Below are 230686 nucleotides of genomic sequence, written 5' to 3'. Positions count from 1 at the left end.
CCAGATCGTAGGAAAGCAGATCGTCCGGCAACGGCTGACTGCCGTATTCGGCCTGGTCCTTCGCGTCGCGAAAACCGAAAGCGACCACATCCTCCTCGCGTACCAGTGGCGCGAGACCTTCGACATTGCTCAGCAAGGCCGGGCCATGCCCCGTCGCGAAGGCCAGATCCATCGATGCGGCTTCGCCATAGGGTTCCGCTTCCGGTTGGTAGAAATCGGCGTGTCCATCGATGAACATCAACCCGTAGCGGCCACGACGCTTCAATGCGAGTGTTGAACCGAGCAGGATCGAACAATCGCCACCGAGCACCACGGGGAAATCATTCTGCTCAAGAACGTCGGCGATCGCGTCGGCCAGCTTCGGCGACCACGCCGCGATCGCCTGCGCGTTCAATGTAAGCGTGTCCGGATCACGCACATCGCTGTACCGGGGCACGTCGAGCCTGGCGGCGTGGCGTGCCCGCAGGCGTTCAGCCAGTCCATAGCGCAACAAGGTCTCGGGCAATAATTCGACGCCAGTGGGCCTGAGCCCAAGGTTGGAAGGCGCTTCGATGATGGCGTAGTTGCGATCGCTCATAAGTACCGATCCTCTGGCGGCATGCGGAATGCCAGCGATACGAGTATCTATGCGCCCTGGTAAATGTCGTGTTATGGCGGCTATTCGCCCGTCTTGTCCACGACTTGCATCAGGGCCTCATTCATCCTCCCGCCATGCACCTCGATTTCTGAGAACGCGGCATCGAAATCAGTAACATCCGCAGGGATCAGATCAACGGAAACTGTCTGGAGGTTTTCTTCCGGTGGTCCAGCCTGCGCGTGCCCCGCCGCAGAGGGATATCAGGCGCATACGTCCGGCGTAGCGGTGGATTCTTCATCACACCGCCATGAATTCAAATACCGATTTGGTGGCCATTTTTCTGGCGCGCGGGAAAAGAACAGACTGCCGCTGCAAAGAATATCGTTGCAGCGGCAGGTGGCTACATCAGAATACTACGCAGTTTGCCGAAACGTCCTTCCAGCCGGCAAAAAAAACCATCGCTTGACTAGCGGCATCGTCTGCATTTACGGCAGAAGGAACAGCCACCGAACCGATTGGAAAGGAATTCCCGAAGAGTGTTGACGACATGGCACAAATATACCGTTCGGTCGGCGTGCCGCCATGCTCAGTAGCCTTGTCGGACGCAAAAACACTGGTTGAAGCAAAAGCCAACAGCATCGTGGACATGCAAACAGCAAGCTTGTTCATATGATGGTCCTGTAGAAGTAAGTAACTTAAATTCACTGGTGCCTTCACTTTTTGCGTGGTGAAAGCGCGCAGAAGGCTAGCAAAACCATATGAACTAGAACGAACGAAAAGTCAGGCGCTGCAGTCAATTCGAGGTATGTCTATTGATTGCATACGACCAGCATGCACGCTTGCTTGAACACGACCAGTAAGCCGGAATTCGCAACTCGTGAAGAGAAGCCGGCGTTATATCAGCATGACGAGTGGGATGTCTGTGGTTGCATTCGAGGATTCGAATCGTTGGTCACGGACGGAACGCATAAGGTCCAAACGTGGCGCCGATGAATCCGCCGGCTACATCGGCACTCAGCAAACTGGCGTCCAGGTCAGTTGCCACCGGTTGCCATTTGTCTGGCACAACCGAATAGAAGACATCCAGGCGTGGGCCGTCGAGTTGGAAGCGCAGCGACACCGGCTGCTTTGCCGAAGGCAGATCGATGCGAGCCAGGCGCTGCCCGGTGATAGGTTGATCCTTGCCGGCGCGGCGATACAACGCCACCGCGGTTCCTTTTTCATCGCCTTCCAGGCCGACCACGTAGTGATAGCGCTCGTTCTGTAGCAACGCCAATCCCACCAACTCACCAGGAGCGGGCTGATACGGTCCGAGCGTTGTCGATATCGTTGCGCGGTGGTGCTGCAAGCGATGCGCGACGTAGGCAGATTGTCTGCCGCTGTCCTGCTCGCCCAGCGGTGCGGGCGAGGGGGTGAGTTTCAGTCCATCGGGGCCGGTGTGGAACCATGCGTGTTTTGGCGGGTGGATCGTCATCCATTGCGATGGCAGTTTGTCGGCGCTGAAGCGCTCGGTCCACTCGATCGGTCCGCTGGTGGGGACTGGTTGCGGGCTCCGAGGGAGTGCTGGCCGTTCCTGCACCATCGACACGCTTTCGCCGCGTGGCAGGATCACTGGCCAGCCATCACGCCAAGTGACCGGCAGCAGGAAGGTTTCGCGGCCCAGGTTGTATTGATTGCCACGGTATGGGCGCGTGGCCAGGAACACCGCCCACCACGAGCCGTCCTTCAGTTCGACAAACTGGGCGTGTCCGGTGGACGTAATAGGATTCGGGCGGGCGGGATCCAGGTCGCGCTGCGTCAACGACGGATTACCGGACCAGGGTTCATAGGGACCGGTGACCTGCTCGCTTCGCCAGATCATCTGCGCGTGCTGCTCGCCGGTGCCGCCCTCGGCAGCGGTCAAGTAGTAGTACCCGTTGTGCTTGAACAAATGAGGGCCTTCGACATGTTCCGGCTTGCTGGCCGGATCGGCGCCGCCGTCGACCAGTACCTTGCGTGGGCCGACCATCTTCTTTGTCGCCACGTCGAACTGCTGTATCCAGATGGCCCGGTGCCCGTCGTAGCGCATCTTGTCCTCGGGGATGCCATTGTTGAGCATCCAGGCGGTACCGTCGTCGTCGAAAAACAGCGAAGGGTCGATGCCTTCGAAACCCAGCCACACCGGATCGGACCACGGGCCGGCCGGATTTTTTGCGGTGACGATGAAGTTGCCGCCATCGCAGTAGAAGCAAGTGTTGGCAATGTAGAACGTGCCGTCGTGATGGCTGATGCTGGCGGCGAACAATCCGCGCGTCAGCTCATCGTTGCCGTAGTCGAGCTGATCGGCGCGGTCGATGGCATTGCCGATCTGGCGCCAGGACACCATGTCGCGGCTATGGAAGACGGGCAGGCCGGGGAAATAACCAAATGTCGAATTGACCAGGTAGAAGTCGTCACCCACTCGTATCGCCGACGGATCCGGATAGAAGCCAGCGATTACCGGATTGCGGTATTGGGTTGGGCCAACGGCTGGACCGCCATCATCACCGGCGTAACGCACGTCGGTGAATACAACATCGCTGGCCATTGCAGGCAATACGGCGAGGCAAGCTGCCAGCGCAAGGATGAATCGGTTCATTCGGTAGCCCATATCGGTGACGTGGAACAACAGTGCAAAAGGAGTGTTGCCCAGTCGATCCGGCACGACCAATGAAGTTTTTGCCGCCGGCGATTCCGTTCGCAAAAAGACGTAGGTTGGGCGGCGTCCCCAACGCATGGGTCAGGCGATGCGCGGGTCGGCTACGTCGGGCTGACCTGCGACTTCAGCTCATCCATCCTGCAGGACCGGACTGAGGTTGCCATCGTCCTTCCGCCGTCGCGGGGACGGGAACATCAGTGCGATCGCGACCGCTCCCAGTCCTACCGCCATCGAGCCGATATACATCCATGTGTAGCTACCGTAGCGGTCGTAGAGCCAACCGCCCGCCAGTGGGCCAAACGCCATGCCCAGGCTGGAGAGCAGGGTGGCCGCGCCCAGTACCGTGCCGAGAATCTGGGGATTGAACGCTTCGCGCGCCAGTGAGGCGTATAGCGGCATGGTGCCGCCGTAGGCCATGCCGAAGATGATGGCCACCGCGTAGAAGCCGTCGAGCTGGTTCACGCGCAGGTAGGCGGCTGCCGCGAACGCCTGTATCAGCAGGCCCGCCACCAATACGCGTTTGGCGCCCACCTTGTCTGCAAGCACCCCGAACAGTAGACGACCACCGAGTCCGGCGGCGCCTTCCATGCTGTAGATGGTGACGGCGGCAGTCACGCTGAGACCGCAGCCGACCGCGTAGCTGACGGTATGAAAGATTGGCCCGGAGTGGGCAGCACAGCAAGCGAAGTAGGTAAGCGCCAATATGATGAAGGGCTTGGATCGCAGCGCTTGCCCGGCGGTCAAGCTCTGGGTCGCGACCTGATTGTCTTTAGTGTTGGTCGCCGTTGCCACGGTCGCGGCGCGCACGAACCATACCGCCGGCAAGGTGAGCGCCCAGGCGAGCAAACCGACAATCAGCAATGTGGTGCGCCAGTCGTAGTGGCTGACCAGCCAGGCGACCAGCGGCGACATGGTCATGGGCGCCACGCCCACGCCGGCCGATACCAGCGATATCGCCAGGTTGCGACGGCGCTCGAAGGATGCCGCCGTAGCCGCTATCACCGGGGCAAAGAAGCTCGCCACCGCGACGCCCATCAATACGCCGTAGGCGAGTTGGAACTGCAGCAGACTGCCGGCGCGGCTCGCCAGTATGCAAGCCAAGCCGAGCAGCAGCGATCCGGCCAGCACGACCACCCGCGGACCATAACGGTCGCTCAGCATGCCCCAGCCGAAACCGGCAAAGCCCAGGCTGAGAAAGGCCAGGGTCATCGCGCTGGAAAGCCCGGCGCGTGACCAACCGGTCGCGGTGCTCATGGGCTGCAGCAGCACCGCCAACGCGAACACCACGCCCGCGCCCACGCAGCCCATCAGGGCGCCGGCGGCAACGAGGGCCCAGTTGCGGTCCATGGGGATGGAAGAAACTGCCGTGGGGCTATTCATAAATGAGGAGTCCTGGGGTTTTCTTTGGTTTGTTTCTATTCGACGAAGTAGGGTGCCGAGAATCGACATGTCAACTGAGGATCTGATTGGCATCAAATCTCAGCTACGTGTCTTTCTCAAGCCGTCATCCCAGCGAAAGCTGGGATCCATGTTGCTTGTAGATCTCTGAGCAGATGGATCCCAGCTTTCGCTGGGATAACGAGTTCCTGAATTTTTCCTAGGGAACCGGAGAAGTGCCGCTTGCACATATCGCCCAAGAAGTGCAGCCGCGATACAGTTGCCACGAATCCCCTTCAGGCGATCCCCCATGATCCGTAACAAAGCATTCGTCCTGCTTGCTGCCCTGGCTCCCGTGATGCTCTTTTCCGCGTGCTCGCAAGAGCAGCCATCCCGGGAAACCGAAGCCGCACCACCGCCCGCTGCGCCGGCCGAGAGCGCCGAGACTTCTCAAAGCCCGGACATTTTCCGCTTCAAGGTCGGCACCCTGGACGCCGTCGCTCTGAAAGACGGCGAGATCAATGCTCCCAATGATGGCAAGACCTTCGGCGTAGGCCGGCCGAGTAGCGAAGTATCCGCGGTGCTCGCCGCTGCCGGTCAACCCACCGATGCGCTTCATCTCAGCATCCAGCCGTTGCTGGTCCAGAGCGGGTCGCAGGTACTGTTGTTCGATACCGGTGCGGCCGATGCATCGTTCGCCAAGGCCGGCCGCTTGCCTGCTTCGCTAGTCGCCGCTGGGGTCGAGCCCTCGCAAGTCACGGACATTTTCATCTCGCATCGCCACCAGGACCACGCAGGCGGCCTGTTATTGGCCGATGGCGCACTTGCGTTCCCCAATGCCGCCATCCACATCTCGGCACCGGAATGGGAGGCTCTCAAGGCCGATAGCGATTCATCCAATCTGGTTTCCGCGATCACACCCAAGGTCGCGACATTCGAGCCCGGCGCCGCCATCCTGCCCGGGCTGGTCACAGCCGTCGCGGTCAACGGCCATACGTCCGGCCACAGTGCATACGAGATCGCGTCGGGCGACCAGCGCCTGCTCTACATTGGCGATTCGGCGCACCACTACGTGATTTCGGTCCAACGCCCCGAGTGGACCATCGCCTATGACGAAAATGCTCCCACCGCCGAGGCAAGCCGGCGTACCTTGTTGCAGCGCGCCGTCGATGAAAATCTGCGCATCTACTCCGTCCACTTTCCCTTCCCTGGCATAGGCCATATCCGCAGCCAGGGCGAAAGCTTTGTCTGGGTGCCGGAGGAATAAAACAGGAAGTTCCTGCGCTCAAGCCGCATCCCCCGCAGATACTCTTGTCCGGCGGGAAAACTGGAAGTTTCCGTGTGAAGCGCCCCCGGATGCGGCCTTTGGCCTTATCCGGGCTACGCCACCTGGCGCGGATCAGACCGAAGCCGCGATGTGCTCGCGCAGCCATCGATGCGCCGGCACGATTCAGCAATCCGTAGCCTGGGTAAGCGCAGCGCACCCAGGGCTCTTCACACGGAAATTCCAGGCTTCCCGAGTGCTCGGTTGTTCGCCATCTTGCCGCACTGCGGCGCGTTCTTCATCCCGAGCGCTGAGCAGTTATCGGGGCGCGATCACACCGAAGTCGCGATGTGATCTCGCAGCCATTGATGCGCCGGATCACGATGCCGGCGCTCATGCCAGAGCATCGCCATTTCATAGCCAGGTACATCGACAGGCGGCTCGATCACCCGAAGCGCACTGGTATTGCGCACCAAGCGCGAAGGCAGCATTGCGACGAGATCGGTGTTGACCAGGACCGATATCAAGAAAAGAAAATGCGGCACGGAAAGCACCACGCGGCGCGCCAACCCGGCTTCTGCGAGTACTTCGTCGGTGATGCCCTGGAACCCCCCGCCGTCCGGCGACACGATCACATGCTCAAGTTCGCAGAACTGCGAAAGCGTGGGCTTTCGTTTCAGGCGTGGATGGCCCGCGCGGCCTGCCAGCACATACCGTTCGCTAAAGAGTGCACGCCGATGCAATCCGGAAGGAGCACCCTCGGTCGTGTGCAGGGCGAGGTCTATTTCGCCTTGTTCGGCTTGCTTGGCGATGCGTGACGGCACCATTTGCATGACTGCCAGCCGCGTGCCGGGCGCTGCAGAACGCAACCCTGCCAACGCCGGCAATAGGACCGTCGATTCGCCGTAATCAGCCGCGGCAACACGCCAGGTATGGCGGGCCTGCGAAGGATCGAATGGACCGGGGGGCGATACCGCTTGTTCGAGAGCTTCAAGCGCCTGCCGCAAAGGTTCGCGCAACTCGTCGGCCTTGGCGGTAGGCCGCATTCCTCGCGGCCCCGGCAGCAACAGCGGATCCCCGAAGATGTCCCTCAGCTTGGCGAGATGAACGCTGACCGAAGGCTGGGAGAAATTCAGACGTTCCGCCGCGCGGGTGACGTTATGTTCCGAAAGCAGAACATCAAGCGTCACCAGCAAGTTGAGATCGAGCCGCCGCAGATTATTCATGGTAATACCTGGAATACTGGAAATTCATTTCCAATATACCTGGCCTGGCCTGATCCTGTTGGCATACAGCAACAGAGGTTTCGCCATGAATGTTCTTATCGTCCATGCCCATCCCGAGCCGCGGTCGCTCAATGGTTCCCTCAAGGATCTGGCTGTCGAGACGCTGATCGGTCTCGGCCATGAGGTGCGGGTGTCGGATTTGTACGCCATGCGCTGGAAGGCGGTTGCCGATGCCGGCGACTTTCTTGATCCAGTCGATGGCAACCGGCTCAAGTACGCGAATGAATCAAAGCACGGTTACGCAACGAAGACGCAAAGTCCGGACGTCGAGGCCGAGCAGGAAAAACTCATCTGGGCGGATGCCATCATCTTCCAGTTTCCAATGTGGTGGTTCTCGGCACCCGCGATCCTGAAAGGCTGGGTCGAGCGTGTGTTCGCCTACGGCTTTGCCTATGGCGTGGGTGTGCACGGCGGCGAGCGTTGGGGCGACCGCTATGGCGAAGGCAATTTGCTGGGCCGGCGAGCACTGCTATCAGTGACGATTGGCGGCCGCGAGCCGCATTATTCTCCGCGCGGCGTTAATGGTCCGCTGGAAGACCTGTTGTGGCCTATCCAGCACGGAACGCTTTATTACCCTGGTATTTCGGTTCTTCCGCCCTTCGTTCTCTATCAGGCCGACAGGCTGACGCCGGAGGACTGGCCTGAGATCTCCGAGAGTTATCGCGCCCGGCTCAACGGTCTTTTCACCGACGACGTGATTCCATACCGGCGCCAGAACGGTGGCCACTACGATGCGCAGCAGGTACTGAAAGGCGGGCTCGGCGCTGGAGAGAGTGGTACGCGTATCCACCTGCTTCAGTCGGGAGAACCGATGCAAGAAGAGCTCACGATGAATGATGTTCGCGAGCTGGAAGAACTCTGAAGCCTGCTTCTACAGGTCATGGTTGTTTCTCTGTTGTAGGAGCGGCGTCCCGCCGCGAGCTCTTCCCACCAGATCGCCATAGAAGCAAAAGAGCTCGCGGCGAGACGGCGCTCCTACCAAAAGCTGTGGTTGTTTCGCCGTTGTAGGAGCGGCGTCCCGCCGCGAGATTTTCCCGTGATCGCAACAGAAGCAAAAAGCAGTCGAAGCTGTCTGGTTCGCCACCTGGGCGCGCTGCGGCGCGTTCTTGATCGTGCACATTGGGAGACCGTCGAGGCGCGGAGCGGCGTCCCGCCGCGAGCTCTTCCCGTGATCGCAACAGAAGCAAAGAGCAGTTGAAGCTGTCTGGTTCGCCACCTAGGCGCGCTGCGGCGCGCTCTTGATCGTGCACATTAGGAGACCGTCGAGGCGCGGAGCGGCGTCCCGCCGCGAGCTCTTCCCGTCAGATCGCCATAGAACCAATCGCCATAGAAGCAAAAAGCTCGCGCCGAGACGGCGCTCCTACAGCGTCATGGTTGTTCCTACGAATAGCAGAGAGCCCCGCATGCGGGGCTCTCTGGTTCGCAAACACCACTTCAGACGAACGCTTATTTCCGGATGAAGTTCAACAGGTCCTGATTGAGCCGATCCTTGTGCGTGTCGGTCAAACCGTGCGGCGCACCTTCATAAACGATCAGCTCAGCACCTTTGATCTGTTTGGCCGATGCCTTGCCCGATGCATCGAGTGGAACGATTTGATCGTCGTCGCCATGGATCACCAGCGTCGGCACATCGAACTTCTTCAGGTCTTCACGGAAGTCGGTGGCCGAGAACGCGGCGATCGAGTCGTAGGTGTTCTTGTGGCCGGCCTGCATGCCTTGCACCCAGAACGACTGGATCAATCCTTGCGAAGGTTTTGCACCAGGACGGTTGAAGCCGAAGAACGGGCCCGACGCGATGTCCAGATAAAGCTGCGAACGGTTGTCCAGTGAAGCCTTGCGCAGCCCGTCGAACACTTCGAGCGGCAGGCCGCCAGGATTGCTGTCCGTCTTGAGCATCAGGGGTGGCACAGCGCTGACCAGCACGGCTTTCTTGACCCGGCTCGTTCCATGACGGCCGATATAGCGCGCCACTTCGCCACCACCCGTCGAGAAACCAACCAGCGTCGCATCTTTCAGGTCGAGGGCTTCGATCACTGCCGCCAGGTCATCGGCATAGTGATCCATGTCGTTGCCGTCCCACGGTTGGCTGGAGCGGCCATGGCCACGGCGATCATGAGCGACCACGCGATAACCTTGCGACGCCAGGAAGATCATCTGCGATTCCCAACTGTCCGAGTTCAGCGGCCAGCCATGGCTGAAGGTGACGACCGGGCCGTTCTTCGGGCCCCAATCCTTGTAATAGAGCTGCACGCCATCCTGCGTGGTGATGTAGCTGCCGGCGGGGACATTGCCTTGCGATTTGGCTGGCTGTGCGGCTTCGGTGGAGGCGGAAACGGCTGTCGCCAGTACGGCGGTAGCCAGGGTGCGGGACAGGAAGTTCATGGTGTGCTCCTTGGGGATGTTGCGGATCGGGGTGGGTGGGAAGTGCCTGTTGGTAGGACGTACTTTGAAGCATCTTCGGTACGAAATGCGGCATATAATCCGGAAAACATGACCAGGAGTATCAAAATGGCCGACCGGCTCGAAGCCTTGTTTGAACGCTTCTCAGTGAAGGCCCAGATGTTCCATGCAGGAATGCTGTGCGGGATCAATGACCTGGCCCCGGAAGGCGATATCGGCCAGCTGCACCTGGTCAAGCGCGGTGCCGTGGTCGTAAGTCACCACGGGGCTGAGGATCTACGCATCACCACGCCCAGCTTGCTGCTTTATCCACGGCCCCTGGCGCATCGCTTCGTAACGGATCCGACAGAAGGCGCCGAATTGACCTGCGCCAATCTGCGATTCGAAGGCGGAAGCACGAATCCGATCGCGGCCACGCTGCCCGCATTCGTGTGCTTGCCGCTGGAGCAGCTCAAGGGATCGGAGGATGTGCTGGCGTTGATATTCGAAGAGGCATTCGAGCAACGGTGCGGACGCAGAGCGCTGCTGGACAGATTGTTCGAAGTGGTGCTGATCCAGATCCTGCGCCATCTGATGAATAGTGGCCAGACGCAGGTCGGAATGCTGGCGGGCCTGGCGCATCCCAAGTTGCGGCTGGCCATGGTCGCCATGCATGAAAAACCCGCCGAAGACTGGAGCCTGGAAGCGCTGGCATCGCGCGCGGGCATGTCGCGGAGCGTTTTCGCGAATGCGTTCCGGGAAGCTGTGGGCTGCACGCCCGGGGTCTATTTGCAGCGGTGGCGGGCTTCGCTCGTGCAGCAGGCACTCAGGCAAGGACGCTCGCTCAAGATCATCGCCAGCGAGGTCGGCTACGGCAGCGAATCGGCGCTGTCCAGATCCTTCAGGACGACCTTCGGAATGTCGCCACGGGAATGGAAACAAACGCTGGAAGCCAGGCATTGATCGCGCAACGCCCGGCAGTCGGTGTGATTGCCTAACCCACGGCCGTTCCCGTAGCATCGTTGACCATGCCGCGTCATGCCGCCCGCACCTTGGCTCTTCTGCTTCGCCAATCCACGATGGCGTTGCTGATGCTGGCTGCGTTGGTGAACCCGATCCTGGTGGCGGTAAGCGATTTGCATGATGTCGGCGCCGGGTCGGGCCATTCGCACAATGCGGACGAACATGGCTCCGATCTCGCCGGTCCTGATTTCGCCGAGCATTTGCGCTCCGAGCATGGCCTGCACGGAGATGAAGGCGATGAGACCGACGATTTCCTGCATGCCTTGATGCACGCCAGCCATTGCTGCGGCCATTTGACCGCGATGTACAACGGCTTCCATGTGCCGGATGTCGTCCCCACGCGTAGCGGCTCGCTGCCGGCACAGGTCGAGCAGCGGCTTCCACAAGCGTATTCCGACCATTTCCGTCCTCCGATAGCCACCTGACGTTCAGAGCCGGCGTCATGCCGGCTGCTCGTCATTGACCGGTTATCTGGAGAATCCCCATGTGGTTGCGTTTGGCGGCGATTGCCGTCTTCGCGGCTGTACCGTGCGTGCAAGCGTCGGCGCAGTCGCCCGAAGTATTGACCCTGGACGACGCGTTCGCGCGGGTCGCCCAATCCCATCCCGATTTGCGTTTGATCGAAAGCCAGCGCGGCTTGCTGGCCGCCGAGTCCGAACGCGCGGCACTACGGCCGCCGCAGTCCGTTGGCCTAGAGGTCGAAAACGCCTTGGGCAGTGGTGAAGCCAGTGGTCTCGATGGCGCCGAAATCAGCCTGACGCTTGCTTCGGTATTGGAGCGAGGTGGCAAGCTGGACGCCCGGCGCACGCTCGTCCAAAGCCGTATCGATGCATTGGCGATGCAGCGGGAAACCAAACGGCTGGATTTGCTGGCGGAAGTGGCACGGCGCTACCTCGCCGTCAGCGCCAGCCAACATCAGCGCCGCATCGCGGAACACGATATCGCTCAGCGCCAGCGCACCGTGGCGGCGGCTCAGCGTCGGTTGGCGGCAGGGGCTTCGCCCGAATCGGTGGTGCTGACAGCGCAGGCCGCATTGGCGCGCGCGGAGTTGGATCGCGAGCGGGCGGGGCAGCGCGCAACGGCAGCGCGTCAGCACTTGGCGGCGCTGTGGGGTGAGCGTGATCCCGGTTTCGAAGTGGTCGCAGGCGATCCGCTGGTCCTGCCCGCCATCGCCGACTTCACCGCTTTGAGTGAAGCACTGGCCGAGACACCGGAGTTGGCGCGCTTCGCCGACGAGCGCCGGATAGGCGAGGCCCGCCTGCAACTGGCACGCAGCCAGGCCGCGCCGGATCTGCAATGGCAGGTAGGCGTGCGACGTCTGCAAGCCAGCAGCGACTTCGGCTTTGTCGGCAGCGTTTCCGTGCCGTTGGGTGGCGCCGCACGCGCGGCACCGGATATCCGCATGGCGGAAGCCGAACTGGCGATCGTCGAAATCGAACGGGAAGCGCAAGGTTTGGCGTTGTATTCCACCCTGGCGGAAGCGCATGGCCAATATCGTGTCGCGCAATCGGAAGCTGGGCGACTGCATTCGGATGTGTTGCCCAAGCTCGCCAAGGCCGAAGCCGCGGCGGAACGCGCCTATCGTGCGGGCGCCATTAGTTATCTGGAATGGGCGCAGTTGCAGAACGAGCGCACCGCTGCGCTCAAGCAACGCCTCGAAGCCGCGCTGGAAGCCCAGCGTGCCCTCATCGAAATCCAGCGGCTCACCGGCCAGGCGTTCGTCGCCGTGCCCGCCGCTTCTGCCCCCCAAGGAGTTTCCCCATGAAGCCACAACGGTTATTGGGTACGTTGACGTTGGTTCTTCTGCTGGCCGCATGCGGCAAATCCAACGACGAGCACGCTCATGAAGAAAACGAGGGCGGCTCGGACGCGCATGGGCATGCCGGCGGTGCCGAGGAAGCGAAGCGGGGCGCGCATGGTGGCCGCTTGCTGGAGCAGGACGGTTACACCGTGGAACTCGCTATCGCCGAAGAGGGCACGCCGCCGAAATACCAGGCGTGGCTGTACCAGCGCGACAAGCCCCTGCCGCCCAACGCGGGCAGCGTCGAGGTACGGCTGACCCGCTTGGGCAATGTGGCGGAGAATCATGTCCTGACCCCAAGCCGCGACGGCAGCCTGATGGCAGCCACCGTCGTGGGCGAACCGCACTCCTTCGACGTCGAAGTACTGGCGAGGATCGGTACGCAATCGCTGCGGTGGCGCTATCCCAGCTACGAAGGCCGTACCCGGATCGATGCGGCCATAGCGCAGGATTCCGGCATTCGTGTCGCGCCCGCGGGTGCGGGCGTAATCGCCGACGAGCATGAAGTGCAGGGATTGCTGACACCCATCGAAGGCCGTGCCGCGCACGTGATGGCGCGCTTTCCCGGTCCCATCCGTAGTTTGCGCGCGAACGTGGGCGATCGGGTGCGCGCCGGGCAGCCGTTGGCCACCATCGAAAGCAATCTCAGCCTGACCACCTACACCGTGACCGCTCCCATATCCGGCGTGGTGCTGGCGCGCAGCGCTTCCGTCGGTGCGGTCGCGGGCGAGGGCATGGCCCTGTTCGAAATCGCCGATCTTTCTTCGCTCTGGGTCGATCTGCACATCTTCGGCGCCGATGCCCAGCACATCGTGCCTGGCGTGCCGGTCGAGGTCACTCGCATGAGCGATGGCGTTACCGCCGAAACGGTGCTGGAGCGCGTGCTGCCCGGCACCGCCACCGCCAGCCAAAGCACGGTGGCGCGCGCCACGCTTGCCAATACCGATGGGCTGTGGCGTCCGGGTTCCGCGGTCAAGGCGCGCATCACAGTCGAGCAACAGCCGGTCGCATTGGCCGTGCCGCTGACGGCATTGCAGACGTTTCGCGACTGGGACGTGGTCTTCATCCGCATCGGCGACACCTATGAAGTGCGCCCGGTGGAGTTGGGCAAGCGCGATGGCGAGCGCGTTGAAATCCTGTCGGGCATCAAACCCGGCGATCAGGTGGTCACTGAGCAGAGTTATCTGGTGAAGGCCGACATTGAAAAATCCGGAGCCTCTCATGACCACTGAGAGAACGTTTCCCGACACTCCGGGCGTGCTGGAACGCATCATCCGGTTCGCCATCGCTCATCGATGGCTGATGATGGCGCTCACCTTGGCGCTGATGTTTCTGGGCGGATGGAGCTTCACCCAGCTGCCCATCGATGCAACGCCTGACATCACCAATGTCCAGGTCCAGATCAACACCGAGACGACAGGCTATTCGCCGCTGGAATCCGAACAGCGCGTCACTTTCCCCATCGAAACCGCCATGTCGGGTCTCCCCGGACTGGACTACAGCCGCTCGATTTCCCGCTACGGGTTATCGCAGGTCACCGTGGCGTTCAATGACGGCACCGACCTCTACTTCGCGCGGCAGCAGGTGGCAGAGCGTTTGCAGCAAGTTAAATCTCAGCTGCCGGCCGGCCTGGAGCCGGAGATGGGGCCTATCGCGACCGGCCTCGGCGAAATCCTGATGTACACCGTCGAGGCAAAGCCCGACGCGCGTAAAAAAGACGGCTCGCCATGGAACGCCACCGACCTGCGCACGCTGCAGGATTGGGTGGTGCGTCCACAGTTGCGCAACACGCCTGGCGTTACCGAAGTCAACACCATTGGCGGCTTCGCGCGGCAGATCCACATCACACCCGAACCGGCCAAGCTGGTGGCATTGGGATTCACGCTGCACGACGTGGTCACGGCGGTGGCGGCCAACAATCAGAATGTCGGTGCCGGCTATATCGAGCGCAACGGGCAGCAGTTTCTGGTTCGAGTGCCGGGACAGGTGGCCGATCTGGATGCGATCAGGGACATCGTGCTGGACCGGCGCGACGGAGTGCCGATCCGCGTGCGCGATGTCGCTGACGTCGCAGAAGGACCGGAGCTGCGTAACGGGGCCGCTACGCAGAACGGTCGCGAAGTCGTACTGGGTACTGTATTCATGCTGGTCGGCGCCAACAGCCGCGAAGTCGCGCAAGCCGCGGCGGCCAAACTGGAGGCGGCCAATGCCAGTTTGCCGGCAGGTGTCAGCGCCAAACCGGTCTATGACCGCACCACGCTCGTCGACCGCACCATCCAGACCGTCTCCAAGAACCTGATCGAAGGCGCGTTGCTGGTGATCGCGGTGTTGTTCCTGCTGTTGGGTAATTTCCGCGCCGCGCTGATCACCGCGGCCGTCATTCCGTTGGCGATGCTGTTCACCGTTTTCGGCATGGTGCGCGGCGGTGTCTCCGGCAATCTGATGAGCCTGGGAGCGCTGGATTTCGGACTGATCGTGGATGGCGCCGTGATCATCATCGAGAACTGCCTGCGCCGCTTCGGTGAAATGCAGCAGCAGTTGGGCAGGCCGATGACCGAGGAAGAGCGCCTGGACACGACCGCCTCGGCCACGGCGGAAGTGATACGGCCCAGCCTGTTCGGCCTGGGCATCATCACCGCGGTCTATCTTCCAATCTTCGCCCTCAGCGGTATCGAAGGAAAAATGTTTCATCCGATGGCGATCACCGTGGTGTTGGCACTGACGGGCGCCATGTTGTTGTCGCTGACTTTCGTGCCAGCAGCTGTCGCTTTGTTCCTCGGTGGCAAGGTCGATGAAAAAGAGAACCGTGCGATGCGCTGGGCCAAGCGTCGCTATGCGCCGTTGCTGATGTGGGCATTGAAGCGGCGGGCATGGGTCATGGGTGGTGCGGCGGCGCTGGTGGTCCTGTGCGGACTGCTTGCGACGCGTTTGGGTACGGAGTTCATACCGACGCTCGACGAAGGCGATATCGCGCTGCACGCGCTGCGTATTCCTGGCACCGGCCTGGACCAAGCGGTGAAGATGCAAGCGACGCTGGAAGCACGGATCAAACGCTTTCCGGAAGTCGACCAAGTGTTCGGCAAGATCGGCACAGCCGAGGTGGCCACCGATCCGATGCCGCCGTCCGTGGCCGACACTTTCCTGATAATGAAACCACGTGCCGAGTGGCCTGACCCTCGCAAGCCGAGAGCGAAGCTGATCGCCGAAATCGAGACCGCGGTGAAGGAGTTGCCGGGAAACAACTATGAGTTCACCCAGCCGATCCAGATGCGGATGAACGAACTGATCTCCGGTGTTCGCGCCGACGTGGCGATCAAGCTCTACGGCGACGATCTGGACACGCTGGTGGAAGTGGGCGAGCGCATCGAAACCGTCGCAAAAACCGTCTCCGGCGCAGCCGACGTAAAGCTCGAGCAGGCGACCGGCTTACCGGTGCTGACCGTCATTCCTGATCGCCAGGCGCTGGTGCGTTACGGATTGAATCCCGGCGCGGTGCAGGAAACCGTGGCTACCGCGGTGGGCGGTGAAGTATCCGGACAACTCTTCGAAGGCGACCGGCGTTTCGACATCATCGTACGTCTGCCCGAACGGCTGCGGCGCGACCCGGCCGCGCTGGCGGATCTGCCGATTCCATTAGGCGTTGGCAACAATATCGACGAATCCAGCCTGGCCGGCAGTGGAGCGGGAAGCCTCCCGCGTACCGTGCCGCTGCGCGAAGTGGCGAAGCTGGAAACGGTGCTGGGACCCAATCAGGTCAATCGTGAAAACGGCAAGCGGCGCGTGGTCGTCACCGCCAATGTGCGGGGAAGAGACCTGGGCGGCTTCGTCGAAGAGCTGCAGCAGAAAATCGCCGCGGAGGTCGAGGTGCCTGCCGGATATTGGGTGGACTACGGAGGCACGTTCGAGCAGTTGATCTCGGCAAGCCAGCGCCTGTCCATCGTGGTGCCGGTGACGCTGGCGATCATCTTCGGCCTGTTGTTTGCCGCGTTCGGCTCGGTCAAGGACGCGGCCATCGTATTCAGCGGCGTGCCGTTGGCGCTGACGGGTGGCGTGGCGGCGCTGGCGCTACGGGGAATTCCGTTGTCGATCTCGGCCGGTGTCGGATTCATCGCGCTGTCCGGCGTGGCCGTATTGAACGGGCTGGTGATGATCGCGTTCATCCGTAAGTTGCAAGGGCAGGGCGCGTCTCTCGAAGACGCCATCACGCAAGGCGCGCTGGGACGACTGCGGCCGGTGTTGACGACCGCGTTGGTAGCGTCGCTGGGTTTCCTGCCGATGGCGTTCAATGTGGGTGCCGGTTCGGAAGTCCAACGGCCGCTGGCGACCGTGGTGATCGGCGGCATCGTGTCGTCGACGTTGCTGACGTTGCTGGTGTTGCCGGCGCTTTATCGGTGGCTGCATCGCGGTTTGGACCAGCCGGTGCCGCAGTAGCGCTTCTCGCCGCCAGGGTGCCTCTCGTAGAGCGGAGCTTGCTCCGCTGCTCTTGCTTTTCGTATCGCCCGAACGCGGAACCAAGGGCAGCCGAGCCAGCTCGGCTCTACTCAAGGGCAACACGGAGCCTGCAGCACGCAGTACCTCGTAGAGCGGAGCTTGCTCCGCTGCTCTTGCTTTTGGTATCGCCCGAACACTGAGCCAAGAGCAGCCGAGCAAGCTCGGCTCTACTCAAGCAGCACGCAGTACCTCGTAGAGCGGAGCTTGCTCCGCTGCTCTTGCTTTTGGTATCGCCCGACGCGGAGCCAAGAGCAGCCGAGCAAGCTCCGCTCTACGAAGGCACGAAAAACTCCTTGTGGGAGCGACGTAAGTCGCGACCGGAACAGCAACGTCGCGACTTACGTCGCTCCCACAAAGTTGCTATCCCGCCATTGCCGCCAATCACGATTGACCGCCGACATAGGTCTTGGCGCTACCCGCCGTGCTTGCCCCACCAAGATACTGCCCCGTTGAGAACGAGTTGCATTAGCGTTGCTGGAAATCGATAATGCCCGTCCAAATGTAAATGGGGTTACATAAAAATGATCGATCGCGCTCCTCGTCGCCGGCTGTTGGCGGTTTCCTTGATGCTGCCGGCCAGCTGGGCGATTCCTGCCGCCTTGGCGCAGGATGCGACGATGCTCGACAAGATAACGGTAGTAGGCGAACGCGCCGTCACCGCAACCAAGACCGATACCGCATTGGTCGAGACCCCGCAGGCGATCAGCGTGGTGTCAGCCGAGCAAATCCGGGAGCGGGGCGCGCTCAACGTGCAGGAAGTCTTCCGCTATACCGCCGGTGTCACGGCCGAATCCTTTGGTTTGGACACACGAGGAGATGTTTCCAGCATCCGCGGTCTGGACCCCGTGCAGTATCTGGACGGGATGCGGACCGTTTTCAACTACAGCCCGATCTCCCGTCCGGAGGTCTACACGCTTGACCGAGTGGAAGTGCTGCGTGGGCCGTCTTCGGTATTGTACGGAGCAGGTGGCAGCGGCGGCATCATCAACGCCGTGAGCAAGCGTCCGCAGTTCAACTCCGCGGGTGAGGTGGCGTTGCAGTACGGCAGCTTCGACCGCAAGCAGGTGCAAGTGGATGTCACCGGCCCACTGAACGACAACGATACGCTGGCAGGCCGCATTGTCGCGGTCGCTCGCGACAGTGGAATGCAGACTGACAAGCTGCCTGACGACCGGCTGGTGTTGTCGCCATCGCTGACCTGGCGTCCCACCGATCACACACAGATCACTTTCATCGGGTTGTTCCAGAAGGACGAAACCGGCTCCAGCCAACAATTCCTGCCGGTTGTTTCAACATTGCAGGCCAGCGGCGCGCGGCGATTGGACGTCTCCACTTTTTTGGGCGACGAGAACTACGACCGCCTGGATGCCCGCCTGAACGCCGGTACGTTGCTGGTCGAGCATCAGTTCAACGACGCCATCACCCTGCGTAGCAGTTCGCGCTACACGGATGCCAACACCACGTTCCAGGAGCTCTTTCCGGACGTTTACAGCAATCCTTCTGATCCGTTTATCGATGATGCCGATCGGGTCGTCAACCGCAATGCCTACGCGATCAAGCCGGATATCCGGGTTTTCACCACCGATAACAGCGCCGAGTACAACTTCGATACCGGTGCTTTCAGCCACCGTTTGTTGACCGGCGTGGATTACAGCGATTTCCGCCAGAGTTCGTATTCCGCCTTCGGCATGGTCACGCCCATCGATATCTATGATCCGGTGTCGACCGGCGTTGTGGCGCCGGAATATTCCCGTGACCCCAATCAACGCAACACGCAGGTTGGATTGTATGTGCAGGACCAGATTCGCTATGCGGATCGCATCTCCATGGTGCTGGGCGTCCGCCGAGATCGAGCGCGTTCCGAGACGGAAGGCTCGGCGGCACAAACCGAAGAAGCCACCACGTTCAAAGTGGGCGTGATTGGTGAAGTCGCCGCGGGTTGGTCACCTTATGTGAGCTATTCGGAATCGTTCCTGCCGGTTCCGGGGCTGGACTTCTACGACAACGCCTTCAAGCCGATTCGCGGAAACCAGTACGAGGCAGGCGTGAAATGGGCGCCGAACCGCGATGCGCTGGTGACTGCCAACGTCTATCGCATCAAAGAGAAGAATCGGCAGATCAATGACCCGGACAACGTTCTCAACACCGTGCAGACCGGCGAAATCCGTTCGCAGGGCTTTGAGTTGGAAGGCGCGTTCGCCTTTGACGGAGAATTTTCCCTCAACGCCAACTACAGCTACAACGACGCCGAGGTGACGCGCAGCAGCTTTGCCGACGAAGTAGGGCAGCGGCTGAGCGATGTGCCGCAGCATCTCGCATCGGTCTGGGCGGCCAAGACGTTTAGGCTGAACGATGACAGCAGCTTGCGCGTTGGCTTGGGTGGACGTTACGTGGGTCCGACGGAATCCACCGGCGTTGCAGGTGTCCTCCGCACGCCCAGCTACACCCTGGCCGACGCATTGGTCTCCTACGACGTCGGTGACTGGTCGCTGTCGATCAACGCCAACAACCTGTTCGACAAGCAGTACTTCGCGCCTTGCCGCGCCTTCGGCGATTGCTTCACCGGCATGGGCCGTACGTTGGTGGGTACGGTCGCGTACCGTTTTTGATAAGCATGATCTGATCGCATGAAACGCAGCACGCTCAAAGCCTGGTTCCTGGTCCATAAGTGGACCAGCCTGGTGTGCACATTGTTTCTGTTGCTGTTGTTCGCGACAGGCCTGCCGCTGATCTTCTGGGAAGAGATCGCTCACGCCACCGGTGCAGATCCGGAGGCCGAACCGGCGCCGGCCGGCATGCCGCGCGCCAACGCGGACCAGCTGATCGAAAAGGCACTCGTACGTTACCCGGGCGAGGTGCCGTTGTTCTTCGGCTGGGATGATCACGGGCCGACGGTCTACGTGACCACCGGTGCGCGGCCGGATACGCCGCCGCCGGAAATGCATTCGGTGATCCTGCATGAATACACTGGCGAGATACTGCCGGCACCCTCGTTCAACGAAGGGGTGATGTATTTCATCTACCGCCTGCATACCGATGTGTTCGCCGGCCTGGCCGGCACGTTGTTCCTGGGCGCGATGACGTTGCTGTTCGTGATCGCCATTGTTTCGGGCGTGGTGTTGTACGCACCCTTCATGCGCAAGCTGTCGTTCGGCACGCTGCGTACGGGCAAAAGCCGGCGCCTGGCCTGGCTGGACCTGCACAATCTGCTGGGTGTCGTCACCGTGGCATGGGCGCTGGTGGTGGGCTTGACCGGCGCGATCAATACGCTGGCCAAGCCGCTGGAACAGTCGTGGCAGGCGCAGCAGTTGGGCGAACTGGGCGATCGCTACCGGAACGCCCCCAAGCCATCGCATTTCTCGTCCGTTGACGCCGCTATCGCCAAGGCGCGTGCTGCCGAACCTGACATGAAACCGGCGTTCGTCAGTTTTCCCGGCACCGGCTACAGCGGCGAGCATCACTACGGCATCTTCATGCACGGCAATACGCCCATTACCGAGCGCATCACCAAGCCGGTGCTGATCGATGTCGAAACCGGTGAACTGACCGCGCAACCCGAGCTACCGCTCTACATGAGCATCCTGTTGCTGTCGCAGCCACTGCATTTCGGCGACTACGGCGGGCTGCCGTTGAAGTTGTTGTGGGCTTTGCTGGACCTGATCACGCTGTTCGTATTGATCAGCGGCCTATACCTGTGGGCCAAGCGGGGCTCTACCGAAACTCGACTGAAAGAACTCGAGAGCGGGCTGGTGTCCGAAGTTCCCGTAGAGGCAGCGCGATGAGTGGTGCGGAACTTCGCCGTACCTTTGGGATTCCAGCGATCATCGCGCTGGCCAGCGTTGTTGGTTTGGTGAGCGCGCTGATCGGTGATGGCGTTTTCGACGCGATTTCCTGGATGGCGTTGGGGGCGGTTATCGGCGTGTTGGTTTTGGCGGTGGTTCAGGCGAAGAGACAGTAGCGATTCTGCTTGCCTGTAGGAGCGACGTAAGCCGCGACCGGAGACATCAACGTCGCGACTTACGTCGCTCCCACAAGGATGCTATGCCGACGCTGCAAGCCTACCCCGTAGAGCGGAGCTCGCTCCGCTGCTGTTGCTGGATCGGCTGCGGACGGGTTCAGCCGAGCAAGCAGTGAACCGACCCTTGTAGGAGCGACGTGAGTCACGACCGGAAAACATCAACCTCGCGACTCACATCGCTTCCACAAGGATGCTGTCCAACGCTGCATGCCCAGCCGTAGAGCGGAGCTTGCTCCGCTGTTGTTGCTGGACCGGCCGCGGATGGGATCAGCCGAGCAAGCTCGGCTCTACACAAGCAGTGAACCGATCCTTGTGGGAGCGACGTGAGTCGCGACCGGAAACATCAACGTCGCGACTTACGTCGCTCCCACACGAACGGTGCTAGTCGCGGCATCGTTTTTGTGACGATCCAGTCAGATACGTCCGCATTGAATCAATGCGAATCGCGCGGCACCTCTGCTCCGCTGCCGCCGACCAGGATGTCCAGGTCGGCCCCCAGATGCGCCTGCTGCACGTGATCGACGTACAGCTTGTACCAGCCGCGGGCAGGGCGGGAAGGTTCCTTCCATTGGGCGCGCCGCGCCGCCATTTCCTCGTCGGTGATTTCCAGGTGCACGCGACGGTTGGGTACGTCGAGCTCGATGATGTCTCCATCGCGCACCAGCGCCAGCGGACCGCCGGCGGCGGCTTCTGGCGAAGTGTGCAGTACCACGGTGCCGTAGGCGGTTCCGCTCATGCGCGCATCGGAAATGCGCACCATGTCGGTGATGCCTTTCTTCAGGACTTTGGTCGGCAGCGGCATGTTGCCGACTTCTGCCATGCCGGGATAACCGCGCGGGCCACAGTTTTGCAGCACCATCACGCAGTGCTCGTCGATATCGAGATTCTCATCGTCGATACGCGCGTTGAAATCCTCAATGCTGTCGAACACCACCGCACGGCCACGGTGCTGCAATAAATGCGGCGAGGCGGCGGATGGCTTGATGACCGCGCCGTCGGGTGCCAAGTTGCCGCGCAGTACCGCGATACCGGCTTCGGGTTTGAACGGCTCGGCCAGCGGCTTGATGACGTCGCGGTTCCAGCAGGGCGCGCTGGCGATGTTCGCGCCGATGGTTTTTCCGTTGACGGTCAACGCATCCAGATCCAGATGCTCGCTGATCTCACGCAACACCGCGGGTAGGCCGCCGGCGTAGTAATAATCTTCCATCAAGTAAGTGCCGGAAGGCTGCAGATTGACCAGGCAGGGAAGCTTGCTGCCCAGTTCGTCCCAGTCGTCCAGCTTCAAATCCACACCCATGCGGCCGGCGATCGCCAGCAGGTGGATCACCGCATTGGTTGAACCACCGATCGCCGCGTTGGTGCGTATCGCATTGGCGAACGCCTTGCGCGTGAGTATTTGCGACATGCGCAAATCTTCGTTGACCATTTCCACGATGCGTCGGCCGGTCAGCTGCGCCAATCGGCTGCGGCGGCTGTCGACGGCCGGGATGGCAGCGTTCTCCGGCAGCGACATGCCCAGTGCTTCGACCATGTTGGCCATGGTGGAAGCGGTGCCCATCGTCATGCAGTGACCCTTGGAGCGGTGCATGTTCGATTCGGCTTCGACGAATTCTTCCGCGCTCATTTCTCCGGCGCGCACCATCTCCGACATTTTCCACACACCGGTGCCCGATCCCAGATCGCCGCCGCGCCATTTGCCACTGAGCATGGGACCACCAGACAACCCGATGGTGGGCAAATTGCAGCTTGCAGCACCCATCAGCAGGGCGGGCGTTGTCTTGTCGCAGCCCATCAACAGCACCACGCCGTCGAGGGGATTGCCGCGAATGGATTCTTCCACTTCCATGCTGGCCAGATTGCGGAACAGCATCGCTGTCGGACGCATCTGGGTTTCGCCAGGCGACATCACCGGGAACTCAAGCGGAAAGCCACCAGCTTCGTAGACGCCGCGCTTGACGAATTCGGCCAGCTCACGGAAATGCCCGTTGCAGGGTGTCAGTTCCGACCATGTGTTGCAGATGCCGATGACCGGCCGGCCGTCGAACATGTCGTGCGGGTAGCCCTGGTTCTTGAGCCAACTGCGATATAGAAAACCGCTCTTGCCCTCATGCCCGAACCAGGCCTGACTGCGCCGAGTCGGTTTCTTTGGAGCGCCCATGCGAACCCCGTTGGTGTGTTGGATTTTCCCCGGCATCCATTCGCGGTGGTGGCCCCGGGTACCGCTTTACGTCAGCCATCCTACCGGGCATATTGATATTGCAAAAATAAATTAATAGAACGCATCGATATTCTTTTGTATATCAATATCACGACTCGACCCCATCAGGATTTCACCGCATGAGCAACGAAGCATCGAAGTCATCGTCTCCCATTGCTGACGCTGTTTACGGCAGCCTGCAAGGCCGTCGGATATTTATCACTGGTGGGGGTTCCGGCATAGGCGCCGCCTTGGTGGAAGCCTTCGCACGGCAGGGCGCTGCGGTCGCCTTTATCGATATTGCCGACGACGACAGCGCGGCGTTGGCAGAACGGCTGGCGATGGAAGGTTTCGCGCGCCCCTGGTGGCGGCGATGCGATGTAACGGACGTCGCTGCGCTGCAACAAGCATTGATCGAAGCTGCTGCAGCACTGGGCGACTTTCATGTGCTGGTCAACAACGTTGGCAGCGACGACCGCCACGCTTTGGCGGCAGTGACACCTGCGTATTGGGAACGCTGCGTGGCTATCAACCAACGCGCCGCCTTCTTTGCCATCCAGGCGGTGGTGCCGGGCATGCGTAACCTGGGCGGAGGATCCATCATCAACCTGGGTTCGACGGGTTGGCAGACCAAGACGGCCGGCTATCCCGTCTACGCGACAGCCAAATCATCGGTGGATGGCCTGACCCGCGGTCTGGCCCGCGAACTGGGCGCTGATCGCATCCGCATCAACATCGTCACGCCGGGTTGGGTGATGACCGAACGCCAGGTCCGCCTGTGGCTGGACGAGGCCGGCGAACGCGAACTGAAGCGCAACCAGTGCCTGCCGGACAAGGTCATGCCTGAAGACATCGCGCGAATGGTGCTGTTCCTGGCCTCCGACGATGCCCGCGCCTGCACCGCCCAGGAATTCGTGGTGGATGCGGGCTGGAGCTGAGGCAGCCTCGAATTTGTTTTTTTGTAGGAACGCGGTCCCGGCGCGAGCTCTTCGCTTTCACCGCGATCTGAGAGGAAGAGCTCGCGCCGGGACGGCGCTCCTACCGATCACACCGGTCTGATTACACCGGCTCTTCCTCCACCGGAAAATGCACGCCATAAACCGGCGCGGCGGCATCTTTCAGTGCTTGGAGCATGATCTGCGCACCCGGCGACAGCAGCCAATCGGTGCGGGTGATGATGCCGAAGGAGTCCATCTTGCAGGACAGTTCCACCGGCAGGATGGCCGCAATGCCATGGTCGGCGTAGTAGCGCGCCACGTCCACCGGCACGACGGCGATGTAATCGCTTTGTTCCAGCATCTTGGTCAGGAACACCAGCGCCGAGGTTTCGATGACGCGCAGCGGTGGTTCAAGCCCCGCATTCTGGAACATCAGTTCGAAACGATGGCGCAGCACGCTACCGGCCGGCGGCACGATCCAGCCTGCCGCCGCCAACTCGTCCAGCGAAGGATTCTTCAGCTGCAGGATCGGGTGACGGGAACGGACGATGGCGCAGACTTGCTCCTCCGCCAATGCTTCGTAGTGCAGGTTGCGTTTGTCGTGCCGCGCGAACAGCCGCGCCACCAGGATGTCCAGTTTGTTCTGCGCCAGGCGTTCGAGCAGCACGTCGCTGCTTTCCACTTGCAGCGATACCCGCAACAGCGGGTATTCCTCGGTAACCCGGGTCATCGCCGCCGGCAGCAGTGTCATCGCCGGGCCGGTGATCGCGCCGACACCCACGCTGCCGATGTAGCCAGCTTTGAGTGCGTCGATCTCGGCCCCGGCTTCGCCCAGGCTGGACAGCGCGATGCGCGCATGGCGGATCATGATCTCGCCGTACCAGGTGGGCTGCATCCCGCGGGGTAGCCGCTCGAACAGCGACACGCCAATCATTTCCTCCAAGTCTTTCAGTAGCTTGGAAGCGGCGGGCTGCGACATGTTGAGTGCGTCGGCAGCCCGGTGAATATTGCCTTCCTCGTCCAAGGCCAGCAGCAGCATCAGCTGCCGGGTCTTGAGGCGGGCGCGGACGTACCAGGGCTTGCCTTGCTGCATGGAACACCTCAACGGATACGGATTTTCATATGGATTGTGCCTAAATTTATATTTGTTGCATATCTGTCTTTGGTCGCAGAATGGAACCCTCGCGATCGGCTGCCATGCTGAGGCGGCTTCACATCACCACGGGCGGAACGCATGCGACTGATCCAGTTCCTAGATGATTTCGGAACCCACGGGGTAGGCGTCGTCGACGAAACCGCCAAGCAAGTGCGGCGGCTGGCGGGGTTCTCCAGCACCTATCAGCTGGCTGGCGCCGCCATTGCGGCCGGTGAATCCCTGGACGTAACGGCCGCCCGGGCGGAAGGCGACCAAACCACCGACTATCGCGCTTTGCTGGCTGAGGGCAGGGTGCTGTCGCCACTGACCCATCCCGAACCAGCACGTTGCCTGGTTACCGGCACCGGCCTGACGCACCTGGGTAGTGCCGCGGCCCGCGATGCCATGCATCAGAACTTCAAGCAGCAGGCCGACAAAGGCGAGCTGACCGACTCGATGAAGATGTTCCAGTGGGGCGTTGAAGGCGGAATTCCCAAGGGTGATGCGCCAGGCGCGCAGCCGGAATGGTTCTACAAAGGCGACGGCAGCATCGTGGTGGCGCCTGGCGCACCCTTGCCCTCGCCAGATTTCGCGCTGGACGGTGGCGAAGAACCCGAGTTGGTCGGCTTGTATCTGATCGGGCCGGATGGCACCCCGCATCGCCTGGGCTTTGCGATAGGGAATGAATTTTCCGATCACGTCACCGAACGCCAGAACTACCTCTACCTGGCACATTCCAAACTGCGCGCATGCGCTATAGGGCCGGAACTGCGCACCGGCGAACTCCCGCGCGATCTGCAAGGAGTCAGCCGGATCCGGCGCGGCGACACCGTGTTATGGGAAAAAACATTCTTGAGCGGCGAGGCCAACATGTGCCACTCGCTACGGAACTTGGAATACCATCATTTCAAGTACGCCGCTCACCGCCGTCCCGGCGATGTGCATCTGCATTTCTTCGGTACCGCCACATTGAGTTTCGCCGACGGAATCCGCGCCGAACCCGGCGACTATTTCGAGATAGATTTGCCAGCACTAGGGGCTCCGCTCATCAATCCGTTGCAACGTGTCGATAGCGCCTTCACGCTGGGCGGCGTGCGTTCGCTATAAGACTCATCAAGAAGGGCAGGGAATCAAACGAATGAATCATCGCTTCCAAAGCTACATCGATGGCCAATGGATCGCCGGCGCGGATATCGCGGCCGACGAAAACCCTTCCGACTTGGGGACACCCGTCGGCGAATATGGCGCGGTCGACGCGGCGCAGGTACGCGGTGCCATTGCCGCCGCGGCCGCGGCGCAATCGGCTTGGGCGTTGACATCGCCGCAGCAGCGCGCCGACGCGCTGGATTTTGTCGGCAGCGAAATACTGGCCCGCAAGGAAGAACTGGGCCGTTTGCTGGCTCTGGAAGAAGGCAAGACCCTGCCGGAAAGCATCGGCGAGGCCGCCCGTGCTGGTCAGATATTCAAGTTCTTCGCCGGCGAAGCGCTACGTATTCCTGGGGAAAAGCTGGCGTCCACCCGCCCTGGCGTGGATGTCGAAATCACCCGCGAGCCGGTCGGCGTGGTCGGCATCATCGCGCCGTGGAATTTTCCTTTGGCGATCCCCGCCTGGAAGATCGCGCCGGCTTTGGCTTACGGCAATACGGTGGTGTTCAAGCCGGCCGAAATCGTACCCGGTTGCGCGTGGGCATTGGCCGAGATTCTCAGCCGTGCCGGGCTGCCGGCGGGCGTGTTCAATCTGGTCATCGGCAGCGGCCGCGTGGTGGGCCAGGCGCTGATAGAGGACCCCGCTTTACAGGCGCTCAGCTTCACCGGCTCGGTGCCCACCGGCAATCGCCTGCTGCGCCAAGCCGCAGAGCGCGGGCTGAAGATTCAACTTGAAATGGGCGGGAAGAATCCGCTGGTGGTACTGGCCGACGCCGACTTGGACAAAGCCGTGGAAATCGCCGTCAATGGCGCCTATTTCTCCACCGGGCAACGTTGCACCGCATCCAGCCGCTTGATCGTGGAAGCGCCGATCTATGAAGAATTCATCGCGCGCACCCGCAAGCGCCTGGCATCGCTGAAAGTGGGCAACGCGCTGACACAAGGGGTGGACATCGGTCCAGTCGCCAGCCGCAGCCAGTTGGAAACCGACCTGTCGTACCTGGAAATTGCACGCAACGAAGGTGCGGAGTTGCTCCATGGCGGAGAACAGCTGGAGCTGGATACGAAAGGCCATTACCTCAGCCCGGCGTTGATCGCCGCGCAACCGCAACACCGTATCGCCCGCGAGGAAGTCTTCGGGCCGGTCGCCGCGGTAATCCGCGCCGATGACTATGAGCATGCGCTGGCGATGGCCAACGATACCGAGTTTGGTCTGTGCGCGGGCATCGCGACCACGTCGCTGAAGTACGCCACCCATTTCAAACGCCATGCGCAAGCCGGTATGGTGATGGTCAATCTGCCGACCGCGGGCGTGGATCCGCACGTGCCGTTTGGCGGCCGCAAAGCATCGAGTTACGGTCCGCGCGAGCAGGGCCGTTACGCAGTGGAGTTCTACACGACGGTCAAGACCGCCTATACGAGCGCATGACCAATTAACTGACCTGCACGCCTGCCTGGGAGGGTGGGCGGCGATCGTCGGCCGTAGCGCCACGAACGCCGCCAGCGTGAAACGTAAGAGGAGGTGGGAACATGAAGCAGTATCTCGCGCTGGCCATGGCGTGTCTGATGGCGACCGTAGCAGCGTGCTCCGGTGGGGATAAAGCCGCGGGCGGCAACAGCGATTCCATCGTGCTTGGTTTCAGCCAGGTGGGTGCGGAAAGCGAATGGCGTACCGCCAATACCGAGTCGATCAAGTCGGCGGTGCAGGGCGCCGGCATCCAACTGCGTTTCTCCGACGCGCAGCAGAAGCAGGAAAACCAGATCAAGGCGCTGCGCTCGTTCATTGCGCAACGTGTGGACGTGATTGCTTTCTCTCCGGTGGTCGAATCCGGTTGGGAGACCGTGCTGCGTGAAGCCAAGGCCGCGAATATTCCCGTGATCCTGACCGATCGCGCGGTCGAGGTAACGGACGATTCGTTGTACGTCACGTTGATCGGGTCGGATTTTGTCGAAGAAGGGCGCAAGGCCGGCCGCTGGCTGCTGGAACAGTCGCCATTGAAGGACGGCACCGAGCCGGTACGCATCGTCGAACTGCAAGGTACGGTGGGATCGGCGCCTGCCATCGACCGCATGGCCGGCTTCAAGGAGATCATCTCCGCCAATCCGCGCTTCCAAGTGGTGCGGTCGCAAAGCGGCGACTTCACCCGTGCGAAGGGCAAGGAGGTCATGGAGGCTTTCCTGAAGTCCGAAGGCAGCAACATCGACGTACTGTTCGCGCATAACGACGACATGGCCATCGGTGCCATCCAGGCCATCGAAGAAGCCGGATTGAAACCCGGCGAAGACATCCTGGTCATTTCCATCGATGCGGTGCGCGGCGCGTTCGAGGCCATGATGGCCGGCAAACTCAACGTTACCGTCGAGTGCAATCCGCTGCTGGGGCCACAACTAGTGGATGCGATCAAGGCCGTGCGCGAGGGCCGTTCGCTACCAAAGCGAATCGTCGTGGAAGAATCCGTATTCACGCGGGAACAGGCCGCGCAGGTCTTCCCGACGCGCCGGTACTGAACATGCGGGTGCAACTGGCGTGAGCACCTTGTCCTCTTTTGGGGATACCTCTCCAGCGGTCTCCTCCCACGTTCTCCAGGCGCGCGGCATCGGCAAGCGTTTTGCCGGCACCAACGCCTTGGAGGACGTGGACCTTTGTTTGCGTGCGGGTGAAGTGCATGCACTGATGGGTCAGAACGGCGCTGGCAAATCCACGCTGATCAAAGTGCTGACGGGCGTGTTGCCGCCCGATGCGGGAAGCATGGAACTGGATGGCCAAGGCATCTCGCCGGCCAGTCCCATTCATGCGCAACACCTGGGCATCAGCACGGTCTACCAGGAAGTGAACCTGTGCCCCAACCTGACCGTGGCGGAAAACATCTTCGCCGGCCGCTATCCACGCAAGCGATGGACGGGACTGATCGACTGGACGCAGGTACAGCGCCAATCGCGCGAGGTGCTGGAAGGCCTCGGCCTGCATATCGATCCGGCGAAGCAGCTGTCCGACTACCCGGTCGCCGTGCAGCAGATGGTCGCCATCGCACGCGCACTGAGCGTCTCGGCGCGGGTGTTGATCCTGGACGAGCCGACCTCCAGCCTGGATGAGGATGAGGTACGGGAACTGTTCGCGGTGATCCGCCGTTTGCGCGAGCGCGGCATGGCGATCTTGTTCGTCACCCATTTCCTGGACCAGGTCTACGCCGTGTCCGACCGTATCACCGTGCTGCGAAATGGCCGTAGTGTCGGAGAATACTTGCCATCGGAACTGCCGCACGCGGCGCTGGTGGCGGCGATGGTCGGGCGCGAAGTGAGCATGGCGCCGTCAGCACGAGAGACATCCGAAGCTGCGCCTGCGCAAGCCGCGGTGCTGGAAGCGCGGGGATTGGGTCGACGCGGACAAGTCGTGCCCATCGACATCGAAGTGCGCAGCGGAGAAGTGTTAGGGCTCGGAGGACTGCTGGGTTCCGGCCGTACCGAAGTGGCGCGGCTGTTGTTCGGTCTGGACCGCGCCGATCAGGGCGAAATGCAGGTCACCGGTGCGCAGGCGAACTGGCGGGGGCCCGCCGATGCGGTGGCCCGCGGGCTGGCGCTGTGCCCGGAAGAACGCAAGAGCGAAGGTCTGGTTGCCGAATTGTCGGTGCGCGAGAACATCGTGCTGGCACTGCAGGCGCGACAAGGTATGCGGCGTTCGCTGTCGCTTGCGAAACAGCAGGAGATCGCCCGCGGTTGGGTGGATCTGTTGGGCATCAAGACCGCCAGCATCGAGACACCCGTCGGGCTGCTATCCGGCGGCAACCAGCAGAAAGTGGTGCTGGCACGCTGGTTGGCGACGCGGCCTCTGTTGCTGATCCTGGACGAACCCACTCGCGGCATCGATATCGCCGCCAAGCAAGAGATCATGAGCGAAATCCTGCGGCTGGCACGCGAAGGCATGGCGGTGTTGTTTATCTCCGCTGAAATGGAGGAACTGGTGCGCGTCTCCGATCGCATCGCGGTAATGCGTGACCGCCGCAAGGTGGGTGAACTGCCCGGTGGCTGCAGTGAGGAAGCGGTGCTCGACATGATCGCGGGGCAATAGACATGTCATCGACCACGCCGCCTGCAACTTCATCCATGAGCTGGCTCCGGCGCACGCTGGCACATCCGTTGTTCTGGCCGTTGGCGACGCTACTGTTGTTGCTGATCGGCAACGGCCTACTCAATCCCGGGTTCCTGTCGTTGCAATGGCGTGACGGGCACCTGTACGGAAACCTGGTCGATATCGCCAATCGTGCGGCACCGCTCATCCTGGTCTCAATGGGCATGACCTTGGTAATCGCCGCACGCGGATTGGATATTTCCGTGGGCGCGGTGCTGGCCATCGCCGCGACGGTGGCAGCATGGATGATCGGGGGTGGATTAGGTGGAGAAGGCGCCGTCAGCCGATTTCCGATGTGGTTGGCGATAGCGACCGCGTTGGGGGTGTCCGCGGCCTGCGGGCTTTGGAACGGGTTGCTGGTGGTGAAGGTCGGCATGCAGCCCATCGTGGCGACACTGATCCTGATGGTCGCTGGCCGTGGCGTCGCGCAGTTGATCAGCGGCGGCCAGGTCCTGACGCTTTACTACCCGCCGTACTTCTATTTCGGCAACGGGTTCCTGTTCGGCATTCCGTTCTCGCTGTTCGTCGTGGCGGGCGTGTTTCTGGCGCTGCATCTGGCATTGAACAAAACCGCATTGGGACTTTTCATCCGCGCCATTGGGGGCAATCCCCTGGCTGCGCACGTGGCCGGTGTGCCTGCGCGGCTGATCACGATAGGCCTCTATGTTTTCTGCAGTGTTAGCGCGGGCATGGCCGCCATTCTGGTTAGCTCCAACGTCAAGAGCGCGGATGCCAACAATGCGGGGCAGTTGCTGGAGCTGGATGCGATTCTGGCGGTAACGCTGGGCGGCACGCTGCTTACTGGTGGTCGCTTCAGCTTGGCCGGCAGCGCAATCGGTGCACTGATCATCCAGACGCTGACCACCACCATCTATTCGCTGGGTGTGCCACCGCAAGTAAACCTGGTGGTCAAGGCAGTGCTGGTGTTCGTCGTGATGCTGCTGCAGTCGGCCGAATTTCGCGCGAGTATGCGCCGCCTGATGTTCAGGCGCCCGGCTGGGGAGGGCAGTGCATGAATGCGCTTCCCGACATTTCCAAGCCTGCGCAGGTCGCCGGAGTAACACGCCCGCAAAAGTGGCGGATAGCACCTCAATATCTGCCGCTGGCGGTGACGGTGGCGCTGTTCCTGTCCATGGCCGGTGCTGGCGGCGTGCTGTATGACGGTTTCCTGTCGCCACAGGTGTTCTTGAATCTGCTGATCGACAATGCCTTCCTGTGCATCGTCGCGGTGGGCATGACATTCGTGATTCTCAGCGGCGGCATCGATTTATCCGTCGGCGCGGTGATCGCCTTCACCACAGTGCTGGTGGCTGCGTTGATCCAACGGCAGGGCTGGCATCCGCTGGCCGCCATTGCGCTGGCGCTGACGCTGGGTGCGATGTTCGGTGCCGGCATGGGTGCCTTGATCCAACGCTTCCGTTTGCAGCCGTTCGTTGTGACCTTGGCGGGGATGTTCCTGGCCAGAGGCGCGAGCTATCTCATCAGTGTGGATTCCATCAGCATCGATCATCCGTTCCACACCGCGGTCGCGTATTTGCGTATTCCGGTTGGCGGCGGCTACTCGCTTTCCGTGGCGGCGGTGATTGCGTTGCTCGTGGTGGCTGCCGGAATCGTGATCGCGCACTACAGCAGATTCGGCCGCGCTGTCTATGCGATCGGCGGCAATGCGCAGTCGGCCATGTTGATGGGTTTGCCGGTGGACTCGACGGTTGTGCGCGTATATGCGCTCAGCGGATTCTTGTCCGCGCTGGCGGGCGTGGTACTGACCTTCTACATGCTGTCCGGCTACAGCCTGCACGCATTGGGGCTGGAACTGGACGCGATCGCGGTGGTGGTGATCGGTGGCACGTTGCTGGCCGGCGGCAGCGGCTACATCGCGGGAACCGTGGTGGGCGTGCTGATACTGGGAATGATCCAGACCTTGATCATCTTCGAAGGTACGTTGAGTTCATGGTGGACGCGTATCGCCATCGGCGTGCTGCTGTTGCTGTTCTGTCTGTTGCAACGTGTATTCGAGAACGTTCGCCGCAAACGTCTGGATGTCGCCCGATGAAAGAAAGCTCCGCTCCGCCGCTTGTTTGTTCGCGACGCGACTTTATTCAACTCAGCGGGGCCGCCGCCGCAGGCCTGGCGCTAAGCGCGTCGGCCAACGCGGCCGACGGCAGCCTTGCGCCGTTGGTGCCGAAAGTGGCTGATCGAGTGCCTTGGACTTCCCGGCCGTTCCCACTGAACCGCGTTCGTTTGCTCGAAGGTCCTTTTCTGCAGGCACGTGATCGCGACCGCCGCTACCTGATCTCACTGCCTAACGATCGTTTGGCGCATTGCTTCCGGCTGACGGCGGGTTTGCCGTCCACGGCGCAGCCGCTGGGCGGGTGGGAATCACCGCGTAGCGAAATACGCGGCCACTTCTCAGGTGGCCATTATTTGTCGGCCTGTGCGCTGATGTACGCGGCCACCGGCGATACCGCCATCCTGGACAAGGCGAATGCGCTGGTCGACGCCTTGGCCCAATGCCAGGCAAAGGATGGCTATCTGGGCGCCTATCCGGCTTCGTTCTACGGCCGGTTGGGGCGCGGCGAGCAGGTGTGGGTACCGTTGTATACCGGGCACAAGATTCTTGCCGGACACCTGGACATGGCGCGCCATTGCGGCAACCGGCAGGCGCTGCAGACCGCGGCACGGATGGCCGACTGGCTGGGCGCTTGGATGGATGGTTTCGACGAAGCCGCTTGGCAGCGAATCCTGAAGGTCGAATACGGCGGTATGCAGGAATCGTTGCTGGAGCTGCATACACTGACTGGCGAGGAAAAGTACCGCCGCTGGGCGTTGCGTTTCGAGGAAGCTTCATTGCTGGACCCGCTGGCTGAGGACCGTGATGCGCTCGCGGGACTTCACGCCAATACCCAGATACCCAAGTTGGTGGCCGCTGCGCGCGCCTATGAAGTTACCGGCGATAAGCGCTACCGCGAGATCGCCGAAAACTTCTGGCGCATCGTCACCGGCCACCACAGTTATTGCACTGGCGGCACCAGCGACTTCGAACTTTTTGGAAAGCCGGACCACTTTGCCGGCCGGTTGAGCGGGCACTCGCACGAATGTTGCTGCAGCTACAACATGCTCAAGCTGACCCGACACCTGCATGGTTGGCAGCCCGACGCCGCGCTGATGGACTACTACGAGCGGGTGCTGTTCAACGCGCGTCTGGGCACACAGGACGAGGCGGGCATGATGATGTACTTCGTGCCCATGGATGCCGGCTACTGGAAGGTCTACAACCGCCCGTTCGATTCGTTCTGGTGTTGCACCGGCACCGGAGTGGAAGAGTTCGCCAAGACCAACGACACCATCTACTTCCAGGACGACGAGGGGATCAGCGTCAATCTCTATATCGCGTCGGAACTGTCATGGCCGGAGCAGGGTTTGCGGCTGGAGCAGCGTACCCGCTTTCCCGAGCAGCAAGGCACGTCGTTGCAGCTTCATTTGCTGAAGCCGAAGCGGTTCAAGCTCAGGCTGCGGATTCCCTATTGGGCCGACGGAGCGAGTGTGCGTATCAATGGCCAGGCGCAATCGGTGCCGACGACCCCCGGCAGCTACCTCACGCTGGATCGGGAATTCGCCGACGGCGACCGGATCGATCTTGCATTGCCGATGCAGCTGCATGCCGCACCGCTACCGGACGAGCCCAGCCTGCAAGCCATGATGTACGGCCCGTTGGTCCTGGCGGTGCGGATGGGGAAGGACGGTATCGATCCGGAAAAGATCAACGTCTCGGACCAGCGGCCATCGTTGAACGGCATCGTGGGTCGCCAGCTTCCATCGGTCTATTTCGAATCGGAACAATCCTGGGTCCATGCCACCGATCAGCCGCTGACGTTCGAGGCGCTGGGTATCGAGGGGCCATTGCAGTTGGTTCCGTTCTACAAGATTCGCAACGAACGCTATGCCGTCTACAGCCGAGTGAGACCGATATGGGAACGCAATCCGCAATTCTAAGATGTTCGTTGGCGATTCTCGTCTCCACCGACGGCTTGTGCCTGAAACGTGTCACGCGTGTCGGCCGCGCGCGCACCGTCATAGGAATGTTGTTGATGTTGGTGGTGCATGTGGTCGCTGCCAAACCTCTGCCAGAGCTGGGCGAGGTAACCAGCCCGGACGGCAAGATTCAGGTGACGGTATCGCTGGACGCGCAGGGAACGCCGCACTACGACGTCGATCTCGAGGGCAGGGAGGTCTTGCGGTCCGCGCCACTAGGACTGGTGTTGAAGGAGGCAGACTTCTCCCGCGGCCTGCGGCTGAGCGAAGCCGGACCGGTGACGGCAATCAAGGATCGTTACGAGCTGCTGACCGGCAAGCGCCGCCATAACGAGTACCTGGGCAATCGCCGCGAGTTCCACTTGATTGACGCGAAAGATCGACGTGTGGACATCATCTTTCAGGTGTCGAACGATGGCGTGGCATTCCGCTACCGCTTTCCCGACGCCGATAAGAACATCCAGCACCTACGCGAAGAAGCCACTGCGTTCCGCTTTCCCAAGGATGCGCGTGCCTGGTTGCAGCCGATGTCCGTCGCCAAGACCGGTTTTGCGCAAACCAATCCATCCTACGAAGAGCATTACCTGCAGGATGTCGCGGTCGGCACACCAACGCCAATGGGCGCCGGCTGGGTATACCCGGCGCTGTTCCGCACCGGTGATACTTGGGTATTGCTGAGCGAAGGGGGCCTTTCGCGTGGTCATGCCGGCAGCCGTTTACTGGATGGCAAGATGGCAGGCGAATACCGGGTCGGCTTTCCCGACCCGCGCGAGAACTTCCAAAACGGTGCGGTCAATCCTGAGTTCCCGCTACCTTGGCAATCGCCTTGGCGCATCGTCGCCATCGGCAGCTTGAAGACGATTGCCGAGTCGACGTTAGGCACGGACCTAGCCGATCCACCCAGCCATCCCCCGGTGGCACCCGTCGTTCCAGGCAAGGCGTCATGGAGTTGGCCGCTAATGGGCGACGACAAGACCGTCTATGACGTGCAGAAGCGCTTCATCGATTACGCCGCGGAGATGGGCTGGCGCTACACCTTGATCGATTCGATGTGGGACAGCCAGATCGGTTACGAACGAGTGGCTGAGCTGATCAAGTATGCGCGCAGCAAGGACGTGTCGATCCTGCTTTGGTACAACTCTGCGGGCAGCTGGAACCAGGCCCCTCAAACCCCGCGCGACCGCATGCTGACCCGCGCCAGTCGTCAGCAGGAGTTCGAACGGCTCAAGGCGATGGGCGTGGCCGGATTGAAGATCGATTTCTTCGGCGGCGACGGGCAATCGTTCATCAACTACTACCTGGACATCATGGAAGACGCAGCGTCATACGGTCTTCTGTTGAACTTCCACGGTGCCACGCTGCCGCGGGGTTGGCAGCGAACCTATCCCAACCTGATGACGATGGAATCGGTGCGCGGATTGGAGTTCATCACTTTCGATCAGTACAACGCCGACCAGGCACCAACGCATGCGGCGATGCTGCCGTTCACGCGCAACGTATTCGACCCGATGGACTTCACGCCGGTGGTGCTGGACAAGGTCAACAAGAAGATCGAACGCCGCACCACGCCAGCGTTTGAGTTGGCGCAATCGGTGCTGTTCGTGTCAGGCATCCAGCATTACGCCGAGATCCCGGAAGGCATGGCGAAGGCGCCAGACTACGTACGCGATTTCCTGCGCGGTGTGCCTTCGATATGGGACGACAGCCGCTACATCGCCGGTTATCCGGGCAAGCAGGCGGTGTTTGCACGGCGCGGGGACGGCCATTGGTATGTCGCCGGCATCAATGCCGAAGCGCAATCGGAGTCGTTTGAGCTCGATCTGAGCGAATTGGGCGCGGTGGGTTCCGCAACATTGATTGCCGATGGCGATGGGCCACTGTCGTTCCGCCGCGAAGAAGTGCGGGCAGGAGAAGACGGAAAGCTGCGGATCGATGTGCCGGCGAGGGGCGGATTTGTCTTGAAGTTCGAGTGAACTGAAAGTCTGACGTGTGGGAGCGACGTGAGTCGCGACGAGGCTTTCATGGGAACACTTCATCGCGACTCACGTCGCTCCCATACGTTGGAGACAACTGGTAGGAGCACCGGGACGGCGCCCCTATAGAGACGAACCGCTACGGAGCGTAGCGAACGTTCTCAAAGATCTTCTGCAGTCCAGCCCTCGCGGCACTTTCATTGGCCGCAATCGTTTGCGCATAAATCAGGCAGATCCAGCCTTCACCGCAAGGCTTGCGGGCATACAGACCGAATTGCTTCGCATACGCGCTGCTGCTGTCGAGGCCTTTATGCGTGTACCGGACCGTCAGCGCTGGGTCTTTACCGAGATTGAACTCCGAGTACTCGGGCGTGCTGTATTTTTCGGGCTCTTCGTCCTGATAAACGTTCACCAGGAACTCGGCGGAATCTTGTAGCGTGGCCGCCGTTTCTTCCGGGTAGACATGCAGATTGGCTTCAAGTGCGTAGGTCTCGAAGTCGACCTTTACCGCCTCGAGACTGACGTTACGCCCGCCACCCTCGATCGCTTCGTTATTGGTGACGATCCAGTTGCCCGGGAGCTTGAAGCTGATGCCTTCCTGCGAATAGGGCTTTGTGTTCTTTACATCCGGGGCGTCGATAGGACGCGCTTTTACGTCCTGGGCCAATGCTCCGAAAGACGAGCAGCCAAGCGTGACGACAACAGCAATAAGTGCGGCAGCCTGCATGAAACCTTCCGATGGTGAATGGGAGGCGAGATGCTCCCACAAGAATTGCTGTTACACAATCTCGCAGGGAAGGGCGTGGCTGGATTCCGCTTTACGAGGAGAATCGGCGCGGCATTGCGCCGCGCCGTGAATACTCGGATTACCGCAACTGCAGCATCACCACGGACTTCGCTGGCAGATCAACCTTCAACTGGCCACCTTCCACACGGGCGCCACGGAACTCGGTGGGCTTCACCGCTTCCGGCTGTTCGAACGTATTGTGCGAAGTAATCTTCGGTGCGGTAAGTATGCGGCCGGTCACCGTCGAAGCATTCTGTCCCTGCAACCGTACAGACACCGTGGTGTTCCGGTTCGCTTCCAGGTTGGTCAGCGCCACATAGGTGTGGCCATCCTTGCCGCGTACCGCCGAACCATGCACGCTGGGTATCGTCGTCTTGCCAAGCTTGTACTCGGGAGCGGCGATATCCAGCGGCAGATAGGTGGCGTCCTTGAATGGCTTGTACATTTCGAAGACGTGATAGGTGGGTGTGAGCAGCATTTTTTCGTCTTTGGTCAGGATCATCGCCTGCAGCACGTTGACCATCTGCGCGATATTGGCCATCTTCACGCGGTCCGCATGGCGGGCGAAGATGTCGATCGTCAGCGAGGCCACCAGCGCGTCGCGCAGCGTGTTCTGCTGATGCAGGAAGCCCGGATTGACGCCCGGCAGGCCGGCGTGCCACGTGCCCCATTCATCGACGTAGAGCGCGACCTTGTTGTCCGGGTCGTACTTGTCCATGATCGCCTTGTGGCGGGTGATCAACTCGTCCATCTTCAGCGCGGCCGAGAGGCCCTCGATCCATTCGTCCTCGTTGAATTCGAACGACGAGCGCTTCGGTGGCCAGCCGCCCGTCACGGCGTAGTAGTGGATCGACATCGCACCCATGTGCTTGCCGGCGTCGCGCATCATCACTTCGGTCCAGTTGTAGTCGTCGGAGTTGGCACCCGCGGCGACCTTGACCGTGTTCTGGCCCGCGGCAGGCTTGACGAAGGTCTGATAGCGGCGATGCAAGTCCGCCGCGTACTCGGCGCGCATATTGCCGCCGCAACCCCACAGCTCGTTGCCGACGCCGAAGTAGGGCAGCTTCCAGGGCTTGTCACGGCCGTTCTTGCGGCGCTCCTGCGCCAGCGTCGATTTCGTATCCGAGGTGATGTACTCGACCCACGAGGCCATCTCTTCCGGCGTGCCGTTGCCGACATTGCCGGAGACGTAGGCGTCGGTGCCGATGAGTTCGGCGAAGTCCATGAATTCGTGTGTGCCGAAGGTGTTGGGCTCCTCGACACCGCCCCAATGGGTATTGACGCGCGTCGGCCGCTGGTCGCGCGGGCCGATGCCTTCACGCCAATGGTATTCATCGGCGAAACAGCCGCCGGGCCAGCGCACCACCGGCACTTCCAGCTGCTGCAGCGCCTTTACCACGTCGTTGCGATAACCGCGGGTGTTGGGAATCTTGGATTTTTCGCCCACCCAGATGCCGCCATAGATGCCGAAGCCCAGGTGCTCGGCGAACTGGCCGAAGATATTGCGGCTGACCACATCGCCGGGTTTGTCGGCATGCAACGTGGCCTGCACCGCCTTGGTGTCGGTTGTCTGCGCAGCGCCGGTGGCCGGCAACAGCATCGCGATGGACAGGGGCAGCACCCGCAATAGCTTCTTCAATCTCATTGGGGAATCTCTGGTAGGAAAGGGGAATATCAACCGCGCTTTGTTCAGGGTAGTCGCAGATTACAGTCGGAATCGTGTGTCGAGCGAAAGTGGTCCACGCGTCAGATGCCGGCAGAGTCGGCCAGGAATATCGAGTTCATCAATCGCCCTGCGTTGCGGTGGCGGATGGATGTACGGCATGGATCGCCGCCCTACGATGTGCGCTTTCGCGGGGCAAGGCGCTTGGCAGCGGATAGCGCCGGGCGCTTCCGTGATGGGTCAGGATCTTCATGCAAATAACCCCTCCCGGTTATCGGCTTGAAGGCCGGAGCTCGCATAGCGGCTAGCTCCCGACTTCCTAGATTGTGATGAGTGGCGGAATGCGGAGAATAGTGCGAAATCGAGGATAGTCGGCTTTGCGATAACCGGCCAATGAATTAAATGGACTTTGTGATATTTGAATTGTTATGCACCCCGCTGCCTTGGTAGAGCGGAGCTGCGCTCCGCGGTAGCGATGCGTCAGTAACAACGATGCCGTCGCAACGGCAGAAGATAGGGAAATGGCTGCTTAAGTAAGTGCTGAGCCCAGGAGGCGTGGCAAGCCCCGCCCCCGATGACAGAAACACCGCCCACCATATCTGAGTTGACATGGCGTCAACGGGGGAAGCGTGGCTATGCTCCCCCGTTCGAACATTGCATGGAGCCCCAGGTGACCGCATCCCAACTCTTCGGCCACATCGGCGAAACGCCAGTCCATTCTTTCCGCCTCGGTCAGCCGGATGGGCTGCAGGCAGAGGTGCTGCAATACGGCGGCATTCTGCGAAGCCTCAGCTTTCCCAGCCGCACAGGGCGCAAGGAGTTGGTGCTGGGTTTGCCCACATTGGAAGACTATCGGCGCGACACCGCCTACCTGGGCGTGATAGCCGGGCGTTTCGCCAATCGTATTGCTGGCGCGCAGTTCGAATTGGACGGCCAACGCTTCCAACTGACTGCCAATGAAGCCCCCAATCACTTGCACGGCGGCGCGGTCGGCTTTGGTCGCCAGGTGTGGCAGGTGTTGGATGCATCGTCCGACAAGCTGTCTCTAGGCTATCGATCCCCGGCGGGGGAGGAGGGTTATCCTGGCACGCTGGACGTCACCGCCACCTTCCGGCTCCAGACCGATGCGATGGAACTCCATCTGGAGGCGCGCACCGATGCCGCCACGCCGGTCAATCTGACCAACCATGCATATTTCAATCTCTCTGGCGATCCGCAGTTGCCGGTTGCCAAACACCGGCTCACTGTTCCCGCCGACCGCTACCTTCCCGTGACCGACGCGGCGATGATTCCCACAGGTGAAATCGCGGCAGTGACGGACACACCCTTCGACTTCCGCACCAGCCGGCCGATCGCCACCACCGAAAAGTATCTGCAACTCGCATTGGCGGGTGGCTACGATCATTGCTTGGTGATGGCCGCAGGGCATCGCTATACCGCCGAGCTGCATTCTCCGGAGAGCGGCATCACCCTGCGCATGATCAGCCCCATGCCGGCAGTCCAGTTCTACGCTGGGCAGAAGCTTCATCTGGGACACCCCAGCCTGGGCCACGGCCTTTGCCTGGAGCCGCAGGGATTTCCCAATGCGCCCAACGAGCCAGGATTCCCCAGCACCATCCTGCGTCCAGGCGAGGTGTATTCCCACCTGATTCGCTACGAACTGCGAAACGACGACTGAGCGAACAAATACGTCGTTCCTTCATAGGTGGGCCTTGGCCCCCTATGCGATTGGTAGAGCCGAGCTTGCTCGGCTGCTCTTCGGTGGGGCAGCGCGAAAAGCAAGAGCAGCGGAGCAAGCTCCGCTCTACGAGGTCAGTCTTCGTAGGGTGGGCCTCGGCCTCCCCTACATGGCCGCCGATATTCTGCGTAACCCGCCCGCGGCCAGCGCCATCAGAAGCGCCGTCAACACCGCCAACGCCAGCAACGGTGACCAAGGAAGCGAGCTTCCAAACGGACGTACTTCATACGCCGGCATGCTGTCGAAATCAGCGCGTGTGAAGCGGCGTTCCTGGAACAGGTAGGGATAGAAATACAGCCGCAGTTGCTTGTGAAAAGCGGAAATCCGGTCCTGATAGGCCAGTTGCGCATGCAAGTCTGTATCGGCCAGTCGGTGCAAGAGGCTTTGTGTGGCAACCCCGGGCAGCAGCCAACCGGCTCGATCAGACCACGCCTGGCGCGCCAACAGACTGTCGCGATATTCGGCAACTTGCCCAGCGACCGCATCGTCACCCGCCTGATGCATGGCGTAGTACCACTTCCAATGGAAGCGGCCCACGACGGGCGGCGTACCACGCCATTCCGGGTGCGTACGGAAGAAACGTTCGAACGTGGCTTCCTTGGGCTGGTCCCAACCCGAATGCACCCACTGGCGCTGCGCCAACATCAAATCCACACCACGGCCAGCGGGTATGGCGCGATTGATGACGGTATTGGCCAGCGTAGGAAGCAACAGGGTGATGGCGATCCAAATACCGATCAGCAGCATCGCGCTGGTGGCCGAACCACGCTGCCGCGCCGCCGCCCATGCCGACACCGCAAACCAAAAGGTAATGTACAGGCCAGCCACGGCCAGGACGGCAAGCACTTGCCAGCTCCATGCTCCCGCGTACGCGGCGCCAGCCAGGAACGGCAGCATCAATGCCGCTAGCACCAACACCCCACGTAGCAGAATCCGGCGGCGCCAGATGCTCCCCGCATGATGGGAAGCGGTCGCCATCAACAATCGCAAACGACCGCTCTCGCGTTCTCCCGTAACCAGGTCGTGCATCAGGGCGATCACTACCAGCGGCATCAGATAGACCAACACGAAGGCGAAGTCGAACGTGCCCGGCAAGACCAGTTCCGCGTTGAAGTTTTCCGATTCGTAAAGCTGCGCCTGTAGTCCCAGCAGCCGAACTCGCAACAGGTAGGGCTGGACATCTCGCTGGCCCAGCGCGGCAAACGCCAGCGGCGCAGGTGGATCCCACGTGGCATGGAAAGTGTAGTAGCCGGTATCACCCGCATCCTTGCCTTCGCCGGCATGCTGGCCGGCTTGGGTTGCCATCTCTTTCGTTTGCGTCTGCATTGCCCGGGCGATAGTCGCCTGTTGCAGGGACACCGCATGCAGTCCGGCCACGACCGCCGCCGTGCAGACGGTGAACAACAGCGCCAGGGCCGCAACGGCAATGCGCGAACGCATGATCAAGGCGAATTCGGTACGCCAGATACTCATCGCGCACTCCTTCCCAGGCGATTGCCACGCCAAGCCAATAGTGCAAGCAGCGCAAGCAGCCAGAGCGCAAGTACCGCCAAGGGCGTTATCAGTTTCGAGGGTTGCGTCATCGGATCGACAGGGTGATAGGAGAAGCGCGGCAGCGTTCCCCATTTTTCGTGCGAGATACGGGTGTCCTTGTCGCCTTCGTACGCGACCTCTTCGGCATGCATGCGGTTGAGTTCTTGAATCAGGCGATATCGATAACCTTCAGCCTGGGCCAGAAAGTTCTGGTGGCTGCTCAAATCGGTGCCGGCCAGATACATCGACAGCTGGCGCACGGCGATCACCGGGCTCAACCAGGCCGCGCCACCAATCCATCGATTCTGTGCCGCTTCGAGCGCGAAAGCGCGCTCGGCATAACGGTCGAACAGGGCGCTGGTCAGCCGCTCACCTTCCATCGTGACCAAGCCGGAGTAGTTGACCGGAAGGTCCTCGATGCGGGAGACGTTGTAGCGTTGCAACACCTGCTGGCGAAACGCATTGAAGTAAGGATCATCAGGATTGTGGCTGTCGCCGATCGCGGCCAAGTCGTGGTGGATGGCGATGTCGGTTTCCAACCGCGTCGGCAACGGATATTGCTGCTGTGCCAAACTCGGCGCCGTGCGTGGAATCAGCATCACGCTGACGATCCAAATGCCGACCAGCAGCAACAACGCATCACGTCCACGCTGAGACCAGGCGGAAATTAGAATGCTGAGCGTCACCCATCCCACCAGGTACAACAGGTAGGTGGCAATGGTCCACACCACTGCCGACAGACTGGATGCTCCGAATATGGCACTAGCCATCAGAGCAAGTGCAGCTGGCAGCATCACCGCCAGCGCAATGCTGGCATGGCCGACCCACTTTCCGAACAATAACTGCGCGCCGCTCACGCCTTGCGACAGCAGCAGGCGAAGATTGCTGCCTTCGCGTTCGCGGGTGACGGAAGCGAACGCGAGAAAGACGATCAACAACGGCACCAGCGTCTGCAGAACGAATGCCGGCGAAAGCTGCCCAAACCGCATCAGCAGAGAAGACTGGCGAACATCGGCGAAGTTGGCGCTGTTCTGTCGGTGCCCCTCCAGGAACAGCGTGTTGCCGGTATAGGCATCCACACCGAAATCGAAGAACGCTAGCGGGCTGAGCGGCCGGAACACGAACTGCCCGTAGTGCACCATGCGATGAGGATGGCGATCCGGCTGCGCCTTGAACTGTTCATCAACCATAGCTTGGTAATGCTCGCGGGCTTGGGTCAATGACCGTCGTTGCTCGTGGCTCACCCATGTGGCGGTCAGTACCAATGCCACCGTCAGCAGACTGGCGGCCAAGGCAACACGGTTACGCAGCAGCAACCGCCATTCTTCCCGCGCAACGCGCAATGCGATCGAAAGCCACTTCATGACGGCAGGTTTTCCAAGGCGTAGCGCTTGTGCAACGCTTGTACGTCGAAACGCTCCTGGCCTTCAGCGGCCAGTTCCGTGTCCAGCCGGCCTTGGTACAGGAAGCCGATACGGTCAGCGACGTCCGCCGCTCCCAGCAGATCGTGCGTCACCATCAGGATGGCGACGCCTTGGGACTTCAGTGTGGCCAGCAGCTGGTTGAACTCGGCGGTCGCGCCAGGATCCAGGCCGGAGGTGGGTTCGTCCAACAACAGCACCGGGGCGCGTCGCGCTAACGCCAATGCGATGGCAACTTTCTGCCGCATGCCTTTGGAGAAGCCGGAAACGCGCCGATCCCAGGCATCCTCCGGCAGCCAGACTGCCTGCAATGCCGGTTCGACAACGGCTTTCTGATCACGTAGCACCTGTGCCAACGCCAGGAAGTAATCGATATTTTCCAGGGCGGTGAGATGGTCGTAAAGCGCAACGCTTTCAGGCACGTAGGCCATCTGGCGCCGGGCTTGCGCTGCATTCGAATAAGGATCGACGCCGCACACCGACACCGTGCCGGACGTAGGCGCAATGAAGCCGAGGAACAGGCTCAAGGCCGTGGATTTTCCGGCGCCGTTGCCGCCTAGCAAGGCGTAGACCTCACCTGCGTGTACGTGGAGATTCAGGCCTTGCAATACCGGTTTGTCGCCGTAGCGGTATTCCAATGCATCGGCTCGCAGCGCTGCTGGCGCCGTATCGGTAGTTACTTCCATTGTGGGTACTCCAAAGATGTCTCGATCAACAGAAATCAGAACTTGGTTTGCACGCCGAGGGTGACCGTGCGACCTGTGCCGGGCGTGACCCAGAGCCGGCTGACGGAACTGCTGTAGTAGGTTTCGTCCAGCAAGTTATCCACGTCCAGCGAGAGGCGCAGACGTGGGCTGATGCGCCAATAAGCGACCAGTTTTCCGGTGGTGTAGGCGGGAAGTTCGAACGCCCGCACACCGGCATCGGCGTCGGCCTGTGTGCGGGTTTCGCCCAGGCGTTCGCCCATGTGGGTGACGCCGGCGCCAATGCCGTAGCGACTGCCGTTGCTCAGTATGTTCTCGTAGACGCCCAGCACGCTGCCATTGATACGTGGCACGTTGATCAGCGAACCATCCACTTCCAGCGTGTTGTCCTTCAGCACATCGACCTGGTCATAGACGAAGCTGCTGTTGATTCGCCAGTGTTCGGATAGCTGGCCGGAAAAATCCAATTCCACACCGCGGCTGCGTACTTCGCCCGAGTTAGCCGAAAATCCCGGGTTTGCAGGATCGGCGGTCACCACGTTGCTCTTGCGGATGTCGAACAGTGCGAGCGTTGCACCCAGCTGGCCGCTGGCGCTTTGCCATTTCGCGCCGGCTTCCACCGCGCGGCCGCTCTCGGGATCGAACGGATTCGCTTGCGCATCAGTGCCGATATTGGGCCGGAACGAACGGCCTGCGTTGACGTAAAGCGTCCATGCTTCGCTGGGGAGATAGCTCAGGCCGATGCGTGGTGAATTCTCATGAGGCTGCTGGCGAACCCGAGCACCGGTGCGGCGGTTATCCAACGTCTGCTCATAGCGATCCATTCGCAGTCCGGCCATCAACCGCCAGCGTTCGCCCAGATGAATCGCATCCTGTACATACAGCGCGACGTTGCGTTGCTCTTCGCGGGTGTCGGTATTCGGCAGTGGATCCGGGCGCGGCTGCCCGTAAACGGGATTAAGTATGTCGATCGCGTAAGGGTTGGCCGCACTCGGATTGATCCGAAGCATGCGTTGATCCAGCGAGAAGTCATAAGCCTCCGTGCCCACCAGCAGCTCATGCTGCAGGCCACCCATCGCGAAGCGGCCCTGAAGTTCGGCCTGCAGTGCCACATCTTCCGATGCGTAGTCGCGGTACCGATGCTGGCGACGTAGCGTCCGGCCGTCGGCCATCAGCGCATGTGCTTCGGTGGAGAATCCGTGCAGCGTTCCTTCGCGATAAGAAAGACCCGCTCGTGATGTCCATCCCTCCGACCACTCGTGTTCCAGTACCAGTTGATGCGTCTGGTTGCGTATCGTGATGTCGCCGTCGCCAGGTTCGCCCAGGAAGGCTTCGCGCGAGACTCGGCCCAGACGCCCATCGACAGAAACCACGCCGCGATCCAACGGTGTTTGATGGCGTATCCATTCGCCGCTGTAGTTCAGCTGCGTCGCGTCACCCAGGCGCCAAGCGAAAGCGGGAGCGACGAACTGTCGCTGCGAGTGGATGTGGTCGCGGAAACTGCCGCGATCTTCCGCGGCCATATTCAATCGATAAGCGAAGTCTTCAGTGAGCGGTCCAGTGCTGTCGAGGGCAGTGCGGTAGCTATCGTGACTGCCGGCATAGGCTTCCAGTGCGTGTCCCCATCGCCATTGCGGCTGCTTGGTGACCAGGTTGACGGTGCCGCCCGGCTCACTGCTGCCGTAAAGCGCGGCCGCCGGACCTTTGAGGAATTCCAGGCGCTCGATGTTGGCCATGTCGCGGGGCGCATTGAAACCGCGATTGCCGGAAAACCCATTGAGCAGCATCGAACTGCCGGTGTTTTCGTTGCCGGGCAACCCGCGAATGGCGATGTTGTCCCATAGCCCGCCGAAGTTGTTCTGCCGCGAAACACCGCCCACGTAATCCAAGGTGTCATCCAGCCGCGTGGCGCCAAGATCATCGATAGCCTGGCGCGACAGGATGCGTACCGATTGAGGCAATTCCCGCAGCGGAAGACGACTCTTCGCACCGCTGGCCTCGTCCGCGTAGTACGCCCCCGCGTCCTGGCGGCCGACTACTTCCAAAGCATCGAGTTCGGTGACGTCGTCTGCAGCATCGGCGACAGGGGAAGGTGCGGACTGCGCCAGCGAAGCCGCCGACCACGGAAGGGAAAGACAGGCAAACAAACACGGCGCTAGGCGGATTCGAACAGTAATGCTCACGGGGTTCTCGGTGGGGAATAGGGCAGGCGGTCGGCCCGTATAGTTATGTTATAACGTATTTTAATGAGTTTGCCAGCTCTGGCTATCGGGCCAGTCAATCACTGCCATCGCAGGGATACCGACAACCGTTCTAGCCGGCTCAGATTCTCGGATGGCTTCCTTGTGGGAGCGACGTAAGTCGCGACCGTAGCCAGCCAGCCGCCCTTGAACCCTGAACTGATCAGGTCCGGCTGTGTGGTTGATCCCTAGCGCTCCGAAATCGTTCAAGGCATCGCTGCCGAGGTGCTCGCCCGACGATGTAGCTGCCGAACACAATGCGTCTACCAGAACAGTTCCGGTGTCGATCAAGCCATCGATTCTTCGTTTTCTCCGCTGATAAATGCGTTTACTTGCATCGTCGCCAACCGTCGTACTATTGACTCAACGACGTGATAGAAATCAGGTCGTAACGTCCGCGCAGTGGAGTAGATCACGCGACGGACGGGGAAAAGGGGTTCTACAGTTGTCGTAAACAATGCAGGACCGCTCCGGTAGCTGATTCAGCCAGGGAGCGTTAGGAAAACGCGCACAGGATTGGGGAATCCAGATGGCACAAGGAAGGACCACGCTCGCCGTTGTTGGCGAGCGGGACGAGCAGACGACGGCTGAGCCGCTGGAGGACCTGGCGCTTGCAGGCCTGGTCTTGCTTGCGCAGTTCCATGGCATCCCGGCTGATGCCAATCAGCTGGCGCACCAATACGGGCGCAGCGATGAGTTGTTCGATGAAACCATGTTGCTGCTGGCCGCCAAACAGCTAGGCCTAAAGGCCAAGTTATCGACAGTTCCGACTGGCCGGCTCGATAAGATTTCGCTGCCCGCGATGGCCTACCAGCCCGACGGCGGGCATTTCATTGTTGCCAGGATCAACGACCAGCAGGTGCTGATACAGGACCTGCAGCTGCGCCGTCCTCAAGTGCTATCGCGTGAGCAGTTCGACGAACGCTACGGTGGGCGATTGCTACTGGTCGCCTCGCGCGCGTCGGTACTGGGCGAACTGGCCAAGTTCGATTTCCGTTGGTTCGTCCCGGCAATCGTGAAGTACCGCAAGATCCTGCGGGAAGTCTTCATCGTTTCGCTGTTCATCCAGCTGTTCGCCTTGGTCACGCCGTTGTTCTATCAAGTCGTTATGGACAAGGTGCTGGTGCATCACGGCATGACCACGCTGCATGTCATCGCCATCGGCATGGCCTCAATCGCCATCTTCGACGTGGTGCTGAATGGCTTGCGTACCTACGTGTTTTCCCATACCACCAGCAAGATCGATGTGGAGTTGGGTGCACGATTGTTCCGCCACATCCTGGCGCTGCCGTTGGCTTATTTTGAATCCCGTCGCGTCGGCGAAACCATCGCCCGTGTGCGTGAGCTGGAAAACATCCGCAACTTTCTCACCGGGCAGGCATTAACTTCGGTACTGGACTTGTTGTTCACCGTCGTGTTCCTGGCGGTGATGTTCTACTACAGCGGTTGGTTGACGCTCATCGTGCTGCTGTCGCTGCCGATCTACGCACTGTGGTCGGCGGCTATCACACCGGTACTGCGCAAGCGCCTGGATGAGAAGTTCGCGCGTGGCGCCGAGAATCAATCCTTCCTGGTCGAAACGGTCAGCGGCATCGGCACCGTGAAAGCCACCGCCGTCGACCCGCGCATGGCACGCACCTGGGACAACCAGCTGGCGGGTTACGTAAGCGCCGGCTTCCGGGTTTCCCGTCTGGCCAACATCGGCCAACAGGGCGTGCAGTTGGTCCAGAAGCTGGTCAGCGTCGGCGTGCTGTTCTTCGGTGCGCGGCTGGTCATCGAAGGCAAGCTGTCGGTCGGGCAATTGATTGCGTTCAACATGTTGGCCGGACAGGTGGCTGCGCCGATCGTCCGGCTGGCACAGCTATGGCAGGAGTTTCAGCAGGTCGGTATTTCGGTCGAGCGGTTGGGGGACATCCTCAATACCCGCACGGAAATCCCTGGCAGCCGGATGGCTCTGCCAGCAATCCAGGGCAGAGTGACCTTCGAACAGGTGGCGTTTCGCTATCGGCCCGACGCAGCCGAGGTGTTGTCCGGCATCGATCTGGAAATCGCTCCCGGCGAAGTCATCGGTATCGTCGGCCGCTCCGGCTCTGGCAAGAGCACGCTGACCAAATTGGTCCAACGACTTTATGTGCCCGAACGCGGCCGAGTGCTGATCGACGGGCATGACCTGGCGCTGGCCGACCCGGCGTGGTTGCGCCGGCAACTAGGCGTGGTGTTGCAAGAGAACTTCCTGTTCAACCGCAGCATTCGCGAGAACATCGCGTTATCCGATTCGGGCATGCCGTTGGAACGGGTCATCCAGGCGGCGAAGCTGGCCGGCGCGCACGAATTCATTTTGGAATTGCCGGAAGGCTACGACAACAAAGTAGGTGATAACGGCACCGGGCTCTCCGGCGGACAGCGCCAGCGTATTGCCATCGCCCGCGCCCTGGTCACCAATCCACGCATCCTGATTTTCGATGAGGCCACCAGCGCACTGGACTACGAGTCCGAGCATGCGGTGATGGCGAACATGCGCGCCATCTGCCAAGGGCGAACGGTACTCATCATTGCGCACCGGCTGTCCACCGTGCGCCTGGCCAACCGCATCGTGGTGGTGGAGAAGGGGCGCATCGTCGAAACCGGGAGCCATGACGACCTGGTCGACCGTCCGGGCGGGCACTACGCCCACCTCTATCGCCTGCAACAGGGCCACGCATGAAGCACATCTTTGCCGCCGCAGGAGAGTTCCTGGGACGCTATCGGCAGGCCTTCGCCGCTGCCTGGTCGGTCCGCGACAAATTGGATCCGCCCCAGCGCAACGAGGACGAAGTGGCGTTCCTGCCAGCCCATCTGGAGCTGGTCGAAACACCCACTTCACCGGCCGCCCGCTGGACGTTGTGGCTGATCATGGGCTTCTTCTGTCTGGCGTTGCTGTGGGCGATCTTCGGCAAACTGGACATCGTTGCCGTGGCCCCTGGGAAAACGGTCGTCAGCAGCCGGACCAAAGTCATCCAGTCAGCCGAAACCGCGGTGGTGCGCCGCATCCTGGTACGCGACGGCCAAACGGTGAAGCAGGGCGACCTGCTAATCGAACTGGACGCCACCGCCACCGGCGCCGAGTACGAGCAAGCGGACGAAGCATTGATCAACGCGCGATTGGCCGAGCTGCGCTACGCCGGCATGGCAACCGCGTTGAACAAAGGCACGATGCCTTCCACGCCGGTCGATGAAAGCCTGCCCGCCGCCCGCCTCACCGCCGAGTGGCAACTGGCCACCAGCGAGATCGCGACCTTCCAGGCCAGACGGCAAAGCCTGTTGGCCAGCATCGACCAGCGGCAAGCCGAAGCACAAACGGCGCTGACCCAGATAAAACCCCTGGAAGAAAGCGTGCGCATTGCCCGCGAGCGTTCCGCCGACCTGGAGAAGCTACTGGGCAGCCGATACGTCTCCCGCCACGAATACCTGGCCCGCGAACAGGAACGCGTGGATATGGAACGCACCCTGGCAGCCCAGCAAGCACGACTGCAGGAAACTCGCTCAGCTATCAGCGGCGCCAGCGAAGAGCTCCGAGTCCTCGAAGCCGACATGCGCCAACAAACGCTGGACGGTCTACGCCAAGCACGTGAGCAGGTCGCCCAGTACGGTCCTCAGGTCACCCGCACCCGCCAACGCGACCAGCTGATGCAGTTGCGCGCTCCAGTCGATGGCACCGTGCAGCAGCTCGCCATCCATACTGTAGGTGGCGTAGTCACGCCCGCGCAGGCTCTGCTGGCGGTAGTGCCCAGCGAAGAAACCTTGGAAGTCGAAGCCACGGTACTCAACAAGGATATTGGCTTCGTAAGGCCGGGTCAGCGAGCGACGGTCAAGGTCGAGAGCTTTCCCTACACCCGATATGGCTACCTGGAAGGCACCGTGGAAACCGTATCGCACGACGCAGCGCAGGACGAGAACCTGGGGCTTGTGTTTCAGTCGAGAGTGAAGTTGAGCGATGCCACGTTGGTGATCGACGGCGTCAAGGTGACGCTGACGCCGGGAATGGCGTTGAGCGTGGAAATCAAGACGGGAAAGCGGCGGGTGATTGACTACCTGCTGAGCCCTCTAAAGCAGCATTCTGCCGAGTCGCTGCGTGAACGTTGAAATCGTTAACTCTGCACTTGATGGAGTGGTCGAATTGGAGATGAACACATAGATGTTTAAGATTATTGCGCTGGTATTCATTGCGCACATGTTCGTAGTCGGTATATGTGGAATTGTCGTTCGGCTCCATGTAGCCAGCTTCCTGCTGGCGAAGGAATCCACAGAGAGTCCAAAATTCAGTACTAGATTCTTCTATAGATACTTTCTGTTCTGGACAAATTACATGATGTCCTTCTTTATAACCCCGGCCCTGATAATAGAGCCTATTTTTGGCAGCTTTGAAGCGCTGGCTGATAGTCGAGCGGTGCGAGGAATTATCATCGCATTGACGTGCTTGCCATTGGCTATCACGTTTCATTGGCTGGAGCGCAGGCTTCTTGTATGGGGGGAGGCCAGAAAAATTCGAGGAATGGAGGACTTCAACAGAAAATATGGGAGTCGACGACGTTGAACATTCAGTTCCAGCGAAGGCGGGCAAGATCTGATCGTGAGCGAAGCTAGCGATGTTGGTGATCGAAGGCCTGAGAGTGGCGTTGACGACGATGGAGTACTTTTGAGTGTGGGAACTAAGACGAGCAAGCGCGGGTGATCGACTATCTGCTAAGTCCCTGTCGCAGCATGGGAACGAAGCATCGAGGGAACAATGAGCTGGATGGCCGTAATGCATCGGAGTTTCACCTGCAATAGTCCTGCTGTTGCACCTTTGTTTGCGTCAAACTGGAGTTGATGATGGAAAATCTCGTATCCCTCATGCTAGGCCTGATCTGCGTGTCCGGCATCGTCGGTCTATCCTGGCGGCTGCGCGTCGCAGCATTTTTGTTGACGACCGAGTCTTTCGACAGTCCGCATAGGGCGCGTCGTTGGGTCAACCGATATCTGATCTTCAGCTTCTATTATCTGCTGTCGTTCCTGTTCTCTTCGGTTCTTGCCCAGCCGATCATGCGACTGATGGAGGAGGCCGGCGTCGGGCAGCTAGGGACCGGCATCGCTTATCTGCTGCTTTGTCTACCAATGGCATGGCTACTCCTCGTGTTTGATTTTTGGCTGGCGCGCCGTAGCGATGGCGCCAAGCGTCGGGGTCGTACGCCGACGGGGTGCGAACCAGGGTTTGATTCATGGCGTTAGATGCCGATCGTTCATGAGTGCGGATTATGTCAGTAACTTAAGTATCTATTGGCGAACCATGAAAATGGTGAAAACGACAATTCGAACGAAAGTTGCGTGATATCGATACATGCACCGTCCAGCGAAAAATAGGTGAGCACATAATGGGAAGAACGACAGTATTCAATTTCCTGATGGTGGTGTCATTACTAGTTTTGTTCTTTATTGTAGCTCCGATTGCGGGTGGAATGAGCAATGCCTTCGTCGCATTTTCTGTCGGAATCCTTATCGGCTTAGCCCGTTATAAGGCCGGGTTCGATTTGGTTTCAATAAAGGTATCGATCATAGTGTTTCTGGCGTCAGTTATATTTATGAACATCTTTGATACTGATGACAGGAAGTATTTCTTTACATTGATTGCAGTCGGTTGGTCTGTTTCAAGCGTCGTTATCAGCTTGACAATAAAAGCCAGAGTAAAAGATAAACCAAAAGGAGAGTGATCATGTCAAGTGTCAATGAAAATGTTGCGGCGATGTTTCTGACCGAAATCTCAGCGGTTTTGGCTGCAAACGTTAAGAGAGCATTTGATGAGGCTAAGGCTGCCGGAGATGGGGGAAACGCTAGCCCTACAGTCTTGTATGAGCTTTTTAGTGAGGTTCTTCATCAAAACATCGATCTTTTGGATGCTTACGTCACGAGATTCCAGCAAGAGGGGGAGACAGTCCTGGCGACGTGGTGCGCACAAATGCGGGACAGTGCTGCAAGCCAGCTTCAGCTATTGGAGTCGAATCAAGATCCGCTTGTGGGTCTCAAGGAATTCGCAAGCGGCGTGGTTAACTCGATAGCGGAGCAGACGGAGCATGTGGGTATAGGGTGGAAGGCCGAGAAGCTCATACCTTTGCTTAGTCAGGGATTGGATGCATGGGAGATCGGAGATAAACTGCTCGAAGGCGACTGGAGTGCAGCCGTTGCTGTTGTTGCAGCCTCATTGGTTGGGAGTGCCGTCGCGGGAGTTCTTACCGGTGGCGCAGTTGTGCTCGGTGTCGTCTCATGGCCGGTCCTGGCTGGTATTGCAGTTATTGGTGCGCTCGTCGGAGTTGTGGGCGGAGAAGCGACCGATTCAGTGTTGGAAGACCTGTTCGGATTGGATAAGGAGCCAGCGGATCTCAGGGAGGATGCATACACCAGAATCTCGTTTCTGATCGCGAATGGAGGCTCATCAGTCCTTCCTGAGCTGGGCGATTATTTGGCATTTGGAACGTCGGGTAATGATCACCTCACCGCTATTTATCTTGAGGCTGAGGCTAGTATTTTGATTGGTGGCTCCGGAGAAGATCTAATCACCGGCGGTCAATTTAGAGATAAATTGATAGGCGGCGGCGACGGAGACATTATTCGCGGGCTGGATGGAGACGACTACTTAAGCGGAGGCGCTGGAAACGATGAGCTACAAGGGGGCTCTGGCGCCGACAAGTTGGATGGAGGGGATGGATTTGACAAATATGAGTTTGATCCATCCGACCTAAGTGGCGGTGCCGCAGACATTATTGTTGACTCCGATGGCGTAGGCCTCATTAAGTTTGAAGGTCTCGACATAGCCACCTACGGTATAACGCCCCTTCCGGGCGGAGGGGCATGGAAAACCACAAACCGCCCTTTCAAGTTGACAGTTCTGGGGGAGGGCGAGAACCAAAGCTTGGTTATCCTGCACCTTGAAACCGGCGCGACCATCACAGTTCAGCACTGGAGTAACGGTGAACTCGGAATTACCCTGCCGGCTAATCCAGCACCCTACAATCCGATGCCGATCACCCATTCGGGTACCGATGCGGCTGATTACATACATCCAACCCTGAATAACTCAAGTCTAGATGGAATGCATGCCGATGGGGGAATTGGGAGGGACATGATCGTCGGCACCAATGGCCAGAATGAAGATGTACTAGAAGGTGGCTGGGGCAGCGACATCATCAACGGAAACAGCGGCAAGGACCGCATCGATGGTGGTGATGAAGACGACTTAATCACGGGTTTCGGCGACGACTCAACCGTTGAAGGTGGCGAAGGCGACGACGTCATTGTGGCATCGCACGCCTTTTATTGGTCCTTCAATCCGAACGATGTTCGTCTCAATGCAAATGGCATCTGGCGCGACGTTGCGTCATATTTTAATTGGACTTCCGCTGACGGATTCATGCTGATGGACGGCGGCCAGCTGGCGCTTGGTCACGTGTTTGATGTATTTGGCACTTTCGATCACTCCGGCGCCAGTTCGATAGAAGGCTGGACCTACCGCTTCTGGTCGACGGGCGAAACAACATATTCGCTTCAGTACTATTCCGCGGCCGAGCCCGATGGAATTTCCGCAGGTGGCGGAGCCATCTCGTACCGGCCTACTACGGCGCAATTTGAGAAAGGAGTATCACTATACGGTGGAACAGGAGACGACAACATCATTGGTAGCGCGGTAGGCGATTTCATCGATGGCGGCGACGACAACGACTTGCTTGCAGGCGACCGTGGCAACGATGTGATTCTCGGTGGCACTGGCGACGACCGTATCGCTGGCGGCGAAGGCAATGACGTTATCGACGGCGGCGACAACTCGGATATCGTTTATGGCGAGGAAGAAAACGACACCATTCACGGCGGCGGCGGGAATGACTTTCTTTGGGGCGATAGGTACAACGAGGATAATGCCACGGGGGGCGGCAAGGACATCATGGAGGGTGGCGCTGGCAATGATCAGCTTATTGGCGGCGGTGGTGACGATTACCTGAGTGGCGGCAACGACACCGATCTGGTTATCGGCGGTGAGGGAAACGATCTGCTCTTTGGCGGAGAAGGCGCCGACGAACTGCAAGGCGGAGCCGGTCGAGACAGCCTTTATGGTGACGCGGGAGACGACCGCCTTTGGGGACAGGGCGGTGCAGACTATCTCTCTGGTGGTGATGGTGCCGACCAACTGGTCGGTGGCGAAGACAACGACTCTTTGGATGGCGGCGCCGATAGCGACACACTGTTTGGCGAGGCCGGCGACGATACGCTGCATGGCGGCGCCGGCGATGATGCGCTGCAAGGAGATGATGGCAAGGACACACTCAATGGTGGCGACGGCGCTGACCAGCTATTTGGTAACGCCGGAGAGGACTACCTCCGTGGCGGTGGCGGCGACGACATTCTCACCGGCGGTGCGGACAACGACCATTTGACGGGTGGCGGGGGAATCGACTCGTTATATGGCCAAGATGGCGACGATGTACTGGATGGTGGCGACCAGAACGACACTCTCGCTGCCGGCAACGGCAATGATTCGGCCTATGGCGGAGCCGGTAACGATCTGATCTACGGCCAGATCGGTAACGACCGCCTGGAGGGCGGCGCTGACGACGACACGATCTACGGCAATGAGGGGGATGACACCCTGCTTGGCGGTGATGGTGCCGACTTCCTGCGTGGCAACGAAGGCAACGATGTGCTGGTCGGCGGCGCTGGTGACGATGGCTTGAACGGCGGCTATGGCCATAACACGTATATCGTGGGGCCGGATACCGGTAACGACATTATCTATATTCCAACCAACGCGGTACCAGAAGGGGAGACCCTGAGCGGTGAGCTGCAGATAACGGGTGGTGTTCTGCCCGATGGCGTGGAGGTCGCGATATCGGGTCAGGATGTAACGCTGTCCTTCGGCAACAGTTCTGTGATCCTGGGCGGTTTCATGGTCCAGTACGATCCTGGCCTGGGTGGAAGCTGGTTCCAGGGATATTCGCCGGTCACGTCGATTACCTTCGGCAACGGCACGGTATGGACCATATCGGATATCCGACGGACTTATCTGTGGACTGCGTTTACTGCAGGAAACGATTCGATCAGTGGCTACGAAGGCGATGATGCGATCCGCGGTGGCGACGGTGGCGACCTGCTCAATGGCCAGAGTGGAAACGACACGCTACTTGGTGAAAACGGTAATGATCAGCTGCTGGGCAGCTACGGCAATGACACGCTCAATGGTGGTGCCGGAAACGATACATTGACCGGGGGCTACGGATCTGACACCTATGTGTTCGCCCTGGGTGATGGCCAGGACACCATCAACAACACAGGCGCCGATCCCGATGTAAGTGCACCCACGCCGATCGATGCGGTGCAGTTCGCCGAAGGCATCCTGCCAGAAAATGTCGAGGTGATCCGCTCGGGCATGGACCTCTACTTGCGCATCCTGGGAACTTCCGACCAGATCAGGGTCTTGGATTTCTTCCGGAACGATGGACAGTTGATTGATGCCCTGGACGAAGTTCGTTTTGCCAACGGAATCACCTGGCATACCGCTGATTTGCTGGCAAAAGCCTTGTTGGGTGGCTCACAAGACGATGGCCTGGTTGGCTATGCCAGTGACGACTTGTTGGTGGGCGCCGAGGGTAATGACGCTCTGGACGGCGCGGGCGGCAACGATACCCTCCAGGGCGACGCTGGTTTGGATACTTTGATCGGTGGTGATGGCAATGACGCACTGCTAGGTGGCACGGATGCCGACAACCTGCAAGGCGGCGCCGGCAATGACGACCTGACCGGCGGCCAGGGCAACGACGCACTAGACGGTGGCGAGGGTGACGACACCTATCGTTATGCCCTGGGTGATGGTGCCGATACGCTGGCGGATGCGGGCGGTCTCACCACATTGCTCCTATCCGGTGTGACGCGGGCCCAAGTCTACTTCCGTAGGGAAGGAACGAGCCTTGCGGTTTACTTCGTCGGCAGCAACGCCGACCAGTTGATGCTGGCCAATTGGTTCGACCCCGCGACGGGCATCGGCATTCGCGACCTGGTGGTGGACTTCGGCAATGGCGAATTGATCACGCTGGATGCTGCGGCACTGGCATTGGAAGTGACTGCCGGTAGCGCAAGCGACGACCTGTTGTACGGTGACGCGACCAACAACACCATCAATGGTCAGGCAGGTAGCGACATAATCCATGGTGCAGCAGGCAACGACACCATCGGCGGCGGCGACGGTGCTGACCTGGTCTATGGTGAGGAGGGCGACGACAGCCTGAGCGGCGGGTTTGATGGCGACCAGTTGTATGGCGGTGTCGGCAGCGATCAACTGGCAGGCAACGAAGGCAACGACCAACTGTACGGTGAAGCCGGCGACGATCTGCTATTGGGCGGTAGCGGCCAGGATCTGCTGGAAGGTGGCGAAGGCGCCGACGAACTGCAGGGCGGTGCCAACGACGACATCTTGCGAGGCCAAGTTGGCATCGATGTGCTGTCCGGCGGCGACGGCAACGACCTTCTCGACGGCGGTGTGGATGTCGACCAGATGGCCGGTGGTGCCGGCGATGACCTCTATCAAGTGGATGATTCGTTGGACACAGTGGCCGAATCGGCAGGCGAAGGCCTCGATCGGATCCAGAGCAGCGCCAGCTATGCGCTGTCGTCTAACGTTGAAGTTCTCGAACTCATTGGCTCGGGGGATATTGATGCCACCGGCAACGCCGCGGCCAACGAACTGGTTGGCAACAGTGGTAACAATCATCTGCAAGGCTTTGGGGGCAATGACATTCTGATGGGTCATGATGGCACCGACCTATTGGAGGGCGGCGAGGGCGACGACGCGCTGGACGGAGGTATGGGTGCCGACCAACTGATTGGCGGCGCGGGCAACGACACCTATGAAGTAGATGCCGCGGACGATGTTGTTGTGGAGCTGGCCGGAGATGGTAATGACACGGTCCACTCGACGACTTACAGCTATGCACTGTCGAACAACATCGAGCAGTTGGTTCTGGTCGAAGGTAGTAATGCCTACGAGGCTATCGCCGGCACAGGCAGCCAGACTCTTACTGGCAACAGCTACGACAATCGACTGGATGGCGGCGCGAGCGTCGACACGCTGATCGGCGGCTTGGGTAACGACATCTACGTCGTCGACAGTAGCGGCGACGTCGTCATCGAGAATGCTGGCGAAGGCGTCGACACGGTCGAATCGAGCATCAGCTACACGCTGAGTACAACGCTGGAGAATCTGACTCTGCTGGGTAGCGGTAATTTCAATGCGACCGGCAATATTGGCGACAACATAATCCGCGGCAATGCCGGCAACAACCGTATTGAAGGCGGAGCAGGGGCCGACATGCTATACGGCGGCTTGGGCGATGACTACTACGTGGCTGTATCTTCCACCGACCAGGTGCGTGAGTACGCGAACGAGGGTGTCGACACCATCGAACGCATATTCGAGACCAACTTGGTATTGGGGAACCATGTCGAGAACCTGATCCTGGGCACTGGCATCGCAACCGGCAACGGCAACGGGCTGAACAACGCGATTACCGGAAACGCCAGCGACAACACCCTGGGCGGCTGGGACGGTAACGACGAACTGTTTGGCCTGGACGGCAACGATTCGCTGTTCGGTGGAACGGGCATCGATCGACTTCTGGGTGGTGTGGGCAACGACTATCTGGACGGCGGGGCTGGTGTCGACCATCTTGAAGGTGGCACGGGGAACGACATCTACATCACCGATACGGCTAGCGATGTCGTCGTTGAGGCTGCGGGCGCCGGCACGGATCAGGTCCAGACGACGGCCTCTTACGCCTTGTCGGTCAACATCGAGAACCTGTTCCTGATGGGTACGAGCGCCATCGACGGCACTGGCAACTTGCTGGATAACTACATCTCGGGCAACAGCGCTGCCAACCTCATAAACGGTGGCGCAGGTGTTGACACCATCGTGGGTGGCGGCGGTAACGACACGCTGTTTGGCGGTACCGGCGATGACAAGTATGTCTTCGACGCCAGCTCCGGCAGCGATGTCATCAACAACGTGGATGGCGGATTCGATGGTGTCTTCTTCACCAATGGCATCACTCGTGAACGCCTTTCGTTTAGCCGCGTCGGCGATGACTTGCTGATCACGGTCGATGCTGGTCCGACACCAGCCGTCCGCGTGCTGAATCATTTCCTGGGTGGCGACGCGGCGATCGACTATGTGCAGCCGGATGGCGGCTTCTATTTGACCACCGCCGAGATCAACCAGATCGTGGCGGGTGGTGGAACGGGTGGGCAATACGATCAGGTCATCGAAGGCACGGCGGCTGGCGAACAACTGGTCGGCAACTCGGGCAAGGATTTGATCAAGGGATTGGCCGGTGATGACGAACTGTTCGGTATGGGCGGTAACGACACGCTGCAGGGTGGGGATGGCAACGACTACCTGGCCGGAGGCAATGGCAGCGGCGCCAGTTCAGGCAATGACAAGCTGGAAGGTGGAGCCGGTGCAGACACGCTGTCGGGCGAGGAGGGCACCAATACCTTGATCGGCGGTACTGGCAATGACAGCTACGTCTACGGTGGCGGCCAAGACACCATCGACAATATCGGCGGCGGCTACGACGGCGTGTTCTTCAACGACGGCATCACTTCTGCGGATATGGCCTTTGCGCGCGATGGCGATGACTTGATGATCACGGTAGGCGGCAACACGAATGCGACGGTGCGCGTCACCGATCACTTCCTGGGTGGTGACAGCGCCATCGACTTCGTCCAGCCGGACGGCGGCAATATGCTGGACACCGCCGCAATCAATGCGTTGGCCGGCGGTGGCGGTGGTAACCCGGGTGGTGGCGGGAATGAAGGCAACGACGCCGACTATCCCAATGTCGTCACGGGTACGGCCGCCGGCGAGCAATTGCTGGGAACTTCCGGTCGCGATCTGGTACGCGGATTAGGAGGCGACGACACGTTGTTCGGTTTCAGTGGCGACGATAAGTTCGAAGGTGGGGAGGGTAACGACTATCTCTCCGGCGGCAACGGATCGTTCAGCGGTTCTGGCAACGACATCCTGATTGGTGGCAACGGAGGCGACACGCTGGTCGGTGAAGACGGCAGCGACATGCTCATCGGCGGAGCGGGGGATGACGACTACTACTACTCGGCCGCTTCCGGTAGCGACACGATCGATAACGTCGGCGGCGGTGTCGATTGGGTGTTCATGAATGGCATCGCCAGCACTCGCCTGAGTTTCCATCAAGACGGCGATGACTTGCTCATCCGAGTGGATGCGAGTGCGGCCCTGCAGGTTCGGGTACTCAAGCATTTTCTGGGTGGCGAATACGCGATCAGCTACGTGCAGCCTGGAAGTGGAAATGCCATACCGGCCTCCCAGATTCCCAGCAGATTGACTCCACTGCCACAAGGAGCCATGGCGATCATGGCCGATAGCAGCGAGCCGCTGAGATTCGATTCGATGAGCGATGCAAATGCATCCGTCGGCACCCAACCGGATGGTCGCGTTAGCCAATCGAGTCCATCCATTTCGGCAAGGAACACTGCTGAGTTACTTTCGACCTCGGATACGATTGTGCCGATCCAGGAGGAGAGCCTGTTCTCGGAGCCTAGCGAGCTGGCAAGCTGGGATTGGCAACAGCTCTTGGATCTGTCTGATCCACAGCAACCACCGGAGCAGGGCGTGGCAATGACAGATCCACCGCTTGTTAGCCGGGAACTGCTCAATCTGGTGAATGCAATCGGCAGCTTCGGCAGCCAGGCTTCGGATTCCACCGGATTTGACACCGGCGGCCAACTCCAACAACGCCCAGCCTGGAATGGCGACTGGCATCACGCCGATCACCACAACATGCATGTTCGCTACATGGTGCGGTGATTCTCAATGGGGAGGTTCGGTGCATCCGAGCCTCCCCTTATTGGTGAAGCTCAGCCGTAGCGCGAAGCACGCGAAGTCCCGTTGGGGCGACATGCTGCTGAGAGTGCGCGCGAAAGATAAGTGGAAATAATGAACTGGAAAAAAGCAACAGCAATCGGTTTCATGTGCTCAGCACCACTTTTAGCTTGTAAAAAATTGAGCCGTCCCCTCCCGCCAGATGTAACTAAAAACCGAACGGAACGCGAACTCGGAACGCACTTCGCCCAACTTTTCGCCCAATCCGGGTGCCATTTTTCCGAGCAGTAGATAGTCTCCAGGGAGCACATGAAATCCGTTTTCCGGCCCCTGGTAGTCCTGATTGTTTCGCTTTCACTGTTCGGATGCACCAAGTCCGCTCCGGGGAGGCAGGATGCTGGGCTCGATCTGTCCCTTTGCGATCTTTCGTTTCGAGCGGTCACTCCCAATGGCACTCTCTCCATCACTGAACTGATTCGTCCCGAACACATCGCTTCTGTGGAGAGGATGGAGCCGAGCTTTGCTGGAGATCACCCCTGGTTCGTCACGCTCACCAATACTGGTGCGGAGCGCATGTTGGAGCACACCTCCACTAACGTGGAAGGGCAGATCGCGATGCTCTGCGACAGTCGCGAGATCAATCGCACTCTCATATTGGAGCCATTCGCAAAGCACTTCATCGTTCAAGGTATATCGGATGATGATTCAATAAATTCGACCGAGCAGGAAACGCTTCGCTGGATGCCTTAGTGGCTAGCTTTGTGATTCAAGCTCCTGACGGTTCCTCAGTCTCCAAGTTTCGCCTGGCCGAATGCAAAATGGAGTGTGTCGCTCACCTACTCACGGACGCGCCACACGCCGCGAAGTCTTACCTGCATTCGTCAACGCACCGACCGCAGCATCCGCATTCACCTGTACCAGTCCGTCGGTGGACTTGCTGGTCCGGCGCATGAGTTCGTGCGTGCTGCGTGCGTCCAGGTTTGGCGAGAGGGAAAGCAGCAGGGCGGCCATGCCGCTGACATGCGCGGCGGCCATGGATGAGCCGGAGGTGAAGTCGTAGCCGTTGCCGGGTTGGGTAGTCAGGATGTCGTCGCCCGGTGCGTTGAGCACGCCGGTTGGGGCGGATGCGCTGTTGCTGGTGCGCACGACGATCACGCCCGGGATGTCGTTGGGGAATCCGCCGAGGCGGCCATCCGGAGGCATCGCGGCGATTACGATGCGGCCTTGATGCAGTAGCTGTTCGAGCAACCGGCGCAATAGCGGATCGCTGGGACCGCCCAGGCTTAGATTGACGATGCGTGCGCTGGTGCCGGCGATCGTCGCCAACGCCTTGGCCAAGGTGAAGGAGTTGCAACGCGCAGCAGCGCCGGACACTTGTGGATACCAGCACGCCTTGTAGATGTTGAGTTTGGTCTTGGGCGCCATGCCGGCGATGCCGAGACGATTGTTGCTGTTCGCCGCGATGATGCCGGCGACTTCGGTGCCATGCGCGTCGCGATTGAAGGCCGGGGCGTCTCCTCCCACCAGATCGTGTACGTCGCGGATGCGGCCACGCAGGTCGGGATGGGCAGTGTCCACGCCGGTGTCGACAATGGCCACTTCCACGCCCTGACCCTGCGCGTGAATCTGCGCGGCGGCGGCATCGGTAGCGATGAAGCCACGTTGCAGATCGATATAGGGATCGTTATAGCTTGGTGTCTGGGCGGTGCGACTGGTAGCGGGCTCGTTCGACGAGTAAACCGAGAAATCCTGTAGCGGCTGCACCAACTGGACGCGTTCGTCGGCGGCCAAGGAGGCTATCAGTTCATCCCGCGACACGCCCGGCGGCGGCTGCAATACCGCGCAGTACACGCCAAGTGGCTTGATCGGCCAAGCCGCCACCTCGCGTAGGCCGTATTGGCGCTTGAGCGCATCAAGCGTGAAAAGTGCCTGTCTGCCCGCACCATAGGATTTTGCCGAAGCGTAGCCCAGCAGGTTGGAGCCGGCACGCGTCGGTGCTGGTGCCAGTGGGTTCTCCACCGCCAGTACGATGTCGCGTTGGTTGTCCAGCGCGGACGCCTCCCTGGATTGATCCGGCGGTAGCTGCGTCAGCCCGCCATCCAAGTGAGCGCAGCCAGCCAGTACGAAACTGGCTGACAGCAGCAGGGCAAGTCGTCGCTTCACGGAGCAGGGGAGATGGGTTCTGCCAGACGAATGCCGGGCGCGGTGCGCAGCTGTTGCACGATTTGGGAAGTCTCGGTGGCGGCATCGGGTGTGGCAGGCGCGACGATATACGCGCCCATGCCATTCGGTCCACCGACCACCTGTAGTTTGAGCGTATGCAACAACGTATTCCAATCAGCCACAGGCATTTGCGGATCGGGGACTACCCTGATTGCTCCGGTCGCGATGGGCGCGGGTGCGTCGCTGAGCGTGCGATAGGCCGGGGTCTGATTCGCCGTGAATAGCTGCGAGCTCAACACGCCAAGGCCGATTGCCTGGGCCAGTACCGTGGCCGCCAGCGCCTTGACCAACCAACCGTTCGATTGCCCCCGCACCGGCTTCTGCCGTGGTTCGGGCGTGTCGATTTGCTTGAGCAGGCGCTGCAACCCCGCCTCGGGATCGACGGGGAGGTCGGTCGGCAGCGACATGGCCAAGCGCAACTTGCTCTGCTGAGCGAACTCAGCACTGCAAGCGTTGCATTGGGTCAAATGGGTATGTAGCCAGTCGTTCTGTTCCTCGCTGGCGCTTCCTTGCAGTACCCAGGGCATCAGCTCCCAGGCATGCGAGCATTCCTGGCCAGGTTGCACGAAGAAGGTCTTCATGACAGTTTCTCCGTCAGTGTGGGGACGCTTCCGGCCAGGGCCGGCAGCACGTTGCGGAGCTTGACTCGCGCATGGAACAACCGGGCTTTTATCGTGCCGATCGGGCAATCCATGATGATCGCGATGTCCTCCAGTTTGTAGCCGACCCCGTACACCAATTCGATGACGACGCGTTGGTCGGCAGTGAGTCGTTCGAGTCCCTTGCCCAGCCAATCGCGCAACTCGCGGTCTTCGTCCGGATCGTCGGTGGCGAAGCGATCCTCTGCTACTTCGCTGTCGTCGACCGGGTCGCCGCCATGTTGGCGCAGCGCCTTAAGACCGCAGCGATAGGCGATGCCCATGATCCAGGTGGATGCCTGCGAGTCGCCGCGAAAACCTTCGGCCTTCTGCCAGACGATCCAGAAGCAATCGTTGATGGCTTCCTCGATGATGTCCGGGCGACGAGTCAGGCGCGACAGGAATCTGCACAGCCGGCCGTGATAGTTCCTGTACAGCGTCGCCAGCGCTTCGCGGTCGCCCGTGGCCATGCGTTGCAGCAGCACGCGGTCGGTGGCATCGCCCAGGGCGTCGGTATCGTTCATGGCAGGGGAAGGAGCATCAGATACCGGTATGTGCGGCCACTAGGGAGAAAGGTTGCATCCTGCGCAGAACCTGTTCACGCGGGCCGCATGCCGAGTGCGGCAGGATCGCTGGCAGGTTCTCAGAACGCCACCGAGAGCGTCGCGACCCAGGGCGATACGCGCTGGCCGCCCCATGGCCGCGGCACATTGGCGCTGGTGGCGACGCGGTCGAGCTCGATGCTCCAGCTTCCCCGGCTCCATATCAATCCCGCATGCCCGTAACGGTAATGACCACTACGCGCCTGTCCGTCATCGAACCGTGGGGGCTGGGCAATCCCCAGCCCGCCCGATAACACGAAATGTTCCGACAGCGAATGCTGCATGGTGACGTCCGCCGCGCCGTACACGCGTCCGCTGCCGGGCATGCGCGATGCCGACAGCGAGAAGGTCAACATGTCCCGGTAAGTCCAACCGACGCTGGCCTCGGTCCGCTCGACGTCCCATTCTCTGTCGTCGACGGCATAACGGTACCGGTAGTACGACAGGCTGGCCTGTGCCTGCCAGCGGTCGGAAAGCGTCCAGTGGTGGGAGAGCGCGATGCCCGATTCCAGCAACTGTTCCGGCGAACGGGTTTCGACGGCCGCGGACAGGTCCAGCGACCAGCCCGCGGCGGGCGCCCAGTAGACCGATCCTTGGACGACAGGTGTGCGGGAGGTGATCGCGATACCGCGATCAACCAGTTGGGAATTGATTGCGATCGCACCACCCAGGTCGGCCGCCTCTGCTGCCAGTGCAGGACAAAGCATGGCGGCCAGCAGCAGCCAATGGCTGCCAGCTCGCCGGATATTCGTGCGGATCGGGCGATGAATCACGATGCGGACTCGCCGGTGCATGCCGATCTCAACGTCGTCAAGAAAGCCGCTATCCGCACAAGCGCCTGACGGGAGGCGTGGAGGTCAAGGCGGCGGACGGATCGTTGTGCAAGGTCGTAAGCCGAAGGAGTTCGATGCCTATACATCCAGGCAGCGGTGGCGATACAGGCCGCTGCCGAAATTGTGGCCCGAGTATAGCCCTCTTCCATAGACCTGACGCCAGCGCGGCAAGCTTCAACGGCGCGTGCGCAGGTAGGCGATGAGGGCATCCACCTGCTCTGCATCGAGCCCGTCGTACTCCATCTTGGTTCCTGGAAGCGCTTTCTCCGCGGGCTGGGCCAGGTAGCGGCGCAGGGTGGCCTCGTCCCACGTCCAACCTGCCTGGCGCAGCGCTTTGGAATACTTGTAGCCAGGCACCGTAGCTGAAGGTCGGCCAATCACGCCGAACAGCGACGGGCCCTCCTTGTTCTTGCCATTGGCCGCGCTGTGGCACTCGGCGCATTCGGACATGAAAACCCTGACGCCGGGATCGGCGGCATGCACGGCGGCAGGCACCCAGGCGCCAGCCAACAACGCGCCGACCAATACGGCGCGCGACAGGACGGGAACAACACGTAAGGTCATCGTGTTCGGCTCTCAGTGGAGGAAATCAAAACGCCAGGCTCAAGGCGACCTGGAACTGGTTCAGGTCCTCCGCGTTGGTCGGCGCAAATGGGCCGAACACGTTGTCCGACGCTCCATTGAATTTGCTGAAGCGAAACCATGTGGCGGAAAGACGCATGTTGGCGATCGAAGTGAAGCTGTCTTCCTTGCCGAACGGGGTCCAGTACGCACTGATCAGATTGGCCGTGGTGTCGGGCACCCCATAGGGCGCGTAGCGCGCAGGATCGGCCGACCCGGTATTGATCATATGGGCCAGCAGTACGCCGTAACTCTGTCGGAAGGCGTAGTTCAAGCTCAACGTCTGGTCGCGTACCGAGCCGCGTCGGAAGGGCACCAGTGCCGGATCTCCGCCGAGTGGGTCGCCGTAGCGGCGGCGCTCATAGATGTTGGTATAGGCCACGCTCACCACGTGCTCGCGATTACCGAGGAATTGGTAGGTGAGGTCATAGCCCAGATCGGTAACATCGTTCGTCGGCCCACCCGTGCGCGGTCGCTGTTGCTTGGTGCTGAGCGCAGTCACGCCGGCCGAGAAGAAGTGACGTTTGAAGTCGCGCATGTACGCCAGGCGCATATAGCCGGTGTCGCTGAGTCTGCCGGGATCGCCAGAAACCGGGAAGCCAAAACGATCCTGCAACGAGGTGGACATGCTGCGATAGGTGCCGAGTTCGCCGTACCAGTCGCGGTCGTACACGCCGTACACGCTGGTGCCCAGCACGCGCCGCGACAACGGCGAAGAGTTGAGAATCGAATTGGACGTAGCGTAGGCCGAAGGCGCACCCAAACTGGAGGCCGCCGGCAGTACGCCGATCGGGTCCTGCGCGCCAAAGTTGTTGTTGACGGTGACGCCGACCGTCGCATTCTTCTCGCCGATCTTGAACTTGCTGGTGACGAAGCGCAGGTCCATCTCGGTGAGGCGCGTGTCGAACTTGTCGTTGCCAGTATTGGTGGATGCGACCTTGACGTATCCGCCGACGTAGTCGGAAATGCGGCCGGCCAGGTACAGATCGGCTTCATTGAGGCGTGAGGTGGTTTCGCCACGCGCCGGATTCGAGTGCACGCCGGTGACCTGGGCGGAAACAGGAATCTTGATGCCCTCGCCGTTGCTGTCGGTATAGCCGCCCAGTTTGAATCGCATGCCGTACGGCGTCAGCGCCGGGCCATAGCTGCCGATATGACAGTCCGCGCACGCCGAGCCGGTCTGGCGAGCGAACGACGGCACCGCCTGTGCGCGGGGACTGACCAACAGCATCAGCAAACAGACGATCAAGCCAAGCATGAGAATGTGCAGTTGGCGAATGGGGACGTTGCTCATGGGAGTTCCTTGGTCGCGTCGATGCGACAAGCTGCGGGTAATGGAAGCACGGGATAAAAAAGGCATCAGTCGCGCCTGCGCTGCGGCAGCATGTCGCGCAGTACCGCATCGCGTCGGATGAAGTGGTGCCACAGCGCGGCGCCGACATGCAGCGTGACCAGCGCCAACAGCGCCCACGCCGCATCCAGGTGCCACGCCTGCAACGTGTCGGCGAGATCCGGATCCGGTTCCACCAGCGTCGGCAAGGAGAGGCCGAACAGGTGCACGGGCTTGGCCAGCGCATCGCTTAGCGCCCACCCGAGCAGCGGCAGCGACAGCAGCAGTGCGTACATCGCGACGTGGGTCAGCGCGGCTGCGGCACGGATGATCCAACCCATGCCAACCGGCGCCTGCAAGCGGCCCAGGCGCAGTCGCACCGCCACGCGCAGGCAAAACAACATGAGTACCAGCAGACCGAAATGACGATGACCCTCCAGCAGCCATTGCCGTAGGGCGCGGCCATCGACCTCGCCGCGGACAAGGATCAATGTCGCCGCACCAACCAACGCGAGTGCAGTCAGCCAATGCAGCGCGACCAATGATCTCGGTCTTGGACGGGCGGTAACGATGCCAGCGTCCAAGACAGGTTCCGGTGGCGTCGGCGGGGGAGGGACGGCGTCAGGGGCAGGGTTTGGTGGCGTCATTGAATGATGGGTTTCCGGTCCGGGGATCGGTCGATGGAAGGTCGACCGCTATGTCGGTGGATCACGCATGGGTGGGAAGCCGCGCATCCCTATGTGCCGAGTTACCGGAGAAAGGTTGCGCCGGCGGAGTGGTCTTGTGACGACGACAACCTTCTCTCGGGTTGGCGGCACTCAGGAAGTGCAAGCGCTTCCTTCCAGGACGCCGTGGGGCAGGTCAAGGTCATGACAATCGAACTCATCCATCTGCACATGCACGGCGACGACCGCGGCCAGCTCGTCGCGCTTGAGCAAGAACGCAACGTGCCTTTCGAGATCCGGCGTGTGTACTACTTGTTCGCCACCCGGCAGGACGTACATCGCGGACAGCATGCCCACCGCCGCCTCAATCAACTGGTCGTGGCGTTGCATGGTTCGGTGACGTTCCTGGCCGACGAAGGCCATGGCCCCGTGGAGGTAGTGCTGGACGATCCCGCACGCGGCCTGCTGCTCGGCGGCATGGTCTGGCGCGATCTGTACGACTTCAGCGAAGACTGCGTGCTGATGGTGTTGGCCGACCAGCTGTACGACCCGGACGACTACATCGTCGACTACGACGAGTTCCTGCGCGAAGCGAACGGCGTTCAATGGCAGGAGGCCTAAGCATGGCAAAGCCTCTGGTACTCGTTGGCGCGGGCGAGCTTGCGCAGATCGCTTGCGAATACTTCACCCACGACAGCGACTACGAAGTGGTGGCCTTCAGTGTGGAACGCGACTACATACCCAGCCAAGGCAGCGCCGCGCCGACCTTGGCCGGCTTGCCCGTGCTCGCCTACGAAGATCTTGAGAGTATCCACGCGCCTGGCGACGTGGAGGTATTCGTCGCCATCCCGGCCACCGGGCTCAATCGCTTGCGGACCCGCTTCTATCTGGACGCCAAGCGCCGCGGATATCGGTTCGCCAGCTACGTCAGTTCACGCGCCTTCGTCTGGCGCAACGCCGAGATCGGCGAGAACTGCTTCATATTCGAAGGCAATGTCGTCCAGCCGTTCACCCGTATCGGCGACAACTGCGTTTTGTGGAGCGGCAACCACATCGGTCATCGCACGGTGATCCACGAGCACGCGTTCGTCGCTTCGCACGCGGTGGTGTCCGGTTACTGCGAGATCGGCTCAAGCAGCTTCATCGGCGTGAACGCGACCTTCAACGACGGGGTCAAGGTCGCTGCCGACAACGTGATCGGCGCCGGTGCGCTGGTCACCCGTGATACCGATCCCGGCCGCGTCTACGTTGGTTCGCCGGCGCGTGCCGTTCCGGATCGTTCCAGTTTCGACGTCAAGCTCTGAGGCGCGGATGTTCGCTTGGGCCAAGCAAGGATTGGTATTCGACGTCGCACGTCATCGCGTGGGTGGATGGATGCGTCATTCGGCGCTGACGCCGACACCCTGGCGGCTGGATGAAGAAACGCTGCGCATCTATGCGGGTTTCAGGGATGACGACGGCGTCAGCCGCATCGGCTACGTCGACGTCAGCGCGGACGATCCCACTACCGTCATGCGCGTCAGCGCCGAACCGGTGCTCGATATCGGGCGCGGAGGGTGTTTCGACGACAGCGGGATGATCCTGGGAGACGTGGTGCGGACGTCGGAAGGTCTGCACCTGTTCTACGTCGGCTTCCAGCGTGTGGCACACGCCAAGTTCCTGGCGTTCACCGGATTGGCGATATCCCGCGATGGAGGCGAGTCATTCCAGCGTTGCCAGGAGACGCCCATTCTCGATCGCGCGCCGGGCCGCAGCACGATTGCCGCAGTGCATTCGGCGCGTTATGAAGGAGGTCGTTGGCGGCTGTGGTACGCCGTCGGCGACGACTGGGAACCTATTGGCGATGCCCCTTTTCCGCGTTACCACATCCGCTATGTGGAAACCGCGGATCTGGCCGCGATCCCGCGCGCGGATCAGGTCTGCCTGCTGCCGCAAGGCAATGAATATCGCATCGGCCGGCCGCGCGTGTACCGTTTCGGTGGCCGCTACCTGATGTATTTCACCCGCGGCAACACCACCGGCGAATACTTCCCCGGCGTAGCCGAGAGCGATGACGGCGTGCGATGGCGGCGGTGCGACGAAGCATTGGGGCTGGCGCTGTCCGAAAGCGGCTGGGATGCGCGCACGCTGTGCTACCCGGCGTTGGTCCAGCATCGCGACAAACTGCTGATGTTCTACAACGGCAATGACATGGGCAAGGAAGGATTCGGGCTGGCGGTAGCCGGTCTACCGCCAAGCGCGGGAGGCGTGAATGTTCTTGGTTAGGCCGTATGCCGCCGCTGACGCCAAGGCCTGGAATGCGCTGGTCGCGCATTCCCGGAACGGCAACCTGCTGCATCTGCGCGGCTACATGGACTACCACGCCGATCGATTCACCGATGCCTCGCTGGTGGTCGAGCGGAGCGGGGAAATGGTGGCGGTGCTGCCGGCGAACGTCCGGGGCGATACCGTCGCCAGTCACGCCGGATTGACCTACGGCGGGCTGCTTTCCTCATACGCACTGCGCGCTGGATCGACACTGGCGGTGTTCGACCAGATTGGCGAACACTATCGCTCGCGGGGATTGTCGCGGCTGCTCTACAAAGCGGTTCCGCATGTGTTTCATGCTTCGCCCGCCGAGGAAGATCTCTACGCACTGCATCGGCTCGGGGCTCGCCTTCACCGCCGCGATGTGTCCTCGGTAGTCGCGTTGCGCGAGCCGTTGAGATTCACCCCTGAGCGTCAGCGCTCCATCGCCAAGGCAAGGAAAGCGGGCCTTGGCGTGCAGGTCGGGCAGGGCATGGCGGATTTTCATGTCCTGCTTACGCAGGTACTGGAGCGGCACGGCGCCGCACCCACGCACAACCTGGAAGAACTGCGTCTGCTTCACGACCGGTTCCCTTCACAAATTGTGCTGCACGAAGCGCGAGCCGGCGGCGCATTGCTCGCCGGCGCGCTGGTCTACGACTTCGGCAGGGTCGTACACACCCAATACCTGGCGGCGTCGGAAGAGGGCCGGCGCCTGGACGCACTCAGCCTTCTGCTGGCCGAGCTCATCGAGAACGTGTACGCACAGCGCGAGTACTTCAGCCTCGGCATTTCGACCGAACAAGAAGGACGCGTGCTCAATGAAGGACTGGTCGAGCAGAAGGAACGCTTCGGTGCGCGCGCCATCGTGCACGACTTCTATGAGTGGACGCTCTGATGGACGCCGCTGCCTTCGACCTGCCGCCCTTGGACGTACCGTTCCTCGATCTGCGCGCTACCAACACACGCTACGCCGCCGAACTGAAGGCAGCGGCGGCACGGGTGATCGATTCGGGCTGGTATGTGCTGGGCCAGGAATTGACTTCTTTCGAGCGCGAATTCGCCGCCTACTGTGATGTCGACCATGCCCTCGGCGTGGGCAACGGCCTGGACGCGCTCACCCTGATCCTGCGCGGCTATCGCGAGTTGGGCCGATTGTCGGAAGGCGACGAGGTGATCGTGCCCGGCAACACGTTCATCGCCAGCTTCCTTGCCATTACCGAAAACCGCCTGGTGCCGGTGCCGGTCGAACCCGATCCGGTCACGTTCAACCTTGATCCGGTGCAAGTGGAAGCAGCCATCGGGCCACGTACGCGCGCGATCATGGCGGTGCATCTATACGGGCAGCTCGCCGACATGGCGGCGCTGCGGGCGCTGGCTGATCGGCATGGTTTATTGCTGATCGAGGATGCCGCGCAAGCGCATGGCGCGGCAAGGGACGGTCGCCGTGCTGGCGCATTCGGCGACGCCACCGCCTTCAGTTTCTTCCCGACCAAGAATCTCGGCGCACTGGGTGATGGCGGTGCAGTGGTGACCCGCGACTCCCCGCTCGCTGAGCGGATAAGGGCGTTGCGCAACTACGGCTCGGACATCAAGTACCGGCATCTGTTTCCCGGTGTCAATTCACGCCTGGACGAAATGCAAGCCGCCATGTTGCGGGTGAAGCTGAGCTATCTCGACGAAGAGATCGGTCACCGACGCGAAGTGGCGCGGCGCTATCGCAACGGTATCCACAACCCGCTTATCCAGTTGCCGGTGGTGGCGAACGAAAGTGCGCACGTGTGGCATTTGTTCGTCGTACGCAGCGTTCGCCGCGACGATCTGCAACGGCACCTGCAAGCGCACGGCATCCAGACCCAGGTGCACTATCCGGTTCCGCCGCACCGGCAAATGGCCTATGCCGCATTGCTGGGAAACTCGCACCTACCGATCACCGAGCGCCTGCACCAGCAAGTGCTGAGCTTGCCGATGGGGCCTGCGCTGGCCGATGCCGATGTTGCGCGGGTGATCGCCGCCTGCCGGGCGTTCGGAGATGCTGCGTGAACGTGTTGCGCGCCGGCTTCTACACCGGCATCGGTACCGCCGCGCGACTGGTCGCCGCGCTGGCCGTCATCAAGCTGGTGGCGTGGTTTGCCGGTCCGGCGGGTGTGGGGCGACTGGGGCAATTCATGGGCTTGATGTCGTTGCTGGCGGTGATGGCCGGCGGCGGTATCAGTGCGGGCGTCGTCAAGTATGTAGCTGAGTATCGCGACGATGCGCCCAGGCTGGCGCGGCTGCTGGGCGCGGCTTTGGGGTATGCCTTGTGCGCAGCCATTCTGATGAGCGCGGCCGCGCTGCTGTTCAGTCGCCAGATTGCACAGCAACTGCTCGGTGATCCGCACTATCAGCAACTGATCGTTCTATTGGCGCTGGCTCAGTTCGGCATTGCGTTGCTCAACTACATCATCGCGGTGATCAACGGCTTCATGGATGTGCGCCGGCTGGCCTTCATCCATGTCACCGGGTCGGTGATCGGTGTGGCGCTGGCGGCGCTGGCAGGCCTGAAATTCGGGCTTGATGGCGCTCTTTTCGCGCTGGTCGCCGGTCAGTTGCTGTGGCTTGTCGCCGCAGTGCCAGCGTTGCGGAGGAGCCCATATTTCAGAAGCGGCATGTTGCGCGTACGCTTCGATCGCGAGATGAGCGGCAAGCTGGCCGCGTTCTCGCTTATGAGCCTGGTCTCGGCGGTCCTGCCGCACCTGGTGGGCATCGCGGTTCGCGACACATTGGCCGCCCGCTTCGGTTGGGAGCAGGTCGGCTACTGGCAGGCGGTGAGCAAGGTTTCCGATGCCTACCTGCTGTTCTTCACCACCGCCATCAATGTCTATTACCTGCCCAAGCTGGCATCGATGCAGGACCGTGCCGGGCTCGCATCGGAACTGAAGGCCGCTTATCGCTACCTGATGCCGATCGTGATCGCCGCGGCGGCTGCGGTGTACCTGTGCCGGGATTGGGTAACCCGCCTCCTGTTCAACGCCGACTTCGCGGCTGCCGATCCGCTGTACGGCCCACAGCTGCTGGGAGACGTCGTCAAGATCGCTTCGTTCGTGCTGTCGTACCTGATGCTGGCCAAAGCCATGACGCGGTTGTTCGTGGTGTCAGAGTGCGTGTTCGCGGCCAGCTACTTCGTGATGGTGCTGTTGTTCACGCAGCGTTTTGGGCTGGTGGGTGCGATGTACGCCTTCGTTGCCAACTACGTGCTGTATCTGCTTTTCAACGTCGTCGTGGTGCGGCGGTATCTGGGGAGGACGGCATGAGCTGTTCCGCGCAGCCGCTGGTCTCGATACTGATCCCGGCCTTCAACCACGAGCGTTTCGTCAGGCGCTGCCTGGACAGCGTGCTGGAGGATCCGTATCCGTCCAAGGAGCTCGTCATCATCGACGATGGTTCCACCGACAAAACCGCCATGTGTATCGAAGCATGGATGTCAGCGCACGGACATTCGCTGCCAGTGATATACCGGCACAGGGAGAACCGTGGCATCGCAGCCACACTTAACGAACTGGTGTCGCTCGCGCACGGCCGATTCCTGCGATTGGGGGCCAGCGACGACTACCTGCTGCCTGGCGGCCTCGAAGCGCAGGTGCGCTATCTGAGTGCACATCCGCGCAAGGCCGCCGTGATTGGCGATGCCGTGGTCGTCGATGGCGACGGGCGCACGTTGTACGAAAGCAGCATGAGTCACTTGTATGGCGTCGACAAGCAGCTCTATCTCTCCGATGCCAGTATTCGCCGCGCAGTGATCAGCCACTGGGCGGTGAGCGGTGCGGTCACCTTGGTACGGCGCGAAGCGGTCAGCATCCAGGCGGGCTGGAGCGAGGAACTGTCCATCGAGGACTGGGATTTCTTCCTGCGGCTGGCCGCGCGCGATGCGCTCGGTTTCATCGACGTGCGCGTATGTGCATACCGGCTGCATGGCGGCAATGTCAGCAAGACGAAGCATGTCGCCACCCGTATTGCCAATCTGGCCGAATCGCAGCAGGTGGCACTGAGGCGTACGGAACTGTTCGACGAACCCTGCCGGACGTTGCTGAGGTCGCAGGCTCACCGTATCGCGGCCAAGATCTCGTTCCTGCGGCGCCGCCCCATCGGCACGGCATTTCACCTCGCTGTCCATCTTGGGTTGAGGCTGTTGGCGCTGCTACGGCCGACGGCCGCCGTGCGCGAGACGAGATCGGCATGAATCGCTTGCTGCGCATGCCGTCGAGTTATCTGGGACTGCCCATGCTCTTTAGTTGCGGGGTGACCCTGCTGACTTACGAGCTGCCAACCGGCTATTTCGTTGGCATCGCGCTACTGGCGGCGTCGGCAATGGCAATCGTCGCGCTGGATCTGTTGCTGGGCATCCGGTTGCCACCACTGTCGCGGTTCCGTCAGCGGCGATACGCGGGAACCCGGGAGTCTTTCCTCGCACTGACGCTAGCCGCGCTGGTAGCGGTGTTCTGCGTACTGGACCTGGCGCTGTTTCCGGTGCCGATCTTCAACGATCCGTCGTCCTACGCGACACTCACTCCGCTGCACACGCATGTGCGGCACCTGTCGAACATATGTTGGGTGCTTCCACCCATCGGCCTGCTGTGTATCCGGAACAAGCCGCTGCGCTATCTGGTGATCGCCATCGGCTTCTTGTTTCCAGTGCTGGTGATCGATCGCAACCGGCTCTTGGCTTCGTTGTTCTCGTTCGCTCTGTTGATCGTGCTGCGCCGGGACGCCACGCGGCCGTTGCCCTGGAAGACCATCAGCCTGCTGGCGCTCGCAGGGGCAACCGCGTTTTCCGTGCTCGGAACGCTGCGTTCGGGCTCACTCGACACGGTAGCGTTGCCCTTCAGCGATCTATACCGGGCCGCGCCGCAGGGCGTCGAATGGCTGCTGCTCTACATCAGCGCGGGACCGTACAACTTCGCCGCGATGTTGACCAAGGAATACGAGAACGCCAATTTCCTGATCAATCAATTGGTACCGATGAGCGGCTCCATCGCCACGGCCGGCACGGACATTCCTCTCGATGCGTCGAACATCAACGTCGGCACCGAGTTCTTCCCGTTCCTGATGGCCTGGGGTGCACCCGGCGCGGTGGCCGCGCTGTTGGCGCTGTACGCCGCATTGCTGTGGAGCGTACGGCGACTGGGCATTGCGCTGTCGCTATTTCCACTGCTGATCTTCCTGCGCATCGCCTACACCTGCCTGATGTCGCCCTTCGCGCCACAGGCGTTCACCTGGACCAACGCCGGTTTCATCGGCATGTGCCTGGCACTGCACGCCCTCACGGCGCTTTTGCCTGACAGGAACGCAGGCACGCGGGCCGGATTTCTCCCACACTCCTTCAAGACCGAGCCGCAATGAAAGAAGAAGATGACATCTACCTGATCGACATGGGGCGAGTACTGATCCGTCGGTGGCGCTGGTTCGCCGTGACGATGGTTGCCGTACTGGCCGCGACATTCGCATTCACGTTCTTGTCGAAACCGCAGTGGGAGGCGACCGCGTGGGTGCAGGTGGGCGAGTTCGGACCCACTCCCGTCGGCCGCGACCCCAAGATCGAACCATTTCAGCGCGCCATCGAACGCATGAAGACGCGAGGCTTCCAGGACAGCGTGCTAAGTGAGCTGGGCCTACCGCTCAAGGGACGCGACGCCGGGCTCTACCGCAAGAGCCTGAAGCTGGCACCGGATCCTTATGCCAACCTCATCCGCTTGAGCGTGCGCGGGGGTTCCCCGGAACTGGCGCGGAAACTGGCGACGGCCACCGGCGGCCGCTTGCAGGTGATCCACCGCCGCATCAGCGCTCAGCCCATGGCGTTCACACAAACGCGCCTGCGGGCGGCGCGCGAGGAACTGCGCACGGCCAGATCCGAACGCGACCAATGGCTGCGAAAGACGGGCGATGGGATGACCCGCAGCAGCGAGGGCCAGTTGTTGGCCGGGATGATGCTGACCGAGAAGGAAGGCGTGATACGCGGATTGAAGGCGGAGATCGATGACCTGACCGTGCGGCTCACGCCGCGCCACACCTACGACACTTCGTTGCCATGGCCGGTCTACGTGCCTGATCGGCCCGCGTCTCCCAACAAAGTGCTGGCCTGGGGCGTGGGTTTGTTGCTGGGTGCCGCGCTGGGGCTGGCGGCAGCGGTGGCGGGTAATGCGTGGCGGCAGAGGTGAGCATCCGCTTTTGCCCCCTTTATCAAAGGGGGAGGCACGAGAGGGCGATATTCTCTCATTGTCACCACTTATCCCTCATCTCTCCAAACTGAGGGGATTCCTATTTATTAGCTGCGTACCTCAACCAAACCGCGTCCTGACGGCACTCACATGCAGATAGAAGACGCCTCCGCGTGGCGTCGCAACGAGACATTGCATGCTGATGAAAAAGACCGCCTCGATCGAAGCCTACCTGTTGGCGGAGGCGTCATGAAGTCCGTGACGAGCGAGCGGTACGACGCCCTGGACGCAGAGCAGCTGCTGGACACCCAGCGCGCCTTCGACAGCGTGGCCGCCGACTACGACGGGCCGCGCGGCAACAACGCGCTGATCCAGCGCATGCGTACCACGCTATGGAACACGGTGGCCATCGGGCTGCCCATTGGATCGCGCCTGGTCGACCTGGGTTGTGGCACCGGGCTGGATGCCCATGAATTCGCCCGACGCGGCTACCACGTGCTGGCCACCGACTGGTCTCCGAGCATGGTCGAACGCACGCGCCAGCGCGCAGAGGCCGCGTCGCTGGAATCCTGGCTGACGGCGGCCCATGTCGGTATCCAGCAACTGGACGGCATCGAAGGCGCGTTCGATGGCATGTACTCCAACTTCGGCCCGTTGAACTGCGCACCGGATTTGCCGGCCGTCGCCGACCAGTGCGCCCGGCTGCTGCGTCGCGATGGCCTGCTGGTGTTTTCCGTGATGGGCCGGATATGCCCGTGGGAAATTGCGCACTACGCTGCGCGCGGGCGTTTCAAGCGGGCAGCGGTTCGGGCCGCGCGGGGGATGACGGCAGTCGGCATGAACGGCCACACCATATGGACTCGCTATTACCTGCCACGCGAGTTCTATCGCGCGTTCGCCAAACACTTCTCGCTGGAGAGCCATCGCGCGCTAAGCCTGTTCCTGCCGCCGCCTTACCTGGTGGATTTCTACCAACGACATCCCAAAGGGTGCGAGCGTCTTGGCCGGCTCGATGATCGCCTGGGCGGACTGCCGCTGCTACGCGCAATGGGCGATCACTTTCTCATCGTGATGCGTAGGCGTTGATCGCGTGAACGGGCATGGCGCCAGCACCGGGATATGTTTGCAGGGCGCGCGTGCGCTTTTGGCCGATGGACCGTCGCAGGCGCCGCTGACGGTGAGCCAGGGCCGTTTGACCGCGGAGCAGGGCAGGGCGGATGCGCATATCGATCTGCGCGGACACGTGATCCTTCCCGGGCTGATAAACGCGCATGAGCACCTGCAGGTCAACGCAGTACCACCGTTGCCGCAGACACAGCCGTTTCCCAACAGCTATGCCTGGATCGAAGCTTTCCAGACGCACTTCGCCGATCCGATAGTCTCCGCCGCACTGCAGATACCCAAAGCAGTGCGCCTGCGCCATGGCGCGTTGAAGAACCTGTTGGCCGGCGTTACCTGCGTGGCGCATCACGATCCATGGCATCCGGAACTGGAGGATGCGGACTTTCCGGTCGCGCTGTTGCGAGATTTCGGTTGGAGCTATGCGCTGGGTTGGCCCGGTTACGGTCCATCGGTGCGCGAAAGCTTCGCCGCGACACCGCTTGAGCATCCCTGGATGCTCCACTTGGCCGAAGGTACCGATGCGGTGGCGCGAGCCGAACTGGCGGAGCTCGACCGGTTGGGATGCTTGGCGGCCAACAGCGTGTTGATCCATGGCGTTGGTTTGACCGAGCACGACATCGAACTCATCATCGAACGCGATGCGGCCGTAGTGTGGTGTCCGTCGAGCAACCTGACACTGCTTGGGCACACGCTCGATCCGCGCCGGTTGTGCGAAGCCGGACGCTTGACGCTGGGCAGCGACTCGCGCCTCAGTGGCGCGCGTGACTTGCTGGAAGAACTGCGCGTTGCCGCGAGTCACGGCCTTTCGTCCAGGCAGGTGCTGGAACTGGCGACCACCGCGGCGGCGCGGATCTTGCGGCTGCCCTCACACGGCGGCTTATCGATGGGTGGGCCAGCGGACTTTGTTGTCGTTCGCGACCGTGGTGGCGAACTGGCCGATAGTCTGGTCGGACGCGCACGCAGCGAACTAAGAGCAGTGGTGCGCGATGGCCGACCGCGGATTGCCGATCCCGATTTCGCTGATTGGTTCGCCATTGCAGGCGTGGACACGGTGCAGGTGACACTCGACGGGTATCCCAAATTACTCGCGGCCGATCTTGCCGATCCGGCGGTTCTGGCGCTCGAACCTGGGCTCGACCTGGATAACGACGAGCCTCAGATCCTTCCCCCATCGGGAGAAGGTGCCCGGAGGGCGGATGAGGGAATGGCAGTGACTCGCCAGCCAAGTTCCCTACCAGCGGACATCTCACTCCCTCACCCGTCGCTGCGCGCCACCTTCTCCCGGAGGGAGAAGGGAAGGGCCAGGAGTCGCTTTGCATGAGCGCCATTCTGACGCTCGAACCCGCCGAAGCCTACGCACTCTGGGCACGCGAATACCCGGCGCGCGCGCACAACCCGGTCATGCATGCGGAAGAACGCGCCATGCTCGCCTTGTTGCCGGCTGACTTGCGCGGCAAGCACGTACTCGACGCCGGCTGCGGCAGTGGCCGCTACTTGATGCACGCATTGCAGCGTGGTGCGACCCGCACGATGGGCGTGGATTTGTCGCCACAGATGCTGGAGCGCGCTGCCGCCGAGTTGAGCGTGTGCGGATTCGACTCGCGCTACGAACTGAAGCAGGGCCGCCTGGAGGCGCTGCCCGTTACCGACGCTGCGGCCGACATCACTCTGTGCGGATTGGTAATCGGGCATCTTCCGGCACTGCAGCCCGCGTTGGCCGAACTTCGCCGCGTGACCCGGCCCGGTGGCATCGTGCTGTGCAGCGATGTTCATCCGATCGGTCACGCGCTCGGCTGGTTGCGCGACTTCAGGATCGACGGACGCCGCTACGCCGTGCGCCATACCCAACACCTCTACAGCCACTGGCACGCCGCCTGTTCGGCGCTGGGGTTGGTTATCGAGGCAGTGGCGGAACCCATGCTTGATCCAGCCGACATTCCTGCCGGTGCGCATTTTGATCGTGCCGCATTGCACGTCCCGGTGGCGCTGGTATTCCAGCTTCGGTGCCCGCCATGAACGCCAACTCGATGCTTTCGCCATTAACGCCGACGGCCAATACGCTGCTGGTCAACCCGACCATCACCTCGCGTGCCAGCGCACGCTTTCCACTCGCGCTGTTGAATCTGGCGGAGGGACTGGATCGCAACGGCGCAAGCCGGATCATCGACGGCAACGTCGACCGCGACTTCATCGACACCACCTTGGCCGCGTTGGCGGAACAGCATGTCGATGCGATAGGCATCAGCGTCATGGGCGGGCCGCAGGTTGCGCCGTCGATTGCATTGTCCAAGGCGGTCCGCGAACACTTCCCGGCCACACCGATCGTTTGGGGCGGCTATTTCCCGACTTTGTACACCGACACCGCACTGGCCGCGCCGTATGTCGACTACGCGATCCGAGGGCAGGGTGAAGAAACTCTTCCGGCGCTGGTCGCCGCGCTACGAGGCGAAGGTTCGCTACTGGCGGAAATCGACGGCCTGTCGTGGAAGAACGGCGACACCATCGTGCATAACACCGGGCGCCGCTTCTCGCGCACCGATCCGGTGTCGGCGTTGCCATACGACAAACTCGGCGACCCACGTCGCTACCTGGCGCGCACGTTCCTCGGCCGCCGCACCGCCGCACACCAGGCGGCGCTGGGCTGCCGCTTTCGCTGCACCTTCTGCGGCGTCGCCGCGATGTTCGGCGGCGCTACCGCGCTGCCAGCCGCGCAGCGGCTGGAGCGCGAACTGAGCTATCTCAAGCATGAGCTGGGTGCCGACTCCGTCCAGTTCTTCGACCACAATTTCTTCGACCGCGAAGTGGAGATGATTCCGCTATTGGAAGTGATGGCGCGACTGGAAATGCCGTGGTGGTGCTACGCCCGCGCCGACGCATTGCTGAACTTGTCCGAGAGCACTTGGAAGCTCGTGCGCAAGAGCCGCTTGCGGATGGCCTACATTGGCGCCGAGTCGCCCAGTGGCGCCATGCTCAAGGAAATCCGCAAGGGCACGCGCCCAGACCAGACACTGGAAGCAGCCGAGTTGTGCCGGCGCAATGGCGTAATTCCGGAGCTGTCGTTCATGGTGGCGCCGCCGGAAAACACCGAGGAAGAAACCGAGAGGACGTTCGAGTTCATTCGTGAAATCAAACGCATCAATCCGCAGTCGGAAATCATCGTCTATATCTACACGCCGCTACCAGAAGGCAGCCGCCACGAGAAGGATCGAGGCAAGCATGCGGTCAAGCCGCTGCTTGATTTGCATGGTGCGCCAGTGGTGTTCCCACGAACGCCGGAGGAGTGGACCGAACAGCGTTGGATCGACTATGCCTGCCACGCCGACGCTCCCTGGCTCAGCGACACGTTGCGCCAGCGCATTCGCGATTTCGTAACCGTGCTGCGCTGCCGCTATCCAACGGTGCAGGACATGCGTTCACCGCATTGGGCAAAACGCGGCCTGAGCGCCATGGCGGGCTGGCGTTATCGCTTCCGCCGTTATGACCGGCCATGGGAGCTGGACCTGGCCGATCGGCTGGTGCGCCTGCGCCGGCCGCAAGTGTCCGGGCTGTAGCCATGCCGCGCCAAGACGCTCTGCGTAGGACGGGTTTCAACCCGCCATCGCCAACTCCCGACTCGTTGCATGTAGCGCAGATCAACCTGGTGCCTGCGCCAGCCTTCCATTCACCCGGCGAAACGTTCACGCGCTGGCCGTCATTGGCGGACATCGCAGAAGCGGTGGCCAGCGCGGGAGCGCGGGTCTCGGTGATCCAGGCGTCGCCCGTACCCGCCACGTTCAACCGAAGCGGAATCGACTATCACTTCATCGACCCTGGCAAAGGCACGGCACATCTTGCCGGCAAGCTCCGCGACATCGGAGCGGATGTGTTGCACGTGCACGGGCTGGAATTCGCCAGAGTGGCGCATGCCATCAGGCGCTTGCTGCCGCATCTGCCGATTCTGCTGCAGGACCACGCCAACCGGCCGCCGCATTGGTGGCGCCGCATACCGTGGCGGCGCTGGTACGCATCCGCATCGGGCATCGCGTTTACTTCGCTGGAGTTGGCGCAGCCGTTCCTGCGTGCGCAACTGTTTGCGACGTCGACCCGCCTTTTCGCCATTCCAGAATCCAGCAGCCGCTTCACTCCGGGCGATCGTATCCAAGCTCGCCGCGATACCGGTCTCGATGGCGACCCTTGCGTGTTGTGGGTGGGGCATCTGAGTCCCGGCAAGGATCCGCTTTGCGTGTTGGAAGGGGTGGCGCGAGCCGCATCGCGATTGCCCGGTCTGCGACTGTGGTGCGCGTTCGGCGATGCACCGTTGCTGGCGCACGTGCAACAACGCATTGAAGGCGATCCGCGCCTGGCCGGACGGGTAGGGTTGCTGGGCCGGGTGGAGCACGCGCGCGTGGAAACGCTGATGCGTGCAGCCGATATGTTCGTGGCCGGCAGCCTGCGTGAAAGCTGCGGCTATGCGGCGTTGGAGGCGTTCGCCTGCGGTGCGATGCCCGTGATTACCGACATTCCCGCATTTCGCGCGCTCACTGATGGCGGTCGGGTTGGAGCACTTTGGCGTTGCGGCGATCCCGATGCGTTGGCCGCAGCGCTGATCCGTGCCGCGACGCAACGGCCATCGCCAGCAGAGCTGCGCGCTCATTTCGATCAGCGCCTTTCGTTCGCGGCCGTCGGTCAGCGCTGGGCCAACGCCTATCTCGAGGTGTGCGAATGAAACTGGCGCTGGTGGTCCCAGGCGGCGTGGATCGCAGCGGGGAATTCCGCGTGATCCCGGTGCTGCTGACCCTCATCGAACGCCTGGCCAGGACGCACGAAGTGCACGTCTTCGCGCTGCACCAGGAAGCCGTGCCCGGTTGCTGGAAGTTGGCCGGAGCCACCGTTCACAACATCGGCGAAGGTTGGACTCGCCTGCGCGCGATCGCAGCCATCCGCGCCGAGCATCGGCACGCGCCGTTCGATTTGGTCCAGGCTTTTTTTTCCGGCTACTGCAGCTTGGTGGCGGTAGCGGCATCTCAGTTGCTGCGCCGCCCGAGTCTTGTCCATATCGCGGGTGGCGAACTCGTCGCCTTGCATGACATCGACTATGGCGGTCGTCGCACATGGCTTAGCCGTTTGCGCGAAGCGGTGGTGTTGCGTGTCGCCGATACGGTGACCGCGGCCAGTGCGCCTGTTATCGATTCACTGCACGCATTGGGTCTGGACGATGCACAGCGGGTTCCGCTTGGCGTGGACCTGCGGACCTGGCCGCCATTGGCGCCGCGCCGACGCGGCGAAGGCACGGCCAGGCTGCTGCATGTCGCCAGCCTCAACCGCGTCAAGGATCAGTCCACGTTGCTGTATGCGTTGGCGATCCTGCAACGAGCTGGCGTGCCGTTCCATATGGATGTCGTCGGCGTGGACACGCTGCACGGAGAGATCCAACGATTGGCGCAGCAATTGGGTCTGAGCCATCAGGTCCGCTTCCTCGGCTTCAAGACCCAGCGCGAACTGCGGCCCATCATGGAGGCGGCGGACTTGCTGGTGATGTCGTCGCTGCACGAAGCCGGTCCGATGGTCCTGCTGGAAGCGGCCATCGCCGGCGTGCCGACGGTAGGCACCGCGGTGGGCCACTTGGTCGAGTGGGCACCCTCGGCCGCCTTGGCGGTGTCGCCTGGGGACCCGGCCGCCTTGGCCGAAGCGGTACGCCAAGTGCTGAACGACGAGGATCTACGGCTCCGCCTGGCCTGGGCAGCGCAATGCAGAGCCACACGTGAGGACGCCAGCCACACCGCGCGCGTGTTCGAGCGGCTATACCACTGGCTATGCCTTGGCAGCGCGAATGCGGGAGTGATTTGACTTGCGCCGGCACAAGCCGCGCACCGAAGCGACGCTGGGTTGACTGAATTGCTGGTGCAATCTACATCGACTAACTTAATCAACTCCCAAGCAAATCGTTCGCCCGTCACGGATGAAAGTACCCAGCCAATACCCCGAAGCCCAGGACTTTGTCTCCGCGATCACCCAGCCATTCGACAGCGAACGGGGAAGCAGGGTCGTGACGCCATTCGGCATCGTGTGGTCGGATGCGGTCAAGCTCGATCCTGGCCTGGAGATCTACCACGTCACCGCGCCGCCGCTTGGCTTGGGCTTCACTTTCAAAGACACAGGCTTGGTGTCCGAGCAGGAGCAGGTTGTCGGCGAAGGCCCATTCTTGATGACGCACTGCGGTTTCTGGGGCCATGAAGACGAGTACGAGAGCTACAAAGGGCCGTTGTGGAACGACCTGCGGTTCTCCGACACAGTGGCCGACGCCGTGGCGAAACTCGGCGCGCCGACCCGCGTTGGCCGTTACGACATCCACTCTTGGGAACTTCCAGATTTCAAGTTGACAATCCACTGGAAGAGTCCAGGCAAGGTTCGGGTGGTTTCGTACTGGATGAAGCAGAACTGACGCACGGCTGGCCGACTGGTTATTCCTCAATCGTGCCTCCAAGCACGATGGCATGACCGGCATGGCGGATCTTGGATTCCAGATAGCCAAGATTGTGCTGGCTCACGTAAACGCCGGTTTCACGAACCGAGGCCACCGTGATGCCGAGTCGTTCGAGTTGGCTGCACTTGTCCGGGCTATTGGTTAGCAGAGTTATGCGGGTGATGCCTAGCGCGGCCAGCATCTGCGCCGCCGCGGTGTAGTCGCGTTCGTCATCGCAATGGCCCAGTAGCCGGTTGGCCGCGAACGTGTCGTGTCCAAGATCCTGCAGGTGGTAGGCCTCGAGCTTGCGGTACAAACCGATGCCTCGTCCTTCTTGCCGCAGGTACAGGAGATATCCACCTTCGTCGTGCAGTCTCCGAAGCGACTCTTGAAGTTGCGGGCCGCAGTCGCAGCGCGCCGAACCCAGCACATCGCCGGTCATGCATTCCGAATGCAGGCGCACGAGTGGCGTGCCGGTCGGCTCTCCGAACTGGAGCGCGACGTGTTCCTTGTCGTCCACGAGGCCATTGAAACTATGGAGCAGCGCGAGCGACTCGCGGCCGTCGGAGAGCAGAAGCGGCAGCCGTATCGTGGTGCGAACGCTGGGAGTGGACGCGAGAACCGCGTCGGAGGCGGGTTGCGTCATTCGGGTTGCCCCACAACGCCCGCCACCAAGGTAAAGCTCTGCAGGAAATGAAAATCCGGGCGGCGTAGCGCGAAGTCAGGATGTGCCGGATCGCACAAGCGTGTCAGTTGTTCGTAATCCTCTTTCAGCAGATACGGCTGCAACCGCGTGCCCCAGGTGTTCCGGAAGATAGCCTCGACCAGATAGTCCTCGTCCTCCTGACTGACTGGCGACACGCGTTCAATCATGGACGTGCGCACGGTGACGTCGCGCAATCCCGCCGCTCTAAGCAAGCCTACGAGGGAACGGACGGCGGTCAGGCTGCGCTCGCTGACCTTGTATCTGTTGCGGTAGTACTGGCGTACGGCTTCGTTGGTCAATCGCTCCAGCCGTGAATCCCACGCGAAATACATATCCGGAAGCAGCGAGCTTTGGCCCAACGCAATGCGACCGCCTGTTCGAAGCAATGTGGTGGCAGCCTTCACCGCGGCTAGGGGATCTTGCAGGTGATTGAACGTGTTGACTGACCAGATTGCGTCGAAGCTTGCCGGCGCCAGAGGGGCGGTCAACAAGTCCGCCTGGATGACCCATGCATTCGTGGGACCGAGGGCGCGTGCCGCGGCGACATGCGCGGTTGCCAGGTCCATGCCCACGACCATGCCTCCAGGCTCGACCTCGGCGGAAAGCCAGCCGAGCGCCTCGCCCGTGCCGCAACCGAGGTCCAGGACACGCATCCCCGGTTTGAGGCCCAGGCTGGTGATTGCCTGGCGTAGTTCCGGTCGCGCGAACGCGTTGAACAATTGCAGTTTGCGCGAGTAGTCGCGCGCCGTCGTGTCGCCGAGCAATCCGTGGGAGGCGGCAGGAAGGTTCATGCGCTGGTTCGCGCGTAGCCGTCCAGCGCCGCGCGCACCACGTACAGCGTATCCATGCGGGGAACCGGGCGGGTGAGGCGGGTCAGCAGGCGCCGACCATGAGGCAGCGTGACCCAACTCTGGTCTTGCAACCACAGTTGCGTGCGCACCATGTCGGCGCGCTCCTGGCGGTTTTCCTCGGAGGGATTGAAGCGGTTGCGCAAGTAAGCCATGGCTTCCTGAGGCGAACGCGACCACTCGATACCAGGCAGTGCAGGCAGCCACAGGTTGGAGCATGACGCGGCCGTCAAGCTTTGCCGGTGCGAGAACAGACGCAGTAGCGGCGGACAGTCCGCGCGCAGGCGTTCCAAAACCACCTTCGGGAACGGATCCCGGTAGTAGCGGCAGATCAGTTGAAGCGGCGGCAACGCCCACCACGGCACGCCATCGGCGCCTTCGCCCCACAACACCTGCCAATCGCGCGCGGTCATGCGCCGGGCCAACAACGCGATATCGTTCAGATGTATCAGGCGCAGGCTGCGGCTACAAAGATTGCCGGCCGCGTGCAGCAGCAGGTGGCTCATCAGCGCGCCGTTGGACGGATACGGATTCAGTCCAGGCTGACGATCCCATGGCAGGATCCGTTCGGTGATGTCCACGCGGGAGACGGGCAGCCGCTCCTGGATACGGGTATGCAGTTCGATATTGACCGGCGTGTCGCGGTGCTCGCCCAGCCCTTGGCTCGCATGGCCCGCAGTGGGCTTGAACACGCGGTGCTTCCATTGGGCGAAGGATTCCACATAACCGATCTCCCGCAACAGCTCGCCGACTTTCGCGGCGTCCGCATCGTCGACCAGCAGATCGATATCGGCCATGGGCCGGTCACCAGGCATATACAGGCCAAGCGAGTGCAGTGCGGCTCCTTTCAAGGCAACCACCGCGACGTCGGCGGCTTGAGTTCCTTCGTCAATGCGCTCGAGCAGTGCGGCCACGCGGCGATGACGATGATCAACGTGCGCACGCTGGCTCGCGAGGAACAGGGTCCAGTCCGAATCGGGCCACAGGGAGAGACGCTGCAGCAGCGGCGATATACCGTGCGCCGCCGCCGCCGCGGAGGCGAGTTGCCATTGAAGCGCGTCCCATGCCGGCATTGGGTTGCCGGGACGCGCCAGTTCGTGCGCCAGGCTTTCGGTCGCGATGCGAAGGCCGGTGCGGAGCGTTTTCAGTGGTGGCTGCGAGGCAGGCATCAACCGCTCAGCACGGCGGCGATCCGGCGGCCGGTGCTTCCCATGGGCTCGGTTCTGTGCTGGCTTTCGCGGGCGATCAGGGCGTCCCACTCAGCATCCAGCGACGCCCGACCGTCCGCAAGATCCTGTGCGGAATGCATCGCGCGTCCGCATTGCAGATCTACCTGCCGGTGCAGCAGGTCGCGCACGCTTCGATAGAACTCCGAATCGTAGGCGCCATGGAACATCATCGCCAGATCGTCGCTGTCCTGCCAGTGCGTCTTTCGGCCGAGTTGGCGCTTGACCTGTTCGTAGAACGGAGTGCCCGGCAGTGGGTACGACACGCTGACGCCGATGTCGTCGGGCTGTGCGCGCGCAACCAACTCGCGGGTGGCCAGGATGTCTTCCAGCTCCTCACCAAGATAGCCAAGCTGGATGAAGAAGCCGACGCGGATGCCATGCCGGCCGAGTCGTTCACGGGCGGCGATCACGCCCTCGACCTCGGTCCCTTTCGTCATGCTGTCCAGCACCCGCTGGCTGCCGCTTTCCGCGCCTATCCATGCTTCGATGCATCCCGCCTTGGCGAGCGCGGCCGCCATGCGTTCGCTGGATAGATCGGCACGGGTCTGGATGGTGAAGGGAACCGAGCCGTCGGCTTCATCGAGCCGTGCGGCGAACGCTTCCACCCACTCGACGTGAAATCCAAAAATATCGTCCGCCATCCACACGTGGTCCGGTGCGAACGTACGCTTGAGATGAATCATTTCCGCGGCAACTTCATCGGCGTCGCGACGTTTGTAATGGTTGCCCCAGATGGGTTTTGAGCACCAGTTGCAGCGGAACGGACAACCGCGCGATGCCGCCATGTTGAGACTGAAGTAGCCATGGCGCTCCTGCCACAGGCGTTGGTAGCGCGTGATATCGACCAGATCCCACGCAGGCAGGCCGGACAGCCGCGCATCCGGCGGTTGCGAGCCGAAGTGCGCGCGCTTGAGCGTGGGTTGCGCGGCGGTGGCGATGCCAGCAATTTCCGATAGCCAGGTGTCGAGCGCGATATCGGGTGCCTGCTCAAGTCGGGACACCAGATCGATCAGCGCGGGAATGCCTTCGCCGATCAACACCGCATGCGCGCCTGCGGCGAGAAACGCTTCCGGTTGGTCGGAAGCGTCGGATCCCGCCACGATCACGCGACATCCTTGGGCGTTCGCTTCGGCGATCATCCTGCAGTTGGCTTCCCGCATCCGGCTCAGGCACATCTTGGTCAGGAAGTTGAAGTTGTCTTCGTAGAACACCACCAGGTCGGGTTGGACCGCCTGCAGGGACTCCGAGTAGGCCTCCACACCTTCGGCCAGCATCGCGTCGAACAGCGAAACCTCATGACCCATCCGCCGCAGCAGCGCGGCTACCTGAAGTGTAGCCAGCGGTGGGTAGGGCTTGCCGCGCTCCCATTGCTTCGGGTCGTAGCGCAGGAAATAGGAATGACCGATCTGGATCTTGAGCATCTGGAAACGCGCCTCGTTCGTGCCAGGCTGGCTTTTGCGGCGCATGCCCGATGTGCCGCGTGCATGCGGTATGGCGGTAAGTGCTGTCTACGCGGCGTTTGGTTGTGCCGGTTCCTCAACGGCTAGCTGATCGAGCGCAGCACACGCTACAAGGATGCCTTGGCCGACTCGCAACCTTTTCCGCGTGGCGATGCACTCACGGCTCATCGAACAATGGATTCAGTAGATGTCGCACCTGGCCGTGCAAGCGGGACGCTGGATACCCCTGGATGATCCCGCTATGACGGCAGGCGGCATGGGCGACGATCCGAGCATCGACCCTTTCCGTGAGCGGCAGTCACATCGTCATGTGTTGGACATGCGATTGCTCGGCGGCCGATTCCGCTTCGCCAGCAACAGCGAAGCACTGTTGCGCCTGGTCGAGGGGGCGTACGCGGAAACGCCAGCGCATCGGCTATCCACCGCGCCCGACTTCCACATCCAGCTGGATCTGCTTCCGCCTCGCGACACGCCCTATGCCCACGAGCCGCCGTTGGTACGAACGCATTCGGGCGCGGGGGTGCTATGTGGCGTCATCGACGACCGCAACTACCTGGTGCTCTCGCCCAGAGAGGGCCGCGCACTGATCGCCGTGTCGGAGGACATGCTCGAGCATGCCTATCACGTGCGCTATGAACTGATCGAATTCGCGGTTTTCATTCTGGCCGCACGTCGCATGGGTCTGGTGCCGCTGCATGGCGCCTGCGTGGGACGGCACGGACGCGGCGTGCTGCTGCTGGGGAAGAGCGGGGTGGGGAAATCGACACTGGCGTTGCACTGCCTGTTGCACGGTCTGGATTTCATAGCCGAGGACGGCGTATTCGTCGAACCCGAAACCCTGCTCGCCACCGGCGTCGCCAATTATCTGCACCTGCGCCCGGATGTATTGCGGCGATTGGATGGGGAAGCGCGGTCCTGGATTGCTTCATCGCCGACGATCCGCCGGCGTAGCGGCGTCGAGAAGTTCGAAGTCGATATCCGGCATGGCCCTGGCCGGCTTGCGAGTGCACCGCAGCAGCTGGCAGGAGCGGTGTTGGTGTCGGCCGAACCAGCCCGCGACGGCGACCCGTTGCTGGAGCGGTTGTCGGAGGAGGAAGCAATCGCATGCCTGGTGGCCGACCAGCCTTACGCGGCGGGACAACCCGGCTGGCGTCCATTCGTACAGCATCTGACGCGGATCGGAGTGCATCGGCTGCGCCGCGGACCGAGTCCGGAATCTTCGGTGCAAGCGGTCTTGCGGTTGATCGGATGAGCGCCTCGTGAGACTCATGCGTTTCCCAGTGCCTGCTTCCGCACGATGTGACGCATGGCAACCCTGATGATGCACCGCGAGCATCCACTGGATCGCACGCGTCACTTGCTGCGTGCGTTCGCGCGCACGCTCTCGCTCGCCGAGCGAAAACGCATCGGCATCTACGTGGCGCTGTCGTTGGCGGGAGCGCTCGCCGGTAGTGTGGCGGCCGTTTCGCTGGTGCCGTTGGTGCAACCCGGCCATCCGTTGAGATTCGGCGGTCAAGCGATCACCGTGCCCGATGGCATCGGCGCGCAGGTGGCGACCTTTGTCGCGGCCAGCGTTGGTTTCGCACTGTTGCGCTGGCTTATCGCGCGCTTGGGCGCACGCCTGGCCAGCGGCTACGCCATGGAGTTGCGACGCAGGGCGCACGCAGGCTTGATCGAAGCGCCACTCCCCGCTTTGGCGAACACGAGTTCGGCGGAAATCGCCAACGTGCTGACCTACAACGTGGAGATCGTCACCCAAGGCTACAACGCCGTATTGCAGCTACTGGTGGCCGGCATCACCTCGGTCGTAAGCCTGGCGCTGGCGTTCCTGGTTTCGCCCACGCTGATGCTGGCGATGCCGTTCGTGTTGGGATTCGGCGTGCTGGCGCTCCGCGTTTCCGGTCATGAACAAGCGCAGGTAAGTCGCCGCTATGTCGCCGACATGACACGGCTATTCTGGCTTAGCGAGGATTTCCCGCGGCGCTTGCGCCACATCCGCTCTTTCCGGCGCGAGGACGCGGAGAAAGCAGAATACGAGACGATTTCCGCGCGCCTGGGTGAGGGTTACCGGCGTCAACAGGACCTGGTTGGGTCCGGGCGGCTGATGCTTGAGATGGCAGCCGTGGCAGTCATCGCATGCGTATTGGTGCTGGCTGATCTCCAGCATGGCACGGATCGCACCGCGCTCATTACCGTGAGCCTGCTGCTGGGACGTTTGCTGCCTTACCTGGTATCCACGCGGCAGAGTCTGCAGCAGCTGCGTTCCGCCGCGCCGGCACTTGAACTCTGGCGACGTCACGCCGACGCCGGCGTGACGTGTCCGGCGGACGCAGACAGAGGAGATGTTGCGGTCGGCGGGCTGCACATCGAAAAAATCCAGCTGGCGCCGCCGTTGATGGACCTGGCCGTCAGTGAGCTGGCGTTGACTCCAGGCCGGATGACGCTGGTGCTGGGACCTTCCGGTGTTGGCAAGAGCAGTCTGTTGGATGTCCTGGCGGGCATGGCCGAACCATCGACGTTTATCGCCCGCCAGAATGGCAGGGCACTCGATTTCGCCACCTACCGTGCACTTGTGCGCAATGGCGCCTACGTTGGCCAGGGTGTCCTTCCCTGGCAGCAGACCGTGCACGAATGCCTCGCGTGGGCCGATCCCGACGCGAGCGAAGAACGGATGTGGGAAGTATTGGAGGAAGTGGGACTGGCCGGCCGTCTGATGGATCCCGCGCCCGGCTTGCGCACTGCACTGAACGATGCATCGAGCCAACTGTCAGGGGGAGAACTGCAACGCCTGCTGCTGGCGCAGGTGATCCTGCGTCGACCTTTCCTCGCGCTGTTGGACGAAGCTACCAGTGCATTGGACGCGGCATCGGAGGAAGCGGTGCTTGCGGCGCTGAAGCGGTGCCTGCCGCGGACGGTGCTAGTGGTCGTATCGCACCGCGCGCGTTTGGCAGCGATGGCGGACCACTGCCTATCCATGCCGCACCTGAAAACGTCTCCCATGCCAGTTCCATGCGATGTCCGCTAACGCATCTCGCAACCTTTTCCTGTCGGGCAATGCACCCACGCTGCAGCCAGTGGACGGTTCCGCGTGGACGCCGCGCTTGGCGGTGCAAGCAGATCGATGGTTCTGCGTGCCACGTCGTCATGCGGCATGCCAGCCGCCATTGGATTGAACAGAGGAGCGGGGAATGAGTTCGTGGCGCGAACGATGCAAGCACCTCCTGCCGCGCGTGGCGGTGGCCGTGCACGATCTTACGATGGTCTGGCTGGTCTGGCAGAGTCTTTGCCGCCTGCGCTGGGCCATCGAGTCCACGGACAAAGCCTCTTCGTTGCCGCTGTGGTCGGTGGAGATCGCACTGGTCTTGACGGTGCAAGGACTCGTGTTCTGGCAAATGGGTCTCTATCGGGGTTTATGGCGCTTCGCCAGCCTTCCGGACCTGTGGAACATCCTCAAGGCTTCGGTAGTGGGCCTGTTCGGAATCGCGTTGAGCTTGTTTCTCTATAACCGGCTCGACGCTTCGCCGCGCACGGTGCTCATCCTGTATCCACTGGTGCTGGCGGGCATGCTGGGCGCGCCGCGTCTGCTTTATCGAGTCTGGAAGGACATGCGCACCGAGTGGGGCGGCCGTGGGTCCATGCGCATTCTGATCCTCGGTGCCGGCAAGACGGGCGAAGCGCTGGTTCGCGACCTGCGCCGCGTCGGCACCTACCATCCGGTTGGATTCCTTGACGACGTCGCGCGACTACGGGGTAGCAAAGTGCAGGGGGTCCCGGTACTCGGGCGGGTGCAGGACGTCGCCCAGATCGCCCGCGAGACAGCGGCCAAGTTGCTGGTGATCGCCATGCCATCCGCCGACACGCATGCGATGCAGCAAGTAGTGATGGCCTGCGAAAGCACGGGTTTGCCATTCCGCGTGGTGCCGCGTCTCCAGGACATGCTGGAAGGCAGGTCGCAGCCTGGCGAGTTGAAGGAAGTCGCGATCGAGGACCTGCTGGGTCGCAAGCCGGTGTTGCCGGATTGGAAAGCGATACGCGCCTGGCTCGGTGGGCGTTCGGTCCTGGTTACCGGCGCGGGCGGCTCGATTGGTTCTGAGCTGTGCCGGCAGTGCGCGCGCCACGGCGCGCATCGTATCGCGCTGATCGAAATGGACGAACTGGCACTGACGACCACGGAGACCACGCTTCGCCGCGATTTTCCCAATATCGACATCATTCCCGTGCTGGGGGATTGCGGCGATCCAGCGGTGATCGCCCATGCGCTGGCCAAGGCCGAACCCGATGCGGTTTTCCACGCCGCTGCCTACAAGCAAGTGCCGGTGCTGGAACTGCAACTGCGCGAAGCCGTGCGCAACAACGTGCTGGCGACCGAAACCGTCGCGCGGGCCTGTAGCGATGCCGGCGTCGGGACATTCGTGTTGATCTCGACCGACAAGGCAGTCGACCCGGCCAACGTGCTCGGTGCCAGCAAGCGATTGGCGGAAATGATCTGCCAGGCGCGAGCCGAGCAGTGTCCGACCCGTTTCGTCACGGTGCGTTTCGGCAATGTCCTCGACTCCGCGGGCAGCGTGGTGCCGCTGTTCCGCGAACAGATTCGCAATGGCGGTCCGGTCACCGTGACCGACCCGGAAGTCACGCGCTTCTTCATGACGATTGCCGAAGCCTGCCAGTTGATCCTGCAGGCATCGGCGATTGGTACGCACGAGGCGATCTACACGCTCGACATGGGCGAACCGATCCCGATTAGATTGCTGGCCGAGCAGATGATCCGGCTGGCCGGCCGGCAACTCGGCCGCGACGTAGCGATCGTCTACACCGGCCTGCGTCCCGGCGAGAAGCTGCACGAAACCCTGTTTCATGCCGATGAGCGATACCGGCCGACGACACACCCCAAGATACTGCAGGCGGAACCGCGCAGCGTTACCGCAACGAGTATCGAAAGCGCGGTGACCCATCTACGCGACGCCGTGTCGCGCTACGACCTGGACGCACTGATCCAACAACTGCGTCGTGCTGTTCCCGAGTTCCAGCCGATTGGAGCGCATCTCGAGTATCGGGAATCGGCCACCGTGGTCGTGTTTCCGGCACGCACGGCCAGCAACACTGGCGCACCCATCATTCGCCAGGCGCATCAAGCCAGCGCGACGCTGGATGATGGTGGTCATTGATCTGATTTCCGGGCGCGGCTCGGCGTAGCGCTGGCATGGCTGGCAAGAGATGTGGCGGTGCTCGATACGGCGCTTGCCATTCAAGGAAGTATTGATCCCGTGAACGGCGCAGTGACCCGTGACGCGGGATGATCCACTTGCATGTCCTCATCCATGCACGGCGTGCGTTGATCGATATGACGGCGGGCTGGTGCGTTCAGCCCGCGCCCGCGGATCGCGCCCCGCTCTTCAGGCGCCAGGAGCAAGTCATGGCACAGATCAACTCAATCCAACTGCACCTTGAGACCGGGGATCTGTCAGGTGCGGGAACCGACGGTGATGTCTATCTCGGCGTGTGCGGCCGGGAATTCTCCATCGACTCCACCCGTGATGATTTCGAGCGGGGCAGTGGCCGCACCTACGTCCTTGGCGAGAATGCCGACATCCGCAATGCGGATGTCAACGATCCACGCAAGCAGGCGCTATTCACTGAAAACGTGGCGCGGTTTCCGGTCTACATTCGCTTCCAGCCGAAATCGAGAAGCGACAACTGGCAGTTGCTGCGCGCCGACGTGCGCTTCAACGAGTCGCTCCACATCGACTGGGATACCAGGCCGTTCATCCTGCCCGGTTCGGAAGGAATTTGGCTGGGTGTGCGCTCGGGTCTGTTCGTGCATCTGTTCGATCGCAGCCATGAACCGGTTCCGCTCACGGCCTAGGGCCAGAGCCCGGTCGAATTGGAAGAAACCGCTACTGTCCTGTTGCCTGTATCCGCCGAAGGTGAGCTAATCGTCGGCGAGTACATTGCCGTGGATGGGACATCAGCGGATCCTCACTACGCAGCATAAGATTGAGCGCCATAAGAAGGACAGGACGCGATACGGGGCGCGCGAAGAAGGTATCTATCTGTTTATCAGTTGGTTTTCCCTACCTCCGCCAGCGTCGATATCAGACGCTCTAGATCGTCGGTCAATTAGGGGCTCGGCTAGTCGTGGAGCACGCGGCTTTGGCTTAGCCCTTTCCTGCGGTTTACATGAGGATGAGGTGAAGATTATGTCGAAAACCAATCAAAACTCGCCAAACGTGCCTGGCCCGCAACAGAAGAAACTGGGCGTTTTCCTTGGCAGGTGGCATACGACCGGAGAAGTAGCGGCGACTGCATCGACCCCAGCGGCAAAAGTGGATTCGATTGACACTTACGAATGGTATCCCGGCGAGTTCTTCCTGGTTCATCATGCCGACGCGAAGGTCGGGAGCGACACCATAAAAAGCCTGGAGATCATTGGCTATGATCCCGAGCGCCAGTGTTACCTCGCCTCTTTTTTCGACAGCACGGGCGGCTCCGGCGTGGAGGAGATACGGTTGAACGGCGACACCTGGACGTGGCGCGGTTCAAATGTAATGGGCGCAAAGGAGCATCGCTGTATCGCAGTGGTCAGCGACAATGGCAAGACGGTCAGAGCGCGTCACGAGAAATCGGAGGATGGATCGGATTGGACATTGTGGATGGACGTGACGTTGGCCAGAGAGGATTCCACCGCATGACGGGGGTGATATCTGAAAGGTCGAAGATGGACTGCTGCGTCAAAAATGCAGGGAAATTTCAGGCATTGGCCTCAGGCCGTCGCTCCGATCAGGTTCGTAATGGATAGAGAAGCAGGCACGCAGTTCATCGGCATCCGCGCTGCAATCAACCGCGGGGATATCTTCTGGGTCGCCGCGGACGAATCAAAGGGTTCCATCCCCGGATCGCCACACCCGCACGTCGTTGTGCAGGACGACGTCTTCAACCACTCCCGGGTGACAACGGTCATCGTCTGTGCGCTTAGTTCAAATCTCAAAAGAGCATCGGAGCCTGGGAGCGTCCTGCTTGACGTCGCTGAAGGCGGATTAGACAGGCAGAGTGTTGTGATTGCCTCCCAAGTGTCGTCTATTTACAAGAGTCGCTTGGGAGAACGCATTGGATCACTGTCCAGGCAGCGCGTTGATCAGATCGTTGCGGCGTTGAACTTTCTGCAGGCGTCGCACTTCCGTGGCCGATAGGCGGCCGATCATTCACCAAAATTTTGGCCGCGCGGAGATTCTCATGTTTGTTCTGGACCATCAGGATGGGAAGTTTGAGTACGCGGTGGATCGGTCAGGGTTCTGCGTGGAGAATGGAAAACTGTTTATCTCCATTCAGTGCACCGCGATCGAAGAAGACACTTTTCCCGATTCCTACGATTTCGCTATCGCATGCCCGACGCCAGGCGAGCTAGTGCCCCAGATCATCAACATTCAGTCCAGCGCTGACGATGAACCTCCTGGCGTCTTTGTGTACACGACCTTCCATGCCAGTCACGTAGACGCCACGCTAGTGATAAACGTGGTGACATCGGCTTGGATCGACATCGATCTTCGCGTGGTTACCGAAGATGTTGTCTATTACAACGAGCAAGCAAAAAGAACGCCATTTCACGGTAGCTGCCGTCTTGCAGCAACCACCAGGGAATCATTGTGGCTCCCTCTCTGATGTCATGGCGTGCTGACAAGCGCTCGCGCTAGTCCTCGATATCGATGGTGGGACATCACTGCGTCGGCAAGCGACGTAGCGCCGAATGGATGGGGTACGCGCAAGTGTGTGTTCGCGCCAGGTAAAAGCTCGCAGGGAGCCATCAGCGGGAGGCGGCTGAGTCGATGATGCCGGAGACGAGCGCTCCCGCCTGTGTGCCGACGGTGCCGCCAGTAGGTGCTGGCGTCGGCGTCGGCGTCGGCGTCGGCGCTGGTGTTGGTGTTGGTGTTGGTGCAGCGACGCCGGTTGTAGGCGCAGGCGTGGTTGTAGTCGAAGGTGCCGGTGGGGTGGGCGAGGGTGCCGGACGTGGAGCGGTCGGCGTTGGCGGAGTTGGGGACGGCGTGGGTGCTGGGGTGGTGGTCGCAGTTGTCCCCGGTGCGGCCACGACGGGTGCAGCGGTAGTACCGGGACGCGTGACCGGGGCGGGAGTGGTGGTGGTGCTAGGCGTGGCGGTTGTTGTGGGCGCGGGTGCAGTGCCTGGTGCAACCGTGGTCGCACCGCCACTGCCCGGCGTGGTCGGACGTGGCGGCGGCGCGGGTGCCGTGGGCGGCGTGGGCGAAGCAGGCGCGACAGGGGCTGGCATCGAGATCGGCGTTGCCGTACGCCGTGCTTCCTCGGCGGTGCGCTGTGCGGCCTGGCGCGTGGCGCGCGCCGCCGCGGGGTCTTCCACCACGGTCGCTGCGGGATTCAACGTGCTGTTGCGGATGCGCTCCGCCTGTGCCTGGTTGGCCATCTGGTTGAGCGGCAGGTAGTCGCTGCGGAAGTTGAGTTCGACCGACGAATTGAGCTCCAGGTCGGTGTTCATTTCCTCAGTGGCCTGCGTGCGTTGCGTGGACACGTAGCCGATGGTGTTCTCGACCTCCGCGCTGGCGCCCCAAGGACCCAGGCCGAAACTACCGCTGCCTTTGATGCGGTTCTGCATGCTGGTCTGGCTGCCCTGGTCCTGGTTGGCAGCGCTGCGGGTGTCGATATGAAAGCGCATGGCCGCGTTGATCTTTCCGCTGTCGATGACGATGCGCTGCATGCCCATCATCACCATGGTCGCGAGCATCTGCTGGCGCTGCCGGGCCAGATGCCGACGCGCGAGCGGCACCAGCTGCTCGGGCGAGCCGGCCTCCAATGGGTCCTCCGGCGCCATGCCCAGGGTGGCGCGGATGACTTCCAACGGTGGCATCGACGCGCCGCTGCGCAGGCGCAGGCGCGTGTTGGCGATCTCTTCGGGGTCGGGCGTTTCGCCAGGTTCGATCTCCGGCGCGTCGTATTCGATCGCCTCGGGGAACTGGTCGGCCAACCATTGGCGCACGCGCATCAGTCCGAACTGCGCACCCTCGAAACCTTCGGTCGACGCCGACACCGCATTGAGCAGATTGACGTACTGCTGCATCTGCGTCTGATTGGAGTCGAGCATGGCGCGGAACACGCCGTTGATCAGGTCGGTGACGAAGCGCGGGAACGACACGGCATTGAGAATGTTGTGGGTGGTCTGCGCCACCCGGTCAGCGGCGGCGGCGAAGTCAGGTTGCGACTGCGCGCGTGCCAGTGGTGCGGGGGCGGCCGGCGACTCGATCGCGGTGCTGGCGTCTTCTTCCTCGTCGATGAGTTCCGCGGCCAGCGCCGACACGCGCACCATGGCGTGGGCCAGCGACCGGCGATCGGCCTCGGCGAGCGTCTGATAGCCCGATGTTCGCTCCAGCACTTCACGTACGGCGCCGCGGATCCACGTCGGCGGTGTGGTCTCGCGTGCCGGGTGTTTCGTCGCGCTCGCCAGGCGCTCCCGCGGAGGGAGCGGGGCCTGAGCGCGGGTCGACGTGCGGGAGACCGCGTCCATGGCGCGGTCTCAGGCCGCGATGGGAAGCGAAGGCATCGCGCCCGGCGCGGGTTGCGCTGAAGGCAGCGGCGTCGCATCGAGCCAGCGTTGTGCCGCCATGATCAGTTCCACGTGCTCGGCATCGCGTGGGTCGAGCGCAAGACTCGTGCCTTGGTAGTTCGAGGCCAGCCAAGCCAGCACCGACTGCCCCGCACGGCCGCGCTCGGCGTGGTGTTGCGCCGCGGTCGCGCTGCTGAAGGTCGTGCCATCGCCACTGGGCGCGGTGGCGACGAGCGCCCACAGCGAATGCGTGCCGAACGCCGCTTGCAGCATTCGGTCGCGCAGGAAGCCGATGGCCTGGTTGATCGTGTCGATGACGTCGCGCACGGCGATCGATGCCATGGCATCCACGCGCTGGGCCAGGAACTCGGCTAGCGACTGCGCACTGGCGGCAAGGCCGACGTGTTCGCGAATGTCCTGGCGCATGCCCGTGCCATCCGCGTTGTCGGCCTGCGCGACGATGGCGCGGCAGAGTGCGCTCATCAGGCGCTCGAAGTGCGGCGGCTCCAGCACGCGTTGAAAGATCGCCTCGCGCTCTCCGGCTTCCAGGCGTTCGCGACGGCCGCGCCAGAACGTGTTGATCGTTTGCGCCACCGGCCCCAGCGGCTGCGTGATGGTGCCGCTGGCGAACAGGCCCGCCACCAGTTCCGCGCAGCGCAACAGGCCCGCGGCTTCGAGTTCTGCCGCGAAATACAACGGACCCGCGGCGCGCAACTGCGCGGCGTCCATGGCGTTGGGCGCGCCGTCCGGCAGATCGATAGCGCCCGGATCGAACATCAGCGCGTGCGCCAATGCCCACTCGTGGCCGGTCACCTGCGAAGTGGCGAACGCCAGCGCGTGCAGCAGCCCGGCATGCGCCGGTCGCCACGGCACGCGTACGTCCGGCGGGGGCGGGGCCAGGCGCATCGCGCGCCTCAGACCGGTGCGGGCGCGGCGCCGCTGCCGGCCCCGGCACGCGACGGTGGGATGTTGGGATCGACCGGCGTGGAGTTGCCCTGGATGGCGGCCATCATCGCCGGCGAGGCGAGCTTCTCCATCGGGAAGTAGTCGCTCTTGAAGTTGACGCGTACCTCGCCGGTCAGCTTGGCCTTCATCTCCTGCTTGGATTCGGATTCCTCGTTGACCGAGGACGAGACCGTGGTCATGTGCCGCTGCACATTCTCGTTCTTGGTCGACGCGCCACTCCAGGGCAGGCCGATGCTCGCCTTGGTCGTGTTGCGGTTGAAGCTGGAATCGTGTTCCGACATGCCGGCCTGAGCGTCGCGCATCATCTCGTCGCTGGCACGGAAGTCGAACACCACCTTGGCATTGATCTGTCCGTCGGTGACCACGATGCGGTTGATGCCCAGGATCACCATGGAGGACAGCATCTGCTGGCGGCTGCGCGCCATCTGCAGGCGAGCAGCCTGCACGAAACGCTGCTCCTGTTCCTCGTCGGAAATGTCCTCGACGGGCTGGGCCAGTCCCAGCTCGGCGTTGATGCGTGCCATGGTGGCTTCCACGTCCTCGACGTCGCCCATCGCCAGCATCTTGCCGCCGCTGTCAGGGTTTTCCTGCACTTTGAGCGCGTCGGGGAACTTGTCCGCGACATAGTCACGCGCATTGTCCAGCGTGATGTTGTCCTGCGCGAACTGGTCCACTGACTGCGACACCGATTTCAATAGCTCGCCGTAGGCGCGCATCTGCTGGATGGTGGCATCGACGATCGCCTGGAATACGTTCTGGATCAGGCCGCCGACGAACTTGGGAAAGTCCACCGCCTCCATCAGCTTTCGTGCGTTGTTGCCCAGCGTGCTGGTGGAGGCATCGACGAAATCGGCGCCGGCCGACCGGCCCACTCCGCCCGTCGCCTTGTTGATGGCCTGCTGGTTGACGCCGGCCAACGCACGCGCGGTAGGTGCCATGCGCGAAGCTACGGCGGGTGTGGCGACGGCCGATGGTTCGTCGCGCGCCAGCACTCCGCCACCGGAACCGAGCTCCTGGCGCGCCAGGTCGTCCGGGTTGGCCATGTACGAGGCCACCCGAACCATGTTGCGCGCGATCTCCTGTTGTTCGTGGGCGGGCAGCGCGCGGAAGCCCGGCGAAGACTGCAGCATGCGGCGCACCTGCGGGCGGACCACATCGAGTGTGGCATCGCCCAGCCAACCGGGTTCGCTGCTGGAAACGCGTTGCGCGGCGGCGTACATGGGAGGCTCCGTTGCGAAAGTCAGGCGGTGGGGGCGGGCACGGGCGCGGGTGTCGCGGCCTGGCCGGGCGCCGGGCGCGAGGCGAGCGTCTTGACCATGCCCGGCTGCGCGTTCATCTGGATCGCGGCGATCGACTCGGGATTAGCGAGTTTCTCCAGCGGCAGGTAGTCGCTCTTGAACTTCACCTTCATCGTGCCGGCAAGCGAGGCCTTGGCGGTGAGCTGCGAGTCGCCCTGGGTCTGCGTTACCGACTGCATGGAGATCAGCGGCTGGCTGACGCTCTTGTAATCGCCCTTGGTATAGAAACTGGCATCGCGGCGCTGTTCGATAACGCGGCCATCCGGCAGGCGCGCCATTGTCGTGGTCGGGCCGCTGCGCATGATCGCGCCGTTGGCGACCTGTTCTGTCGTCACGCTGGCATTGCCGTAGTCGAATGCCTGCGCAGTGTGCTGGAACTGGAAGTTGTCGCGCGCCTGGAAATCGTACATCACCTTCGCGGTGAGTTCGCCATCGGTGACCACGATGCGATTGATACCCAGCGTCACCATCGTTGCCAGGAGTTGCTGGCGCGCGTTGGCGATCTGCGTGCGCGCGGCGGGTACCAACAGTGCTTCGACGAGCTCATCGTCGAGCGTCTCGATGGGCTTGTCCAGCGGCAGCGATTGGTTGATGCGCGCGATCGCCGCGGCCTCGTCCACACCTTCGCGCACTACCACGCGCGGCTGCGGCGCAGCGGGCGCGTCGTTGAAGGCGCCCGACCCGAAGCCGAAGGGATCGTCGCCACCCGTCTGCAACTGGAACACGTCAGGAAAATTCTGCACCAGTTGATCGCGGCCCTGGTTCTGCGTGGTGTTCTCATCCCGGAATTCGCTGAGGCTTTTTGAAACATCCGACACCAGCTTGGCGTAAGCCTCCATTTGCTCGATGGAGGTCTGCACGATGGAATGGAATACGCCGTTGATGAGACCGGCGCAGAAGTCGGGAAAGTTGACCTGCTGCAACAGCGCACCGGCCACGGCCGCGCCTTCACGCGCGCCCTGCGCATCGAACTTCGGCGTCGCGGGCGGCGTGTGCTTGTCGTCGGTCTCACCGGCCAAGGCGCGCACCTGCGCACTGGGACGGGCGATGTCGCCGCGCGGTGCCACCAGTTCCTCGCCGATGCGCACCATGCCCTGCGCCAGGCTGCGCTGCGCGTCGGGCGAAAGCTGCCGGAAGGCAGGGCTCGCCTCGAGCAGGTTGCGCACGGCTTGGCGTACCGGCGTCCGGGCGTCGGTCGCAGGCGCCGGGGGCGTATAGGTGCGCGTACCGGGTGGAAACAGCGAGGCGCGAGCGGTGGACATGGCGGGCTCCGGATGGATCGGTGAGCGATGGAACGTCGCGTGGGTGTGTACGTGCCGAGCGGAAGCAGAACAAGAACCGCCGCGCTGGCTGGGCGCTACCAGAGCGTGCGCGCTTCCTCCAAGGCGTCGCGCATTTCGAACTCGATCGGGCGCACGTACAGGCTGATGCGTGCCGGCGAGACCGGGTTGACGCGAATGCTCAGCACCGAGAAATGGCCCTCGTCGCCGGCATCCATGCCGAAGGCTTCGAGCCAGCGCGAGAGCGCGGCCAACTGCCGTGGTCGTTCCGACAGCCCGAGCTTGAGCAAGTCGAGAAAGCGCGAGGGCAGGTCGGGGATAGCCGCCAGCAGCAATTCAAGTTTGAGTTCCGCTCCTTCGGGAGCCTCGCGCACGCCCAACAGCACGCCACCGGGCGGCAGTTCGAATCGTCCTCCCAGCGCCACGCCGACGATGCGCATCAGGCTGGGCAGCTGATGGCCGATGCCAAGCCGGTTCATCAACGGGCCGAGTGCGGACACCGCCATGGGCCCACGATGCAGAAATGTCACCCGCTGGCTGCCGCTTTCGCGCTTGCAGCCGATGCTGGTGAAGATCGGCATCAGGTTCGGCATTTCGGTCATCACCTGTCGCGTGAGGTTGGCCAGGCTGGGTGGAAGCGCATCGATCTGCGTGGGGAGAAGTTCGTAGTAAACCTTCGCCGCATACAGTCCGTCTTCGTCGAACGCGCTGCCGAACCAGGCGCCGTAGTTCATCCATGACAGGCCGCCGAAACCACGCCACTCCTCGCTGCGGGAGTCGAACCATTTCAGCGCGTCCCGGCCGAAGATCGGCGAGACGAGGCGGCGCATCTCGCTGGTTGCCTCGTCGCGTCGTGCCATCGGCGTGGCATTGGGCCCCAGCGGTTCGATGGTGAAGCGCAGCTTGCCTGGCTCGGTCTCCGAGAACGACGGCTCGTAAGGCACCGCTCCCGGTGCCAGCGAGTTCTGTGCGTACGAGTAGTCATCGTCGGGCAGGTAGAACGTGCGCTCGATGAGGTTGTCGAGGTAAGGCAGCGGGTCGCGCGTGCCGAGCGCGCGCGCGGCCGACTGCAGCGAGCGCGTGACCAGGTGCTTGACCGGCCGCGGGCCAGCCTGTTCGGGGAAGGTGGAGACGTTCATGGCTAGGCTCCGGGGTCGGTCAGGGTCACGTGGGTTGCGAGCTGGTTGTCTACAGGCCGGGAATCACAGGCCGGGCAGGCTGAAGCCCGCCTGGTCGAGCACGGCGCGCGCCTCCGGAGGCAGGCCGTTGCCGTTTCCTATCGGCCGGCTGGGAATCGGCGGCGACAGCGCCGACTGCGAGTACTGCTCGACGCTGGCGGTCTGTACGCCTTCGACGGCGAGCCACTGCTCGCATGCCTGCACCAGGTCCCAATCGTTGGGGTTGAGCATCGGCTGGTCGCTGCCGCTCATCTGCGGATTGGTCAGCGCGTTGACGCTGATGACCTCGCCGTAGCGCCCGGCCAGCCGATCGCTGTGGTTGGCCAGCCAGCGGATGACGACCGCGCTCGAACGCGCCTGCGTGCGGTGCTGGTGCGTGTTGCGCAACCCGCCCAGGTAGTTGGCATTGACCTGGTCGATGAACTGCCACATGTCGCGCGCGCCCACGCATCCGCGCAGTTCCTGGTCCGACAGCACGTCGCGGAACTCCAGGATCGTCTGCTGCAGTTCGGCGGCGGCGAAGCGCACGATGCCGAAGCTGTGCACCGACAGGTTGGCGGCCAGATCCCGCCCGGCCTTGCGCACCTGCTCCTGGGACACCGAAACCGGTACGTTGGTGCGCAGCATGCGGTCCACCGACAGCTGCCTGCCGAAGTTGGATACCGCGGCGATGAAGCGCAGCCACAGCTCCTTGTATTCCGGATTGCCGGGAGTCGATGGATCGCCCTCGTTGCGTCCGAGCACTTGCCGATACAGATCCAGCCGTTCGTTCTGCGTCATGCGTTCAGCGGACTTCTTCAGGTAGCCATACAGATAGTCGCCGGCCTTGCCGCGGCTGATCGGCAGCAGGCCTGTGCGGAACAGGTCGACGCACTTCTCGACCACCTGGAACATGTTCATGTCCTCGCAGTGCGCCGCGAATGCGACGGCCTGCGCGCCCAGCAGGTTCTCGCGCACGGCGACCTGGTCGGTGGCGTCGTCGAACTCCGGCAACGAAATCTCCGTCGAGGAAATCGGCGCACCCTCGATCACGCCGGACTGCATGTCGTAACCGTTCTGGATGCGACTGGTCAGCCATGGATCGTTGGCGGTGACGCCGGTGGCGGCCATGCGCCGCACCATCGCGGCCACGTTGCGCGCCGACAGCGCGCACACCTTGTCGGTGCCGCTGGGACGGAACGCGCGGTCGGTGCTGACCGGGTCGCGGCGTTCGTTGGGATCGCCGCTGGGCGCTTCGCAGCCGATGATGTCGGCGTCGATCAACCCCGCGTCGATCTGCGACTGGATGCTGACCACGTACTGCGCCGAGAGCTGCTGGAACGCGGCATCGAACAGCGCGCGGTTGGCGCGGTATTCGCCTTGCGCGGTGCTGACGTGGCGCACCAGGCCGCCCTTGTCGCGCGCGATCTCGACGTGGTTGTCCAGTTGCAGCAGGCCGGCGATGCCGGCGATCTCGCGCTCGCCCTCGCGCAGCTCATCGAGCAGCTTTCCGGACATGCGCTGGCTGCCGAACAGGCCGTACAGATGGACGAAGTCGTTGTCGGTGGCCAACTCCTTCCACGGGCGCTGCGTCACCGTTTCGGCGACCACCTGGTAGAACGGGTCGGCGGTGATGTCACTGGCGAGCGTCTTCTTGATGGCCTCGTACTCGCGCTGTTGCGTCGGGTTGAGACCGTCGAGACTCTTGTTGGCAAGAATGGATTCGTACTTCAGCTTGCGTCCGCGCAATTCCTCACGGGTCTTGTGCTCGCGCTCGCCGAGATCGACCAGCAGGATGCGGTTCATGGCGTTTCTCTCATCGTGGTTAGGGGTGTTGCGGGAAGTGCCTCTCGCGGCGGCAGCCGAGTCGGGCGGTGGTGCGTTTGCACCGGTGGCGTTGCCGCGGGGCTTGGCCTTGGCAGCGGATTTCATTGCCTTGAGTCCCGGCGCTTTCCGAGTTGCGGACTTCTTAGGACTTCGTTTCGTCGCCATTGCAGTCTCCTCGGATGTCACGCCGTCACGGGCGCGGGGGAAGGCTCACGCCAAGCGGCGCCGGTGTCGGCGTCGCGCAGGTGCAGATCGATGTCGTCGTCGAGCGCGTGCAGTGCGGCGGCGGCATCGAGCACGCCGTGGCCGCAGCCGGTGACGCCGGCGCGCGCGAACGGGCGTGCGCTGCCGATGAGCAGGCGCTTGCAGTCCTCGCCGCTGAGCGGCCAGGCGCGGCGCTGCGCGCGCGATGCCATCAACGCGCACACCGCCGCCACGAACGGCGCGGCGAAGCTGGTGCCGGTGGCACGCTGGTAGCCGTCCAGACCACAGGTCACGATGTCTCGGCCCGGAGCGCATAGCGCCACGTGCTCACCGCGTGTGCTGAAGGATGACGGCTTCAGTGCTTCGTCCACCGCGCCCACCGCGATCACGCCCTCGTGCGCTGCCGGATGGAAACGCTCTTCCAGGCCTGAATTGCCACTGGCCGCCACCAGGATCACGCCACGCGCCAGTGCGTATCGGATGACTTCCTCGTGCGGACGCGGCGCGTCGCCGGTGAGCAGCGAGTCGGGTGTACCGAAGCTCATGTTGATGACCTTGACCCCAAGATCGACCAGCCGCTTCATGCCAGCGTCGATGTTGTCCAGCGCTCCGACGCCGAAGCGCCTGGCGTCCGCGCCGACCGCCGCGCCGAGCACGCGCACGGGTGTCAGGCCGCAGAGACCTGCGCCGCCCGACGGCATGCCGGCGCCGCGCGCGACGAGGATGCCCGCGCATCCGGTGCCATGGCCGACATCGTCGTCCGGGCGCTGGCCGCGGTGGCGGAAATCGCCGACCAGCGTGAGTCCGCCGACGGCTTCAGGATCCAGATCGACACTGTCGAAGCCGGCACGTACCCGGGTGTCGAGTTCGGCGTGACGCATGGCCACACCGGTGTCGGCGAGCCCCACGACAATCGCCGGGTCGCCCGGTTCCAGTCGCAGTGCTTGCGGCAGGCGGATGGCCTCGTGTGCCCAGGCCGCGTTGCCCGCACGGTGTGCACCGTCGGCGATGACGGGTGCATCGAAGGGTGCGTGGCACAGGTAGTCCGCGCCCACGCGTTCGACCATCGGCAGCTCCGCCAGCGCGGCCATCAGCGACTGCATCCGGTCGACCTCGCGCACTTCAATGCGCAACACGCGCGCCACGCCGCTGAGCTGCTCGGCATCATCGAAACGACGAGCGCCAATGACATTGCTCCGCTCGGCGCGGCGCACGCGCGCGCTGTGCAGCCGGGCGGCGCGAATGGCGCCGCCATGGTGACGCAGGATGCGGTCGATAATGCCGCCATCGACGTAGTCGGCTTCCGGCGTGCCGAATCCGCGCACGGCACGCAGGCCTGGTACGTGTTCGGGCATCTCGCCTAGTTTCAGCGTCAGCAGCAGGCGGCGGGGAACGGTGCGGGCGTTCATGGCATGAGTGTTCATGGCGCGACGTCCCAGTGGCCAAGACGGCCTTCAGTGAGTTGCACTCGGGCGAACTCGCCGTCGCCGAAATCCACTTCGGCCTCGCAACCCATTTGCGTGGCCATTGGCGCCAGCACGATCTCGCCATCGCTGGCGGAAACCACCGGCACCGCGCTGCCCGCGGCACGCACGAACGGCAGGCGTCCCGCGCGCAGGCCGGGTGCGTTGAGGTGCACGCGTTCGCCGTGGCCATTGCGCTCCACGCGCGTCACTCGCGGCGCCGCGGCACGCATCATCGCCTGTTGCAAGCGGTTGACCGGCATGCGCGACAGGCGTGCGATGACATCGGTACCCGCGGTGGCCTTGAGTTCGTTGAGCTGGGTGATGGTGCGCACGCCGATGCGTTCCAGGCGGCGCTGCTCATCGTCGGAAATTCCGTCGCCCAGCGCTTCCTTGAGGTTGAATTTCGGATCCTCGGCTTTGAAGTCGATCGCGTTCTCCTCGACCATCGCCTTGGTGATCGTGGTGAGTGCGAGCTTGATGGTGCTGGCATCCGACTCACCCGGGCCCGCTGGGCGCAGATACACTTCGTCGTCAACCATCTGCACGAACGCGCGCAGGTCGATGGAGACATCCTTGACCGCGAAGGTCATCGGCATGCGCCCGACGCGGGCCTTGATCGCCATCGACGCCTGCGCCTTGTCGAGCTGCTCGGTGAGCGCCTGGATGAACATGTCGAACGGCACGCCCGAGTCTTGCACGAAAGAAGGCATCTGGGCGCTCATGAGAAGCGCTCCCCGGGTGGGGTTGCTTGCCCAGTCATGGCATGCCCAGTTGCGGCGTATCCAGTTGAAGAAGGCGAGCCGAGCGCACCAGCATCGGCGCTCCATCCGATCACCAGCTTCGACGGGCTAGTCACCCACGCATCTATTGATCGTTGCCGCGGTACGTCCGCAAGCAGCACGCAGCCGCCATCGCGAAACACGGGGCGCAGTTCGAGCGGCAGCGTCATGTCGACGTTCGATAGCCGCACGCCGCCATGCACCTCGATGGCGTTGAGGCCGTCGTGCAACTCATTCAACAGATCATGGAGTTCGCGCAGCATCACGCGGCTCCTTCAGCGGGTGCCGCCGGCACCGGCGTCGCCGGCAATGGGGCAGGCATGGCGGCGCGCAATGCTGGTGCGTGGCGTTGCACCAGTGATGCCTTCACCGGGTCCACCAGTTTGTCCAGGGGCAACGTCTCGCTGACGAAGTTCAGCTTGACCTCGCCGAAGAGATCCGCGCGCACGCTGGATTCGTTCTGCGCGTTGACGGCCAGCGTCGACACCATGGTCGAGCTCTGGCCCGCATAGCTTTGCGAGCCGCGTTCGCCCCAGTTATTAACGGATTTCGGGTCGCTGGCGGTGGCGTACTGCACGCCGGCGGCGTCGCGCGCGGCGGCGCGGAACATCACCTTGGCGCTGATGCTGCCATCGCGCACGGCCACGCGGTTCAAACCCAGCAGCACCATCGTCGACAGAAGTTGGTGGCGCTCGGTGCCGATGCTCTTGCGCACCTGCGGCAGGACGCGTTGCTCCAGCAGTTCTGGCGTCAGTTCTTCGCCTTCGACGCCGTAGTCGGCCAGCCACGCCGGGGTCAGGCCTTCGGTACGGGGTGCAATCTGCGGTTCGCTGCGTTCCGCACCATCGGGCAACAGCAGCGCCACGTCGCCGGGGTAGCGGGTGGCCAGCCAGTCGCGTGCCTGATTGGGGGTGACGTTCGCTTCGGTGAACTCATCGACGGTCTTGGCGCACGCGCTGACCAGTTCCGAATAGCTCTCCATCTGCCGGATCGATGCGTCGACGATCGCGTCGAAGGTGCCATGCACGAGTTGGGCGACAAAACCGGGGAAGTCGATTTCGTCGACCATCGCGCCAGCGCGCCGTGCGATGGTCTCGGTAGCCTGCGGCTTGGCCGGCGTGGCGGCCGCGGGTGCCGGCTCATCGCCGTTGGCCAGCGCGTACGAGCGTGGGCTGCGGGCCTGCGCTTCGCGCGCCATGCCGGGCGGGAAGATCCCACCGCGGGCTGGCGTTCCGTTGACGGGCGGGCGGGCGGACATGGGGCTTCTCAGGCCGCCAGGCTCGTATCGGTCCAGCGGTTGCTGCGCTCGTAGCGGCCGTTGCCGAGCAAGCGCAAGTCGATTCGCGCGGCGGGTGCGCCTTGCGCGAGCCCGCTGAAGCGCACGTCGATGCTCACTTTGAGCGTGGCCACGCCATCGGCATCAGGTGCGTCATCGATGCGTGCGGCCACTTCCACGCCATAGCCGAGCTGCGTCGGCGCGCCGGCAATGATGGCGACGTCACCCACCGAGCCATCGGCTTCGCTGCGGAAACGAACGGTGAGCGGTAGTGGTGCGGCCTGGCCTTCCAACGCGGGCCATTCGCCAAGGTCGATCACCACATCGGTGGGCTGCAGCGACGACGCCGACGGCACCAGTGCTTGCGGCGCCTTGCGGCCTTCGAGTTGATCCAGCGCCCAACGGCTGGCGCCTGCGCTGCCGCGTATCACGCTCATCCGGGTGCCCGGTACGCGCGTGGGTTCGATGGGCTCGGGCGCACCGTCTGACAATGCGCGCCCCAGTGGTGCCGGTGGTGGCGCCAGGCGATAGCGCCCACGCGCGTTCAGCGACTGCGCTTGCGCGGTAGTTGCCGGCAAATGCAGCACGCGCCAGTTACCGTAGTCGGGCTGGGCCATGTTGCCGAAATCGGCGGCGAATGCTTCGAACGACATCCAGCCTTCATGGCCGCGGTTGGGCGGGTTGAACGCGACCGCGTCGTTGTCGAACGCCGTGGTCGTGTCCCATGGATTGAGTACGTAGACGTCCGTGCCAGCCGCGTTGCTCAGGTCGCCGCGGATACCGGAGATCACCACCGCGTGCGGCGCGCCGACGATCACCACCCACAGCGGTCCGAAGTCGCGCAACCACTGCGCCCATTGCGTGGGCGTGTGGTACAGGCTGGCGTTGGACGGTTGCTCGATGACGCGGAAGCCGTAGTGGTCGCGCACGCGCTCAAGCTGATCCCAGCCGTAGGAAGTCGCCAGCGATCCGCCCGCTTGACGTACGAAGGCTTCGGGGTCGAACGATGCGTCGCTGCGGAACGACTTGAGCATCGTCATCGACGCCGCCCAGCACGCGTTCTTGTCGGGCTGGGGAACCAAGGCGACGCGGTGCTCGACACCTTCCGCCGACAATGCGCGCGGACCGCGGTAGCCGAACGTGGTGGCGCGGTTTTCAATGAAATCTATTTTCGCTGGCGTGATGAAGCAGCCCGTGTTGACACCATCGCTGGTCGCGCGGGTACCGCTGACGTGCACCGCGCATACATGCGCCTGCAGGCCGCTGCCGTCGTCACGCAAGGTGTACACAGGCGAACCACTCGCGCCGGCCAGCGACAGGATGGGATAGTCGATGGTCTCGTGCGTGTGCATATCGCGCGCATAGCCGCCGTGCAAGTGCTGCTTGTAGCCGTCGATGGCTGCGGTGAGGTCCGGCACCCTGCGCGATTGTGCGGAGTAGCCGCAGACCACCAGCGGCATATGGCTGGAAGGCGTGGCATGCAGGAACTGGAAGTAGGCGCCGCCCGGTGCCGCGATCGGCACGTTGTCGATGACCGCGATGTCGTTGTCGAAGCTGCGGTTGTCGCGGTACTTCTGCGGGACTCGCCAGGAAGCATCCGTCACGGTGCAGTCGCCGAACGGTTTGACGCCGGCGCCGTTCATGCCGGGCGTGATGGTCACGCTCGCGGCATCGACCAGGTTGTGGCCGCAGGTGAGGATGCGGTTCGTTCCGATGTAGAAGCCGCTACCAGCACCGGCGTCGTTACCGGCACTGTCCCACATCTGCAGATGACAGATAGCCGAATGCGGGAATGCATAGGTGCTGTCCACGCCGACGAACCATTCCTCCATCGCCTGACTGAAGGCGTTGTTTTGGCACTGCAGCGCCGTGGCCGGATCGGACGGGTCGTAGTAAGGCGTGATGATTTCCTGCGCGCGCGCCACCGGCGGGTGCGCTGCGCGCGGACGCGCGACGGGGCGATTGCGTGGCGGGGAACTGCGGCCAAGCGACTGCGCCATCGTGTCCAGTCCTACGCCGAGGAAACGAAGCTCGTCCTGCCAGCCGCGCAGCGCGTGCGCAGCATGTTCCTCGATCAGCGATTCGAGCTGTGGCTGCAGCGGCATGTCGATGACCTGCACACCAGGATAGCGGGCGAGAATCAGCCCGCGCAGCAGCGAAGCGGCGACGCTGCGGTACGCCGTTCGAACGGACGTCATCGCACCGGCCAGGTCGGTCTGCGGTCGGTCGAAGTCGGGGGTTGCCGCCTGCATCGCGGCCTGTACTACGAGCTGGACGATGGCGACGGCTTCGCCGAGACCGGGCGCGAGGCCCAGGATGGTGCCGGCGCCTCCGATCAACCCATTCATTTCATCCCATTGCTGACGATGCGCGGCAATGCGGCTGGCGACGTCGGCGTTGGCCTGTTGCACGCCCGCATCCATCCACGCCAGGAACATACCGATGCGTCGGCTGATGGCCGGCAGCATGCCGGGCACGATGCTGTCGCCGGGTGTTGCGGGCCACTGACTTGGATCGGTCGACAAAGGCGCGTAGGGCGTGGCCGGCAGACGGTCGCCGACGAGTTCCAGCACCTGCATTGCGACTGCCGTGGCGAGCGCCAACACGTCGCGTTGAATCAGCATGCGATCCGTTGAGGACTGCAGGTCGCGGCCCAGTCGCTCCACGATATCGGTACGGGTGCGGGTCCGCGCGCGCGCATCCGCATCTTCCGCGGGCTGATACTGGGTTGGATCGGGCGCCGGCGCACCGTACGCACCTTCGTCGAGCCGCTGGTTGTACTCGTTGGCGAAGGCTTGTACCCAATGCCCGCCACTGGCGAGCGAAGCGGGCCATGTGAAGCGTGTCGCATCGGCGTTGTAGGTGCGCACCGGGACGCGATTGCGCAGCCCCTGCGATGTCGCCGGCACCTGGCCGGTGGAGCTGTTCTGCGCCAGCGCCTGGGCGGCCAGCTGCACACATTGCATGTACGTGTCCCAGTCCCAGTACGAAGACGGGCAATCGTGGTTGTCGCCAGGTGTTGCCTCGATGTGGCCAACGATATGCGTGCGATCCAGCGGAATGCCGTACTGCGCGCCGAGCCATGCGACCAGGTGCGCCGACGCCTGGTACTGCTCCATGGTCGGCGGCAGGTCGCGCCGGTTGAGCCGGTAGGGCTTGTTGGCGTTGTGTTCGATACCGATGCTGCGGCTATTGGCGCTGGATGCGTGGTAAGCGGTGTCGGCATTGCGCACCATCTGCACCACCTCGCCATCGCGGCCGATGATGTAGTGCGCACTGCTGGGGCCGGCTTGTTCGCCGGTGGTGGCATTGCGCCGTTCGCCGTCCTGGAACCATGCAATAGTGCCATCGATGCGCGGCCCACCGGCGGTGATGTGGATGACGATGCGATCGATAACCGTGCCCTGGCGCCGGCCAGCGCGGAAGTTGCGCGTGTGTGCGGGCACGAAACGGCTGGCGCCAGGATAGTCGGGCGTGGGCGTGTTGAAGGCGCGCGTGCGCAGTGCCTGCGCTTCGGCGAACTCCGCCTCGACCGGCTCTGGCACGTGCGTATAACGCTCTGCGTCATCAAAGCCTGTGTCGTCTGCGGTCAGGGCGTCGTCGGATAGCGCCCGCGCGCCGAGCGAGAAGGTGAGCGACTGGCTCCACGCGGCCGCTTGCTGGCGGATCCACGCCAACTTGGCTGGCGTAATCCGGCAGCCCAGGTTCGTTGTGTCGCTATGGCCGGCCACGTGCACGCCGACCATATGCGTGCGCGGCGCATCGCCATTCTCGATGTAGTACACCGGCGAGCCGCTGGTGCCGCCGAGTGATTGCAGGTCGTAGTCGAACGTTTCGTCGGTAGGCAGCGAACGGATGTAGCCGCCGTGCATGTGCTGCTTGTCCGCGTCGATGGTCGCATTGACGATGCTGTCGATGATGCCTTGTGGGTCGGAATACGCGGCATAGCCGGATACCACCACGCCCTCGGGCCGGGACTGGGTGAGTTCCTCGACCAGTTCGAAATAGTTGGACGAAGCGTTCGCCGCGGGCACGCGAATCAATGCCATGTCGAAGTCGCGGCTCGACGCTACGTACGAGGGGTGCATGACCATGTCCGCGGCCGACACGTGGAATCGCCCGAATGGTTCGTTCGCGCCACCGCTTCCCGCACCGTTCTTTCCCGGCACGATGATCAGCTCGCTTTGACCATCGACTACGTGCGCCGCTGTAAGCAGCAGGTTGGGGGCGATGAAGAACGCGCTGCCGTGCTGGCCGCCTTCGGCACTGCCGTCGACCGCGCGCGCCTGGCAGATCGCACTGTGTGGCATGACCGTGGTGTTCTCCACGCCAGCCCACCACTGCGCGCTGGTGGCGAAAAGTCCGATCTGGGTGCGCAGCGCATCCAGCCAATCGCTCGCGTTGTAGTAGCTCGAGACCACGCGCATCGCGCGGGCGGTCGGTGCAGCGGAGGCGGGGCGCGAAGCACGGTGCACGACCGGCATTGGCCCGAAGCCGTCGTCGTAGTTACTGCGCTGCGGTGAGGCGCGGAATTGCGACTGCCCGTTGCGTGCGTACGACTGCCCGCTACCGCGGAGTGCCTGGGCAGTGGCGGTTGCCGGATCGGTGGCCGCGGGAACGGCCGCGCCGGTCGGCGCCGCTGCGGGCGCTGTAGCCCCTGCGGCTGGTTGCCGCCACAACTCATCGGAATAGCCATCGCTGTAAGGAGCAGGAGAGGCGGTAGTGCCCGCACCGTTGCCGTTCTGTGGCGGTGCCGCGTTGGCGGCGGTGTCAGTCGCTGTGTCGCCGCCCCAGGTGGGCGCTGGCGTGGGCGTGCCGTAGTTGGCGCCGTTGCCACCGTTGCCGTTGCGAACGCCGCGCCGCAGGCCACGCTCGGTCAGTCCGCGCAGACTTACGTACATGTGGCCGCTGTCGGGGCGGCGCACGGTGATCGGCTTGCTGCGATCGGTATCCGCATACGTCGCCACGCCGAAGTACAGCCGCGGTTGGCCAACGAATCGCGCCACCACGGACGGCGGCACCAGATACACCGCATCGCTGCGCGGTTGCGTACCCTGCAAGGGACTTGCGTAGAAGTTGCCGGCAGTGCGCTGCGCACGGTGCTCGGGCTTGAACAGCTCAGGATCGGTGGCCAGCCCGACCTCGTACAGCGGCTGGTCGGCGTTGACGGTGAACCCGAGCACGCTGAAGCGATCGTCGATCGATTCGCGGTTGGCACGGATGCGGATCATGACGGACTCCTGGCTTGCAGGACGACAGGGGAGGGGACGGATGGTTCGCCCGTGGGGGGCGCGTCCGCGGAGGGAATGGGAATGTCGACGGGCGCGCCCGGAGGCGGGTCGTCCAGCGCGGAGGAGATGCGCTCCCAGAAGCGCTGCTGCGCATCGATGCCGATGCCTTCCAGATGCGGACGGACAAACTCCAGCACCGCCTCGAGGTTGCGGAAGAACGCGCGCTGCCCGCTTTGGATGTGCTCCACCGAGCCGCGCCATTCGCTGACATCAGCACCTCCATCGCCACGCTCGCACCACACGCGAACGATGAAAACGGCGGTGCGGTCTTCGAGTAGGGCCATCTCGGGCGACTCCGGCGGCAGATGTCGGGGCGACGCTACGCCGCGGACATCACCGGTGGATCACGCCTGGATCACGCGCTAATCACGCGGTCCGGCCGGTCGCGTGATGCAACGATGATCCACGCGCAAACACTCCACCCGCCCGGCAGGAGGGGCAGAACACTCGTTACGTTTGTACGGTTGCTTCCCTTGTGGGAGCGACGTAAGTCGCGACGTTGATGTTTCCAGTCGCGACTCTCCCATTGGCATGCGTGCGCAACTCCCTACAGGACGGCTATATCAGCAGCAACACCCACGATAGTTGACAACGTAGTATCCGGCCTCGCCACTACTGCGATCCGGGTCAACTCGATCTCAGCTTCCTCGCGTCTAAAAAAGACATACAGCTGTCCCGACACGTATGGCGATGTTTCGTAGATGTCGACTTGTAACGCTTGGTACATACGTTTACCAGAATTCCAGTCTTCCTTTTGCAATTCGAGAGAGATATGTTCCGCAGTAGGATTCCGCGAGGGGATATTGCGCGGAAACGGGGAAATGGGGCCTGGCCCTGTGGCCAGAGAGAAAGCGTGAGGTTCATCAAAGAGCGCAGCGCGAGCTACAGCGCGAGCCAAGGCAAGCGTGCCGATGTCTGCTTGGTTGCTCAAGCAGCGTGTAGGTTGTGGCGGGGATATCGATACGCGCGACGGTGTGGCCTATTGGGTCTGCGTCGATAGTGGCAACGAAATTTGTAGCTAGGCCTCTGACGGCTCGACCCCGCATTGGCTAACTAACGGATCACATGGGGGATAAGTAATGTTTAAGGAAGCTGGCGATATGCGAGCGTCACTTGTGATTCGCCATTTTCGGCATGTTGCCGCGCTGATACTACTTCAGCTCTATTTTGCCAGCAGCTGTCTGGCACAGATAATCAATGACCTCGAGCCCATCGAGGACTACAACAAGAAGATTCAGTCCGCTCAGGTGATATCGCCCATGACCGGCGACTCCTTCGGCGAGAGCGTGAGCCTTTACGATGGGAGCACGAGCTTCAGTGCGACTGATATCGATCTCCCGGGAAACAACGATTTACTCGTCAGGCTGAGTCGCCATTTCAAAGTGATCAACCGCAGGAAAGAGTATGGTCTGCCTGGGCTAGCGGACTGGGAACTGGACACCCCGCGTCTCTCTGGTGAGTTCTACGTCGACAAGGGCTGGAAGACGAAAAGCGCCTCGCCCTATAGCCGCTGTTCCATTCCAGCAATCGCGGATGCCGCAGCCGTAATCAACGGCGTGGAGAATGCGGGAACCAATCATGAAATCTGGCACGGCTATCACATGCACATGCCGGGCGCAGGCGACCAGGAGCTTCTGCTAAACACGGAAACCAAGATTCCTGCGGTGCAGGATGGCGTTAGCTATCCCTGGATCACGCGCGATTTCACTCGCCTGGGCTGCCTGCCGGCAACGAAAAATGGCTATCCGGGGGAGGGCTTCTTTGCGATTACCCCTGATGGCACCAAGTATTACTTCGATCATGCCGTGACCCACCCCATCAAGGGCTACAAGGTCATGGTACAGACCATCATGAACTATATCGGTCGCACGCGCGTCCATCTGATGGCGACACGCGTGGAGGATCGCTTCGGTAACTGGGTCAAGTACAACTACACAGGCGATCTGCTTACTAGTATCGAGTCCAACGATGGCCGCCTGATAACGCTCAACTATACGGATGGGCGACTAACAAGTGCCGTTGCCAATGGGCGGACTTGGACCTACAGCTACGAATGGAGCGAGGCCTACCCAACGCCCACGGGTGATTATCGGCTGCGCTCTGTCCAGCGACCGGACGCATCGGCCTGGGGATACCGCGTGGCCAGTGGTACGTTGATGCCACTGCGCGAGCAGCCACCAGATGGTGGGCAGAACAATAATTGCAGGTCGGAGCCTGACCGAATGGACGGGGCTTTCAGTTTGGAAGTCACCGCGCCTTGGGGTGCGTCCGCGCTGTTCGATTTTTCGCATTCGCGCCGTTATCGCGCTCACACTCCCATTCATCCATGCGACACCCCGCCGGGCGTGCCTGAACTCATTCCGTACATTCCCCATTTCTTTGATACTTACTCTTTACGTAAGAAGACAGTCACTGGTCCAGGTCTAACTCCCGCGATCTGGGACTACTCCATTGGCGTAGGCGCGCGTGGAATTTATACCAGCGGAACCTCCAGTGATCCTTGCCCATCGTGCGTACCTTCCAAAACTACTACGGTGACGGCACCCGACGGTGTCAAGACGCTTTACGAATATGGAATTATGTATGGGCTAAATGAAGGCCGTTTGTTGTCTACGACCATCAAGGACTCCGCAGGGGTGACCCAGCATGTGTCTGCTCAGGCATATGTCCAGGACTCTGAAGTCACATCGCAGAAGTTTCCTGCGCAGGCAGGGACAACGTTGCTTCATCTTCCCAATGCAATGGCCAATTTGATTCGCCCCGTCAAAGCGACGACGCAGGTTCGCGAGGGCGTGACTTACACTAAAACAGTAGACTCTGGTTGCGATGGAGTATTGTGTTTTGACGCATTCGCGCGTCCCACGCGCGAGACCCGATCCAGTCCCTGGTACAGCCGCACCGACACCGCCGAGTACTACTACAACTTCAGCAAGTGGGTCCTGGGCCAGGCCAGCAAGACAATCAACGTCAATACCGGCTTGGTATCCGCCGAAATCATATTCGACCCCAACACCGCGTTGCCGCTGCAACAGAGACGCTTCGGCAAGCTGCAGCAGACGTTGACCTATAACGCCGATGGCACGGTGGCCACCGTCAAGGACGGCAACAACAACGTCACCACGCTGAGTAGTTGGAAGCGCGGCATTCCGCAGCTCATTACCTATGCGGATACCCATACCCAATCGGCGGTGGTCGATGATGCCGGTTGGGTCCGGTCGGTCACCGATGAGGTCGGTGCGAAAACCTGTTACGACTACGATCTGATGGGCCGGTTGTCGCGGATCGATTATCCGTCGGAGACAGCCGGTGTGTGTGGCGGCCTATGGCATCCCACTACCCAGACCTTCGAACCGGTCGCCACGCCGGAGTGGGGCGTGCCGGCTGGCCACTGGCGACAGACGGTCAGTACCGGTTATGGCTACAAGGTGTCCTACTTCGATGCACTCTGGCGTCCGTTGTTGGTTGCCGATTTAGACGTGAATAATGTCGGCGGAACACAACGCTTCAGCCGCTTCACCTACGATCATCAAGGGCGCGCCACGTTTGCGGCCTACCCGAGCACCAGTAGCGCAGCCGCGACGGGCGTCTGGACGATCTACGACGCCCTGGGCCGGGTGAGATCGGTCTCGCAAGATAGCGAGCACGGCCCGTTGACGACGCTGACGGATTATCTTGCGAACAACCAAGTCCGAGTCACCAATCCCAAAAGCGGCCAGACCACCTCCAGCTTCCAGGTCTTCGATCAGCCCAGCTACGACAGCCCGGTGATGATCAGCCACCCCGAAGGCGCGTTCACGGACATAAGCCGGGACATCTTCGGCAAGCCCACGGCGCTGATCCGGCGCAATGCCGACAGCAGCCAATCGGTGACCAGGCGCTACGTCTATCAGGCCGACCAACAGCTCTGCAAAGCCATCGAGCCGGAAACCGGTGCGACAGTGTATGGCTACGACTTCGCCGGTAACCTGACCAAATCGGCCACGGGCCTCCAGGGCTTCGGCGATATCACCAGCTGCAATCATCCCGAAGCCTGGGCGTCAGGTCGAGCCGTGGACTGGACCTATGACGCCCGCAACCGGACCAAGACGTTGAGCTTCCCGGACGGCGTAGGCAATCAGGTTTGGGATTACACCGCTGATGGCTTGCCCGCCCAGATCACCACCTATAACAGCAACGGGGGCGATCCGGTCATCAATGCCTACGGCTACAACAAGCGGCGGATGCTGACGTCCGAGAACGTGACCCAACCCGGTGTGTACAGCTGGTCGCTGAACTACGGCTATGACGCCCACGGTGCACTGGCCAGCCTGACGTATCCCAGCGGACTGCAAGTAGGCTTTGCACCCAATGCGTTGGGGCAACCGACCCAAGCCGGCAGCTATGCCACCGGGGTGAGTTATTACCCCAATGGGGCGATCAAGCAGTTCACCTACGGCAACGGGATCGTGCACACGATGACGCAGAACGACCGCCAGCTGCCCTTGCAGGTGCGTTCGGGTAATGTCACCGGCTACGAATATTGGTACGACCGCAACGCGAACCCAACCCACGTCCATGATCTGGTGCAAGGAGGCAATTACAGCCGGCTGTTGGAGTACGACGGACTGGATCGGCTGACCGGTGCGGGATCGGTGTCGTTCGGTGGCGACCACTGGCATCGCTTCACCTACGACGCATTGGATAACCTGAAGTCTTGGAAGCTGGCAGGCGTGAAGGACTATGCGAACTATTATTACGAGCCGGCGACCAATCGGCTGTTGGGCATCCAGAACTCAGCCAATGCCACCATCGTCGGCTTGTCGTATGGCGAGCGCGGCAATCTGCGAAACAAGAACGGGCAGCAATATGTGTTCGACTTCGGCAATCGGTTAAGAGAAGCCACGGGCAAGGAAACTTACCGCTACGACGGACATGGCCGTCGCGTGTCCAATAGTTCGGCGCAAGGAAGCATCCTGTCGATGTATGGCCAGGATGGCGTGCTGCGCCGGCAGGAAAATGCACGCCTGGGCAAGAACACCGAGTTCGTCCACTTGGCGGGCAGCCTGGTGGCGCGGGTGAATGTGGCAGTGGCCCCCGGCGTGCCGGCACTGACCGCCCCCGGTTACAGCACGCAAGGCAGCTATACAGTGCAGTGGTCGGCGGTGCCCTCGATCAGTCGCTATGAATTGCAGGAGCAAGCCAATGGCGGCGCATGGCAAGGGGCTTATTCCGGTGCAGCAGTCAGCCAGGCCATAGCGGGCAAGACCAGCGGCGTGTACGGTTACCGCGTGCGCGCCTGCAATCCGACCGTGTGTGGCGGTTGGAGCGGAATAGCGACGGTCACGGTCGAGTTGCCGCCCAGCACGGTGCCCACGCTGAGCCTGCCGGGTAGCAGTTACAGCGGCAGCTATACGGCGTCCTGGAGCGCGGTCGTCGGCGCCACCAGCTATCAGTTGGAAGAAAGCGCCAACGGTGCCGCATGGGCCTTGGCCTACAACGGCGCGTCGACCTCGAATGCTTACAGCGGCAAGGCCACGGGTAGCTATGCCTATCGAGTGAGGGCCTGCAATCCGGCCGGCTGCACCGGTTACTCCGGCACAACATCGATCAGCGTGCTGTATGCGCCGGCCAGTGCGCCCAGCGTCAGTTCGCCGGGACTGAACAACACGGGCAGTTACGGCATCAGCTGGTCGGCGGTAGCGAACGCAACCCGCTACCAGTTGGAGGAAAGCGCGCTGGGCGGTGGCTGGACCACCATCTACAACAGCAGCGGCACCAGCACCTCGGTCGGCGGCAAGACGGCTGGTAACTACGTGTATCGAGCCACCGCCTGCAATGCAGCGGGGTGCGGTCCCGTCTCGGCCACGGTGACGACGTCGGTGGTGTTGCCGCCAACCGCGGCTCCTTCGGCGTCGGTGCCGGCGTCGAATATGACGGGTGCCTACACGGTGAGTTGGTCGTCGGTAGGCGCGGCCACCAGCTATCACCTGTGGGAGCGAGTCAATGGCGGCAGCTGGGTATCGGTGCACGATGCGCCAACCACCTCGCTGAGCGTCAGCGGAAAAGCCAATGCGACCTATGGCTACGTCGCGCGTGGCTGCAATGCCGGCGGCTGCGGCCCATGGAGTGCAGAGGTGTCCACGGTGGTGAATGTGCCGCCGGCTATTCCGGCTACACCGACCGGGTTATCGGTCAGCCGGTTCCGCGATGAAGAGCTGCAGACGACAGTGGCGCTCGTAAAGTGGTCCGCTTCGTACGGTGCTGTCTACTATGAGGTACAGGAAAAGAAAGGCACGGCGGTGCCAGTCGTCTTCAACAACGGCGCTGCCACCAGCATCAGGCGAACCGGGGTGGGGACTACCGCCGCACTGACCTATTGGGTGCGTGCGTGTAGCGCAAATGGCTGCTCGGCCTGGTCGGCGGGGGTGTCGCCATGAGCGCGGTGATCAGGAAAGATATGTTGCATGCATTGCCGCGCTTGGCTTGCAGAGCATTGCTATGGCTGATGGCGGCCTTGGCAGCCAGCGCGGTGCAGGCACAAACCACCGTGGAGTACATCCACACCGATGCTTTAGGCACTCCGGTGGCAGTGACCGACGCTAGCGGAAATGTGATCGAGCGTAGCGAATACACGCCCTACGGCGAGTTGCTGAACCGGCCTCTGACCGATGGGCCGGGCTATACCGGGCATGTGCAGGATGCGGCGACCGGGCTGACATACATGCAGCAGCGCTACTACGACCCAGGGGTTGGGAGGTTCTTGTCAGTTGATCCAGTGGAAGCTGATCCACACTCGGGTGGCCTGTTCAACCGCTACATGTACGCAGCGAATAATCCATACGCGTTCATTGACCCTGATGGCCGTTGTACCGGCTCCAGAATCGAGAACGGTGATGGCACATGCGTGAGTACCGGGGACTTCACTACAATGGGGGGAGGGCCGACGATGCCGGGGGCGCAGACGGTTGTACATCAGGCCTCTATTGAGGCGCAGCTGGGATTTAATCCACAGACCGCACTGGCGGCAGATGACGAGCCAAGGGTTCCGCTGGCCGGAAGCATGAGTGAGCTAATTGCTTCTACATATGAGAGGGGCATCCGCCGAACAAGCTTTGTTGCTAGCGGTGGATTGGCGGCTGGCTTAGGATTTGATCTAGAAGCAACGAAGACAACACGCCCCTGGCAAAAGGATAAGCTTGGAGCTAACTATGTGGCAGGTCTAGGTGCGTTTTTGGGGGCTCACGCGAAGTTCAGGACGTTTTCCTGGGGCGATGGACACGGAACAACCGGAGGGAAACTAAAGGTGAATCCTTTGGGCTACTTCAAATTGAAGGTTGGGGCAGGATTGTCGGTAGGCTTGTCTGGATCTTTCAACGATCACGGAGGTGGAACATTGAGTATCTCAGTGGGTGGAGGCTTGGGTGCTCAGGCTATCGTTAAGCCCACAATGGCACCTGGCTGGGAGATAGAGCTGTGAAAACGTTGATTAGTGCACTTTTCCTGCTTTCTTTCGTAAGTATGTTTGTCGTCTATCCACTTTATTTTTACTATCTCAATGAGTTCGGGAAGAGGATTTCTTTACATCATTCTGATGTATGGAATCGTCTTCTAGAAAGAACTAGTGGAACGTCCTTAGGGGCAGCCTATCGCGCCCTTAGGCTGTCGCGTGACGGAAATATAGACGGTGCTAAGCTTTCTAGCGAAACGCTAAGAATTAGAAGAAGTGCAGTGTTCTATTTATATCTAGGCATGTCGCTTTTCCTTATCGTTTTAGCGATTGGTCTTGGCGATTCGGTCATTCAGGGAAAATACTAGGTTTTTGCAGGGTTGCGAGCCACCCAGCCAGCCCCCGAATGGTTAGCGGTCTAACTCGCCGAACTTAGCTTAAGCAATGGCTTTACCGCCCGGTGGCTGAAACAGAATAGGTCACCAGAACTGACTGCGGGCGGCCGTGCGGCCAACTTATGGCTTCAATCAGCGGTCAACTTATGCTTTAAAGAACAGCGGCAATGTGATCGAGCGTAGCGAGTACGCGCCCTACGGTGAGTTGCTTAATCGGCCTCTGACCGATGGACCGGGGTACACGGGCCATGTGCAAGACGCGGCGACCGGACTGACATATATGCAACAGCGATACTACGACCCGCAGGTCGGGCGGTTCTTGAGTGTGGATCCGGTGACGGCAAGCACAGCCAACGGCAGCAACTTCAACCGCTATAAATACGCGTCAATTAACCCGTACCTATTTGTCGATCCGGACGGCCAGGCTGATATCGTGATGTTCCAGCGTAATGAAGGGCTGGCGGTCACCGGACGTCGCTTCGATACCCCAACTGGTTCACTGTTTTGGGGCACGGCGGAGCACCTCCACATGATCCATGTCTACAAAGTCCGTGATGATAGCTTGTCGGAGAAACTTTTCACCGGTCCTCGCTTAGGAGCCGAGGAGTTGACGAGAGAAATACGAACGCGAGGATTTTATCCTGGGCGAGAAAGGCGTTTTTCTAGGGCAGTGCGGCGTTGGCGTCTTCGCTGCTGAAGTGGCCCGGCGGCTCAACACGCCAGTGATGGCGAGTGGCGGGTACGTTATGACAGTGCCGAACAAGACATCTGGATCGATTGTTTACACTTCTAACTCGCAGCAGGATGGGAAAGGGCAGGCAATGACTTTTAATGTAACGCTTCTCGTATTGTGATGAAGGAGAATGGGTCCGTGTATGGAGTTCGGGCTACACCGGCCACCGGCACGCACATCAAGAACGAGAAAATCAAGTAATGGAAAAAATACTCTTGCTTGCCTTAGTGCTTTTGCTTGCAATGCTGGGTACTGCATGCGCAAAGGATACATCTGTTGGAGACAATGCTTCCATCCCGGATTCGCGGACAGTAGTTTCCCAGTGTCGTAAACAGCCTATCGAAACCAGTCGCGCCCGAGGAGTTTCAGCTGAAGCGATTGCTCGTGCACTAGAGGGGAATGAAGAAGATGCGTGGGACATTCTGTCATCCATGCTGGCGGCAGGTGAAAAAGACCAGAACGATTATGTTGCCGGCTGTTTAACGCTTTTTTGGGCAGAGGTCGCTGCACAGAATGGAAGCTTGCCTGCTGCATATGAGATCGCCATCTATCAAGGCCGAGACTCCTACCTCTGCCACAGGTCGAAGTTTTGGGCGCAGGCTGCTCTTTCCAGGATTGATGAATTCAAGAAACTAGTGGTTTCTGGTGCAGCCAAAGAAGATATCGATGCCATGGTTGCGATAAGGCGACAACAGCTTGTTTCTTCGTTGTCAAAGGCCTGCCCTGCTTTGTAAGCCGGCGTTGCCCGAACATCCCGCAGGTGAGCCAGGCCAGCTGCTGTCGAGTGCTTTTGGCGAGGATCGCCAGTTCATGCAGGCTTTTGAGTAGTAGCAATGACAGAGAAAGTGCCGGTCGGCTCAAAAACAGGGGTCCAAAAACAGGGGGCAGAGTCTGAGATATCCCCAGGTTTTTCATACTGAGATCAACCGCTTATTGGCGATCTGACTGGAAAGTAGTGCGCGCATGACGCAGTCTTCAAGGTGACGAAACCAAAAAAGGACTGACGGCCATGCGCGCCAGCGAAGTATTGCAGAAGTGTCTGCAGGATTCATTGGGTCGGATGCACGGATTGCGGGCACAGACGCTGTTGCGGTCGGTCGAGGCGCTGCTGGAGGGCTCGCAATCCTTAGCGGACCCGAAGGCTGGGCAGTTCTTCGAGGCGCTTATCAGTTCATAACGCTTGGACGTGAAATAAGCTTCGGCAAAGATGTTCGAATTGCCCCGTTTGGGAATAGGACTGGTCACCCCTATGGCCGCTGGCCGCATTATCATAGACGTGGCAAGGACGCGTCCGGGCAGACAAGGCCGGGCCAAGGAATTGGCCGTCATAGGCCAGCCGAAAAAAATCAACAGATAAATCGTTTAGAGATCGCTTTTAGTGAAAACTCCACTTTTTCTCATCGATAGCGGTGACGTATCAGCATTCTCAAGCAGTCAGGATCTGGAGAAATATATAGAGTCTCCGGATATTGGTGGTTACTTGGTATTCGATGCGTCAGGGCTTAAGTTGGAGTTGCAGTTGGCTCAAAAGCGAGTCGGCATGATCGTTGACATTGATCGAGTTCGTTTAGTTGGGTCCAATAATGTGCCTCAGCCTCACTTGCTTCGCGACATCCTGAGCTCATTTCTAAAAAAGTTGAATGTCCCAACGTTAGCTGACGATGATCTCTCGAAACTGGTTAGGCTCCTGGTGGAAACTGTTGGATACACGCGGTAAGTAGGAGCCGAGAAGTATGGTGCAGGACCATGAAACGCTGGGAGTATCTCAGTGGTGCTGGGGAGTTGCCGCGATAGTCGTCGTTTACGATGGCGCAAACACCTAGGTTCGTGTCCTCAAAGTAGGTGCTGCCCCATTGGCCTGCTGGGTGCGCGCTCGCAGCACCGACGGCTGCCTCCGTTTGGTCGGTAGACTTCACCACAATGGTGGAGGGCCGACGGTGCCGGGTGCGCAAGCGGTGAATATTCCTGAATAACCTGGGCAGCTTTGTGCCGCCCGTAACGAGAGCGGCGGAGCAAGCTCCACTCTACATGGAGCAAGGCGTGGAATAGGGCCAACCAAACAAGTTCGGCACTACAACGCCTCTGCCGTCATAGCATTCTCGCTATGGGTCGACGCTGCTCAAGATGTGCCGCGCACCTGAGTCAGGCCAGCAGATCCAAGCTCAGCTGCAGCTGCACATCCGCTGCCGCCAAATGCGCGCGGGCGTCTTGGAGTAGGTCGCGTGGTTCAACGCCGGAACTGATTCGGGGTGCTGCGTCGATCGCCAGCGGCATTGCGCCCGCAGATAACATCGGTTCTTCGTTTTCCCGTAAACCCACCGCGCTGTCAGCAATCCGCCGGTACAGTGCCTGCGTTTCGCGCATCGGCTGGATCGCCAGCTCGTTGCGCAGCAACTCGCGGCAGTGCTCGAACTGCCGCAGCGCCAGCGCACGCTGGCCGCTGGCGACGAACAGCTGCATCAGGTCGCGATGGACGTCCTCGCGCAGGGGATCGTGGTCCAGGATACGTTGCGCGTGAGTAATGCCGTCCCCGTATCGCCGGCTAATGGTGGCGATCTGCATCAGCCGGTATAGCGCGTTGAGGAAGTTGCGGCGATAACGCTCGCGCGCACGCAGCGCCCAGTCGTCGGTCAGTTCGATCAGCAGGTCGGCCTTGTACAGTCGCACGCCGTGTTCAAGCGCATCGATGTCTTCTTCGCTCAATCGCTCCGCCGCGCAGGTGAGCCGTGGCGCGACCAGACGATCGAACTCGGCCACGTCCAGCCACACGTCCGCTTGTGGGCACAGCGCGATGGCGCCGCGGCGGTCGCTGGTGATCAAGTTGCCATGCGCGAGCGGCGGCGTTTCCAGCAGCCGGCGCAAACGCCACAGCGCAGTGTTGAATGAGCCGGTGGAGGCGCTGGCGTCGGGATCGGGCCACAGACTGGCCAGCAGTTCCGAACGGCTGAAGCTGCGGCCATGACCCAATGCCAGGTAGGCCAACAGGCTGGCGCTCCGCCCAGCCACGGACACCTCCGGCGCGCCACCTAGGCCCGTGGCCAGCGCCATCGAACCGAACAGGGAAATGCGCAGCATCGATGTGCCCCTCTGCATGGACCGGCATCCTGCCGGCGCGGTCGGCGCCGCGCGCCGATATCGTCAGCGCGGGATCACGCGCCCGATCCGTCCGGGATGCAACTACCCGCGCGAGCAAGCGCCGCTGACAACGCCGGCTTCCGGCGCAAGCGCCTGCTTCCACCGACGAACGGACAGCACGGCTGGACCACGTGATGCCAGAATCACTGGCCGGACAGGCGCACTCTCCTGCGTTTGTCGTAGTTCAGGGGCAGGTATCCGCAAGCCGTTATCACCGCCAGCGAGAACGCCATGACTTCGTTACCCCAGCGTATCCGCCGCGCGCGCACCCGCGCCGGTCTGTCACAGACATCCCTGGCCACCCGCATTGGCATCAAGCGCAGCGCGGTAACCCAGTGGGAACATCCACACGGCACCAGGCCCAGCGTGGAGCACCTGATCCGCATCGCTACCGAGACCGGCACCGGATTCGAATGGCTCGCCACCGGCCGAGGCCCCAGCGAGTTCGACTCGCTGAGCGCGGCACCCGCATTGCTCATGGACGACTACGCCGGCGACGAACTCGAAGCGAAGGCCCTGAGCCACCTGCGCCACATGGCGCCAGCGAAGAAGCGCATGGCGGTGGCTATCTTGGAAACGATGGGGCAGTGAAGGGCGATTGCGTCGGCAGGCAATTCACGTCATCGAAGTAAAGCTTAGTAGCTTGATGGATAACCATGAATTCCCGCCCAGGGCTGGAATCCCGCGTCGTCTTCGGCGACGCCCTGTAGCATCAGTTTGGCGGAACCGAACTCAGTCGGTCGCAGGCAACGACCGTACGTGACGGTTAGGAAAGGCGAATGGAGCAACGATGCTGGCTGCCGACGAATCGCCGCAAATAGCCGGGGTTCTCTCTTCGCGATGAAGCCAATACGGTAATGACTGAACTACCGTTCGTCGGCTTGCTGCAAATATCAAGCGGTTAACTGGCCGAACCGATCGTTTGGAATGCGTTGAGCCGAAAGAAGACGTTTGGCCCAGCATGGGCCTGGAGGGATCCGTGATCATCGTTCGAAAGGCCACTCGTTCGACTTCTTGCTCATCCGTGTGCCGCGTGCCGCCTTCGCCTGAACTAATGCAGAGGCTTTACGACAAGTACATGGAATTGCTCAAGCAAGAACGCATTCCAAGATCACTCACATTCAAGCAGTTCTTCGATGTCTGGCTGTGCGATCGGCGCGGCGAGGACCTGATCGGATTGGACGACGGTAGCGTGGTGACCGGTCCTGCGAAAGCTGTCCAGTTGATCAAGCCACCGGACCAAGTACTTTCCGGCATCGTCCGAACCCTGGTTCTGCTAGTGGACTTTGTCGATCGTCCTCACGCGCCTGAGTACACCACCAAGCACTATCGCGACATGCTGTTCGGCAACAAGCAAGCGTATCCCGCTGGCTCCATGCGCGAGTACTACCGCAGCATCAGCAATTACGGCGACCACAACGGCATCGACATCCAAGGTGACGTCAAAGGGTGGTTTCGTATGCCCCAGCCGCTGTCCTACTACACACAGGATCAATCAGGCCTTGGAGACAGTTTTCCCAAGAACGCCATGGGAATGGCGCGAGATGCGATCAAGGCGGCAAAGGCCGCGGGTGTCGACTTCTCCGGTTACGACGTACTTGGTGAGGGAATAGTCACGGCGCTGTTTATCGTGCACGCAGGTCGCGGAGCCGAGGAGACGGGTGCGGCTGGTGACATATGGAGCCACAAGGCCGTCATCCCCTCGATGAAGGTCGCCAAGGGCGTAAGCGTTACAACGTACCTAACCGTTCCAGAAGACTCGAAGGTTGGAGTATGCGCACACGAATGGGGCCATCTGGCCGCCCGCTGGGCCGACTACTACGACACCGGCGAGGAGGAAAACTCTCGATCAAATGGTCTAGGGCACTACTGCCTGATGTCCTCTGGATCATGGGCCAACCGTGGTAGCACACCCACGCTGCCAACCGCTATGTTGCGCCGCTTCCACCGGTGGATCGAAACGGAAGTCGTCGAACAGAGTACATCGAATCTTGCACTTCGTCCGGCGGCCGGCGGCGGCGGATGTCTTCTTGTGCGCAATGCCGCTCGCATGAGCGCCAAGCAGTACATATTGCTGGAGTACCGGCGACGTATCGGCCAAGACAAGCACCTGCCGGATGAGGGTGTGGCCATCTACGTGATCGACGAGAAGATCAAGGATGTCAACGATGAGAATCTACTGGCCATCGAACTGATCCAGGCAGACGACAAGCGCGATCTGGCGCGCACGTTTCAGGCTGGCAATACAGGTGATCCAAACGATCTCTACCCGCATGGCAATCTCAGACAGCTAGGTCGCGACACCAAACCTCCACTGCGTCTCTCTGATCGAACCACCTGGAGCGGCGTCACCCTTACGATCAAGGGAAAGCCAGGCGACGCGACCATGCGCGTCGATGTGGAGATCGATTCGCGCCCCGTACGAAGCAAAAAGCGAACTATCGCAAAACAGCGCACACGCCGAATCGGATAATCCGGGAGAACAACGCATGGCTAAGACGGCTCAAAAAAAGACTAAAAGGAAGGTCGCACCTGGAAAAGTCGCCGAGAAGGTGGGAACCAGCTTGGCGGATGCAGTATTGGCGCGCCGTACGCAAGCGGAAAGGCGACGCGCCAAAGCCATCGCCAAGGTGAAGCTCGCGCCCGGCATGAGCGTGCGCAGTGCCGGCATCGTGGTCGCCGAGGGCGATTCCTGGTTCGACTACCCATTCAACGACATCCTCAAGGGATTGGAGGACGACCATGGGTACGACGTGGAGTCTGTCGCGCAACGGGGGCACCGCGTGGAAGACATGGCTTACTCGGAAGGTCAGCTCGACGATTTCGCCCGTCGTATCGAGAAAGTAATGCGCAATGGCACTGCTCCCAAGGCGATCCTTGTTTCCGGCGGCGGCAACGATATCGCCGGCCCTGAACTTGCGGTCATGATCAACCATGCCATGTCCAACATCGCCGGCCTCAACAACGAGGTAGTGGCCGGCATCATTGATACGAGACTGAGCAACGCCTACATAACCATACTGAGCGCCATCACTCGCGTCTGCGAGGTCAAGGTCGGAAGCGTGGTCCGCATCGTCCTGCACGGCTACGACTATCCGGTGCCTGACGGGCGGGGGGTATTGGGAGGGGCCTGGAAACTGCCCGGGCCTTGGCTAGAGCCGAGCTTCCGCATGAAAGGATACGGCGACATGCAGGTCAGGATTGCACTGATGAAAGCGCTCATAGATCGTTTCAACGCAATGCTGCTTGGCTTGACCCGGCGTCCAGGATTCGGGCACGTCAAGTTTGTGGATCTGCGCCGCACCCTTTCCACGGCATCGGACTATAAAAAGTGGTGGGGCAATGAACTCCATCCTACCGAGAGCGGATTCACCGCGGTAACTAAGAAGATCGCCGCGGCCATTCCTTGATGATTCCCGAATGCGCAATGCGAAGCCTATGTTTCTGAAGCTATCGAGCGTCACACAGAAAAACGCCCCGGGGAAACCGGGGCGTTTTCGTTTGCGGTGCGCAATGACGTCAGCCGGTCTTCAACGTGAGCCCATAGGTCGTCAAGATCGGGTTGAGTGGCTGGAAGTAACTGCGGGTGCGGTTGTTCGGCTGCTTGCCCTTGCAGCTGCCACTTCCGCCCGAAAGCACGCCCTGTGCCTGGCCGGGACCGGTGATGAACGAGCCACCGGAGTCGCCGCCCTCGGAACAAGCCGTAGTGCGGTTGACGTGCGTGATGGTTTCGCCAGTGCTGTAGTTGACGCTCACGTCCACCTGGTCGATGGTCCCGCACCTCCAGCCCGAGGTGCGGCCGGAGCGGCAGATCGCCGTGCCGACGCCGCCGGCGGTGCTGCCCTTGACGACGACGTCGGCGGTGGTCCAGCCGTAGACGCTCGCCACCTGCGTGTTGCTGCCGGAGATCGTCACGTAGCCGTAGTCGGGGCCGGACTGGCCGGGCTGCGGGAAGTTCGATGCGGTGAACGTGCCGATCTGCGGCCCGAGCGTCCACTGCGGGCTGAGCTCCTGGTACACCTGCTCGCCGGCGTCGCCGCAGTGTCCCGCGGTCACATAGACCGGCGTGCTGCCCTTGAGGGCGTTGAAACCGATGGAGCAGGCGTACAGATAGCCGTCCCCCGGATTGCGCAGGTAACCATGGCCGCCCTTCAGCGCGGCGTGCTTGCTGGCTTGCTCTTCCTCGACGACGAAGCGCACATGCTCGGCATTGACGCCGCTGATGGCCACGAAGTCGATGCCAGCGTTCTGCTTGCCCTTGCCGATGCCAACCACCAGGGTGTTGCTCGGCAGATCGACGTACCAGCTGTACACGCCGTTCGGCACCTTGCCACCGCGTTCGATCATGGTGTCGAGCTGGGCCTTTGAGGCGGCAAGGTCGGCGAAGCTGTGGCGTGCGGTGCGGAACTCAACGCCGGCGGGGCCTTTCTGCGGGAAGCTGGAGGTGGTCGCGACCACCAGTTTGAAGCTGTCATCGGCCTGGCGCTCGATCCAGCTGCCGGCGAACTTGCGGCCTTGCCCGGTGGCCAGCTGTTTGGATTGCAGCTCCGCGAGACGTTCGATCTTCAGGTACTGCGACAGCTGGGCCGACGTCAGGCCGAGGTCGCGCTGCATCGCGGCGCGAAGGGTAGGGGACATGTTGTCGGCAGGTCCGACTGCCGTAGCGGTCATGGCAAAAACAAGCGGAAGCGGGGCGAGCACGAGCAGGCCGCGTTTGGCCCAGGAAGCGAACTTTCGCATCTGCAGATCTCCAGTCGGGTGGATTCAGGTTGCAGGACCGATCGTTCGCCGAAGCGAATGCCAGCTCGCGAAGTGGGCCTGGTCGGCGGATGCTTGCACAGGTAGTAAGTGCTTTTTCACGGCCGCCGTCACGATTCGCGTGTCTGTTATTGGCCGAATACCGGCCCAATGATTACTACACCGAATGTGCATCTGAAACTCTCAGGGGAATGGCTGACTCGATGAATCCCCTATAGATAGCTATGGCTAATCGCCCCGCGCAACCCGAGCAGGGCCCGCCCGGCGGCATCACCGAGCGAGGCCCAATAACTCTTTAGCAGCAGCAAGTGAGGCCGGCGAAGGCAGATGCGCCTTCCATGGCCATGTTCTACCGACTGCGGCGCTCGGCCATCTTTTGACCGGCGGCGCGCAGCTCATCGGGGGACAGCTTGCCGTTGCCATCGGCATCCAGCGTGTCGAAGCGCTTGGCCAGGCGCGGCAGTTTCGCTTGCGCTTCAGCCCGATCGATCAGTCCGTCGTTGTCGGTATCGGCGGCTTTCAGGCGCTCCTGCAGCGTGGCTTTCTGTTCGTCACTCAGCGCACGCTGCTGTGCGCTGGCGGAGACGAACACGAACACCGACAGCATGGCGGCCAGGAGAGATAGGGAACGAGACATTGGGAATCTCCGGATGTGGGAAGAAAAGAAGGTGCAGGCGCGGCGGTGCGGGAATGCGTCCATGCGGCGTGAGGGGGCGCCATACCGCCACGCCTGCGGGAAAGTGCGTGCGTGAAAAGATCAGTTGCCGCGCTGGCAGCCGATGGCTTCACCCGCGGCGTTCGTGCAGCTGCGGGTGTGCACCAGCGTGCCCGCGGATACGGTCGTGCTGCCGTGGTAGCTGTTGCCGTTTGCACCGGTAGCGGTGGTGCTGCGTGCGCCGGCGACATTGCCGTCCGCGTCGCGGGTGACGCCGCTGCTGGTGCTGGCGGTGCCGCCGTTGGCGCCGTTGATGTAGGCGCTGCGCTGCCGGCCGGCGCTGCCGTCGGCATGGCGATAGCCGCTGCGGTCGTAACCCGCACTCGCGCCATGAGCACCGGTGATGTTGCCGCTGCGTGCGCCAGAAGCATTGCCTTGGCCATCGGCCTGCCAGTTGCGTTGGCGATGGCTGTCGAAGCGCGCGTTGCTGCGCTCGACCGCGACACTGCCGCCTTGGGGGGTACGCTGCACGGCGCGGCTGCGCTCGCGGGCTTCGGCGTGATCGGCGAACAGGCTGGTGGCGCACAGAGCGAAGGTAGTGGCGATCAACAGCGTGGTCTTGTTCATGGCGGAATCCTCGTCAGGGTGGGGATGGCCGCATTGGGGTGGCGGCAGGGCCAAGGTAGAACGTGCAACGGCATCAGGTGTGTCGCGGTTGCCAGCAGATGTGTCTGTCCGCCATGCCTGAAACATCCGCTTACAAATCGACCGCCGCCGGGGTTTGCCGGCCATCGTGTTGGCGGGCGATAGTGCTCGCATGGAAGAAACTTCGGCACGCATCCTGCTGGTGGACGACGACGCGCGGCTGCGTGAGCTGCTGGTGCGATACCTACAGTCGCAGGGCTTCGAGGTGCGCGGCGCGGGCGACGCCGCGCAGATGCGGCAAATGCTGGACCGTGGCCACTTCGACCTGATCGTGTTGGACTTGATGCTTCCCGGGGAGAACGGCCTGGAGATATGCCGCCGCCTGCGCGGGCAGGGCGACCTGACGCCGATCGTCATGCTGACAGCGAAAGGCGACGAGATCGATCGCATCGTCGGACTGGAGATCGGCGCCGACGACTACATTCCCAAACCGGTGAATCCGCGCGAGCTGCTGGCCCGCATCCGGTCGGTGCTGCGGCGCACCCATCCAACGCCAGGAGCGCCGCAGGCCGAAGGCGGCGAAGTGGCCTTCGGTCGGTTCCGCCTGGATCTGGGTCGGCGTGAACTCACCCGCGATGGCGCACTGCTGCGACTCACCAGCGGTGAGTTCGCCGTGCTGTCCGTGCTGCTGCGTCATCCGCGCCAGCCGCTCAGTCGCGACCGCCTGATGAGTCTGGCACGCGGGCGCGAACATGAGGCGTTCGAACGCAGCATGGACGTGACCATCGCGCGGCTGCGCCGCCTGCTGGAAGACGACCCGCGCCAGCCGCGCCTGATCCAGACGGTATGGGGCGTGGGCTATGTGTTCGTGCCGCCTGAAACGGACGCGGAGGCGGCGCAATGAGGCTATCGCTGCCGCGCAGCGTGTTCGGCCAGCTGGTGCTGGTGATCGCGCTGGTGCTCACCGGTGCCGGGGTGCTGGCGCTGCTGCTGGGGCGCGAACTCGCCACGCGTCCCGCCGCCGACCAGTTGCTGCGCGCGATGCAGGGTTTCGCCGAAGTGGTGGAGGCACTTGACCGTCACCAGCCGCACGACCGCACGGTGCAGCAGCTGCGCGATGCCGGCTTGGACGTGCGCGCGATCCCGCCAGCCGACACGCGCGTGCGCTTCGCGCCTCTACTGCGAGAACTGCGCGAGGAGGCCGATCACGCACTGGGCGCTGGGCGTGCACTTCGCATCGATGCACGCGGTAGTTCGCGCGTGATCTGGCTGAGGCCGGCCACGCGCGAACCGATGTGGGTGGCCTTCGCCTCCGACCGCCCCGGCACCGGCATGCGTCGCTTTTCGGTGTTCATGCTGGTGGGTTGCGTGGCCCTGGTGTGGCTGGCGGCCGCGTACTTCGCACGTCGCTTGGTGCAGCCGCTGCGCCAGCTTGCCGCGGCGGCGCCGGCCATCGTGCGCGGCGATGCGCCGCCGCCCGTGCATGCGCGCGGCCCGCGCGAGGTGACCAACCTTGCGCAGGCGCTGGGCGATGCCAGCCGTGACGTACGCGCCGCGGCGGAAGATCGCGCGCTGTTGCTGGCCGGCATCTCGCACGATCTGCGCACGCCGCTGACGCGCCTGCAATTCGCACTGGAGATGGTGCCGGACACGGATCCCGAGCTTACCCGCAGCATGCACCGCGACATCATCGAGATGGACGCGATCCTCGGCCAGTTCATCGCCTACGCCCGCGATGGCCGCGACGAGGGCAGCGAGACCGTCGACCTGGCCGCGATCTGCCGCCACGCCGTTGCTGCCGTGGCGACCGCGTGGCAGGTCCATCTGCCGGACCACGCGCTGATGCGGGGCAAGCCGATGGCGTTGCTGCGCGCGGTGGAAAACCTGCTGGTCAACGCCGAGCGGCATGGCGCGTTGCCATTGTCGTTGCGACTGTGGTCGGAAGGGCCGGCATGGGTGGTGGAGGTCGCTGACCATGGTCCGGGTCTGTCGCCGGAAGCCGCCGAGCGTGCACGCCAGCCCTTCGTCCACGATCAGGCGCAGGGCGGTAGCGGCCTGGGCCTGCCCATCGTCGATCGCGTGGCGCGCCAGCACGGCGGCGAACTGCGGCTGTTGCCGAACACCCCTCACGGGCTGCGTGCACAACTGTGGTTGCGTGCAGGTTGATTCCTCTTTTTTTCTCGAGGTGATGCAATGAATATCTTGCTCCGCACAGCCCCGTTGCTCTGCGTACTGCTCACCGTGCCGGCGCCGCTGACGGCCCAGACCTTCCGCGAACGCCTGGAGCAGGCACGCGAAGCATCGCGTCAGCCCGCCGCGCACGCGCCCAAACTGCCCGCCGGTGCACGCGCACTGCGCGACATCGCCTACGGCGACGATCCGCGCCAGCGCTTCGACGTCTACCTGCCGGCACGACCGCATGCTGCACCCATCATCCTGTTCGTGCACGGCGGGGGCTGGGTCAACGGCAACAAAGACAATCCGGGCATTGTGGAAAACAAGGCCGCGTACTGGCTGCCGAAAGGCTACATCCTGGTGTCCACCAATTACCGCATGCTTCCGGATACCGCGCCGCTGGACCAAGCGCGCGACGTTGCACGTGCACTCGCCGCCGTGCAGAAGCGCGCGGCGGAATGGGGCGGCGATGCGTCGCGCGTGCTGCTGATGGGCCATTCCGCTGGCGCTCACCTTGCTGCGCTCGTCGGCGCTTCGACGAATCTATGGCGCGAAGCAGGCGCGCAAAAACCCCGCGGTGTGGTCTCGCTGGACAGCGGCGCACTCGACGTACCGGACCTGATGAAGCGGCCACGCATTCCGCCGCTGTATCACCGTGCATTCGGCAGTGATGCATCGGATTGGGTGGCGGCCTCACCCCACCATCAACTCACCCGCGACGCCGTTCCGATGCTGCTGGTCTGCTCCTCGCGCCGACCTGATGCCTGCCCGCAAGGCCGCGCCATGGTGGAAAAGGCGCAGTCGCTGGGCGTGACGGTGGATGTCTTGCCGGAGAATCTCTCGCATATCGAGGTTAACCGAGAACTCGGCCTGTCCTCGGCTTACACTGAGGCGGTGAACGCGTTTATGCGGCGCCACCTGCAGTAGCACGCGCTGCTTGGTGGACTACCCTGGGAAAAGGAAGCAGATGCGCAGCGTATGTTCGTACCTTCAGCCCAACACACCAGCCGCGGCTCTGTCGAGCAGCGGCGCGGACCCTTCTGATCGTGGCATCGGCTGGCGGTTGATTCCAGCCTCAAGGCTCGACTATTAAGTAGTTAGCCTCAGCCAGACCTCATGGACAAGCATATGGCAGCCCCCGTTACCTTCAGGCCGTATTCCTTCGCGGAGAGAGAGACATGCCTGAGTCTATTCGATGCAAACTGCCCAGAATTCTTTGCGCCGAATGAGCGCGCTGACTACTCGAACTTCCTCGACACAACCCCAAGTGGTTATGAGCTTTGTATCGCCAATGACCAGGTGGCTGGCGCTTTCGGACTCATCGGCACTGGCACGTTGCGCCGGAGCTTGAACTGGATAATGCTCAATCCGCAGTTCCAAGGTCTTGGCATCGGTTCGGCCGTTATGGCACGCGTTACTGCGCTCGCCATTGTCGCTGGGTTAGAGACGGTGGATATCGCAGCGAGCCATAAATCCGCGCCGTTCTTTGCTAAGTTTGGAGCTAGCACCACGGGAACCATTCCAGACGGTTGGGGCCCAGGAATGCATCGCGTGGATATGTCGCTATCAATTCAGAAGCCTACCAATTCATTCAAGCCGGATCCGCTTCGCGGATCGGCTCAATTCAGGCGTTGAATAACACCCGGGGATCCCTGCATGCGAAGTTTCCTGCTAGTGCTTCTAGTGGCGCCTCTTTGTGCGTCAGCCGTTGAAAATACCCCCGAGCAAGCCGTATCCGCACTATGGAGGGCTTTGTCCAATGACCCCGGCGAAAATGCAGATATTGTCACGCTGAAGCGACTCTTCCACGAGGACGCCGTGATCTTCGGTGGAGGATATAAGGAAGGTACTCCTACCGTACGGCGCTCGATAGCCAAGGATTTCCTCAAGCCCTACGAGCACGCCGGAAAGAAAGGTTTCTATGAGTGCGAGATTTCGCGGGCTATACGGACTTACGATCGCTTTGCGGTGGCCTATAGCGTTGTCGAGTCTAGAACCGAGAAGGCGGCAACAGCTCCGGACTTCATTGGCGTGAATAGCATCCAGCTGTACAAGGTGGGTTCGCAATGGAAAATCCTGTCGTTGTATTACCAGGTGGAAAAGCAGGGGCTGCCTATTCCTCTTGATGGCGGACGCTCAGGGAAGTGCATCGCCTGACAGTTCATGACGGCGAAACCAAAGAGACCCTTGGCTTCGGCGCGCAATCAAACACCCAAGCGGATTGCGCTACGCTTCGGCGACCGCTTTTTCTGTCAGCAACGCCGGGTAGGTGACGCGCGCCGACGGCGGTGAAACACCCTCTTGCACGTCCGTTCGGGCCCCTTCATACTGAACCACATGGTTCACCATTCGCCAGCACACTTCAACGCGTCCTTCGCGGCCCTCGCCGACGCCACCCGCCGTGGCGTCCTCGACCATCTCGCGCGCGGCGACGCATCCATCACCGACCTTGCCGACAAGTTCGAAATGACCCTCACGGGCATGAAGAAACACGTCGGCGTGCTGGAACAGGCAGGCCTAGTGACCACCGAAAAGATCGGTCGCGTGCGCACATGCCGTATCGGTCCGTGCCGTCTCGAGGAGGAGATGGAGTGGATCGCGCGTTATCGCCAGCGATGGGACGCACGCTTCGAAGCGCTGGACGGTGTCATCGACGAACTCAAACGACAGGAGAAGGCCCGTGGTCGCAAGAAAAGAAAGTGAATCCCAGCGCACGACGGTTCAGAAGAAGTCGGAGCGCGAGGTCGTCGTCACGCGCACGTTCGACGCGCCCGCGCGGCTCGTCTTCGAAGCGTGGTCCAAGCCCGATCTGTTCAAGAAGTGGTGGGTGCCCCGTTCCCTGGGCATGACACTTCGGTCGTGCGAGATGGACGTGCGCACCGGCGGCAAATACCGCCTGGTGTTCGGCGATGATCCTGCTAACCCGATGGCGTTCTTCGGTACGTACCTTGAGGTGGTGCCTGACGAGCGCATCGTCTGGACGAACGAGGAAAGCGGTGACGCGGGGTCCGTCACCACCGTGACATTCGAAGAGCGCGACGGCAAGACGCTGCTCGTCATGAGCGAACTGTATCCCACGAAGGAAGCGCTCGACGAGGCCGGCATCGGCGCGCAGGAGGCGTTGAGCGAGACGTTCGGACAGCTCGACGAACTGCTCCCCGAGCTATCCGCGCGCTGACTCAGTCCGCGGTGAACCTGTGCGGGGCTGCGTCCTTTCCATGTGATCTGACGCAGCGCTAGCCAATGCTTGGGTTACCGGTGCGACGTTACGTTAGCCAGATGCTCGTGCAGCGGCTTTCTGTAGCGTCGGCTCACAGGCAGTTCGACGCCGGTACGCAAAACGACCGCATATTCTCCCGAGCTTTGAAGCTCGAGCCCACGAATGCGCTCAAGATTAACGATGGTCGAGCGGTGAATACGGATGAAAGTGTCGCCGAGGTCCCGTTCGAGTTCCGACAAAGTGCGGCGGATCACGTGCGTCTCCCGCCCTATATGCAGGCAGGCATAGTAGCTGGCGGCTTCCACCCAATCGATGTCCGACACATCGACGAATAGCAGCCGACCCGGAGATTTGACGACAACCCGGCGCGGCGTCTGTCGATGTGACGCGTAGTGCGCTATTTTTTCCTTCGCGCGGGCCAGCGTCCTCATGAAACGCGCGTCATCGAAAGGCTTCAGCAGATAGTCGAACGCGCCAGCCTCAAAGGCCCGTAACGCGTGTTCATCGTGGGCAGTAACGAAGATGATCGTCTGGGGCAGGTCGACGCCCAGCAATTCCAGGACATCGAAGCCCCCGCACTCGGGCATCTGCACGTCGAGAAACACCAGATCCGGTTTCCGCTGTCGAATGGCCTCGATAGCCTCGGCGCCCGACGCGCATTCTTCGATCGACCCGATGTCGGGGTCACGGCGCAGCAAGAGCGAGAGATTGCGCCGGGCAAGAGGCTCGTCGTCGACGACGAGGGTGCTGATTGGCGCGCAGCGATCGGACGACCTCATGCGGCATCGGCCATGGGCAATGTCACGACCACTTCGACACCGTCGCCCGCACTTCTGACAAGAAGATCGGCGGCGTCGCCGTGCATGATCTGCAGTCGCCTGCGCAGGTTCGCAAGGCCGACGCCGGCGCTATTCGACTCCCAATCGGCGGCGAAGTCCGAGCCGTCGTTATAAACGCTGAGACACAGGACCGCGTCCTTTCTCGTTGCCGCAACGCGGATCTTTCCGCCCGCCACCCGTTTCGCGAGCCCATGCTTGATGGCGTTTTCCACAAGTGGTTGAAGCAGGAGACTCGGGACTTGCGTACCCATCAGTGCTTCCGGAATATCCACGCTGTACCCAAGGCGTTCTTCGAAACGGACCTTCTGAATGTCGATGTAGCGCTGTAGGTACTCGACCTCTTCCGCAAGCGTCACCTCCGGTTTGTGAAAATCCTGGGACGTGCGACGAAGGATCTCGCTGAGACCGACGATCATGCTTACTGCCGCTGTGTTGCGACCGTCGCGCACCAACCCGGCAATGGAGTTGAGCGTGTTGAACATGAAGTGCGGCTCCATCTGGCGACAAAGTGCCGAGAGCTGGGCTTTCGAAAGCTCGGCATTGAGCTGTGCGGTCTCGGTCACTTTGCGCGCGACCTTGTCTCGCGAGTCCACAAAATAGGTGATGGCCAGGATCAGCGCATAAGCGAATACGCAGATCAACCCGTGAAAAACGAGCGTTGCGCTCAACGTATCCCAAAATGTTGGCGCCTGCCGATGAGTCCAGGGATTGAGGAGCATCTGGAGTGCCGCGGACCAAGTCTCCGCTGCCATGCTGATAACGAATAGCGCCAGAAGATGAGCAGCGATGTCCCGTACCGTTGGGGCGGGAACAATCGGGCGGCGCCTGGCCAAGTTGATGACGAATGGGGTGGCTAGCGCCCAAGGCAACCAAGCCGCCATTTCGGTCACGAAGAGCAGCAACTCTCCGCCTTGCCTTCCTAGCGCATGCAGGATGAGGACGGACTGCGTGGCCTCGAACACGGCGCCAGCAGACCAGAACACGGCGATCCATCGCCAGTTGATGATCTGCGCGGAAGGAGCGGCGGCGTGGGTCATGCCGGCGATATTAGTCCAAGTAAAAAAAAACGCCTCATCAAATGCAGCGAAACGCCAGATGGCTGCAGCGGGCTGCCTTCGCCTGCGTGATCGGCGCCCCTAGGCTGGGCGCTGCATTGGCGAGAGGAAGCACTTCATGCGCGACGCGTGCCCTGGGTTGTCTTCACCGTCCGCCCTTCGCGCGGATGCCATCTCGCCACGGCCATGGATCGGAGGGATCGTTCTTATATTCGCGGGCGCCGCACCGGCGGCGGCCCAGGACAATGCCGTTGCCAGTGCTGCCGATGCATTTGGGGAGCGTGCCGGGATCGAGCAATCGGGTCTCTATACCGAGAGTCAGGTTCGCGGCTTCGACCTCAATGACAGCGGCGCCTATCGCATCGACGATGCCTATTTCAGTCGTGCCCAAGCGCCGGATGACACCATTCTGGCGGGCGTGAGCATGCGCGTCGGAGTGAACGCCGCGCGTCTTCCTTACCCGGCGCCCTCGGGGGTCGTGAACTATCGGTTGCGCGAGGCCGGGCCGACGAACGAAGTGCGGCTGGGGGTGGGCTTTCGCGACTTCGGCACCCGCGTGGTCCAGGGCGACGTTTCGTGGCGTGCAGGGGCGCTCAGTCTCGCCGGCGGCGTCGTGTGGCGCCCCGTATGGCGTCTGGCAAAAGGCGAGCGCGGTTCGGGCATCAATGGTGGCGCGGTGGTCGGCTGGGACGTCGCCCCTGGGCACCGACTGCGCATTTTCGGCTCGGTCAATGATCGCGAATATGACGGCGACTATGCGGTCATCCCGACCGCAGGGGAGATCCCGCCGAACCTGCGGACGCTGCACCAATATTCGCCGGACTGGGCGCGGACCGTCGGCACCACCACCAATCTTGGCTTGCTCTATCGCGGCGAGCTCCACGGCTTCACCGTTGACGCATCGGCTTTCCGCTCTATCTTCTCCCTCGACAATGCGGACAACACGCTGATCTCATCGGACGCGCAAGGGAACGCTACCGCCACCACGCTGCGGACCCCAAAGCGCGATTACAAGCTCTCGGATACCGGCGAAATCCGGCTGGCGCGCGCATTCGGTAAGGGCGATTTCGGAAACCACATCACGCTGTCGTTGCGCGGCCGCCACACCACCACCGAGCTCGCTTCCAGCCTCGCCATTCCGCTGGGTGCTTTCGACCTCGCCACGGGCGATCCACCGGATGTACCGGAACGCCCATGGTCCGGCACGCGCGGCGAAGACACGGTCAGGCAATACACCGCTTCGACGGGCTATGGCCTCACCTGGCGCGAGCGGATCCAGCTACGCCTCGCGGCGCACCGGACGCGCTACCACAAGACGGTGCTCTCGACGTCCGGTGTGACCAGCGAGCGCCTCAGCGAGACGACGCACTACAACGTTTCCACCGTTATCAACGTGACGGACAATGCTTCGGTATTCGGGAGCTGGGTGACGGGGCTGGAAGAAAGCGGGTCGGCGCCCGCGTCCGCGATCAATCGCGAGGAAGTTCTGCCGCCGGTGGAAACCGAGCAGTTCGAGCTGGGCACGCGCTACGCAATTTTTCCGCGGCTGACCCTGATCGTCGCACTCTTCGACGTTTCCAAGCCCAGTCAGGGGTTTCGTCTCGACGGTTCGTTCGGCGTCGTCGGCGAGGTTCGCCATCGCGGTTTCGAGGGCTCCATCGCGGGCGAACTCACTTCCAAGACCAGCATCCTGGCGGGCTTCGTCGCCTTCGAATCCGAACTGTCGGGAGCGCTTGTGGATGCCGGCCTGGTCGGTTCGCACGACATGGGCGTATCCCAGCGCGTCGCGAACGCCACGATAGTGCGCCGGTTCGGAAACGATTGGTCGCTGGATGCGACCATCAGCTACATGGGCGAGCGCTGGGCCGACACGGCAAACAGCTTCAAGGCGCCGGCCGTGACGACACTAAGCCTGGGTCTGCGCCATGGCTTCATGCTCGGCGGCCGCCGCGCCGACCTGCGTATCCTGGGTTCGAATCTCCTCGGAGCCGAAGGCTATCTTGTCGCGCAGTCCGGGCTCCTTTCGCCCGTCCCGCCGCGGACGGTGAGAGCAGTGCTCACCGTCGCCCTTGGCGCAAATGATTAGGATGCTCCGCGCGAGAACTGACGGCCTTGTGTTAGTCGCCTCGCGCGGTCGATTTGCTCTCGAGCTGGCTCCGTGGTTGCAAGCTATTGATCGTAAAAGACTTCATAAATCTTCATTCGAGCATCAGGCACTTCACTCCGCAGTACGGTGAGCTGGCTGCTCCTCACTTGGAGCGTTGTGATGTCATTCCTGATCCGCCTTGCCCTGTTCACGGCCTTCATTCTGCCCGTGCTTTCTACGGCCACTGCCGCACCGCCCTCTGCGTCCAGTGACGATTGGACAACCGCCGATCCAGCCGCGCACGGCTTGGATATTGCCCGGCTCGCCGCCTTGAACGCCGCGATCACCAGTGGTCAGGCACCTGACACCACCAGCGTGCTGGTAGTACACCAAGGTGTGCTGGTCCACGAGGCCTATTTCAACGGAGCTAACCGCACGACCCTGCACAACACCCGCTCTTTAACCAAGAGCGTGACCGCAATGCTAGTAGGCGCCGCGATCGACCGGGGCATGATCGCCGGGGTCAAAGTGCCGGTGTTGAGCTTCTTTCCGGACAGGACACCCGCGCATCCGGGTTCTTTCAAAGATGCGATCACGCTCGAAGACCTGCTCACGATGAGCGCGCAGTGGGAGTGCGACGACAACAACCAGTACTCGGCCGGCCACGAGGAGCGCATGTACGTCAGCGCCGACTGGACGGGCTTCGCCCTCGACCTGCCCGAGCGTGGCTACGCGCCATGGACCACGCGGCCAGCGGATAGCCCACACGGGCGCGCCTTCGCCTACTGCACCGCCAACTCTTTCCTGCTCGGCGCCATTGTTGAACGTGCCAGTGGGATGCCCTTGGAGCGTTTCGCGGCCGACGTTCTGGAGCGGCCGCTGGGGATCGAAAAGGCAGTTTGGCGGAAGTCGTCCGAGGGAGTCGGTATGGGCGGCGGCGGCACCGAATATCGAAGCCGGGACCTTGCCAAACTGGGCCAGATGGTCATCGACGCCGGGCGCTGGAAAGGCCGGCAGATCCTGCCGGCCGACTGGATACGGGCGATGACGCAGGTGCGGGCACAGACCCCATTCGATGCGGATTACGGCTACCAGATGTGGCGCTTTCCGTTCACCGTCGGCGCACAACAACTGCATGGGTGGACGATGTCTGGCAATGGTGGCAACGCCGTGTTCGTGGTACCGGAGAAACAGCTGGTGGTCGTCGTGACCCGTACTCGCTTCAATCAGCGGGGCATGCATCAGGAAACCAAGAAGCTGCTGCAGGACTACATCCTCAGCGCGCTACCGTGACCGCGTCCGCGTCCGCGCGCGCGTCGCGCGGTAACTGGCCAGTTATGTTCACGCGCGTCCGGTCGGCTGCGACGGCTGTTTCCACCATGGCCAGCACCGAGGCGAAGCCGGGATCATCGCGCAGACCGGCGAACAATGGCGACACGCGCAGATAGCCGGCATTGCGGTGACCAGCGGCGACCGCTGCCCGTAGCGCTGCCAACGCGGCGTGGCGGTCGCCGGCGAGCTCCGCTAGCAGGGCGGCATCGAGACCATCGACGGGATCGCTGCCTTGCGCCAGCCCCGCGCGCAGCGCAGCGGAGTGCTCCAGCAGCACCGCTGCCGATGGTTTGAGTTCGGCCCCGGTGACCCAGGCGAGGGTCGTCGGCAAGCTTGCGTGTGGCTTCAGCGCTCGCGCCCGCTGAACCTCCGTCCGCGCTACAGGGAGATCGCCCCGATGCAGCGCCAGCTCCGCGGCCAGCACATACAGCGCCGCATGCTCGGTCCGCCGCGCCAACGCCTCGTCCAGCGCTGCCTGCGCTTCGCCAGCGCGCCCATGTTCGTAAAGAAAGGTGGGCCAGGCGACGTTGGAGAACACGTTGTCGGGATACAGCTGGAAGCTGCGCCGGTAACGTATCTCCGCTGCTTTTGTGTACCCGAGCAGGTCGAGGTTGGAGGCGACCTGCAGTTCCCAGAAGCGCACGTGTTCGGGGCGACGTACGGCCAAGTTGGTGGCAAGTGCTTCACTCAATCGTCCTTGGCGTGCATACAGATACGCAGCCGATGCACGGCTTGCATCAGCCGACGGATCCAGTTGCACGGCACGCTCGTAGCCGGAAATTGCCGCTTTGACCTCGCCACGGCAATCGTGGGCGTAGGCCAGCACCGCGTGGGCGGCGGCCAGTCGCGGTTGCCGCGCGATCACCGCCTTCGCCAAAGCCAGCGCCTCGTCGGCGTCCTCGCGGCTGCCGTTGTAAAGGCACAGGCGAGCGGCTTGGGCGCGGGCAACGCCCAACAGTGCCTGCACATCGTCTGGGGCTTCCTGCAAGCGCTGGCGATACAGCGCGATCGCGCGCTCATTGTTGTCCCGCTGGCCGATGCCGGCGTAGTGCTCCGCGCGCAGCAGCAACGGCGAGATAGTGCCTGTATGGAATACCGGCCACTTCCACCAGGCGATGCCAGCCGACGCCATCAACAGGGCAGTCACCGCGAACGTGAGGCGGCGCCTGGATACAGGCGCCAAGGTAGCCGCTGTATCTTCGGCAACAGGCTCGCTACAGAGCTGATAGCCATGTCCGCGCACCGAGCGCAGGTAGCGCGATTGGCGCCCATCGTCGCCCAATGCCTGACGCAACAGGCGCACGCGTTGGGTCACCGTTTCTTCGTTGACGTGAGCAGGAGCCCAGACCTGCGTGATCAGCTCATCGAAACCGACAACTCGGGTGCCTTGCGCCAGTAGGAAATGCAGCAGGCGAAAGCTGAGTCCGGATACGTCCAGCACCTGACTGCCATTACGAATCACACTCTGCCGCGCCACGTCGACGCGCAGATCGTCTAGGCGATAGTGCAAGGGCGGGTTGGCGCGAGACTCAGGCATCTTGAGGGGCCGAAACGGCCAGCTTGCCAACACAGAGTTTCAGCCGAAACTGAGTGATTCCAAGCTTGGTGTCTGACGACGCGATATGGTCGCCGCGGGATCCGTGGCGGTGCAACGCAATACGCTTCTTCCGGATAGGCGGCGGGACAACGATGATCCTGATCGCGGCGGATTGCGTAATTTTTAAGGTTCGCATGGCGGTGGAGATTACCAGCAACCTGGTCGCCCTCATAAGAAAGTTCCGCAGGGAGCGGTGTCTACTTTCGGCCGTGTGGCTGAGCAGAACGCGATTAACGCTGAAGGTGGGTCGACGTGCTCGACAATAGAAGAAACGAAATCCGCGAAAGTAACTGGCCGCAGTTCGGAATCAAACCTCCAGGAGGATAGCGAGTGAGTTCCGCCTTCACAGTGGTGCTAAATCCATACAACGACCCATATGGCGTCGATCGTCCCGGCGCCATGCTTACGGGAAAGTGGGTGCCAGGTACTGAGCGAGAACTCCACGACCGAGGTATAACCGCGCTCTACCTCAACGTTAGTCGTGGCTGGGCGCAGAGCGACTTTTCCTTCTTGTGCGAGCTGCCCTGGCTCGAAGAGCTGAATATCATCTTCTCCAAAGCGACAGGGCTGCAGGCAATTGAATCGCTAACGAAGCTCCAGAGGTTGTCTTTGATGGCAACGACGCGTGAGCGCTTGGATACTCCGGAAGTACTGCTGGCAACCAAGTAAGATGTTTATCGCGGGTATGCCGCGTCAACCACTTGGTCAGCGCGAGCCCCCGCTTGGCCCAATCCGGTAGTAGTCGAAATCCACGCGGCCGCCGGCGGTCTTGGTCGAATAAAAGAAGAGGCCGAAGCGATAACCCATGAAGTGAGGGAAGGTGTAGGCAAGTTTCGAGGGACGGCCGATGGGCGTCCAGGATTTGCCGTCGAGGCTGTAGGAGAAGCGGGCGACTTCGGGCGAGGGCTCAAATTCGCATTCGACCTTGAGGTGAACGGTGTTGCCAGAGAGGGGAATGGAGGCGATTTCCTCGGGATGGTCGGAGTCGGCGCTCACCATGACGAGAGATCTGGCGCCGTCGCTCATTTTTACGCCAACAAAGCCATAGTTTTTCTGGAAAGCGGCCAAGCCAGCCCAGTCGCCGTCTTTCATGCCGCTCACGTCGATGCTGGTGGTGGCGGAACTGTTGGGACCAAAGGTGCGTTGGGTGAGGGTATTCCGCGCCTCGGGCAGCGTGGAAACGATCCGGCTGGTGACCAGGCTCAGATAGCCCGGGCGCTTGGAAACCGACCAGTCACGCGGCACGGGATTGTGATTCCACTGCCAGGCGAGGGGCAGGGCAGGGGCGCCGGGCCGGCGGTCGAATTCGTCGGAGGCGACGATGCCGGAGGCACCGGAGATGCCCTGTCCGCCGGCGGGGATGTCGAGCGTCATGGGCACCTTGCCGTCTTTGCCGAGCACGGGCCAGCCGTCCTTCCAAGTCACGGGCACGAGATAGGGGATGCGACCGACGGCGCCGTTGTCCTTGAAAAGATAGGCATACCATTTGCCTTCCGGGGTGTCGATGAGACCGCCCTGGGCGATGCCGCGATCATCGAGCGCGATGCGACCCTCGTAGGGACCATCGATGGCGTCGGCGCGGTGGACGATGACGGTGCGCGCCCAGCGGCTCCCGGGCGAGGCGATGTTGAAGAGGTAGTAGCGTCCGTTGATCTTGGAAAGTTGCGAGCCTTCGCCATTGAGCCCGCCCAGGTCGGCACCGAAGAGCGTGTTGACGTTTTCGATGAGAACCTTGTTCACGCCACCGGGCTTGATTCCCGAGAGATCGGGTTTCAGCTCGGTCAGCATGATGCGACCGCCCCCGTAGACCATGTAGACGCGACCATCGTCGTCGAAAAACAGACTGTGGTCGTGCATCACGGGCTCGAAACTCGTCTCTTTCCAAGGGCCGCGATCCGGATCGCGCGTGGTGTAGATGTGGGTGCGTCCGCTGGTGGCGGAGAAAGTCGAGGCATGGAACACGCCGTCGTGGTAACGCAGGCTGCTGGCCCAGGAGCCGGCACCGTAGGCGTTCTTGCCGTTTTCCAGCCGGAAGGCTTCGTTGTCGGCAAGCGTTTCATAGGCGTAGGAAGCCATGCGCCAGTTGACCAGGTCCGTCGACTTCATGATCGGCAGGCCCGGGCTCATGTGCATCGTCGTGCTGCTCATGTAGTAGGTCTTTCCTACACGGATGATGGCGATGTCCGGGACGTCGGCCCAGATAAGGGGATTGTGGGCTGAGTCCGCCTGTGCCGACTGTGCTGCCGGAACGGCCTGAGGCGCAACGAAGGCGAGGACGAAAACCATCAGGAGGGAAAAAATCGGGCGGTTCATGGGCAAGCGGATCCGTGTTTTGTTTGCGAGGTAATGACGGCGAGTCAGGGCATCGGTCAATCAGTTTTCGGTCGGCTCAGCGCGCATAGAGCGCGAACGCGAAGTCCGCAGGGCGGCCCTCTTTGTCCTTCAGCGGTCGGTCGTCGAGGCTGGCCTCGCCGTCGGCATAAACGTCGTCGCGGCTGGCGCGCAGATAGACCGTCAGCCCCCCCTTGTCGCCCTGCAGCGCCAGCGCGTAGCGACGACCCGCCTGTAGCACGACGGGTGGATGGGCGCTGAAGTCGAAGCTCAACAGTCCGGCCCCTTGCGGCCGATAGGCGATGGCCAGGTCCTGGCCGGCGCCGAGCAGTTCGGTGCCGGCCTCCACGTCGCGCAGCGACAGCCGCAATGGGTGTACGACGTCGGTGCCGTGGCCGTCGCCGGCATAGAGACTGAGCTTGCCCAGCGCGATGTCGGTGCGCGGCACGAAGGTCTGCGCCAGGCGGCTGGCACCGCCGTCGCGGTTGAAGCCCACGGGCTCGGGAGCCTGTTCGAAAGGCCGGGCGACCGAGGCCAGCGCCGGGCGACCTGGCCAGCTTTCGGGATAGCCCTGGGCGAACTGCTGGACGGCCACGCGGGTGTCGGAGCGGCCCGGATCCGCCGGCGCGGGCACCTTGCCTGCCGGCGGCTTGGGCGGCGCGCTGATGCCGGCCTCGGTCTGCGCGACGGGCCACATGCGGCCATCGGCGTCGTAGTAGAGGTACTCCATCGTGACGGAACGGCGATTGCCGGCGCCCGTCTGGCCATCGGGCAAGGTCAGTTCGCCGTTGTGATAGACCAGGTAGGACTGGCCCTTGAAGTCGTCGATGACGCCCGCGTGGATGGTGTAGCTATTTTTCGTCGGGCCTGTCAGCAGGCCTTGGTAAGTCCAGGGCCCGCGCAGGCTGGGAGCGGTGGCATAGGACAGGTGCTCCCAGACGTTCTGGTGCGCCATGGATGCGTACGTCATGTAGTACATGCCGTTGCGCTTGGACAGCCACGGCCCCTCGGTGTAGTTGGGCAGCGCGATCTTCTCGATGGCGCCGTCCAACTCGGTCATGTTTGGCTTCAGCCGGGCCAGGTAGAGCACCGGATTGCCCCAGGCCAACCAGGCAGTCCCATCGTCATCGACGAAGACGGTGGGGTCGATGTCGTTCCAACCGTAGGGACTAGGCGTCGTGGCATCGGTGATCAACGCCGAACCGCGCGCATCCTTGAACGGGCCCAGCGGTGTGTCGGCCACGGCCACACCGATGGCCTTGCCGGGCTGCGTGTCGTCGTGCTGCACGGTGGCGTAGAAGTAGAAGCGGCCGTTGCGCTGCACTACCTGCGCGGCCCAGGCATCGCCCACCGCCCAGTTGAAGTCGGTGGGCTTCATGAAGGCGCCGTGGGCTGTCCAGTGGCGCAGATCCTTGGAGGAATAGGCCAGCCACTCCTTCATGAGGAAGAAGTCGGTGCCCTTGGCCTCGTCCCGGCCGACGTAGAGGTAGACCGTGTCGCCCACGACCAGCGGCGCGGGGTCGGCGGTGAAGCGGTCGCGCAGCACTGGATTGGCGCCGGGCGACGGCTCGGCGGCCTGCGCGGCACCGCAGGCAAGGGCTGCACAGCAAAGGGCAAAGTGGTGCAGCAGGCTGACGAGGCGCATGGCTGGGTGTGACCTTCAACGGTTGTTGCGGGTGTTCACCCGGCGTGGTTTTCAGAGTATCGCCAAACTCTTGTCAAAACCCGCGAGGAGTGATCGCAATTTGACGTGGCGCTATATCAATTTCGTAATGATCCTCGATCGACGAAGTAAATTCGTTTTGGTTGGAAGTGCTTCAGCGAGCGGTCAACGCCTGTCGCTCCGCCGCTAAGGGCACGGCTAAACGCGCACAGCGACATGCCATAAATGACCTCGAAGGTCATGGCGATGTCGCGACCAGGCTTTATGATCTCCCGAGCTCCATGCTTTCTCCTTGCCATCTCCCGCACCGGCGGTGATTGCGATTAGCACTTTTCTTTTCGAGTACACGCAAAGATGATCAAACAGCCTGGAAAAATCGTACTGACGTTGCGATTCGTCACTGCAATCGCTCTTTGCATGGCGGCGTCCGCTTCGGCCGCATCGAGTCCTTCCGTGTTCGCGGGAACCATGGCGGAGATGACGCATGTCGAACTGGAAGAGGCGACGCGCACTGGCGCTGTAGCGCTTTGGGCGCTTGGCGCGATCGAGGAGCACGGCCCTCACTTGCCGCTCGCAACAGACGTCTATATTCCATCGGCGCAGCTACTGCAGGTCCAGCGACAGCTTGCAGCGCGGAAGATCAGCAGCGTCATCGTGCCCGCCTACTATTGGGGCGTCAATCAAGTGACGGGATCGTTTCCGGGTTCGATCGACATTCGTCCCGAAGTGATGACGGAATTAATGACGGATGTTTTTCGCAGCCTGTCCAAGGCAGGCTTCAAGCGGATTTTCTGCATCACCGGCCATTACGATGCGGCACACAGCCGCGCAATTGTCGAGGCCATAAAACGCGCGAACGGCGCATCGGACATCAAGGCGTACTACGTTGTGCCTGAGCCCCTCGCACTTCGCCTTGGGCTAAAGGCTGAAGACGCGGGCTTCCTTCTCGTGGATGCGCCCGCGAATGCCGCGCCGGCGCACCCTGATCTCCATGCGGGGGAAGCCGAAACGTCGATGTTGCTCAGCATTGCCCCGGATGCGGTACGGAAACAGATCATTCCCTCGCTCAAGCCTACGGATCTAACGCCGAAGGATGTCGAAGTGTGGCGCAAGGGCTATGACCACGCCAAGCGAATCACGCCACTCGGCTATCTAGGCGACCCTGCGAGGGCGGATGCCGCGGCTGGGTCTACCCGCCTCGCACAGCAAGCGGACGCCTTTGCCGATGCCATCGCAACGTCGATAGCTGGCGAGCGCTGAAGCGCGTTTGCAGGAAGGCATTCGCGTAGACGCGGGCACAGGCGATCGGCGGGCCGCGACTCGCGGCTCCTGCCGCTGGTGGGGTGAAAGAATGACGCATGTTGCTCGAATGACGTTTGTTTATATGGACAAAGTGCAATGTCAAATCCAGAGCACGTGAGTCGCATTGACTCGGCACTTTGCAGCTCCGAGCCAAAGGAGAGCCTGGTCGGGCTTATCCGTGATCTCGAAAAGGAAGGCTTGAGCCAATCCGATATCTATGCCTTGTTTGAGGAACAGCTGCTGCACCACCGAGATGCGAACGAAGCCTTCTATGATGATCTGGCTGATGTGATGGATCGAATAGTGGGTTGGTGCAGCCCAGGGCAACGACTCTTCAATAGCGAGTTTCAGGCAAAAAAATAAAGACAGCGCGTTCGCCATCGCGCAAGTGACTCAGGGCTTGAGTGTTCGTAAGAACCAAACAGTGTGATCTTGTCAGCGCCCCTGCCGAGATACTCCAAAAACACCAGAGCAGGGTACGAGCTTGAGGATAGCTATTGGACTATCGTGTAGTGACGCACCGATAGATCGTACTCGACCATCATCTGTTTAACATTGTCCGGAACAACGGCTATATCAGGATTGCGCCCTGCGAAAGCTTCGATTGCAGACAATGATCGCCACCGAGTCACGACAATGAACTCAATACCGTCAGCAAGTTTTCGTGAAAGTATGGATGCGTCCACAAAACCCGCAAGCAAATGGAGCTTCGGAAATGTGTCATTTCGCAGATGATTGATGTAGTCCTCTGCGCAGTCGAGCTTCGCAAGACCGCGCCATTGTCTAGAGATCATGTTTCCTCTCCCGCTGCCTGGGCCTGAGTAAAGCCAACCCGCGAAGGATCGACTCAGAGACGACCGTGATTCTCATCTGATGGTGTTTCTCTGACCATTTAGCTCCCCGTTGGTACGACACTCCCTTTCTCAACCATCAGCACGACCACCCGACCACGGGCATGAGGGAAGTGCATCACGCCCTTGGGGACGGTGAATCCTTCCTGCGGGCCAAGGCTCACGCTGCGGTCTTCCAGTTCGATATCGAGGCGACCTTCGAGGACGAAGAAGAACTCGTCTTCATCGTCGTGCTTGTGCCAGTGGAAATCGCCTTCCAGCACGCCCAGCCGCACGACGGCGTCATTTACCCGCGTCAGGGTTCGGTTCCACCAGGGCTGTGCGGCAGCGGCGATGGCGGCTACGTCGATATGGGTGGCTTGCGGAAACATCACGTCGGTTTCGATGTCGTAATGCATCTCGGTCTTATCCATTTTGGCAGCTCCGGCTAGAGACCAAGGGAAACTATCACTGTTTAGCCAATTGACAATCTGATTCCTAAGCGGGCCAATCTGCGCCGCATTGGGTGCGTCCAGGATCAGGGGCATGACACGCGAGCTTGGGTGGGCGAGGGGTTGGCGTACACGCGCTTTGCGCTGCGCCTCAAGGCCTCCTCGACCAGAGCTCGCCCAAGACCGCGACTGGCACCCGTAACCAGAACTGTTTTGTCCGCGATATGCACTTCAGTTCCTCAAGTTTATGTCGACGAAGATAGGGCTGCGGGGCGAGTAGCGGGAGTAACAAGTGTGGCGGGATATGTGGCCGAACGCAGATCAGCGGTGCCGATTGCGCGCCGCGAACGCGGCATTTGGCAAAGACGTTATTGGGAGCGGCAGATTCGCGACGCCGACGAACTGATCCGGTATGTGGAATACATCCATTTCAATCCGGTAAAGCATGGCCATGCGGCTCGGCCGAACGATTGGCCGCATTCCAGCTTCCGCAGCTTTGGGGCGGAACCGCCACCTGACGGAAGAGCTCGCGGCGGGGACGCCGCTCCTACAAAAGGTCCATGACCCGTAGGAGCACCGTCCTCGGCGCGAGCTTTTGCTTCTGCGGCGATCTGACGGGAGGAGCTCGCGGCGGGTGCCAGCGGCATCCGGGAAAACGCCGCTTAGTTCCCTCCGTCGTCCGGATTAAACGTGACGATGACGCGTTGGTAGCGCGTCAGTGCGGGACTGCCCTTATCGGTCACTTGAACGATGAAGTGCGCGGTCTCCGCCTTGCTTACCACTGGCGCCTGCCCCCAAACGGTATGATGATTTTCCGCATACCCCAGCTTGATTTCCTTCTTGTAGCTGCCAGCTTCGGGATACTGAAACCACAGATAGCTCAAGCTATCTCCATCGGGGTCGGAGGTGCCGGCGGCGCTCATCATGAAGCCTTCGCCGGATTTGACGGTCAGCCGATCGCTATGGCCGAGTTTTGCCACCGGCGGATGATTCGCCCCCTCGTATGGCTTGATGCTCCAATCCATTCGAGCAGCGAAATCGTTCTGGAATTCCTTGCGCCAGCGCCAGATCGTGGTCCTGTAGCCGCTGCTGACCTTATCGTGGGCACGCACGCTGCGGCCATAGTCGTTGTAGACCATCGGCCTGTAACTATCTACGGCGTTGGTCCAGATGGCACGAGGCTCTTGCAATACGGGTACGTTGCCGGTGAAGCCTTCCGGATTGGTGTTCTCCAACGCTGGCGTATACAACTCGTAGCGCCCACCCCAGCCGCCCCAGTCCGGATGCTCGGGTACGTTCAGGCCGTTGGGTATCAAGGACAGGAAGGAGGGCGTATCGCCCTCCATGCCAAAAGAGACATCCGGATACATCGCGCCCAGCGGTCCGTGCCCCTGTTGAATATGAGCGGCAATCCAAAGGTTGCTCACTTCCGAGCTGTCGAAGCCCGGCTCGGCTGTGTGGATGCCAGTCCAAGTGCCATTGCCATACCCGCCGGGACTGACGACATAAAACAGTTCGGGAAACTCTTTGCGTATCCAGTAACCGGAATCGTCCTGATCGGAGATCGTGTAGACACGTAACTTGCTTACCAGGCGAGCGGCTTGCTCCGGCGTCCTGTCGTGTTCAATCCGATACAACGCTTGAGCAAGCGTATTAGCGCCGCCCCAAACCGCAACCCATAGAGGCCGCGTGTCATCTTTCTCCAGCGCCTTGATGATGGCGTCCGAACCCGGCGAGTCCTTGCCGTCGCCGACACCTTGCAGGCCATAGAGCTGCGAGCCGGAGCGCACCACCGCTTTCAACGCCTCCGCTTTCGGAAAACCCGGTTCGTGCTTCGACAGATTGGGTTGCACCCGGCCGTAGGCATCGATGATCGCCTGCATGGATTCCGGTGCGATACGCGACTTCTGATGCGTAGAGGTGGTGGCGACGATGCCTTCGATATCGATCTGGTTCGCGTACAGAAGCAAGCGCACGAGCGACTGGCTGTCATCGGGATCGGCCTCGATATCGCTGAGGACGATCAGGCGTTGTTTGGGTTCGGCGAAGCCAATAGTCGGCACGCACGCCAGTAACGTCGCCAGAATCGCCGTGATTGAAAGTGATCGCATCTTTTCTTGTATTGAAGTGATGAAGTGGGGCTGCCTCGCCAGTTCACTTAGCGCGATTTAGCTGAAGGTGCTCGCGAAGCGCTTGCACGTGCGGCGTTTACTCTTCCAAGGCGACCACCATCACCGCCTTGGCAGGCACATTGATCGACAGCTTGCCGCCTGCGGCACGCGTGCTGAAGGCAGCCGGCTTGACGACCTGCGGATTCTGGAACGTATTGTGCGCATCCATCGTGGCCGAGGTCAGCACCTTGCCGGTCGCAGCTTTTACCTTGGCGCCGGCGACGTTGACGGCGACATCGACCGGTTTGTGCGGATCGGTGTTGACCAGTGCCAGGTATAGCTTGCCGTCCTTGGCGCGCGCCGCCGAAGCGCTCACGCCCGGAATGGTCACTGCGCCCAGGGTGTAGCGGGTGTTGTCCTTGATTGCCAGCGGCAGCGACGTGGCATCCTGGAACGGCACATACATCTGGAACGCGTAGTAGGTCGGGGTCAGGACCATCTTCTCCTTGTCGGTCAGGATCATCGCCTGCAGGACGTTGACCATCTGGGCGATGGTGGTCAGGGGCACTCGCTCCGCGTGCTCATGGAAGATGTTGAAGTTGAGCGCCGCCACGAGCGCGTCGCGCAGGGAGTTCTGCTGGAACAACGCGCTTCTGGCGCCCTTATCGGCGTCGTCATACCAAGTGCCCCACTCGTCGATCATCATCCCGATCTTCTTCTCGGGATCGGTCTTGTCCAGTACCGCCACGTGATCTTTGATCAGCTGATCCATCTTCAAGGTATTGGCAAGGATCGAGATCCACTCGCCTTCCTTGAAGCCGAGGGCCGCGCCCTTGTCCTCCCAAGTGGTGCCTGCGATGGTGTACTGGTGGACGCTGATGCCGATCGTGCGGCCCTTCAGTTCCTTGCTCAGGACTTGGGTCCACGTGGTGTCGAAGCCACTGCCGCCGCTGGCGATCATTTTCGGCCTGGACTGCGCGGGCGCCCTCAGAAATGCATCGTAATTGCTGTACAAGTTCGCGTAGTAGTCGGGCTTCATGTTGCCGCCGCAGCCCCACAACTCATTGCCGATACCGAAGTAGGCGACTTTGAACGGCTTTTCGCGCCCGTTCTGAGCGCGCAGCCTGGCCAGGGGCGAGCCGCCCTCCGCCGTCATGTACTCGACCCAATCGGACATCTCCTGCACGGTGCCGGTACCGACGTTGCCGTTGACGTAGGCGTCTGCGCCCAGCATATCGATCAGGTCGAAGAATTCGTGGGTGCCGACGGCGTTGATTTGTTCTACGTTGCCATTGCCGTGGACGTTGGTCGGGCGCTTGTCCCGAGGGCCGATGCCGTCGCGCCAATGGTAAGTATCGGCGAAGCAGCCGCCCGGCCAGCGCACCAGCGGCACGTGCAACTCCTTGAGCGCGCCGACGACGTCATTGCGCCAGCCCCGGGTGTTGGGGATGTTGGACTGCGAGCCGACCCACATGCCTTCGTAGACGCCGGTGCCCAGGTGCTCGGCGAACTGGCCGTACACGTTCTTGTTGATGACCGGGCCGGGTGTGCCGGCGTCGATGCTGATGCTGACCTGGCTGGCGGCAAAAGCCGGTGCCGCGATCATGCCGAGAACGACGAGGCTGTTTTTGATGATGTTCATGCGGACGTATCCAGACAGTAGTTATTCAGAGAATGCTGCAAAGCCGCCATGAAATTGCGGCGGGATGGCGCGCCGGGTCAACGACAGATTGCGCTTATTGGATTGCCACTGCGTCGCTTGATATCCGGCGGGGCAATACACGACTGTCTAACGCAGCAAACGTAGCCCGTACAATCCGCCTGCCATCGATCCCGGCTTGGCGACGAACTTCACCGTCAGCGACTCGTTGAGCAATTCAGCCGGAATCGCCACATCCTTCGTGTAGAACTCCTGCGTATTCTTCTCCAGTGTGATCGTGGCGATGTGCCGGCCATTGACCAGCACATCGAAAGCAGGGCCGGCATCGCCGCCGCTGAAAGTCAGCCTCAGGGTCTTCGCTTCCAGCTTGCGGTCCTTCAGCACATAACTGAACCATCCGCTTGCACGGCGCCAGTGCTTGCCATTGGCGACCCCGGCGTCGGCGTTCTCGCCAGCAAACGCGTGATCGGACTCAGGCTGCTGCTCGCCCGGCGCCACCTGATCGATGGTCTGCGCGTCGAGGGCGATGCGCTCGGCTTCGGCCTTGGCCACCGCTTCGCGTGTGGCCTCGGCGTTGGCCGGGGTCGAATACGGCCAGTAGATCGTATAGCGCGAATCGTGCAGCCGGAAGAACGGAACAAGTTTCATGTCGCCCGTGCCGCCCTGGATCAGCCCCGGCGCCGTGAACGTCATCGGCTCGCCCTTGACCGCCTTGAACTTCTTCACAAAGTCGCGCGTGTCGCTCACGAACATCGGCGCCGCCCCCAGCGGACACATAGCCCCGCTAGGGACTTGGCTCCCCGAATTGCCTGCGAACACGTTGAGCTTCTCGTTGGCGAACGGCTGCGTCTTGGCCGCCAACACGATCGGCCCGTGCAGCACCGCATAATAGTCCGACTGGTCCGGCATGCGCTCCAGGGTCGTGCGCATCGGCAGCGTCACGTCGACGCGGTCGCCCTTGCGCCAGTGACGCGTGACGCCCACATAGCTGCCCGGCTTGTCATCGACCTTGACCGGCTTGCCATTGACCTTCACCTGCATGGCTGCGCGCGCGACCCAGCCCGGATAGCGCAGCTTGACGGTAAATACGCCATCGCCATCGATCGTCAGGCGGCTGGTGTCGGCATCAGGAAAGCGCGTCGTCTGGGTAATGCGTACGCCTTTCTCACGCCACTCTAACGTCGAGGACGTGTACAGGTTGACGAACAGCACATCTTTCTCATGGGCGTAGATGAATTCGCCATACTTGGCGTGGCTCTCGATACCCGAGCCGACGCAGCACCACATGGAGTTGTCGGCCTCCGAATACACGCGGTAGTGGTTCGGCCGCATCGGCGTGAAGTAGACCAGGCCGCCGGTGTCAGGATGCTGCGACGACAGGATGTGATTGAACAGCGCACGCTCCATGTAATCGGCGTAGCGCGCGTTCGGATCGCGGCGGAACAGCATCTCCGACAGGCGCAACATGTTGTAGGTGTTGCAGGTCTCGGGGCCTTCGACCGCGTTGATCATCGACGAGAAGTCTTTGTCGTCGTGGAAGTGTTCCCGGACGCTGTTGCCGCCGATGGCCACGGTGCGGTGATCGTGCACCGTGCGCCAGAAAAATTCCGCGGCCTTGTGCAGCTTCTGGTCGCCGCCCAGCGCGGCGATGCGCTCGAAGCCGATCACTTTCGGGATCTGCGTGTTGGCGTGCATGCCGGTCAGCTTGTCCTCGCCCTCTTCGAGCGGCTGCAGCAAAGCCTGATGCGAGAAGCGCTGCGCCAGCGCCAAGTATTTTTTGTCGCCGGTCAGTTCGTACACATCGGCCAGCACTTCGTTCATGCCCCCATGTTCGCTGCGCAGCATGGACTGCATCTGCTCCTCGCTCAGCGCGGCCGTCAGCTTGAGCGCCCAGTCGGCCATCCCGACCAGCATGGCGCGCGCGTCCTGGATGCCGCCGTAGTGATAGGCGTCGCGCAGGCCGGCGTAGGTCTTGTGCAGGTTGTACCAGGGGACCCACTTGCCGTTGACCGAGAAGTTGTCGGCTTTGATCGCGCCTTGGGCGATGTCCTGCCACGCTTTGCTGCCTTCCGGGATGCCGCCGATGTAACCATTGCCGTTGGCCTGCTGGCACTTCTTGAGTTCATTGACGAAGTAGTCGAGGCGCTCCTTGACCTCGGCGTCGCCGGTCGACGCATACAGCAGCGCGAGCGCCGACAGGTAGTGGCCGCCGATGTGGCCGTCCAGGCCGTGCGATTCCCAGTTGCCGTAGCTCGGCGCTTTCAGCGGCAAACCGGCTTCGCGCTGGAAGGGCGCGAGCAGTTTGTCCGGATCGAGCGACATCAGGTAATGCCGATTGCGGTTCTGGGCATCGAGGAAGGGACCGGTACCAAGACGAACGTCGGCCAGCGGAAAGCGATCCGCGGCCGACGCCGTCAATGCCGTTGCGGCCAACAGCAGGCTGGCGAGGAGCTTGCTCTTCACTACACTCGTGATCATTCCTTGCACAACTCGCTGATGGCGTTGGGGGCGGTGGCGGTGATCACGCCCAGCCGATAGGGCAGTTCGATGTATTCGTACTTCTTGTCTTTTTCCATGTCCAAGCCCTGGTAGAGGAACCTCAGCGGCTGGCAGGGGTCGATGCTCAGCGTCTGGTCGACGCCGTCGCGGACCAGTTCGCCATGGGATACGCCTTCGGACCAGATCCGTCCGTCGAACTTGACGTTTTCTGCGCCAGCGAACGTGTTCATCCTGGCGCCGGGAATGGGTTGCCACTTGCCGTCCAGGCGATCGGCCGTCCATGCCCGGAAGTACCTGCCGCTGGGCCCGATCGCTTCGATCAGCGTCAAGTACTGATCGGTGCCGGTGATCTTGTAGGTGTTGCTCGCCTCGAACATGTCCTCGCGTTTTTCCTTCATGACGACGACGGGCTCGGAGAAACCATGGGGGAAGCGCTCCACCGTTGTTTCACCGCGGAAGAAGCTGCCGTTGTCGTCGGTGAAGAACAGATGGCACTTCTTGTCGTCGCAGATGTTCCAGAAGTCCAGCCAGGCCGCCTTGCCCTCGGCGTCTTTGACGCTTTCCGGGATGGTGGGGTAGAAAGGCTGCGGCGCGGTCCATGAGCGGGGATCGGCCAGATTCCTGGTCGTGGAATACAACGGGTCGCCGCCTTGGTAAATCAGATACCAGAGTTTTTGCGGCGCGAAATAGAAAACCTGCGGCGCAGCGCGGTAACCCGGCCCGATGGGGGACTGATCGAGCATGAACAGGGGCGCCTTCGGCGCTTGGTCCCAATCAGCGAAGCTCGTATACGCCATGCCCCAGCCCGTTGTCGCGGCCGTGGTCATGAAAACATGGTATCGATTGTCGTGGTAGACGACGGTCGGGTCTTTGACGCCATGGATATGCTTGGCATCGGCGGGCGGCTTGATCAGGGGCTCGCTGGATTTCCATTCGAAAGGCTTGGCGCGAGTCGCGGGTTCCGCCGCGTGAGCGAGCGTGCTCAATGCCAGGCATGACACAAACCAGAATGCATTGAACCCGGCGAGAGGGGATTTGTAGTGGTGCATAACTTCAACCATTGATGTTTATAGGGATTCGGCGGCGAGAAGGGGGCAGGGCAATGAGTCTCGGCCGGTGACCGTCCTGGCCGGCACGGCCTTATGAAGTTGCCCCTGATACCTTTTTTGAGGTTCCGCCAAGCCACCGGTTGGCGTGCCAGGGCTTCGCGTTGCCGGATGCTGCCGTTGAGCCATGAACCGTCATGGATCAACTTCGAGGCGAAGCATAGGCAGGCGCGTCGTGTCATATCCAATCAATTGTTCAGCGCGAGCCATAACGTTTTTTCGTGGCCGAACGGTTCCAGGTTCACTTTCACGCTGGAGGAGACGCGCTCGCCCAGGCGGCGGAAGCAGACATCGCCTAGGCTGGCAATGATGATTCCCGGACGTCTGGCATCCAGATTCCACGCGTCATGCGGCGCTGATCGCTCCTTGCACCGCATAGCTCGGCCCAGTGGCCCGAGGCGCAGTCTCTGGCGGTGACCATCGGCACATCCACCAGGCGTGCCGGCACCCTAGGGTAGGCGCTCTCGATCTGACCTGGACCACGATGCTTGTCCGAATCGCCTTGCACCTGATACTGGCCTGCCTGCTAGCGCTGGTTGCCTTGCCCGCCGCAGCCAGGGAAGCGCCTGCGACTACCCGTGTGGTCGTACTTGGTGTGAACCACGCCGCGCAGCTCGTGTCCGAATCCGACCAGCCCGCTGCGCTCGCTGCATTCGTGACCCGACTGGCGCCGCAAGCGATATGTGTCGAACGCGCACCCGAGCAATTCGCACGCAACGATCACTACGAATTCACCTACGAAATCCAGGACGTTGTCGTGCCGCTGGCGCGTGCCCGCGGGATCTCGCTATGCCCGTTCGACTGGATGCCGCCGGCGGAGGACGAAGTACTCGGATTCGGTATGTCGATCTCGACCTTGCCCGAAGTCCGCCCACCGCGAGCGTTTCTGGCGTTTCCAGAACCAGCGGCACTGCAGCGCGGGCTATTCCATGCCGATGACCGCAAGAATCTGGCAAAGGTCGACGACTGGATACGGAATATTCCGACACAGGCCGCGCGCGACCTGCCGCGCCGACTATATCTATACCGTACGTTTCTGCAGTCGCAGCGGATCGCGGCGGCGGCCAAGGCTCATGTTGGCGGCACGGTGCTGGTGGTGGTGGGTGAGTTCCACAAGTACGACATCGAAGCGATTCTGGCCGGTACCCCCGGCATCGAGGTGGTGCAACCCTCACAGATCGGCCTGCCGTCGGCGGAGCAGGTGGCTGCTCACCACCAGCGTGACTACTACTTGGCAATCGCGCGTTTCAATCTGCTCGGTGCACAGGCAGCCACCGGCAACGTCGACTGGGACTGGATCGGTCGCGTGCTGGACGCGTTGACGCGCGAGTCGGACAACGCCGAAGTCGCCCTGCTGCGCACGCGCTACGCACGATTGCGCGGAACGATGAGTCGCGAGAACGCGATCGTCGCCTACCAAGAGATCGCAAACCGTGCCGACGCGTCGCAGCCGGCGGGCTGGGACGGTGTGCTCGACCGCCAGCGTGTCGACTCCTACTTCGATCCCTTCGGCAACTTGCGCATCGACCAGCGCGCCCGGGTCGAACTGGCGCGCGAACTGGGAAGCGGGCAAGCCGACGCGGTGGAAACGATCCGCGCCACCCTCACCAAAGAGCTGACGCCGCGGCAGGCACGGCAGTTCGATGCCTATTGGTCGCGCGATATCGTGAAGGGCGAGTAGGAATGTTTATCGTGGGTAAGGAAGGGCAGTTTCTGACCGATAGCGGCCATCTAGAGATAAAGCTCATTCACTAGCGCTGAAACTGTCGACTCGCTGAGGTGGTGCTGAGCACCGTTTGCAATCGCCGCTGCAGCCTGATCGGACGCGGAGATGATGTAGTTGGTCCAACTTAGCGTGTATCTGCTCCCCCGACACGTGCTCTGGTGTTCGCCGAGGACCGCGAACTTAGGTCCGACAGACACGATCAACGTGTGGCGAAAGCGGCCACAAGAAGCACGCAGAAAATGCCGACGTTGAGCTTGGGCTCCCAATATTCCATGAAGAGAAAGGTGATCGCGAGCCATCCGAACGCCACCGCAACAGACAGGACCATGGCCGGAGTTTCGCTAAGCAGGTGCATGGCCCGCCAAGCCATGAAAAGCCCCAGCAGCCCGAACGCAACCTGTCCCAGGGCGAACGCGGAATGCAGGCCGTAGTACAGGGTTGTTTCGATTCCTGGCGGGTGTTTGCCGCGCAGATATTGGGACACGACGTCGACGGCGAAATGAAGGATCCCCGTTAGGGTGAGCCAGCCATAGGCCGCATAGACAATGTATTTGTGCATGGTGGGTTCTCTGATCGGAGATGGCTTGTTGCCGCATCGCGTGCCCGAAACCGCGAAGCCGGACCTCGGCATGCGCGCCAGGGTCCGCTGTCAGGCGGCCGGCCATCCTCCTGAAAGGCGCCGACAGGCAAGCGTCGCCAAGAAGCAGGCACTGAAGGTCGCTCAAAGGCGATCCGTCCAGGGAACCGCGGCGAGCCGTCGTAAAGGCTCGTGCTCGCTGCCAGCGAAGAAGGTCACTCCAGTCAGCCTTTCCGACTCGCGCCACAGCCTTTCGGCGCTACCCGTATCCAGCGCCTGTGGGGGCACTCTGGCGGGAGCGGGGTAGCCCCGAGCTTCGCTAAGTCTGTCTGGACCGTAGTAGGAGCCGCCTTGAGCCTGCGCCGAAGTCGCGGCGAAGAGCGTTGGCAACGCACCCTGCGCGGCAGGCTGGAACAGAAACCACAAAAAGCGTCGCGCCATACCCTCCGCGCTCCACGCGCCAGCGCCATTGGGTAGCAGGTTGGTGCGGGAAATACCCGGATGGGTCGCGATGCTCTGGATGCCCCAGCCGGCCGCAGCGCTGCGGCGCTGCAACTCTAGGGCGAACATCAGGCAGGCCAGTTTCGACTGACCATAAGCGATCATCGGTTTGTAGCTGCGCTCGGAGTGCAGGTTGTCGAAATCGATAATGCCGGCACGAGCGGCCAGGCTGGAGATGGTGACGACCCGCGGTTGATTGCCTTTGCATAGCAGCGGCAGCAGCTGGGCGGTCAAGGCAAAGTGGCCCAGATAGTTCGTGCCGAACTGCAACTCGAATCCGTTGGCGGTCGCCTGCCGCTGCGGCGGCGTCATGACGCCGGCGTTGTTGATGAGCAAGTCGAGACTGCCTTGCGAATTCCTCAATCGCTCGCTGAAGGTTTCGATGGAGTCGAGGCTGGCGAGATCCAGTTCCCCGAAACGCACCTTCGCGCCAGGAACGTTTCGGCGAATCTGACTGATGGCGGCCGCTCCTTTAGAAGGGCTTCGGCCCGCGATGATGACGTTCGCACCCGCGCGTGCCAGCGCCAGTGCGTCTTGGAAACCGAGGCCGCCAGTTCCGGTGACGACCGCGGTACGGCCTTGTTGGGAAGGAATGTCGGAAGCTGTCCAGCTAGCCATGATTATCGCCGTCTGTCGGTATGGTTGTTTGCCGGATGCAGGGTGCGATCCAGAACGTCTCGAACTGTGCTCACGAATCTATAGACGCAACGGATAGTCATGAATGCCGGGAAATACGGTTTTTTTGCCTGATACTCCGAGACGGTGGAGTCCAGTCGCACCTCACGCAGTGAACGAAGACTCAGGTACTGTGCTTTGCGTCTTCTGTCCTGTCGTCGCGGAACCGGTCAATGGCGATGCGCTTTCGGCGCCGGCTTCGACGGTCTGTCGCACTGTGACGTCGCTGTCGAGTCGCACTGATGCGGCGCTGGCCAGCAAGGCTGCGCGTCGTGCCTGTGCACGTCCCAGCCACAGGCCCAGCATCACCCACACCAATGCCAATGGCAGCACTACGCTGACCAGCCCACCCATCGCCATTCCCAGCCGGCCCATTGCGCCCTCGGTCTGCGCACCGACCACGTCGCCCGCGCGATAGATGAAGGTATCGATGAAGGCCTTGGCCTTGTACTTGTCCTCGCGGCCGACCGCGGTGAACAGCATCTCGCGCGCCGACTGGGTGATGCCACGCTGCACCGCGTGGGTCGTGGCCTCGAGCAGGATAAGAACCAGGAATGAGCCATAGATCGCCAATCCGATGAAGCCGGCCGCGGTGACCACGGGCAGAATCGCCAACGCGACGCCCAGACCGAAACGTTTGATGAGCCGTCCGGCGAAGGTGAGCTGCAGTGCCAGTACCGCGATGTGTGTCCACATATCGATCCTGCCGAGGATCGCGGCCCGCGTGTCGATGTCGTCGGCGAGCCCGGCGACCATTTGCAAGCGCGTGAAGTACACGAAGGTCACGGTCACCGCCATCAACATCACGTAGCCGGCGACCCCGGCCAGATAGGGCGAACGGAACACCGAGCGGATGCCAGCCCAGGCACTGCCGCCGATGCGCTCGCTCCGGTCCGCGCGCGAGGACTGGCCTACGCCGGCGTCGCTCGATCGGCCGGGCGCGATCCGCAGCAGCCGCCAGGCCGCCAGCATGCCCAGCAGCAGGAAGCCGCTGGCGACCAACAGCAAGCTGGATGTGCCCAGTGGCTCGGCCAGCTGCGACGCGAGCCAGGGCCCGAAGACAGCGCCTAGCGTGCCGCCGATCGATATCAGGGCGAAGAAGCGCTTGCCCTGCTCGCTGGTGAAGCGCTCGGTCAGCAGCGCCCAGAACACCATGGTGACGAACAGGTTGAACACGTTGAACCAGACGTAGAACACCTGACTGCTGGCGTGGCCGACCGCGGCGGGCGCGAATGCCGCCAAGCCCCAGAAGCCCACTAGTGTCAGCACCAGGAAGCCGTAGGTCGCGCCGACGAATTGCAGCCGCCGCAAGCGGCTGACCAACCAGCCGAATAATGGATTGAGCACCAACGTCGCCGCCGCGGTGACAATAATCAGCCAGCGCACGCTTTCGATGCCGTGCTCCAGACCCAAAGCGTCGCGCGCGGGTCGCAACACCATCAGCGCGGTCAGCACGCAGAAGAAAAACAGCGCAGCGATTAGCACCGGCTCGGTTTCCTCGCGACGAAGATCGAACAGGGTTTGCAACAGACGCGGGCGACGCGGGACGGACATTTCCGTTCGACTCGTGGGGAGGTGCCAGGTGCGCCGGCGTCCGCGACGCAAGCGACCGATTCGGTTAGCCAAGCGGCGCCAGCGCCGGCCGTGCACAGGGCAGGGGATCGATAAGCAAGAATGCGGAACCCGCACAGGCGTACCACGAGACTCGGGGAGCACTCGCGACTTTCCTGTGCGGGAGTTCCTACCTGCTTGGAGGCTTGTGGAAAACGAGCGTTTGACAAACGCTCGGCAACGGTCCGCGATGGAAAACGAAATCAGCGGATGCGTGAGGAGAAGCGAGTGCGAGTGAGTTCTTCGCTTACCGTCCACAAGCGGGCTGCCGCCGCCGCGTCGTTGGCTGCGGGCGGAATCGTCGCCACACCAAGCGGTCCTGCGATTTCATTCGGGCCGGTCGGACCGTAATAGACTCCGCCCCGCGCTTCGGGCGCGGTGGCAGCGTACAGGGTGGGCACTGCTCCCTGCGCCGCGGTCTGCATGCGATCTCGATTGCTGGCCCACTGACGCCCTTGTTCGCTGTCCAGACCAGGTCCGCGAGCAACCAGTTCGGTCACCGCGATCCCGGGATGGGCGGCCATGCTCTGGATGCCCCAACCCGCGGCGTCGCTGCGCCGTTGCAGTTCCAATGCGAACATCAGGCACGCCAGCTTGGACTGGGCATACGCCGCAAACGGAACATAAGCCTGCTTGAACTGAAGATCGTCGAAGTTGAGGCTGCCGCGGAGAGCGGCGACGCTGGACAGCGTGACCACCCGGGGCGCGTCGCTCTTGCGCAACAACGGCAACAGCTCGGCGGTCAGGACGAAGTGGCCGGCGTAGTTGGTGGCGAACTGCATTTCCAAGCCGTCCGTGGACGTACCGCGCTCCGGCGGCGCCATGATCGCCGCGTTGTTGATCAGACCGTCGAGCCGGGGCAACGTGGTGCTGAGCCGTTGGCTGAGTGCACGAACCGAAGCCAGATCGGCCAGGTCGAGGGATTCGAACTGTATCTGCGCATCGGGCACTTCCTGTTTGATCCGGTCGATCGATTCCTGCCCCCGCTGCGGGTTGCGTGCCGCGATCACCACCCGCGCACCCGCAGCAGCCAGGGCCTTGGCGTCCTCATACCCCATGCCGCTGGTTCCGCCGGTGACCAGGAAGATGCGGCCCTTCTGCGAGGGCATGTCGGCCAGGCCCCAATCGGGTTTGGGCGGGGTCTGCGCCAGCGCGCCGCCCACGGCCAACGCGCCGCTCAACAACGCACACACGGCGGCAAGACGGATTCGCCAAGGGGAACGTGCGGCACGCGTGTTTTCCATTCGCAATACATCGATCATTTCTTTTCCTCATTGTTGGTTGGAAGTGTGTACGTCGAGAAATCAGAAGCGTCTGTTCAATCCGAGCACCAAGCGCCCGGTTCCGTCGCTGCCGGGCTCCAGCAACGGGCTGTCCTCCAGCTCGCTAGGCAGGAACTCATATTCGATCGACCCCAGCAGTTGCCACTTCGATCCGAGCGGACGCATCAGCGACACGCCGATGCGAGGGACAACGACAGACCCCGGCGAGAACGCGGTAACGCCGCGCGCGACCTCTTCGTCCAGAATTCCGAAGTAATAGCCAGTAAGGCTGGATGACATCCAGCTCGCCCCTGCGTTGGCAGTGAGCGCGGTTCGGTCGAACTGCCAGGTATGGCGATAGTCGAGCGAGATCTCGTAACCGTCGCTGGCATCGGAGATGTCACGCAGTCCTTCCAGCGCGATCGCACCGAACGGAGTGCGGTAGGTCGCGCGCATGCCGGCGTCGATGCCGTCATCGCGGTCGCTCAGGAGGTCCGGATCCACGCCGTTGGCCCGCAGCTCGGCACGCCCGAGATCCGAGATGTCGAAGCCATAAAGGCGAGCGGCGAGAATCGCGTCGAACGTAAATCGATCCGACTCGTACAAGTGCACACCGCCCGAGATTCCGCTGAGAAATACGCGCTCCCCTTCGTAGCTGACGAGCGGGAAGGGACGGACACGCGTGCCTTCGCCCGCGTAGGGGCTGTCGATGACAGCAGCGCCGATGCCCAGGGACCAGCTGTCGGATGCTGCCGAGGATTCCTGGCCGAAAGCGGTGGGGGGAAGAACGAGAAGAGCGAGCGTTGCGAGTGTTCGTGCGGGTGCAGTCATTCAATGGCTCTCATGGTCACGGGGGGAAGTTCGGGCGATCGGCGCCTGCCGGAGAGACGCAAGCGTGGTGTGCGTCACGGACTCGCCCGGGTTGTCGTGCGCACCATCGAACGCAGGCGCGACACTGCTCGGCGCCGGTTGCGCGACGCGTCTGGCTTGCGCACGACCCAACCAGATGCCCAGCGCAGCCCAGACCAGCGCCAGGGGCACGACCACACTGACCAGTCCGCCCATCGCCAAGCCCAGCCGACCGAGCACGCCTTCGGTCTGCGCACCGACGACATCGCCACTGCGGTAGATGAAGGTGTCGACGAAGGCCTTGGCCTTGTATTTCTCTTCACGGCTGACCACGGTGAACAGCGCTTCGCGCGCCGGCCGAGTAATGCCGCGCTGGATCGCGCGGTTCGCGGCCTCCAGCAGGATCAGCATCGCGAACGAGCCGTAGACCGCCAACCCAATAAAACCGATCGCCGTGGCGACCGGCAGAACCGCCAGCGCCACGCCCAGGCCGAATCGCCTGATGATTTTTCCGGTCAGTGTCAGTTGCAGAACCAGCACCGCGATCTGCGTCCACATGTCGATGTTGCCCAGGATCGCCGCACGCGCATCCATGCTGTCCGATACCGCTGCGACCATCTGCAGGCGGGTGAAGTAGATGAACGTCGCGAGTACGGTCATCAGCAGGATGTAGCCGGCAATGCCGGTCAGATAGCGCGAATGGAACACCGCTCGCAGGCCTGCCCACGCACTGCCGCCGATACGCTCCGCTTCGCTCGCGAATCCGGCTGTGGCGGCGGATGGATAGGCGTTGGCCCGGTCCGGCGCCACGCGCACCAGAAGCCAAGCCGTGGCTAGAGCCAGCAGCAGGAATCCGCTGGCGACCAGCAGCAGGTTGGGTGTACCCAACGGCTCGGCCAGTTGCGACGTGAGCCACGGTCCGAAAATGGCGCCGAGCGTGCCACCCACCGAGATCAGCGCAAACAAACGCTTGCCTTGTTCGCTGCTGAAACGGTCGGCGAGCAATGCCCAAAACACCATGGTGACGAACAGGTTGAAGACGCTGAACCAGACATAGAAAACTTGCCCGCTGCGCTGGCCGATCGCGCCGGGTGTGAACATCAGCAGTGCCCAGAAACCCACCAGGCTCAGCACGAAGAACCCGTAGGTCGCGCCGATGAACTGCAGCCGCCGCAAACGGCTGACCAGCCACCCGAACAGCGGGTTCACCGCCAGCGTGACTACCGCGGTACCGATGAACAGCCAGCGGATGCTTTCGATGCCGCGTTCCATGCCCAGCGCATCGCGGGCGGGGCGCAGCAGCATCAACGCGGTCAGTACGCAGAAAAAGAACAGCGCCGCGATCAAGACCGGGCCCACTTCCTCGCGGCGGAGGTTCAACAGGGTTTGCAGCAGGCGAGGGCGACGTCGCGCGGGTACCGTAGGTTGGCTCATGAGAGGAAGGACCTGGCTCGAAGCACGCCGGTGCCGGAGACGAGAAAGGGGAGCGAGTAATTCGTGAGCGGCGGCAGCGGCGTGGCGCGCTCAATAGAAGGCAAGGTCATGCGATCAGCAGCCTGAAGTCTGGAACCGCGTGTCGTTGGCCCGCTTTCGCTGCTCGCCCGTCTTCGGCGAACTCGACAGCGGCCGGCTCGCGGATGGATGCCCGACGAACCATTGATCGCTGGACTGAAGGTCGCCCGTAGTATCCATTGCGCGTTCTCTTTTGATGGGATGAAGCAAGTGGGTGACAGGCGACGGCTTACCGGCGCGCCTTCGTATGGCGTCGGTGCAATATGCGCGGGGCTGGGTGGACCCACCATGCCGCGGAGTACAAAAAACGTGCTTGATCCTCCAACCATGATCCTCGGCAAGGTTTCTGTAATCGGGTGCCGGAAACCGCTACGCCATGAATCATTTCGTTCCTCAGTCGCGTACGCGCGGTCTCGACTTCCGATGATTTCAGATTGGTTTCGACCACCTCGCCTCACAGAGGCAACGTGAGCGAGATTGGGGAAGCTGGGGATCGGATTTCGCTTTTGCCTCCCCCTTTTTAAAAAGGGGGATTGGGGGGGATTTGCTGTTCGCGCGAAGAGTAAATCCCCGGTTGCCTGCGGCACCCATCGCCCTTTTACGCAATCAACAGCCGAATAGCTGGTCAAGGGGCATTCCATTCCCCGTTCCTGCTTGAACCTTGCTACCAAGCCAGCATCAGGAGCTCGCGAGCCCAAAGGGTGCACCGCCGCGATCGTTACTCGGCATCTGGCGTCGCTGGGCGGCTGGGGCTTTCAGGCCGCTGCAGCCCTGAGGTTCGTTACGCTGCGCTTCGGTGAAATCCCGAACATCCTCGAGTACTCGCGACTGAATTGCGACGCGCTCTCGTAGCCGACCTGATAGGCGGCCTCCGCCACCGTCGCCGTCCCCGCCACCAATAAGCGGCGCGCCTCGAGCAGGCGCAATTGCTTCTGGTACTGGAGCGGCGTCATCGAGGTCAGCTTCTTGAAGTGCTGGTGGAACGACGACGGACTCATCCATGCCGCGTCCGCCAGCTGTTCGACGCGCAGCGTGCGGGTAAAGTTGTCGCGCAGGAAATGGATCGCCTTGGCAATGCGCTGCATCTGGGTTTCCGGCAAGGCGAGCTTGCGCAGTTGACCGCCGTGTTCGCTGCTCAGCAGCCAGTAGCAGATCTCGCGCATCACCGAGGGATAAAGAATCTGTATTGCCTTCGGTGTCTGCGTCATCCTGACCAGACGCAGGACGCATTCGGCCAGCGGCGCATCGACCTGGGCGACGAATACGCAAGGAGCGAGGTCGTTGTCCGAAACAGGCAGCGTGTCGACCTGTTCCAGCACCTCCCGCAGCATCGCCACGTCGAAATCGATGACGACGCCGAGGAAAGGCGCGTCAGGACTGGCTTCGATGACGCGCCCGCAGGCTGGCAACTCCATGCTGACGACCAGGCACTCCATCGCGCCGTAGACCAGCCTGTCTTCACCGTAGAGGATCTCCTTCGTGCCCTGGATCACGATGCAGAGCGACGGTTGGTAGACCCTGCGGACCGGCATCACTTGCTGGAAGGAGCGGATGATGTTGACGCCGCTGACCGGCGTGCAGAAGAGGCCTTGTCCGCCCCCGTGCGATTCGACGTATGCAGTGACCTCGGCGTAAAGCGGCGAAGGTACGCGAGTTCCAACCTCGTCTCGAGGCAAGTTATCGGAAGCTGTCCAGTTTGCCATTGTCTTTACCGTGCAGGGGTGGGGAGGGGGGTTTTTGAAAGCGCGCTTGTCGCAGGCCGGAAAAACGGTATCCAGGCCGTTTTAAGACGGCTTTAAGCGACGCGTGCGTCCGGTACCCCGTATAGAAGACTTTCAGAAAACCGCCGGCTCGCCCTGCGTCCGGCCGAGCGAACGCTATCCTTGATCACCATCCGGCCGAGGCTGGCTGGTTCCATTGGGGCTGCCGACCTGGCTTATTGGGAGCGGGCGTGGAACGCCGGCCATACTGCCGCGGCGAAGCGCCCGTGATCCGTTTGAACGCCGTGCTGAACGCGCTTTCGGATTCGTAGCCGAGAGACAGGGGAGATAACGGGATCGCCGGAGTTTTCCAGCTTGTCTCCTGGCAGCAGCATGCGCCAGCGCGTCATTCCATCGGCGAAGTTCCTATTGTTTCCCTGAACTTCTAAGCGGACCCGAGCCGCGACATGCAGGCGCGCTCTGCCAGTGTCTGCAATGTCCAGCGATACGCCGGATCGGCATGAATGACACCGATGGCTGCTTGTCCGCTATCCCGAAAAGCGATCCCGTACCGTCGGCCAATCCTTGTCTCACATCAGTGTACGTGCCCGGATCAGCGTCATGTGGGCCAGATGCTGAGCGATCAAACTCCGTGCACCTATATCAATTCGCATATAGATGATGATGTTTCAATCATTTGTGACATATCCCCGCAGCCCGCAGAATCGGGAGAGCGCCCACCGGCGCCCCCAAGGCGGCCCTCGCCGCCACGCCACATGACAACGTTCAAATGGTGAGGAGAAAAGCATCATGGTAAGCAGGCGATCCTTGTTGGGAGCACCGTTATGGGCTGCGGTCGGTATGAACGCCGTCGCACAGGCGCATCAGGAGGGCGCAGGCAGCCAAGCGCCCACGGCTGCCGGTCAGTTTCCGATCGCCAGCGGGCCGTTTCAGCCAAGTGTGGAATCGCTGAAGACTTACCAGACGCCGGCGTGGTTCCGCGACGCCAAGTTCGGTATCTGGGCGCACTGGGGGCCGCAAGCCGTCCCGCGTTCGGGCGACTGGTACGCGCGCTTCATGTATGTCCCCGGGCATCCGCACTATGCCCATCATGTGAAGCATTACGGACATCCATCCGAGTTCGGTTACAAGGACATCATCCCGCTGTGGAAGGCGGAGAAGTTCGATCCGGAAGCGTTGATGGATCGCTATGTCGCTGCCGGCGCGAAGTACTTCGTCAGCATGGGCGTACATCACGATAACTTCGATTTATGGAACTCGCGCCATCATCGCTGGAACGCTCTGGCAATGGGCCCGAAGCGCGATATCGTTGGCGCGTGGCGCGATGCGGCCCGCCGGCGCGGCATGCGCTTCGGTGTGTCCGAGCATCTGGGCGCCAGCCACAACTGGTTCTGGCCGAGTCAGCAGTACGATCAGTTCTGGCCCAAGCTCGGCGTCGACTATGACGGCGCCGATGCCCGATACGCGGATCTCTACCACCCGAAGCACGACGAACCATTCAAGGGGAATCCGGATACCTGGTATACGACCAATCCTGCGTTCCACAAAATCTGGTTCAACCGCGTCCGCGACCTGATCGACTCCTACGAACCGGACCTGCTCTATTCCGATGGCGGCCTTCCGTTCGGGGAAGTCGGACGCTCTCTCGTCGCCCACTATTACAACAGCAGCATTGCGAAGCAGGGCCGCCTTGAGGCGGTTTACAACTGCAAGGCGCTGGGTTCCGGGGAGTTCTATCCCGAAGCCTGCGTGCAGGATGTAGAACGCGGCGTGATGAGCGGAATCAATCCGCGGCCGTGGCAGACCGATACATCCAACGGCGATTGGTTCTTCGCCGACAACGATAAATACAAGACCGCGCCCGACGTCATTCGCATGCTCGCCGATATCGTCAGCAAGAACGGCAACATGCTCCTCAACGTCGCGCTTTATCCCGATGGCAGCCTGCCGCCGGAATCGCAGACCTTGTTGTCAGATCTGGCGAAATGGATGGGCACCAACGCCGAGGCGATTCACGGGACGCGTCCCTGGGCCGTCCATGGCGAAGGGCCCACCGAGACCGCCAGCGGCGCTTTCAAGGAAAGCGCGGCGTACACCGCCGAGGACATCCGCTTCACCGCCAAGGGCGGAGTGCTCTATGCGATCGCGTTGGGCTGGCCACGCGACGGCGTACTGCGCATCGCGTCACTGGCGGAGGAGTCGGCGCTGGCCCCCGGCACCATCGAGCGCGTCGAGGCGCTGGGCTCGGCGGAAAGCCTGTCGTTCGCGCGCAGCCGCAAGGGTCTGGAAGTGCGTCTGCCCGCAGGACTGGCCGGATCGATCGCCGTTGTCCTGAAGATCCGTGGCAATGGATTGGTTTGACGGCTGATGGAAGGGACTTCGACCCGCCTATGAACACTGTGACCAGCTTGATACACGGCCGCGCTCTGCTCAGGTTCCTTTTGGTTGTCGCGTTGGAGAAATGAGATGCAAACATTCTTGGGGAATCTGCGACGCATCGGTGTGCCCGTGGTGGCCTTGGCCGCGGCGGCCGCCGGCGTCGCACCCGGTGCGGCCAGCGCCGCCGAAGCTCCGCCACGCGAGATCACGATCGACGTTGCGCGAGCCGAACGGCCGCTGGATAGGTTCTTCGACCTGTCGGTCGGTTCGGATTTCCCGGGTACGTTGATACGACCGGACAGCCAAGCGCACCTGAAGCTGGCTGTCGATGAACTTGGCTTCCGCTACCTTCGATTCCACGACATCTTCCACGATGTGCTGGGCACCGTGCGAGTGGTCGACGGGCGTACCGTGTACGACTGGACCAAGATAGACCAGCTCTACGACGATCTGCTTTCGAAAGGAATCAAGCCCTTCATCGAACTAGGCTTCACGCCCAAGGCGATGACCACGTCCGAGCAGACCATCTTCTACTGGAAGGGCAATACGTCGCATCCGAAGTTGGAGCCCTGGCGCGATCTTATCGATGCCTTCGTTCGCCATTTGCGCGAACGCTACGGGGTCGCGGAAGTGCGGCACTGGTATTTCGAGGTCTGGAACGAACCGAATCTCGACGGGTTCTGGGAACGAGCCGACCAGCAGGCCTATTTCAAGCTCTACGAAGTCACGGCCAAAGCGATCAAGGCGATCGACCCCACGTTGCAGGTCGGCGGACCGGCGACTGCCGGCGCCGCATGGGTTCCGGAATTCCTGCAGTATGCGCATAAGAATGGCGTTCCCGTCGATTTCGTGGCGACGCACAGCTATGGCGTCGATGGCGGCTTCCTGGACGAAAAAGGCGAAGCCGACACCAAGCTTTCGCCTTCCCCCGATGCGATCGTCGGCGACGTGCGCAGGGTCAGGCAACAGATCAGCGAATCGCCGTTTCCGTCGCTGCCGCTGTACTTCACGGAGTGGAGCACAAGCTATACCCCGCGCGACGCGGTGCACGATTCGTATGTCAGCGCACCCTATATCCTCAGCAAGCTCAAGGCGACGCAGGGCCTCGTGCAGGGGATGAGTTACTGGACGTATACCGATCTGTTCGAGGAGCCAGGCCCACCGCCGACTCCGTTTCACGGTGGCTTCGGACTGATCAACCGCGAAGGCATCCGCAAACCCGCGTTCTTCGCCTACAAGTATCTGCATGCACTCCGCGGCAAGGAAATTCCTTCCGCCGATGCCGAGTCGCTGCTGGCGACGGACGGGACGACCACGTCGGCATTGATCTGGAACTGGGAATATCCTCAGGGAAATATCAGCAACCGGCCGTTTTACACCAAGCTGGTTCCCGCTTCGCCGGTACCCGCGGCGCGGCTTTCATTCAAACGTCTCGTGGCGGGCGCGTACCGGCTTCAGGTCAAGCGCACTGGGTTTCGCGCCAACGACGCGTACTCGGCCTATATCGAGATGGGTGCTCCGGCTTCCCTGAGCGACGATCAGCTCAGCAAGCTGCGCGAACTGACGCGCGATCTGCCGGAGACCGAGCGCAGCATCGAGGTCGGACCCGCCGGCGAATACACGTTCGAAGTTCCGATGCGCAGCAACGATGTCGTGCTGGTGACGCTGACGCCGGAGCCGGGTACTCGCTGACAGCGCGAGATCCAGACGCTATCCATCCCTTCACAGGATCCTTCGCATGCTCCATCTTCTCCGACACGCTGCGCTTGCCGTCACTTTGCTTGGCTGCGCCGCCGCAGCACCCGCGTACGCCCACGAGACGCTCAAGCTCGACGCCCCCAAGCCCGTCCTCGCGGCTACGCCGCCGATGGGCTGGAACTCGTGGAACAAGTACGCCTGCAATATCGATGAGGCACTCGTGCGCCGGCAGGCCGACGCGATGGCGGCCTCCGGCATGAAGGACGCCGGTTATCAGTACATCATCATCGACGACTGCTGGCAGAAGAGCCGCGATGCCGACGGCAACATCGTTGCCGATCCCGAGCGCTTCCCCAGCGGCATCAAGGCGCTGGCCGACTATGTGCATTCGAAGGGATTGAAGTTCGGCCTGTACTCCGACGCCGGCGCACTCACTTGCGGCGGTCGCCCCGGTAGCGCCGGCCACGAGTTCCAAGACGCGCGCCAGTACGCCAAGTGGGGCGTCGATTACCTGAAGTACGACTGGTGCTACACCGGCACCCGCAACGCCGAGGCCGCCTACACCATCATGGCCAAGGCACTTCGCGAGTCGGGGCGCGACATCGTGTTGTCGATCTGCGAATGGGGCGACAACCATCCCGAGCGCTGGGCGCAGCCGGTGGGCCACCTCTGGCGCACTACCGGGGACATCTTCGACGCATGGGAGGGCAAGAAGAACTATTCGCTCGGCATGACCAACATCCTCGACTTGCAAGTGGAGCGCTGGCGCCACTCCGGACCCAACGCCTGGAACGATCCGGACATGCTGGAAGTAGGCAACGGCGGCATGACGACCACCGAGTACGAATCGCACTTCTCGCTCTGGGCGATGCTGGCGGCGCCGCTGATCGCCGGCAACGACCTGTCGGCGATGGACGCGGACAGCCGCCGCATCCTCACCAATACCGACGTCATCGCCGTCGACCAGGATCCGCTGGGCCAGCAGGCGCGGCGCATCTGGAAGCAAGGTGACCTTGAGATCTGGGCGCGCCCGCTGAAGGGCGGCGAGCATGCGGTGGTGTTGTTCAACCGCGGCGACGCACCGGCCGAAATGAAGGTGAGTTGGGAACAGCTCAACCTGCCGGCGGGTTGGAAGGCCGACGTAAAGAACCTGTGGAGCAAACAGGTTTCGAAAGGCGTGCGCGGCAGCTACAGCGGCACAGTTGCCTCGCACGGCGTGATCATGGTGCGTCTCACGCCATTGCTCTGATGCGGCGGACCAGCGGCATGAAGAACTTTATGCAACTTGCGATGGCCGTGTGCATGGGCCTTCTCGCCAACTTTGCCTGCGCGGCCCCGCGCAGCAGCGAGGTGATCAACCGCAACTGGATCTTCACGCTCGGCAACCCGCCGGGCGCGCAGGCAGTTGATCACGACACCGCGGCCTGGCGTCGCGCAGACCTGCCGCATTCGTTCTCGGAACCGTACTTCCTGGGTACCGGCTTCTATGTCGGCCACGGCTGGTATCGCAAGCAACTGGAAGTGCCGGCTGAGGCGATCGGCAAGCGCATCACGCTTGAGTTTGACGGCGTGTTCCAGGACGCCGTGGTCTGGGTCAACGGACAGAAGGCGGGCCGCCACGTCGGCGGCTATACCGGCTTCAGCGTCGATATCACCCCCTACGTGAAGGCGGGCGGCAACTTGCTGGCCGTGCACGTCAACAACGAGTGGAATGCGCGTGTGGCCCCGCGCGCTGGCGAGCACCAGTTCTCCGGCGGCATCTACCGCAACGTGCGCCTGGTTGTCACCGACCCCGTGCACGTGGCCTGGTACGGCACCTTCGTGACCACGCCGCAGGTGTCTGAAGAACGCGCCGCGGTGCGCGTGCAGACCGAGGTGAGGAACGACCGCAACGACCGCGCCAGCACACCGGTGAAAGTGGAACTCGTTTCCGAGGTGCTCGACGCCGACGGCAAACAGGTCGTGGTGCAGCGCAGTCAACGCATGGTCCCAGCCGCCGCTACTGTGACTTACGAGCAGACCCTGCCCGAGATCGCCAAGCCGCGGCTTTGGTCGCCCGACCGGCCTTATCTCTACACGCTGGTGAGTCACCTGCACGTCGACGGCGAAACAGTCGATCGCTACCAGACGCCATTCGGTATCCGCACCGTCGAATTCACCGCCGACCGCGGCTTCTTCCTCAATGGCAAGCACCTGTACATGATCGGCACCAACGTTCACCAGGACCACGCCGGTTGGGGCGACGGCGTGACCGACGGCGCGGCGCGACGCGACGTGCAGATGGTCAAGGACGCCGGCTTCAACTTCATCCGCGGCTCGCATTACCCACATTCGCCGGCCTTCTCCAAGGCCACCGATGAGATCGGCCTGCTGTTCTGGTCGGAAGCGCCGTTCTGGGGCATCGGCGGCTTCGGCTCCGACGGCAGCTGGCTGTCCAGTGCCTACCCACCTGACCCGGCCGATCGGCCCGAGTTCGAGGCCAGCGTGCTGCAACAGGCGGAGGAGATGATCCGAATCCACCGCAACCATCCGTCTATCGTCATTTGGAGCGCCAGCAACGAACCGTTCTTCACCGTGGGTGAGGCGATGGCACCGATGCGCGATTTCCTCAAGCGCCAGGTGGACTTCATGCGCCAGGTCGACCCGACGCGGCCAGTGGCCATTGGCGGCGCGCAGCGTGGCGAGATAGACAAGCTGGGTGACGTGGCCGGCTACAACGGCGACGGCGCCACGCTGTTCCTGGACCCCGGCATTCCCTCGGTGGTGTCGGAGTATGGCTCTACGATGGTCGACCGCCCCGGCGCCTACGAACCCGGCTTCGGCCTCATGCCCGATACCCCGGACCAACAGGCCAACCCCAAGCCCTATTCGTGGCGCTATCCCTGGCGTTCGGGCGAGGCGTTGTGGTGCGCTTTCGACCATGGCTCCATTGCCTCGGTCGAGTTCGGCTCGATGGGTTTCATCGACTACTTCCGCCTGCCCAAACGCCAGTACCACTGGTATCGCGAGCACTATCGCGGCATTGCGCCACCCACCTGGCCGGTCGAAGGCAAGCCAGCGCAGTTGCAATTGGCCGCCAGTCAGACGCAGATCCGCGGCGCCCAGGGGCTGGACGACGCGCATCTGGTGGTGACCGTACAGGACGACGCGGGCAGGGCGCTGAGCAATTCTCCCGACGTGGCGCTGACCATCGTCAGCGGTCCCGGCAAATTCCCCACCGGCCGCAGCATCCACTTCAGCAACACCTCGATGGTCGCCATCCGCGACGGCCAAGCCGCGATTACGTTCCGTTCCTACTTCGCTGGTCAGAGCGTGATCGAGGCGACCTCGCCTGGCCTGAAGCCGGCGCGCATCACGGTCACGACCACAGGACCCGACCTTTTCGTGCCCGGCGTCTCGCCGCTGGCTCCGGACCAGCCGGTCATCACCTACCCGCCGATCACCCGCAAGGCGCTTGCGGGCGACCCGATCAACGTGACCAGCAGCCGGCCCACCGCAACCAACGGTGCCGCGCCCGGCCATGCCGCGCCCTTGGCCAACGATGGTCAGGACGACACGTGGTGGCGGGCCAGTGCCAAGGACGGCGCCGCCTACTGGCTCGTCCATCTGGAGAACGTGTACGCGCTGCATTGGCTGTCGGTGCTGATGCCCGACGATCGCGGACCGGATTTCGTCGTCGAGATCAGCAAGGATGCCCGCCGATGGCAACAGGTCGCCGAAGCCAAGGGCGGTCGCAAGAAGCACGAGATCGCGCTGTTCGAAGGCGGGAAGACCGCGGCCTTCCTGCGCATCCGCTTCCCCGCCGTGACGCCCGAGCACCCGGCCATGCTCAGCGAGGTGCGGGTGTTTGCCAAACCGGCGGACTGATCCGGCAGGTAATCCAAATGAACTTGCTGCTTTTCTTCTCCTCGGCGCTGACACTCCGGAAGCGGACATCTAGATGGGGCAGGGATTAGGGATGTTTATCGGGAGTAGAGGAGAGCAGCTTCCGACATATAGCGAAAATTGGCATTCGGCGGACTCTGACAACATCAGAGCAGGTCTGCGTGATAACTCAATACGCGGCGTAGGACGCGTGGAGCGCTGGAAGTGGCGGCCATTCTGCAACATCTCCTCGACTTCTTTCCGTTACAGCAGGGTCTGGCATTCCGGCCAACTGTCGGAGCATTACCTGAGGTCCGCACAGCTTGCAGCGGGCTTTGGCTGCTTCCGCGAAGTACTCCAGCCTGCAGGCTTGCGCTGAACGACTTCCAGGCAGAGGCAGACGACAGGTGCGTTATACCCATTCGGGTAATGCGATCAGACCCGGGATGGGATTGGGCACCACCCCGTGCAGCACGATACTGAACTTCACAGTCGTAGAGCCTTACTGGCTCGAAGGAGGCGTGATGTTCAGGTACATGTTGTTGGCAATGGCGCTCTGCTTCTCGGCACCAGCGGTCGCGGAGGTCCCACCGTTTCCTGCTGGATTCCAGTCCCGGGACGTCACCGCGAATGGCGTGACGCTCCACGTGCGTGTGGGAGGGAAAGGACCGGCGGTTCTGCTGCTGCACGGATATGGCGAGTCGGGCGACATGTGGGCACCGCTTGCGGCAGCATTGAAAAACGATCACACGGTCATCGCGCCCGATTTACGAGGGATGGGGCTTTCATCCCATCCAGCCAACGGATTCGACAAGATGACCCAAGGCCGAGATATGCAGGCGCTGCTCGCCGCGCTCGGCGTCGAACGCCTCGACGTGGTGGCGCACGACATTGGCAACATGGTCGCCTTTGCGCTGGCAACCCAGCAGCCGGATCGGATCGGCCGCCTCGTTATGATTGACGCGCCCGTTCCGGGCATCGGCCCTTGGGACGAAATCCTGAAGACACCGATGTTGTGGCACTTCCGATTCGGTGGTCCGGATATGGAGCGGCTGGTCGCTGGCCGCGAGCGGATCTACCTGGATCGGTTCTGGAACGAGTTCTCGGCTCATCCCGACCGTTTCGACGAGCAATCGCGCCAACACTACGCCGCGCTCTACGCCCGCCCCGGCGCAATGCATTCAGGCTTCGCGCAATTCGCCGCTTTCGACCAGGATGCCGTCGACAACCGGGCCTGGCTTGCAGCAGGGAACCGGCTATCCATGCCGGTCTTGGCGCTCGGCGGCGAGAAGTCATTTGGTCCGACCATGGCCGTGGTGATGCGCGCCGCTGCATCGGACGTCACCGAGGGCATTATCCTGGACTCCGGTCACTGGATTATGGAAGAGAATCCGCAGGCAACGGTGAGCCGGGTCGTGTCGTTCCTGGGAGATGAACAGTGAGCGCGCGCGCGCTCTGCGCTGCGCTGTGCGGCGCCGCCTTGGCTCTCGCCGCATCGGCCGATACCGGCGGGGGTGAGCAAGCCCGGCTTTCACCGGCCGAGATCGCCAGTCTGGGCAAGGGTGGTGCTGGGCCTGGAACCTCTGGCATCGCGGGCATACGCACGACTGTTCTGTTTGGCGACCCTACCAAGTCCGGCCCCTACACAATAGAGATTCGCGTGCCGCCTCATACCCGGATCGCGGCGCATACGCACCGCGACAGGCGCAGTGCGGTAGTGGTCAGTGGGAGTTGGTACTTCGGTTACGGCACTGCATTGATCGATGATCGTCTCAAACTCCTGCCGGCGGGCAGCTTCTACACCGAGCCGGCAGACGACGCCCACTTCGCGATGACCCGTGCCGAGCCTGCCGTGGTCTACATCAGTGGCGAAGGGCCGACAGACACGCGCTTCACCAAGGTTCACTGAAGGAGCCACCATGACATCCCCGCAAACCATCCGGGATCCGATTAAGGACAGCCTGTTGACGCCGCAGAATGCAGCGCTATTGATCATCGATTTCCAGCCGGTCCAGGTCGCCTCGATCGTGTCGATGGAACGTCGCGAACTGATCGCAAATGTCGTCGCCGTTGCCAAGGCAGCGAAGCTCTATCGCCTGCCTGTTGTACTTTCGACGGTCAACGTCGCGACCGGCCTCAACACGCCGACCATCCGTCAGCTCACGGACGTACTGGGCAAGGTCGAACCCATCGACCGTACTTCGATCAACGCTTGGGAGGACGAGGAATTCGTCGCTGCAGTCAAGGCGACTGGCAGGAAGAAGCTGATTATGGTCGCGTTGTGGACCGAGGTTTGCCTTGCCTTTCCAACGCTTGATGCGCTCAACGAGGGCTTCGATGTCTATCCGGTCGTGGATGCCGTAGGGGGCACATCGATAGCCGCCCATCGCGCTGGACTTGAGCGGATCGTGCAAGCCGGCGCGCGCCCCATTACATGGATACAGTTGGCCTGCGAATTGCAGCGCGACTGGGGCAGGGAAGCGACCAGGGCCGGTTTCGTCGACGTGGTCTTCTCCTCAATCCATCCCTGAACTAGCAGAAGGTGCGACCTAAATGCGGAGGGTGCCATCGGCCAGGCGAACGCCTCGGAGCGGGTGCGCGACATTGTGCTGGTACACGATGCTTATAACGACGGCTCCGGCCGGAATGCGATGCCGTAAGGTCGAACGGTCGCGTTGGGAGCAAACTGATTGTGTCGTTTTCCCCGATAGCGCAGTTCGATTGATAGGGGTAATTGTGGAAATCACAGCCATCTCCAATACTGGCAAGACTGATAGGCCCTTATAGCTAGCGATGAGGCAAAACGGGTGAGAGTACAATGACCCGATCCCGCGCACTCTCGATGGGCCTTGCGCTGCTCCTGGCGGCAGGGTTGTCTTTCGCCGCGTCGATCTCCCATGCGCAGATGTCCCCGCCTGGATTTGAGAGGTTCAAGCATGTGCGGGCCGCTGCGGACGATGGCGCGCCCGATGGCCTACTGCGCATCGCGCAGACGGACGATGGCTATCTGTGGCTCGCTGGAGATTCGCTTTATCGTTTCGACGGCGCCACGTTCGAGCTGGTCGATTGGCCGGAAGGATCGGCGAAGCGACACGCCTCTCCATCGGCGCTCATGGCTGGCAAGCGCGGGGAGCTTTGGGTAGGTTTGCGTGATACCGGAGGCGTGGCCGTCTATCGTGATGGAGCCCTCCGCGATATGCACATGCCCGATCCTCCGCGAGGCTTGGCCGCATTTGCGCAAACGCCTGATGGGACGATCTGGGCGTCTTCGCTTGGACTGGACAAGAGGTTGCAACGCCTGCGCGGTTCCCGCTGGGAACGAGTAGACGAACAGCTGAAGCTGCCACCCGGGTACATCATGGATCTGATCGTTGCCCGCGATGGCGGGCTATGGATCGCGTTGGGTGCCGAAGACGGGGAAAGCGGCGAGCTTGCGCTCCTCGCGCCTGGCGCAGACCGCTTCCGGAAGATGGAGGTACGCTTGTCCGGACGCCCCAAGATCACCTTCGACCGGAACGGAACGTTGTGGGCGTCGGACGCTGCGGGCACTCGCGCGCTCTTCGGCCCCGATGGCGAGCCACCCAACTCGGGCATAGTCTTCCCTGCCGTGCCCGAGGCTTCGAGAGCCGCATTCACGTTTGACAACAATGGAGGGCTTTGGGGCACGACCGGCGCGGTTGGAATATTCCACATTGCGGATCCTCTCTCGCCACGCGGCTCGCCTGCGTCCAGCGTCCGCAGGCTCGGTGCGGCCAATGGTCTTACCTCCGATATCACCTATGCGCCATTCGTTGATCGGGAGAACAATGTCTGGATTACCACCGAGAGTGGGATAGACCAGTTCCGGCACGCAAGCGCGATACAGGATGCGGCGATCCCGGCAGATCCAACGCACGGATTGACCATCGCTAAAGCGCGCGATGGCAGTGCCTACATCGCGTCGCAGCGAACGTTGTTTCATGCACTTCCCGGAAAGGATCCCAAGCCGATCCGGACGCTGCGCAGTGATGAGGTGTCGATGTGCTCCGCCCGCGATGGCGGCGTATGGCTCTTGGAGCGGGGTCGAACCCTTTTGCTCCACGGCTCACAGGCGACCGTCACACCTGGGTATCCAGGTGGTGAATCAAAGATTGCCTGCACCGAAGACGGAGACGGGCGCCTTTGGCTCGGGCTCGCCAGCGGAAAACTCATGTGGCGCGACAGAGATGGCTGGCATGGTGCGAAAGGCGAGTTGGCCAGGCTCAACGTGTGGGACCTCGCCACCACACCAGCGGGTTATCTTGCTTTGATCGTGCCGCCGGATGTTGCCCTCTTGCATGGTAACCGTCTCGAAACCATCCGGCTCGCGCCCACCGGTATCGGCACGCCGTGGGCTCTCTTGCCCGGCAACCTTCCCGGCTCCAGGGATCTCTTCGTCAGCGGAAGCGCCGGACTGATGAGGCTGCGTGGCAACCAATTACGTCAGTTGAACGAGAAGCGCTTCCCATGGATCACGTGGATACGGACGCTGCAGCAAACAGCGAACGGCGAAACCTGGCTTTTCAGCCGAACCGGCGCGTACAAAGTCGCCACAATCGACTTTGATCGCGCCTTCGACGACCCGCAGGCGCTGCTCCCCTACACAAAACTGGATGCCTTGGACGGCTTGGCCAGTACGGTTCAGCGCGGCGGATTCGCGGGCGCGCAAAGCGTTCTGGCAGGGGATGGCAGGATCTGGTTTCTGAACCGGCAGGGCGCGGCATTCCTGGACCCGGGAAATCTGCCTTCGAACAAGCTCGCGCCGCCCGTTACCATTCGCTCGCTCGCCAGCGGGGGCCGCATCTGGCGTGACCCGACGAACGCCGTTCTTGCTGCTGGCACGCGCACCATCGACATCACGTATGCCGGATTGAGTTTCACCGTGCCACAGCGCGTGCGCTTTAAGTACAAACTGGAGGGCGTTGACGAACACTGGGTCGATGCGGGCGCTCGACGTATGGTTTCATACTCAAACCTCGGGCCGGGAAACTATCGTTTTCAGGTGGTGGCCAGGAACAACGATGGCGTCTGGAGCCGGAACGGCGCGGCGCTCAACTTCCAAATCCAACCGACGTTCGTCGAAAGTACGCCGTTCAGGCTGCTGTGCGCTTTTGCACTGTTGGCGCTGCTGTGGTTCGCCTATTCGATACGGTTACGTGCCGTGGCTCGAAGCGTCAGGTTGAGGATGGCTGAGCGGATCGAGGAGCGCGAACGGATCGCCCGCGAGCTGCACGATACACTCCTCCAGGCTATCCAGGCCCTGACCCTTCGTTTCCAGTTGGCAGTTGACGATCTGCCGCCCGGAATGGCAGGTCGTACATCGCTCATCGCGGCAATCGACATGGCTGATCGGGTGATCGCAGACGGGCGCGACCGTGTACGGGAACTGAGGACGCAACAGGAGGGCAATTTCGAACAGGTGATCTGCGATCTGATCGCGCGAACAGGATTCGATCCCGCCGTCGACGTTGCAATTTCGGTCAGCGGGTCGCCGCGCAGATTTGATCCTCTCGCGTTGGAGGAGGTGATCAGTATCGCAGGGGAGGCGCTCAACAATGTTCGACAGCATGCAGCAGCGAGCCGGGTCACTGTCGAAATACGGTTTGATTCGAGCTTCAGACTGCGACTGGCGGATGACGGGGTAGGGATAGATGCGCCCGTCGCCGAAAATGGCAGCAAGGAAGGACATTATGGGCTTATCGGAATGGGCGAGCGTGCGCGCAAGCTTCGCGGTCGCTTGGCCGTGCGCGCTGGCCCCGACGGCGGAACGGAGGTCGTGCTGACGGTGCCGGGGTCTATCGCTTACAAACGAGAAGAACATCGCCCTTCGGGCGCATCGAAAGGTGAGGAGCCCTGATGTCACCTTCAGCTCTGGATCTGTCGCCCATTCGCGTCCTCGTAGTCGACGACCACGTAATGGTGCGCGATGGCATAAGCGCACTTCTCAACCGGCAGACGGACATGGAGGTAATTGGGGAGGCCTCTAACGGGGCTGAGGCTATCGCGATGTTCCGGCAGCTGTCTCCCGATGTAACGCTAATGGATGTGCAAATGCCAGGTGTTGGAGGTGTGGAAGCCATAACGGAAATCCGCCGGATCGCCGCTGATGCACGAATCCTTGTGCTGACGACTTATCCAGGCGGTGCGAACGCTGTCCGTGCGTTACGAGCTGGCGCCGCAGGCTACCTGCTGAAGAATGGAATTCGGTCAGAGCTAATCGACGCGGTTCGTTCGGTTCATTTGGGTCGCCGCGCTGTTTCATCGGATATTGCACACGAGCTTGCGGCGCACGCTCTAGATGAGCCGCTGACCCAACGGGAAATTGAGATTCTTAGGCTGGTTGCGGATGGTTACGCGAACAAGCAGATAGGCATTCGCCTTAATCTTTCGGTCGAAACCATAAAGGCACAACTGAAGACGATATTCAGCAAACTCGGCGTACATGACCGAACGCACGCAGTGACGCTGGCGGCACGCCGCGGTTACATTAACCCTTTCGCATCAGGCTGAAGCTGCCTTTATTTCGGTGCGCGTCTAGTCAGGCGCCCTGTGTTCACCATCCCACGGAAGCTAAGCTTGATTAGGGCTAGTTATCAGAGATAGAAAGGAAGCATCCAAGCGTCATGCGTGCCCTCCTTAGCGGTTGAAAGCTCTCGAGATGACATCTGCCATTTCGAACTCCTCGTCTGCGTGCAGAACAAACGTCCTCACCGTCGCGTCGGTGTGCGAAATATCCGCGGATGAATTCGGATCCAGGTCGCTGTCGACCTTCAGGCCGAGCCAGCCGAGCGCATCGGTCATGCGCTGGCGAATCGTGGCGGCATGGGCACCGACACCACCTGAAAAGCCCAACGCATCAATGCCGCCCATGGACGCTGCCATGGCGGCGATACCTTGTACGACGCCGTCGGTATACACCTCGATAGCGCGCCGGGCATCCTCCGAAGGCGACGCCATCAGCTCCCGCATGTCACCGGATATTCCCGACAATCCTTTGAGTCCGCTTTCCTTCCACAGCATCCGGTCAAGATCGGCTGGCGAGATACCCAGGTTCCGCTGCAAATACAGAACGACGCCCGGATCGAGGGAGCCGGACCGCGTCGACATCGCGATGCCGCCGAGCGGAGTCAATCCCATGGTGGTGTTCACGCAACGTCCATCGCGCACTGCGCATAGACTGCTTCCGCCGCCCAGATGTGCCAGCACGATTCGGCCGCCGGTTAGCTCGGGCGCGATCTTTGCGAGCTGCCGAAGTGCGGACTGGAAAGCCAATCCATGGAACCCATAACGCTTGACGCCCTGTGCATACAAGGAGAAAGGCAGGGGCAGCAGGCGGCGCTGTTCCGGCATGGCCAGATGCCACGATGTATCGAATGCGCCCTAGTGACGGGCGTCTGGCCATCGCTGCATGGCTGCCCTGGCCACTGCCAACGCGGGCGGCTGGTGTAGCGGGGCAAGAGGCGACAAAGCATCCAATTCATCGAACCCGGTTGAAGTCAACTCGAACGGGCTGATGCGGTCTGCACCGTGGACGATCCGGTGGACTGTCCTATCCGGTTCACCCAACGAAGGTAGCTGCGCCACAACGGAAGCAAGGATGTGGTCTGGGTCCTCGGCATCCGTTGTTGATGAGCTGAGCTTGTCCTCCATCGCGACGCGCCCGGTTTCGCGAATTTCACCACTACGCGAGAGCAGGTAGCTGGCCGCTTTAAGGCTGGCGGAACCGACGTTCACCGCGAGTAGAGAAAGACTCATAAGTGCCCAGAACGCGAGATGGCTAATACCAATCGCAAAGAAAGCAGCAGGGAGATTCCGTAAGCCACCAAGGCGAGCAACGGAACATCGCCCCACACCCGTGGTCCAGCGCTGTGCAACATGAGAAGCGACCCGGCGATGTACAGGCCGAGCGTCACCAGCGCCAGGGATAACCGATTGCCGGTGCGGCCAATGTGCAGCTCCAGTTCTTCCAGGCCCCGGTGATGCAGCGACACGCTGGGGCGGCCTTCCTGGCTCTGCGCCTCGCGCAGAAGATCAGCAGCCACGGCGGGAAGGCTGCGCGCGGACCGTGCGATGCGATGCACGAGCGAGCGTTTGCCGGACTGCGCGGCATGGCTGATCGCCGCGGCCAGCGGCTCGCGGCGCAGTTCCAGTTCGGCCAGCAGATCGAAGTCAGGATCGAGAGCGCGGAGCGTGTTTTCAGCGAGGAACAGGGTCCGCATCAGCACCAGTAGATGGCTCGGCAGCCTGAAGTGCTCGCCATGTCCCAGCCGCGCGATACGCCATACCGTTTCCGCCAGAGACCATTGCGACAGGGGCAGGGTGGTCAGCTCGTCCAGGATCCCGCTGATATTGCGGGTGTAGTCGCGCCGGTCGATGGGTGGCGCGAGAAATCCCAGCGCCAAGGCGGCATCCAATGCATCCTCCGCGTCCCCATAGGAAACGGCGTCGAGCATCCGCGCGAATGCGAGCCTCGCGGCAGGGTCGAGGTAGCCGATGGTCCCGAAATCGTGAAAGCACAACCGGCCATCGGCCATCGCGAACAGGTTGCCCGGATGCGGGTCGCCATGGAAAACGCCATCGATAAGCAACTGGTGAAGGTAGGCGTCGAGTAGTTGGCGTGCCGTGCTGCGGCCGCGCTCGCTACCGAATATGCTGCCTACCGGTGTGCCGATGCTGAGTTCTTGCACCAGTGCGCAGGGCGACACATAAGGTTCGATGATGCGTGGCATCGTCGCGCCGGGAATGCCTTCGATAGCGGGCAGCAAGCGGCGCATGTTGCGGGCTTCGTGTTCCATATCGATTTCCGCCAGCAGCTGATGGCCCAGCTCTTCTATCAGCTGCAGCGGCTGCTGCCGGCGCAATGCCGGCCAGATCGCCTGTAACAAACGCGCGAGCAATCTCAGTAATCGCAGGTCCGACCTGACCTGCGCCACCACGCCAGGCCGCCGCACCTTGACCACGACTTGGGTACCGTCGTGCAACAAGGCACGGTGTACCTGGGCCACGGAGGCGGCGGCGAACGGCACAGGATCGAACTGAGCGAACATCAACGCGATCGGCTGGCCGAAGGCCTGCTCCACCGTCTCGATGGCGACTGCCGATTCGAACGGCGGAACCCGGTTATGCAGCTCCTCCAGCGCTTCGCGGTAGCCGGCAGGGAGGACGTCGCGGCGCAAGCTCAGGCCTTGCCCGAGCTTGACGAACGTGGTGCCCAGCCTCTCCAGCGTTGAGCGCAGACAACCAGGCAGACGCTGGGGGGCGCTGCGGTGCCATCGCAGCCAGGCGTACATGAAGCTAAGGATGCCCAAGACGATCTGGAAGCTTCGTGGTAGCCGGGATCGCGGCATGTGAGGCCTCATGTACTTAGAACGACGAGCCAGGCGGCCAGCGACGCCAGCAACACCCAGCACATCCAATAGAGGATGCGGAACGGCCACGATTGCGGTATTCCCTGGACGGATTCGATCCTGTGCTTCCCGTACATGCTCAATGCATGCACGCAACCGCCAACCACCATGAGGCCCACGGCGTAGTTCACCAACGATTCGCCCAACCACGCTCCCGCACCCACGCCCAGGATTAACACGCCCGCAGTGCCCAATAGTTCGACACGCTTCAGCGTGGAAGAGGGCAGATCCGGTGCCATCACGTCGCTCCTGCCTGTAACACCGCGGGGTCGCCTCGGCCTTCGACCGCTGCCAACTCGTCCGGCGCGAGCAGATCGGATGCCTGCAACGACAGCACCCGGCTCGCCGCCGCGACGACGTGCGCCCAGGTCGACCGATTGGCGAACAGCATGCCGTCGATATCCAACGTTCCGCCGTGGTTGATGAAGCCCAGCGCCTCGGTCGTGGCCGGGCCGGTGTCGATACGGCGCAAGGTGCCAAGGAAAGATTCGGGCCGCGTATGCGTGATGAACACCCTGGGCACGCCCGCCGGAAAGGCGACAGAAACAGCATCGTCCGCCAACACCTGCTTTGCCTCCAGATCGTCGCGTGGCGTACGCAGACGGCCAGGTTCGGCGACATACACCAATGCACTGTCGACGCCGCGTTCGTGCAGACGCCGGTGTGCTCTCGTTGCGGCCGTCAGCTGGTAGGCACCGGTCGCGGACAGGATGATGCGAGCGGATACCGGTTCGCCGTCCAGCACCATGACACCTTGCGTGGCGAGGTGTTGCGCCTGCTTCCAGGTCAGTACGTTGGGGACTTCGCGTTTTGGCACGACCATCGCCACGACCCGGCCGTGACTGCGATAGGTTTGTTCGAGCATGGCGACCGCCGTATTCGCATCCGGCGGAAAGACGACGGACACGGCGTCCTGCATTTCACCTGACAACACCTCGGCCAGGGTGGGATCCTGATGGGAGATTTCGTTCTTCGAGTTCTCCCAGGCATGCGATGTCAGCACGACCGGCACCGAAAGCCATCCGGGCGAACGATCCGCACGCACCAACTGGCGCGCGAAGGTGATCTCCTGGCGTAGTGCCCCCAGCATCTTGGGTGCGAACGCCTCGTAGGTCACCACCAGATTGATACCGCCTTTGTTGCCAAGCGCCGCGCAGACCACCGCCTCCTCATTGAGTGCGGTGATCACGCCTCCGGTAGGCGATTCAGCGATACCGGTTTCGGCCTCGTACACCCGGTGCTTGAGCAGGTCGAGCGACAGATCGATGCGGTTGCTGCGCAGCTCGTCGGGATTGCCGATCCGTGGCCGCAACGCGGGATTGGCTTGCACGATCGCACTGAACTGCCGGTCCAGGGCCGCCATCGGCGATGTCTTGGCACCTGCGGCGACGGGCTCGAACGCTGGAATCGTCGGCACCGCGATGTGGCGATTGGCCAAGGCATGGTCGCGCTCGAGCGATCGCCGCTGCGCCGCGTGAGTCGCCAATTGCATTACCGCGTCGCGCAATTCGGCTTCGGCGACAAACAAACGGGACGCCGCCTGGTTGAACTCCGATCTGGCCTCGGCGTCGCGCGACGGGTTGCCTTGCAACGGAAGGTTATGCGCGCGATTGGTGCCCGCACCCGGAAAGCCAAAACCCTTGATGGTCTGCGCGATGCCGTACTGCAGGAGATTGCGGGTGCGGCCGTCGCCACGTGCCGTTGCCGCGACGCTTTGCGCTTGGTGCGATTCCATGTGCCAGATGCCCCACGCGATGCTGGCGGGATCCCGCCCATCCAGGCCGAGAGGCCGGAACCCATTGAGGTGCAGGTGGCGGTGCAGCCAGGATTCGCCGCCCTGCTGATCGATCTGGGTCCGTTGCTCGATGCGCCGGCCATTGAGGATCATCACCGGCGATACCAAACCGGAATCCTGCGGCCGCCACCACCGCGGCGCCCAATCGCTGCCGCGCTGTTCCTCGAAGGCGCCATCGCTGAGAAATGCGACCAAGCGTTCGCCAGGAAGCGGCGCATGGACGTAGTGCAGCTCCGCGAAGCCCAGATACCCACCTTCCTGCATGCTGCCTGCGGTATGCGCGTTGACGTGCGAACCCAACGGCGTCGCGGGGAGGCCATCGGGTCCGATGGCGAAACCATAGAAGTCCGATACCAGCCTCGACAAACCATCATCATGCAAGCCGTAACGCTGCGCATGCGCCGGGGTCATGTTGTCGACAATGACGTTGAGCGCATCGATCGCCGCGACACAGTGGCCCTGGCCCATGAGCCAGCTGCGCGTGTGTCCATCCAATGCGTTCAGCGCCAAGTAGGCGACGTAGCCAGGCACCATGTTCAGGGAGCCGCCAGTGTGGCCCTCCGGGTTCGGCTTGAAGTCCTCGGCAGCGAGCGCCGTGCCATCCAGGCGCACGCGTCGCGCGTAGGTCATGTGCGCCACCAGCCACATCCCGGCACTGGCGATGCGATCGGCTGCTTGCAGTCGTCGGTAACCGGTAGCCGAATCGGGCAGGACGTCGCTATGTACGAGCTCGGCCACCATCGCATGCACCCGGACCTGCGTCAGTGGATCGTGGACGATGACGCCATAGCCGGCTGCCCATTGCGAGAAAGCCGCGTCGTCCGCGCGTCGCGATGCTGCCAAAGCGGCGACGCGATCGCGCTGATCGGCAGTGAGGTCCGCAGCGGTGCAGCAGTTCAAGGGGATGTTCATCAGGCCTCCCGGACGTGGGTGTGTCCGAACAATTCAAAGCAGCCATCCGCCAACGGGCCGGCGATCGACATGGCGTTGGATGCATGGGGTATTGAGTCGGTACTCACGACCCGTGCAGCGCCCGCGATGAGCAACTGTTCGTAGGCATCCGCTGCGAAAACGGCGTGGATGGCGATGCAGAGCGCGCCGGATAAGCCGAGTCGCTGCAGGTGCCGTAACGTTTCGATCACTGTTCGCCCGGAGGAAACGATGTCGTCGACGATCACTGGGCTGTGTCCGCCGATGGATTCGATATCGGGCAGGCTGACCTTCACATCGTGGTCTCCGTACCGTTGCTTGTGCAGGACTTGCCATGGAATGTCGGCAAGGCGCGCGATGTCAGCCACCCACTGTTCGCTTTCGCCGTCGGGTCCGATCAGTACCGCATCTTCGACGTTGTCTCGAATCCATGCGGCCACTACCGGCGCTGCGGCGACCCGAGTAGCGGGGATGCGATACAGCCCGGATAACTCGGGGTTGCGGTGCAGATGCGGATCGACCGTGACTAGCCAGTCGAAGCTCTCTTCAAGGAATCGTGCGTACAGCGGCGCACTGACTGCCTGACCGGGCTGGAACCGCGCGTCCTGTCGCATGTAAGCGAGGTAGGGCGCGACCAAGCCCACGGATCGGGCACCGAATTCGCGCGCCGTCGCTGCGGCAAAGCGCAGCGCGATCGACAGCTCATCGGGGCGATGCAGGCTGGCGATGATCGCGACATCCGCGCCGGACAAGGCATCATCGACAGCAACGAGCGACTCGCCGTCCGGGAAGCGGCGCCACTCCAGGCGGCCAACGCGCGCACGCAGCGTTGGCGCCATCGCGTCGGCGAGACCACGCTGCAAGGGAAACGGAAGCAGGACCCGCTTCATGCGACTTCTCGCAACGTGAAGACGTCGGGCTGCGAAGCTGCGTACGTCAGTGCGTAATCCAGTTCGCCGACGGTCTGCGCATAGACATGGAGCAACGCCTCTCCCGCGCGGAGCACGTCGCCGATGCGCACACGGCAGTCGATCCCTGCGCCCGGGCTTGCCGGAGCTCCGGCAAGTTTGGCGATCTTCGCGAGGCGGCGGTTGTCGATACCAATGATCACACCACCACGCAGCGTGACGACCGGTCGCACATGCACCGCGGCCACTGGCTCGCGGAAGCCACCTTGCGCTTCGCATATCGCCAGGAACTTGCGCAAGCCGGCCCCGTTTTTCAGCAGGTTCTCGGCTTGCGTGCGTCCGTTGCCCGTATTGGCACCAGGCGCCATATCAAGCAGGGCGCCGGCCAGGTCCAGGGCGCGTTCGCGCAGGTCCTTCGGCGCATTGGGCGTGCCGCGCAGGACATCCAGCACATCGCGCGCTTCCAATGCCGGTCCTATGCCATAGCCGACCGGCTGACGACCATCGGTTCGCGCGATCTCCACTTCAAGCCCGACTGCCTTGGCGGTTGCGCGCAAGCGAGCGTCCAGGGAATCGGCGGCGGCATCGGATCGCACCTTCGCCGTCGGTCCCACGGGCATATCGATGAGTACATGCGAGGAGCCGGCAGCGACTTTCTTGGACAGCACGCTGGCCACCAGCTGCCCGTCGCTATCGAAGTCCAACGGTTTCTCCACACGGATCAGCACGTCATCGGCGGGACTCAGGTGCACGCTACCGCCCCAGACGATGCAGCCGTTCTCACGCTCGACGACGCGGCGCATGGCCGCAATGTCCAGCTCCACCGGCGCCATGGCCTCCATCGTGTCGGCGGTACCGGCGGGGGACGTGATCGCACGCGAGGAGGTCTTGGGGATGCGATGTCCCGCCGCGGCGACGATCGCCACCACGATCGGCGTAGTGCGATTGCCCGGCAGTCCACCGACGCAATGCTTGTCGAGCACCGGCCCGGCGCCCCAATCCAGGCGCTGGCCTGACGCCACCATGGCGCGCGTCAGGCCTATGGTCTCGGCAAGATCGAGCCGTTCTCCGGCGCAGGCGGTCACGAATGCAGCCAACTCGATGTCGGTCAGACGGCTGTTCACGGTATCCCGCATCACACCGAGGAAATCCGATTCGGTCAGGCGCTGGCCGAACACCTTGGCCCTCAGCGCCGGAGCGGAAGCGGGCGGATCCGGATGGCTGAAGGCGACCTGTGCATCAGGCGTAGGCGCCAGCGATGTCCAGGCGCTTTCCGACAGCGCGGCGACGTCCAATCCCAACCAGTCGCCGGTCACCACATTGAGGGTGGCAACCAGTTCGCGGTCCCCGCTACGGACAAGAACGCGGGTCAGCGCGGCGAAACCTTCCGACCGACAAACATCGCAGTCGCGGTGCATATAGACGACCGGCTGCTGGTAGGTGTCGATGCCCGCCCTTATCAGTCGCATGCGGTGGCGACGGCTGTTCACCGCAACGCATCCAGCGCGATGCGTTCCAAGTGCTCGGGAACACGCGCCTGCCAGCCAAGCTCATGTTTGATGCGTGCACGCAATGCGTCGGCCGCATCCGGCTCGCCGTGGGTAACGTAGGTCATCAGCGGACTGACGGTAGCGCCTGCCATCCAAGCGATGACCTGGTCGGCATCGGCGTGGCCGGAGAAGCTCTGCAATGCAACCACTTCGGCGCGAATGGAAACCTCACGCCCATACATTCGCAAGCGATCGGCGCCGCCCACCAGCGCCGCGCCGCGCGTACCGCCAGCCTGATAGCCGGTAAGCAGGATCGCATTGCGCGGATCGGGAGCAAACGCCTCTAGGTGATGCAGTACGCGCCCGCCGGTCAGCATCCCGCTGGCGGAGATGATGATCATGGGACCATGACGCCGATTGAGCGCTTTCGATTCCTCCACCGTGCGGACCATCGTCGCCAGCTCGTACATGGCCTGGCATTCGGCGTCGCTCACGTGATGCTCTTCGTGGTAACGGTGATAGATGTCCGTCGCGCTGATGGCCATCGGACTGTTGAGAAATACAGGAACGGGAGGGATCTCGCCGCGTTGGCGCAGACGAGCGATATGCAGCATCACGCCCTGTGCGCGTCCGATAGCGAATGCGGGAATGATGATGACGCCGCCGCGAGCGGCGACGCGGCGAATGATCGGACCCAGTTCTGCTTCGGCGTCGATGCGGGGATGGCTGCGGTTGCCGTAGGTCGATTCGCACACCAGCACGTCAGCCTGCTGAAGCGGTCGCGGGGGACGCATCAGTGGATCGTGAGCCTGGCCCAGATCGCCGCTGAAGTGCACGATCGTTCCACCGACGTCCAGGCTGATCTGCGCCGCGCCGAGCAGATGGCCGGCCGGATGGAAGCGGGCGCGCAGTCCGTGGCCGATCTCGAAGTCGTGATCGAAACCATGGACCGCGAAATGCTTCAGCGATGTTTCCGCATCTTCGGCGGTATATAGCGGCAATGGATTGGCGTGCTTGGAGTAGCCTTTCTTGCGGGCGTATTTGGCTTCCTCCTCCAGCAAGTTCCCGCTGTCGGGGAGCAACAGTTTGCACAGATCCCGCGTGGCCGGCGTGCAGATCACCGTGCCGCGAAAGCCATCACGGACCAGCGCGGGTATGTAGCCAGAGTGATCCAGATGAGCGTGGGTGAGCAGCACCTTGTCGATGGTGTCGGGCCGCACCGGAAATGCGGCCCGGTTGCGCTCTCGCAGCTGCTTATAGCCCTGGAATAAACCGCAGTCGACAAGAATCCGCTTGCCTTCCGATTCGACCAGATAGCGAGAACCGGTGACCGTGCCCGCCGCGCCGAGGAACTGCAGAGAGGGTGGAGCTGCTGCAATGGCCATGTTCAATCTCCGCGGCGCAGTGTGAGAGCGTGGAGTCAGACCGTGTGTTGGCCTGTGCTGCCTTCCACGATCGCCGCGCTCGCATAGTGTTCGTCGAACAAACACATGATTCGCACCCGTGCGGCAGGGTAGAAGTGCGAGCGTGCGCTTTCATGAGTTGGTTTGCTGATAGGGTAAGACTGTCGATTGCCTGGCATGTTGATCTCGATCAATCACCGAGACGAAGCCGACTTGACGTTCTGGATCAGTACCAAGTGCTCCTCACAGCAATGCCACCGTCAGCCGTTGTGGCCCGGGATCAGGTGCCGCTTGTCGCCGGGGACTGCCAGATCCTGCCGAAGCGAGCGGCAAGCGCCAGTGCTATCGAGGGAAGCAGCAGTGCCCCCGACAACGCTAAGGGGGTGATGGGCGCAAATCCGAACCATTGCGCAGGACCGGGCACGAGCACCGCGAAGACCAGCAACACAAGCGAGGTCGCCACGATGATCAGGAAGGCCGGGTTCGAACGCCGATGCGACGTGCGGGAGCAATGGAGAGCCAGCAAGCCCAGGTTGCCCGCGATCAGCGTGGCGAACGCCAGAGCGGCTTGGCGTGGCGAATCAAGGCCGCTCCACATCGCCATGGCGTAGGCTGCCGCCACGGCGCCAAACACAACGGTGCCCCACATGACGCTGGCCGCAAACGTGCGCAGGTCGATAAGCTTTGCGTCGGCGCGTCGCGGTGGGCGCTGCATCAGATCAGCTGCCGGCGGCTCGCGTTCGAGCACGATGGAGCTGGCGGGATCGATGATCATCTCTAGAAACACGATGTGCAGGGGCAGCAGGATCAAGGGTGTCCCCAACAGCAGCGGCATCAGGGCCAAGCCGGTGATCGGCACATGTACTGCAATGATGTAGCGGGCAGCGCGCTGGATGTTGTCGTAGATGGTGCGCCCAAGACGGATGGCTCTCACCACGGAAACGAAGTCGTCATCGAGCACGACGATGGATGCGGCCTCGCGTGCGACATCCGTGCCGCGGCCTCCCATGGCGACGCCGACGTGCGCGGCAGCCAGGGCGGGCGCATCGTTGACCCCGTCGCCTGTCATCGCCACCACTTCGCCTTGGGCCTTGAGCGCTTCGACCAGGCGCAGTTTGTGCTCGGGACGGACCCGCGCGAAAACATCGACCCGTGCCAATAGTTCGGCCAGCTCGCTTGAGTCCAGGCCCTCGAGCTGGCGGCCCAGCGCCACCTCGGGCCGTTCGCTGATACCGGCGGTTGCGGCGATCGCACGAGCTGTTTCGATGTGGTCGCCGGTCATCATGATCGCGCGCACGCCAGCAGATCGTGCTTCAGCGACTGCGGCAGGCACTCCCGCACGTAGCGGGTCTGCCAGTCCGAGCAGTCCACGCCACTGGAAGCGTCCTGAGCGCAGTTCCGCGGGTGCTTCTGCTGCGCCAGGAAGGATTGCTTCGGCCGCTGCGATCACACGCAGACCGCCCGCCGCCATGGACGCGGCCTGAGCCAACACGCGCTTCTGGTACTCAGGCGACATCTCGCACAGTGCCGCGACAGTTTCCGGGGCGCCCTTGCATGCGATGTATACGCCAGTGCCACCCTCTGTACGCCAGGCGTTAGCGTAGATCGGCAAGCTTGGCGACACTGGATAGCGGCGGAGCCATATGCCTGGCGCAGATTCCTCGGTCTGTTTTCCAGCAGCTTCATTGATGGCACGATCCATCGGATCCAGCCCATCTTTATCGGTAGCCAGCGCTGCGCAACGGAGCAGCATCCGTGTGCTCGCATCAAGGAGCTGATCGCACATGATGCTGGTGCCGTCGCTTCCCACCAATCGCGCCAACGACATGCGGTTCTCGGTAAGGGTGCCGGTCTTGTCGGTGCACAATATGGTGACGGCGCCAAGCGCCTCTATTGCGGGCGGCCGCCGCACCAGCACGCGCTGGCGCGCCATGCGCCACGCGCCCAGTGCGAGAAACACCGTCAGCACCACCGGAAATTCTTCCGGGATGTTGGCCATCGCCAACGTGATACCCGCCAGCAGCGCGTCCAGCCAACCACCTCGCAGCGTCACGTAAAGTGCGATCACCAGCAGGCAGGAGGCGACGCCGATTGATGCGAACCACGCGACGAGCCGCCGCATCTCACGTTGCAGTGGAGTAGGTGCGCTTCTCAGACCGCCGAGACTGGCGCCTATCCGCCCAATCTCAGTGCGAGAGCCTGTCGCAATCACCGCGGCGTCTGCTTGCCCGCGTACCACCATCGTCCCCGCACACACTTGGCGTGTCCCGATGTCGATGCCGGATGCGTCACGGCTGACAGGTACCGATTCGCCGGTGAGCAGCGATTCGTCGAGGTGGAGATCATCGCTGGCGAGCAAGCGCGCATCGGCAGGCACGCGATCGCCCTCGCTTATGCGGATTACGTCGCCTACGACCAAACCTTCCGCCGGCACGCACCGCAGTAGACCATCCCGCAGCACACGGGCCACGGGGCTGCTCAGTTCCCTCAGGGCCTGCAACGCACGTTCGGAACGCCATTCCTGATAGAGGGTAAGGACAACCACCGCCAGCACCGATACAGCGAGTGTGGCAGCGTCACTGGCTTCGCCGAGCACCAAGTAAACCAATGCAGCGGCGATCAGCAGCAACAGCATCGGCTCACGCAACACGCTGACGATTAATCCAAACCATCGCCGTGTTTCAGGTTCGGGCAATCGGTTCGGGCCGTCACGCATCAGGCGTTGGGCGGCCTCTGCTGATGAGAGGCCAGGCCCGGGCAGTGTTTCGGGTGCAGTCCGGTGGTCCGCCATCTCAGGCACGATCCATCTCTAGCAAGAGGAGCCCTGCAGCGCCGGCCAGCTCAAGCTTCTATTGCGCGGCTGCCAGCCGCAGTGAATAGATGATTTGGCGCGCATCTTCCGGGTCGGGACGGGATTGGAAACCCAGATCCCGCGCCAGTTCGTGCATGTCGTTGTTCTCGGCCAGATCCGTGGATTCCATCAGTTGCAAGCCGCAGTCCCGCGCAACGGCAATCAAGTGGCGCATCAGGGCGGTACCCAGCCCTTTGTGCTGCCATTCGTCAGCCACCACCACCGCGGATTCGCAGTGCCCAGCGCTGTCAACGGCATATCGGCTGACACCGACGATCTTGTCTTTCCCGGCTTCCGGGATCACCGCGGCCAGGGCCACGTCGTTGACATAGTCGATATTGGTGAGCTGATTGATGAATGCATCGCTGGGGTGGGCGATCTGGCCCATGAAGCGGAAGCGTTTGGACTGCGCGGAAAGGTCTTCGATAAAACTGCGTTCGGCGCTGGCGTCCTTGGAGCTTATAGGGCGGATGAGGACCAAGCTTCCGTCCGATAGCCGTTGCGTCCAGCGGGGGTGGTCCGGCCCGGCAGGGGAGGACGAAGATGGGCAGTTAGCAGTCATGACAGACTCCGGTGCATACGGTAGGCGCAGCATCGGCGAAGCAAGATATCTCCGGATTGATTTAGATCAATCCAACGAGAGTCAGCGGCTCGCTAGGAGAACACACCGGTCGGTGTTTCGTAATTGGCCTTGCCGGTGCTCACATTCGATACGCCGATGCGTACGCCATTGCGGTGCACGTAAGCACGTCGCTCCGCCAAGCTGACGATGATCGTGACCGGCCCCTGCGGCGAAAGCTGCGGCATCCACCGGTAGCCCTGTCCGGCAGCCGCGGCAACCCGCCGACTGACGATTCCTGGGACAGCAATACTGCTATCTCCAGGAAGACCGCATTCATTTGATTCATGTCAAGCGCGGATCTTCGCTTGCGTCGCAAAGTGGGCCCACTCACCCGCGGAGTACGACCGTGAAAAAAAATGATGAAGGCTGCTGTAGTCCGCGAATTCGGACAACCGCTCACCATCGAGGACGTCCCTGTACCGACGCCCGGCCCAGGCGAAGTACTGGTTCGAATACTCGCCTCCGGTGTCTGCCATACCGACCTGCACGCCGCGGACGGGGATTGGCCTGTCAAACCTACACTGCCTTTCATTCCCGGCCATGAGGGCGCCGGCATCGTGGCCGCGATCGGGCCGGATGTGCACGATCTCGATGTGGGCGATGCAGTTGGCATCCCCTGGCTGCACGATGCGTGCGGTGCGTGCGAATACTGCATCACCGGCTGGGAAACTCTTTGCGTGCACCAGCACGACAGCGGCTACAGCATCAACGGTACTTTTGCGGAGTATGCGATTGGTTCCGCGGCCTACGTTGCCCGGTTACCGCAGGACTGCGATTTCGCGGCGATGGCACCCATCCTCTGCGCCGGCGTGACGACATACAAGGGAATCCGTGAGACCGAAGTAAAAGCCGGCGAGTGGATTGCGATATCGGGAATAGGTGGACTTGGCCACTTGGCCGTCCAGTATGCGAAAGCGATGGGGCTCCGTGTAGTTGCCTTGGATACCACCGCGGAAAAGCTTGCGTTGGCGAGCGCCCTCGGCGCCGATGTTACCGTCGATGCGAAAGCCGCGGACGCGGTCGGTCGGGTCATCGAGCACACTCATGGTGGCGCGCATGGAGTTCTGGTGACCGCCGTTTCTACGCCTGCCTTCTCGCAAGCGCTAAGCATCGTGCGCCGCAAAGGAACGGTGAGCTTGGTGGGACTGCCGCCGGGAGAATTCGGCACTCCGATCTTCGATGTCGTGCTCAAACGCATCACCCTGCGCGGCTCGATCGTCGGCACGCGCAAGGACATGGCGGAAGCCATCGATTTCGCTACGCAAGGCAAGGTGCGGGCCACAATCAGCCACAGAAGGCTGGAGGATATCAACGAGGTTTTCGATGGTTTAAGGGCCGGAACCATCAACGGTCGCATCGTTCTGGATGTAGGCGCGCCGGCATGAACGCGGTTTCGGGGGACACCAGCAAGATGTTGGCCCGCCTGGCGCCGCCATTGGCACGCAGGATCATTGATCGGGATCAACGACGTGTTATGAAGTGCCGCGGAGAATAGTCCTTCCGAGCCTAGGAGGCCTTATGCGCATCGCCGATATCTGCACGTCCAGGGTTGAATACATCAGTCTCAATGCGTCCGCCCGCGATGCCGCGGAGAAGATGCGCGAATCCCGAATCAGTACGCTGGTCGTCCTGGCGCACAATGGGACGACACCGATCGGGATCCTTACCGATCGCGACCTGGTGCTGAAAGTGCTCGCGAAAGGCGCTTCGGCAGAAGCGGTGTCGGTCGGCGATGTCATGACCCGGGACGTCGGTACGTGCAAGGGCCGCCATGAGCTCTTCGATGCCGTCCAGATCATGCACCGCTATGGCGTGCGCCGGCTTCCGGTCTTGGATGAGGACGGTGCAATGATAGGCTTGGTTTCGGCAGACGATATTTATTCGGCACTCGCTGCGCATATGCGCGAGCTCAGCCAGGCAATGCTCCGCGAGCAACTCCATGAATTGGAGGCGCCCCAGTGAGGCGGCCAGCGAGTATCGCTCTGATCGAGCCGGTTCTTCACCTGATCGCGCCGCGACAAGCGATTGCATGTTGCGGGGCAGTGATCGGACCACATCACTAGTTCACAATCAAACATCATTTCAGGTGCGCCGATGTGGGTGCTTCCCCTGACGGCGAGTCTCAAGGAGGTGCATTGCAAAGCATGCCAGTATCAGAACATAGGGTATGACAGCAAAGGCGTACGCCGGGTGACGGCTCAATAAGTAGTAGACCGCCATCGCTACGATAGCGATCAGGATAATGAGCCAAATTCCGCTGCCAGCGAACACAGAAGGAAATGCCATGGCGGCGCTACTCCACGCGTGAGTGCCGGATATGGTGGCTCGTTTGCCTCGTGCAGTATTGATTTGGATCAATGCTCTCGCTCGCCGCAGGCAATGCGTCTCCTCACATAACTGGATCGTCCTGTCGTTTGACTACGTTAGCGAGTTCTCCTTTTACCGTGATGGTGATCCTCCAGTATCCGGTACCACTGGTGTTCTTCGCATCGGCCATCCAGTTCACTAACCGCTTCGACAATCTACACGTGGCAAAGAAGGTGATCATCGATCTGAATTGACACCAGCGCGGTGGCGGCGCTGGCTGACTGGATCAGAATCTATGCATCGAGAACGCTGTTCATCGCACTCATTATCGGCTACCTGCTTTACCGAAAGCATTTCAAGATCCTAGCCGCAGCCTCGCTACTAGGCACTGTTATGCCAGTCGCAGATGCATGGCTTGCGTATCAAGCATCGGCGGGCGACAAGGTAGTTCTCAAACATGTTGCCACTGCCTTGTTCCTCATCATTACCTTCGCCATTCTTCGTTCAGTGGCCGGGCGCGGACAAAATGCGTAACAGTTCATTCAAGCCGAAGCCGCTACGCGGCTCGACTTGATTAGGCGCCAGGTGCCTATGATGGCTGCTAACAGTTCAAACAGTCTCCGATATTGGTTGTACATCATAGGAGGCATTACCTTGACCGGCTGAATCGAGACGACGCGAGCCCACCGCCTCCGTCAGAGCGAACGAATGACGAGCTCCACAAAACATCAATCGCGCCGATCAATGTAAGCCTCTAAGCAAGTTGAGCGTAGTGTTCGGCGCAGAGTGCGGGTACTGACCGACTCGAGCATCCGATAAGGGGCCGTTATCGACCCAAAGCAGACGTTCGCTATGGTTCGTAGATTAGGCCTGGAGCAGGAAATCGCTGGAGAACCTGCGCTCGACGCCACGCAGCGGATCGATGAACGCCAGCCGTTTGGCCAGCAATTGCAATGGGGCCGAGTAATCGCCTGCCGCGCGGTGGGACAGTGTCGGATACATTCCATCGTTGGCGATCGGCGCCCCAAGCGCGGCCATGTGCACACGCAGCTGGTGCTTGCACCCGGTGATCGGCGTCAACGCATAACGCCAGTACCCATCGTAGCGCGCGACGACGTCGATCCGGGTTTTACTGTTCACCGGACCTTCGATCTCCTGCATGCGGAAGAACGGTTCACCGGCGACCATCCGGCTGGAGCGGATGCACGGAAATTCGACGTTTGGCAACGCTGGTGCAATCGCCTCGTAACCTTTTTCGATCCGTCGCTCGCGAAACAAGGCCTGGTAACACGCGCGGCTTTGCGGGTTGCCCGAGAACAACACCAATCCGGCGGTGTCGCGATCGATCCGATGCAGTGGCACCAGCGATTGGTTTCCGGTTCGGCGGATCAGCCGGCCCAGCAGGGTTTCATGGACATGGGCACCGGCAGGCGTGACCGGCAGGAAATGCGGTTTGTCCGCCACCAGCAAGTCGGCATCGGCGTGCAGCACGACTTCATGGAACGGGATCGGCGGTTCGTCGGAAACTTCGCGGTAGTAATGGACTTCGAGCCCGACCCGATACGGCGTTTCCGGCGTCAACCATCGCCCATCGCTGTCCACGACTCGCCCTCGCGCCATTCGCTCCAGCCATTGCAAGCGCGCCACTGCCGGGAACCGTTCGCACAGGCAGTCCAGCACCGTCGGCCACGCGCCCGGCGGCAATTGCAATGTGCTAGCACCGAGTCCATCGATGTTGGGGGGACGTTTTCGCATGCGGCAGTGTGCTCGCCATGTGCGGTTTGCATCAATGCCGACGTCAAAGTCCGCTTATGGCCGAAAGCGGACGTCTAAGCGAGGGCAGGGAAGGGCAGCTTCCGACCCAAAGCGGACATCCTAGGGTTCGCGCCAAGATGGTGACCTTTTGGCGACATTTGCATTGTTAGTTTCGCACTGCTTCATCAAGTGAACACAGCCAATTCTTGGGGGTAGCGCGATATGAATCAGTACTTGAGACGGGCATTGTGGTTGGCTATTTCGACGCACTTGATCGGATTCTCCCTGTCCGCCCACGCCGCGGAGGCGCCCGGCGCCCTGACCATCATCGTCAGGGATCAGTACACCGACCGGCCACTTTCAAGCGTGCAGGTCACGATCACGGAACGGGAAACCGCCTTGGCGCGATCTCTAGAAACCGATTCGCAAGGTCGCATCGTCGTTGAACAGCTCGATCCCGGCCTCTATTCGGTAAACGTGACCAAGGCCGGGTTCGCTCCCGTATATGAGCCAAGCATACGCGTCATTACGCGGAAGAACTCCAGGATCGAACTCGAACTTGGAGCCCCGACGTTGGAAGAAGTGGTGGTTCAAGCACGGGCACTCGATGCATTCGCATCACCCTCCAGCACCTATCTAGATCGCGAAGCCTTGCGAGGTGCCGTTGGCGGCGGCGCGGATCCGCTGCTCTCGCTGGACGGCCTGCCGGGCCTGGCTTCCTCCAGCGAGTTCGCAGCTTTCAGCGTGCGCGGCCGGGGCCCTCGGGACAACCTGATCTTCGTCGACGAGTTCCCCTTCGACAAGGCGGTGCACTTCGATGCGACGCTGGGCGAAGACGAGGACGTCGGTGGCGGCGGCCGTTTCTCGATCTTCGCACCGAACGTCATCAGTGGTGCCGAGTTCTCTCCGGGCGGGTGGGGTCCTGCGTATGGCGGAAGGGCTGGGTCGCTGCTCAAGCTCGACGTCGCCGACGGCAGCCCAAGCCCGTCAGCGAGTCTGCGCCTCGACCTGGCAGGCAACGAAGTCGGCTACGACGGGCCGCTCGGCATCACGGAAGACGCCACCGTGCTCGTGTCCGCCCGCCGGCTCGATTTCGGTGCCTTCTTCGAGGACATCGAAGAACTGGACATCGGAAATCCCGTGCTGAGGGACATCATCGTCAAGTCGGCCGTGCCGATCACCCCGTCCAACACGCTCGAGGTGCTGCTCATCGATACGCGCGAGACATACACGCGCGGCGTGACCCACGTCTTCGAGTCGCCCAACTTCGAAGATGCATCGCTCTTCGATTTCAGACAGGACAGCGATCTGTACGGGCTGACCCTGCGATCCTTGATCGGTCAAGACGCTGTCTGGACCAACAAGGTGTACCACCGGGCCAGCAACAAGATCAGCTCGGAGGGCGAAGCATTCCCTGATCTCGTGCCTCCCGGATCGCCCGCCTCCAGCTTCCCGGTGCGGGAAGACATCATCACCGTTACCGAAGACGAGACCGAGATCGGCTGGCGCAGCGACTTCGCGACGGTGAATCGATGGGGTGCTTTCAATGCAGGCGTCCAGCTGACGCAGATCGACCTGGACTACAACACCGTGCTGGACGGTGACTGGATCCGGTACGTCTACGACGGCGATGACTTCCGGCCGGACCCGGGGCAGCGCTTCATCGTGTTGACGCCGGAGAACATCAACGCTTCGCTGAGCCGGAAAGCGACCAGCTACGCGGGCTACGTGGACCAGGTCTTCAAGCACGACACGTGGGACCTGCGCACGGGCGTACGGCTGGAACGGGATGGCCTGACGGAAGAAACCCTCGTGTCGCCGAGGTTCAGGGCAACCTGGCAGCCGGGCCGCAGCTTCAGGTACTTCGCGACCGCGGGCATCTTCCACCAGTCGCCGCGGTTCTTGGACCTCGCGGCCAATGAGGCGAACACGCTCGAGAACGAGAAGATCACGCACGGGAGTGTCGGCCTCGAGTACTTCCCGAACGACAGCTGGTCGGTGTTGACGGAAGCCTATTACCAGGATCTCGCGAATCTTGTGGTCGACCTGGATCGGGCGAGCGGAACGTTCGCCAATATCGGCGAAGGCACGTCCTACGGCTTCGATGTCGTGGTCAAGGGCACGATTCGAGAGGGCCTCTACGCGACCGCGACCTACTCGTACAACGATGCGGAGGTGGACCGGAAGGACGGCCGTGGCGCCGTCGCCGACGAGTTCAGCCGCGAGCATGTGGCGACCCTCGGGCTGACCTGGGAAATCACCGATCGCTGGAAGGTGGCTGCGCGCTACAAGTATCTGTCGGGCAGGCCGGAGGACGCCTTCATCATCCACGAAGACGTGCTGGGCGCCGGGCAACCCGTGCGTTACTCAAGGGAGACGACCGAGCGCGGCGTCGGTCGCAAACCGGGTTACGGCGTGCTTAACGCCCGTGTCGATTATCGGCGCGCATTCGGCCCCATCGACGTCACGGCCTTTCTCGATGTCATCAACGTCACCTCGGCATCGTCGACCGACGACACCGAGTTCGATTACCGCAGGGGCGTCAACGTGAAAGACGACAGCGAGGCCGAGCCGCTGATCGGACTTCGGCTAGACTACGCTTGGTAAATGGGGAGTCGGCAGATGGCACGCGCTCTTGATGCTGCGCCCATCAGGGCGTTGATCGTCGAGGACAACCGCGACATCTGCGGGAACATTGCCATGTACCTCGAAAAGCTCGGCTATGTCCTGGATTTCGCCCACGACGGCGTCACCGCGATGAACCTGGCGCTGACGAATCCGTTCGACGTCATCGTCCTGGACCTCATGATCCCGAGGATGGACGGCCTGACCTTCTGCCAGAAGTTGCGGGCCGATGCCGAGATCGAAACGCCCGTCCTGATGCTGACGGCGAGGGATACGCTCGACGACAGGCTCAAAGGGTTCGACGCCGGAGCCGATGACTACCTGGTCAAGCCATTCGCGCTGCAGGAGCTACATGCGCGCATCCGGGCCCTGTACAAGCGGAGCCACCGGAATGCCGACAACCTGCTGACCGTCGGCGACCTGACATTGAACCGGTCCACGCTGCAGGTGCATCGGGCGGGGCGACGGGTCGAGATCAACCCTGCCGGCATGAAGCTGCTCCGACGATTGATAGAGAAGTCCCCGTCCGTCGTGGATCGCGATGAGCTCGAAACGCTGCTGTGGGCCGACGAGCGGCCGGATGGCGATGCGCTTCGCTCGCACATGTACAAGCTGCGGCAGGCAATCGACAGGCCCTTTGACCGGCCATTGATCCATACGGTGCATCGCATCGGATACCGAATCGCAGAGGATTCCCAGTAATGCTGCGACAAAGTTTGCGCAAACGTGTTGAGTATGCGTTCGCGCTGTGTGTCGTCGGACTCAGCGTGGCCTGGGGGCTCGCGTTCTACGCGGCCATCAGATTCAGCGAAGACCGGGTACTGGTCAATCAACTGCAACGCGCCGCCGATAACTATCCTGATCTCACGACAAGTCTTCAGGGCTACGACGATGCCGGTAGCTTGCCGGAATCCCTGAGGGAATGGGCGCAGGCAGGTCCTGATGAGGGCATGTACGAGTTCGTCGACGAAGAGCTGCACGTCGCGGTCGTCCCCGCCGACAATGCGAGGGGGCGCGCATTTGTGGTGTTCGATGTCGCCGGGATCGAGGCGGCATCCTCCGAGGACTGGTGGTGGCTCCTCGTCATCACCGGTGTGGTGGGTGTACTCGGCGCGCTGGGTTTCGGGCTGGGAGTCGTGGTGATGCGGAGAGCGGTCGCACCGGTGGTGCAGCTCGCCGACGTAGTCGCGGGCATCGACCTGGAGCATCTGTCGGCCGGAGACCACAAGCTCATTGAGTCCAGCCGGTTCGGAAGGGACGAGGTCGGCGTCCTCGCCGGTGCCATCGAGAAGACGCTCGAGCGTATCAGCGCGTTCGTCATGCGCGAGCGGGACTTCACCGGTTCTGCCAGCCACGAGTTGCGGACACCCATCACCGTGATCACGGGCGCGCTCGAGCTGCTGGAGCAAAGCGATCTGTCGGCCGAAGACGTGAAGGCGGTGGATCGGATCCGGCGAGCGACGCTCGAGATGAAGTCCACGATCGAGATGTTCCTGTGCATCGCTCGCGAAGCCGACGACGGGCTGTATGGCGAACAGTTCCTGGTCGCGCCCTTGGTAAGCCGGGCGGTCGACCAGCAGCGCTACCTGCTGAACGGCAAGCGCGTCGAAGTCGACATCGAAAGTCTGGCAGCACCCGTCGTTCGCGGGCATCCGCAGGCCTTCCTCATCGCCGTCACCAACCTGATTCGAAACGCGTTCGAGCAAACACCCGGCGGGCAGGGACCGATCATGGTTCTCCTCAAGGAGCACGAGCTTCTGGTCACCAACCGGTTGGGCGGTGACGAGGTAGGCCGGCTCACGCCGGCCGGCTCCTCTTCCAACGGACATGGCCTAGGACTGGGCATCGTCCAACGACTATGTGAGCGAAATGGCTGGGAATTCTCCCTGCAAGTGGACGAGGCGCACGTAACCGCCTGTCTTTCCTGGTGAGCACCACATTGCCACCATCCCACGTGATACGAGCGGTCTGCCCAACATCTTCCACACACGTCAGATAAGCAGCATCGCCGATGACACAAAGTCCCGAAATGCAGGGGGGCTTTGCTTACGAGCCAATGAACGCGCTGGAACGTATTGAGGCCTAAGAGTTGAGAAGCCCTAGGAAGTTTCCATGGTCCTTCAGCGATGTCCGCTATCGACCGCGGATTCAACTGGTCGATGCGCTCAACGTCCGGGCTTCGTAGGAAGCTATGCCTTTTCCGCGGCTTCCTTTCGCAACCAGCGGCAGAAAGCTTCGATGGCAGGATGCGTGTCGGCGTCGCGTCGGCGGACGAGCCAGAACGCATAAGCGTTTGCGAGCGAAAGATCGAATGGCTTAACCAGCCGGCCACGTTGTAGATCCTCCTCGACCAGTGGGGCGACGCCCAGTGCGACGCCATGCCCGGCGATGGCCGCTTCCTGTGCCAGGTAGATGCTTGCGAAGACCGGGCCCGTGGTTACGTTCACCTGCGCTGCATCGGCGGCTTGCAGCCAGTCGGACCAGTCCGGCACACCAGCGCGGCCCGCTGCACTTTCGTCGTGAAGCAGCGTGTGGTGCCGCAGATCGTCAGGGACCGCCAATGGCCGCTGCCCGTCGCTGCGCAGGGAAGGGGAGCACACGGGAAAAACCGTTGCGTCCATCAGTCGTTCGGCAGTGACGCCGGTGTAGCCACCGGCCCCGTAGCGGATGGCGACATCGATGCCATCGCGGGCGAAGTCGGCGGGGTCGTTCCCCGTCTCGACGCGCACCTTGACGTCGGGGCAATCACGATGGAAGCGATGCAACCGTGGCGCCAGCCATTTGGCAGCGAAGGATTCAATGGTGCTGACGCGCAGGTTCGCGGTCGTGCGCGTGGTAGCGCGGTCCAAGGCCAGATTGAGCAGCCCGAACAACTCGCCCAGCGATATCGCCAGCGCCTTGCCTTCGCTGGTCAGCTCCACCGAGCGATGGCCCCGATGGAATAGCTCGACGTCCAGATAAGCCTCCAGGCGCTTTACCTGGTGGCTGACCGCCGCCGGCGTGACGAAAAGCTCAGCGGCCGCCGCCTGGAAACTGAGCTGCCGTGCGGCGGCCTCGAACGCGCGCAGGGCGTTGAGCGGTGCGGGATGACGGGGCTTCACGGTCTCGTCGGGCAGTCGTAGCTCCGGCGCATGCTATCAGGTTATTTTTTTTAACCTAACGGCAAAAACATATCGTTTGTCGTCGCCCACACGGCTGGCAATGATGGCTCCCACGAAACCACCGGGATCATCATGAGATTCGAATACCTGGATTCCAGCGTCCCAATGACAGTGATCGGTGGACACATGGGCCGGTTTACCGCCGCCACCCTGGGCAACGCCATCCATTGTCTGGACCGGTTGCAGGATGCCGTGGTGCGGATCCGCGCCGACGCGCCTCTGCAGCAGGTGGACGAGCGCATCGGTTCGATCACCCTTGAGACTTGCCTGGCGCCGCGAGTCCGGGCTGTCGCCTTCGAGCGCCGTTGGCACCGGCACAATCTGGAGGTCGTCTTGGCGCAATCGATCTTCGCGCTGGATGCGGCGCTGGTGATGCAGGCGGGCAACGCATGAACAGCGACGACCATGGCCTCGGCTCCCGCACCGGGCGAAGGGGATTCCTGACCGGCTGCATCGCCTTGACCGCATCGGCGCTGCTGCCGGGTGGACGCGCGCTCGCGGCTGCCGGTGCGGATGGCCTGCGGATCCAGCGGCTGGCGTGGGCGGGCATTCGCCTGCAGCTGCCGCAGGCGACCTTGTTCATCGATCCCCTGGTCAATCCCGATGCCTGGGGTGCGGCGCTCAAGGATCCGATGATTCCAGTCAACGATGCCGTGGGCGATACCTATGTCCTCATCACCCATGCGCACCCCGACCATTTCGATGCGATGGCCGTGGGCGACGCACTGGCCAGAGGCGGTGCGCTGGTGCATCCCACCGGAACTAATCCGCTGCCCATTCCAACGGGGGCTCGGGCGCGTCCCAGCCCGCTCTGGGAACCGCAGCTGCTGGGAGACTTCACCGCCACGCCGGTGCCTGCGTCGGATGGCTACGGCGATACGCAGGTGTCCTGGGTGGTGTCCGCCGCAGGCCGTCGCATCTTCCATGGCGGGGACACGCTGTGGCACGGACATTGGTGGCGGATCGGCCGCCAGTTCGGCCCGTTCGACGCCGCGTTCCTGCCCGTCAACGGTGCGCGCTTCGGCTGGCGCAAGCCCATCAGTGGTCAGCCGGGTGTGCTGACCCCAGAACAGGCGGTGGCGGCGGCGGCCATCCTCGGCGCGCGTACCCTGGTCCCCATCCACTACGGCATCACCGGCATGGAGGAGTATGTGGAGGTCGAGGAACCGATCACCAGATTGCGCATGATCGCGCGTGAAAGATCCATCAAACTGCAGCCAATCAGACCTGGTGCATGGGTGGAATGGAGTAATGATTCCGCCGAATGAAAGGCACCCGCTTGCCTCGTGGCGCGCGGGTCTGCGTCCGACCCAAAGCGGACGCTCAAGCCGCATCGACGCCGACATCTAGAACAGGCCGCACGTGGGCTAAGCGATTACTTCCCGTGTTGAGATCGTCAACCCTGGACTCAAACGACTCTGTCAAACAGAGTTGGGGCAACGCGCCCCAGCCGAGCCTTGGAAAGCGCTGGTCAATTCCGATCGTAGTGAGTCGCCGGCTGTCCCTGGCCGTCGTCGTTGAGCACAATCGGTTCAACTCGAGCTTAACGTGATCAGTGAAGCCCAAAGCTGTTTTAGGCACACGCCGTGGAGGATTTCAACTTGCCAGGGTTAGGTTGCATCTAAGGTGTTGCGTTCCAGCGGACCGACTCGATCGGCACGGGATGGGTCTTCCCGCCCTTGTAGATGGCGCAGTATTTGGATGTGCACTCCACCAATAGGCCTGCATCGACACCATCTACTTGCACTCGCGTATAGGGTGTCTTCGGCTTGACCAGCTCGGCAACTACTTTGGCCGCGCGTGCCTTGCCCACTTCGTGGGCCACGACGATGGGCACCAGGAGCGCCGCTGACAGAAGCAGAAGCGCTAGCGCGAGTGTGGAAAGCACGCTAACTAACGTTGCTGCGCTATCGATGGACTCGACCACCGGTTTGCCCTTGGCCATGTAAACGCGTAGGCGTCGGCGGTGCTTCTTTATGCGCTTGGCCAGCCATGCCTTGGCTCTTTTTAGCAGCCAGAAGAACAGAGCCAATACCACGAGCAGCACCAAAGCAGACAATGGGATCGTCCACACAGCCAGATTATCTCCATCGGGCAAGATCATCGTGAGCCCTGTGGCGATAACGACGAAGCCGCAATAGATGTAGTCCTCGGTCGACACCGACATTACGCTGGGCGCCACGCCCAACCCCAGCCAATAACTTTCCAGGAATATCCGCCCCAACACATAGAAAATGGGGCCGCCCAGTAGCAAGGCCGCCGTGAGGAGCTCGAGGACGCCGAAGCTGCGTCGTGGTGCGACCTGGGTCGCTGGTTCGGGCATGGACGTTGTGGCCGTTGTAGGCATAAGGCTGGCGTCTGGAAGCATGAGACCAGTATCTCCGAAATCGAGTTGAACCCGTGGATGTACTGCAGCACCTAGTAGCCCGGGTAAGGCCCAAAGGCCGCACCCGGGAATACGGGAAGTTTCCAAGCCCCGGATGCGCTTCGCTTACCCGGGCTTACTGGACTGGCGTGGGCGAAGCGCGGGCTGTGTATCGCGCCAACTATCCAGTGCACTTGGCTAGGCCGCATTTGCTGGCTTGGCGGATACTTTCATCCGTGCTTGGCGCGAAGCCGACGTTGGTGAGCGGCGATTAGAGCTGTTTATCGAGGGTAGGGCAAGAGGAGGCATTATCCCGTGTACCCGCAAGATTCCGAGCGAAATCGAACTGCTCGAACTCGACAAGTCGGGCATTCCCCTATTAACCCTCGCTCCCTATTAACGTACTTGGCCTCACCGGGATTCTTTCACCAGCAGAAGGATCGCCGCCGCAGTAGCGTTGATTGCATACTCCGCTTTGGCTTCGGTCACATCACGAGAAGCTGTACCCGCGCCATGCGATTTGCTCAATCTGTTGCGAATGGTCGCGACTAGGACCAAGGGTTGTTCGAAGAAGGAGTCGATTCCTGCGTTGGCGATGACCGTCCTTAGAAGAGGAGATGCGGTATCTGTCGCGTTGTGTGGCCACTTCTTGCGCACACAGATAACCTTAAGCACGCTTTCGAACGCGCTTCCGCATTTCGTCAGGCAATCGCCATAGTCGGCTTTCCTGAAGTCCTCCAGTGCCTCCAAGAACTCCCTGTTTGCTGCTAGGAATTCAGAACCACGGAGCAGTTCCAGTGCGGGGTTGATCGCGGTCGCGTGAATGACCGCTGAGTCTTTTCGAATAACTTGGGGATGTGCTGTGAGCCTAGATGATACGTATTCACCCTCTTCGGATTCGGTCCAGACAAAATGGGTAAGGGCATACGGCAAATCGTCCTGCCGGAAGAACTCGTTGATGTCGTCGACTAGGCTAGAGGCCATTCCAGATCCGTGGAAGTGCGATCGTGTCTGGAAGATGTATTCGATGAAATCAAGGAAGTGCGCATCGTCGCATCCAGACAGAAACGCGAGGACGTCCGCAACTTCAGATCTTGTCTCGGTGTTCGATAGCTGGTGCCGGCCGTGGAGGTAAGCCAATTTAGAATGAATCTCTCGCCAAAACTCTTCCATAGCAAACGAATCCCTACACCCCATAAACACCCTGCTTCGAAATGTTTCCGTCAGCGGCTTTGGCGTTTGCGGGGATGAAACTGCCCGGCGAGAGAAAACTTTGAAAATATCAGCTAATGCCATGTCGCCTCGCTCCTCACGTGGCAGAAGTATCGCCTATCCATGGGCGATGGGGAGACTCATCCCAGGCATGTCTTGTACCGATCCATTCGATCCATTCGATAACTTTGGGCCGCCCCGAGCATGAACCTTGGGACTCGCCAAGCCGGAGCTCACAACCCAGGCTGCGATAATGTGGATCTATACGCCGGCAACCAGGAGTCGTTGCGAGTTCCTTCAAGCGCGGCTCGGGCCTTCATCATGCAAGTGTGCGAGTCGAGCGGAAGGCTTTGGCCTCACACTCTGATGCCCGATTGTTATGCAGGCTCTTTGGCGGTTCCAAAGGTTTCACGCACGAGATCTAACTCACTGCGGTTTTGTAAAACAACCTGGCGACGCCAAGGCGGCAATGAGTCGGTAGGCAAGTCCAGTCCATAGTGACGCTCAAAGTACTGAGTCATGCACAAACGCATGGGTATGCCGATCACTCCATTGGTCATCCCATAGTCCATTTCGATCGCTTGGCGTTGTGTTTCCGACAGATCCGGATGCGGCGCCAACTTCATCGTGAAAGTCTCTTGCCACTCTCTATCTAGCAGCGCATCGATCCCAGAGGCACGAGTGTTGCCTATGAAAAGTATGCGTGCCAACACAAAGTCATTGAAGACAGAGCGGTTGTAACACCAGCTTCTGGCGTGCCACCGTGCACCATCATAGACAAGAGAATGCGGGGCAATCCAGCGGATAGTCGGCTCGGGCGCCGTCATGGACTGGTATCGAATTTCGATGGCGCGTCGTTGATGCATGGCCATAACAATCGGCCGGAGAGTCTCGGGATCAAGTTTTCGTCGCACCCTCGGCATGGCTGCGTGCTCTGGAATATTTCCCAACCACGAATCGCCAGAGTCGATCGCATCATCTGCGAGCAGTAACAACTGCGTTAAGTAATGACGCGCATTGGGGACGATGAAACGCGGTTCAAAGTTGGCTGTTGCCACAAACATTTTCCGGCTGCGGTCGAACTCAACATTCCCGGGCGCCAAAGCCATGTAATTGGAAACGTCGTCCGAAGCCTGTGGCGCGGAGATTCCGAAACGCCCAATCAAGTCAGATCGGCTGATCGCACCTTCCCAATACAAGCGCTGCTCTAAAAAACCGTAGCGCTGACGCTGGCTCCAGGTCCGGCGAGGGGAGGGGGGTAGATCAGTCATTGCGGAGCACCCAAGGCATAGAGGAAATTATTTATGAACAGATGATAAATGTAAAGTTACTTTATCCTGGTTCAGGAAGTATTTTAACTTGGCAGTCGCGATCATGGAGTGCTAGCTTGTACACACCCTGCCATTAGGGCTCAATCATCCCATACCCACTATATCTAGTGGGCATAGCGGATTAAGTCAAAGGAACTGTTATGCCCAAGAATGTTCACATTGTGCCGCACGACGAAGGCTGGGCTGTCCGCATCGAGGGTAATGAGCGGGCCACCTCGGTCCACCGCACCCAGAGCGACGCCACCGATTCTGGACGCGGCAGGGCTCGCCGGGACGGGGTGGAAATTCTCATTCATGGTGAGGACGGTCGCATTCGGGACCGGGATAGCTATGGCCATGACCCATATCCGCCGAAAGGCTGACGGACGCGAACCTCAATAACGATGAAAACGCCAACCTCACTGCATTTGGTGCAGTCCCAAGATCTCCCGCGTGGCATTCATGCCATCCGAGATCTCCCCGACGCCGAGCTCTCCACCTTGTGGGACAGTATCGTGGTCGAGGCCCAACTCAAGGATCGCTTGCTGTCGCAGGCCATCTTGAATTACACGCTCCGTCCGAATATTGAGCGAAGCACTTTGCCCTTGCACGGCGTCATCTTGTTGGTCGGTATGCCCGGCACGGGCAAGACTTCGCTCGCTCGCGGCCTGGCCAGCATGGTCGCTTCGGTGCTCAAGCCAAAGGGCCAGCCCTTTCGATTGGTCGAGGTCGATCCTCATGCGCTGACCAGTTCAGCGATGGGCAAGACTCAGCGTGCGGTCGGCGAGCTCTTCTCACAGTCCATCGCCGAACAGGCGGCGAACGGCCCGACGATTGTGCTGCTGGACGAAGTTGAAACCTTGGCCGCGGACCGCGCCAAAATGAGTCTTGAGGCTAATCCGGTGGATATTCACCGGGCAACGGATGCGGTGCTGGTCCAGCTCGATGCGCTCGCCGCCACGCACCCCAATCTGCTTTTCCTGGCCACCAGCAATTTCCCGCAGGCCATTGATGATGCCTTCACCTCGCGCTGCGACTTGGTGGTCGAAGTCCCCCTGCCTGGTGCAGCCGCCGTGTCGCAGATCCTCGCAAGCTGCCTAACAGCGATCGGGGACAGATACCCGGGCGTCGGCAAACTAGCCAGACATGCGGATCTCGACCGACTCGCAAGCGCTGCCGTGGGCCTGGATGGCCGTGCGATCCGGAAACTTGTTGTCAATGCGATGGCAATGCGCAAGGAAACAGCCTTGGATCCGAACAAGTTGACGATCCAGGATCTCCTGAGCGCGGCCACATTTGCGCAGGAGTGCCGCGTTGGTGGCTCGGGAGATCGCTCTTGAGCACTGTTTCCCGGCGTGACTTCCGCAGCATCCCTCATCGTGATGCACACCAAACCTGGTCAGCTATCGTCGATCTCCTGACCGCTGGCAGCAACAGCGCGTCCGCCCGGACGGAACTGATGGAAGTGGCCGGCGTTGCCAGCAGCGTGATTGCCGACAAAGGCCCAAGTACGGCACCCATTGTCGTCACCTGTGACGGACCCCGTACCCGGATTTACTGCTACTACGACGACGATGCTTTGGACGAGTCGACCAGCAATGAAGCCTCGTTGGGCTTCGACGCACTGAAAGGGGACTGGCAGGTCTCCCTTCCAGTCGGCGAAGAAGATCTCGACTGGGTCAAGTCAGCGCTAAAGGCCAAGTCAAGCCGGGTCGTAGCGCGCAACAAGGAAAATGGCATCGCAACGGAGGAATCCAATCGCGCGACCTCTGCGGGATTCGCTCTCGACGTCGAAGGATTCATGAAGTCATGACAACCGTAGCTGCCTATTCCCGCACGCACTCGGTGACTTACGTTGCGGACAACGTGCTCAAAAGCCTCAAAGACATCATTCGCTTGAGCGGGATGGACCCGACCAAGCTGACCAATGACTGGGAGAGCATTCATCGCGCGATGCGCACCTGGTTGGAAAGCGAACACCTCGAACGGGTGGTGCTGGAAATCTTCAACCCGATATCCGGCGCATTGGTATTGCGCTGGGATGTCGACATCGTCTACCAGTGGTCCGCCGGCGGCGATGGCAGCTTTTACACTGACACCGAGCAGTTGCGTTACCACATTCGCAAGGCAGGAGTTGCACCGGCAGAGGCCAAGTACGACGTGCTGTTGCAGAACAAACCGGGGCGTCCAAATGTCGACGGCTGGGGGCCCGGAAGCTTTCGCTCCACGGACGGTTTGGTCCGTCAAAGCCTGGGCTCGACCATCGAGCATAGCGGCCTCGGCGCCAATGCCGCGTACTGGCGGACAGCCTGATGCTCACGATTGACGAAGCTTTCCGGAAATTCAAGAGCCGATTGGAGCTCAATGACCGGGAACAACAGAACGCCATCAAGCGCCATACAGAAGTCCGCGAACACATCCGCTCGCTGTTTTCCATTGACCGCGATTTCCTGACTGGGTCCTACGCCCGCCACACGAAAACCAAGCCGCTGAAGGATATCGACATCTTCTTTGTGCTGGCAGAATCTCATCGAAAGAAGTACCGCGATGCGGCACCCGATGTCGTCCTCCAGGACTTTTACGACGCGCTAGTCGACAAGTACGGCAAGGCCGCAGTGAGCAAGCAGGGAAGGTCGGTGGCTGTCGATTTTGGTGTTGTGGTTGATGCCGATGACAACACCGACTATCGGGTAGTGAGTGTGGACGTTGTCCCAGCCTTTGCTACAGGCGACGACTACGAGATCGCGAATGCCGATACCGGCAAGTGGATGAAAACGAACCCGGAGATTCACGCCCAGAAAGCCGTGGATGCCAACAAGAACTATTCGGGCGAGTGGAAAGGGCTTGTCCGAATGGCAAAGTACTGGAACAACCATGCCAAGCACGGTGCGGACAAGCCGGTAAAACCATCCTTCCTGGTGGAGGTCATGGCGTTGCAGTGCTTACACGGTGGCTGGCAAGGGCGCTTCGACTATGAACTGCAGGCGTTGTTCTCGTCCCTTGCGGATCGCATTTTCGACCAGTGGCCCGATCCGGCCGGCCTCGGATCGCCCATCAGCGACGGCATGGATGATCAGCGCAAGAAGCGAGCGAAAGAGCTGTTGCTGGCCGCCAGTCGCGAAGCATCCAGTGCCATTGATTTGGCCCGCAAAGGCCAGAACGGAGAAGCGCTGAAGGCATGGCGCAATCTCTTTGGACCGAAGTTCCCCCTGTCTTGAGGAAATGTCTGTGAACACTATATTGGCACCCCCGACTGCGCTGCAGGCGCCTGAGGACGACGTCTCGTGGTTGAGGGAGGCGTTTGGACAGGTGCAATCAAATCTGGGGGCGACCATGAAGTTGGCGGCTCAGTCGATCAGCCACGGTGGTGTCATGGGGTCGGTGAACGAAGACCATTGGCTGGAGTTGTTTCGCTCATATCTGCCGAACCGATACGACGTAGCCACGGGCATCGTGATCGACAGCTCTGGCAACCGCAGCCAGCAGATCGACGTGGTGGTCTTTGACCGCCATTTCACTCCGACGCTGCTCGATCAAAAGAACCACCGCTACATTCCTGCGGAAGCAGTCTATGGGGTGTTCGAGTGCAAGCCCACCATCAATAAGGATTACATCGCGTACGCCCAGGACAAGGCGGCGTCCGTCCGGCGGATGCGCAGAACCTCGGTTGCGATCGCCCACGCGGGCGGCACATACAAGCCCAAGGAGCCCTTTCGAATTATTGCCGGACTCCTGGCGCCCAATGTGAGTTGGGCGGACGGGTTCGGCGAGGTGTTTCAACGCAACTTGTCCGCGGATCCGGAACTGATGCTCGATTGCGGCGTGGCCCTCGACCATGGCTGCTTCGATTCGCACGACGGGTCGTTGCTCGTTACTACCGAGCAAGGTGCCTTGATGTACTTCCTCTTCCGCCTGCTGTCACGCCTGCAATCGCTTGGAAGCGTGCCCGCCATCGACTGGGTAGCTTACAGTCGAATCATTCGCCCCTGATGGATGCTTTGGGGTGTCATTCCGAGCATTGAACTACCACTCCGGAGAAATAGAAATGGCAAAGAAACAATCGGGTAACCAAACGTCCACGCTTGCCGCGAAGGTGCTGTCCGGCAGCAAGAAAGCCACGCAGGCCGATGCAAAAAAACTCGCCGGCTCGGTCTTGGGGCAAGACGAGAAAAAAGGTAAGCGCACGCCCTGATAGGCTAGCCGTGCTTAGTTGGAATCAAGCAGGTGCGCTGCAGGATTATCTGCAGCGCCACCTGTTTGAAAGTAACCGATCACACTCGATACCGCTCTGTGCTCCGTCATCTGCATGATCGCCGGCAGCGACACGCCTTGGCGGCTGGCCTCGGTCACGAACCCCGAGCGTAGGCTGTGCCCACCAAAATCCCCCTCCAACCCAGCCAGCTGGGCGCGCCGCTGCACGATCTCGCCCACGGCCGCCGGCGACAGCGCAGGGCCCACGCGCTGCTTCCACAGCCGCCGGAAGATGGCCCCCTCGGTGATTCCCGCCGCAGTCAGCCAGTCCTCCAGCGCCAACGCCGCCCGATCCAGGACTGGCTTGTCCGGGGTCGAGGACGCGGTGACACCGGCCTGCTGGGTCTTGCTGTGCTCGAGCCGGTAGAGGTAACCCTGCGCGCCGATCCGCCGCAGGTCACGCATATCGGCGGCGGCGATCTCGCTGCGCCGGCGTCCACCGCTGGCGAACCCGAAGCAGAGCAGGGCACGGTCGCGGAGGCCTTCCAGACTGTCGTCGCAGGTGGCCAGCATCGCCTCCAGCTCAGCCAGGGTGATGGCGGTCTTCTTGCGCGGCCGCACGCCACGCTTGACCGCCGCCCGGGCGGCCCGGCTGAGCACTGTGCGGATCGCCGGCTGCTCGCACGGATTAGCGGTTTGCTTGAGGCGATGCGCCGTCGACAGCACTGCGACCCGGTGCCGGACCGTCGCCAGCGTCCACGGTCCGGGCTTGGCCTTCAGACCCGCGGCCAGCAGTGCTTGGTCAACCACTGGCGGCAGTTCCCAGACCAGGTCACCGTCGGCCGAGCGGCGGACGACGTGGTCGACCACAAACTGCAGCACGACGGCCTCGGGCACCGGCAGCGTCAAGTCGAGCCCGTAGCGGGCCGCATGCCAGCCGGCCCAGTAGCGCAAGGCGCTGGTATAGGTGCGGGTGGTGTTGGCCGCGGCGGCTTCGGCGAGCAGTTCGCGGACCGCCTCGGCCGCCTGCTGGGCCAGTTGGGCGGGCAGCACCAGGCTGTTTGTGGTCTGGGCGAGGGCCGGAATGGTGGAATTATCTTTCATACTATGTAATGTACACTACGAAATAGAGCTTATACCCACGATAATCATCACTTATCGCGAGTACGTCAACCGCAGGGCAGGGCGCCGACACGGGAGGCACTTTTATGGCTAGAGGCATCACCGAATCAGACGTTCACGCCGCCGCCGGAGCGCTCGTGGCTCAGGGAGAGCGCCCGACCGTGGAGCGGATCCGTGCCCATCTTGGCACCGGCTCGCCGAACACGGTCGTCCGGTATCTGGACTCGTGGTGGCAATTGCTTGGTGAGCGTTTACGTGCGGAAGGGGAGAGGGCAACCCTACCTGCGGTGCCCGAAGATCTAGGAGCGCTGGCCACCCAGTGGTGGGAAGCAGCGCTCTCGCATGCGAAAGGTTTGGCCCTTGAGTCACTTGCTCAGGAGCATGCAGCCCTGGCTCAAGAACGCCAGCAACTGGAAGAAAATCGCCTGGCTATGACGCATCAGTTACAGGAGGCTCACGACACCGCGGCTCGAGCCAACCACGCTCTGGAACTAGCCCAAACTCAAATCGACCAGGAAAAGCGATTGGCCGAACAGCAGGCTGGCCAGTTGGCCGATCTGAGCCGGCAGCGCGACGCGTTGCAAGGGCGGGCCGAAAGCCTGGAGCAAAGTGCCGAGGAACTGCGCCAACGCCTGGAACAACTGGCTGCGCTGGCGGCACAGGAACGTGAAGAACAGGCTGCGCACCTACGGTCGATCGAAGACCGGGCTAGCCGCGAGATCGATCGTGCCCGCCAGGAATCGCGCGAGCTACGGGCCCAGCGCGTGACAGAGCGCCGCGAGCAGGCTGCATTGGAACGTCAGTTGCGCTTGGATCGCGACCAAGCCTTGGAAAAGGCCGCCGCCGCGCTGCGCGAGCAGGCGGTAGAACGTGCGCGTGCCGACGCCCTTACCGCGCAGTTACAGCAACTCAGTGACCTGCCCGCGGCCTTGCAGGCCGCACTGGCCAAGGCGGGCACGGCCGCTGCCTCCCATAAGCCAAAATCCAGATCAAAATCCCGGTCCAAGGCCTGAGCCACTCGACGCAGTAGCACACATGCCGCTTTCCTTGAACACTTCGGGTTCGTTTGCCCGCCGGGCATCCGACAAGGGTCCGTGGGTCGGATAACTGATTGCTTTGTACTGCCCATGCTTTAACACTAGGTAACACCCCCATTTATGGGGAACGTTCACCGCATTTCATTCGCGATACCGTGGCTGTCGAGACAAGATGGAGCACAAGCGATGTCCACAGAGACTTCCCCTTGGGATATTTCCTTCGCCTTAAGCGACCTGTCGATTGACATCGCCAGACATGTGAACGCGGGCACGCAACTGGACGAGGCAGAGCTGCGCCGCTGGTCGGAGTGGATCGTGAATTCTGCGCAGGTTTACGGGAATCTGAGGCACGCTTGCGAGGACGTAATCGAACTCGGAACTTCAGATGCGAGGCTTGAGTCCCTCAAACAAGCAATGACCTTTGCCCAAGGCCAGTTCAAATACTGGCCCAGGGAAGATCGTTGGTAGATCCCGAGGCAAGAGCGCGGTTGGGTTGGAACTGCTACTCGGCAAATGTGTGACTTTCCTGGGAGCGCCGAAATTTCGAAATGTCACAACAATTCCGAGCGGGATGTAACGGATTTACCGATCCCACCACATCGGTTGCTGGAAGTTGTTGGTCGTCAGCAATTTGTACCATTGATCATTCCGGTGTTGCGGTCTGAACCGATACCAAAGAGGTTTCAACGCAACACTGGCGGAAGTACCATCTTTTCGCATAATGCATATTATGTAAATAAAGGGGCGAGCTTGAACATGGACCTGGCACTTCTTAGCGCTCTCTCGCCGGCCGAATCTTGCATCCAGGAAATCCTCTGGCCGAAGCTCATTGCCAGGTCGCCTGTATTTCTGTTTGCTTCGCGGCGGCCTCCAAGGCGGCCATTGACTGGCGCGCTGAGCCGGCCAAATAGGCCAACTCTGCGGATCCACCAGATATTCAGGTACCGAGCCAGGAACATCTTCTATTGCATTGAAATAGATGGGTTTTAGCCCATGCAGAATGCTCCGAGCTTCTGGTCAACACCCCAGATGCATTACTGGCGTATTCACAATTCTCGGGGCAATGCTAGACTCTCGCGCTTGATAATCATTCGCGTTTCGGAATCTGCATGTCCCCCTCTCCGTTTGTATGCTCCCTGCTGGCAGCCGCGCTGCTGCTCGCATTGGCTGATGTGCGTGCCCAAACCTTGCCGAATCCTGCGGTTTCGCCCGATGACGACGTGGTCGCGCTCGACTCCGTCCAGGTGGTCGGGCGGGCACAGACGCTCTACAAATCGGAGACGGCGGCGGTCGGCACCCGTACCGACACGCCGTTGGCGCTGGTGCCTCAGTCGGTGCAGGTGCTTCCGCGAGAGTTGATCGACGATCAGGCCGCGCGTCAGGTTACTGATCTGTACCGCAGCATCAGCGGCATCAGTTTCTTCAGCTATGCGGGCGTCACGCTGCGCGGGTTCCGCCAGGAAAACCTGCTGTATGACGGGCTGCGTGGCGACCCCTACGCCGGCTTCGCGGTGCCGCAGCTGTTCAATATCGAACAAGTGGAAGTACTGAAAGGTCCTGCCGGTGCGCTGTACGGCGGTGGCGATGCGGGCGGCGTGATCAACTACGTCACCCGCAAGCCGCGAGCCAAGGCGGAACGCCGGGTGGAGATCCAAGTAGGCAACCAGGATTTCGTCGCTGGCTCTTTCGAAGCCACCGGTCCGGTCAATGAGAGCGGCAATGTGCGCTACCGCCTCGGTGTCTACGGCGACGGTGAGGAAGGCGTGCGTTGGAACGCTGACAGCCAAAGCCTGATCGGCGATGCCTCCGTTGCCTTCGACGTGGGCGACACCGGTGAACTGATCCTGCAGTACACCGATATCACTCAGAACCTGGGTGGCAACCGCCTGCGTGGCGTTCCGGTCAACGACAACGGGTATTTCCTCACCAACCGCCGTTGGAACCACAACGAAGCCACCGACTTCCTGGATATGAAGGCCAAGGTGGTGCTGGCGCAGTATCGCTTTTCTCCTTCTCAGGCGTGGGATGTGGATTTCGCCGCACGCTGGTTCGAGAACAGCGAACACCAGATCTATCACGAGCCGATGGGGTTGATCGATCGGGACCGCGACGGCACCGCCGAATGGATGACACGGCAGCTGCGCAATCAATATCGCGACAACGATGCGTTTACGGTCAATGGCAACGCCGTCTGGCGCTTCGCCACCGGAGCGCTGGAGCACAAGCTTCTGTTCGGCGCGGACTATTACCGTGTCGATACCGATTTCAGCGCGCAGACCGCCAACAGCGCAGACCTGCCCAGAAATGCGGGACCGGTACCCGGTATCGATCTGTTCAATCCGGTCTACGGCCTGACTTCCTATCACGACTATGGCCTGGCCGCCCTGCCCTGGCGCGACACCAGCACGCGCGGCATTCGCTACGGCGGCTATGTACAGGACGAGATCACGTTGACGCCACGCTGGTATGTGTTGGCCGGACTGCGCTGGGATGGTTTCGAGGACGAAGACCTGATCGGCGGCGGTACGGTCGATGGTCATGACCTGAGCTGGCGGCTGGGTAGCACATTCGTATTGCGCGAAGGCTTGAATGCGTATGCGAGTGTCGCCAGTGGTTTCGTACCGCAGGCCACCGCCAACCAGAACCCGGCTGCGGGTGGCCCGTTCGAACCGGAGCAGAGCAAGCAGTGGGAAGTCGGCCTGAAAAGCTTGCTCGGCGGTGGGCGTGTCACGCTCAACACGGCGCTTTATCGAATCGAGCGCAGCAACATCGTGCAGGCTACCGGCGAGGCTATCGACGGCATCAACCAATTGGCCGCACTCGGGCTGGTACGTAGCGAAGGCCTCGAGATCGATGTGCTCGCCGACGTCACCGAACGCTGGGTGGTTAACGTGGCCTATGCCTACAACGATGCACGGGTGATCGATGCCGGCAGCAACGGCATCACCAATTCATCGGGCGACCGTTTCGCCAATGCACCGCGCAACAAGCTGGGAATCTGGACGCGTTATGAACTTCCGGGCATCGCGTCGGCGATTGGCTTTGGCGCCGACTACACCGATGAACGCATCAGCCTGGATGGACAACGCGTAAAGCCGTACACGATCTTCGACCTGAGCTGGCAGACGCAATGGAAGGACTGGAAATTACAGGCCAACATCAAGAACCTGTTCGACAAGGTCTACGCAGCCAGCGGCTTCATTGAGCGCAACGGCCACTTCCCTGGTGAGCCAAGGCGCTTCTATCTGCAGGCCGCCTACACGTTCTAAACCGGGAATCCATGCGTCAGCTATCGCCAGCGATCGATGCCAAACCCGCACGCAAGAGCGCGGGTCGTCGCCTATGGTTCGATCTGCATAGCTGGGTTGGATTGAAGCTTTTTCTGTTCATGGGCTTCATCTGTCTAACCGGAACCTTGGCGGTATTTGCGACGGAAATCGACTGGCTGTTGCATGCCGAAATGCGGGTGACGCCGGGCGAGACACAGGCCAGCTGGGGCCAGTTGATCGGCGCTGCGCAAAAAACGTACCCGGAGTGGACACTCGAAGGCGTGGCCGCGCCGCACGCGTCGCGTTTCGCAGCGGTGGCGCAGATGCGTACGCCCGAGGGACGCCGGCGTTTTGTCTGGATCGATCCTTATCGCGGCCAGGTCACTGGCGATACCCATTGGTTCAACACGCACCGGCTGCTGCGCAACACTCACCGGCATTTGATGATTCCCACTAAATACGGCGTGCCGTTGGTAGCGGCGTTGTCGATTCCCTTACTGCTGTCTTTTATCAGCAGCTTCTTCATCTACAAGCGCTGGTGGCGTGGTTTCTTCAGCTGGCCGCGTGCTGATCGACCGCGGCGAATGTGGGGCGATATCCATCGGCTGTTCGGTGTCTGGAGCATGTGGTTCGTCGCACTGATTGCGATCACCGGTGGCTGGTATCTGGTCGAATCGCTCGGCGGCGACGCCGAGCCTCCTGCGAAGATCGTGTTGCCCACGGAGGGAAAAACGCCCGCACCCGTCGATCCGCAGGCCATTGATCGAGCTGTCGCCACGCTGCAACAGCATTGGCCTGAGCTGCACGTCCGTGGTGCGCAACCGAGCCTGGACGGTCAAGCATTGCTGCTCGAAGGCCAAGCAAGTGCATGGCTGGTACGCGACCGCGCCAACGTCGTGGGGTTCGATCTACGCGACGGGCGCCTGCTGGACCGGCGGGACGGTCGGGATATGACATTGCACCAACGCATCGCCGAGATGGCGGACCCGTTGCACTTCGGTAGTTTCGGCGGTTGGCCGATTCGGCTTATCTGGTTTCTGTTTGGTGCGGCGCTGACCACGCTGTGCTTCACCGGCGTCTATCTATACGGCTTGCGTGTGGCCGATGCATTGCGATCGATGCGCAGGCGTAGCGCGGCATGAGCGATTCGAATATCAGCCCCTGGAAGCTCGCGTGGCATGGCATGGGCCGATGGCGCTGGCTGTGGTTGGTACTGTTGCTGGTATGGCTGGGTTTGTTGCCGCTGGAGCTGATGAAGTAAGTCGTTGGGTGGGCCTTGGCCCACCATTGCCTTGCTTGAACTCAACGCGGCAATCATCGAGATCATCTCAGATCATTCGACTTCCAATAGTTTCGCTGCGAGCTTTTTTCTTTCCCCACACATGTTGCGTTTGTGGCAGTGGGTCGCGACCGGAGACATCAACGTCGCGACTCACGTCGCTCCCACAAGATGAGTCCAAGCATGTCACACCGTCATCGCACGATGTTGTACCGCCCCGTGTTCTGGCGCGCATCAGGCTTGATCGGGCCGCGACTTTGGCTGAATACCATGGTGCCGGATGAATCATTGAAACATGTCAGCGTCAGGCTGTATTCCGACGGGCCGAGCGGGTGTTCTTCCCGCATGGAAAGGAAACCGACGGTGTCGTGGAGTTTCTGATAGGTGTACTCCCCGACCGCGACGACATCTGTACCAAGCACCTCCAGCGTATAGGTCCCCGTACTCAGTTTCACCTGCACGATACTGCCTGCATTGGGATTGCTGGGCGAGTAATGTGCGTCGACTCCGTTGGTGAGCTCGCGCCCGGCCAGGGTCTCCGGAACCTCGCAGGCTTGGCTGGCCGTGTTGGCGACAAGCAGGAGCAATCCGGAGAGCTTAATGGTGTTCGCATGTTCACCCACAATCGTCATTCGAGGAGCCCTCTGCATTCACGGAATTACGGGGATCGCCGCTGGCTCAGCCCGAGATTGCCCAGACGAGGCACGCCGAAGCCAAGCTGAAGTGAACCGAGTTCAGACCTCGCGGGCTATGAAACAAATACGAAAGTGTCCGCGGCCAACCAAAGAACGCCAGGTGCATGCCCCCACAGGCGACCGGGTGGGTGGGCCGGGGCCAGATGATCCTTAGATGCATTCTGCGCGGACACCGTCACCGGTGAATCGCAACCGGAAACATCCCGTCGCGACTCACGTCGCTCCCACAAGGATGCTATCCGCGTTTTTCGTAGAGCCGAGCTTGCTCGGCTGCCCCATCGGCTACGGGCATTGATCATTCATAGCGATCATTCGTCCATAGCGATCATTCGTCGTCATCTTGAATGCCCACCTTGGCCCCGGGCTCCCGCTCCGGGTCGTTGCGCTCATCGTTGGTGCGCTTACCTGGTTGTTCGCCTGGAACACGAGGCGCGTTGGGGGCGCGAGTCTTCTCCAACAGGTCGCGTTCGTGATCTTGATTTTCTTTGTCGATTGTCATGACTGCCTCATGCCGTTGAAGAATGTGTAATCGCGAGATGTGAATTAGCGACTGCCCTACTCCGCCGAGGCCCAACGGGCCAGGTTCTGCTTCAGGCGTCCGATGCCTTTCCAAGGGTCTTTACGGCGGCGGCGTAATTTGGCTGGAACCTCTTTCATGGTGAAGGCGTCCGAACGTTTCAACTTCGACAGGTCGCTCCACGCCAGCGGCATCGCCACCGGCGCACCCGCTCGTGCCCGCAAGGAATACGACGCAACACTGGTGGCACCGCGACCATTGCGCAGGTAGTCGATGAATATCTTGTTGGGCCGAAGTTTGAGCGACGCGACCGACAGGAACCGCTCTGGTTCCGACTGCGCCAGCGCATCGGCAAAGCCGTGGGCGAAGGTCTTGACCAGGCCCCACTCGCAGCCAGGATTCAGTGGGACCACCACGTGCAGGCCTTTGCCACCGGATGTGCGCAGGAACGACGCAAGTTCCAACTGCTCCAGCAACTTGCGGACATGCGTGGCCGCTTTCTTTACTTCCGAGAACGGCACGCCGGGACCAGGATCCAGATCGAACACCACACGATCGGCCATGTCAGGATTGTCGGCGTGCGCGCCCCATGGATGGAATTCCAGCGAGTTGAACTGGACCAGCTCCATCAATCCCGCCTCGTCGTTCACCACCAGGTAGTTCGCGTTATTGCCGGCTTCTTCTTTTAGCCGGACGAAGGACACCAGCTCCAAACCGGCGGTATGGTGCTTCTGAAAAAAGCATGGTTTCTCGGCGCCGTTGGGGCAACGGATGATCGACAGCGGCCGACCCGCGATTTCCGGCAGCAAGTGATCCATCACCGCTCGGTAATAGTCCGCCACATCCTGCTTGGTAGCGTGTATGTCCGGGAAGATGATCTTGGATGGGCTGGTCAGTTTCGGTGCCGTCCTCGCCTCGCTTTGTTTCTTTGCACTGGCCTTGGCGGATGTTTTCCTGGCGTGCGGCGGGGTAGTCGATGAGGTGCCTCCGCGATCGGAGTCAATCAGGTCTGCGACTTTCTTGTCGGTGCGCACCGCTTTCAGCGAAGGCTGCCGCAACAGGCCCTCGCGGCCGAAGCCACGGGAAAAAACTTCGACAACGAAGCGCGGTTCGAACCACTTGGCCGTGCGCAGGTCGGTATCGTTCGGCGGCACTTCCACGGTCGGCTCCTTGCGCCCCGCCTTGCCGATGCGTTCACTGATTTCTGCCAGTAGTTGATCGGAGAAGCCGCTGCCCACTTTGCCGGTATATTTCCAGCCATGCTTGGAGTCCGGCTTGGCCAGCAACAACGAGCCAAATCCACTGCGGCTGCCCTTTGGCGCGGTGTAGCCGACTACCGCGTATTCGTCGCTTGCTAGCTGCTTGGTCTTGCGCCATTCGTCGCTGCGGCCAGCGTGGTACGGACGATCGGCACGCTTGGAAATAATGCCTTCGAAATCCCGCTCCCCCGCCAGTTCGAACGCTGTTTGGCCATCGGCCTCGATGTGCGAACTGAACGCCAGATGGGGCGGCGGCTCCTTCAGTACTTGTTGCAAGAGTGCTTTTCGGTCGCGCAGCGGGGAACCGGAAATATCCACGCCATCGATGTGGAGAAGGTCGAACAGAGCCAGCGACAACGCACCCTGCTTCTCGCCTGAAAGTGTGGCCTGGAGCAGGCCGAAGTCGCCCTTGGTGCCGCCGCCGGCAATCAGTTCGCCATCCAGCGCGGCCGATGCCAATCCCAACTGTTCCACCGCCGCGCGTACTTCCGGAATCTTTTCTGACCACTCCAATGCATTGCGCGACCACAGCCGCACCACGCCACCCTTGATGGTGACCAGAATCCGGTAGCCGTCCCATTTGAGCTCGTGCAGCCAGGCGTCGCCTTCCGGTGGAACCTCACCCAGTTTTGCCAACTGTGGTTCGAAGGGCCCGTCGGGCGCTTTGGCTTTGCGCGTCTTCGGCAACTTGGCGGCCAATGCCGCCCAGTCGCGCTTGCGCCGCTTACGCACTTTGACGGCGGTCAGGCGCTTTTTTTTTGCTTTGCCTGTGCCGGCACGCTTGGCATCTTCTTTTGGAGGTGGCGCCACGTCGGCCAGCAAGTCGTCCGCTTCCAAGGTGCCGGCGTAGTCGTCCTTGTCCTTGAACAGCAGCCACTGCGGTTGCCGGGCTGGTCGGCCGGAACGCACCAGGTGCCAACCGCCTTTGAGCTTCTCGCCAAAGAGTTCGAACCGCAGGTGCCCTTTGGCGAGTTGTTCTTCCGGATCCCCTTCGCTGGCCCAGACGCCGTGGTCGAATTGCGCCACGTGCCCTCCTCCGTACTCGCCTTTCGGGATTTCGCCCTCGAAGGTCGCGTAGTCAACGGGATGATCTTCCACTTCCACCGCCATGCGCTTGACGTCGGGGTCGTAGCTGGGGCCCTTGGGCACCGCCCAACTTTTCAGGGCATCGCCCACCTGCAGACGGAAGTCATAGTGACGCCGGCTGGCGTGATGAAGCTGCACCACGAAGATGGCGCGCTGTCCCTTGGGCAAAGGCTTGCCGGGCTCGGGTTCGCGGGTTTTGGTGAATTGCCGCTTGCGCCGGTATTCGGTAAGGCTCATGACGCGGCCTTACTTGCGCTTCTGGTCACCGCGATCGCCTTGTCCGGATTTCACCACGGTCTTTGCGGATTTCCTGACGTCCTGACTGAGCGATTTGCCTAGATCATCGCTTTCCTTGATACGTCCTTTTTCGTCGCGCCGAATCAGGCGCTTGTCTCCGTTCGGAGCAATCAATTCGCGTTTGGAAGCCATGCTGTGTCCTCCTTCTGTGAATGTGATTGGAGGGTCTCGCAATGGGCATAAAGACTGCGCGAAAAGTCGGTGCCGGGGATGAAAAGAACATTCGCCGCCTGCGGGGTGGGAGCGGCGTCCCGCCGCGAGCTCTTTCCATCAAGTCGCGGTAGAAACGAAGAGCTCGCGGCGGGACGCCGCTCCTACCGTGGAGATCCACAATTTTTGTGTGTGACTTGGAACCGACTAGCAGTCGTGGGTCAGGTCATGACCGACACCCGCCGAGGCAGATCGTTTATCGACAAGCCTGATAGACCAGGTCGTCCATCTTTCGGCTGGTCTCGAAGGTTCGATTCAGGCCTGCCTTTTCGTAAGCTTTTCTTCGCCTTTCCTTGGCGGTTGCGCAAGCGACAGGATCGTTATGCAAAGAGATCGTTGTGCCACTGCCGCGGGAGCGCGAGGATTTTCCGCCTCGGCTTCGTGGGTTACGGGCAGCCGGCGCCGGAGTCTTCGGTTTTGAGCTGGGGTTTGCCACGGTGCTCCGCGGCGCCGGGGGCGAAGACGAAGCAACCGGCACGTCCCGCGTCCAGACGTGCTGCTGATGATCACCGCATGCCACCGACTGGTAGCTGTTTCGCCCCTGCGAATCGGTGCATTTGTATAACGATTGTGCCGTGGCCGTGGCACTCAGAAAAATGCCGGCGTAGACGCCGGCGACAATCATCATCCTGATCATGAAGACCTCCTTGGGTGCAGGAAGCCTATGCGTGCGGGGATCGCTTCGCTATCAGGAAATTCCGATCTTGTCAGAACGTGATCGGCACGCGCGCGGTGATCGTCATGTCCGGCGTATCGCGGGTAACGCCAACTCCCAGCGCTACGTTCAGCGATGTCTTCTCGCTGAAACGGTAAGTGCCGCCTAACAGCAGCGTGCCCAACGTCATGCGAACCGCACCTGCCACTTCCTGCCCGTTTTGCTTAGTCTTGCCGACGATGCTCTGATCGTAGCCAAGACTAATGGCGGCTTTTTCATTCAATGCCAAACCCATGCCGAGATTGAAGCCGACAATGTCGCCGGCCTGAACTTCGCCCAGGAATTCCTCCTGCCCGCCGATCACCGTGCGCGAGACGTCCTTGCGCTTGAAATTGTGCAGATAGCTGAAGCTTCCGAAGAACACTACCGGGTCGGACGGGTACAGCCAGGTGACGCCAGGTTGGAGGGAAGCGAATCCGCTGCCGGTGGGCAGTTCCAACGGCAAGCCGGTCCCCGTGGTGTTGCCGACGCAGCGGGTCACGCAATCGGTCACCACGTCGAACGGATCCTTGCCGGTGCGGCTCTTGTAGCGCAACCAGCCGATATAGAAGGGCTTGTCCGGCCCGCCACGGTTGATCTGGTAGCGCGCAGTCAGTTCCACGTCGCCCAGGCCGCGGCCGCTGGCATTGAACACATTGTCCTGCGCCGAGCCGGTGAAGATTTCGCGACTGACCGTGTCGCTGTCGATGTACACGTAAGGCAGTTTGGCTTCCATTTCGAAGCGGTTGTTCAGCCCATAGCGTCCGGTGAGTGTCGCAATGGCGGTGGTCGTCTTGACCTGGCGGACGTCGATCAGGCCGATCAGGATGGCGGGAATGACGGTGTAGCCGACCAGTGCGACCCGATCATTGGCCGAGTAGCCATATTGCAGCGAGGGTTCCAGCACCAGCTTGCCAGGCGGTGTGAGCACGCCGGGTTGGTCGAAGATTTGGGCTACCTCAGGAGGACGCGAATCCGATTCAGGGGCTTGGCCCACGGGTTGCGGTTGCTGAGGTGCCTGGGCGTAGGCCGCGGTTCCTTGCGCCAATGAGGGAACCGTCGATGGAACAGGTGCTCCGCGTGCACGCGCGCTGGCCAGTATTTCCTCGTTCAATGCTTCCTGCAGTCGCGCCACATCCTGTTCCTGCTGACTTAGCGACTGCCGCATTTCATCCAGCTTCCGGTTCTGCAGATTGATCTGCTTTTGCAGAATGTCCAAGCGCGTTTCTGGCGCCGCGCCGGAGCCGTCCTCCTGCGCCCAGGCCTGTCCACTGATCGACAGGCCGATGCCGATGGCCAACATCCATGGCGCCGGCTGCGAAATGACGGATGACTTCCTTTTCATGGTGTTCCTCTGTTGATGGATGTCTGCGTTATGGCGGCTCATGGAGTACCCGGCGCGCGGATCAGCGCATCGGTCAGTGCGGCGTTGCTGTTGAGGTTCTGGAAGGCGTCCAGCGTGCCGGCGCCCAGATCGATATAGGTGGCCGTGCTGATGTTCTGGTTGTCCAGGGTGTTCTGGATCACCACGCCGCCGGGAATGCGAGAGGGATCGAAGTGATTGCCCTCCCCTACTTGGACAAGAATGCCTTGGTTGAAATCGGCGATCGCATGCGCTTGTGTTGCGTCGATGTGCGCGATATCGGGAATCCGCACCGATACGCTGGCGACGAGTTGGCCGTTGACGTGGACGACGCGCTCAATGCCGAACGAGAGCACCGTTCCCGAAGGTATCTGCAAGCCGCCGCGCATGCCTGCCAATCGTGCGGGATCGATAGGTCGCCATTCCTCTCCCAGTGGAGCGCCCTGCCCACTTGGCCTCTGCGCTGCGACCGGCAGGCTGATGCAGCAAAGAGCCAGAAGCAGGAACCTGTTCGCGATCTTTGAATAGCGCCAGATATTTATACGACGGAGATTAAAGCTGGGAAGCCGGTATCGCAGTTTTGCGTAGAGCCGAGCTGGGCCCCGCGATAGCACAGAGTCAGCAACAATGAGGCCGTCGCAACGGCTAGCGATAGCGAATATCCGTTTGAACGCGCTCCGTCTCCGGGGCCCGTATACAAACAGCAGCGGAGCAAGCTCCGCTCTACGTTGCGGGGCCGGCACGAAGTCGTGAACCGCTTCCAAGAGCGCCGATGTCCGAATCGTATCCATGGCTCATATATCTCCTGGTCCGCGCCTCGGCGTAACTGCATTACGCAAGCCTTCGCGTTGAATCCCAAGATCGAGCGGCGCGGGAGGCGCGGTCCGCCAATCCTGGGCTTGGTTGAAGCGAGCTTGCTGGCGACGGTTGTGCACCACGAACAGCACGCGGTTGTCCCACAGCTTTTCGAAGCGCGAACGCGGCATCGCTCGCGTGCCCCGCGCCGGATCACCCAGCAACACGCGCCCGTTGCGCATGCCTTTCACTACCACGAAATGCCGGTATCCGCGGTCGTTGAGCAGCACGATCGCGGGCACGCCCTCCTCTTCCAGCTTGTCCAGCGGCAACTCGAATCCGTCCGCCTCGAAGCCGGCCGATTGCAGGTAGCGCCGCATGTCGAGTAAAGAAAAGCCTTCCTTGCGGATCTTCGCCTGGTCGCCGTTCTCGTACATCCGCACGAAAACATCTGCTTCGCTGACGGGATAGCCGTATTGATATGTCAGCAGCGTCGCTGCCGCGGCCGAGCCGCAGCTGAAATCGTATTGCTGCGGGATGGTGGTCTTGAATCGCGCTTCCTTGAGGCTGGTCACGCGCAGACTGTAGGCACCGCTGTGCGGCAGCCGTACCGGAATATCGGCTGCCCAGCCGATGTCTGCACAGGTCAGCAGACAGGCCGCCAACGTCCATGTAGCACGGCGGGAATTCATGGTCCGCTGCCCCCGAAATCCACCTTCACGATCATCGCGTTCTGGATCAGCACATTGGAGCCGCTGTTCTGGATCACGGTACTGAGGCCGTTGGCATTGGCGAATGCGCCGTCGCTGATGGTGTTCGCACCGCTGATCACGTCGTTGGCGGTATTGCCATCTACGCTGCCGTCGACGTCGATATTGTTTTCGACGAAGTCGTATCCCCCGCGCAGATCGGACAACATACCGGGATCCACCGGTTGGCCGAATTCGCTAGAGACTGCGAAAGGGATTTTCAGTGGATGCGAAGCATCCGAAGCGTTGCCTGGATCGACTGGAGCAATGGGTGGCACGGTGTCGATGACACTGGGCGGCGCGCTGATCGGGTCACTTTCCCCAGCCGCCGCGGTAGCGGAACAAACCATCAGAACCATCGCCGCCAACAACGGCGATAAAGAAAAAAGAAGCGGTTGCATGTCGGTCTCCTTTGCCATGCGTTCGCGTTCGCTGTGCGCGTGTCGCGTTCCGCCGCGAACGGCGGAACGCATTCATGCACGCGCAGTGGATACGCCGGCATGCCGAAGCGTGCCGACGTCATCCAAAGGACGCTTATGGGCCTACGGTCAGATTGGCTTGCACGGTGATGCCCTGTTGAATCAGCGAAGCGAAGCCGCTGTTCTGGGCCGCCACCATGATGCCCGCCGCCGATTGGCCGACGCTGGTCATGTTGTTGGACATGTCGAACGTTCCAGCGTTGTTGGCCACCGATCCGCCCGAACCACCCGCGCCCCCTGAAGCGCCAGTGCCCGAACCTCCCGTGCCATCACCACCCGTTCCCGCCGTGCCATCGCCGCCGGCTCCGCCCGTGGCTGCGACTGAACCGCTGTCGCCCGCCGTGGCAGTGCTGTCGCCACTGGTCGCGGTGGTGGCATCATTGGCGCCGCCCGCAGCGGTTCCGGTGCCTGTGCCGTCACCGGTGGTACCGCCTGCACCGCCATCGCCACCCGCTCCGCCGCTGCCGCTGGCGCTGCCCCGTCCGCGTTCACGAACAAGTCCGCCGTCGCCGCCGTTGCCACCATCGGCACCGTCGCCGCCCCAACCGCCGCCATAGCCGTCACCGCCGCCTGCGATCGCGATCGCACCGGCATCGCCGCTATCGCTGCCGGCGTCACCGCCGCGGCCACTGCCGGCGAGCGCGGTTCCACCGTCGCCACCGATGCCGCCGTTGGCGCCGCCGCCGTCGCCATCGCCGCCATATCCATCGCCGCCGCGACCGCCACTGGCACCATTGGCATTGCCCCAGTTCTGGGCGACGTTGCCGATGTTGCCGACGCTGACGCCGGAAACGCTGCCTTCAAGTCGAGTCACGGCGACAGCCGTGCTGACGTTGAAAGCATTTGAAAAAGTGGCAGTGGACGTGCCGCCGTTGTTGGCAGCAGCGGTGCCGAATCCATCGGCATAGGCTTCACCGCTGTTGTCGCGGTTGTCGCCATCGTGAGTGCTGTTGTCGCTGTTATTGCTGTCGTCATCAATCGCTATCTGGATATTGCGTCCCGGCCCGTCTTCCGTATTGCTAGCTTGTGCAAAAGCCTGTCCTGCTAGTCCGAGTCCGAGTAACACCGCCGAAGCGATGAGAGTCTTCTTACCGATGCACATAATGTTCTCCTTGAGTGCCACTCTGCGGACCAGGGGCGGCCGCTAGAAAGTGACGGGCGTCACGTTTGCATAGATTTTGTTAAACGCTGGGCGCTTAATTGTTAGTTTTTTGGAAAGTCGCCTGCCGCTCGTCTGTATGACGAAATTGCTTCTGCAACAGTGACTTAGGGCGAAGACAATCCAACGGGATTTAAGTGGTCGGCCGGACACCGGACGTTAATCGGCGGCCCGAAGGGCACCTAAGTAATTCCCAGTCCGTCAGGGGCCAAACACGCGCTAACGTCCGCGCCCGGATTAATCACGCCTGGCGATGGCATCACTTTTTGTGGAAAGAAAAACTGCTTGCAGATAATCCGAAAAATCGCAAGCGGATATCACTTGGGAATAACCCATGGCGAACTAGCCTGCGCAAGCGGTACCCCTATGACAAGGACAAGGAGATTAGTCATGATCACGTCGCATAAATCCCCGTTCCGTTTTCTGGCCGCGAGCTTGCTCGTAAGTGGGTTGTCGTTTGCTTCGATAGCCAGTGCAGCAAAAATCAACATCACCATCGTGACCGACCCTGCGACCGAGGCGCAGATCGCGGAAGCGCAGGCGGGGGAATCCGAAAGCGGGATTGCACCCAAGATCTTTCCCGTAACGCTGGAAGTCGACGATGAGGACGCCGGTGCCATCGAATCTATCAAGCGCACAATGGAGGACAAGACATCGACGCCTCACGAAGAACAGGTCTTGAAGTTTGGCAATACGCCATTGAGCGGAAAGACGCTTAAAGACTACGGCATCAAAGACCAAGACAAGCTGGATTGGTCGCGATAGTCCATCGTGGTTGTAGGAGCGGCGTCCCGCCGCGAGCTTTTCCCACCAGATCGCAATAGAAGCGAAGAGCTCGCGCCGAGACGGCGCTCCTACCAAGTCATGAGGCTTCGCCCCTGCAGAAGCGGCGGTTAGCTTTTGTAGGAGCGGCGTCCCGCCGCGAGCTTTTCCCACCAAATCGCAATAGAAGCGAAGAGCTCGCGCCGGGACGGCGCTCCTACCAAGTCATGAGGCTTCGTCCCTGCAGAAGCGGCGGTTAGCTTTTGTAGGAGCGGCGTCCCGCCGCGAGCTTTTCCCACCAGATCGCAATAGAAGCGAAGAGCTCGCGCCGAGACGGCGCTCCTACCAAGTCATGAGGCTTCGCCCCTGCAGAAGCGGCGGTTAGCTTTTGTAGGAGCGGCGTCCCGCCGCGAGCTTTTCCCACCAGATCGCAATAGAAGC

At 61.7% G+C, this 230686-nt stretch carries 184 protein-coding genes and 2 pseudogenes (1 of these 186 cut by a window edge); 99 read left to right on the top strand and 87 right to left on the bottom strand.

What is annotated here, in order from left to right:
• The 4 genes from AADW18_RS02830 to AADW18_RS02815 form a co-directional block, all read right to left on the bottom strand.
• On the bottom strand, positions 1 to 577 hold the 5' portion of the coding sequence (locus tag AADW18_RS02830; protein WP_337341824.1) for an arginase family protein. The gene continues 329 nt to the left of window position 1, outside the view; only the first 577 of its 906 coding nucleotides appear in the window; the start codon lies at positions 575 to 577; its stop codon lies off the left edge, out of view.
• 405 nt (positions 578 to 982) lie between these two features.
• Positions 983 to 1246, bottom strand: a complete 264-nt coding sequence (locus tag AADW18_RS02825; RefSeq protein ID WP_337341823.1) for a hypothetical protein — start codon at positions 1244 to 1246, stop codon at positions 983 to 985.
• Positions 1247 to 1529: 283 nt separating this feature from the next.
• Positions 1530 to 3143, bottom strand: a complete 1614-nt coding sequence (locus AADW18_RS02820) for a glycoside hydrolase family 43 protein (RefSeq protein ID WP_337342108.1) — start codon at positions 3141 to 3143, stop codon at positions 1530 to 1532.
• Between the two features lie 240 nt (positions 3144 to 3383).
• A complete protein-coding gene (locus AADW18_RS02815; RefSeq protein WP_337341822.1) occupies positions 3384 to 4634 on the bottom strand; it encodes an MFS transporter in 1251 nt (416 codons plus the stop codon).
• A gap of 307 nt (positions 4635 to 4941) precedes the next feature.
• On the opposite strand from AADW18_RS02815, the gene AADW18_RS02810 reads away from it, so the two are divergent.
• Positions 4942 to 5898 (top strand): MBL fold metallo-hydrolase, encoded by a 957-nt coding sequence (locus AADW18_RS02810; RefSeq protein ID WP_337341821.1) that lies wholly within the window; start codon positions 4942 to 4944, stop codon positions 5896 to 5898.
• A 329-nt stretch (positions 5899 to 6227) separates the two neighbouring features.
• Here the strand turns inward: AADW18_RS02810 and AADW18_RS02805 are convergent, their stop codons facing one another.
• The gene (locus AADW18_RS02805; RefSeq protein ID WP_337341820.1) at positions 6228 to 7121 is read right to left on the bottom strand and encodes a LysR family transcriptional regulator; all 894 of its coding nucleotides are present in this window, start codon (positions 7119 to 7121) and stop codon (positions 6228 to 6230) included.
• Between the two features lie 85 nt (positions 7122 to 7206).
• Between AADW18_RS02805 and AADW18_RS02800 the strand changes: the two genes are divergently transcribed.
• Positions 7207 to 8043: an NAD(P)H-dependent oxidoreductase gene (locus tag AADW18_RS02800; protein ID WP_337341819.1), complete on the top strand. Its 837-nt coding sequence runs from the start codon at positions 7207 to 7209 to the stop codon at positions 8041 to 8043.
• Between the two features lie 584 nt (positions 8044 to 8627).
• Here the strand turns inward: AADW18_RS02800 and AADW18_RS02795 are convergent.
• Positions 8628 to 9563 (bottom strand): alpha/beta hydrolase, encoded by a 936-nt coding sequence (locus AADW18_RS02795; protein WP_337341818.1) that lies wholly within the window; start codon positions 9561 to 9563, stop codon positions 8628 to 8630.
• A 126-nt stretch (positions 9564 to 9689) separates the two neighbouring features.
• Here AADW18_RS02795 and AADW18_RS02790 point away from each other — a divergent pair, with 126 nt between their 5' ends.
• The 8 genes from AADW18_RS02790 to AADW18_RS02755 all read left to right on the top strand — a co-directional run bounded on the left by AADW18_RS02790 (position 9690) and on the right by AADW18_RS02755 (position 20833).
• On the top strand, positions 9690 to 10523 hold the full coding sequence (locus tag AADW18_RS02790) for an AraC family transcriptional regulator (RefSeq protein WP_337341817.1): 834 nt from the start codon (positions 9690 to 9692) through the stop codon (positions 10521 to 10523).
• 65 nt (positions 10524 to 10588) lie between these two features.
• Positions 10589 to 11008 (top strand): hypothetical protein, encoded by a 420-nt coding sequence (locus AADW18_RS02785; RefSeq protein WP_337341816.1) that lies wholly within the window; start codon positions 10589 to 10591, stop codon positions 11006 to 11008.
• A gap of 59 nt (positions 11009 to 11067) precedes the next feature.
• On the top strand, positions 11068 to 12348 hold the full coding sequence (locus AADW18_RS02780; protein WP_337341815.1) for a TolC family protein: 1281 nt from the start codon (positions 11068 to 11070) through the stop codon (positions 12346 to 12348).
• Entirely contained in the window at positions 12345 to 13616 is a 1272-nt protein-coding gene (locus AADW18_RS02775; protein WP_337341814.1) for an efflux RND transporter periplasmic adaptor subunit, read from the top strand. Before AADW18_RS02780 ends, AADW18_RS02775 begins: the two co-directional genes overlap by 4 nt.
• Positions 13617 to 13641: 25 nt before the next feature.
• Positions 13642 to 16815 carry a CusA/CzcA family heavy metal efflux RND transporter gene (locus tag AADW18_RS02770; RefSeq protein WP_337342107.1) on the top strand — a complete coding sequence of 1058 codons (3174 nt, stop codon included), beginning with the start codon at positions 13642 to 13644 and terminating at the stop codon, positions 16813 to 16815.
• A 581-nt stretch (positions 16816 to 17396) separates the two neighbouring features.
• Positions 17397 to 19484, top strand: a complete 2088-nt coding sequence (locus tag AADW18_RS02765) for a TonB-dependent siderophore receptor (RefSeq protein ID WP_337341813.1) — start codon at positions 17397 to 17399, stop codon at positions 19482 to 19484.
• 18 nt (positions 19485 to 19502) lie between these two features.
• Positions 19503 to 20657 carry a PepSY-associated TM helix domain-containing protein gene (locus tag AADW18_RS02760; protein WP_337341812.1) on the top strand — a complete coding sequence of 385 codons (1155 nt, stop codon included), beginning with the start codon at positions 19503 to 19505 and terminating at the stop codon, positions 20655 to 20657.
• Entirely contained in the window at positions 20654 to 20833 is a 180-nt protein-coding gene (locus AADW18_RS02755) for a hypothetical protein (RefSeq protein WP_337341811.1), read from the top strand. Before AADW18_RS02760 ends, AADW18_RS02755 begins: the two co-directional genes overlap by 4 nt.
• 493 nt (positions 20834 to 21326) lie before the next feature.
• On the opposite strand, the gene AADW18_RS02750 is transcribed toward AADW18_RS02755, so the two are convergent.
• Complete coding sequence (locus tag AADW18_RS02750) at positions 21327 to 23051, bottom strand: IlvD/Edd family dehydratase (protein ID WP_337341810.1); 1725 nt, start codon at positions 23049 to 23051, stop codon at positions 21327 to 21329.
• A gap of 179 nt (positions 23052 to 23230) precedes the next feature.
• On the opposite strand from AADW18_RS02750, the gene AADW18_RS02745 reads away from it, so the two are divergent.
• Positions 23231 to 24028 carry an SDR family oxidoreductase gene (locus tag AADW18_RS02745; RefSeq protein WP_337341809.1) on the top strand — a complete coding sequence of 266 codons (798 nt, stop codon included), beginning with the start codon at positions 23231 to 23233 and terminating at the stop codon, positions 24026 to 24028.
• Between the two features lie 121 nt (positions 24029 to 24149).
• Here the strand turns inward: AADW18_RS02745 and AADW18_RS02740 are convergent, their stop codons facing one another.
• Positions 24150 to 25121, bottom strand: a complete 972-nt coding sequence (locus AADW18_RS02740; protein WP_337341808.1) for a LysR family transcriptional regulator — start codon at positions 25119 to 25121, stop codon at positions 24150 to 24152.
• 141 nt (positions 25122 to 25262) lie between these two features.
• On the opposite strand from AADW18_RS02740, the gene araD1 reads away from it, so the two are divergent.
• The 8 genes from araD1 to AADW18_RS02700 all read left to right on the top strand — a co-directional run bounded on the left by araD1 (position 25263) and on the right by AADW18_RS02700 (position 36440).
• Positions 25263 to 26270 (top strand): AraD1 family protein, encoded by a 1008-nt coding sequence (gene araD1 / locus AADW18_RS02735; RefSeq protein ID WP_337341807.1) that lies wholly within the window; start codon positions 25263 to 25265, stop codon positions 26268 to 26270.
• A 31-nt stretch (positions 26271 to 26301) separates the two neighbouring features.
• Positions 26302 to 27738 carry an aldehyde dehydrogenase family protein gene (locus AADW18_RS02730; protein WP_337341806.1) on the top strand — a complete coding sequence of 479 codons (1437 nt, stop codon included), beginning with the start codon at positions 26302 to 26304 and terminating at the stop codon, positions 27736 to 27738.
• Positions 27739 to 27839: 101 nt separating this feature from the next.
• Positions 27840 to 28817: an ABC transporter substrate-binding protein gene (locus AADW18_RS02725; RefSeq protein WP_337341805.1), complete on the top strand. Its 978-nt coding sequence runs from the start codon at positions 27840 to 27842 to the stop codon at positions 28815 to 28817.
• A 19-nt stretch (positions 28818 to 28836) separates the two neighbouring features.
• On the top strand, positions 28837 to 30375 hold the full coding sequence (locus tag AADW18_RS02720) for a sugar ABC transporter ATP-binding protein (RefSeq protein WP_337341804.1): 1539 nt from the start codon (positions 28837 to 28839) through the stop codon (positions 30373 to 30375).
• A 2-nt stretch (positions 30376 to 30377) separates the two neighbouring features.
• The gene (locus AADW18_RS02715; protein WP_337341803.1) at positions 30378 to 31451 is read left to right on the top strand and encodes an ABC transporter permease; all 1074 of its coding nucleotides are present in this window, start codon (positions 30378 to 30380) and stop codon (positions 31449 to 31451) included.
• Positions 31448 to 32488, top strand: coding sequence for a galactofuranose ABC transporter, permease protein YjfF (yjfF, locus tag AADW18_RS02710; RefSeq protein ID WP_337341802.1), 1041 nt, complete (start codon positions 31448 to 31450; stop codon positions 32486 to 32488). Before AADW18_RS02715 ends, yjfF begins: the two co-directional genes overlap by 4 nt.
• Positions 32485 to 34428, top strand: coding sequence for a beta-L-arabinofuranosidase domain-containing protein (locus tag AADW18_RS02705; RefSeq protein ID WP_337341801.1), 1944 nt, complete (start codon positions 32485 to 32487; stop codon positions 34426 to 34428). Before yjfF ends, AADW18_RS02705 begins: the two co-directional genes overlap by 4 nt.
• A gap of 8 nt (positions 34429 to 34436) precedes the next feature.
• Positions 34437 to 36440: a glycoside hydrolase family 97 catalytic domain-containing protein gene (locus AADW18_RS02700; protein ID WP_337341800.1), complete on the top strand. Its 2004-nt coding sequence runs from the start codon at positions 34437 to 34439 to the stop codon at positions 36438 to 36440.
• Between the two features lie 139 nt (positions 36441 to 36579).
• Here AADW18_RS02700 and AADW18_RS02695 read toward each other — a convergent pair whose 3' ends face one another.
• Positions 36580 to 37167, bottom strand: a complete 588-nt coding sequence (locus tag AADW18_RS02695; RefSeq protein ID WP_337341799.1) for a hypothetical protein — start codon at positions 37165 to 37167, stop codon at positions 36580 to 36582.
• Between the two features lie 139 nt (positions 37168 to 37306).
• Complete coding sequence (locus tag AADW18_RS02690) at positions 37307 to 38827, bottom strand: alpha-L-arabinofuranosidase C-terminal domain-containing protein (RefSeq protein ID WP_337342106.1); 1521 nt, start codon at positions 38825 to 38827, stop codon at positions 37307 to 37309.
• A gap of 733 nt (positions 38828 to 39560) precedes the next feature.
• On the opposite strand from AADW18_RS02690, the gene AADW18_RS02685 reads away from it, so the two are divergent.
• Positions 39561 to 40568, top strand: a complete 1008-nt coding sequence (locus tag AADW18_RS02685; protein WP_337341798.1) for an aldose epimerase family protein — start codon at positions 39561 to 39563, stop codon at positions 40566 to 40568.
• A gap of 165 nt (positions 40569 to 40733) precedes the next feature.
• Here the strand turns inward: AADW18_RS02685 and AADW18_RS02680 are convergent, their stop codons facing one another.
• Genes AADW18_RS02680 through AADW18_RS02665 form a run of 4 tightly spaced genes read right to left on the bottom strand, consistent with a single transcriptional unit; the run spans position 40734 to position 46469 of the window.
• Positions 40734 to 42101 carry a DUF3526 domain-containing protein gene (locus tag AADW18_RS02680; RefSeq protein WP_337341797.1) on the bottom strand — a complete coding sequence of 456 codons (1368 nt, stop codon included), beginning with the start codon at positions 42099 to 42101 and terminating at the stop codon, positions 40734 to 40736.
• A complete protein-coding gene (locus tag AADW18_RS02675) occupies positions 42098 to 43525 on the bottom strand; it encodes a DUF3526 domain-containing protein (protein ID WP_337341796.1) in 1428 nt (475 codons plus the stop codon). The genes AADW18_RS02680 and AADW18_RS02675 overlap by 4 nt, the downstream gene beginning before the upstream one ends.
• A complete protein-coding gene (locus AADW18_RS02670) occupies positions 43522 to 44268 on the bottom strand; it encodes an ABC transporter ATP-binding protein (protein ID WP_337341795.1) in 747 nt (248 codons plus the stop codon). The genes AADW18_RS02675 and AADW18_RS02670 overlap by 4 nt, the downstream gene beginning before the upstream one ends.
• Before the next feature lie 35 nt (positions 44269 to 44303).
• Complete coding sequence (locus AADW18_RS02665; protein WP_337341794.1) at positions 44304 to 46469, bottom strand: TonB-dependent siderophore receptor; 2166 nt, start codon at positions 46467 to 46469, stop codon at positions 44304 to 44306.
• Between the two features lie 586 nt (positions 46470 to 47055).
• On the opposite strand from AADW18_RS02665, the gene AADW18_RS02660 reads away from it, so the two are divergent.
• The 6 genes from AADW18_RS02660 (at position 47056) to AADW18_RS02635 (ending at position 61188) form a co-directional block, all read left to right on the top strand.
• Complete coding sequence (locus AADW18_RS02660) at positions 47056 to 49230, top strand: type I secretion system permease/ATPase (RefSeq protein WP_337341793.1); 2175 nt, start codon at positions 47056 to 47058, stop codon at positions 49228 to 49230.
• Positions 49227 to 50648, top strand: coding sequence for an HlyD family type I secretion periplasmic adaptor subunit (locus AADW18_RS02655; protein WP_337341792.1), 1422 nt, complete (start codon positions 49227 to 49229; stop codon positions 50646 to 50648). Before AADW18_RS02660 ends, AADW18_RS02655 begins: the two co-directional genes overlap by 4 nt.
• A 729-nt stretch (positions 50649 to 51377) precedes the next feature.
• Positions 51378 to 51773, top strand: coding sequence for a hypothetical protein (locus AADW18_RS02650; RefSeq protein ID WP_337341791.1), 396 nt, complete (start codon positions 51378 to 51380; stop codon positions 51771 to 51773).
• Positions 51774 to 51865: 92 nt separating this feature from the next.
• Complete coding sequence (locus tag AADW18_RS02645; protein ID WP_337341790.1) at positions 51866 to 52252, top strand: hypothetical protein; 387 nt, start codon at positions 51866 to 51868, stop codon at positions 52250 to 52252.
• A gap of 2 nt (positions 52253 to 52254) precedes the next feature.
• Positions 52255 to 60423: a calcium-binding protein gene (locus AADW18_RS02640; RefSeq protein WP_337341789.1), complete on the top strand. Its 8169-nt coding sequence runs from the start codon at positions 52255 to 52257 to the stop codon at positions 60421 to 60423.
• 324 nt (positions 60424 to 60747) lie between these two features.
• Positions 60748 to 61188, top strand: a complete 441-nt coding sequence (locus tag AADW18_RS02635) for a hypothetical protein (protein WP_337341788.1) — start codon at positions 60748 to 60750, stop codon at positions 61186 to 61188.
• 90 nt (positions 61189 to 61278) lie between these two features.
• On the opposite strand, the gene AADW18_RS02630 is transcribed toward AADW18_RS02635, so the two are convergent.
• The 7 genes from AADW18_RS02630 to AADW18_RS02600 all read right to left on the bottom strand — a co-directional run bounded on the left by AADW18_RS02630 (position 61279) and on the right by AADW18_RS02600 (position 67332).
• A complete protein-coding gene (locus AADW18_RS02630) occupies positions 61279 to 62601 on the bottom strand; it encodes a S8 family serine peptidase (protein WP_337341787.1) in 1323 nt (440 codons plus the stop codon).
• The gene (locus AADW18_RS02625) at positions 62598 to 63242 is read right to left on the bottom strand and encodes a zf-HC2 domain-containing protein (protein WP_337341786.1); all 645 of its coding nucleotides are present in this window, start codon (positions 63240 to 63242) and stop codon (positions 62598 to 62600) included. Before AADW18_RS02625 ends, AADW18_RS02630 begins: the two co-directional genes overlap by 4 nt.
• Positions 63239 to 63823 carry a sigma-70 family RNA polymerase sigma factor gene (locus AADW18_RS02620; RefSeq protein ID WP_337341785.1) on the bottom strand — a complete coding sequence of 195 codons (585 nt, stop codon included), beginning with the start codon at positions 63821 to 63823 and terminating at the stop codon, positions 63239 to 63241. The genes AADW18_RS02625 and AADW18_RS02620 overlap by 4 nt, the downstream gene beginning before the upstream one ends.
• 119 nt (positions 63824 to 63942) lie before the next feature.
• Complete coding sequence (locus AADW18_RS02615) at positions 63943 to 64695, bottom strand: hypothetical protein (RefSeq protein ID WP_337341784.1); 753 nt, start codon at positions 64693 to 64695, stop codon at positions 63943 to 63945.
• Positions 64696 to 64908: 213 nt separating this feature from the next.
• Positions 64909 to 65298 (bottom strand): c-type cytochrome, encoded by a 390-nt coding sequence (locus AADW18_RS02610; protein ID WP_337341783.1) that lies wholly within the window; start codon positions 65296 to 65298, stop codon positions 64909 to 64911.
• Positions 65299 to 65323: 25 nt separating this feature from the next.
• Positions 65324 to 66649, bottom strand: coding sequence for a cytochrome C (locus AADW18_RS02605; protein ID WP_337341782.1), 1326 nt, complete (start codon positions 66647 to 66649; stop codon positions 65324 to 65326).
• Between the two features lie 65 nt (positions 66650 to 66714).
• Complete coding sequence (locus AADW18_RS02600) at positions 66715 to 67332, bottom strand: cytochrome b/b6 domain-containing protein (protein ID WP_337341781.1); 618 nt, start codon at positions 67330 to 67332, stop codon at positions 66715 to 66717.
• Positions 67333 to 67554: 222 nt separating this feature from the next.
• Between AADW18_RS02600 and AADW18_RS02595 the strand changes: the two genes are divergently transcribed.
• The 16 genes from AADW18_RS02595 (at position 67555) to AADW18_RS02520 (ending at position 83373) form a co-directional block, all read left to right on the top strand.
• Positions 67555 to 67971, top strand: coding sequence for an FdtA/QdtA family cupin domain-containing protein (locus AADW18_RS02595; RefSeq protein ID WP_337341780.1), 417 nt, complete (start codon positions 67555 to 67557; stop codon positions 67969 to 67971).
• 2 nt (positions 67972 to 67973) lie between these two features.
• Positions 67974 to 68654, top strand: a complete 681-nt coding sequence (locus AADW18_RS02590; RefSeq protein WP_337341779.1) for an acetyltransferase — start codon at positions 67974 to 67976, stop codon at positions 68652 to 68654.
• A 7-nt stretch (positions 68655 to 68661) separates the two neighbouring features.
• Positions 68662 to 69615, top strand: a complete 954-nt coding sequence (locus tag AADW18_RS02585) for a hypothetical protein (RefSeq protein ID WP_337341778.1) — start codon at positions 68662 to 68664, stop codon at positions 69613 to 69615.
• Positions 69602 to 70534 (top strand): GNAT family N-acetyltransferase, encoded by a 933-nt coding sequence (locus AADW18_RS02580; protein ID WP_337341777.1) that lies wholly within the window; start codon positions 69602 to 69604, stop codon positions 70532 to 70534. Before AADW18_RS02585 ends, AADW18_RS02580 begins: the two co-directional genes overlap by 14 nt.
• A gap of 29 nt (positions 70535 to 70563) precedes the next feature.
• Positions 70564 to 71679 carry a DegT/DnrJ/EryC1/StrS family aminotransferase gene (locus AADW18_RS02575; protein WP_337342105.1) on the top strand — a complete coding sequence of 372 codons (1116 nt, stop codon included), beginning with the start codon at positions 70564 to 70566 and terminating at the stop codon, positions 71677 to 71679.
• The gene (locus tag AADW18_RS02570; RefSeq protein ID WP_337341776.1) at positions 71676 to 72929 is read left to right on the top strand and encodes an O-antigen translocase; all 1254 of its coding nucleotides are present in this window, start codon (positions 71676 to 71678) and stop codon (positions 72927 to 72929) included. The genes AADW18_RS02575 and AADW18_RS02570 overlap by 4 nt, the downstream gene beginning before the upstream one ends.
• On the top strand, positions 72926 to 73855 hold the full coding sequence (locus AADW18_RS02565; protein ID WP_337341775.1) for a glycosyltransferase family A protein: 930 nt from the start codon (positions 72926 to 72928) through the stop codon (positions 73853 to 73855). Before AADW18_RS02570 ends, AADW18_RS02565 begins: the two co-directional genes overlap by 4 nt.
• Complete coding sequence (locus AADW18_RS02560) at positions 73852 to 75015, top strand: hypothetical protein (RefSeq protein ID WP_337341774.1); 1164 nt, start codon at positions 73852 to 73854, stop codon at positions 75013 to 75015. Before AADW18_RS02565 ends, AADW18_RS02560 begins: the two co-directional genes overlap by 4 nt.
• On the top strand, positions 75012 to 75830 hold the full coding sequence (locus AADW18_RS02555) for a Wzz/FepE/Etk N-terminal domain-containing protein (protein WP_337341773.1): 819 nt from the start codon (positions 75012 to 75014) through the stop codon (positions 75828 to 75830). The genes AADW18_RS02560 and AADW18_RS02555 overlap by 4 nt, the downstream gene beginning before the upstream one ends.
• A gap of 249 nt (positions 75831 to 76079) precedes the next feature.
• Entirely contained in the window at positions 76080 to 76916 is an 837-nt protein-coding gene (locus tag AADW18_RS02550; protein WP_337341772.1) for a class I SAM-dependent methyltransferase, read from the top strand.
• A 4-nt stretch (positions 76917 to 76920) separates the two neighbouring features.
• The gene (locus tag AADW18_RS02545) at positions 76921 to 78273 is read left to right on the top strand and encodes an amidohydrolase family protein (RefSeq protein WP_337341771.1); all 1353 of its coding nucleotides are present in this window, start codon (positions 76921 to 76923) and stop codon (positions 78271 to 78273) included.
• The gene (locus AADW18_RS02540; RefSeq protein WP_337341770.1) at positions 78270 to 78968 is read left to right on the top strand and encodes a class I SAM-dependent methyltransferase; all 699 of its coding nucleotides are present in this window, start codon (positions 78270 to 78272) and stop codon (positions 78966 to 78968) included. The genes AADW18_RS02545 and AADW18_RS02540 overlap by 4 nt, the downstream gene beginning before the upstream one ends.
• On the top strand, positions 78965 to 80503 hold the full coding sequence (locus tag AADW18_RS02535; RefSeq protein WP_337341769.1) for a radical SAM protein: 1539 nt from the start codon (positions 78965 to 78967) through the stop codon (positions 80501 to 80503). The genes AADW18_RS02540 and AADW18_RS02535 overlap by 4 nt, the downstream gene beginning before the upstream one ends.
• 2 nt (positions 80504 to 80505) lie before the next feature.
• Positions 80506 to 81657 (top strand): glycosyltransferase family 4 protein, encoded by a 1152-nt coding sequence (locus AADW18_RS02530; RefSeq protein ID WP_337341768.1) that lies wholly within the window; start codon positions 80506 to 80508, stop codon positions 81655 to 81657.
• Positions 81654 to 82778, top strand: a complete 1125-nt coding sequence (locus AADW18_RS02525; protein ID WP_337341767.1) for a glycosyltransferase family 4 protein — start codon at positions 81654 to 81656, stop codon at positions 82776 to 82778. Before AADW18_RS02530 ends, AADW18_RS02525 begins: the two co-directional genes overlap by 4 nt.
• A 112-nt stretch (positions 82779 to 82890) precedes the next feature.
• A complete protein-coding gene (locus AADW18_RS02520; RefSeq protein WP_337341766.1) occupies positions 82891 to 83373 on the top strand; it encodes a hypothetical protein in 483 nt (160 codons plus the stop codon).
• 19 nt (positions 83374 to 83392) lie between these two features.
• Here AADW18_RS02520 and ribA read toward each other — a convergent pair whose 3' ends face one another.
• Genes ribA through AADW18_RS02500 form a run of 4 tightly spaced genes read right to left on the bottom strand, consistent with a single transcriptional unit; the run spans position 83393 to position 87643 of the window.
• Positions 83393 to 84040: a GTP cyclohydrolase II gene (ribA, locus tag AADW18_RS02515; RefSeq protein ID WP_337341765.1), complete on the bottom strand. Its 648-nt coding sequence runs from the start codon at positions 84038 to 84040 to the stop codon at positions 83393 to 83395.
• Positions 84037 to 84891, bottom strand: a complete 855-nt coding sequence (locus AADW18_RS02510) for a methyltransferase domain-containing protein (RefSeq protein WP_337341764.1) — start codon at positions 84889 to 84891, stop codon at positions 84037 to 84039. Before AADW18_RS02510 ends, ribA begins: the two co-directional genes overlap by 4 nt.
• Positions 84888 to 86117 (bottom strand): nucleotidyltransferase family protein, encoded by a 1230-nt coding sequence (locus AADW18_RS02505; protein WP_337341763.1) that lies wholly within the window; start codon positions 86115 to 86117, stop codon positions 84888 to 84890. The genes AADW18_RS02510 and AADW18_RS02505 overlap by 4 nt, the downstream gene beginning before the upstream one ends.
• On the bottom strand, positions 86117 to 87643 hold the full coding sequence (locus tag AADW18_RS02500) for a radical SAM protein (protein WP_337341762.1): 1527 nt from the start codon (positions 87641 to 87643) through the stop codon (positions 86117 to 86119). The genes AADW18_RS02505 and AADW18_RS02500 overlap by 1 nt, the downstream gene beginning before the upstream one ends.
• Positions 87644 to 87878: 235 nt before the next feature.
• Here AADW18_RS02500 and AADW18_RS02495 point away from each other — a divergent pair, with 235 nt between their 5' ends.
• From AADW18_RS02495 to AADW18_RS02470, 6 genes and pseudogenes are all read left to right on the top strand, one after another.
• Complete coding sequence (locus AADW18_RS02495; protein ID WP_337342104.1) at positions 87879 to 88889, top strand: serine kinase; 1011 nt, start codon at positions 87879 to 87881, stop codon at positions 88887 to 88889.
• Positions 88890 to 88943: 54 nt separating this feature from the next.
• Complete coding sequence (locus tag AADW18_RS02490; protein WP_337341761.1) at positions 88944 to 90662, top strand: ABC transporter ATP-binding protein; 1719 nt, start codon at positions 88944 to 88946, stop codon at positions 90660 to 90662.
• 163 nt (positions 90663 to 90825) lie between these two features.
• Positions 90826 to 92724, top strand: a pseudogene (locus AADW18_RS02485) (nucleoside-diphosphate sugar epimerase/dehydratase); the annotation flags it as partial.
• 326 nt (positions 92725 to 93050) lie between these two features.
• On the top strand, positions 93051 to 93500 hold the full coding sequence (locus AADW18_RS02480; protein WP_337341760.1) for a hypothetical protein: 450 nt from the start codon (positions 93051 to 93053) through the stop codon (positions 93498 to 93500).
• Positions 93501 to 93834: 334 nt separating this feature from the next.
• A complete protein-coding gene (locus tag AADW18_RS02475; protein WP_337341759.1) occupies positions 93835 to 94326 on the top strand; it encodes a DUF1579 family protein in 492 nt (163 codons plus the stop codon).
• Between the two features lie 541 nt (positions 94327 to 94867).
• Positions 94868 to 95293 (top strand): hypothetical protein, encoded by a 426-nt coding sequence (locus AADW18_RS02470; RefSeq protein WP_337341758.1) that lies wholly within the window; start codon positions 94868 to 94870, stop codon positions 95291 to 95293.
• 142 nt (positions 95294 to 95435) lie between these two features.
• On the opposite strand, the gene AADW18_RS02465 is transcribed toward AADW18_RS02470, so the two are convergent.
• From AADW18_RS02465 to AADW18_RS02410, 12 genes are all read right to left on the bottom strand, one after another.
• A complete protein-coding gene (locus AADW18_RS02465) occupies positions 95436 to 97160 on the bottom strand; it encodes a hypothetical protein (protein WP_337341757.1) in 1725 nt (574 codons plus the stop codon).
• A 9-nt stretch (positions 97161 to 97169) separates the two neighbouring features.
• Complete coding sequence (locus AADW18_RS02460) at positions 97170 to 98105, bottom strand: hypothetical protein (protein ID WP_337341756.1); 936 nt, start codon at positions 98103 to 98105, stop codon at positions 97170 to 97172.
• 8 nt (positions 98106 to 98113) lie between these two features.
• On the bottom strand, positions 98114 to 99385 hold the full coding sequence (locus AADW18_RS02455; RefSeq protein WP_337341755.1) for a hypothetical protein: 1272 nt from the start codon (positions 99383 to 99385) through the stop codon (positions 98114 to 98116).
• A gap of 20 nt (positions 99386 to 99405) precedes the next feature.
• Positions 99406 to 100725 carry a hypothetical protein gene (locus tag AADW18_RS02450; protein WP_337341754.1) on the bottom strand — a complete coding sequence of 440 codons (1320 nt, stop codon included), beginning with the start codon at positions 100723 to 100725 and terminating at the stop codon, positions 99406 to 99408.
• A gap of 95 nt (positions 100726 to 100820) precedes the next feature.
• Positions 100821 to 101882 carry a hypothetical protein gene (locus AADW18_RS02445; RefSeq protein WP_337341753.1) on the bottom strand — a complete coding sequence of 354 codons (1062 nt, stop codon included), beginning with the start codon at positions 101880 to 101882 and terminating at the stop codon, positions 100821 to 100823.
• Between the two features lie 63 nt (positions 101883 to 101945).
• A complete protein-coding gene (locus AADW18_RS02440) occupies positions 101946 to 103832 on the bottom strand; it encodes a hypothetical protein (RefSeq protein WP_337341752.1) in 1887 nt (628 codons plus the stop codon).
• Between the two features lie 77 nt (positions 103833 to 103909).
• Positions 103910 to 105340 (bottom strand): S8 family serine peptidase, encoded by a 1431-nt coding sequence (locus tag AADW18_RS02435; RefSeq protein WP_337341751.1) that lies wholly within the window; start codon positions 105338 to 105340, stop codon positions 103910 to 103912.
• 11 nt (positions 105341 to 105351) lie between these two features.
• Positions 105352 to 106119 (bottom strand): hypothetical protein, encoded by a 768-nt coding sequence (locus AADW18_RS02430; RefSeq protein ID WP_337341750.1) that lies wholly within the window; start codon positions 106117 to 106119, stop codon positions 105352 to 105354.
• Positions 106116 to 106439 carry a hypothetical protein gene (locus tag AADW18_RS02425; protein WP_337341749.1) on the bottom strand — a complete coding sequence of 108 codons (324 nt, stop codon included), beginning with the start codon at positions 106437 to 106439 and terminating at the stop codon, positions 106116 to 106118. Before AADW18_RS02425 ends, AADW18_RS02430 begins: the two co-directional genes overlap by 4 nt.
• The gene (locus tag AADW18_RS02420; protein ID WP_337341748.1) at positions 106439 to 107434 is read right to left on the bottom strand and encodes a hypothetical protein; all 996 of its coding nucleotides are present in this window, start codon (positions 107432 to 107434) and stop codon (positions 106439 to 106441) included. Before AADW18_RS02420 ends, AADW18_RS02425 begins: the two co-directional genes overlap by 1 nt.
• 8 nt (positions 107435 to 107442) lie before the next feature.
• Positions 107443 to 112683 (bottom strand): N-acetylmuramoyl-L-alanine amidase, encoded by a 5241-nt coding sequence (locus AADW18_RS02415; RefSeq protein WP_337341747.1) that lies wholly within the window; start codon positions 112681 to 112683, stop codon positions 107443 to 107445.
• On the bottom strand, positions 112680 to 113027 hold the full coding sequence (locus AADW18_RS02410) for a hypothetical protein (protein WP_337341746.1): 348 nt from the start codon (positions 113025 to 113027) through the stop codon (positions 112680 to 112682). Before AADW18_RS02410 ends, AADW18_RS02415 begins: the two co-directional genes overlap by 4 nt.
• 816 nt (positions 113028 to 113843) lie before the next feature.
• On the opposite strand from AADW18_RS02410, the gene AADW18_RS02405 reads away from it, so the two are divergent.
• The 6 genes from AADW18_RS02405 to AADW18_RS02380 all read left to right on the top strand — a co-directional run bounded on the left by AADW18_RS02405 (position 113844) and on the right by AADW18_RS02380 (position 122474).
• Complete coding sequence (locus AADW18_RS02405) at positions 113844 to 119159, top strand: RHS repeat protein (RefSeq protein WP_337341745.1); 5316 nt, start codon at positions 113844 to 113846, stop codon at positions 119157 to 119159.
• On the top strand, positions 119156 to 120199 hold the full coding sequence (locus tag AADW18_RS02400; RefSeq protein ID WP_337341744.1) for an RHS repeat-associated core domain-containing protein: 1044 nt from the start codon (positions 119156 to 119158) through the stop codon (positions 120197 to 120199). Before AADW18_RS02405 ends, AADW18_RS02400 begins: the two co-directional genes overlap by 4 nt.
• Positions 120196 to 120537 carry a hypothetical protein gene (locus AADW18_RS02395; protein ID WP_337341743.1) on the top strand — a complete coding sequence of 114 codons (342 nt, stop codon included), beginning with the start codon at positions 120196 to 120198 and terminating at the stop codon, positions 120535 to 120537. Before AADW18_RS02400 ends, AADW18_RS02395 begins: the two co-directional genes overlap by 4 nt.
• Before the next feature lie 136 nt (positions 120538 to 120673).
• Positions 120674 to 121261 carry an RHS repeat-associated core domain-containing protein gene (locus AADW18_RS02390; RefSeq protein ID WP_337341742.1) on the top strand — a complete coding sequence of 196 codons (588 nt, stop codon included), beginning with the start codon at positions 120674 to 120676 and terminating at the stop codon, positions 121259 to 121261.
• A 236-nt stretch (positions 121262 to 121497) separates the two neighbouring features.
• A complete protein-coding gene (locus AADW18_RS02385) occupies positions 121498 to 122031 on the top strand; it encodes a hypothetical protein (RefSeq protein WP_337341741.1) in 534 nt (177 codons plus the stop codon).
• Between the two features lie 275 nt (positions 122032 to 122306).
• Positions 122307 to 122474, top strand: a complete 168-nt coding sequence (locus AADW18_RS02380; protein ID WP_337342119.1) for a hypothetical protein — start codon at positions 122307 to 122309, stop codon at positions 122472 to 122474.
• Positions 122475 to 123439: 965 nt separating this feature from the next.
• Here the strand turns inward: AADW18_RS02380 and AADW18_RS02375 are convergent.
• A complete protein-coding gene (locus tag AADW18_RS02375; RefSeq protein WP_337341740.1) occupies positions 123440 to 124372 on the bottom strand; it encodes a BTAD domain-containing putative transcriptional regulator in 933 nt (310 codons plus the stop codon).
• A 291-nt stretch (positions 124373 to 124663) separates the two neighbouring features.
• On the opposite strand from AADW18_RS02375, the gene AADW18_RS02370 reads away from it, so the two are divergent.
• From AADW18_RS02370 to AADW18_RS02360, 3 genes are all read left to right on the top strand, one after another.
• Positions 124664 to 125023, top strand: a complete 360-nt coding sequence (locus AADW18_RS02370; RefSeq protein WP_337341739.1) for a helix-turn-helix transcriptional regulator — start codon at positions 124664 to 124666, stop codon at positions 125021 to 125023.
• 487 nt (positions 125024 to 125510) lie between these two features.
• On the top strand, positions 125511 to 126905 hold the full coding sequence (locus AADW18_RS02365) for a M6 family metalloprotease domain-containing protein (protein ID WP_337341738.1): 1395 nt from the start codon (positions 125511 to 125513) through the stop codon (positions 126903 to 126905).
• A 16-nt stretch (positions 126906 to 126921) separates the two neighbouring features.
• Positions 126922 to 127842, top strand: coding sequence for a hypothetical protein (locus AADW18_RS02360; RefSeq protein WP_337341737.1), 921 nt, complete (start codon positions 126922 to 126924; stop codon positions 127840 to 127842).
• 109 nt (positions 127843 to 127951) lie between these two features.
• Here the strand turns inward: AADW18_RS02360 and AADW18_RS02355 are convergent, their stop codons facing one another.
• The 3 genes from AADW18_RS02355 to AADW18_RS02345 form a co-directional block, all read right to left on the bottom strand.
• Positions 127952 to 129172 carry a S1 family peptidase gene (locus AADW18_RS02355; RefSeq protein ID WP_337341736.1) on the bottom strand — a complete coding sequence of 407 codons (1221 nt, stop codon included), beginning with the start codon at positions 129170 to 129172 and terminating at the stop codon, positions 127952 to 127954.
• A gap of 367 nt (positions 129173 to 129539) precedes the next feature.
• Entirely contained in the window at positions 129540 to 129827 is a 288-nt protein-coding gene (locus AADW18_RS02350; RefSeq protein WP_337341735.1) for an EF-hand domain-containing protein, read from the bottom strand.
• Positions 129828 to 129947: 120 nt separating this feature from the next.
• Positions 129948 to 130472: a hypothetical protein gene (locus AADW18_RS02345; protein WP_337341734.1), complete on the bottom strand. Its 525-nt coding sequence runs from the start codon at positions 130470 to 130472 to the stop codon at positions 129948 to 129950.
• Positions 130473 to 130662: 190 nt separating this feature from the next.
• Here AADW18_RS02345 and ompR point away from each other — a divergent pair, with 190 nt between their 5' ends.
• The 7 genes from ompR (at position 130663) to AADW18_RS02310 (ending at position 135843) form a co-directional block, all read left to right on the top strand.
• A complete protein-coding gene (gene ompR, locus AADW18_RS02340; protein ID WP_337341733.1) occupies positions 130663 to 131394 on the top strand; it encodes a two-component system response regulator OmpR in 732 nt (243 codons plus the stop codon).
• Positions 131391 to 132656, top strand: coding sequence for an ATP-binding protein (locus tag AADW18_RS02335; RefSeq protein ID WP_337341732.1), 1266 nt, complete (start codon positions 131391 to 131393; stop codon positions 132654 to 132656). Before ompR ends, AADW18_RS02335 begins: the two co-directional genes overlap by 4 nt.
• A gap of 27 nt (positions 132657 to 132683) precedes the next feature.
• On the top strand, positions 132684 to 133592 hold the full coding sequence (locus tag AADW18_RS02330; protein WP_337341731.1) for an alpha/beta hydrolase: 909 nt from the start codon (positions 132684 to 132686) through the stop codon (positions 133590 to 133592).
• A 201-nt stretch (positions 133593 to 133793) separates the two neighbouring features.
• Positions 133794 to 134300, top strand: coding sequence for a GNAT family N-acetyltransferase (locus tag AADW18_RS02325; RefSeq protein WP_337341730.1), 507 nt, complete (start codon positions 133794 to 133796; stop codon positions 134298 to 134300).
• A 21-nt stretch (positions 134301 to 134321) separates the two neighbouring features.
• A complete protein-coding gene (locus AADW18_RS02320; RefSeq protein ID WP_337341729.1) occupies positions 134322 to 134822 on the top strand; it encodes a nuclear transport factor 2 family protein in 501 nt (166 codons plus the stop codon).
• A 180-nt stretch (positions 134823 to 135002) separates the two neighbouring features.
• The gene (locus tag AADW18_RS02315) at positions 135003 to 135368 is read left to right on the top strand and encodes a metalloregulator ArsR/SmtB family transcription factor (RefSeq protein WP_337341728.1); all 366 of its coding nucleotides are present in this window, start codon (positions 135003 to 135005) and stop codon (positions 135366 to 135368) included.
• Positions 135346 to 135843, top strand: a complete 498-nt coding sequence (locus AADW18_RS02310; protein ID WP_337341727.1) for an SRPBCC family protein — start codon at positions 135346 to 135348, stop codon at positions 135841 to 135843. The genes AADW18_RS02315 and AADW18_RS02310 overlap by 23 nt, the downstream gene beginning before the upstream one ends.
• Positions 135844 to 135917: 74 nt before the next feature.
• On the opposite strand, the gene AADW18_RS02305 is transcribed toward AADW18_RS02310, so the two are convergent.
• Both AADW18_RS02305 and AADW18_RS02300 read right to left on the bottom strand, forming a co-directional pair.
• Complete coding sequence (locus AADW18_RS02305; protein ID WP_337341726.1) at positions 135918 to 136664, bottom strand: response regulator; 747 nt, start codon at positions 136662 to 136664, stop codon at positions 135918 to 135920.
• A complete protein-coding gene (locus tag AADW18_RS02300) occupies positions 136661 to 137761 on the bottom strand; it encodes a histidine kinase (RefSeq protein WP_337341725.1) in 1101 nt (366 codons plus the stop codon). Before AADW18_RS02300 ends, AADW18_RS02305 begins: the two co-directional genes overlap by 4 nt.
• A 136-nt stretch (positions 137762 to 137897) precedes the next feature.
• Here AADW18_RS02300 and AADW18_RS02295 point away from each other — a divergent pair, with 136 nt between their 5' ends.
• Both AADW18_RS02295 and AADW18_RS02290 read left to right on the top strand, forming a co-directional pair.
• Positions 137898 to 139865, top strand: a complete 1968-nt coding sequence (locus AADW18_RS02295) for a hypothetical protein (RefSeq protein ID WP_337341724.1) — start codon at positions 137898 to 137900, stop codon at positions 139863 to 139865.
• 180 nt (positions 139866 to 140045) lie between these two features.
• A complete protein-coding gene (locus AADW18_RS02290; protein ID WP_337341723.1) occupies positions 140046 to 141158 on the top strand; it encodes a serine hydrolase in 1113 nt (370 codons plus the stop codon).
• On the opposite strand, the gene AADW18_RS02285 is transcribed toward AADW18_RS02290, so the two are convergent.
• Positions 141142 to 142734, bottom strand: a complete 1593-nt coding sequence (locus tag AADW18_RS02285; protein WP_337341722.1) for a winged helix-turn-helix domain-containing protein — start codon at positions 142732 to 142734, stop codon at positions 141142 to 141144. The two genes, AADW18_RS02290 and AADW18_RS02285, sit on opposite strands and share 17 nt — an antisense overlap.
• Before the next feature lie 390 nt (positions 142735 to 143124).
• On the opposite strand from AADW18_RS02285, the gene AADW18_RS02280 reads away from it, so the two are divergent.
• Entirely contained in the window at positions 143125 to 143463 is a 339-nt protein-coding gene (locus AADW18_RS02280) for a hypothetical protein (RefSeq protein ID WP_337341721.1), read from the top strand.
• Between the two features lie 36 nt (positions 143464 to 143499).
• Here the strand turns inward: AADW18_RS02280 and AADW18_RS02275 are convergent, their stop codons facing one another.
• Positions 143500 to 145107: a glycoside hydrolase 43 family protein gene (locus AADW18_RS02275; RefSeq protein WP_337341720.1), complete on the bottom strand. Its 1608-nt coding sequence runs from the start codon at positions 145105 to 145107 to the stop codon at positions 143500 to 143502.
• A gap of 76 nt (positions 145108 to 145183) precedes the next feature.
• Positions 145184 to 146770, bottom strand: a complete 1587-nt coding sequence (locus tag AADW18_RS02270) for a glycoside hydrolase family 43 protein (protein ID WP_337341719.1) — start codon at positions 146768 to 146770, stop codon at positions 145184 to 145186.
• 372 nt (positions 146771 to 147142) lie between these two features.
• Here AADW18_RS02270 and AADW18_RS02265 point away from each other — a divergent pair, with 372 nt between their 5' ends.
• A complete protein-coding gene (locus AADW18_RS02265) occupies positions 147143 to 148048 on the top strand; it encodes a creatininase family protein (RefSeq protein ID WP_337341718.1) in 906 nt (301 codons plus the stop codon).
• A gap of 141 nt (positions 148049 to 148189) precedes the next feature.
• Here the strand turns inward: AADW18_RS02265 and AADW18_RS02260 are convergent, their stop codons facing one another.
• The 7 genes from AADW18_RS02260 to AADW18_RS02230 all read right to left on the bottom strand — a co-directional run bounded on the left by AADW18_RS02260 (position 148190) and on the right by AADW18_RS02230 (position 156703).
• Complete coding sequence (locus AADW18_RS02260) at positions 148190 to 148471, bottom strand: hypothetical protein (RefSeq protein WP_337341717.1); 282 nt, start codon at positions 148469 to 148471, stop codon at positions 148190 to 148192.
• A gap of 113 nt (positions 148472 to 148584) precedes the next feature.
• Positions 148585 to 148884, bottom strand: coding sequence for a hypothetical protein (locus AADW18_RS02255; RefSeq protein ID WP_337341716.1), 300 nt, complete (start codon positions 148882 to 148884; stop codon positions 148585 to 148587).
• Positions 148885 to 148982: 98 nt separating this feature from the next.
• Positions 148983 to 149354 carry a cupin domain-containing protein gene (locus tag AADW18_RS02250; RefSeq protein WP_337341715.1) on the bottom strand — a complete coding sequence of 124 codons (372 nt, stop codon included), beginning with the start codon at positions 149352 to 149354 and terminating at the stop codon, positions 148983 to 148985.
• Positions 149355 to 150034: 680 nt separating this feature from the next.
• The gene (locus AADW18_RS02245; RefSeq protein ID WP_337341714.1) at positions 150035 to 151483 is read right to left on the bottom strand and encodes a nucleoside hydrolase-like domain-containing protein; all 1449 of its coding nucleotides are present in this window, start codon (positions 151481 to 151483) and stop codon (positions 150035 to 150037) included.
• A gap of 97 nt (positions 151484 to 151580) precedes the next feature.
• Positions 151581 to 153125 (bottom strand): alpha-L-arabinofuranosidase C-terminal domain-containing protein, encoded by a 1545-nt coding sequence (locus AADW18_RS02240; protein WP_337341713.1) that lies wholly within the window; start codon positions 153123 to 153125, stop codon positions 151581 to 151583.
• Positions 153126 to 153272: 147 nt separating this feature from the next.
• Complete coding sequence (locus AADW18_RS02235) at positions 153273 to 155606, bottom strand: beta-L-arabinofuranosidase domain-containing protein (RefSeq protein WP_337341712.1); 2334 nt, start codon at positions 155604 to 155606, stop codon at positions 153273 to 153275.
• A gap of 11 nt (positions 155607 to 155617) precedes the next feature.
• On the bottom strand, positions 155618 to 156703 hold the full coding sequence (locus AADW18_RS02230; RefSeq protein WP_346842722.1) for a non-reducing end alpha-L-arabinofuranosidase family hydrolase: 1086 nt from the start codon (positions 156701 to 156703) through the stop codon (positions 155618 to 155620).
• Between the two features lie 529 nt (positions 156704 to 157232).
• Here AADW18_RS02230 and AADW18_RS02225 point away from each other — a divergent pair.
• A complete protein-coding gene (locus AADW18_RS02225) occupies positions 157233 to 158429 on the top strand; it encodes a hypothetical protein (protein WP_337341710.1) in 1197 nt (398 codons plus the stop codon).
• 244 nt (positions 158430 to 158673) lie between these two features.
• On the opposite strand, the gene AADW18_RS02220 is transcribed toward AADW18_RS02225, so the two are convergent.
• From AADW18_RS02220 to AADW18_RS02190, 7 genes are all read right to left on the bottom strand, one after another.
• On the bottom strand, positions 158674 to 159033 hold the full coding sequence (locus AADW18_RS02220) for a hypothetical protein (RefSeq protein WP_337341709.1): 360 nt from the start codon (positions 159031 to 159033) through the stop codon (positions 158674 to 158676).
• 162 nt (positions 159034 to 159195) lie between these two features.
• Positions 159196 to 160170 carry an SDR family oxidoreductase gene (locus AADW18_RS02215; protein WP_337341708.1) on the bottom strand — a complete coding sequence of 325 codons (975 nt, stop codon included), beginning with the start codon at positions 160168 to 160170 and terminating at the stop codon, positions 159196 to 159198.
• Positions 160171 to 160332: 162 nt separating this feature from the next.
• Positions 160333 to 161781 (bottom strand): MFS transporter, encoded by a 1449-nt coding sequence (locus AADW18_RS02210; RefSeq protein WP_337341707.1) that lies wholly within the window; start codon positions 161779 to 161781, stop codon positions 160333 to 160335.
• A gap of 260 nt (positions 161782 to 162041) precedes the next feature.
• Positions 162042 to 163100: an SDR family oxidoreductase gene (locus tag AADW18_RS02205; protein WP_337341706.1), complete on the bottom strand. Its 1059-nt coding sequence runs from the start codon at positions 163098 to 163100 to the stop codon at positions 162042 to 162044.
• 42 nt (positions 163101 to 163142) lie between these two features.
• Complete coding sequence (locus tag AADW18_RS02200; RefSeq protein WP_337341705.1) at positions 163143 to 163931, bottom strand: MipA/OmpV family protein; 789 nt, start codon at positions 163929 to 163931, stop codon at positions 163143 to 163145.
• Positions 163932 to 165383, bottom strand: coding sequence for an MFS transporter (locus tag AADW18_RS02195; protein WP_337341704.1), 1452 nt, complete (start codon positions 165381 to 165383; stop codon positions 163932 to 163934).
• Between the two features lie 833 nt (positions 165384 to 166216).
• Positions 166217 to 167164: an AraC family transcriptional regulator gene (locus tag AADW18_RS02190; protein WP_337341703.1), complete on the bottom strand. Its 948-nt coding sequence runs from the start codon at positions 167162 to 167164 to the stop codon at positions 166217 to 166219.
• Positions 167165 to 168022: 858 nt separating this feature from the next.
• On the opposite strand from AADW18_RS02190, the gene AADW18_RS02185 reads away from it, so the two are divergent.
• The 9 genes from AADW18_RS02185 to AADW18_RS02145 all read left to right on the top strand — a co-directional run bounded on the left by AADW18_RS02185 (position 168023) and on the right by AADW18_RS02145 (position 181651).
• The gene (locus AADW18_RS02185; RefSeq protein WP_337341702.1) at positions 168023 to 169543 is read left to right on the top strand and encodes an alpha-L-fucosidase; all 1521 of its coding nucleotides are present in this window, start codon (positions 168023 to 168025) and stop codon (positions 169541 to 169543) included.
• Between the two features lie 105 nt (positions 169544 to 169648).
• The gene (locus tag AADW18_RS02180; protein ID WP_337341701.1) at positions 169649 to 171253 is read left to right on the top strand and encodes a beta-xylosidase; all 1605 of its coding nucleotides are present in this window, start codon (positions 169649 to 169651) and stop codon (positions 171251 to 171253) included.
• A gap of 46 nt (positions 171254 to 171299) precedes the next feature.
• The gene (locus AADW18_RS02175; protein ID WP_337341700.1) at positions 171300 to 172508 is read left to right on the top strand and encodes a glycoside hydrolase family 27 protein; all 1209 of its coding nucleotides are present in this window, start codon (positions 171300 to 171302) and stop codon (positions 172506 to 172508) included.
• Between the two features lie 17 nt (positions 172509 to 172525).
• Positions 172526 to 175126, top strand: coding sequence for a glycoside hydrolase family 2 TIM barrel-domain containing protein (locus AADW18_RS02170; RefSeq protein WP_337341699.1), 2601 nt, complete (start codon positions 172526 to 172528; stop codon positions 175124 to 175126).
• A 521-nt stretch (positions 175127 to 175647) separates the two neighbouring features.
• On the top strand, positions 175648 to 176565 hold the full coding sequence (locus AADW18_RS02165; RefSeq protein WP_337341698.1) for an alpha/beta hydrolase: 918 nt from the start codon (positions 175648 to 175650) through the stop codon (positions 176563 to 176565).
• Positions 176562 to 177032 carry a cupin domain-containing protein gene (locus AADW18_RS02160; RefSeq protein WP_337341697.1) on the top strand — a complete coding sequence of 157 codons (471 nt, stop codon included), beginning with the start codon at positions 176562 to 176564 and terminating at the stop codon, positions 177030 to 177032. Before AADW18_RS02165 ends, AADW18_RS02160 begins: the two co-directional genes overlap by 4 nt.
• A gap of 10 nt (positions 177033 to 177042) precedes the next feature.
• A complete protein-coding gene (locus AADW18_RS02155; RefSeq protein ID WP_337341696.1) occupies positions 177043 to 177654 on the top strand; it encodes an isochorismatase family protein in 612 nt (203 codons plus the stop codon).
• Positions 177655 to 177941: 287 nt separating this feature from the next.
• On the top strand, positions 177942 to 180998 hold the full coding sequence (locus AADW18_RS02150; RefSeq protein ID WP_337341695.1) for a triple tyrosine motif-containing protein: 3057 nt from the start codon (positions 177942 to 177944) through the stop codon (positions 180996 to 180998).
• Positions 180998 to 181651 carry a response regulator transcription factor gene (locus tag AADW18_RS02145; RefSeq protein WP_337341694.1) on the top strand — a complete coding sequence of 218 codons (654 nt, stop codon included), beginning with the start codon at positions 180998 to 181000 and terminating at the stop codon, positions 181649 to 181651. Before AADW18_RS02150 ends, AADW18_RS02145 begins: the two co-directional genes overlap by 1 nt.
• Before the next feature lie 126 nt (positions 181652 to 181777).
• Here AADW18_RS02145 and AADW18_RS02140 read toward each other — a convergent pair.
• From AADW18_RS02140 to AADW18_RS02090, 11 genes and pseudogenes are all read right to left on the bottom strand, one after another.
• A pseudogene (locus AADW18_RS02140) lies at positions 181778 to 182503 on the bottom strand (acetate kinase); the annotation flags it as partial.
• A gap of 18 nt (positions 182504 to 182521) precedes the next feature.
• Positions 182522 to 182896, bottom strand: coding sequence for a hypothetical protein (locus AADW18_RS02135; RefSeq protein ID WP_337341693.1), 375 nt, complete (start codon positions 182894 to 182896; stop codon positions 182522 to 182524).
• Complete coding sequence (locus AADW18_RS02130) at positions 182893 to 184488, bottom strand: AarF/UbiB family protein (protein WP_337341692.1); 1596 nt, start codon at positions 184486 to 184488, stop codon at positions 182893 to 182895. Before AADW18_RS02130 ends, AADW18_RS02135 begins: the two co-directional genes overlap by 4 nt.
• Positions 184489 to 184496: 8 nt before the next feature.
• Positions 184497 to 184787 carry a hypothetical protein gene (locus tag AADW18_RS02125; protein WP_337341691.1) on the bottom strand — a complete coding sequence of 97 codons (291 nt, stop codon included), beginning with the start codon at positions 184785 to 184787 and terminating at the stop codon, positions 184497 to 184499.
• Positions 184787 to 187255 carry a xylulose 5-phosphate 3-epimerase gene (locus AADW18_RS02120; RefSeq protein ID WP_337341690.1) on the bottom strand — a complete coding sequence of 823 codons (2469 nt, stop codon included), beginning with the start codon at positions 187253 to 187255 and terminating at the stop codon, positions 184787 to 184789. Before AADW18_RS02120 ends, AADW18_RS02125 begins: the two co-directional genes overlap by 1 nt.
• Positions 187255 to 188163, bottom strand: a complete 909-nt coding sequence (locus AADW18_RS02115) for a ribose-phosphate diphosphokinase (RefSeq protein ID WP_337341689.1) — start codon at positions 188161 to 188163, stop codon at positions 187255 to 187257. Before AADW18_RS02115 ends, AADW18_RS02120 begins: the two co-directional genes overlap by 1 nt.
• Entirely contained in the window at positions 188160 to 189671 is a 1512-nt protein-coding gene (locus AADW18_RS02110; protein WP_337341688.1) for a thymidine phosphorylase family protein, read from the bottom strand. Before AADW18_RS02110 ends, AADW18_RS02115 begins: the two co-directional genes overlap by 4 nt.
• The gene (locus tag AADW18_RS02105; protein ID WP_337341687.1) at positions 189668 to 191056 is read right to left on the bottom strand and encodes an MBL fold metallo-hydrolase; all 1389 of its coding nucleotides are present in this window, start codon (positions 191054 to 191056) and stop codon (positions 189668 to 189670) included. The genes AADW18_RS02110 and AADW18_RS02105 overlap by 4 nt, the downstream gene beginning before the upstream one ends.
• 298 nt (positions 191057 to 191354) lie before the next feature.
• Positions 191355 to 193865, bottom strand: coding sequence for a cation-translocating P-type ATPase (locus tag AADW18_RS02100; RefSeq protein ID WP_337342103.1), 2511 nt, complete (start codon positions 193863 to 193865; stop codon positions 191355 to 191357).
• A gap of 58 nt (positions 193866 to 193923) precedes the next feature.
• A complete protein-coding gene (locus tag AADW18_RS02095; protein WP_337341686.1) occupies positions 193924 to 194487 on the bottom strand; it encodes a GNAT family N-acetyltransferase in 564 nt (187 codons plus the stop codon).
• Positions 194488 to 194579: 92 nt separating this feature from the next.
• Positions 194580 to 194732 carry a L,D-transpeptidase family protein gene (locus AADW18_RS02090; RefSeq protein ID WP_337341685.1) on the bottom strand — a complete coding sequence of 51 codons (153 nt, stop codon included), beginning with the start codon at positions 194730 to 194732 and terminating at the stop codon, positions 194580 to 194582.
• Positions 194733 to 194903: 171 nt separating this feature from the next.
• Here AADW18_RS02090 and adhP point away from each other — a divergent pair, with 171 nt between their 5' ends.
• The 3 genes from adhP to AADW18_RS02075 all read left to right on the top strand — a co-directional run bounded on the left by adhP (position 194904) and on the right by AADW18_RS02075 (position 197388).
• Positions 194904 to 195932, top strand: a complete 1029-nt coding sequence (gene adhP, locus AADW18_RS02085) for an alcohol dehydrogenase AdhP (RefSeq protein WP_337341684.1) — start codon at positions 194904 to 194906, stop codon at positions 195930 to 195932.
• Positions 195933 to 196065: 133 nt separating this feature from the next.
• Complete coding sequence (locus AADW18_RS02080; RefSeq protein ID WP_337341683.1) at positions 196066 to 196509, top strand: CBS domain-containing protein; 444 nt, start codon at positions 196066 to 196068, stop codon at positions 196507 to 196509.
• A 609-nt stretch (positions 196510 to 197118) separates the two neighbouring features.
• Positions 197119 to 197388, top strand: coding sequence for a DUF4267 domain-containing protein (locus tag AADW18_RS02075; protein ID WP_337341682.1), 270 nt, complete (start codon positions 197119 to 197121; stop codon positions 197386 to 197388).
• A 330-nt stretch (positions 197389 to 197718) separates the two neighbouring features.
• Here AADW18_RS02075 and AADW18_RS02070 read toward each other — a convergent pair whose 3' ends face one another.
• The gene (locus AADW18_RS02070) at positions 197719 to 198609 is read right to left on the bottom strand and encodes a pseudouridine synthase (protein ID WP_337341681.1); all 891 of its coding nucleotides are present in this window, start codon (positions 198607 to 198609) and stop codon (positions 197719 to 197721) included.
• 222 nt (positions 198610 to 198831) lie between these two features.
• Between AADW18_RS02070 and AADW18_RS02065 the strand changes: the two genes are divergently transcribed.
• From AADW18_RS02065 to AADW18_RS02055, 3 genes are read left to right on the top strand one after another with little or no spacing between them, the layout of a single operon-like run.
• Entirely contained in the window at positions 198832 to 201216 is a 2385-nt protein-coding gene (locus AADW18_RS02065) for a TonB-dependent receptor (RefSeq protein ID WP_337341680.1), read from the top strand.
• Positions 201217 to 201258: 42 nt separating this feature from the next.
• Complete coding sequence (locus AADW18_RS02060) at positions 201259 to 201936, top strand: response regulator transcription factor (RefSeq protein WP_337342102.1); 678 nt, start codon at positions 201259 to 201261, stop codon at positions 201934 to 201936.
• The gene (locus AADW18_RS02055) at positions 201936 to 203165 is read left to right on the top strand and encodes a HAMP domain-containing sensor histidine kinase (RefSeq protein WP_337341679.1); all 1230 of its coding nucleotides are present in this window, start codon (positions 201936 to 201938) and stop codon (positions 203163 to 203165) included. The genes AADW18_RS02060 and AADW18_RS02055 overlap by 1 nt, the downstream gene beginning before the upstream one ends.
• Positions 203166 to 203423: 258 nt before the next feature.
• Here the strand turns inward: AADW18_RS02055 and gcvA are convergent, their stop codons facing one another.
• Complete coding sequence (gene gcvA / locus AADW18_RS02050) at positions 203424 to 204335, bottom strand: transcriptional regulator GcvA (protein ID WP_337341678.1); 912 nt, start codon at positions 204333 to 204335, stop codon at positions 203424 to 203426.
• Positions 204336 to 204467: 132 nt separating this feature from the next.
• Here gcvA and AADW18_RS02045 point away from each other — a divergent pair, with 132 nt between their 5' ends.
• Together AADW18_RS02045 and AADW18_RS02040 are read left to right on the top strand one after the other, a co-directional pair.
• Positions 204468 to 204788, top strand: coding sequence for a hypothetical protein (locus tag AADW18_RS02045; RefSeq protein ID WP_337341677.1), 321 nt, complete (start codon positions 204468 to 204470; stop codon positions 204786 to 204788).
• On the top strand, positions 204785 to 205663 hold the full coding sequence (locus AADW18_RS02040; protein ID WP_337341676.1) for an MBL fold metallo-hydrolase: 879 nt from the start codon (positions 204785 to 204787) through the stop codon (positions 205661 to 205663). Before AADW18_RS02045 ends, AADW18_RS02040 begins: the two co-directional genes overlap by 4 nt.
• 353 nt (positions 205664 to 206016) lie before the next feature.
• On the opposite strand, the gene AADW18_RS02035 is transcribed toward AADW18_RS02040, so the two are convergent.
• The 3 genes from AADW18_RS02035 to AADW18_RS02025 all read right to left on the bottom strand — a co-directional run bounded on the left by AADW18_RS02035 (position 206017) and on the right by AADW18_RS02025 (position 209243).
• The gene (locus AADW18_RS02035; RefSeq protein WP_337341675.1) at positions 206017 to 206718 is read right to left on the bottom strand and encodes a hypothetical protein; all 702 of its coding nucleotides are present in this window, start codon (positions 206716 to 206718) and stop codon (positions 206017 to 206019) included.
• Between the two features lie 453 nt (positions 206719 to 207171).
• A complete protein-coding gene (locus AADW18_RS02030) occupies positions 207172 to 208056 on the bottom strand; it encodes a hypothetical protein (protein ID WP_337341674.1) in 885 nt (294 codons plus the stop codon).
• Positions 208057 to 208349: 293 nt separating this feature from the next.
• Positions 208350 to 209243 carry a WYL domain-containing protein gene (locus tag AADW18_RS02025; protein ID WP_337341673.1) on the bottom strand — a complete coding sequence of 298 codons (894 nt, stop codon included), beginning with the start codon at positions 209241 to 209243 and terminating at the stop codon, positions 208350 to 208352.
• 200 nt (positions 209244 to 209443) lie between these two features.
• Between AADW18_RS02025 and AADW18_RS02020 the strand changes: the two genes are divergently transcribed.
• The 7 genes from AADW18_RS02020 to AADW18_RS01990 are packed head-to-tail and all read left to right on the top strand — an operon-like array spanning position 209444 to position 213474.
• Positions 209444 to 209665 carry a DUF2188 domain-containing protein gene (locus tag AADW18_RS02020; RefSeq protein WP_337341672.1) on the top strand — a complete coding sequence of 74 codons (222 nt, stop codon included), beginning with the start codon at positions 209444 to 209446 and terminating at the stop codon, positions 209663 to 209665.
• A gap of 21 nt (positions 209666 to 209686) precedes the next feature.
• Positions 209687 to 210622, top strand: a complete 936-nt coding sequence (locus tag AADW18_RS02015) for an AAA family ATPase (protein WP_337341671.1) — start codon at positions 209687 to 209689, stop codon at positions 210620 to 210622.
• Positions 210619 to 211095 (top strand): hypothetical protein, encoded by a 477-nt coding sequence (locus tag AADW18_RS02010; RefSeq protein WP_337341670.1) that lies wholly within the window; start codon positions 210619 to 210621, stop codon positions 211093 to 211095. Before AADW18_RS02015 ends, AADW18_RS02010 begins: the two co-directional genes overlap by 4 nt.
• A complete protein-coding gene (locus tag AADW18_RS02005; protein WP_337341669.1) occupies positions 211092 to 211595 on the top strand; it encodes an HORMA domain containing protein in 504 nt (167 codons plus the stop codon). Before AADW18_RS02010 ends, AADW18_RS02005 begins: the two co-directional genes overlap by 4 nt.
• On the top strand, positions 211595 to 212500 hold the full coding sequence (locus AADW18_RS02000; RefSeq protein WP_337341668.1) for a CBASS oligonucleotide cyclase: 906 nt from the start codon (positions 211595 to 211597) through the stop codon (positions 212498 to 212500). Before AADW18_RS02005 ends, AADW18_RS02000 begins: the two co-directional genes overlap by 1 nt.
• A 10-nt stretch (positions 212501 to 212510) precedes the next feature.
• Positions 212511 to 213272 (top strand): DUF6602 domain-containing protein, encoded by a 762-nt coding sequence (locus AADW18_RS01995; protein WP_337341667.1) that lies wholly within the window; start codon positions 212511 to 212513, stop codon positions 213270 to 213272.
• A 55-nt stretch (positions 213273 to 213327) separates the two neighbouring features.
• Positions 213328 to 213474 (top strand): hypothetical protein, encoded by a 147-nt coding sequence (locus AADW18_RS01990; protein ID WP_337341666.1) that lies wholly within the window; start codon positions 213328 to 213330, stop codon positions 213472 to 213474.
• A gap of 14 nt (positions 213475 to 213488) precedes the next feature.
• Here AADW18_RS01990 and AADW18_RS01985 read toward each other — a convergent pair whose 3' ends face one another.
• Positions 213489 to 214577, bottom strand: coding sequence for a site-specific integrase (locus AADW18_RS01985; RefSeq protein WP_337341665.1), 1089 nt, complete (start codon positions 214575 to 214577; stop codon positions 213489 to 213491).
• Between the two features lie 104 nt (positions 214578 to 214681).
• Here AADW18_RS01985 and AADW18_RS01980 point away from each other — a divergent pair, with 104 nt between their 5' ends.
• The 5 genes from AADW18_RS01980 to AADW18_RS01960 all read left to right on the top strand — a co-directional run bounded on the left by AADW18_RS01980 (position 214682) and on the right by AADW18_RS01960 (position 220162).
• Positions 214682 to 215608, top strand: a complete 927-nt coding sequence (locus AADW18_RS01980; RefSeq protein WP_337341664.1) for a DNA-binding protein — start codon at positions 214682 to 214684, stop codon at positions 215606 to 215608.
• 210 nt (positions 215609 to 215818) lie between these two features.
• Positions 215819 to 216100 (top strand): hypothetical protein, encoded by a 282-nt coding sequence (locus AADW18_RS01975; RefSeq protein ID WP_337341663.1) that lies wholly within the window; start codon positions 215819 to 215821, stop codon positions 216098 to 216100.
• Positions 216101 to 216741: 641 nt separating this feature from the next.
• Positions 216742 to 218901, top strand: a complete 2160-nt coding sequence (locus AADW18_RS01970) for a TonB-dependent siderophore receptor (protein ID WP_337341662.1) — start codon at positions 216742 to 216744, stop codon at positions 218899 to 218901.
• Between the two features lie 11 nt (positions 218902 to 218912).
• Positions 218913 to 220043 carry a PepSY-associated TM helix domain-containing protein gene (locus tag AADW18_RS01965; protein WP_337341661.1) on the top strand — a complete coding sequence of 377 codons (1131 nt, stop codon included), beginning with the start codon at positions 218913 to 218915 and terminating at the stop codon, positions 220041 to 220043.
• A complete protein-coding gene (locus tag AADW18_RS01960; protein ID WP_337341660.1) occupies positions 220040 to 220162 on the top strand; it encodes a hypothetical protein in 123 nt (40 codons plus the stop codon). The genes AADW18_RS01965 and AADW18_RS01960 overlap by 4 nt, the downstream gene beginning before the upstream one ends.
• A 212-nt stretch (positions 220163 to 220374) precedes the next feature.
• Here the strand turns inward: AADW18_RS01960 and AADW18_RS01955 are convergent, their stop codons facing one another.
• From AADW18_RS01955 to AADW18_RS01915, 9 genes are all read right to left on the bottom strand, one after another.
• Positions 220375 to 220812, bottom strand: a complete 438-nt coding sequence (locus AADW18_RS01955; protein ID WP_337341659.1) for a hypothetical protein — start codon at positions 220810 to 220812, stop codon at positions 220375 to 220377.
• Between the two features lie 388 nt (positions 220813 to 221200).
• Positions 221201 to 221374 carry a hypothetical protein gene (locus tag AADW18_RS01950; protein ID WP_337341658.1) on the bottom strand — a complete coding sequence of 58 codons (174 nt, stop codon included), beginning with the start codon at positions 221372 to 221374 and terminating at the stop codon, positions 221201 to 221203.
• 56 nt (positions 221375 to 221430) lie between these two features.
• Positions 221431 to 223974 (bottom strand): DNA ligase D, encoded by a 2544-nt coding sequence (gene ligD, locus AADW18_RS01945; RefSeq protein WP_337341657.1) that lies wholly within the window; start codon positions 223972 to 223974, stop codon positions 221431 to 221433.
• Between the two features lie 9 nt (positions 223975 to 223983).
• Positions 223984 to 224166: a hypothetical protein gene (locus tag AADW18_RS01940; RefSeq protein WP_337341656.1), complete on the bottom strand. Its 183-nt coding sequence runs from the start codon at positions 224164 to 224166 to the stop codon at positions 223984 to 223986.
• A 785-nt stretch (positions 224167 to 224951) separates the two neighbouring features.
• Positions 224952 to 226283, bottom strand: a complete 1332-nt coding sequence (locus AADW18_RS01935) for an acetate kinase (protein ID WP_337341655.1) — start codon at positions 226281 to 226283, stop codon at positions 224952 to 224954.
• Between the two features lie 38 nt (positions 226284 to 226321).
• The gene (locus tag AADW18_RS01930) at positions 226322 to 226690 is read right to left on the bottom strand and encodes a hypothetical protein (protein WP_337341654.1); all 369 of its coding nucleotides are present in this window, start codon (positions 226688 to 226690) and stop codon (positions 226322 to 226324) included.
• Positions 226691 to 227095: 405 nt separating this feature from the next.
• The gene (locus AADW18_RS01925) at positions 227096 to 227788 is read right to left on the bottom strand and encodes a C39 family peptidase (protein ID WP_337341653.1); all 693 of its coding nucleotides are present in this window, start codon (positions 227786 to 227788) and stop codon (positions 227096 to 227098) included.
• Complete coding sequence (locus tag AADW18_RS01920; RefSeq protein ID WP_337341652.1) at positions 227785 to 228246, bottom strand: hypothetical protein; 462 nt, start codon at positions 228244 to 228246, stop codon at positions 227785 to 227787. The genes AADW18_RS01925 and AADW18_RS01920 overlap by 4 nt, the downstream gene beginning before the upstream one ends.
• Positions 228247 to 228379: 133 nt before the next feature.
• The gene (locus AADW18_RS01915; protein WP_337341651.1) at positions 228380 to 229426 is read right to left on the bottom strand and encodes a hypothetical protein; all 1047 of its coding nucleotides are present in this window, start codon (positions 229424 to 229426) and stop codon (positions 228380 to 228382) included.
• A 447-nt stretch (positions 229427 to 229873) separates the two neighbouring features.
• Here AADW18_RS01915 and AADW18_RS01910 point away from each other — a divergent pair, with 447 nt between their 5' ends.
• On the top strand, positions 229874 to 230248 hold the full coding sequence (locus AADW18_RS01910; protein WP_337341650.1) for a hypothetical protein: 375 nt from the start codon (positions 229874 to 229876) through the stop codon (positions 230246 to 230248).
• Between the two features lie 253 nt (positions 230249 to 230501).
• On the opposite strand, the gene AADW18_RS01905 is transcribed toward AADW18_RS01910, so the two are convergent.
• A partial coding sequence (locus tag AADW18_RS01905; RefSeq protein ID WP_337341649.1) for a hypothetical protein occupies positions 230502 to 230686 on the bottom strand: 185 nt, incomplete at its 5' end.

The sequence above is a fragment of the Pseudoxanthomonas sp. CCNWLY206-1 genome (assembly GCF_039710385.1).
GTDB lineage: Bacteria > Pseudomonadota > Gammaproteobacteria > Xanthomonadales > Xanthomonadaceae > Pseudoxanthomonas_A.
This window is presented reverse-complemented; position numbering and strand designations above follow the sequence as displayed.

Bases quoted from the DNA above. Each gene is read 5' to 3' on its own strand.
- AADW18_RS02755 (WP_337341811.1), top strand. From the start codon at position 20,654: ATGAGTGGTGCGGAACTTCGCCGTACCTTTGGGATTCCAGCGATCATC.
- AADW18_RS02065 (WP_337341680.1), top strand. From the start codon at position 198,832: ATGAATCAGTACTTGAGACGGGCATTGTGGTTGGCTATTTCGACGCAC.
- AADW18_RS02585 (WP_337341778.1), top strand. From the start codon at position 68,662: ATGTTCGCTTGGGCCAAGCAAGGATTGGTATTCGACGTCGCACGTCAT.
- AADW18_RS02800 (WP_337341819.1), top strand. From the start codon at position 7,207: ATGAATGTTCTTATCGTCCATGCCCATCCCGAGCCGCGGTCGCTCAAT.
- AADW18_RS01915 (WP_337341651.1), bottom strand. From the start codon at position 229,426: ATGTGCATCGGTAAGAAGACTCTCATCGCTTCGGCGGTGTTACTCGGA.
- AADW18_RS02045 (WP_337341677.1), top strand. From the start codon at position 204,468: ATGAGATTCGAATACCTGGATTCCAGCGTCCCAATGACAGTGATCGGT.
- AADW18_RS02145 (WP_337341694.1), top strand. From the start codon at position 180,998: ATGTCACCTTCAGCTCTGGATCTGTCGCCCATTCGCGTCCTCGTAGTC.
- AADW18_RS02555 (WP_337341773.1), top strand. From the start codon at position 75,012: ATGAAAGAAGAAGATGACATCTACCTGATCGACATGGGGCGAGTACTG.
- AADW18_RS02455 (WP_337341755.1), bottom strand. From the start codon at position 99,385: ATGTACGCCGCCGCGCAACGCGTTTCCAGCAGCGAACCCGGTTGGCTG.
- AADW18_RS02450 (WP_337341754.1), bottom strand. From the start codon at position 100,725: ATGTCCACCGCTCGCGCCTCGCTGTTTCCACCCGGTACGCGCACCTAT.
- AADW18_RS02040 (WP_337341676.1), top strand. From the start codon at position 204,785: ATGAACAGCGACGACCATGGCCTCGGCTCCCGCACCGGGCGAAGGGGA.
- AADW18_RS02185 (WP_337341702.1), top strand. From the start codon at position 168,023: ATGAACGCCGTCGCACAGGCGCATCAGGAGGGCGCAGGCAGCCAAGCG.
- AADW18_RS02285 (WP_337341722.1), bottom strand. From the start codon at position 142,734: ATGCCTGAGTCTCGCGCCAACCCGCCCTTGCACTATCGCCTAGACGAT.
- AADW18_RS02620 (WP_337341785.1), bottom strand. From the start codon at position 63,823: ATGAACGATACCGACGCCCTGGGCGATGCCACCGACCGCGTGCTGCTG.
- AADW18_RS02680 (WP_337341797.1), bottom strand. From the start codon at position 42,101: ATGAGTATCTGGCGTACCGAATTCGCCTTGATCATGCGTTCGCGCATT.
- AADW18_RS02385 (WP_337341741.1), top strand. From the start codon at position 121,498: ATGGAAAAAATACTCTTGCTTGCCTTAGTGCTTTTGCTTGCAATGCTG.
- AADW18_RS02740 (WP_337341808.1), bottom strand. From the start codon at position 25,121: ATGCAGCAAGGCAAGCCCTGGTACGTCCGCGCCCGCCTCAAGACCCGG.
- AADW18_RS02165 (WP_337341698.1), top strand. From the start codon at position 175,648: ATGTTCAGGTACATGTTGTTGGCAATGGCGCTCTGCTTCTCGGCACCA.
- AADW18_RS02230 (WP_346842722.1), bottom strand. From the start codon at position 156,703: ATGGTTGAAGTTATGCACCACTACAAATCCCCTCTCGCCGGGTTCAAT.
- AADW18_RS02750 (WP_337341810.1), bottom strand. From the start codon at position 23,051: ATGGGCGCTCCAAAGAAACCGACTCGGCGCAGTCAGGCCTGGTTCGGG.
- AADW18_RS02610 (WP_337341783.1), bottom strand. From the start codon at position 65,298: ATGACCTTACGTGTTGTTCCCGTCCTGTCGCGCGCCGTATTGGTCGGC.
- ribA (WP_337341765.1), bottom strand. From the start codon at position 84,040: ATGACGCAACCCGCCTCCGACGCGGTTCTCGCGTCCACTCCCAGCGTT.
- AADW18_RS01965 (WP_337341661.1), top strand. From the start codon at position 218,913: ATGCGTCAGCTATCGCCAGCGATCGATGCCAAACCCGCACGCAAGAGC.
- AADW18_RS02655 (WP_337341792.1), top strand. From the start codon at position 49,227: ATGAAGCACATCTTTGCCGCCGCAGGAGAGTTCCTGGGACGCTATCGG.
- AADW18_RS02240 (WP_337341713.1), bottom strand. From the start codon at position 153,125: ATGAACATCATCAAAAACAGCCTCGTCGTTCTCGGCATGATCGCGGCA.
- AADW18_RS02490 (WP_337341761.1), top strand. From the start codon at position 88,944: ATGGCAACCCTGATGATGCACCGCGAGCATCCACTGGATCGCACGCGT.
- AADW18_RS02445 (WP_337341753.1), bottom strand. From the start codon at position 101,882: ATGAACGTCTCCACCTTCCCCGAACAGGCTGGCCCGCGGCCGGTCAAG.
- ompR (WP_337341733.1), top strand. From the start codon at position 130,663: ATGGAAGAAACTTCGGCACGCATCCTGCTGGTGGACGACGACGCGCGG.
- AADW18_RS02560 (WP_337341774.1), top strand. From the start codon at position 73,852: ATGAATCGCTTGCTGCGCATGCCGTCGAGTTATCTGGGACTGCCCATG.
- AADW18_RS02795 (WP_337341818.1), bottom strand. From the start codon at position 9,563: ATGAACTTCCTGTCCCGCACCCTGGCTACCGCCGTACTGGCGACAGCC.
- AADW18_RS02155 (WP_337341696.1), top strand. From the start codon at position 177,043: ATGACATCCCCGCAAACCATCCGGGATCCGATTAAGGACAGCCTGTTG.
- AADW18_RS02225 (WP_337341710.1), top strand. From the start codon at position 157,233: ATGCTTGTCCGAATCGCCTTGCACCTGATACTGGCCTGCCTGCTAGCG.
- AADW18_RS02325 (WP_337341730.1), top strand. From the start codon at position 133,794: ATGGCAGCCCCCGTTACCTTCAGGCCGTATTCCTTCGCGGAGAGAGAG.
- AADW18_RS02500 (WP_337341762.1), bottom strand. From the start codon at position 87,643: ATGCGCCGCAAAAGCCAGCCTGGCACGAACGAGGCGCGTTTCCAGATG.
- AADW18_RS02070 (WP_337341681.1), bottom strand. From the start codon at position 198,609: ATGCGAAAACGTCCCCCCAACATCGATGGACTCGGTGCTAGCACATTG.
- AADW18_RS02425 (WP_337341749.1), bottom strand. From the start codon at position 106,439: ATGCTGCGCGAACTCCATGATCTGTTGAATGAGTTGCACGACGGCCTC.
- AADW18_RS02775 (WP_337341814.1), top strand. From the start codon at position 12,345: ATGAAGCCACAACGGTTATTGGGTACGTTGACGTTGGTTCTTCTGCTG.
- AADW18_RS02440 (WP_337341752.1), bottom strand. From the start codon at position 103,832: ATGAAATCCGCTGCCAAGGCCAAGCCCCGCGGCAACGCCACCGGTGCA.
- AADW18_RS02635 (WP_337341788.1), top strand. From the start codon at position 60,748: ATGAAATCCGTTTTCCGGCCCCTGGTAGTCCTGATTGTTTCGCTTTCA.
- AADW18_RS02510 (WP_337341764.1), bottom strand. From the start codon at position 84,891: ATGAACCTTCCTGCCGCCTCCCACGGATTGCTCGGCGACACGACGGCG.
- AADW18_RS02190 (WP_337341703.1), bottom strand. From the start codon at position 167,164: ATGGCAAACTGGACAGCTTCCGATAACTTGCCTCGAGACGAGGTTGGA.
- AADW18_RS02495 (WP_337342104.1), top strand. From the start codon at position 87,879: ATGACGGCAGGCGGCATGGGCGACGATCCGAGCATCGACCCTTTCCGT.
- AADW18_RS02210 (WP_337341707.1), bottom strand. From the start codon at position 161,781: ATGTCCGTCCCGCGTCGCCCGCGTCTGTTGCAAACCCTGTTCGATCTT.
- AADW18_RS02305 (WP_337341726.1), bottom strand. From the start codon at position 136,664: ATGAGGTCGTCCGATCGCTGCGCGCCAATCAGCACCCTCGTCGTCGAC.
- AADW18_RS02695 (WP_337341799.1), bottom strand. From the start codon at position 37,167: ATGCAGGCTGCCGCACTTATTGCTGTTGTCGTCACGCTTGGCTGCTCG.
- AADW18_RS01910 (WP_337341650.1), top strand. From the start codon at position 229,874: ATGATCACGTCGCATAAATCCCCGTTCCGTTTTCTGGCCGCGAGCTTG.
- AADW18_RS01960 (WP_337341660.1), top strand. From the start codon at position 220,040: ATGAGCGATTCGAATATCAGCCCCTGGAAGCTCGCGTGGCATGGCATG.
- AADW18_RS02335 (WP_337341732.1), top strand. From the start codon at position 131,391: ATGAGGCTATCGCTGCCGCGCAGCGTGTTCGGCCAGCTGGTGCTGGTG.
- AADW18_RS01950 (WP_337341658.1), bottom strand. From the start codon at position 221,374: ATGACAATCGACAAAGAAAATCAAGATCACGAACGCGACCTGTTGGAG.
- AADW18_RS02205 (WP_337341706.1), bottom strand. From the start codon at position 163,100: ATGATCGATGTATTGCGAATGGAAAACACGCGTGCCGCACGTTCCCCT.
- AADW18_RS02600 (WP_337341781.1), bottom strand. From the start codon at position 67,332: ATGACGCCACCAAACCCTGCCCCTGACGCCGTCCCTCCCCCGCCGACG.
- AADW18_RS02640 (WP_337341789.1), top strand. From the start codon at position 52,255: ATGTCAAGTGTCAATGAAAATGTTGCGGCGATGTTTCTGACCGAAATC.
- AADW18_RS01940 (WP_337341656.1), bottom strand. From the start codon at position 224,166: ATGGCTTCCAAACGCGAATTGATTGCTCCGAACGGAGACAAGCGCCTG.
- AADW18_RS02105 (WP_337341687.1), bottom strand. From the start codon at position 191,056: ATGGCCATTGCAGCAGCTCCACCCTCTCTGCAGTTCCTCGGCGCGGCG.
- AADW18_RS01920 (WP_337341652.1), bottom strand. From the start codon at position 228,246: ATGCAACCGCTTCTTTTTTCTTTATCGCCGTTGTTGGCGGCGATGGTT.
- AADW18_RS02255 (WP_337341716.1), bottom strand. From the start codon at position 148,884: ATGATCTCTAGACAATGGCGCGGTCTTGCGAAGCTCGACTGCGCAGAG.
- AADW18_RS02605 (WP_337341782.1), bottom strand. From the start codon at position 66,649: ATGAGCAACGTCCCCATTCGCCAACTGCACATTCTCATGCTTGGCTTG.
- AADW18_RS02785 (WP_337341816.1), top strand. From the start codon at position 10,589: ATGCCGCGTCATGCCGCCCGCACCTTGGCTCTTCTGCTTCGCCAATCC.
- adhP (WP_337341684.1), top strand. From the start codon at position 194,904: ATGATGAAGGCTGCTGTAGTCCGCGAATTCGGACAACCGCTCACCATC.
- AADW18_RS02275 (WP_337341720.1), bottom strand. From the start codon at position 145,107: ATGAACCGCCCGATTTTTTCCCTCCTGATGGTTTTCGTCCTCGCCTTC.
- AADW18_RS01955 (WP_337341659.1), bottom strand. From the start codon at position 220,812: ATGACGATTGTGGGTGAACATGCGAACACCATTAAGCTCTCCGGATTG.
- AADW18_RS02290 (WP_337341723.1), top strand. From the start codon at position 140,046: ATGTCATTCCTGATCCGCCTTGCCCTGTTCACGGCCTTCATTCTGCCC.
- AADW18_RS02115 (WP_337341689.1), bottom strand. From the start codon at position 188,163: ATGAAGCGGGTCCTGCTTCCGTTTCCCTTGCAGCGTGGTCTCGCCGAC.
- AADW18_RS02550 (WP_337341772.1), top strand. From the start codon at position 76,080: ATGAAGTCCGTGACGAGCGAGCGGTACGACGCCCTGGACGCAGAGCAG.
- araD1 (WP_337341807.1), top strand. From the start codon at position 25,263: ATGCGACTGATCCAGTTCCTAGATGATTTCGGAACCCACGGGGTAGGC.
- AADW18_RS01925 (WP_337341653.1), bottom strand. From the start codon at position 227,788: ATGAATTCCCGCCGTGCTACATGGACGTTGGCGGCCTGTCTGCTGACC.
- AADW18_RS02135 (WP_337341693.1), bottom strand. From the start codon at position 182,896: ATGAGTCTTTCTCTACTCGCGGTGAACGTCGGTTCCGCCAGCCTTAAA.
- AADW18_RS01975 (WP_337341663.1), top strand. From the start codon at position 215,819: ATGTCCACAGAGACTTCCCCTTGGGATATTTCCTTCGCCTTAAGCGAC.
- AADW18_RS02370 (WP_337341739.1), top strand. From the start codon at position 124,664: ATGACTTCGTTACCCCAGCGTATCCGCCGCGCGCGCACCCGCGCCGGT.
- AADW18_RS02690 (WP_337342106.1), bottom strand. From the start codon at position 38,827: ATGCTGTTGCCGGCCACCGGCGCTGCGCAGACAACCGACACCAAGGCG.
- AADW18_RS02670 (WP_337341795.1), bottom strand. From the start codon at position 44,268: ATGGAAGTAACTACCGATACGGCGCCAGCAGCGCTGCGAGCCGATGCA.
- AADW18_RS02590 (WP_337341779.1), top strand. From the start codon at position 67,974: ATGGCAAAGCCTCTGGTACTCGTTGGCGCGGGCGAGCTTGCGCAGATC.
- AADW18_RS02820 (WP_337342108.1), bottom strand. From the start codon at position 3,143: ATGGCCAGCGATGTTGTATTCACCGACGTGCGTTACGCCGGTGATGAT.
- AADW18_RS02805 (WP_337341820.1), bottom strand. From the start codon at position 7,121: ATGAATAATCTGCGGCGGCTCGATCTCAACTTGCTGGTGACGCTTGAT.
- AADW18_RS02295 (WP_337341724.1), top strand. From the start codon at position 137,898: ATGCGCGACGCGTGCCCTGGGTTGTCTTCACCGTCCGCCCTTCGCGCG.
- AADW18_RS02090 (WP_337341685.1), bottom strand. From the start codon at position 194,732: ATGCCGCAGCTTTCGCCGCAGGGGCCGGTCACGATCATCGTCAGCTTG.
- AADW18_RS02595 (WP_337341780.1), top strand. From the start codon at position 67,555: ATGACAATCGAACTCATCCATCTGCACATGCACGGCGACGACCGCGGC.
- AADW18_RS02005 (WP_337341669.1), top strand. From the start codon at position 211,092: ATGACAACCGTAGCTGCCTATTCCCGCACGCACTCGGTGACTTACGTT.
- AADW18_RS02365 (WP_337341738.1), top strand. From the start codon at position 125,511: ATGGAATTGCTCAAGCAAGAACGCATTCCAAGATCACTCACATTCAAG.
- AADW18_RS02505 (WP_337341763.1), bottom strand. From the start codon at position 86,117: ATGCCTGCCTCGCAGCCACCACTGAAAACGCTCCGCACCGGCCTTCGC.
- AADW18_RS02200 (WP_337341705.1), bottom strand. From the start codon at position 163,931: ATGACTGCACCCGCACGAACACTCGCAACGCTCGCTCTTCTCGTTCTT.
- AADW18_RS02650 (WP_337341791.1), top strand. From the start codon at position 51,378: ATGGAAAATCTCGTATCCCTCATGCTAGGCCTGATCTGCGTGTCCGGC.
- AADW18_RS02675 (WP_337341796.1), bottom strand. From the start codon at position 43,525: ATGAAGTGGCTTTCGATCGCATTGCGCGTTGCGCGGGAAGAATGGCGG.
- AADW18_RS02535 (WP_337341769.1), top strand. From the start codon at position 78,965: ATGAACGCCAACTCGATGCTTTCGCCATTAACGCCGACGGCCAATACG.
- AADW18_RS02000 (WP_337341668.1), top strand. From the start codon at position 211,595: ATGCTCACGATTGACGAAGCTTTCCGGAAATTCAAGAGCCGATTGGAG.
- AADW18_RS02245 (WP_337341714.1), bottom strand. From the start codon at position 151,483: ATGCGATCACTTTCAATCACGGCGATTCTGGCGACGTTACTGGCGTGC.
- AADW18_RS02270 (WP_337341719.1), bottom strand. From the start codon at position 146,770: ATGCGCCTCGTCAGCCTGCTGCACCACTTTGCCCTTTGCTGTGCAGCC.
- AADW18_RS02055 (WP_337341679.1), top strand. From the start codon at position 201,936: ATGCTGCGACAAAGTTTGCGCAAACGTGTTGAGTATGCGTTCGCGCTG.
- AADW18_RS02375 (WP_337341740.1), bottom strand. From the start codon at position 124,372: ATGCTGCGCATTTCCCTGTTCGGTTCGATGGCGCTGGCCACGGGCCTA.
- AADW18_RS02320 (WP_337341729.1), top strand. From the start codon at position 134,322: ATGCGAAGTTTCCTGCTAGTGCTTCTAGTGGCGCCTCTTTGTGCGTCA.
- AADW18_RS02150 (WP_337341695.1), top strand. From the start codon at position 177,942: ATGACCCGATCCCGCGCACTCTCGATGGGCCTTGCGCTGCTCCTGGCG.
- AADW18_RS02460 (WP_337341756.1), bottom strand. From the start codon at position 98,105: ATGCGCCTGGCCCCGCCCCCGCCGGACGTACGCGTGCCGTGGCGACCG.
- AADW18_RS02035 (WP_337341675.1), bottom strand. From the start codon at position 206,718: ATGCCCGAACCAGCGACCCAGGTCGCACCACGACGCAGCTTCGGCGTC.
- AADW18_RS02705 (WP_337341801.1), top strand. From the start codon at position 32,485: ATGAAAGAAAGCTCCGCTCCGCCGCTTGTTTGTTCGCGACGCGACTTT.
- AADW18_RS02405 (WP_337341745.1), top strand. From the start codon at position 113,844: ATGCGAGCGTCACTTGTGATTCGCCATTTTCGGCATGTTGCCGCGCTG.
- AADW18_RS02250 (WP_337341715.1), bottom strand. From the start codon at position 149,354: ATGGATAAGACCGAGATGCATTACGACATCGAAACCGACGTGATGTTT.
- AADW18_RS02260 (WP_337341717.1), bottom strand. From the start codon at position 148,471: ATGGCGAACGCGCTGTCTTTATTTTTTTGCCTGAAACTCGCTATTGAA.
- AADW18_RS02350 (WP_337341735.1), bottom strand. From the start codon at position 129,827: ATGTCTCGTTCCCTATCTCTCCTGGCCGCCATGCTGTCGGTGTTCGTG.
- AADW18_RS02410 (WP_337341746.1), bottom strand. From the start codon at position 113,027: ATGGCCCTACTCGAAGACCGCACCGCCGTTTTCATCGTTCGCGTGTGG.
- AADW18_RS02175 (WP_337341700.1), top strand. From the start codon at position 171,300: ATGCTCCATCTTCTCCGACACGCTGCGCTTGCCGTCACTTTGCTTGGC.
- AADW18_RS02470 (WP_337341758.1), top strand. From the start codon at position 94,868: ATGTTTGTTCTGGACCATCAGGATGGGAAGTTTGAGTACGCGGTGGAT.
- AADW18_RS02080 (WP_337341683.1), top strand. From the start codon at position 196,066: ATGCGCATCGCCGATATCTGCACGTCCAGGGTTGAATACATCAGTCTC.
- AADW18_RS01990 (WP_337341666.1), top strand. From the start codon at position 213,328: ATGGCAAAGAAACAATCGGGTAACCAAACGTCCACGCTTGCCGCGAAG.
- AADW18_RS02360 (WP_337341737.1), top strand. From the start codon at position 126,922: ATGGCTAAGACGGCTCAAAAAAAGACTAAAAGGAAGGTCGCACCTGGA.
- AADW18_RS02195 (WP_337341704.1), bottom strand. From the start codon at position 165,383: ATGAGCCAACCTACGGTACCCGCGCGACGTCGCCCTCGCCTGCTGCAA.
- AADW18_RS01935 (WP_337341655.1), bottom strand. From the start codon at position 226,283: ATGAAAAGGAAGTCATCCGTCATTTCGCAGCCGGCGCCATGGATGTTG.
- AADW18_RS02520 (WP_337341766.1), top strand. From the start codon at position 82,891: ATGAAAGTACCCAGCCAATACCCCGAAGCCCAGGACTTTGTCTCCGCG.
- AADW18_RS02825 (WP_337341823.1), bottom strand. From the start codon at position 1,246: ATGAACAAGCTTGCTGTTTGCATGTCCACGATGCTGTTGGCTTTTGCT.
- AADW18_RS02730 (WP_337341806.1), top strand. From the start codon at position 26,302: ATGAATCATCGCTTCCAAAGCTACATCGATGGCCAATGGATCGCCGGC.
- AADW18_RS02095 (WP_337341686.1), bottom strand. From the start codon at position 194,487: ATGACTGCTAACTGCCCATCTTCGTCCTCCCCTGCCGGGCCGGACCAC.
- AADW18_RS02625 (WP_337341786.1), bottom strand. From the start codon at position 63,242: ATGAAGACCTTCTTCGTGCAACCTGGCCAGGAATGCTCGCATGCCTGG.
- AADW18_RS02330 (WP_337341731.1), top strand. From the start codon at position 132,684: ATGAATATCTTGCTCCGCACAGCCCCGTTGCTCTGCGTACTGCTCACC.
- AADW18_RS02715 (WP_337341803.1), top strand. From the start codon at position 30,378: ATGTCATCGACCACGCCGCCTGCAACTTCATCCATGAGCTGGCTCCGG.
- AADW18_RS02465 (WP_337341757.1), bottom strand. From the start codon at position 97,160: ATGGACGCGGTCTCCCGCACGTCGACCCGCGCTCAGGCCCCGCTCCCT.
- AADW18_RS02790 (WP_337341817.1), top strand. From the start codon at position 9,690: ATGGCCGACCGGCTCGAAGCCTTGTTTGAACGCTTCTCAGTGAAGGCC.
- AADW18_RS02780 (WP_337341815.1), top strand. From the start codon at position 11,068: ATGTGGTTGCGTTTGGCGGCGATTGCCGTCTTCGCGGCTGTACCGTGC.
- AADW18_RS02430 (WP_337341750.1), bottom strand. From the start codon at position 106,119: ATGAGCGCCCAGATGCCTTCTTTCGTGCAAGACTCGGGCGTGCCGTTC.
- AADW18_RS02540 (WP_337341770.1), top strand. From the start codon at position 78,270: ATGAGCGCCATTCTGACGCTCGAACCCGCCGAAGCCTACGCACTCTGG.
- AADW18_RS02525 (WP_337341767.1), top strand. From the start codon at position 81,654: ATGAAACTGGCGCTGGTGGTCCCAGGCGGCGTGGATCGCAGCGGGGAA.
- AADW18_RS02100 (WP_337342103.1), bottom strand. From the start codon at position 193,865: ATGGCGGACCACCGGACTGCACCCGAAACACTGCCCGGGCCTGGCCTC.
- AADW18_RS02615 (WP_337341784.1), bottom strand. From the start codon at position 64,695: ATGCACCGGCGAGTCCGCATCGTGATTCATCGCCCGATCCGCACGAAT.
- AADW18_RS02415 (WP_337341747.1), bottom strand. From the start codon at position 112,683: ATGATCCGCATCCGTGCCAACCGCGAATCGATCGACGATCGCTTCAGC.
- AADW18_RS02030 (WP_337341674.1), bottom strand. From the start codon at position 208,056: ATGGCATTAGCTGATATTTTCAAAGTTTTCTCTCGCCGGGCAGTTTCA.
- AADW18_RS02580 (WP_337341777.1), top strand. From the start codon at position 69,602: ATGTTCTTGGTTAGGCCGTATGCCGCCGCTGACGCCAAGGCCTGGAAT.
- AADW18_RS02120 (WP_337341690.1), bottom strand. From the start codon at position 187,255: ATGAACATCCCCTTGAACTGCTGCACCGCTGCGGACCTCACTGCCGAT.
- AADW18_RS02435 (WP_337341751.1), bottom strand. From the start codon at position 105,340: ATGAACGCCCGCACCGTTCCCCGCCGCCTGCTGCTGACGCTGAAACTA.
- AADW18_RS02565 (WP_337341775.1), top strand. From the start codon at position 72,926: ATGAGCTGTTCCGCGCAGCCGCTGGTCTCGATACTGATCCCGGCCTTC.
- AADW18_RS02380 (WP_337342119.1), top strand. From the start codon at position 122,307: ATGCGCGCCAGCGAAGTATTGCAGAAGTGTCTGCAGGATTCATTGGGT.
- AADW18_RS01930 (WP_337341654.1), bottom strand. From the start codon at position 226,690: ATGCGCGGCGGCTTGCAGATACCTTCGGGAACGGTGCTCTCGTTCGGC.
- AADW18_RS01980 (WP_337341664.1), top strand. From the start codon at position 214,682: ATGGCTAGAGGCATCACCGAATCAGACGTTCACGCCGCCGCCGGAGCG.
- AADW18_RS01985 (WP_337341665.1), bottom strand. From the start codon at position 214,577: ATGAAAGATAATTCCACCATTCCGGCCCTCGCCCAGACCACAAACAGC.
- AADW18_RS02220 (WP_337341709.1), bottom strand. From the start codon at position 159,033: ATGCACAAATACATTGTCTATGCGGCCTATGGCTGGCTCACCCTAACG.
- AADW18_RS02215 (WP_337341708.1), bottom strand. From the start codon at position 160,170: ATGGCTAGCTGGACAGCTTCCGACATTCCTTCCCAACAAGGCCGTACC.
- AADW18_RS02315 (WP_337341728.1), top strand. From the start codon at position 135,003: ATGGTTCACCATTCGCCAGCACACTTCAACGCGTCCTTCGCGGCCCTC.
- AADW18_RS02355 (WP_337341736.1), bottom strand. From the start codon at position 129,172: ATGCGAAAGTTCGCTTCCTGGGCCAAACGCGGCCTGCTCGTGCTCGCC.
- AADW18_RS02400 (WP_337341744.1), top strand. From the start codon at position 119,156: ATGAGCGCGGTGATCAGGAAAGATATGTTGCATGCATTGCCGCGCTTG.
- AADW18_RS02480 (WP_337341760.1), top strand. From the start codon at position 93,051: ATGGCACAGATCAACTCAATCCAACTGCACCTTGAGACCGGGGATCTG.
- AADW18_RS02130 (WP_337341692.1), bottom strand. From the start codon at position 184,488: ATGCCGCGATCCCGGCTACCACGAAGCTTCCAGATCGTCTTGGGCATC.
- AADW18_RS02020 (WP_337341672.1), top strand. From the start codon at position 209,444: ATGCCCAAGAATGTTCACATTGTGCCGCACGACGAAGGCTGGGCTGTC.
- AADW18_RS02345 (WP_337341734.1), bottom strand. From the start codon at position 130,472: ATGAACAAGACCACGCTGTTGATCGCCACTACCTTCGCTCTGTGCGCC.
- AADW18_RS02475 (WP_337341759.1), top strand. From the start codon at position 93,835: ATGTCGAAAACCAATCAAAACTCGCCAAACGTGCCTGGCCCGCAACAG.
- AADW18_RS02300 (WP_337341725.1), bottom strand. From the start codon at position 137,761: ATGACCCACGCCGCCGCTCCTTCCGCGCAGATCATCAACTGGCGATGG.
- AADW18_RS02025 (WP_337341673.1), bottom strand. From the start codon at position 209,243: ATGACTGATCTACCCCCCTCCCCTCGCCGGACCTGGAGCCAGCGTCAG.
- AADW18_RS02725 (WP_337341805.1), top strand. From the start codon at position 27,840: ATGAAGCAGTATCTCGCGCTGGCCATGGCGTGTCTGATGGCGACCGTA.
- ligD (WP_337341657.1), bottom strand. From the start codon at position 223,974: ATGAGCCTTACCGAATACCGGCGCAAGCGGCAATTCACCAAAACCCGC.
- AADW18_RS02265 (WP_337341718.1), top strand. From the start codon at position 147,143: ATGATCAAACAGCCTGGAAAAATCGTACTGACGTTGCGATTCGTCACT.
- AADW18_RS02420 (WP_337341748.1), bottom strand. From the start codon at position 107,434: ATGTCCGCCCGCCCGCCCGTCAACGGAACGCCAGCCCGCGGTGGGATC.
- AADW18_RS02125 (WP_337341691.1), bottom strand. From the start codon at position 184,787: ATGGCACCGGATCTGCCCTCTTCCACGCTGAAGCGTGTCGAACTATTG.
- AADW18_RS02015 (WP_337341671.1), top strand. From the start codon at position 209,687: ATGAAAACGCCAACCTCACTGCATTTGGTGCAGTCCCAAGATCTCCCG.
- yjfF (WP_337341802.1), top strand. From the start codon at position 31,448: ATGAATGCGCTTCCCGACATTTCCAAGCCTGCGCAGGTCGCCGGAGTA.
- AADW18_RS02530 (WP_337341768.1), top strand. From the start codon at position 80,506: ATGCCGCGCCAAGACGCTCTGCGTAGGACGGGTTTCAACCCGCCATCG.
- AADW18_RS02765 (WP_337341813.1), top strand. From the start codon at position 17,397: ATGATCGATCGCGCTCCTCGTCGCCGGCTGTTGGCGGTTTCCTTGATG.
- AADW18_RS02815 (WP_337341822.1), bottom strand. From the start codon at position 4,634: ATGAATAGCCCCACGGCAGTTTCTTCCATCCCCATGGACCGCAACTGG.
- AADW18_RS02660 (WP_337341793.1), top strand. From the start codon at position 47,056: ATGGCACAAGGAAGGACCACGCTCGCCGTTGTTGGCGAGCGGGACGAG.
- AADW18_RS02170 (WP_337341699.1), top strand. From the start codon at position 172,526: ATGAAGAACTTTATGCAACTTGCGATGGCCGTGTGCATGGGCCTTCTC.
- AADW18_RS02810 (WP_337341821.1), top strand. From the start codon at position 4,942: ATGATCCGTAACAAAGCATTCGTCCTGCTTGCTGCCCTGGCTCCCGTG.
- AADW18_RS02745 (WP_337341809.1), top strand. From the start codon at position 23,231: ATGAGCAACGAAGCATCGAAGTCATCGTCTCCCATTGCTGACGCTGTT.
- AADW18_RS02760 (WP_337341812.1), top strand. From the start codon at position 19,503: ATGAAACGCAGCACGCTCAAAGCCTGGTTCCTGGTCCATAAGTGGACC.
- AADW18_RS01970 (WP_337341662.1), top strand. From the start codon at position 216,742: ATGTCCCCCTCTCCGTTTGTATGCTCCCTGCTGGCAGCCGCGCTGCTG.
- AADW18_RS02180 (WP_337341701.1), top strand. From the start codon at position 169,649: ATGCAAACATTCTTGGGGAATCTGCGACGCATCGGTGTGCCCGTGGTG.